This is a genomic window from Micromonospora sp. NPDC000316 (assembly GCF_042898885.1).
GTDB lineage: Bacteria > Actinomycetota > Actinomycetes > Mycobacteriales > Micromonosporaceae > Micromonospora.
Genome location: NZ_JBIAZG010000008.1, coordinates 40,719 through 250,079, shown reverse-complemented (window position 1 = coordinate 250,079; position 209,361 = coordinate 40,719). Strand labels below are relative to the sequence as shown.

Below are 209,361 nucleotides of genomic sequence, written 5' to 3'. Positions count from 1 at the left end.
TCAACAGCAGTATTCAACGCTTCTCGATCCTGAACTCGCCCTGCCCGGCGGACTTGCTATGAGCCGCTGGCCTCAACTCACCCTGACAGACAGGGCCTGACCGAGGCCATGCAGGGCGGCACCGCCATCACCTACACACATGCGGCGCTGCGCGAACCTAACCACCGGGTTGACATGGAATTCTGGGGTGGCGAGGCCCAGTCCTGTTATCCGCCGAACCCACCTCAACCGGGCACGTAGCAGAGAAGAGGTGCGATGCGTAGCGATTGGACCGCTCTGCCGGAGAGTGTCACGGCAGGGATCGCCGAACGGGTCGGCGGAACCTTTAACGTCGCCCACGCTTCCAGTGGCGACCACGCTGAGGTCGCCTCGACGGTGACTGGACCGGCCGGACAGGTCTTCGTCAAGGCGGCCTCCGGCGAGTTGAGCGTTCGGTCGCTGCGCTACGAACTGGCGGTAACCCGAGCCATCGGCCGACACCCGCCCGCAATCCTGTGGCATCTCGAATCCGATGGCTGGCTGGTGGTGGGGACCGAGCATGTTGCCGGTCCCCACCCCGACCTGTCACCCGGCAGCAAGGATCTCAATCTGCTCCTAGCCGCACTGACAGCACTTCAAGAGACGCCTGCGCCCAGCGAGACGTGGTTCACCCCGGCAGCCCGGCTCGGGTTCGCGCACCCGGCGATGGACGGCGAGACACTTATCCATTCAGACCTCAACCCAGCGAACCTGATCGTGACACCACTCGGCCTACGCATCGTGGACTGGGCGTGGGCAACCACGGCCGCCGCATGGGTCGAACTCGCGTTGCTCGTCCCATGGCTGATCGGTAGCGGCCACAGCGCCGAACAGGCAGAAGAGTGGCTCACCCAGCTTCCCGCATCGACCGCGACTGACCGACAGGTCTTGGACGACTTCGCGTCAAAGAACGCAACGAAGTGGGCGGCCAAGTCCCGGCAGAACATCGAGCGCCGTGTATCCGACCTCGCAATGCGGACCGGCGAGTGGGAGGATCACCGGATTGTCAGCCACCAGTCAGCCCGTGAGCTACAGCGCGGGGGCATCCTCTCGTGACGTGGGCGCCGGTGGCGGTAGGACTAGCTCCTCAACCAGCCAGCAGGCCAGCTCGGGACCGTTAATCAGGTCACTCAGCCGGGCGGGCCCATGGCCATCCCAAACAAGACCCAGCCGCGCTGCTCCCAATCTGCTCCCAATGTAAGCCGCGAATACCGCGAAGCCCGTTACCGACTACTTCGGCAACGGGCCACTGACCTGCGCAAACTGAGAGTGGGCGATGCTGGTATCGAACCAGCGACCTCTTCGGTGTGAACAGAGTGGTCTCCAAGAACGTCCGAGTCCACGCGATACCCACAACCAAGCCGCGCCCCCCAGCAGCGCTAGCCGGTCTCAAGGCCCCTGAGGGACATGACCGACGCATAGATGTAACGCCTACCCCTGCTCAACAAGCGGCCGATGCCTGACGGCGTCGGCCGCTTCTTCATGCCCGCCGGAGCAACCGGCACACGAATCAACTTCGGAGGACCTCTCCATGACAACCCACCCATCCAACACAGCGCGCGCCTCTAACACGATGCCCTGCCACCGACGGATGTCGCCGCCGGGTCAGCCACCGGACGGAGGCGCATGACTCTGCCGTCCGACCACCAAAATCAGCAACGCAAGGAGTCCGACCCTGGGACGGAGATATGACTTGACCGACCCAGTGAAGGCGACGGTTCATGGACGGTCAACGACGCGAACGGGCGAGCGACGACCGCGTTCATCAAGGTGGAAGCTCCCCAGAGGCCACCGGAGCTGCACCCTGGTGCCGCTGCCGCTCTGCTGAAGCTGCTCAGACGGGTCAACGACCGCCGCACAGACAACTCGATCGAGGAGAACGGATGACCACCCCTCAACCGAAAACCTTCGCCTTTTACGGCCGCGTCTCGACCGAGGACAACCAGGACCCCGATTCGTCCCGGAGCTGGCAACTGACTCGGGCGAGCACACTCATCCAGCCACACAACGGCCGAATTGTCGCGGAATACTTCGATATCGGCCAGAGCCGTTCCCTCCCGTGGCAGCGCCGAACCCAAGCCAATCTCCTTCTCGCGGCTCTGCGTAACCCCGGGCGAGGGTTCTCCGCCGTCGTCGTCGGCGAACCGCACCGCGCCTTCTACGGCAACCAGTTCGGCCTCACAGCGCCGCTGTTCGTCCACTACGGCGTCGAACTCTGGGTCCCCGAGATTGGCGGCCCCATCGACCCCGACAACGAGGCACACGAACTCGTCATGTCCGTCTTCGGGGGCATGAGCAAGGGTGAGCGCAACCGGATCAAACTGCGCGTTCGCACCGCCATGGCCGCCCAGACCCTCCTTGAGGGCCGCTACCTGGGTGGGCGCCCACCTTACGGCTACACACTCCGCGATCTTGGACCCCACCCCAACCCCGCCAAGGCCGCCGACGGCAAACACCTCAAGGGCCTTACTCCGGACGAACAGACCGCTCCAATCGTCCGGCAGATCTTCGCCGAGTTCCTCGCCGGTATCGGCCTCTTCGCCATCGCCGAGGGACTTACCGCCAACCACGTGCCTTGCCCATCGGCACACGACCGGGCCCGCAACCGGCACCGTAGCGGCATCGCCTGGTCCAAGAGCGCCGTCCGCGTCATCCTCACCAACCCCCGCTACACAGGGCGGCAGGTGTGGAACAAGCAACGCACCGACGAAGTACTGCTCGACGTCGACGACGTGGCAATGGGTCACACCGGCGTCATGCGCTGGAACGCCCGCGACAAATGGGTGGTCTCCAAGGACATCACCCATGAGCCACTCATCGACGACGCGACCTTCGAGCAGGCCCAGGCGATACTGCAACGACGCGGACGAGGAACCGGCGGACAGCACGTCCGGCAGCGCACCCGCAACCCGTACGTCTTCCGGGGCATGATCTACTGCGCCGCCTGCGACCGACGCATGCAGGGCCAGTACAACCACGGCGACGCCTACTACCGCTGCCGCTTCCCGCAGGAATACGCCCTCGCCAACCAGGTTGAGCATCCCAGCAACGTGTACCTGCGCGAGGATGCCCTCACCGACCCGATCGACACCTGGCTGGCCTCCGCCTTCGCACCCCACCGCATCGAACACACGATCACCGCGATGGCCGACGCTCAGCCCTTGGATCATCCGCCCGCAACCGCCCCAGCAGCACAGACGATTATCACCGAGTGCGACGCCAAGTTGGAGCGCTACCGGGCCGCCCTCGACGCTGGAGCCGACCCAGCGGTGGTCACCGGCTGGATCGCGCAGACCCAGGCCGAACGTGCGCGGGCTGAAGCGGATCTCCACGCGAGTGTGGGCACCGCCCCGCGCAGGATGAGCCGAGCAGAAATCACGACCCTGGTGAACGCGCTCGGCGACATCACCGCCGTGCTCCGCGACGCCGACCCGGCCGATAAGGCCGAGGTCTACCGGCAACTCGGACTCCGGCTCACCTACCGGCCTGAAACGCAAACGGTGCGCGCTGCAGTGGATCTCAGCGCGCACCGTGGGGCAATGGTTTGTGTCCGAGGGGGGACTTGAACCCCCACGCCCTATACGGGCACTAGCACCTCAAGCTAGCGCGTCTGCCATTCCGCCACCCGGACTTGCTCGTTCAGCCTACCTTGCCACCCCGAATGATCTTTCCATCGGAGGTCGGCACGGCGGGCCGCACGGGGAGTTACTGTACACGGCACTCGTGGATCATGCACATCGCGTCCCGGCGTCTGCCCCAGCGCGCTCCCGCCGCTGCTCAGGTCGGCACAGAAGCGGTCAACAAAGCCGTTTCGCAGGCGCGTCCGGGTAGCGTCGGAGGCTCTGTGACGGCAGCATTGCCACGTGTCCCATCCCTCTCCCTTGGCTGCCGTCCAACGTCGGGCTCTCGCCCTGCGCACTGCGGGTGATCTCAGTTCAGCTCGGCAGCTGCTCGCGGAGGCCGTCGGGTCCGCCCGCCCGCCGTACGGCGAGGACCACCCCGAGATGCTGCACACGGCGCACCTGCTGGCCCGGCTGCATCGCGAGGCGGTCGACCCGCTCGCAGCCCGGCGGGTGCTGGAGGAGGCGTTCGCGGCGGGCGAGCGGCGCTGGGGTCACGCTGAGCCGACGATGCTCGCGCTCGCGTTGGAATTGGCCGAAGTCGCCGAGGAGTTGGGCAACAGGCACGAGGCCCGTCGCAACTACACCCGCGTCGCCACCGCCGGGCCGGCTGTGCTCGGGGAGGACCATCCGGCGGTGCGCGCCGCCCGCGCCTACCTGGGCGAGGCCAGCCCTGGCCCGACCCGGCCGCACGGCGCGCCCCCGACGCCCGGTCCAGCCCAGACCCCGACCCCGACCCCGACCCCGAGCCCAAGCCCGGCCCCCACCAGCGCGGTGACCGATTCCGGCTCTCGCTCGGCGCTGTTCGGCCCCACGCTGTCTCTGGCGACCCTGGCCGCGATGCGCCCGGCTGCGAGTGGCCCTCCGCCGACCGCATCGCCAGCGGCGCCCCCGCCAAACCCTCCACCGACCGCATCGCTGTCGGGGCCCGCCGCTTCCCCACCAGAACCCCCGCCGACCGCATCGCCATCGACGCCGGCCGCGCCCCCACCAAACCCTCCGGCGGTACGCGTTCCCGCCGCGCCGGCCCCGCCCGTTGGCGGCGCGCTGCCGGTGCCGCCGCCCACTCCTCCAACGGCACCGCCCCAGCCGGCGAGCCGGCCGGCCCCCGTCGTGTCGGCTTCACCGCCCTCAGGGCCGCCCGCACGCCAGGTTCCGCCCAAGGCAGCCACGCCTCCCCTCGCGGCCCCCGGGCATCCGCTCGCGGCCCCCGGGCATCCGGTGCCGCCACACCAGCGCGCCGCGCCGCAACCGTCAGGACCGCCCAGGCCGCAGGCGGATGGCCAGCAAACGCAGCAGGCCCGACAGCAGCCCACGGCCGTGCCGCCGCGGCAGCGGACCGGGGACCGGCCGACCCATCCCGCGGCCGACCCGCCTCCGGCGACGCGCGCCGCCGAGACGTCGGCCACCACACCGCCCGCGCGGCCGGTTGCCCCTGGATGGGACAACCCCACGATCCAGGTACGGCAGATCGAACCGCTGCTGGCCGAGGAGGCCGCCCGAGTCTCGGCCGGCTCGAGTGGCTCAGGCAGCGCAGACATCTTGGGGCCGTTCGGGGTGGCGACAACGAGCACCGATTCGGGGCCGACCGGCGCGGCGACCGGGCCAACCGCCCATTCCGCGGTCAGCGCGGCGCCCGCCTCCCCACGCCCCGTCTCGGCACCTCCCAGGGACTCCCAACCGGTCTCCGGACTGCCCGGCCACACCCACCCGAGGTCCGGACCACAGGCGCCGCCCTACCCCGTATCCGGACCACCAGCCCACCCCTATCCCGTATCGGGACCACCAGCACCGGCCCACCCCGTATCCGCACCACCAACGCCGCCCCACCCCGTGTCCGCGCCACCAGCCCACACCCACCCCGTATCCGCGCCACCTGGTTACAGCAACCCCGTGTCCGCGCCGCCGGTGAGCGCGCCGCCGTGGGGGTTGACCGTTCCGCCGTGGAGTAGCAGCGCACCGCCACAACCGCTGCCCCTGGCCAGCAGCGAGCCGACCGGCCGGCCCTCCGTGGAGACGAACGAGACCATCGTGGGCGGTGCGATTACGCCGGTCGTCGCGTCGGCGCAGACCGAGGTGTTCCCGGCCGTCCGCCCGTCGACCGTTGACCAGGTCGGGCCCGATGCCGGTACGGGCCGACCGACAGTCGCTCCGCCGACCCCGGCTCCGGGTGAGCCGACAACGCAGGCCTGGGCACCGCCGTCCGATGCCGGCCGGACGCCGACCACCCCGATCTCCGACGGGTACGCGAGCCCGGCGGCGACCGCGCCGCGCCCGTGGGCGCCATCCGGGCCGGCCGCGACCTACCCGCCACCGACCGTGCCGGCACCCCGACCGTCCCCGGAGCAACACCCACACCACCGGGGGTACGCCTCCCAGCCGCACTCGACGGCCCCGGAGCCCCACACCGCACTGGAGCCCTACACCGCACCGGAGCCCCACACCGTGCCGGGGCAGCGCCCCTACCCGGGCCAGCAGTACCAGTACCAGTACCCAGGCCAGGGCCATCCGCAGGACGGCTATCCGTCGGCGTACCCCGAGGGTGGTTCGTCGGGCCGTGGCCGGGGGATGCTGATCGGCGCGGCGGTCGCGGCCGTGGTGGCCGTGGTGGCCGTTGTCGGCCTGGGTGCGGTGCTGCTGAACCGCGACGACCCGCCGCCGTCCGGGTCCGCGACAGCGGCAGCGCCGACGACGGCGACCGCGCCGACGGCGGCCGGGCCCGCGCCGGGTGACCTGGCGCTGCGGGACGATTCGGCCACGATCACGCTGAGCTGGACGGACCCGTCGGGGGGCGCGGTGCCGTTCATGATCGCCGGCGGTCGGGCCGGGCAGGCGTTGGGGGTGCTGGCCACGGTGGACCCGGGTCGGACCAGCTACACGGTGAGCGGTCTCAACTCGCGGGTGGACTACTGCTTCACGGTGCTTGCGGTCTACTCCACAGACAGCTTCGCCACCTCCGGTCAGGTCTGCACCGAGCGAGAGCGGTCCTCCCCGCCGTCCTGAGCCACGCCGGCCGGCGGCTGTCGGGCTGAGCTGGGCGTCCACAACGCACACGCTCGGTATCCACAGGGGTGACGGTGCGGGTTCCCCCGCCAGCGACCGGGCCATATGATGGCACACGGCTCAGGGGAGGGGTCGCCGTAAGGCGCACGCCACCTGCCATGACTCAGGAGAGGCAGCCGGCTGTGGCCAGCATCGACGACGCCGAGCGGGCTGACGCCCCCCGTTCCCGGTCCCGGCTGCGCGGTGGGCTGGTGACGGCGGGCACGGTGACCGCGCTGCTGGCCGCCATGGGGTTGACCGTCCTCGGGCTGGGTGCGGCGGACAACGCGGTGGCCAACTACGACGCGAGTTCCTGGCTGTGGAGCGCGGCGCGCAGCGAGTTGGCAAGGGTCAACGGGGTGACCGCCCGGGTGGACACGCGCACCGAGCTTCCCGGTGCCCGCCGGCATCCGATGCAGGTCACCCAGACCGATCGTCTGCTGATCCTGCGTGACCTGCAGACCGGGCAGGTCAGTTCACTGGACCTGGCCACCCTGCAACTCACCGCGACCACCCCGACCACACCTGGCCTGGGCGTGAGCGTCGCCCTGCACGAGGACGCGGCGTTCGTCGTCGACGCCGTGCAGGGGATCGTGCGTCAGCTCGACCCACGGTCGTTGAGCCCGGTCGGCGAGCCCGTGCGCTACCCCCCGGGCATCACCGGCGGCACGTTCGACGGTGCGGGTCGGCTCTGGATCGCGGTGCCCAGCGAGGGCACCGTCTCGGCGATCACCGCCGCGAAGCTGCCGTCCGTGCCGGCCTCGGCCGCGCCGGAGAACGGCGGCCTCCGCCCGGAGCGGGTCGAGACGTACGACGTGGCCGAGGCCAGCCACGAGCTGGTGGTCTCCACCCTGGACGACGGGGTGGCGGTGCTCGACCGTACGGCCGGAAGGTTGGTGCGGGTGCAGCGCGGCGAGGTGCGCCGGACGCCGTTGACTCTGCCCGGCCTGGCGTCGCTGCCGGCCCGCACCTCGGGCCCCCGCGTGCCGGTGACGGTGCCCGCCGAACGGCGGGTGCTGGTGGTGGGTGACGCCGGCGAGGAGCAGGCGTTCACGGTGCCGGGCGGCGGTGATCGGCTCAGCCCGGCGGTGGCCTGGGCGGACCGGTTCTACTGCGCCGACGAGGCCACCGGCACCATCTACTCGTTCGACGCGGGCGGTCAACTTGTCGACACCGTGAAGGGCAAGACGCCAGGGCCGATGGAGCTTGAGGTGCGCGAGAACCACCTCTTCATCAACTCGCCCGACTCGGCGACCGCCCGGGTGGTGGACGACAAGCACCAGGTGCGCGAGGTCGACAAGTACGCCAACGACGTGCTGGGCGGCGACCCGCCGCCGGCTCCCCCGCCGCCGCCTCCGCCGAAGAAGCCCCAGGTGGGCAAGCCAGGTGCGCCGCGCAGTGTCACCGCCGCCGCCGGCAACGCTCAGGCCCGGGTGAGCTGGCGGCCGGCCGCCGCGAACGGCGCCGAGATCATCAGGTACGTGGTGGAGGGCGCCGGTCAGCGCCTCCAGGTGGGCGCCAACCAGCGTGCGGTGGAGGTCAAGGGCCTGACCAACGGCGAGACGTACCGGTTCGCGGTGCACGCCGTCAACGCCAAGGGCGACGGACCGGCGCGCAACAGCAACCCGGTGACCCCGACCGCCGCGGTGCCCGACCCGCCGGCGAGCGTCACGGCGCAGGAGCGGCCGGACGGCACGGTGCTGGTGAAGTGGCCGGCCGCAAACGGGCAGGGGAACAAGATCGCCAAGTACACGGTGGCGGCCAGTTCGGCAGGAACGAACGCGCCGGCCGGTGAGTCGACAAAGACCGAGTTGGTGGTGCCCGCCGGGGAGTTGGAGTTCGGCACGCAGTACGCGTTCACGGTCGTGGCGGTCAACGACAAGGGTGCTGGTTCGGCGGCGTCCCCGGTGAGCAACACTGTGGTGCCGTTCGCGGCGCCGGGACGGCCGCTGGACCTGCGGGCCGCCACGGTCGCCGACCAGCCGGGCGCGGTGACGGTGCAGTGGTCGCCGGCCGAGGCGAACGGCCGTCCGGTGACGAAATACCTTGTGGACGTCGGCGGCAAGGCCAGCGAGGTGACCGACACCCGCACGACCGTCACCGGGCTGGGCGACGGTCAGAACGTCGCGGTGAAGGTGAAGGCGGTAAACGAGGCGGGACCCGGCCCGGAGGCGACCGCCACGGCCCGCACGGTGGCCGCGCCACGGGTGACGGTGACCGGCTCGTCGGCGACCGCCACGTCGGCGACTGTGACGTTCACAGTGGACGCGGGCGGCGGGAGGGCCACCTGCTCGGTGAGTACGCCGGGTGAGCCGGCGAAGGCGGGCGCGTGCTCCAGCATCACGGTGTCGGGGCTGACGCCGGGCACGGCGTACACGTTCACGGTCACGGCCACCAACGCCGCCGGCAACGGCACCGCGCGGAAGGCTCAGTCGACCGACGCGCTGTACGGGATCGCGACGTGCAACAACGGGCCGGACGGTGACCAGCGGACCTACTGCGACAGAGAGGTCGACGGCCGCAACGGCAACGAGATCTTCAAGGTCACCCGGCAGGACAACAGCCAGCAGGTGGGCTGGGCGAAGCCGGGCCGCCGGCTCCAGGCGTACTGCAAGAAGTCGGGCGAGAACGTCGACTCGTGGATCTACAACAACCAGAAGCAGAGCACCTGGTGGGTGCAGGTCGAATTCGACGGGAAGAACTACATTCCCTGGGCCTGGCTCAACCTGGAGGGCGGCGACAACATCAACGTCCTGCCCACCTGCTAGACCTGTCAGGCAAGGAGCACCGCCGACCGTGAACACCCACGAGCCGCTCACCCAGCCGGAGGTGCAGGGTTTCGCCGCCCTGGCCGCCCGGCTGGCCGAGAACGTCAACGCGGTGGTGCTCGGCAAGCCGCAGGTGGTCCGGCTGGCGTTGACCGCGCTGTTCGCCCAGGGCCACGTGCTGTTGGAGGACGTGCCGGGGGTCGGTAAGACGACCCTGGCGCGGGCCATCGCGGCCACAGTGAAGGGTGAGTGGCGGCGGATCCAGTTCACCCCCGACCTGCTCCCCTCGGACGTGTCCGGTGTGACGATCTTCAACCAGGCGAGCAGGGACTTCGAGTTCCACCCGGGGCCGGTCTTCGCCAACATCGTCATCGCCGACGAGATCAACCGCGCGTCGCCGAAGACCCAGTCGGCGCTGCTGGAGGTGATGGAGGAACGCACCGTCACCGTGGACGGGGTGCGGCATCCGGTGCCGTCGCCGTTCCTGGTGGTCGCCACGCAGAACCCGGTGGAGATGGACGGCACCTACCGGCTGCCGGAGGCGCAACTGGACCGGTTCCTGGTGAAGCTCTCCATCGGCTACCCCGACGAGGCGGTCGAGGTGGAGGTGCTGCGCGGCGCGACCGTACGCTCCCCCGAGGCGCTCGCCCCGGTCACCGACACCGCCACCGTCGGGGAGATGGTCCGGATGGCGCGGCGGGTGCACATCGCCGAGCCGCTCTACGCGTACGCGGTCCGGCTGGCCGCCGCCACCCGCACCCACCCGCAGGTACGGGTCGGGGTCAGCCCTCGGGGCGTGATCGCGTTGACCCGCGCGGCGTGCGCGTACGCGCTTATCGACGGTCGGGGTTGGATCATGCCGGAGGACCTGAAGACGCTCGCCGAAGCGGTGTTCGCGCACCGCCTGCTGCTCACTCCGGACGCCCAGGTGCGCGGGATGACCGCCGCGGAGGTGCTGCGCCAGGCCATGGCCTCGGTGCCGGTACCGCTGCCGTCGGGGCAGCCCGCCCCGGTGCAGGGCTGACCGGCAGCACCGCCATGGGAATCACCGCCCGGGGGGTCGGGCTGCTCGTCGCCGCCGTCGTCCTGCTGGGCGTGGGCTTTCGGTTCGCGTACCCCGAGTTGACGGTGTTGGGCGCGGCGGCCGGCGCGGCCGTGGGCTACGCGGCGCTGACCGCGGCGTGGCGGCCCCGCCTGCTGGTGACGCGCCGCGCCGACCCGGACCGGGTGGGGCGCGGCGAGCCGGCGAGCATGACGTTGACCGTCCGCAACGCCGGGCGGCTGCGCTCGGCGAACCTGCTGGCCGAGGACCGGTGCGGCGACCGCACGGTGCCGGTGCCGGTGCTGCGGCTGCGACCCGGCCGGGACACCGAGGTCCGCTACGACGTGCCGACCCACAGGCGTGGGGTGGTGCCGGTGGGGCCGCTGCGGGTGACCCGACGCGACCCCTTGGGGCTGGTGGCGCTGGCCCGCCCGTACGGCGGGACGACGCCTGTCTGGGTGCACCCCCGGATCCACCCGTTGACGGCGGTGCCCACCGGGTCGGGGCGCAGCCTCGACGGCCGGGTGGACGGGGTGCCGCACGGGTCGATCACCTTCAACTCGCTGCGGGAGTACGTGGTCGGTGACGAGTTGCGGCGGGTGCACTGGCGTACCAGCGCCCGGGTCGGTGAACTGATGGTCCGCGAGAACGTGGACACCAGCCTGCCCCGCCTTGTCGTACTCCTTGACAACCGTGCCGTCGCGCACCCGGATCGGGTGGGCGGGGTGGCGGAGTCGTTCGAGTCGGCGTGCGAGGCGGCGGCGTCGGTCGTGACCGCCGCGCACCGCGCGGACCTGCCCGTGCTGCTGCTCCTGGTCGGCCCGGAAACAGTCGGCCCGGCGACGGTCGGCGCGGCGACGGTCGGCGCGGCGACGGTCGGCGCGGCGACGGTCGGGCCGGAGCGCGGCGACGCGGTGGCCGGGGCCGCCGGGCCGCCGCTCGGGCCCCTGGATCGGCTGGCCGCCGCCGAACTGTCCACCGACGACGATGCGCTGCGGGCGACCACCACCCGGCTGCGCCAGGACCGGCTCGGCGACACGTTGATCTTCCTGACCGGGCCGGCGGGCCGGGACGAGTTGGGGCACGTCGGGGCGCTGCGCGGCGCGTACCCGTCGGTGGTGGTCGGGGTGTTCGGCGCGACCGAGCCGACGGCTACCGGCGCGACGGGCCTGGTGGTGGTCGACGCGGCGGACGGCGCGCAGTTCGCCGCCGAGTGGGACGGGGTGCGCCGGTGGTGACGGACGTCGGCGCGCAGCGGCACGGCGGTGCGGGCACTGTCGGCGCGGCGGACCCGGAGCCGGACCCGCCGCTCGGCGGCTCGGCGCGTCCGGGCGCCGGCCGGGCCGGGCGGGCGCTGCGGGCGGCCGTCGTGCCGCTGGCGCTGATCGTGCTGACCGCGCTCGCCGGGGTGGTGCTCGGCCGGGTGTACGCGGGTGACCTGCTGACCCGGCTGGTGATCGGTGCGGCGGCCGGGTCGGTGCTGGTGAGCGTGGCCGCGAGGCGGCTGCCGTCCTGGCTTGTCGCGCCGGTGTCGGTGGCCGCGATGGCCGGCTGGACGCTGTGGTCGCTGCGGCTGGCCGCAGCCCACGCTGACCTGCCCGGCGGCCTGTTGGAGGTCAGCGCGGACGCGGCGCGCAACGGCATTCCCCGGCTGCTCACCGCGATGATTCCGGTGGAGCCCACGCCGGACACGGTGCTGGTGCCCGTGGTAGCGGCCTGGTTGGCCGGCCTGGCCGGCGCGGAGGTGGCGCTGCGCACCGGTCGGGTGCTGCTCGGCTACCTGCCGGCGGCGGGGCTCTACGGCGCGGCCCTCTACGTGGTCGGCCCGAACGCCGAACCGGCGATCGGCGCGACGCTGGCGTTCGTCGCGGTCGCGGCGGTCGGCCTGGCGGCGCCGACGGGCACGCCGCCGGCCGGCGGCGATCCGGTCGCCGGCCTCGCCCCCGGGGTACGCGCCGCGGTGCGGCTCCGGCTGACCGCGACGGCGGCCCTCGGCGTGGCCGTGGTGATCGGGTTGACCGCGCTGCTCGGCCCGATGATCGCGGGCCAGGTCGACGGCCGGCCGGTGGATCCGCGCCGGTACGTGGAGCCTCCTCAGGTGGAGACGCTCGACGAGAACCCGCTGATCCGGATTTCCGGCTGGGCGCTGCACCCGGAGCAGAAGCTCCTCGACGTGAGCACGGTGCGCGACGGCGGGCCGTCGCCGAGCGCGGGCGGCACCGCGCCGGGCGACGGGGCCGAGGACCCGGCGAGCGACACCGGCGGCAGCCTCCGGATCCGGTTGGCGGTGCTCAGCGACTACGACGGGGTGACATGGCGGGTCGGCGCGACGTACCGCAACGCCGGTCGGATTCTGCCGGCCACGGCACCGGCCCGGGACAGCACCGTGGAGACCGTGCGACAGCAGATCACCGTCGCCGAGTTGAGCGGCGGGCTGCTGCCCGCCGTGGCGACACCTCGGGAGGTCAGTGGCGCGCGGGTGGCGTACGACCCGGAGACCGGGACGCTGATCCGGCCGGAAGGGCTGACACCAGGGCTGCGGTACACGGTGACGTCGGCCCGGGAGCGCCCGGACGTCAATCTGTTGGCGACGGCGAACGTGCCAGCCGGTCAGGAGGTGGCCCGGGTGCTGCGGGTCGCCGACGGGGCACCCGACCCACTGCGGCGGCTGGCCACGCAGCTCGCCGAGGAGAACGGCGCCCCGTACGCGCGGGCCACAGCGATCGAGCAGTTCCTGGCCGAGCACTACCGGGTGGCGGCGGACGCGCCGAGCGGGCACGCGTACCCGAATCTGGGTTTCTTCCTCTTCGGGCCGCGCAACGGTGGCGGGCAGGAGGGCACGTCGGAGCAGTTCGCGGCGGCGTTCGCGGTGCTCGGGCGGCTCTCCGGGCTGCCGACCCGGGTGGTGGTGGGCTTCGAGTCCAGCGGGCAGGGGCCGGTGCGGGCGGGTGACGCGTACGCCTGGCCGGAGGTGCTGTTCGACGGGCTGGGCTGGGTGGCGTTCGACCCGCTGCCCCGCCCGGACAACGAGCCGAGGCCCGTGGAGGAAGACTTCCGCCCGACTCCTGAGGATCCGCCTCCGTCGGAGGCGCCGGCCCCCACAGTGGAGCCGACCGCGTCGGCGGAACAGGTGGCCGCCGCCCCCGGGCCGGACGGGCGTGGCCTGCCCACCTCGGTGCTGGTGGCCGGCGGCAGCGGTGGCCTGCTGCTTGTGGTCGGCGCGCTGCTGCTCGCCCTGTTGGCGATGCGCCGCTCGTTGACCCGCGCCCGACTCAGCCGAGGCGACCCCAGCGAGCGCATCGCCGGCGCCTGGCGGGAGGTCACCGACGCGTTGCGGCTGGCCGGCCGCCCGGTCGGCGACGACCTGGCGGCGACCGAGGTGGCGAACCAGGCTCGGCAGGCGCTGCTCGACGCCCGCGCCGAACGGTCCGACGGGAGTGTTCCCGGTGTCGACGACCTGGCCGCCCTGCTCAACCAGGTGGCCTTCGCGCCCGACGCCGCCACCGCCGCCGAGGCCGACCGTGCCGGCACGGTGGCCATTACGTACGTGGACGGGCTGCGCACCGCCCGCCCCTGGTGGCGACGGCTGCTCTGGTCCATCCACCCCGGCCCGCTGCGCCGTCGCTGACCCGACCCCGCTGCGCCGCCGCTGACCCGGCCCGGCGCTGAGCCGGCCCGGTGCTGAGCCGGCCCGGCGCTGAGCCGGCCCGGTCGGCGGCGCGAATCCGGCACCGATATTTCACCGTGATCGGCTTGACCTTGACGCTGCGTCAACCCTCCATGCTGGCTGCCATGAGCATCCCCCCAACAACCAGCCAGGGCCAGAAGCCCGTGATCCACGTACAGGGGCTGGAGAAGTCGTACAAGGAGCTGCGCGTGCTGCGCGGCGTGGACCTCGCCGTGGCGCGGGGAAGCATCTTCGCCCTGCTCGGCTCGAACGGCGCCGGCAAGACCACGGTGGTGAAGATCCTTTCGACCCTGCTGAAGGCCGACGCCGGGACCGCAGTGGTCAACGGCTTCGATGTCGCCACGCGGGCCGCCGAGGTGCGCGAGTCGGTAAGTCTCACCGGCCAGTTCGCAGCGGTCGACGAAATCCTCAGCGGGCGGGAGAACCTTGTCCTGATAGCCCGACTGCGGCACCTCAAAAACCCGGGCGCCATCGCGGACGACCTGCTGAGGCGCTTCTCGCTTAGCGAGGCGGGCGCGCGGCGGGTGGCGACGTACTCCGGTGGCATGCGCCGCCGCCTGGATATCGCGATGAGCCTCATCGGGAATCCGCCAGTCATCTTCCTCGACGAGCCGACGACCGGCCTGGACCCCCAGGCGCGCATCGAGGTGTGGCAGGCCGTCAAGGAACTCGCCGAGGGCGGCACGACGGTGCTGCTCACCACGCAGTACCTCGACGAGGCCGAGCAGCTCGCTGACCAGATCGCGATCCTCCACGAGGGCCGGATCATCGTCGACGGCACCCTCGACGAGCTGAAGCGGCTCCTCCCGCCCGCCGAGGTGGAGTACGTCGAGAAGCAGCCGACCCTGGAGGACGTCTTCCTCACCCTCGTTGGCGCCAGAGCAGACAAGGAACAGCGATGAACAAGCACTTCCTCGGCGACACCGCCGTCCTGCTGGGTCGTTCGCTGCGGCACATCGGCCGCAGCCCCGACACCATCATCACCACTGCTGTCATGCCGATCGCCTTCATGCTCCTGTTCGTGTACGTCTTCGGCGGCGCGATCGACACCGGCACCGACTCGTACGTGAACTACCTGCTGCCCGGCATCCTGCTGATCACGATCGCGTCGGGCATCTCGTACACAGCGTTCCGGCTCTTCCTGGACATGCAGGGCGGGATCTTCGAGCGCTTCCAGTCCATGCCGATCGCCCGACCGGCCGTGCTGTGGGCGCACGTCCTGACCTCACTGGTCGCCAATGTGATCTCGCTCGTCGTTGTCGTCCTCGTCGCGCTGGCCATGGGTTTCCGCTCGGGCGCCGGAGTGCTGGCCTGGCTCGCCGTCGGCGGCATCCTCATCCTGTTCACCCTGGCGCTGACCTGGATCGCCGTGATCCCGGGCCTCAGCGCGAAGTCGGTCGACGGCGCGAGCGCGTTCTCGTACCCGCTCATCTTCCTGCCGTTCGTCAGCTCGGCCTTCGTGCCCACCGGCACCATGCCCGGCCCGGTACGCGCCTTCGCCGAGCACCAGCCGGTGACCTCGATCGTCAACGCGATCCGCGACCTGTTCACCGAGCAACCGGTCGGTGCCGACATCTGGACCGCCCTCGCCTGGTGTGTCGGCATCCTCGTCGTCGCGTACGTGTTCGCCACCGTTTCGTACCGCCGCAAGATCTCCTGATGTGATGCGCATCGGGTCGCGAGGAGCTGAGGGCAGGATCAGAGCATGCTGACGATCGGTCAACTGGCCGCGTACGCGGGCGTCACGGTGCGGGCGGTGCGGCACTATCACCAGGTCGGGCTCCTGCCGGAGCCGGAGCGGGACGCGTCGGGTTATCGGCGGTACGGGGCGAAGGCGGTCGTGTCCCTCATCAAGATCCGTACCCTCGCCAACGCCGGCGTGCCGCTGTCCCAGATCGGTCAGATGCTGGAGGCCGACGCGGCGACCTTCGCCGAAGCGGTCCAGCGGATCGACAATCGCCTGCTCGACGAGATCGAGCGACTTGAGACCAGCCGTAAGCAGATCGCGCAGCTCACCGCCGGGGACAGTCTGGCGCTGTCGCCGCAGGTGGTCTCCTACCTCGGTCGGCTCCGGGACATCGGGGCGTCGAAGCGGATGGTGGAGGCCGAACGGGACGGGTGGATCCTGGTCGCGGCCCGCTGGCCCGATCGCATCACCGAGTGGATGCCGTCGAAGCTCGCGCAGCTCGACGACCCGCAGGTCGTCCGGCTCTATCGGGTCCTGTCGGAGATCTTCGACAGCGACGTGCGCGAGGACACGCTGCTGGAGGAGGCCGCAGACATCATGGCCGCCCTCGCCGAGCAGGCCTACAGTTCCGGCGACGTCCTCGACGACGCGGTGCAGGGCGATCTGCCCGACCTTCTGGACGCCCTCGCCGTCGAGACCGACCCGCGGGCGGAGCGACTGCGGGACCTGATGCGTGAGCGTGGCTGGTCCGGTTGGACCCGGACGGAGCGGCTGGCCGAGCCGCCCCACTGAAGCGACGCGGTGCCGGCCACGCTCGGCCTGGTTCCCGCTCAACCGGACCAGGCCGAGCCGGGTCAGGCGGTCAGGCAGTCAGGCGGCGGACGAGCTTGCGCAGGCCGGCCTGCCAACCGTCCGGGTCCTCGGCGCGGCGGCGCGCGTAGTCGGCGACCTCCGGGTGCGGCAGGATCAGGAACCGCTCCTCGGCCAGCCCGGCGATTGCCGCGTCGGCGACCTGGTCCGGGGTGAGCACCGCTCCGGACGCCTCGATCACCCGGGCACCGAGGTGGCCGTCGCGGATCCCGTCGGCGAGCATCGGGGTGTCCACGCCCTGCGGGCAGAGCGCGCTGACCCGGATACCCCGGTCCCGGTAGGTGATGGCCAGCCATTCGGCGAACCCCACCGAGGCGTGCTTCGTCGCGGTGTACGCGGCGTCGCCGACCGCTGTCAGCACGCCGGCCGCCGAGCAGGTATGCAGCAGGTGCCCGCCGCCGCGGGCGAGCATCCCGGGCAGCACCGCCCGGGTCGAGTAGACGTGGGCGAGGACGTTCACCCGCCACGCCCGGTCCCAGGAGGCGTCGTCGACCTCCACTCCCCCACCGGTTGTCACTCCCGCGTTGGCGCAGAACAGGTCGATCCGGCCGAAGCGGCGCTCGGTGTCGTCGACGAGCGCGCGGACCTGGGCCTCGTCGGTGACGTCGAGGGCTGTGGCGTGCGCGACCGGGCCGATGCCGTCCGCCACCGCCTGGGCCGCCTCGGCATTGAGGTCGGCGATGATCACGGCGGCGGCGCCCTCGGCGGCGAACCGGCGGGACAGGGCCGCTCCGATGCCGCCGGCGCCACCGGTGACCACCACGATCCGGTCGGTGAGGTTCACGCGGACGCTCCCGAGGGCTCGGTGCCCAACTGGGCGATGAGGGTGGTCAGGGCGGCGGCACCGCCGGCGGTCACCTCAGGGGTCGGCAGCAGCGCGATGATCGGCACCTCCACCCCGGCGTCGGCGTAGGACTGCACCTGGGCGCGGCACCGTTCGGGTGAGCCGTGCACCACAAGCGCGTCGACCACCTCTTCGGGCACCGCCGCGCTGGCCCCGCGACGGTCACCGGCGGCCCACGCGTCCCACATCGGCGCCAGCACCTCGTCGCGGCCGAGCCAGCGGTGGAACTCGGCGTACGCGGGGACGGTGAGGTAGCTGGTGATCAGCCGGCGGCCGAGCGTGCGCGCGTACGCGGCGTCCTCGGTGGGGCAGACGAAGATCCGGGCGGCGACCTCGAACCCGGAACGGCGCTCGCCCAGCTCGGCGAGGGCCCGTGGCACGTCGTCGGCGCTGAGCCAGTTGAGGATGACTCCGTCGGCCTCCGCGGCGGCCAGCCGGAGCATCCCCGGGCGCAGCGCGGCGAGCAGGATCGGCGGCGGCACTGCTGGCGGCCGTTCGAGGGCGAACCGCCGCACGGTGAATGTGTCGTAGACCTCGTCCACCGTCTCGCCCCGCAGCGCGGCGCGCAGGAAACGCAGGACGTCCCGGGTACGCCGGAACGGCTCGTCGAACCGCACCGCGTTCCAGTCCCGCACGAGCACCGGCGAGGACGCGCCGATGCCGAGCGAGAACCGGCCCGGCGCGGCCTCGGCCAGCGCCGAGGCGCTCATGGCGAGCAGTCCGGGACCTCGGGTGAAGACCGGGGTGATCGCGGTGCCCAGCCGCAGCCGCGGCTGCCAGGCCGCCGCGAGCGCGAGCGGGGTGAACGCGTCGGCCCCGGCGACCTCGGAGGACCAGACGTCGGTGAACCCCGCGCGGTCGAGCGTCGCGTAGACCCCGCTGTGGTCCGCCAGCGGGATCCCACTCAACGGCACCGTCATGCCCCATCGATTCGTCACCGGTCGATCGTGCCCGTTGACGGGGCCCGCGAGCAAGATCCCCGTCCTGGGCAGAATCGCCGGTTCCGCCTCCTGCGGCGGTCGCCCCGGACACCGTCACCGGGCCATCCGCGCAGGGCGATGTGTGGTCCGCTGGGCAGGCTAATCTCGGCCGGTGACCTTCTCCCTTGTCGCCCGCTCCGCCGACGGTCGCCTGCACGGTGTGGTCGTGGCCAGTAAGTTCCTCGCCGCCGGGGCACTCGTGCCGGCCGCCGAGGCCGAGGTCGGCGCGCTTGCCACGCAGGCACACGTCAACCTCGCCTACCGCCCACAGGGACTGGCCCTGCTGCGCACCGGGGTGGCCGCCGCCGACGTGGTGGCCGGTCTGGTCGCCGCCGACGGCGACCGGGCGCACCGCCAGCTCGGTGTGGTGGGGGCCAGCGGTCCGGGCGCGAGCTGGACCGGCCCGGCCTGCCATCCGTGGGCCGGCGGGCGCACCGGCGACGGCTGGGCCGCGCAGGGCAACATCCTCACCGGCCCGGAGGTCGTCGACGCGCTGGCCGACGCGTGGCTCGCCGGGTCGACGTTGCCGTTCGCCGAGCGGTTGGTCGCCGCGCTACGCGCCGGCGACGAGGCCGGTGGTGACCGGCGCGGTCGGCAGAGCGCCGGCCTGCTGGTGGTCGAGCGCGGCGGGGGGTACGGCGGCACCAGCGACGTGCTTGTCGACCTGCGGGTGGACGACCACCCGGAGCCGATCGCCGAGCTGGGCCGGCTGCTCGGCGTGCACACCCTGCTGTTCAGCCGGCCCGACCCGGCGACCCTGCTCGATCTGAGCGGCGCGGTCGCCGAGGAGGTGGCGGCGTTGCTCACCGCGCTGGGCCACCGGGTCGCCGCCGAGGGGCCGCAGGAAGCGTTGTTCTCCTGGGCCGAGCTGGAAAACCTGGAGGAGCGGCTGGTGCCGGGGCGCATCGACCCGGTGGTGTTGACGCACCTGCGTACCGTCGCCCCGCACGTGCCCGCGCCGCGCCGCGCGAGCTGACCCGCCCGGGGCGGGCAGCCGCGCCGGGATGCGATCGCCCTGTCCGCTCAGCCCTGCACCCTCGGCACCAGCCGGTGCACGGCGGTGAGCGCCAACGCCATGACCACCGCCATCGTGCCGGCGATGCCCGCGGCGCTGCCCGCGTACGCGATGAAGAGCGGCCGACGGCCCAGCTCGTCCGGGCCGGTGTCGCGTAGGTCGATCAGCCAGGTCAGGGCCAGCCCGGAGGCGATCAGGGCCAGCACGCCTGCCACGCCGAGCACGACGGCGGCGACGCGGTGCGCGTCGCCGGGCGCGACCTGGGCCTGTTCGCGCTGGGTGATCAGCAGGACCAGCCCGGCAAGCGCCGTCCACACGCCCACCACCAGGTATGCGGCGATCGCGTCGCTGGGCCGGTGCCAGCCGGCGGAGAGGGTGGCCACACCGGCGGCGGCGGCGTACCCGGCGCCGATGAACGCGCCGGCCGCCCGTACCTTGCGGGGCAGGACGAGCATCAGCGCGACCGCCACCGACGCGGCCACCGCGGTGTGCCCGCTGGGGAGGCTGTTGCCCACCCCGGCGCGCTCCGGGTCGAGGCCGTAGTCCGGCCGATTCAACCCGTACTTGAGTAGTTGGGTGGAGACGTTCGCGCCCGCGATGAGCAGGGTGGCGGTGACGGCCAGGGCGATCCGCCCCCGGATGAGCGCGATGAAGCCGATCACCGCGGTGGCGGCCAGCAGGGACACCACAGACATCGCGTTGAGCAGGTTGTCCACCGGCCCGTCGATGCGATCCTGACCGATCTGGTTGCCGGTCAACGCGACCGTGTCGACCCACTGACCGATCCCGGTGTGTACTGCCACCCGCCAGACGGCGAGAAAGGCGGCCGCCTGGACGAGGGCCAGTACGACCAACCAGACCGCGGTCCAACCCCGTGCCGTCGCGCGCATCCGCACACCGTAGCGGCCGGAGCGGACCGGTCGGCTGGTGGCCCACCGCCTGTCTGCGGTTAGGTTGGGACGGGGATGAGGAGGTTGCCGTGGACGGCACACCGGAGCGGGAGTCCGGCCAGGTCAGGCCCGACTCCGACCGGCGGCAGGCAACCGATCCCGGTGGTCTGGCGCCGGTCGAGTCGTTGGCGGATCTGCTGGGCGGGCGGCGCGGAGCCGTCGACGCGACCCTGCCGCCGGTGGCGTTCGCGGTGGGCTGGCTGATCGGCGGCGAGTCGCTGTGGGCCGGGGTCGGCGCGGCGCTGGCCGTCGGCGCGGTGGTGGCGGGCGTACGGCTGCGGCGGGGTGACCGGCCGCGTTCGGTGCTGATCGGGCTGCTCGCGGTGTGCGTCGCGGCGCTTGTCGCGGTCCGTACCGGCCGGGCCGAGAACTTCTTTCTGATCCAGTTGCTGTCGAACGCGGCGAGCGCGCTGGCGTGGGCGGTAAGCATCGTGGTGCGCTGGCCGCTGCTCGGGGTGGTGGTCGGCGGGGCGCTGGGCCAGCGTGCTCGGTGGCGGCGGGACCCGGCGCTGCTGCGCGGGTACGGCCGGGCCAGTTGGGTGTGGACGGCGACCTACGTGCTGCGGGTGGCGGTGTTCGTGCCGCTGTACCTGGGCGGGCAGGTGCTCGCGCTCGTGGTGGCCCGTGTCGCGTTGACCTGGCCGCTGGTGGCGGCGGCGCTTGCGGTGAGCTGGGTGGTGCTGCGCCGGTCGTTGCCGGCGGGGCACCCGGGGCTGCGGCACCCGGTCACCGAGGGCCAGGAGGCTCCGCGCGGTGGGTCGGGGCGGGGCTGAAACCCGGCGGCAGCAGCACTCGCGGGCAGAAAAGTGGAGAGGCCGCCACGGGGGGAGCGGCCTCTCCGGTCAGGTACGTTACTCCGTCGTAGCCGTGGGTGTGATCCCACGACGGACCGAATTTCTGGGCTTTTTCGCGGCAACCTCCACTCCGGGCGGTGGGGTGGGCCGGCCGATCCGCTGCGTCGGCCGGATGACCGACCCACCCCGGCCTGACCGTGGGTGTCAGGCCGTCCGCCGGCCGGGTTCCGTCGTTCCCCCGAACCCGGCCGAACCCCGGGGTGGGCAGGGCACGTCCACCCACCCCGGGTCGTTGTCAGCCGTTCGGGAACAGGCTCCCGTAGTCGGCGTACGCCATGGCGACGTCGGCCTGTGCCCAGAACCGGTGGTAGTTGAAGCTGGGCTCCGCACCACCGTCCAGGTACGCCTGCACCTTGGGCCAGTCCGGGTCGTTCTTGTAGAAGGACCGGATGTCGAGGAAGCTCTTGCCGGCGGCGATGGCGTCACCGTTGGGCATCTTCCCGGTCCAGCCCGGCGGGACGTAGAGGCCCTGCCCGCTGGCCGCGTCGTAGGTGTCGTCGAAGCGCCGGTAGTCGCCACGCTTCTCGGTGGTGGAGACACCCTTGGCGTCGCTGGCGGCGTGGAGCCCGTCGAGCAGACCCTTGGCGGTCGTCTTGGCCGCCGTGTCACCCGACTTGGCCGCGTACGCGATCAGGGTCCGGGCGTAGGCGGCGGCGACGCCGACGTCCTGGCCCTTGACGGTGACCTCGACGTGCAGGTTGGTGTTGGGCTGCGGGTTGCTCGGGTTCCAGGTGGTCGGCTGGCCGGTCCACTTCATGTCCGACGGGATCGACCAGTTGGTGCCGACGGTGGTGTTGGCGATCGCCCACGGCACCCACTTGTCCAGCAGCGCCTTGGCCTTCGCGTTGCCGGTCTGCAGGTACAGCTCGGCGATCCGCTGCATCGACCAGGCCTGCATGCCGAACCACTGGTTGGACGGCGGGTCGTTGTAGACCGGGTCGACGTCGTAGAACATGCCGTAGAAGGTGCTGGTGCCGGCCGGCGGCTGCGCGTAGCTGCCGTCCCAGCTGTTGGTCGCGCCGCCGGCGATGCCGCCCTCGGCCGACTGCAGCCAGGTGTAGAACTCCAGCTGCCGCTCGAAGCTCTTGGTCCAGTCGGCGACAGCTGTCGGCGACTGCGGCTTGAGCTCCGGGGTGTTGGTCAGCGCCCAGGCCGCGAACGGGTTCTGGTAACCGAAGTGGTTGTGGCTGGAGCCGATCCGCCAGGACCAGTTCTGGCTGGTTTCGTACGCGCCACCCCAGGCGTAGTACCAGGACAGCAGGTAGTGCGCCGAATCCTTGCCACTGCCGGCGGGGCAGGTGCTGGCCCCGACGCAGTTGCCGATCTTCTTGAAGTACTTGTCGAACATCGCGTACCGCAGGTAGTCGCCCATCTTGGCGGCCTTCGCCACGGTGGCGGCGACGTCGGCCTGCTTGCCCTGCGCCTTGGCCCAGGTCAGCGCCCAGTACGCGGCCTGCACGGCGCGTGCGTCGGCGTCCGGGGCGTTTGTGTACTTCCACTGCTTGGCGGGGGCGCCGCTGTCCTTGACGAACAGGTCGAGGTAGCCGTACTGACCGCCGTGCTTGAAGGTGTCGCAGGACGGCTGCGGGATGGTCTCCCACACCGACTCCTGGGTGCCCCGCTGGAAGGTGTTGATGTAGGCCGGCTTGGTGGTGCCGTCGCCGCAATGGCCGAAGCCGTAGGTGTTGTCGACGTCGATCAGCCAGTGCATGCCGTAGATGTCGCCGGTGCCGTAGGTCGACTGCAGCTCCGAGCGGAGCGGGTCCTGCCCGACCGGGACGTTCGCGTTCAGCGCCGAGGGGTACTGGCTGGGCAGGTTGTATTCCGCGGCGTACTGCGGGGTGCCGGCGGAGCCGGCGGTGGGCTGGTCGGCGTGGCTCGGGATGATGTACTTCTCCATCACGGTCCACGCGTTGTTGAACGGCGCCCAGTTCTGGGTGACCCGTCCGTAGTTCGCCTCCAGCCAGAGCCAGAAGCTGAACGCCTCCGAGGTGGTCTCGTGCCCGTGGTCGGGCGCCTCGACGATAAGCGTCTCCACCGAGTGGTACGGCACGCCCTCGGGGCTGAAGTAGCCCGAGTTCTTGATCTTGCCGTACTGCTCGAGGAAGCGGGCGATGTAGGTGTTGTCGCCGCCCGGGGTGTCGTTGTCGATCTCGGTGGCGGTGACCGCCAGCGGGGCGAGACCGGTGGCGGAGGCGGTGATGGTGGCGGTGCCGCCGGCGGTGTCGGTGTCCTCCGCCGCGGCGACCGTGACGGTGACCCCGGTGCTCCAGTTGCTCGGGGTCAGCGTGACGGTGGCCGGCGAGACCGTGACATCGGTGTCGCCGGTACGGGTGAGGGTGATCGGCACGTTCGCCGTCGGCGCGGCGCTGAGCTTCAGGTTGAAGGTGGCGGTGCCACCCTCGCTGACGCTCACCGCTGACGGGGTGGCGACAAGTGTCGGGCCGGTGGCGGGGGTGACCGTGAACGCCTTCTCGGCGACCGCGATGCCGTTGGCGTTGTCGTACGCCTTGGCCTGGACCGTGTAGCTGCCGGCCGGCAGGTCTTCCTGGGTGTAGGCGTACGGAGCGGTGGTGTCGGTGTTGATCAGCAGGCCGTTGCGGTAGAACTCGACCTTGCTGATCGTCCCGTCCGGGTCGCTGGCGGTGGCGGTGAGCGGCACGTCGGCCGGCGCGGTGAACGGCCCGGTCGGCAGGCTGAGGGAGACCGTCGGCGGCTGGTTGGCCGGGGTGCCGTTGCAGGGGGTGCCGTTGAGGGTGAACGAGGTGGGCTTCGGGTTGGTCCCCGTGTGGGCGCCGTTGAAGCCGATGGTGGTGGAGGCCCCGGTGCCGAGGTTGCCGTTGTACGACTCGTTTGTCGCGGTGACCTCACTGCCGGTCTGGCTGTACCTGGCCGACCAGCCCTGGGTGACCCGCTGACCGCTGTTGGGGAAGGTCCACTTGAGCGTCCAGTTGGTGACCGGGTCGCCCAGGTTCTTGATGGTGATGTTGGCGGTGAAGCCGGTGTTCCAGTCGTTTGTCGCATAGACCACGTCGCAGGCCGGTGCGGCCTGCGCGGCGCCGGCCGGCAGGGTCACCCCGCCGACGGCGAGCGCGGCGGCGGCGAGGATCGCCACTCGGCGGCGTCGTGCCAGTTGTCTCATGTGCGCGGTGTCTCCTCGGACCAGGCCGGGATGGTCCCGGCGAGGCGCCTGCCCGCGGGTGTGGTGGTGCGCGGGGGATTCGAGGCGCCGGGATGGTGGTCGCCCCGGGCCCGGCCGGGGGTGCGTCGGTGCGGCCCGCGCGGGAGGGGGTCCCGCCGGCTGCGCTCGGGTGCCGCGACCGGTGGTGATGCTGCCGGCTGCCCTCGGCGGACCCACGCCACGCGAGCTGGCTCCTGTCGCGTGGAATCGACAGTGTGCCATGGAAGCGCTCCCACAACAAGCGCGCGGCGGGCCGGATCAGTCAGTTGTTTCGATCTCGTTTTGGGTCTTTCACAAAGGCGTGACGGGCGTTACAGTCGCAACATCGGTCGATGGGAGCGCTTCCATCGACAAAGGTTCCAACTAGAAGATCACCGGGGTCGCCCTCGTGGCGAGCCCGGGGAACCAACCCGAAGGCCGACGGCGGGCCAGCCCGGACGCCGCCGTCAGCCATCATCCCGTCACTGGGAAGGGAGGTGGAACCAGAGCCACTCGCGTGGCCCGGCTCCCGCGCGACACGCACGGCAGGACCCAACATCCGCCCGCGCGTGTGCAGTTACGGTGGGGACGGGGGTTGCCCTCCCCCGTCCCCACACTAAACCCCCGTACACGATGGGAAAAGAGGCCGACGGGACAGGCGTATACACGCCGCCCGGTCGGCCTCGTTCGCTGTCCGGGGCCCACCTCCGCATCAACCCGGCAGCACACGACCGTCAGGACGGCCGACTGACCGGGCCGCCCTCCCCTGACCTATCATGGGAGCGCTCCCGAATCTCGGCGGTGGGCCCCGTATCCACGAGGAGAATCCATGTCGATACCCACCGGGCCTGGCCCGCTGCGCTTCCCCCGCGACTTCGGCTGGGGGGCGGCCACCTCCGCGTTCCAGATCGAGGGCGCCGCCAAGGAGGACGGCCGAGGCGAATCTGTCTGGGACACGTTCAGTCGCGTCCCCGGGCGCACCCGAAACGGCGACACCGGCGACGTGGCAGCCGACCACTACCACCGGTACGCCGAAGACCTCGACCTGATGCGCGACCTCGGGCTGCGCAGCTACCGCTTCTCCATCTCCTGGCCGCGCATCCAGCCCGACGGCACCGGCGCCCCCAACCAGCGCGGGCTCGACTTCTACCGCCGGCTGATCGACGGCCTGCACGAGCGCGGCATCGCGCCGATGGCGACCCTGTTCCACTGGGACCTGCCGCAGGCGTTGCAGGACGCCCACGGCTGGGAGTCCCGCGACACCGCCTACCGCTTCGCCGACTACGCAAACGCGGTCTTCACCGCCCTCGGCGACCGGGTGCCCGTCTGGCTCACCATCAACGAACCCAAGACCGTGGTGCAGAACGGCTACCTCATCGGCCACCACGCACCCGGCCGACAGGACCCGGACGCCGCCTACCTGGTCGCCCACCACCTGCAACTCGCCCACGGCCTCGCGGTCCGCGCGCTACGCGCCACCACCAGCACCGGCCGGATCGGCCCCGCACTCAACCTGCACCCCTGCTACGCCGCCGACGACTCCCCCGAGGCTGCCGCCGCCGCCCAGCTCTACGACGGCTACGAGAACCGCCTCTACCTCGACTCCGTGCTCAAGGGCAGCTACCCGCAGGACGTGCTCGCCGACCTGGGCTCGCGCAGCCGGATGGTGCGCGGCATCCGCGACGGTGACCTGGCGATCATCTCCGCACCGGTGGACCTGCTGGCCGTGCAGTACTACACGCCGATCTACGTCACCGCCGACGGGCGCAGCGAGCAGCGCTGGCCCACCACGGAAGCCGAATGGCAGCAGATCTATCCCGACGGGATGTACGACATCCTGACCCGGGTCACCCGTGACTACGGCCCGATCCCGCTCACCGTCACCGAGAACGGGCTGCCGACCCCGGACACCCTGGCCGCCGACGGCACCGTCGACGACGCCGGCCGGATCACCTTCCTCCGCGACCACCTGGCCGCCGCGCACCGCGCCCTCGCCGCCGGGGTCCCGCTGGAGAGCTTCCACGTCTGGTCCCTGCTGGACAACTTCGAGTGGGCCGAGGGATACGACCAGCGGTGGGGTCTGGTCTATGTGGACTACCCGACCCAGCGGCGCGTGCTCAAGCGCAGCGCCCACTGGTACCGCTCCGTCATCGCCGAGGGCGGTTTCTGAGCGGGCCGCCCGGACGGCCGGGCCCGGACGGCCCGGCTCCGGTGAGCCGGTAACCGTCCGGGTCACGCCCGGACCAGTCAGCGGGGCAGCGCCTGCTGCAACTCCGCCCGCAGCGCGGGGGTGAGCATCTCGCCCGCCTGCTTCGCGAGCCGGGCCATCTCGTAGCCCACCACGCCGATGTCCGCGTCCCCGGCGGCCAGCGTGGCCAGGATCGACCCGTCACGCACCTGCATCACCAGGAAATAGCCACGGCCCATCTCGACCACCGTCTGCTTGACGATGTCGCCGTCGAACATCTGCGCCGCACCGGCGGTGATGCTCATCAGCCCGGAGGTCACCGCGGCGAGCTTGTCCGCGTTGTCGCGCGGCAGGTGATCGGAGATCGCGACAAGCAACCCGTCGGAGGAGACCACCACCGCGTGCGCCACGCCGGGCACCCGCTCCGCGAACGCGCTCACCAACCAACTCAGGTCCCGCGCCTCCTGACTCAACGTCGTCACTGTCGTCGTCCCCCTTCGTCGTGTCCCCAGGAGGGTGACACGGGTATCTCGGTGGTGTCCTCGGCCTCGGCACGCCGTACCCCGCTGTAGAGCCGGGACAGCATGCCGCCGACAGCCGCCGGGTCCAGGTCGACGCGCGGCGGCGCCGACGTCGGCTGGGCCGAGCGGGTGACCGCGGAAAGCTGTGCCATCGGCACCCGCATCGGCAGACCACGCTCGTTCGTGCCGGCGGTCACCGGCGTGGCGGGCGGCGTGGCCGGCCCAAGGTCCGTCGGCCCGACCGGACCCTGCCGGGACCACCAGCCGCCGCCGTCCGAGGCGTCGGCCGGGGCGCCGGCGGGGGCCAGCACGTCCTCGGCGCGTACAGGCACCGGGCGGGCCTGCCGCGGCACGGTGGCCGCCGGCGGGCGACCGGCCACCGGCAGGTCCAACGGGGCGACGGCCGGCCCGCGCGGACCAGCCGGCCGGGAGGCGCCTGCCATTCGCTGCGCTTCGGCACCCCGCGCCGTGCTCGCCGCAAGCATCCGTGCCGGCATCGGCGGACCCAACTCCACAGCGCCGGCCGGAGCCAGCAGGGCGGCGGGCAGCACCAGCCGGGCGACCAGGCCGCCCTGACCGCCGTCGAGCCGCACCTGTACGCCCAACCGGGCGGCCAGGTGGCTGACCACGAACAGGCCCATCCGCTCGACAGCCGCTACGTTCGCGGCCGGCGGGCTGGCCAGCACCGCGTTCGCCTCGGCCAGAGCCGCAGGGGTCATGCCCAGGCCGTTGTCGACGATCTCGATGAGTGCCGCCGACGCCTCGACCCGGGCGGTCACCAGCACAACGGTGTCCGGACGGGAGAAGGCTGTCGCGTTCTCCAGCAGCTCAGCCAGCATGTGCACAAGCTCACCGACGGCGTGCCCGACCACGTTGACGTCACCCACCGGCTCCAGGCGAACCCGCTGGTACTGCTCGATCTCGGCGGCGGCGGCCAGCAGCACGGAGCCGAGGCCGACCGGACGATTCCACCGGCGGGTGGAGTCCGTACCGGCCAGCACCAGCAGGCTCTCGTCGTTGCGGCGCATCCGGGCGGCCAGGTGGTCGAGCTTGAACAGGTTCTCCAACTGCTCCGGGTCGCTCTCCTCACGCTCCAGATCGTCAAGCAGTTCCAACTGGCGCTCCACGAGCACCTGGCTGCGCCGGGCCAGGTTGACGAACATCCCGTTGACGTTGCGCCGCATCCGCGCCTGCTCGACGGCGACGGTGACCGCGCTGCGGTGCACAGCGACGAACGCCTCGGCCAGCTCGCCGATCTCGTCGAGCGAGCGCACCACCGCTGGCGGGACCTCGATGTCGGTCACCCCGCCGGTGACGGTCCGCAGCCTGTCCAGTGCGTCCGGCAGCTCGACCTGCGCGATCCGCAGCGCCTGACTGCGCAGTAGCCGCATCGACCGGGCGACCGACCGGCCGACGAGCAGCGAGATCAGCAGGGCGGCCAGCAGCACAGTGACGATTCCGCCGACGACCAGCAGGGTGGCCCGCAGCTGGCCGGAGCTGGCGTCGTCGGCCTGCCGCACGGCGTCGTCGAGCACCCCCGCCTCCAGCTGCCGCAGCAGCTCCTGGCGTTGTTCGCTTGCCGACCACCACTGTTCCGAGGGCAGCAGGTCCGGTGCGGCGTCACCGACCGGCAGGCTGCGCTCCTCCAACTGGGTGGCGACCACGAACATCGGGTTCACCGATGTCGCGTCGTACCGGCGGATCTGATCGTTCGTGGCGGCCACCCGGAACGCCCCCAGCGCGGTGAGCTGCTGAGCGCGCAGGTCGCTGAGCAGCACCCGGTCCTCGGTGCCGTAGCGGCCGGCGCGGCCGGCGGCGTAGAGCTGGGCCCGGACCCGGGACGACAACTCCTTGACCCGGGCCAGCTGGACGTAGCGCAGCACCGCGTCGCTCAACGCCGGATTTTCCTGACCTGGCGTCGGCTCGTCGAGCAGATCGAGCAGCGCGTCGATGGCCCGGTGGTAGTTGCTCAGGACTGTGTCGTTGCTCAGCACCGCCGGCGGGATGGCCACCCGGATGTTCACCACCTGGTCGTACGCCTCAAGCGCCTCGGAGAAGGCGACCCGCCAGGACGCGTCGGCGTTGGCGAGCGGCTCGGCGGCGCGACGCAGATCCTCGACGGCCCGGTCGACTGCCGACTGCAACGGCCGCAGGGCGGTGGCCGCGGCCTCCCGGTCGCCACCGCGGCGCAGCTCACTCAACTCACCCGCCGAACGGTCGCGCTCCTGCTGAAGCTGGTGCACCACTGCGGTGATCTGCCGGCCGATGCCGACCTGCCGGGCGAAGTCGTTGAGCGCTGTCGTGCGTCCGACGAGGGTGCTTGTCTGCACGCTGGCCAGCACCAGGAACGCCACCGACGGCACCACCAGGACGGTGGCGAGCTTGGTGCTCATCCGCCAGTCGCGTAGCCGGAACGGCGAGCGACGTCGATGCGGGACGACCCGGACGTCGAAGCGGCGTCGGCGGTGGTTCGACACCTCGCCGTTCGCCGGGTCCGGACCTACCGCCACCCTGCCTCCTCCATCGTGCCGCGTCCACCGCGACCCGGGGAGCGCAGTCCATCCAACCAGGCTCGGTAGCGCTGTCAACGGTCCGGGCAGGGCGAAAGTTCAGGAAGGATACTGGGGGTCCGACCGTCCTGTCGTCGTCGGTAGGGACAGCTCATCCGTCCGGCCGATGTCGGCGAGTTCCGCCGCGTCGCCGTAACGGCCCAGCGCCACAAGTGCCGCACCGGTGGCGCCGACCTCGGGGTTGCGTTGGTGCGACACCGGCCGCGGCGCCAGAGTGGCGGCGAACGCCTGGCGCCACCACACCGAGGCGGCCACCGCGCCACCGCCCAGCACCACGTCGACAGGACTGTCGATCGTGGACTCCAGCACCGCGAGGTCGTCGGCGACCAGCTCACAGAGCCCCTGCATGAGGCCGGCCAGGATGTCCACAGCCGTGGTGCTGAAGCTCAGCCCACGCAACTCGCCCGTGCCCGCCGGTGCGATCCCGGGCGCTCGGTCACCGCCGAAGCGGGGATCCGCCGGCCGGCCACCACCGGGCGGCACCAGCGCCAGCGCCGCGTCCAACTCGTCGCCCCGGGGCAACCTCAACTCCCTGTCGGCCCAGGCGAACAGGTTGCCGCCGCTGGAGTACGCCGCCCCGGTCACCACATGGTCGTGGTCTACCCGGTAACGCCAGAGCCGTTCGGGCAGCCGGGGCATGGGATCGCCGGCCGGGATCCGCTGCATCAGGCGTACGGCGGCGGAGGTGCCGACGGTGACCGCAGCCCGGCTCGGGTCGACGCAGCCCGACCCCACGTTCGACGCCCCGCCGTCGCCGACCGGCGGCGACCAGCGGGCCTCGGCCAACGGCGGCCAGCGTCGCACCCAGTCGGGCCGGAGCCGACCGTGCCAGTTCGACTCCCACAGGGGCGGCAGCTCACCGGGATGCGTCCCGGCCAGCGCCAGCGCCTCCTCGTCCCAGCGCAGGCTGCCCAGGTCCAGCAGGCCGGTGCCGGACGCCTGGGAGATCGACATGGGCGCCGCCTCCAGCAGTTCGCCCAGGACGTACTCGGGCAGGCCGACGAATCGGGTGACCGAGGTGCCGGAGTGCTCCCGCAGCCAGGGCAGGCGCACCGACCAGTAGGAACGGTGCCACCAGCAGCCGGTGCGCTGATGGAAGTCGTCCGGGTCGGCCGGGCCCGCTGCGCCGTCGGCCGGCGTCGGCCGGGTGTCGAGCCAGGTCACCACCGGGCCGAGCGGGCTGCCGTCGCGGCCCAGCGGAAGCACCGAGTGCCACTGCGCCGAGATCGCCACCAGATGTACGTCGCGCAGGTGCCCCGCCTCGGCCAGCTCGTCCAGACACTCGACGAGCAGGCCGAGGTAGTCGGGCCCGGACAGCGTGCCGGTGCCGTCGTCGCCGAGGGCGAGGTCGACCTTCCGCCGAGCCAACGCGCCGGGCAGCGGTTGGGCATCGCCGCCCAGCACCAGCCCGCGTACCGAGGAGGTGCCCAGGTCGAGCGCGAGAATGTTCATCGCCGGTCAAGTTACCCGGTGCCGACCGGACGGGAACGGCGGTCCGGCCCGGCACACCGGTAGGGCCGAACGGGTTCCGGGCCCGCAGGCGACCGCGTAGGGTGGTCGCATGCTCGCGCACCTGACCTGCTGGTGGCCCGCCAACCTGGCGGCCACCCCCCGCGCGTAGCTTCATCCACGCGGCCGCCATCGAGGCGGCCGCCGGAACTCCCGGCCCGAATGGCCGCCCTCGCTGGCGGCGCCCGGCCTACGGAGATTCCGATGACCTACCTGACCGACCTGCTCGCCGCCGTCGCCGACGGTGCCGACCCCGGCCCCTTCGCGCTCGTGCGCCGCGAGGGCTCCGACGAGTTGGAACTGTTCACCGGCCCGGTTGGCACCGTCGACCGGCTCGCGGACATCCCGTTGCCGCCCGGCACTCCCGGTGCGCGGACGCTTGCCGTGGTGCCGTACCGGCAGATCGCCGAACGCGGCTTCGCCTGCGTCGACGACGGCGCCCCGCTGGAGTGCCTCCAGGTGCGCGAGCACCTGCGGATCCCCCTGGCCGAGGCACTGGCCGCGCTGCCCGACGAGCCGGTCCGCACCATGGACGTCGCATTCGACGTCACCGACGAGGAGTACGCCCAGATCGTGCAACGGGTGCTCGCCGAGGAGATCGGCCGGGGCGAGGGCGCCAACTTCGTCATCCACCGCACCCTGCACGCCACTGTGCAGGGTGCACCGCTGGTGGCCGCGCTCGCCGCGCTGCGCCGGCTGCTGGTCGCCGAACGCGGCGCGTACTGGACGTTCGTTGTGCACACCGGCACCCGGACCCTTGTCGGCGCCAGCCCGGAACGGCACGTGAGCGTCGACGACGGGCTCGTGATGATGAACCCGATCAGCGGCACCTTCCGGCCTGCCGGCGGCGCACCGGACACCGCGGCGCTGCTGCGGTTCCTCGCCGACCCCAAGGAGGTCGAGGAGCTGTACATGGTGCTCGACGAGGAGCTGAAGATGATGGCCACCGTGGCCGAGCACGGCGGCCAGGTGATCGGCCCGTACCTCAAGGAGATGTCGCACCTGGCGCACACCGAGTACCTGCTCGCCGGGCGGGGCACCCGCGACGTGCGGGAGGTGCTGCGGGAGACGATGTTCGCGCCTACCGTCACGGGCAGCCCGATGGAGAACGCCTGCCGGGTGATCGCTCGGCACGAGGGTCGCGGCCGGGGCTACTACGCGGGGGTGCTGGCCCTGCTCGGCCACGACGAGGCCGGCCGGCAGACGCTTGACGCGCCGATCCTGATCCGGACCGCCGAGATCTCGCCCACCGGCCGGCTGCGGGTGCCGGTCGGCGCGACACTGGTCCGGCACTCGACGGCTGCCGGCGAGGTGGCCGAGACGCACGCCAAGGCGGCCGGGGTGCTGGCCGCGCTGGGTCTCGGCCCGGCGGCGCCCGTCGGCGCCGGCGGGCCTGTCGCGCGGCTGGCCGACGATCCGGCGGTACGCGCCGCGCTCGCCGCGCGTAACGCCCCGCTGGCCCGGTTCTGGCTGGACCAGCGGGCGCCGAACGCGCCGGGGCTGCCGGGTCTGGCGGGCCGCCGGGCGCTTATCGTCGACGCCGAGGACACCTTCACCGGCATGTTGGCCCACCAACTGGGCGCGTTGGGTCTCGCGGTCACGCTGCGGCCCTGGCACGCCTGCGAGCCGGTCGACGGGTACGACCTGGTGGTGGCCGGGCCGGGACCGGGCGACCCGGGCAGCCCGGACGAGCCGAAGATGGTGGCGTTGCGGAAGCTGCTGACCGGGCTGCTGGCGGCCGGGCGGCCGACCCTCGCCGTCTGCCTGGGGCACCAGGTGCTGGCCGGACTGCTGGGCCTGCCGCTGCACCGCCGACAGGCGCCCTATCAGGGGTTGCAGCGGGAGGTGTCGCTGTTCGGCCAAACCCGGCGGGTGGGTTTCTACTCGACGTTCACCGCGCTCGCCGACGTCGACCACCTGGACACCGCGTACGGGACTGTGGAGTTGGCCCGGGACGGCAGCGACGGCGCCGTGCACGCCCTGCGTGGGCGCTGCTTCGCCGGGGTGCAGTTCCACCCGGAGTCGGTGCTCAGCCCGGACGGGCTCGCCGTGCTTGCCGAGCTACTTGCCGACCTGCTCCCGGCCGCACCGGCGGGCATAGCCACCACCGCGCGGGGGTAGGGCTGCTGGAGCCGGTGGCGCGAGCGGGCTGAGAGCCCCCGCCCGCGCCACCGGTCTCCCAGTGCGCGGCCCCGCAGTCGTCACCTGGTCAACCCGCCATGCCCTGCTTCAACGCGGCGCCGATAAGCACCGCTCGCCGGGCGGTGAGGGCGCAGGCGCCAAGCGCCACCGCGTCCGGGGCGATCTCGCCGTTGTTGCTTGTGTGCGAGGCGCCGTACGGGTTGCCGGCAACGAACTGGCTGGTGTCGGTGTAGCCGGGGGGCACGACGACCCCACCCCAGTGGTAGAAGACGTTGAAGAGCGAGGTGAGCGTGGTCTCCTGCCCACCGTGCGAGGTCGCCGTGGAGGTGAAGGCGGCGTAGACCTTGTTGGCCAGCGCACCCTGCGCCCACAGCGGGCCGGTGGTGTCGATGAACTGCTTCAACTGGGCGGCGATCATGCCGTACCGGGTGGGCGCACCCATGATCACCACGTCGGCCCAGGCGAGGTCGTCGATCATCGCCTCGGGCACGTCCTGGGTCTCCAGGTGGTGCGCCTGCCAACCGGAGTTGGAGCGGATCGCCTCGTCCGGCGCCAACTCCCGCACCTTGCGCAGGCGTACCTCGGCGCCGGCTTCGCCAGCCGCCTCGCAGACGGCCTGCGCCATCTGGTACGTGATGCCTGTGGCGCTGTAGTAGATCACCGCTACCTTCGTCTGGGCAGCCATCAGAATGTCTCCTTAGTCGCGGATCAGCTCTCGCGACTTCCCCTTCTGTCCCGCGACAAACGAGGCCCCGGCCCATCGGGCCGGCCGGTTTCGCTGGTCAGCCCGGTTTTCTGGTCAGCGGACCAGCGCTGCCATCAGCCGGTCCAGCTCGGCCGCCGGATCGGCCGTGAGCCCGGTGTGCACCGGCCCGGTCTGGATCATCGTGCTGCGGGGTGCGGCAAGCCAGTGGAACCGTTCGCCGAGCCGCATCCGGGTCGCCGGCCCGTCACCGGAGCAGGTCCGGTTCCAGGAGTCGAGCACCGCCGCGACTGCGGGCAGGTCGACGTCGGGAGCCAACGCGCGGACCCGGTCGGCGTCCAGGTGCGTCCGCGCTGCCAGGAAGTCGCGCTGCTGGCAGTAGAGCAGCACGCCGACGTTGATCTGCTCGCCGCGCTCGATGCGGGGCACCAGCCGGATGACCGCGTACTCGAAGGGGTGTCTCACTCGGCGCTCCCCGCCGGCAGCCAGTCGGCCGTTCGGGCGACCCGGCGCGACAGGTGCGCCACGTACGCCTCCCGAGCCTCGTCGGCCGAGTCGAAGTCGGCAGCGGTAAGCCACTCCGAGGGCACCAGCGCCAGCACCTCGGCGAGCAGGTCGGGGGTGACCCGAGGCGCCAGCTCGGCGTCGGCCTCGGCGACCCGGTCGGCGTACGGCGCCAGCACGTGATCCTCAGCCCGGTAGCGCCGGAGCACGGCGGCTTCGGCCGTCGGCCAGTTGTGGTGGAAGTAGAGCGCGGCACCATGGTCGATCAGCCACAGCTCCCGGTGCCAGATCAGCAGGTTCGGGTTGCGCCAGCTCCTGTCGACGTTCTGCACGTACGCGTCGAACCAGAGCACCCGGGAGGCCAGGAGCGGGTCCACCTGGTGCGCGACCGGGTCGAAGCCCAGCGCTCCCGGGAGGAAGTCCATCCCCAGGTTGGCGCCGCCGCTGTTGCGCAGCAGTTCCTGCACCTCCTGGTCGGGCTCGGCCCGCCCGATCACCGGGTCGACGTCGAGGACCACAAGTGACGGGACCCGCAGGTCCAACCGGCGGGCAAGCTCGCCGCAGATCACCTCGGCGACGAGCGCCTTCGGGCCCTGCCCGGCCCCTCGGAACTTCGCCACGTACGTGCCGAGGTCGTCGGCCTCCACGACGCCCGGCAGCGAGCCACCCTCGCGCAGTGGGGTGACGTAACGGATCGCGGCGACCTGGCGGAGCACGTCGCCCACCCTACTGTGGCGGCCGTTCAGCCATCCCGTTCGGCCGGTCACTCCGGTGCGCGTGATGTCTGTGAGACATTGTGCTGTCTCACAGACATCACGCACCCGGATGCACGTGCTCCCGACCGCCCACGTGCCGTCAGTCGAGCTTGTCGCGCAGGTCGTCGACCTGCTGCTGAAGGCGGTCCACCGCGCCCTCGTTGTTGACGAAGGTGCTGATGCCCGCGGCCAGGCCCAGACCGATAAGCACCGCCAGGATGCTCAGCACGAGGCCGCCGATGGCCACTCCCCGACCGGTCACCCCGGGCCGCCGGCTCATCTTCAGGCCGACGATGCCGAGGATGACGCCGATGATGCCGAGGATCAGCCCGATCCAGGCGAGGATCGCGGTCAGCACGCTGAGCAGGCCAGCCACCCCGAAGACCAGGGCGAAGGTGGCGGCCGCGCTGGTCTTGGCGTTGGTGGTCGGCGCCCGATGAGTCCGGGACCCGGCCGGTGCGCCAGCACCCCGGGCCGGTTCGCTTGCGGCAGTCATGGGACTCCCTTCCGTACGCGCGGTACGCGTACTTCCGGCGGGCGCATTCCCACCGCGTCGGCTGTTAAGCCCCGATGTCGGTGGGTGGACCTAGGCTGCGTTCCGACAACCGAGAGGGGCGCCATGACCGCCGACCTCAGCGCGGCCGACGCGCTGACCCTGCGGATGACAAGCCTGCTGCTGCGCCCGCATCCGGGCACCCGACCCGGCACCGTCGCCGAGGTGGTCGAGTGGTTCGGCGCGATGCAGGCGCAGGACCTGGCCAGCGGCCTCTGGTCGTTGGGTGCGCGGCTGCCGGGGCACAACATGGCCGACGTGCAGGCAGCCCTGGAGCGCCGCGAGGCCCTGCGCACCTGGCCGATGCGCGGCACCGTGCACCTCGTCCCACCCGCCGACGCCCGCTGGATGTTGGAGCTCACGGGCGTCCGCTCGCTGGCCGGCCTGGCGGCCCGTCGAGCCCGCCTGGAGCTCACCGACGACGACGCGGAGCGAGCCGTCGACGTCCTGGGCGCCGCGCTGGCCGGCGGCGGTCGGCTCACCCGGGCGCAGTGCCTGGCGACCCTCCGCGCGGCCGGGGTGGCGACCGACGGCCAGCGCGGCTACCACCTGCTCTGGTATTCGAGTGTGCGCGGGGTGACCTGTCTGGCCCCGACCGTCGGCACCGAGCAGACCTTCGCCCTACTCGACGAGTGGGCACCCGAGCCACGCCGACCGGAGCGGGACGAGGCGCTGGCCATGCTCGCCCACCGCTACGCTCGCGGGCACGGGCCGGTCACCGCCCGCGAGTTCGCCGGCTGGAGTGGCCTCACCCTCACCGACGCGCGGCGCGGCCTGGTCGCCGCCGACGGGCTCAGCACCGTACGCGTCGACGGCGAGCCAACGTACGTCGACGCGGCGCTCGTCGACACCGCGCTTACCGACGCGGTACGCACGCCAGTGGACGACATGCTCGTGCTGCCCGGCTTCGACGAATACCTGCTCGGCTACCGGGACCGCACCCTGATGCTCGACCCCGCGCATCAGGCGGCCGTGGTGCCGGGCAACAACGGTGTCTTCCAGGCCACGGTGGTCCGCGCCGGTCGGGTGGTGGGCGTGTGGAAGCGCAAGATCGGCCGGACCGCTGTCACCATCACGATCCAGCCGCTGACAGCGCTCGACGCCGCCGCGCGGGCCCGGGTGGAGCAGGCGCTGGGCCGGTACGCGGACTTCCTCGGGCTGCCTCCCCGCTTCGACTGGCGGCCCTGACCACCTGCCCCACCGCACACGCGACGCGGGAATCGGCGAGGGCCGGCGAGTTCGCCCGCCGGCCCCACCACGACGGACGCCCTCAGTCGGCCAGGGCGCCGGCCGCCCGGCCCTCGTGCAGGGTCAGGTTGCGGCCGTTGGACGGGTCGAACAGGTGGATCTTCTCCAGGTTGAACCAGACCCGGTGCGGCTGCCCCTCCGCGACCGTCGACTCCGCGGACAGCCGGGTCACCAGGTTGCCGCCGGCCCCGGCGAAGTCGGCCGCGCCCGCGTCGGCGGCCAACTCCTCCAACTCGGCGGCGGTGGCCTTCTCGCCCTCGACGGTGAAGTAGACGTACTTGTCCGAGCCCATCGACTCGACGATCTCCACGGGCGCCTCGAACTCCAGGCCCCGGCGTCGGGTGTCGTCGTCGACAAGAGCGGCGTCCTCGAAGTGCTCGGGGCGGATGCCGAGGATCAGCTCGCGCGGCGCGTCGGCCGCCTCCAACTCGCGGCGCACCCGGTCGCCGAGCGGCACGTCACCCAGTGCGGTGTGCAGCCCGCCGTCCTGCACTGCGGCGTGCAGGAAGTTCATCGACGGAGAGCCGATGAAGCCGGCCACGAAGAGGTTGCGCGGGTGGTCGTAGAGCTCCTGCGGCGGCCCGACCTGCTGCACCGCTCCCCCGCGCATGATCACGACCCGGTCGCCGAGGGTCATCGCCTCGGTCTGGTCGTGGGTGACGTAGACGGTGGTGGTGCCGAGCTGCTTCTGCAACCGGGACACCACAGTGCGCATCTGCACCCGCAGCTTGGCGTCGAGGTTCGACAGCGGCTCGTCCATCAGGAACGCCTTCGGCTGGCGGACGATCGCCCGGCCCATCGCCACCCGCTGCCGCTGCCCGCCGGAGAGGTTGGCCGGCTTGCGGTCCAGCAGCGGGGTCAGCTCCAGCACCTTCGCGGCCTCGTCGACCTTGGAGTTGATCGTCTCCTTGTCGAGCTTCGCCAGCCGCAGCGGGAACGCCATGTTCTCCCGGACGGTCATGTTCGGATACAGCGCGTACGACTGGAACACCATTGCGATGTCCCGGTCCCGGGGAGCCTTGTCGTTGACCCGCTGGCCGCCGATGCGCAGCTCACCGGAGCTGATGTCCTCCAGGCCCGCGATCATGTTGAGGGTGGTGGACTTGCCGCAGCCCGAGGGTCCGACCAGGATCACGAACTCGCCGTCGGCGATCTCCAGGTCGACGTCCTGCACGGCGACGGTCCCGTCCGGGAAACTCTTGCTCACCTTGTCGAGCACGATGTCAGCCATGACTTTCCACCTATCCCTTGACTGCGCCGGAGGTCAGACCGGACACGATGCGGCGCTGGAAGAAGAGAACGAACAGGATGATCGGAACGGTGATCACCACGGCGGCGGCGCAGATCGCCCCGGTGGGGTCCTCGAACTGCGACTCGCCGGTGAAGAACGACAGGGCGACCGGCACCGTACGGGCGCGTTCGGTGGAGGTCAGCGTGATCGCGAACAGGAAGTCGTTCCAGCAGAAGATGAAGACCAGGATCGCCGTGGTGAACAACCCGGGCGCGGCCAGCGGGGCGATCACCCGCCGGAACGCCTGCCCCTGGGTGGCGCCGTCCATCTTCGCCGCCTTCTCCAGATCCCACGGGATCTGCTTGAAGAACGCCGACAGCGTGTAGATCGCCAGCGGCAGCGCGAACGTGATGTACGGCAGGATCAGCCCGGGCCAGGTGTCGAAGAGGCCGAGTTGACGCTCGATCTCGAACAGCGGCGACACCAGTGACACCTGCGGGAACATGGCGATCAGCAGGGACACACCGACCAGGAGCTTCTTGCCGGGGAAGTCCAGCCGGCTGATCGCGTACGCGGCCATCGCGCCGAGCACCACCGCGATGAGCGTGGCGATCAGGGCGATGCCGATGGAGTTGACAAGAGCGCGGACGAACTGGTCGGTGTCGAAGATCGACTTGTAGTTGTCAAGCGTCCACTCGCGCGGAATGAACTTGCCGTCGGTCAGGGTGGCCGGCGTCTTGAACGACAGCGACGCGATCCACAGCACCGGGACCAGCGCGAAGACGATCACGAGGACGTCGAGCAGACCCCAACGCAGCTTCGCCCGGGTGGTGGTTGCGGTACCGGTGGCCATGTCAGCGCCTCTCGGAGTCGTCGCTGCCCGGGGCAGCGGTGCCGAACAGCTTCACGAAGACGAACGCGATGATCGCCACGGTGATGAAGATCAGCACCGACATCGTCGAGCCGATGCCGAGGTTCAGACCCCGGATCAGGTTGTTGTAGGCGAGCATCGACACCGACGAGGTCTCATTGCCGCCGGCGGTCAACACGAAGATGTTGTCGAAGACCCGGAACGCGTCGAGGGTGCGGAACAGCAGCGCGACCAGGATCGCCGGCTTCATCACCGGCAGCATCACCTTGGTGAACCGCTGCCACGCCGTCGCGCCGTCGGTGGAGGCGGCCTTGAGCAGGTCCTCCGGCACCAGCGCCAACCCGGCCATCAGCAGCAGCGCCATGAACGGGGTGGTCTTCCAGATCTCCGCCAGCATGATGATCGCCAGCGAACTGGCTCGCTCGGTAAGTGGAGCGCCGTCGCTGAACAGGTTGGCCAGGTAGCCCGTGCCCGGCGTCCAGGCGTACCGCCAGGAGAACGCCGCGACCACGGTGACGATCCCGTACGGGATCAGCGCCGAGGTCCGCACCAGGCCACGCCCGACAAGGGTGCGGTGCATGATGATCGCCAACCCCATGCCGAGCACCAGCTCGACGGCCACGGTGACCACCGTGATCAGCATGGTCACCCCGAACGCCGTCCACCAGAACTCGTTGGTGAGCACCGTGACGTAGTTCTCCAGGCCGATGAACTCGCGCTGGTCGGGAAAGCGCAGGTCGAAGCGCTGCAACGACAGCCAGACCGAATAGATGATCGGGTACGCGGTCACCGCGACCATTACCAACGCGGCCGGCGCGCAGAGCAACCAGCCGAGCTTGCGTTCGGCCTTCTTGTTCTCACTCAGCGGCGGCTTGCGACGACCACCGCGTTGGGCCGGCACGGTCGGTGGCGTGGTTTCCTCGGCGACGGTGTCCGCGCCGGCCGGTGTGGCGTTGACGCTCACGGCAGTACACCCTTCGATTCGAGGGCATCGGAGATGGCGTCGCGCAACTCGTCGGCCGTCTGCTGCGGGCGGATCGCCGACGGCGGCGACAGGATCGCCGACATCACTGTGGAGATGCTCTGGTAGGCCGGGGTCAGCGGACGGGTCGCCGGCTCCTTCAGCTCCTCCAGGATGGTGTCCTTCATCGGGTACGCCTCGGCCATCTCCGGCTCGTCGTAGACCGCCTCGATGGTCGGCGGCACGCCGTCGTTGATGGCGGAGAACTTCTGGTGCTCGGGGCTGCGCAGGCACCGGGCCGCCTCGAACGACAGTTCCGGGTGTTTGGAGTACGAGCTGACGGCCAGGTTGAACCCGCCGATGGTCACCCGGCTCGGGGTGTTCGCGTCGATGCCCGGCATCCGCGCCCAGCCGACCTGCTTGGCCAGCTCCGGGTTGGCCTCCTGCAACGCCGGATAGACGAACGGCCAGTTGACCTGGAAGGCGCCGTTGCCGGACTGGAACTCCAGCCGGACCGGGTCCTCCGTGGCGTTGCTGAAGGACGGCGACGTCACGCCGGACGTGGCGAGGCGTCGCAACTGGTCCAGCGCCCGCACCGTGCCCTCGTCCATCACGGCCTGCTTGCCGTCGTCGCTGAGGATCTTTCCGCCGGCGCTCTCGGCCATCGTGTTGTAGAGCACGACCAGACCCTCGTACTGAGCGCCCATGGTGAGCACCTGGTGGGGCTTGCCCTGGTCCTTGAGCTGCTGGGCCGCGTCGATCATCTGGTCCCAGGTCGTCGGCGGCTGCGGCACCAGGTCCTTGCGATACCAGAGCAACTGGACGTTCGTGTTCTTCGGCGCGGCGTACAGCTTGTCCTCATAGCGGGCGGTGTCCAGCGGCCCGGCTAGGGTGCCCTGCTCGACCTCGGCCTTGTCCTGGCCGGTCCACTCACGGATCCACTTGGCGCTTGCGAACTCCTGGGTCCAGGTGACGTCCAGCCCGAGCACGTCCATGCCGCTGTCCTCGGCGGCCAGCCGTCGCACCATCTGCACCCGCTGGTCATCGGCCTGCCGGGGCAGCACCCGATAGGCGATCTTGTACCGCCCCTGCGCCTGCGCGTTGCAGTCGTCGACGACCTTCTGCAGGTTCTGCTCGGGCGAGTAGTACAGGTTGATCGTCGGTGGGCCACCATCGTCACCGGAACCGCAGGCGGCCAGCGGCGCGACCAGCGCCAGCGCGGCTGCCGCCGCTCCGAGCCGAACAATCGGCCGACGCCGCCGCCGGGCCGTTTCGGGGTCCGTCATCGCCCTCCCCCTCTCTTCGGCGAAAGACCGGGGAGGGGCATCCGCGCCCCGGTGCACGGCGAGACTTCCGAGCCCTGGAGCTGCGGAAACGCCCCGACTCGGATGCTCTGTGCGGCTACACTGCCCCACCCGCGAAGCCACGAAACCTGCCCGCGCGCTGCCGTTGCACCGACCCGGCCGGATGAGTGAGGGCGCCGCAGTATGACAGGCGTAAGCTGCACGTATGACAGAGCCGCAGCGTCGCTTCACGATCTCCGTCCCACCGGACGTGAGTCAGATCCTGGAGAGCCAGGGCCACCGCATGGCCAGCGCTTACGTCACCGAGTCGGTGCGCCGCCGCAGGCGGGTGGAGCAGCACAAGGAGTTGTTGCTCGCGGCCGGCATTCACGTCACTGAGCAGGGTGTCGCCGAGGCTCGGGCCCGCCGCCTGGGTGTGGAAGCCGAGTGGCCCCTGGAGCGGTTCGAAGCCGAACGCGCCAAGATCCGCGCCGCCATGGAGGCCGAGATGAACGGCGATGACGCTGCTCCCCGCGCTGACGCCGGATGACCTCGGAGACGAAGCCTCCAATCCGGCTGATCCTGGACCGGTCAGCTCTGCTGGGATACGCCGTCCTCCGGACGGTGCACGTGGGCGAGCCCGTCCACGAGGTGATTGAGGACGGGGTGCGGTTCGGTGTGCCGGTGGTGGCAGCCGCCGAAGCGCTGAACATGGCGACCGGCAAGGACCTGGCCCTGCTGCACCAACTACTGGGCCTGCCCGCCTGCGCACTGCTGCCGGAGCGGGCGCAGGACCTGCCGGAGCTGACCTTCTGGCAGCGCAGGACCCACCGCTTCGACCTGGCCGCTGCCGCCGTGGCGGGTCTGACCCACGACGCCGCGGTGCTCACCGGCGAGGGACCCGGGTACTCCGAAGGGGTGCCGCTGATCCACTTCCCCGGATGAACTCCGGTGTGCCGCCCGAGGAGGGGTACGAGCGGGGTCAGCCGCGGGCCCGCGCCCAGGAGAGGAAGCGCTCGGTCATCCGGGCCGGCGGGTGGTCCGGGTGGAGTTGGGTGAGCTGGTTCGTCGCCTCATGCATCAGGGTGCCGAGGTAGATCAGCAGCGCCGTCCGGCTGTCCCGGTACTCGGTCAGCAGGGCGAGCTTGGCCGGCTGACAGGGCCACTCCTTTCCGCAACTGCGGCACCGCCAGAGCGGGCGCATGGCGACGTGCGGGACGGGTGGCCGGACCACAATCACCGCCACCGCATCGTGTGCTGGTGGTCGCTCCACCACGTGACAGTGCTCCACACATCGACCTCCTCGGGTGGGGGGCGGGGCCGCTCCCGCACGGGGGATCGGGAGCGACCCCGGGGCAGGGCCCGCCGCCGCCAATTCCGGCCACCAGCGGACCCGCCACTGGTGACAGTTTGGGGTGACACGACTACCGTCGATACGTGCTCAGGGCATCCGTGCAGCTCAACGGCCCAGGTGAGCAGCCCCGGCGGACACGCCGATCCACAGTGAGCGGAGTTTGGGGAATTGATGGGGACCGTCACCGACTACGTGCTGGAGGAGCTGCGTCTGCTCCGGGCGGGGTCCGGGCTCAGCCAGGATGACTTCGGCAGGGGCATCGGCTATTCGGGTTCGCACGTCAGCTCGGTGGAGACCGGCGGACGACCCCCCACGAAGGAGTACATGCGGGCGGTCGACGCCCAGCACGAGACCGGCGGGCGCTTCCTGCGCATGTTGGAGAGGTTGGCCCAACTCGACGCCGAGCCGGCCTGGCTGCGCGAGTGGATCGAGTTCGAACGCGAGGCCACCACGCTGCGCTGGTTCGAGCTGTCGTACGTGCCGGGCCTCCTACAGACCGAGCGGTACGCCCGCGCCACGCTGGCCGGCGGCCGGTTCGATGCCGAGGACGTCGACCGCATCGTCGCCTCTCGGCTGGAGCGACAGTCGATCCTGCACCGCCCGCGCCCGCCGCAGCTCATCGCCGTCTTGGACGAGGCGGTGCTCCGCCGGCCGGTGCTCGATCAGCCGGGGCTGATGGTCGAGCAGTGTGAGCATCTGGCCCAACTGGCGGCAGCGGAGCATATTCAGGTGCACATCGTGCCTGCGGATGCTGGCATGTACCTGGGGCTGGCGGGCCAGTTCATCATCGCCGAGTTGCCCGATGGAACACGGGTAGCCCACGCCGACAACCAGCTCACCGCGCAGATCATCGATGCGCCAGCGGACGTCGCTAAGCTGGCGAAGACGTGGGAGATCGTGCGGAACGAGGCGCTCCCCCGCCGGCAGTCAATCGAGCTGATCAAGGAAGTGGCGAAGTCATGGACATGATGACCCCGCAGTGGCGAAAGTCGACCAGGTCCGGCGGCAACGGTGGGTCCTGCGTCGAGGTCGCCGACAACCTGCCGAACGTGGTGCTGGTACGGGACACGAAGGACCGGGACGGCGGCACCCTGCACGTCGATCCGGCGGCCTGGAGGGCGTTCGTCGGTTACGCCAAACGGCACTGACCCCCACAGATCCACCCCGACCAGGCATGCTGGGATCAGCATCGCGCGCTTCAAGGACCTCTGCCTGCACGCCTCCGCCCCGCGCTCGCTGGGCGCCTTCTGGGCGCGGGTGCTCGACGGGGAGCTGGCCGACGCTGGCGGCGACGACACCCGGGTCGACCCCCGATTCCGCCCGCTCCGACGCCGAGTCGATCTGGGTGAACGAGGTGCCCGAACCCCGGACCGGCAAGACCCGCGTACACCTGGATCTGCGGTTGCCTGATGCGGACCGGCGGCGCTGCTCGCGGCCGGCGCCCGGCTGGTCCGCGAACCGGTCGGCGACGCCGACTGGTGGGTGCTGGCCGACCCGGAGGGCAACGAGTTCTGCGCCTTCGCGCCACGGCCCATCGGGTGAGCGGCCGACTACCCAGCGCGGGCAGCGTCGACTAGCGTTTCCCTAGCGCCGCAGCCGGCGCGTTCGCCGCCGCCGTCGACACGCCTCGGCCGACCCCAGCCTGCCCGATCGGTTGGTTATCGCGGGAACATCCCACCGCCGCCGCACCGGTTCGGCAGGATCGTCCCAACGAGGAGGTGCCGTCGTGCAGGACACCCGCGCTCTCGCCCTGACATTCGAGGTGAGCGGCCTGCCACCGGTCAAGACCGAAGCGTTGTCCATCTTCGCTGCCGGGCATCGGCAGGCGACGAGGGTCCGCACCCTGCTCCAGGCCGCCCTGCAAGCGGCCCAGCGCACCGGCTGGACGCCGTTGCCCGGGCCGGTCGAGGTCGACCTCGTCCTACGTTGCCCTCCCGGGCACCGTACGGCCGACGCCAGCACCCTGCTCGGCGGCGTCTGCGCCGTGTTGCAGGACAAGAAGCGGGTGTCCAACATCGGCCTGGCCCACCTGGGCGTCCTTGTGGACGTCGCGCTCTACGACGACGACCGGCAGATCCGCCGTTTGTCGTACCAGGAGGAGCCGGCGGAGGAATTCTCGTACCAGGTGCGGGTCACCGCCGTACCAACAGGCGTTTGACCGACGGCCGCGGTGGGGTATCGCGGACGCCGACGAAGGGAGCACCGATGTCGGAGCCACATGTCACGCTCGACCCGCGCGGGCTCGACAGCGTGCAGCAGAAGTTGCGCGGGCCGCTGGAGGACCAGCTGACCTCGGCGCTCCAGGCGGCCACCGACCGGGTCCGCGCCGGCTATGCCGGCGAACCGGTCGAGCAGGTCTGCCAGCGGCTCCTGGACGAGACGCGCTCCGGGTTGCATCCCGACATCGCGGCCGGCTTCAACCCGGACATGAACGAGTTCTGCCGGGTGGCGGTGGCGATCGTCCGTGGCGGCGCGACCTCCTGAGCCCGGCCGTCAGCGCGTGCGAACGTCGTCGCCGACATCCTGGCCCGAGCGGGACGTGGTCAGGGCCGGGTCCGCAACTACCCGGCCCTGACCCCCGGCGGACCGGCAGGGGGCGGACAGCTCCGGCACTCCGTCGCGGGCGTGACACGACGCCCGCAGCTCGGCGGAGAGAGCCGACCGCCGCGCACTCAGCTCCACGGTGCCCACCCGCCGGCCGCCGGTGCGCCCCCGGCACACCCCGAAGGACCGTGAGCGCCGACCCAGGCTAGGCGGGCCGCGACGGGCCGGACAAGCCGTGCCGGACCGCCTGTGGCGTGACTGATATCAAGGGGGAAAAGCGGCACGTCGGCGTAACGCACCCATGATCGCTGGCGCTGTTCGGGCTCCGAGGCCGACCAGGTCGCGCAGCAGAAGGCCAGCGGATCGGTCAGAAGTGCCGCAGCAGATCGCGGAACTCCGCAAGTCGCAGAACGCCCGGGTCGGTCGGGTCCAGTTCGTCGTCCTCCAGCACCCAGGTGTTCTCGTTCGGAATGAACACGGCGTTCAGTCCGGCCGCCCGAGCCGGCAGGATGTCCGACTTCGGGGAGTTGCCGATCATCCACGCGCCGGCCGGGTCGAAGCCGTGCTCCCGGGTCAGCCACCGGTACGTGTCGACCTTCTTCTCGGCGACGATGTGCGCGGCGCGGAAGTGGTGCAGCAACCCGCACGCGTCCAGCTTGCGCTGCTGTTCCTCCCGATCGCCCTTGGTCAACAGCAGCAGTTCGTGCCGACCGGCCAACTCGTCGAGCGCCTCGGCCACACCGGGCATCAGCTCCACCCGGTGCTCCACAAGCGCCAGAGCCAGCCGGTCGATGTCCTGGCGCTCGGCGTCGGTGGCCGGTCGCTCGCGCAGCCGTTCCAGACAGTCCGCCAGGCTGCGCAGGAAGACCTTGCTGCCGTACCCGTGCGCGACCGCGTTGGCCCGCTCGATGTCGTCGAGGATCGCCCGGATCTCCGCCCGGTCCAGGGTGGGGTGGTCGAGCCACCCGAGGAAGTCGTCGATGACCCGCTCGAAGACGACGTTGTTCTCCCAGAGGGTGTCGTCCGCGTCGAAGACCAGCACCTGCGCCTGCCGTCGAGCCATCGCGTCCGTCATGCCGCCACCTCTCGTGATGGACTCCGTTGACGATCCGGAACTCTAGGGCGTGTTGACCAGCGGACCCAGCGACTTTCCGCAAGCCGTCACGGCCACCGCAGCAGCCTCTCCGCGATCATCACCTCCCGCTCCTCCTGCCCTTCGGGTCGCAGGCGGCCACCCCGGGTGAGCATCACCACGCCGTGCAGCAGACTCCAGCCCACTTCGGCGAGGGTGTCCGGGTCCCGCCCCTCGGCCAGCGGGGCGAGGGCCGCCCGCAGCTCGGCGAAGACCGCCCGGGGCGCGGCCGGCACACCATCCACGCCGAGGGCGAGGTCGGGGGTCATCGCGAGCATCGCGTCATAGACCTCCGGATTCGTGTACGCGAAGTCGAGGTACGCGGTCGCGACGGCCGGCCAGGCCCTCTCGGGACTGCCGGTGGCTTCCGCGTGCGCCTCCGCCAGATCGGCGGCCAGGTCGACGAGGGCACATGCGGCGACGGCGGCGAGCAGCGCATCCAGATCCGCGAAGTGCCGGTAGACGTCGCAGAGGTCGATCGCTGCCCGCTCGGCGAGCCTCCGGGTGCTCATCTCCGACCAGCCCTCGGCCTCGGCCAACTCCCGCGCGAGCCCGACGATCAGGTCACGCCGGGCCTCTTCGGTGGCGCCTTCCGTGGGTGCGGACACGCCCACGAGCGTAGGACGACGAGACGGTGCGTGGTGGCGCGGTGACGGATTGGTGACTGGTGTCGTGGCGTCGCCGACGGGTCGTCAGTGCGGGTCGCCCGCGGCCGGGACGGCGTGCTCGGCGGTTCGGCTGACCTGCTCCCAGCCCGCCCAGGTGTCCATCCGGCGGCGTGAGATGTCGAACGCCAGGTCGTACACCATGCTGCCGAGCAGGAGCCGCAGCGGCGGCTCGTCGCTGTCGACCAGTTTCAGCAGCGCCTCGGCGGCCAGCCGGGGGTCGCTGTCGATCGAGCCTTCGGCCCACTGCCGCTCCAGTTCGGTGCGCAGCGGACCGTATTCGTCCATCGGGTTGGTGGAGGTCATGCTGGTGTAGAGGTCGGTCCAGTAGCCGCCGGGCTGAACGATGCTGACCGTGATGCCGAAGGTCGCCGCCTCCATCGCCAGCGCCTCGCTCATGCCCTCCAGCGCGAACTTGCTCGCGCTGTACATCCCGGTGCTCGGGAAGCCACCGAGTGCGGCGATGCTGGAGATCTGCACGATGTGGCCGGCCCGTCGGGCGCGCAGGTGCGGCAGCGCGGCCTGGCTGACCCAGAGCGCGCCGAACACATTCACCTCGAACTGGGCCCGCGCCTGGGCCTCGGTGAACTCTTCGAGCATGCCCAGGGACATGGTGCCGGCGTTGTTGACGACGATGTCGAGGTGCCCGAAGTGCTCGACCGCGGTGGCCACGGCGGCGAAGACCGCCGCGCGGTCGGTCACGTCGAGCGGCAGGGCGAGCAGTCGGTCACCGTGGCGCTCGTCGAAGTCGCCTGCGGCGACCGTGCGGGCGGCAGCGACCACCCGGTCGCCGCGTTCGAGCGCGGCGGTGGTGAAGGCGCGGCCCAGGCCGCGGCTGGCGCCGGTGATGAACCAGGTACGTGGTGGGCGCACGGTCGATCTCCATCCCTCAACAGAGACGAGACGGTCCGTCTCGCTACTGGATGAGGTTAGGGCCCTCTGATGCACCAGTCAAGACGATACGGTCCGTCTCGTGTCTGCTATCGTCGCCGCATGTCGACGCAGCACCGAGCCGCGCCCAACGCGGCCCGCCGGAAAGAAGCCTCGCGGCAGGCCATCCTGACTGCGGCGTTCGACCTGCTCCGGGAGGTCGGGTACGCCAAACTCAGCATCGAGGGCATCGCCTCGCGCGCCGGCGTCGGCAAGCAGACCATCTACCGCTGGTGGCCGTCCAAGGGCGCCGTCATCTTCGACGCCTTCCTCCTGCTCAGCGCCAGCGAGGGCGAGCCCCCGGTCCTGCCCGACACCGGCGACCTGGAAGCCGACCTGAGCATGGTGCTACGCGCCACCGTCGACGAGCTGAACGATCCCCGCTACGACCAGCCGATGCGGGCGTTGGCCACCGAGATCGCGCACGATGCCGACCTCGCCGCCGTCTACGTCGAACGGTTGGACGGGCCGTTGAAGGAAGCGAAGCGGCAACGGCTGCGCAGTGCTCAACAGGCGGGGCAACTCGCCGAGGACCTCGACCTCGACGTGGCCGTGGAGATGATCTGGGGGCCTCTGCTCAACCGCTGGCTGCACCGGGGCGGGCCGCTCACCGGCGAGTACGCCGACCGTGTCGTCACCACAGCCCTCAACGGCTTGCGCCCCCGCCAGCCCGACCGCTGAACCGACCCCGCCACCCTCACAGTCAGCCCAGGCCGCGCTGCCGGGCGAGCAACTCGACGGCGTCCTTCGCCTCCCGCAACCCGACACCGGTCGCCTCGCGGTACGCCTTGATGGCCTGGATCTTGCGGCCGGCGAGAAGCTCTTGCAGGACCGCTCCGGGGGCCTCGGGCTCCGGCTCGCGGATGTCGAGGTGCGCCATGATCAGATCCAGCTTGCGCTCGACGACGGCGAGCCTGCGAGCCATCTGATCCGCGTCGGAACGACGGCCACCGCCGGCGACCAGGAACACGAGCACGAGCGACAACACGACGGCGATTGGCACGGTCCACTCCATAACGCGCCATTGAACACGGGCGAGGGTCCCGACACCACGCCCGCCTCGGCACCGTGATCACCAACAGGGCGCGGGCAGTGGCCCCGCGACGTTCGCCCGCCGGTTCCGCGCCGCGACGCGCCCGGCGGAAGGTCGCGGTCTAACCCCGCACAACGACGCCGTCGGCCAGCCCGCCCAGGCGGGTCCGCACCACGAGCTCATGCAGGGCGCTCACCGCTTCCGGGTCCGCGTGCTCCGGCAGCGCCGACGCGTCCCGGGCCGCCTCCAACTCGGCGCGCAGCCGCGGCACGTCGGCGGCGAGCCGCTGCGCGGTGCCCGCGGGGAGCGGGCCGTGTTCGGCCTCCCGCTTGGCGGCGATGAGATCCGGCACGTACGCCAACCTCGTCGCGAGCACGCCGAGATCCGTCTCCAGGCGGCCGGTCCGCATCAGGTGAATCCCGGTGAGCAGGACCCGCAGCGTGTACAGCGCGGGCTTGAGCTGCCCCGTCCTGGCGTACAACGCCTCCTGGGTGGCGGCGAATCCGAGATAGTGGTGCGCGTGGTGCCGGGTGACCAGTCGCGGGGCCAGGGACACGAGCTCGGCGTGCACCGCGCTGGTCACGACCACAAGCGGCGACAGCAACTGCTCCAGGACGTACCCGTTGCGGCTGTTCAACAGCCTGGCGAACTTCAGCAGGTCGTGACTGACCACGTCCAGCTCGACGCCGTCGCGCACGCCGTCGTGCTGCAACGTCTGCGGCCCGGTGTGCAACCCGACCACCTCCTCCGCCGACAGCAGGTGCGCCGCCCGCAGGTCCAGGTCGGAGTCGACAGACGCGAAGCCGTACAGGTGGGCACCGCTCACGGTGGCGAAGAGCAACGGGCGGGGCAGGGCCCGAGCGGCCTCGCCGGCCCACGACGGCACCTCGATGGTCACGACAGGTTCCTCTCCCGTACGGCGACGAGCAGCCGGTCCACGGCTTCCCGGTCGGGCTGCACCGGCAGCGCGGTGGTGGCGGCGGCGTCGGCAAGCTCGGCGAACAGGTCCGCCGCCCAGGCGGTGACCGCGTCCCACTCCAGCTCACCGCGGCGCACCGCGAGCAGCCGGTCGCGCAGGTGCCGCACGTCGACCAGGACCTCCCCGGTACGCAGCACATGCGCCCCGGCGACCAGCAGCCGGATCATGTGCATCGCCTGCTTGTGATTCGTTTCCCCGGTGCGCTCCCGGCGGGCCGCCACCCGGTTGAGCTGGTCCCGGGCATAACCGCCGTACGTCTCGGCGACCCGGCGCGACAGGAACGCCCGCCGCGCCGCAAGCAACTCTTCCCCGTCAGCGGTGATCGTCTCGATCAGCGGGGACCAGAGCACCTCCAGAACCGTCGGGTTGCCCTGCAAAGCGAGCACGCAGAAGCGTTCGAACTCCCAGGAGAACTGCTCCACCGCCGGCCCGTCGAGGTGGGTGGGCGGCTTGTCCAGGTGCCAGAAGGCGCGGGTCGGCGCCGCGTACACACCACGCCTGTCGTAGTCGGAATCCGGGCCGTGCAGCCCGTACGCCCGCGACCCGACCACAACGGCGAGGACGGTACGCCGCTCGACAAGATCACTCACGTCTGACCACGCTACTCAAGCCCCGCCCGGCACGCGTGATCTTTTCCGGGCCGGGCCGGGCCGGGCCGGGCCGGTGCCGCGCCGTCTGTGACACCAAGCAGCCGTGGGCCGCCCCATCCGGCGATCTGTCACAGCGAGCGGGCCGGCGGTGTCTCGTGTTCGACCCGAGACGGAGGAATCCCATGAACCTGGCACTGTGGATCGCGGCCGGACTGTTGGCCGCGATCGCCCTGCTCGGCGGCGTCACCAAGACGTTCGTACCCAAGCAGAAGTTGGCGGCGACCAACGGCGGAGGGTGGACCGACGACGCCAGCGTGGGCTTCGTCAAGACCCTCGGGGTCCTCGAACTCCTGGCTGCGGTCGGCCTGATCCTGCCCGCCGTGCTGGACATCACACCGGTGCTGGTGCCGGTGACCGCCATCTGCTGGGTCCTGCTGATGGTCGGCGCGATGATCACCCACCTGCGCCACGGCGAACCGAAGTTCATCGTGTTGAATCTGGCCTACCTCGCTGTGGCCGCCTTCGTGGCCTGGGGTCGACTCGGGCCCGAGCCCTTCGGCGGCTGACCGGCCCGGAGGCCACCATCGGTGCAAGGCCCGGCGCGACCCGTAAGACCCGCGCACTTTCGGTGATGCTGCTGCCTCCGGCCGCCGTGACATAGCACCATCACCGAAGTTGCGCGGATCTCGGGAACGGGGACGGGGACGGGACCGGTCAGCGGCGGAGGGTGAGGATCAGGTCCGCGACCAGGGCTGTCCAGCCGGTCTGGTGCCAGGCGCCCAGGCCGGCCCCGTTGTCGCCGTGGAAGTACTCCGGGAAGGCGATCAGGTCCCGCCAGTCCGGGTGGGTCTGGAACAGGCGCGCCGCGCCGTAGATCGGCCGGCGGCCCCAGTCGTCCTGGGTGAAGAGCGAGATCAGCCGGGCCGAGAGGTCGTCGGCGATCTCGTCCAGCGACCGCTTCACCCCGGAGCGGGTCGGATACTCCACCTGGAGGTCGTCGCCGAAGAACGCCGCGTAGTCGCGCAGCGCGCTGATCAGCAGGAAGTTCGTCGGCATCCAGATCGGGCCGCGCCAGTTCGAGTTGCCGCCGAACAGTCCGCTTGTCGACTCGGCGGGCTCGTAGCCGACGGAGAACTCCTGCCCACCGAGGGTGACCGAGAACGGCTTGTCCAGGTGCGCGCGGGACAGCGTACGCAGGCCGAACTCCGACAGGAACTCGTCGCTGTCGAGCATCCGGGCGAGCAGTCGAACCACCTGCTCCGGGCCGACCATGGACAGCAGCCGCTGCTGCCGCCCGTCGGGGCCGAGCCGGCGGGTGCCGATCACCTGGGCGTACTCCGGTCGGTTGGTGAGGAACCAGCGCAACCGCGCGCCCAACTCCGGCAGCCGGTGCAGGGTCTTGGCGGTGAGCCGGGTGGTGGCGGCCAGCGGCAGCAGCCCGACCACCGAGCGGACCTTCAGCGGCACCTTCGTGCCGTCGGCGAGGCGCAGCACGTCGTAGAAGAAGGCGTCCTCGTCGTCCCAGAGCCCCTGCTCGTACGCGGCGGCGGCGATGTACGCGAAGTGCTCGAAGAACTTGGTGGCGGTGTCCACCCAGGTGCGGTCGTGCTCGGCGAGCACGATCGCGATGTCGAGCAGGTTGAGGGCGTACATGGCCATCCAGCCGGTGCCGTCGGACTGCTCCAGCACGCCTGCCACCGGCAGCGCCGCCGAGCGGTCGAACGGCCCGACGTTGTCCAACCCGAGGAAGCCGCCCTCGAAGACGTTGTTGCCGCCGGTGTCCTTGCGGTTGACCCACCAGGTGAAGTTGAGCAGCAGCTTGTGCATCACCCGGGCCAGGAACTCGTAGTCCCCGCCGCCGTCGATCTCGAACACCTTGAGCGCCGCCCAGGCGTGCACCGGCGGGTTCACGTCGCCGAAGGCCCACTCGTACGCAGGGATCTGCCCGTTGGGGTGCAGGTACCACTCGCGCAGCAGGAGCAGCACCTGTTCCTTGGCGAAGCCCGGGTCGACCCGGGCGATGCTCACGCAGTGGAAGGCCAGGTCCCAGGCCGCATACCAGGGATATTCCCAGGGGTCGGGCATGGAGATCACGTCGAAGCTGGTCATGTGCCACCAGGCGCTGTTGCGCCCGTGTCGACGGCCGGCGGGCGGCGGCGTGGAGCCCGGATCGCCGTCCAGCCAGCGCTTGACGTCGAAGTGGTAGAACTGCTTGCCCCACATCAGCCCGGCGATGGCCTGCCGGGCCACAAGTGCCTCGTCGGCGGTGGCGGCCGGCGGGATCACGCCTGCGAAGAAGCGGTTCGCCTCGGCCCGCCGCGCCCACACCACGGCCTCGAAGCCGTCGCGGAGGTCGGCCGGGGGTGGCGGCGCGGCGGCCGGCGGCGACGCGGTACGGGTCAGCCGCAGCCGGATCTGGCGCTGCCCGCCGGCCGGCACGTCGAGGACGTAGTGCAGCGCCCCCTTGGTGCCCTCCCGGGCCGGGTTGACGGTGGCCGCGCCGTTGACCACGTGGTCGTTGATGCCGTCCTTCGGGTACTTCGAGCGACCCGGCAGGCCCCAGAGCCGCTCGGCGTTCGTGTCGTTGTCGCAGAGCAGCGGCACCGGGCCGCCGTCGCCCTCCAGCAGCAGTTGGCCGAGCACCCGGTGCTCGCCGACGAGCCGGGTGCCGTCGCCGGTCAGCCGGGGGATCCGGTCACCGCCGGGCAGACCCCAGGCCCAGGTGTTGCGGAACCACAGCGTGGGCAGCACGTGCAGGGTGGCCGCCTCGTCGCCCCGGTTCGCCACTGTCACCACCACGCACATGTCGGTAGGAGACGCCTTGGCGTAGTCGACGGTCACCGCCCAGTACCTGTCGTCGTCGAAAATCCCGGTGTCCACCAGCTCGTACTCGGTGTCGTCCCGGCCGCGCAGCGCGTTCACCGCGACGAGTTCGTCGTACGGGAAGGCGGCCTGCGGGTAGTGGTAGCGCCAGCGCATCCAGGAGTGCGTCGGAGTGCTGTCGAGATACCACCAGTACTCCTTGGCGTCCTCGCCGTGGTTGCCGCTGTCACCGCCCAGGCCGAACATCCGCTCCTTGAGGATCGGGTCCTTGCCGTTCCACAGCGCGAGGGCGAACGCGAAGGTCTGGCGGTCGTCGCAGACGCCGGCCATCCCGTCTTCATTCCACCGGTAGGCTCTGGACCGCGCGTGGTCGTGCGGGAAGTAGTCCCAGGCCGTACCGTGCTCGCTGTAGTCCTCCCGCACAGTCCCCCACGCCCGTTCGGACAGATAGGGACCCCATGCGCGCCAGTCCTGCTCCCCCGAGTCGGCTTGGGCGAGCCGGAGCCGCTCAGCGTCGGGTGGCGAGGCGTCGGAGGACGATCGGTCAGTGATCACGTGCACATCTTTGACGCCGCCGGGGTACTTGACCACAGCGGCCATTCTCGTCGTGGCGTGTTACACCTTGCCGCCGGTGGAGGAAAGTTGATCGACATTCACTTCGGCCCGCAGGTCTGCGGCGATCTGGCGAGCGCCTCCAGCCGGGAGTGGCTGGTGCCCGACGGTGTCGGCGGGTACGCGATGGGTACGGTCTCCGGGCTGCGGACCCGCCGCTACCACGGTCTGCTTGTGGTGCCGGGTGAAACCCCGGCGTCCCGCCGCGTGGGACTGACAAGTCTCGATCCGGCGGTCACCCTGCCGTCGGGCGCGCGGGTCCGGCTCGGCGCGCACGAGTGGGCCTCCGGTGACGTCGACCCGCGCGGCTTCGAGTTGCTGGAACGCTTCGAACTTGTCGACGGCCTGCCCCGGTGGCGGTGGCGGATCGGCGACGTCGTGATCGAGCGGGAGCTGGCCATGCTGCCCGGCCGGTCGTGCGTGGCGGTGGTGCACCGGCTGATCGCCGGCGGGCCGGTCCGGCTGGAGCTGTCGGCCGCCTGCACGTGGCGCGACGCGCACGGCGAGCGGCGAGCCGACGGTCCGACGCCGCAGGTCGAGACGGTCGCCGACGGCGCGGTGATCGAGGGTGCGTACCGGCTGGCCGGCCCGGGCTGGACGCCCGAGGGGCAGTGGTGGCTGGGTGTGCACCACCGGGAGGAGGCCGCCCGGGGCCTGCACCCGGACGAGGACGTCTGGTACGCGGGGCGCTTCGTCGGCGAGTTGGAGCGACCCGGCGACACGGTGTCGGTGCGGGCCTGGGCCGATCCGCTCGACCTGGAGCCGCCGTCGGCGGAGGAGATCGTGGCGACGGCCCGGCGGCGCAACCGGCAGGTGGTGGCGACGGCGAAGCCGGCCGACGACATCGATGCGACACTGGCGCTGGCCGCCGACGCGTTCGTGGTGCGCACCCACCACGCGGCTGTCGACGTGGTGGCCGGATACCCGTGGTTCGGCGCCTGGTCGCGGGACACGATGATCTCGTACGAGGGGCTGTTCCTCTGCACCGGTCGCGCCGACGAGGGCCGGGAGCTGCTGCGGTCGTACGCGGCGACGCTGTCCGAGGGGATGCTGGCCAACACGGCCGACACCGGTCGGGTCGAGTACAACACCGTCGACGGCACGCTGTGGTTCCTGCACGCGGTGAGCCGACACGTCACCGTCACCGGCGACACCGACCTCGGCGACGCGTTGCTGCCCGCGCTGCGGACGATCGTCGACGCCCACGTGGCCGGCACCCGCTACGGGATAGCCGTCGACCCGGCCGACGGGCTGCTCGCCCAGGGCGCGCCGGGCACCGCCCTGACCTGGATGGACGCCCGCGTGTACGGGGTGCCGGTCACCCCGCGTACCGGCAAGCCGGTCGAGGTCAACGCGCTGTGGATCAATGGGCTGGCCGGGCTCGCCGAGCTGACCGAGCTGGCCGGAAAGGACGCGGCCGACCTGTGGCGGCGGCACGGGCAGGCGACCGCCTCGTTCCGCGACCGTTTTCCGGCACCGACCGGCTGGCTGTACGACGTGCTGGACGCGCCCGCGCCCGCGTACCCGCTGGGTGGGGCTGCCCTGCACGACGACGACGCGCTGCGCCCCAACCAGCTGCTGGCCTGGTCGCTGCCGTTCGCGCCGCTGGAGCCGGACGAGCCGACGCTGCGCCGGGTCGCGGCCGGGCTGCTCACCCCGCTCGGGCCGCGCAGTCTCGCCCCGGATTCGCCGGAGTTCGTGGGCCGGCACCGGGGTGGCCCAGCCGAGCGGGACGGCGGCTACCACCAGGGCACGGTGTGGCCGTGGCTGCTCGGCCCGTACGTGGACGCGTGCCGCAGGGGCAAGATGTCGGTCGCTGACGTATTGGTCAGTATTGAGGCTCATCTGACCGAATATGGGTTAGGCTCGGTGAGCGAGACAGCCGACGGCCTCGCGCCGCACGCCGCGACCGGCTGCCCCTTCCAGGCATGGTCGGTCGCCGAGCTGCTGCGGGTGCGCCGAAAGGGCCAGTAGCGCTTTACATGACCGCAACGGCGGTGTCTCCGCTGGTTATCTCGGCCCCGGCAGGATGGGGCCCGATCCAGACGCGACGGTGGGCACCGGCTCCGGTGCCGGTCGACGCGCGCCCGGGGACAACTCGAAGGGGGCCGCCATGTCACCCGACGCCCACGTGATCGACATTCACCCTGCCCGGCAACTGCGGGTGCTGGTGCTGTCCTGGGAATATCCGCCGGTGCTCGTCGGCGGCCTCGGCCGCCACGTCCATGCCCTCTCCGTCGCCCTTGCCAGCGCCGGTCACGACGTCACAGTCGTCACCCGCCACGCCGAGGGCGCGCCGCTTGAGGAGTACGCCGACGGCGTCCGCATCCTGCGCGCCCCCGAAGACCCGGTCGCCTTCCCCCTCGCCACCGGCAGCCTCCTCGCCTGGACCATGGCCTTCAACCACACCCTCACCCGCACCGCCCTGCGCGCCACCGAAGCCGGCCGCTACGACGTCATCCACGCCCACGACTGGCTCGTCGCCCACACCGCCATCACCCTCTCCGAACACCTGGACCTGCCGCTTGTCACGACCATGCACGCCACCGAGGCCGGCCGGCACCAGGGCTGGCTGCCCGAGGAGATGAACCGCACCATCCACGGCGTCGAGCACTGGCTGACCGGCTCCTCCACTCGGGTGATCACCTGCTCGGGTTACATGCGCGACCAGGTGGGCGCGCTCTTCGACGTACCGGCCGAGCAGGTCGACGTGGTGCCCAACGGCGTCGACGACAGGGCCTGGCGGGCCCGGCCGCGCGCGGTCGCGTCGGCCCGGGCCCGGTTCGCCGCGGACGGCCCCCTGGTCGGGTACGCCGGACGGCTCGTCTACGAGAAGGGCGTGCAGCACCTGGTGCACGCCGTACCCCGGCTGCGCGAGCGGCACCCCGGGCTGCGAGTGGTGATCGCCGGCGACGGTCCCTACCGCGCCGAGTTGGAGGCCGAGGCTCGCCGCCTGGCGCTCAACGCGACAGTCAGCTTCACGGGTTTCCTCGACGCCACCCAACTGCCGGCGGTGCTGGGCGCCACCGACGCGACAGTGGTTCCCAGCCTCTACGAACCGTTCGGCATGGTGGCGCTGGAGGCTGCGGCCGCCGGCGCGCCACTGGCGGTGGCCCGCACCGGCGGTCTCGCCGAGATCGTCGAGCCCGGCGTGACGGGTGTGACGTTTCCGCACAGCGACCCGGACGCCCTCGCCGGAGCGGTCGGTCAGCTCCTCGGCGACGAGGTCTTCGCCAGGCGGATGGCCCGACGCGCCCGCGCCATGGTCGGCGAGCGGTACGGCTGGGCCGCCATCGCGGCGCGCACCGCCAACAGTTACGCCACCGCCCGTCGCGAGCATGGTCCGCTGCAAGCCCGACGCGCCGCCGCCCGACTGGCGGCTGGCCGTAACCGGATCGCCGTCCCGGAGGGCAATCTGCTCGCCGCCGTCGACCACGCTGCATGCTGAGTTCTACGTCAAATGACCTATAGGTGACTTCCGATCCGCTGGTTAGGGTGTAGCCCGGACAGCGGCTGAGGAGGAGCGTGCGCAGGTGCTGATCGCTGGTCGGTACCGGCTGCTCGACCTGGTGGGTCGCGGGGGCATGGGTCGGGTGTGGCGAGCCCACGACGAGATGCTGCACCGCGAGGTCGCCGTCAAGGAGGTCGTCCCGCCGACCTGGCTTACCGACCACGATCGGGCCGAGCTGCGCTCGCGCACCCTGCGGGAGGCGCGCACCGCGGCCCGGCTCAACCACCCCGCCGTGGTCCGGCTCTACGACGTCGTCCTGGTCGAGGGCAGCCCGTGGATCGTGATGGAGTACGTCCCCTCGCGCACCCTGCAGGACGTCCTCGACGGCGAAGGACCACTGGAGCCGGCCCGCGCCGCCCGGATCGGCCTGGCGCTGCTCGACGCGCTGCGGGCCGCGCACGCGGCAGGGGTGCTGCACCGCGACGTCAAACCGCAGAACGTGCTCATGGCCCACGACGGGCGGGTGATGCTCACCGACTTCGGACTCGCCACCTTCGAGGGCGGCGAGAGCGCGATGACCCGCCCCGGAATGGTGGTCGGCTCACCGCAGTACGTAGCCCCGGAGCGCGCCGCGGAGGGGGTTTCCACTGTGGCAGCCGACCTGTGGTCACTCGGCGCCACACTGCACGCCGCCGTGGAGGGCCGCTCCCCGTACGCCCGCAGCAACGCGATGGCCACGCTCAGCGCTTTGGCCGCCGGCCCGCCGGACCCGGCACCCCACGCCGGGCCGCTCGCGCCGGTCCTCGCCGGCCTGCTGCGGCGCGACCCGCACCAACGCCTCGGCCACGACGAGGCCCACGAACTGCTCACCGCCGCCGCGACCGGCAGCGTCGCCCGTCCGCAAGCGACCCCGTTCCCAGCGGCCCCGACACAGGCGGCCCCGGCACACGTGGCCTCGGTCGACTCGACGTGGCGGCCGGAGGACGTGACCGGCTGGGACCCCACCGCCCCGATGGCCGAACCCGACACGTCCGGCGCTCGCCCGGTCGACGCCAGCGCGACCCGTGCCAGCACTGCCGACGCAGGCCCGGTCGACGCCAGCCCGGGTGGCGTGCCTCCGGCGGATGCGGCATCCACCGCACCGGCTGCCACATCCGCCCGATCGGAGGTGCGGCCCGCGGCGCGCCGGGCGGCCCTGGTCGTCACCGCGCTGCTGGTAGCGGCCGCGGCGGGCATCGGCACCGCGCTGGCGTTCGACGGCGACGGGTCGAGCGACACCGCCGCCCGACCCACCGCGCCGCCGCCTGACCAACTGCCCGGCGGCGACCGCGACGGGCCATACGGCGACGGGCCGCCGCCCGGGGACGCCCGGGGACGGCCCCTCCCACCGCCGGACGGTCGCGACATCGCCCCTCCCCCATTCGCCTGCGTGCGCCCGGACATCGTCGGCGCGCCGGTGCCGGCGGCGTCGCCGCCACGGGGCGAGCGGTTGCGGCCTCCGCCTGGCTGGGTCTGGCACGCCGACACCTCCGGTTTCCGGGTCTCCGTACCGGCGACCTGGCGCTACTCCCGCGACGGCGCTGTGGCCTGCTTCCAGGACCCGGCGACGGGCCGGGCCTTCAGCGTCACCGAGGGTGGCGCTTCCGACCCGATGACCCGGCTGCGTGCGCTGCGCGACGCGGCGGCCGCGGCCGGGGCTCTGGTGGGGTACGACGAGATCCGGCTCGCCGTCACCGACGCGGGCGCGGAGTGGGAGTCCCGGTGGCGGACCCCGCACGGCGGAATGCTGCACGCACGGCAACAGGTCGTCGGGAGCGAACGCTGGACCCTGGGCTGGATCACCGACGACGGGGACTGGACGGCCGCCGGCGCGGACTGGACGACTGTGCGAAAGAGTTTCCGACCACCCCCCTGACCTGCGCCGGACGGCGGTGGCTGAGCCCCTGTCCGACATGGATCTAGGCCGCTCAGCGGATGAGAAATCCCGCATCGGTGGCTATCGTGTAACTCGGGGTGACCGAGGGGGCGCGACCGTGCAGCAGTTGCTGATCGCGGGTCGGTACCGGCTGCTCGACCTGGTCGGCACCGGCGGGATGGGCCGGGTGTGGCTGGCCCGCGACGAGATGTTGCACCGCGACGTCGCGGTGAAGGAGGTCGTGCCGCCGTCCTGGCTGGCCGAGCCCGACCGCGCGGATCTACGGTTTCGGACGCTGCGCGAGGCCCGCACGGCCGCGCGGCTCAACCACCCAAATGTCGTACGCATCTACGACGTCGTGCACGACCGGGACAGCCCGTGGATCGTGATGGAGTACGTGCCGTCCCGATCGTTGCAGCAGATCATCAGCACCGAAGGCCCGCTGAGCCCGGGGCGTACGGCTCGAATCGGGTTGGCGGTGCTCGCCGCGTTGCGGGCCGCGCACACCGCAGGCGTGCTGCACCGTGACGTCAAGCCGCACAACGTCCTGGTCGCCGACGACGGGCGGGTGGTGCTCACCGACTTCGGGCTGGCGACGTTCGACGGTGGCGACGGGGCGATGACCGGACCGGGCATGGTCTTCGGCTCACCGCAGTTCGTCGCACCGGAGCGGGCCCGCGAAGGTGTGTCGGACCCGCGAACCGACCTGTGGTCGCTTGGCGCGACGCTCTACGCGGCTGTCGAGGGGCGGGCCCCGTACGCCCGCTCCAGCGCGATGGCGACGCTCAGCGCGCTGGCCGTCGAACCGCCGGACCCGATGCGCCGCGCCGGTCCGTTGCGTCCGGCGCTCACCGGCCTGTTGCAGCGCGACCCGTGGCGGCGGTTGACCGCCGCCGAGGTGGCGCCGCTGCTGCGCGCCGCCGCGGCGGACCACGACCAGCCCACCGAGCCGCCCCGCTCGGCGGCGGTGGCGGCGCTGCGCGACGCGGGCCGGTCGGCGTCGCCAGCCTGGGTCGATCACCGGGATCAGGCCGATGAACCGCCTCCTCCGTCCGCCCGACCGGCGGCCCGCCGGGGCGGTAGGCGCGGACAGGTGATCGCCCTCGGTGGGGTGTTCACGGCTACCGTCCTGCTCATCGCCGGAGGTGTCACGGCGGCGCTTGTGAACCTCCACGGCGAGCGGACACCACCGTCGGGATCTGGGGGAGGCGCGACCGCCACCCGACCTGTCGCGTTCGCCTGCGCGACGCCCCCGCCACCCGCTGCCATCCCGGTGCCGTCGGTGTCCCGGCCCGCCGACTCGCGATACCGGCTGCGGGACGGCTGGACCTGGTACGACGACCCGGCCGGCTTCCGGATCGCGGCCCCGGTGGGGTGGGCGCGCTGGACGGACGGGGCGGTGACCTGCTTCCGGGAGCCGAGCGGGGCTCGGGTGCTCAGCGTCGAGGCGGGGCCGACGCATGTGGACCCGGTGGCGCACCTGAGGTCCGAGGAGATCCGGCTCGTCGGTGGCGAGGCACTGCCGGGCTACCGGAAGGTGGACCTGTCCGCGCTTGACGTCTTCGACGGCGGCGCGCTGTGGGAGTGCAGTTGGGAGAGCCCGGCCGGTGAGCGGGTGCACAGCATCCGGCTGCTCGCCAACACCTCGGCCGGGCGCGCGTACACCGTCTCGTGGTTGACAAAAGAGTTCGACTGGCAGGTCAACGCGGCATACTTCGTGATGATCCGGCAGAGCTTCACACCCACCCACTAACACTGTCCGTTGTAGACGGTCTGGCTGATCCCCCTGCGGCACGGCGCTGACTACAGTGGCGTAGTTTTGGCGCTCAAGATCCCTGGGGAGGGTGAGCCGAGATGATGGGACCGTCGCACGCGCTGTCCGGCGCGGCGGTATGGCTGGCCGGGTCCTGGGCACTGGACCAGTTCGCCGACTACCAGCAGTCACCGCTCGCGCTGGCGGTGGGCACCGCGGTGTGCGCGGGTGGTGCGCTCTTTCCCGACCTCGACCTGTCGGGCAAGGTGACCCGCAACCAGGGTGGCGCCACCGTGGCCCGCACATTCGGGGTCTTCTCACTCTTCGTCGCCGAGGTCATGGAGAAGATCTCCCTCGGCGTCTACTACGCGACGAAGCTCAGCAAGGATCCGCGCCGCAACAACGGGCACCGGACGCTTACCCACACCATCCCGTTCACGCTGCTCGTCGGCTGGGGCACCACAGCGCTCTGCGCCGCGTACGGCAAGTGGGCGGTGATCACGATCCTGTTCTTCATGTTCGGCCTCGCCCTGCGCGGGCTCTTCGACAGGTGGGCCGAGCGGGCCGGCTGGGTGATCGTGACCCTCGCGTCGGCCGGCGCGGCCTGGTTCACATTCGCCAACCTGCCCGGCGGGCGGGGCTATCCGCTGATCGGCACGGCCGTCGGGGTGGGCTGCTTCGTGCACATCCTCGGTGACATGATCACCAGAGCCGGGGTGCCGATCCTCTGGCCGATCCCGATCAAGCGACGCATGTGGACGATGATCGGCCTGCCCAACAGCATCGCCCTGCGTACCGGCAGCAAGACCGAGGTCGTCGTGCTGCGCACCATCATGACCGTGGTGTCGGTGCTCGCCACCGCAGGCCTGATCGCCCCCTCCGTGCTGCAGCGGTTCAACATCGATCTATGACCGGTGCGGCGCCACCGCCGCCACCGGGACCATCGTCGCCTCCGCTACCATCGTCGCCACCGCTGCCGCACTCGCCGGTGCCGGAGTCCTGACGCACGGTGCGGCCGCCCATGCCGGCCGCCGAACGTCTGCGCTGGTAGCCACCCCGCGCCCCGCGCCCCGGCGCGGCGGAGGCGGCGGCACCCGGGCGAGTCCGACCCCGAGTTCCGGGCGGCGCGTGAATGGGGCCGGGGCTGGCGCGGAGGGCTCCCGACATCATTTCGACATCACCTATTGACGACGACGTAACAGGTGGCCTAGCGTCTGTCGAACCGCTTCGTCGAAGCGCTTCGACAATTGATCGGAAGCGGTACGACGGCGGCTGAGGCGGTCCCACGGGGCCGGAGAACGAGGGCTGGAGGAGGTGCGCGATGGCCACCATGCACGACGTCGCCCGCCTCGCGCAGGTCTCGGTCAGCACCGTGTCGTACGTGCTCACCGGCACTCGGCCGATCTCGCAGGCCACCCGGGCCAAGGTCCTCGCCGCGATGGCTCAGCTTGACTACCAGCCCAACGCGATGGCCCGCGGCCTGGCCAGTCGGCGCAGTCGGATCCTGGGCCTGCTGATGCCCATGGACGAGCGCGGCCTGGGTGCGACCGAGACCGCGTTCGTCACCGGGGCTGCCGCCGCGGCCAGCGTCGCCGGCTACCACCTGGTGCTCTCCCCGATCGGCGGCGGCAACCTCGACGACCTCCGGCGGCTGGCCAGTCAGCGGATGCTCGACGGCGTCGTGCTGATGGAGGTGCAGCTCGCCGACGAGCGGGTCACGGTGCTCCAGGAGGGCGATGTTCCGCTGGTGCTGATCGGCCGCACCGGGGACGCCGACGCGCTCTCCTACGTCGATATCGACTTCGAGCAGACCGTGCGGGAGGCCGTCACCCACCTGGTCGGCCTGGGGCATCGGCACATCGTGTACGTCAACCACTCGGCCGCCACCCTGGCCAGCGGTTACGGCCCGGCTCTGCGTACTCGGGACGCGTTTGTCGCGGCCATGACCGGGCACGGCCTGGAACCGGTGATGATCCCCGCCGAGGACAGCGCGGCCGGCGGGCGGGCCGCCCTGGCCGCCGCGTTCGCGCGGACGCCGGAGTTGACAGCTGTGCTGGCCATGAACGAAACGGCGATCTTCGGCATCCTCGGCGAGTTGAAAGGTCGCGGGCTGTCGGTGCCCACCGACGTGTCGGTCGTCTCGATGGTTACCTCGCCGCAGGTCGCCGAGCTGGCCACACCGGCGTTGACCGCGATGACCTCGCCCGGGTCAGCCCTCGGCCGGATCGCGATCGAAGCGTTGGTGCGGCACCTGGACGGGGCCGGCGACGAGCGCCACCAGCAACTGCTGCCGTGCGCGCTGGAGATCCGCGGGTCGACCGCCGCGCCACGACGATCGACAGTGACCACCGCCGAACCGTTACCGACGGTCGGGGGCTGACAAGCAAAACGGCCCGTCGCCGCGTTGCAGCGCGACGACGGACCTTATCAAGCACCGGGGTCGATACTCAATGAGGAGGATAGCAATGCAGCAGCGATTCCGCCGGATCGTCGCCGCGATCGCCCTGGCGGCGACCGCGACGACGACAGTGGCCGCTTGTGGCAGTGGTGACAGTGGAGACGACAGCGGGGCCAAGACCCTCAAACTCTGGCACTACGAGAGCGCCAACAGCGCCATGGGCATCGCGTGGGACCGGGCGATCGAGATCTTCAAGGCCGAGCATCCGGGCGTCGAGGTGCGCTTCGAGCGCAAGGCGTTCGAGCAGATCCAGCAGAACGCCGGCATGATCATCAACTCGTCCGAGGGCCCGGACATCATGGAGTACAACAAGGGCAACGCCACGGCCGGCCTGCTCTCCTCCCAGGGTCTCCTCACCGACCTGAGCGGCGAGGCCGACAAGCGCGGCTGGGCCGACAAGCTGAGCCCGAGCCTGCAGACCACCGCCCGCTACAGCGACAAGGGCGTGATGGGCTCGGGCAACTGGTTCGGCGTGCCGAACTACGGCGAGTACGTCACGGTCTACTACAACAAGGACCTGTTCGAGAGCAACGGCGTGAAGGTGCCGACCACCCTCGCCGAGATGACCGCCGCGATGGACACCTTCGTCGGCAAGGGCGTCACCCCGCTGGGCGTGGCGGGTGCCGAATACCCGGCCGGGCAGCTCTTCTACCAGTTGGCGCTGGCCAAGGCCGACCGGCAGTTCGTCGACAACTACCAGCTCTACAAGAACCCCGTCGACTTCAAGGCCGACCCGCTGAAGTACGGCGCGGAGACCTTCGCCGACTGGGTGAAGAAGGGCTACGTCGCCAAGGACTCGGCGAGCCTCAAGGCCGAGGACATGGGCACCGCGTTCATCGGCGGCAAGACCCCGATGATCGTTTCGGGCAGCTGGTGGTACGGCCGGTTCAAGGCCGAGATGAAGGCCAACTGGGACACCTTCCTCTTCCCCGGCAACACCCTGCAGGCCGGCTCGTCCGGCAACCTGTGGGTGGTCCCGGAGTCCAGCAAGGCCAAGAGCCTGGCGTACGACTTCATCGACATCACGCTGCGTCCGGAGATCCAGGACCTGATCGGCAACAACGGTGGCGTCCCGGTTGCCGGTGACCCCGCGAAGATCAGCGACGCGAAGGACCGCAAGCTCATCGAGGACTTCAACACCGTCAGCAAGCAGGATGGCCTCGCGTTCTACCCGGACTGGCCGGTGCCCGGCTACTACGACGTGCTGGTCGGCGGCTTCCAGGCCCTGATCAACGGGTCCAAGTCTCCCGACCAGGTCCTCGACACGATCGCCAAGCCGTACGCCGATGGCGTCAAGGAGATCACCGGCAAGTGACGCGGCGGGCGGCGGGCACGACCGGCACGGCCGGCGTGCCCGCCCGCCCCACCGGGAAGGATCTTCCATGGCAGTCTCCGAGACCGTCGCCGCCCCGGCCGCGACACCAACCCCGCCCGCACCCCGCCGTGCTCCGCGCGGCCGCAACGCGGCGTACTGGCTCTACCTGCTCCCCGGAGCGGTGCTGTTCGTCCTGGTCATCGGCGCGCCGCTGGTCGGCACCCTCTACCTGTCGCTGACCAAGTGGTCAGGGGTCGGTGACCCCACATTCATCGGGCTGGACAACTACCGGCAACTGCTGCACGACGAGGTGTTCTGGGCGTCGTTCCGCAACACCGTCGCGATGCTCGTCGCCATGGTGGTGGCCCCCACCCTGCTCGGGCTGCTGCTCGCCTCGGTGCTCTTCGACGTCATCGGCCGCCGGTTCAAGCCGCGCACCGCCGCCGCCCTGCGGGCCGCGTTCTATCTCCCGCAGGTGCTGCCGGTAGTGGTGGCAGGCATCGTCTGGGGCTGGATCCTGCGCCCCGACGGCGCGTTCAACAGCCTGCTCGGCGCGGTCGGTCTGGGGGCGCTGCGCCACGACTGGCTCGGCGACCCGGACACGGCGCTGCCGGCCGTGATGGCGGTGATGATCTGGGTGCAGATCGGCTACCCCGTGGTCGTCTTCATGGCGGCGTTGCAGCGGGTAGACCCCGAGCTGTACGAGGCGGCCGAGGTCGACGGCGCGAACTGGATGCACCGGTTCCGGGCGATCACCCTGCCGCAGATCCGGCCGGAGACCTTCGTGGTGGCCCTGACCTGCACCATCGCCGCGTTGAAGGTGTTCGGGCCGATCTTCGCCCTGACCCGGGGTGGCCCGGAGAACGCCACGAACGTGCCGTCCTACTTCGCCTACTACACATTCTTCAAGAAGCTCCAGGTCGGGTACGGCTCCGCGATCTCGACCGTGCTCACACTGATCATCGTGGTGGTGGCCGTGGTCTTCATCTGGATGCAGGCCCGCAGCGAGCGCCGGGACCGGGGGTTCTGACATGGCCGTCACAGTCTCTCCGACCCCCGCGTCGACGGCGCCTCGTCGGCCGGTACGGGATCGGCACCACCGCGGCGTCGGCCGCTGGGTCGTGCTCGTCGTGGTCACGCTCGCCGCGCTCGCCATGCTTGTGCCGTTCGTGTTCATGCTGCTCAACGCGTTCAAGTCGCCCGGGGACTACTCGTCGAACGGGCCGCTGAGCTGGCCGAGCGAGTTCTACACCAAGGGCCTGCGGACGTACTGGACCGAGGTGAACTTCCCGCTGAAGTTGTGGAACTCGGCCCTCATCGCCGGGTCCGTGGCGGTGCTCGGCGTCGCCGTCTCCCTGCTCAACGCGTACGCCCTGGGCATCGGTCGCGTTCGGGGTCGGCTCTGGATCGTGGGGCTCTTCCTGCTGGCGAACATGCTTCCGCAGGAGGCGCTGATCTACCCGCTCTACTACGTGGCGAAGCAGGTCGGCCTCTACAACACCCAGCTCTCGGTGATCATCATCTTCACCGTGATCCAGAGCGCCTTCGGCACGTACCTGCTCGCCTCGGTGCTGAGCACGTTCCCGCGCTCGCTGCTGGAGGCCGCGTCGCTGGACGGCGCCGGCAAGTGGACGGTGCTGTGGCGGGTGGTCTTCCCCAACCTGCGGCCCACCCTCGCGGTGCTGCTCATCTTCTTCTTCATCTGGACCTGGAACGAGTTCCTCATTCCGCTGGTCATGCTGATCGACAACCAGACGCAGACCATCCCTGTCGCGATCGCGTCGTTGCAGGGCGACCGGCTGATGGACGCCCCGACGACGAACGCGGGCGCGTTGATCAGCCTGGTGCCGGCCATCCTCTTCTTCCTCATCTTCCAGCGCACTCTTGCGCGCGGCATCACGGCAGGAGCCGAGAAGTGAAGTTCACCGACGGGTACTGGCAACTGCGCCCGGGGGTAAGCGTCCTGCGCCCCGGCACAGTGGAATCGGTGGAGCCGGACGACAGTGGCTTCACCGTCTTCGCGCCGGCCGGTCAGATCACCGGTCGGGGTGACACCCTCAACCGCCCGGTGATCACGGTCCGGTTCTTCTCCCCCGCACCCGGCGTCGTGGGGGTCACCGTCGGCCACCACAGCGGTGGGCTGCCCCGCGAGCCGCACTTCGGGCTGACCACCGACGACGAGCACCCGGTGGCCGTCGACATCACCGGGATCACCGCCTCGCTCACCACAGGCGAGTTGACCGCCCGTGTCGCGCTCACCGACGGCTGGCGTGTCGAGTTCCTGCACGGCGACCGGCTGGTCACCGCGTCCACCGCGCGCAGCATCGGCATCGTCACCGACGCCGAGGGCCGCCAGCACGTGCACGACCGTCTCGCGCTCGGCGTCGGCGAGACGGTGTACGGGCTGGGCGAGCGGTTCGGCCCGTTCGTGAAGAACGGCCAGACCGTCGACATCTGGAACGCCGACGGTGGCACGGCAAGCGAGCAGGCGTACAAGAACGTGCCGTTCTATCTCAGCAGCGCCGGCTACGGGGTCTTCGTGGACCACCCGGAGCACGTGTCGTTCGAGGTCGGCTCGGAGGTCGTCTCGCAGACGCAGTTCAGCGTGGAGGGCCAGTCGCTTACCTACTACGTCATCGACGGGCCCACCCCGAAGGACGTGCTGCGCCGCTACACCGCGCTCACCGGCCGGCCGGCCCAGGTTCCCGCCTGGTCGTACGGGCTGTGGCTGTCGACGTCGTTCACCACGTCATACGACGAGAAGACGGTCACCGAGTTCGTCGACGGGATGGCCGAGCGGAACCTGCCGCTGTCGGTGTTCCACTTCGACTGCTTCTGGATGCGCCAGTTCCACTGGGTCGACTTCGTCTGGGACCCGGCGACGTTCCCCGACCCGGAGGGGATGCTGCGCCGGCTGCACGAGCGTGACCTGAAGGTGTGCGTCTGGATCAACCCGTACATCGCGCAGCGTTCGTACCTCTTCGAGGAGGGACGGCAGGCCGGCTACCTCGTCCTCAACCCCGACGGCTCGGTGTGGCAGTGGGACAAGTGGCAGGCCGGCATGGCGCTCGTCGACTTCACCAACCCCGACGCGGTCCGCTGGTTCACCGGCAAGCTCAAGGTCCTGCTGGACATGGGCGTCGACTGCTTCAAGACCGACTTCGGTGAGCGCATCCCGACCGACGTGGTGTGGCACGACGGCTCGGACCCGCAGCGGATGCACAACTACTACTCCTACCTCTACAACAAGGCGGTCTTCGAGCTGCTGGAGGCCGAGCGCGGCAAGGGCGAGGCCGTGGTGTTCGCCCGCTCGGCGACCACCGGCGGGCAGCAGTTCCCGGTGCACTGGGGCGGCGACTGCGAATCGACGTTCACGGCGATGGCCGAGTCGCTGCGCGGCGGGCTGTCCCTGGCCGCGTCCGGCTTCGGCTACTGGAGCCACGACATCGGCGGGTTCGAGGGCACCCCCGACCCGGCCGTGTTCAAGCGGTGGATCGCCTTCGGGCTGCTCTCCTCGCACTCCCGGCTGCACGGCTCCGGCTCGTACCGGGTGCCGTGGGCGTACGACGAGGAGTCCGTCGACGTGCTGCGGAAGTTCACCCAGCTCAAGCTCAGCCTGATGCCGTACCTGGCGGCGGCCGCCGAGGAGGCGCACCGCGACGGTACGCCGATGATGCGGCCGATGTTCGTGGAGTTCCCGGACGACCCGGCCGCCGCGCACCTGGACCGGCAGTACATGCTCGGCCCCGACGTGCTCGTCGCGCCGGTGCTCAGCGCCGACGGCGAGGTCACCTACTATGTGCCCGCCGGCACCTGGACGCACCTGGTCACCGGCGCGCAGGTCAGCGGCCCGGCGTGGGTCACCGAGAAGCACGGGTTCGACAGCGTGCCGGTGCTCGCACGGCCGGGCGCCGTCATCCCGTTCGGCTCCCGCACCGACCGGCCGGACTACGAGTGGGCCGACGATGTGCGGCTGCGGCTGTACGCACCGGCGGAGGGGCAACGGACCCGGGTACGGGTACCGTCACCCACGCACGGACCGGGCACCGAGTTCGACGTGCGCTACGAGGGCGGAACGGCCAGTGCCGAACTGGTCGCCGGCACCTCGACGGGCTACAGCTGCGAGATCCAGGGGACGCAACGATGACGCAACACCACTTCCCGGACGACTTCGTCTGGGGTTCGGCGACGGCCGCCTATCAGATCGAGGGCGCTGCCACCGAGGGCGGGCGTGGTCCGTCCATCTGGGACACCTACAGCCACACCCCGGGGCGGACGCTCAACGGCGACACCGGTGACGTGGCCGCCGACCACTACCACCTGTGGGCCGACGACCTCGGGCACATCGCCGACCTCGGGCTCGACGCGTACCGGTTCTCGATTTCCTGGCCGCGGGTGCAGCCGGGCGGCTCCGGGCGGTTCAACCAGGCCGGTCTGGACTTCTACTCCCGGCTGGTCGACGGGCTGCTGGAGCGCGGCATCCGCCCGGTCGCCACCATGTACCACTGGGACCTGCCCCAGGAGTTGGAGGACGCCGGCGGCTGGCCGGTGCGGGATACCGCGCTGCGCTTCGAGGAGTACGCGTCCGGGATCGTCGCCGCGCTCGGCGACCGGGTGCACACCTGGACCACGTTCAACGAGCCGTGGTGCTCGGCGTACCTCGGCTATGCGTCGGGCGTGCACGCGCCGGGGCGTACCGAACCGGCGGCGGCGCTTGCCGCGGTGCACCACCTCAACCTCGCGCACGGCCTGGCCGGGCGGGTGGTCCGGGAGCTGGCCCCGGCGGCTGAGCTGTCGGTGACGCTCAACCTGCACGTGGTCCGTGGGGCGTCCGACTCGGACGCGGACCGGGACGCGGTGCGGCGGATCGACGCGCTCGCCAACCGGGCGTTCCTCGGCCCGATGCTGGACGGGGCGTACCCGGCGGACCTGCTCGCCGACACCGCGCCTGTCACCGACTGGTCGTTCGTCCGCGACGGCGACGAGAAGCTGATCGCGGTGCCGCTGGACGTGCTCGGGGTGAACTACTACTCAAGCACCCTGGTCCGTGCCTGGGACGGGGTCTCGCCCCGCTCCGACGCGGACGGTCACGGCGCCTCGGCACACTCGCCGTGGGTCGGCGCCGACGACGTCGACTTCCTGCCGCAGCCCGGCCCGTACACGGCGATGGGTTGGAACATCGACCCGCCCGCGCTTACCGAGCTGCTGCTGCGTCTGCACCGCGAATACCCGAACCAGCCGATGATGATCACCGAGAACGGCGCGGCCTTCGAGGACGTGGTGTCGGCCGACGGCCGGATCCACGACGACCGGCGCATCGACTACCTGCGCCGCCACATCGGCGCGATGGCCGACGCCCGCGCGCAGGGCGCCGACGTCCGCGGCTACTTCGTCTGGTCGCTGCTTGACAACTTCGAGTGGGGCTACGGCTACGACCGCCGCTTCGGGATCATCCGCGTCGACTACGACACCCAGGAGCGCACCTGGAAGGACAGCGCCCACTGGTATCAGCGCCTCGCCGCGACCGGCGAGCTGGACCAGGCTTCGGAGTAACCGCACCACGACGCGCCGCCGGCTGCCCTGCCGTAGTGCGGGGCAGCCGGCGGCGCGCCTGCTGCCACCCCTGCCGGCCTTCTCGGCTGTCGGTAGGGATGGGCGGATCCTTTGCTCTGCTTCAACTGACGCAACACCCGGTGTCCGACTATCGGACGAGCGGTGGTGCGTGGGTTGAAGCAGAGCAAAGGAAGCGAAGGGTAGGTGCCCACCCCTCCCCCGACGTCACGCGTCACCGCGTTATCGCGTCACCGCTTCGGCTTGCCGGGTTGCCGGGTTGCCGGGTTGCCGGGTTGCCGAGCCAGCAAACTAGACGCCCACCCGCTGCGGCGGGACGGTCAGGCCGTAGAGCGCCATCAGCTCCGGGGTGTCGACCCGACTGCCGTCGGCCACCGAGTCGCAGGCGATGTCGACGATCTGGTCCTTGTGCGCCAGCAGGTACGGCCGGGCACCCACGTCGGCGCTGGCCAGAGTGGCGATGCCGGGCCAGTGCCGGCGGCCGAACAGCATGGGGTAACCGCGCAGCCCGTCGTAGGTGGCGCAGACCAGCACGTCCGGGTACGGCAGCGCGGACACCCGGCGGACCGCGGCGGCGGTCAGGCCCGGCATGTCGACCGGGACCACCACCACCGCCTCGATCCCCTCGTCGCCCATGGCGGCCAGGCCGGCCCGGATGGACGAGCCGACCCCGGTGCCCCATGCCTTGTTGATCACTACGGTGGCCTTGCCCAGGTCGGCGGTCTGTCGGACCTGCTCGGCGGCGGCACCCAGCACGACCACGATCTGCTCGCAGCCCGCCTCGGTCATCGTGTCGATCATCTGGTTGACCAGGGGCTTCTCCCCCTGGTGCAGCAGGGCTTCCGGGCCGCCGATGCGGCGACCACCCCCCGCGGCGATGATCATTCCTGCGATCCGGTTCAGAGCCAGGCTCCCTCCCACTTGGGGGCGACCTGGCCCCGGCCGTCCCGTCCTACGCACACCGACTGCAACGACTGGCACCAAAGGAGAGTGGCGGGGCAAATCGTATAGATTGGGTATCCTTCGCCAACCATCTCCTACTCGATGAAACCGTCCGAGCGGCCATGGTCGGCCTAGGCGAGTCGCGCGCGCGGCCGCTCGCCGCGCAAGCGCGCCGGCAGAGTGGTCCTAGCGCACCCCGCGACGGCTGTCCGCAATCTTGGCGATTCGCTCCGACCGGCGACGGGGCTGGGAGACGGTGTGGGACAAGGGCTCCTCGCCCGCCGCCCACCCGATACCTGGAGGTTGACGTGAGTGACGTGCCGCCGCCCGAGACTGCCCGCAACGTCGTACTGGTGCACGGCGCGTACGCCGACGGATCATCGTGGTCCGACGTTATCCCCGTCCTGCAACGAGCCGGGCTGAACGCCACCGCGGTGCAGAATCCGCTGACCTCGCTGGCCGATGACGTAGCCGCCACCCGACGCGCCCTCGACCGACAGGACGGCCCCACGGTGCTGGCCGGCCATTCCTGGGCCGGCACCGTCATCACCGAGGCCGGTGACCACCCGAACGTCACCGCCCTGGTCTACGTGGCCGCCCGGGCACCCGACGTCGGCGAGGACTACACCGCGCTCGCCGGCCAGTACCCGACCCCACCGGCCAACGCGGGGCTCGTTCACCATGACGGCTTCGCCCAGCTCAGCGAGGAGGCATTCCTGAACGACTTCGCCGGCGGGGTGGACGAGGCCCGCGCCCGGGCCCTCTACGCGGTCCAGGGGCCGATCGCCGGTGATCTGTTCAAGGCACGGACGACCACCGCCGCCTGGCGGGACAAACCCTGCTACTACTCGATCTCCACTCTCGACCGCACCACCGCACCCGAACTCGAACGGTTCCTGGCGCAACGGATGGGCGCCACCACCATCGAGGTCGAGTCGTCGCACCTGGCGATGGTCACCCACCCCGAGGCGATAGCCGACCTCATCCTGATGGCCGCGCAGGCAACGAGACAACACGGCGCCAGCTGATCCGGGACGGACCAGCTGGCGAACAAGGTGGAAAGCGCCGGCATTGCGTCGGAGCTGGGGCCGCTCAGGCCGCGTCGGCGTAGCAGTCGACGATGGACAGATCGAGCGGGAAGCGCACCGGGGTGTCACCAAACAGCAGCGCGGTGGCTCGCCGACCGGCCCGGTCCACGGCCTCGGCGACCGCCTCGGCCTGCTCCGCCGGGCAGTGCACGACCACCTCGTCGTGCTGGAAGAAGACCAACTCGGCGTCCGTGCCGGCCAGCGCGGTGCGCAGCGTGGCCAGCAGTGTGGACGCCCACTCCGCGGCCGTGGCCTGGATGACGAAGTTGCGGGTGAACCGGCCCCGCGACCGCGCGGCACGCGCCCGAGGGCTCTGCCGGTCGGCCGCGCTGTCCGGATCGACAGGCCCGTCGTCCGGGTCGCCGAACCCGAGCGAGCCGGGCGGGCACGTACGCCCCAGCCACGAACGCACCAACCCGCCCGCCTCACCTGTGCGCGCCGCCGCCTCGACGTAACCGAACGCCGTCGGGTAGCTGCGCTTCAACACCGCGAGCGCGGGCACCGCCGCCCCGCCGGTCTGCCCGTACATCGCGCCGAGCAGGGCCACCTTGGCCTTGGCCCGGTCGCCGGCGAACGAGTCGCGGGCCAGCGCGGCATAGAGGTCGCCGGCACCGCCCGCCGCCGCCAGCCGCGCGTCGCCGGAGACCGCCGCGAGCACGCGAGGCTCCAACTGGCCGGCGTCGGCGACCACAAACCGCCAGCCCGGATCGGCCACCACCGCGCGGCGGATCACCTTGGGGATCTGCAACGCACCCCCACCCCGGGTGGCCCAGCGCCCGGAGACCACGCCGCCCGGCACGTACTCCGGTTGGAAACGGCCGTCGCGCACCCACTGCTCACGCCACGACCAGCCGTGCGCCGTCCAGATCCGGTAGAGCTCCTTGTATTCCAGCACCAGCGGCACCGCCGGATGGTCGACCCCGCGCAGCACCCACGCCCGGGTGTTGGGCAGCTCCACCCCGACCCGGGCGAACGCCTTCAGCAGCTCGGCAGGCGAATCGGCGTGCAACTGCCGTACGCCCAACGCGTCGGCGATCCGGCTTGCCAACTCGGCAAGCCGGCGCGGTGGGCCGCCGACCGGGGACGGCTCGCCCAGCAGCTCGGCGAGGATCTCGTCGTGCACCTCGCCCCGCCAGGGCAGCCCGGCGACACCCATCTCCGCCGCGATCAGCGCGCCCGCCGACTCGGCGGCCACCAGCAACCGGAACCGGCCCGGATGCTCGGTGTCGGCGATGCGGGCGAGCTGGTCGGCGTACACCTGGGTCAGTGCCTCGATGCCCGGGCCCGACGGGCCGGGCAGCGAGTCAAAGAGCGCGGCCTGGCCGTGCCCGGGTGGCGCGGCGGCGCGCGGCGGCGGGTCGGGTGGCACCGCCGCGCCGGTCATGCGGGCCCAGGCGGCGGCCAACGACCGGGGCTCGCCCCAGCGGCCGGCGTGCCCGAGCAGCAGCGCCTCGGTCAGCTCCACATCGTGGCAGCGCTCGACGCGCGCCCCCGCGCGCAGCAACGCCGGATAGACCGTGCCGGCGGCCGACCAGACCCAGCGCGGACGCTCGACCGCCTCCCGAGCGGCCACGGCCGCGGCCAGGTCGGCGACGATCTCGGTCGGACCAGTCGGCCTGCCGGCGGCATCCAGCGGGCGCAGCTCGCCGCCGCCCCGCTCATCGGACACCACCGCCACCAGCACGGATGCGATTCTGCCTCGTCCCCCTGACATCGGCCGCGCCCAACCGACGGAACGGGGCGGCGCGGGCGAAAACGGGTCGGTGGATAGCGGAAGGGATCGGTAGCGTGAACCGGGTGCCCCCACAGATCCCACATCCCGATCCCGGCATTCCGGACACCAGGGGGCCGATGCGCTACCTGTGGTGGCTGGTCCGCCGCCAGCCCTGGCGGGTGCTTCGCGGGAGCCTCCTGGGCACGGCCTGGATGGTCGCGCTGTCGGCACGGCCCTATCTGATCGCCCGTGCCGTCGACGCCGGGCTGGGCGCCGGCGACATGCGGGCCCTGGCGTTCTGGGTCGCGGCGATCGTCGTCGCGGGCCTGGCGTTGTCGCTCGTGGGCACCATGCGACACCGCACGATGACGTTCATCCGGGAGGACGCCAAGGCCCGTTCCGCTGCCGTCGTGCTGCGCCAGGTGTCCCGGCTCGGCGCGGCCCTGCCGCGCCGGGTAGCCGCCGGCGAGGTGGCCACCATCGGTGGCTCCGACATCGACTGGTCGGCCCAGGTGTTGACGCTCACCGGGCCGGGCGTCGGCGCGGTCGTCGCGTACTCGGTCGTCGGCGTGCTGCTCTGGTCGATCTCCCCGATGCTCGCGCTCTGCGTGCTTGTGGGAGTGCCGGTGGTCGGGCTTGTCGTCGGGCCGTTGCTGCGCCGCCTGGAGCGGGCCGAGTCGGTCTACCGCAAGCAGCAGGGCGCGCTCACCGCCCGATCCGGCGACATCGTGGCCGGGCTGCGCGTGCTCGCCGGCGTGGGCGGCCGGGACCTGTTCGCCCGGCGGTACGCGGCCCGCTCCCAGGACCTGCGCGCCGAGGGCTACCGGGTGGGCGCGGTAAACAGTTGGATCGACGCGGTCACCGTCGCGATCCCCGGGTTGTTGCTGGCGGCGGTGGTGTGGCTGACGGCGCGGATGGCGGTCTCCGGTGATGTCACGGTCGGTGAACTGGTCGCCGTCTACGGCTACGTGGCGACCCTCATCGTGCCGGTCTGGTTCCTGCTGGAGGGCAGCTACCAGCTGATCCGGGGCCGGGTCGCCGCCCGGCGGATCGTCGCCCTGCTCAGGCTGTCCCCCGACGACGTCGGCGGCCCGGGCCGTCGGTGGCCGGGCGACGTGCCCGACGCACGCGGACCGGGCGACGTGCCCGACGCACGCGGGCCGAGTGGCGTGCCCGACGCACGTCGGCCGGGCGCCGTGGCCGCGCCGTCCCGCCTTGCCGACCTGCACGACCCGGTGTCCGGCCTTACCGTGCGCGTCGGCCGGCTGACCGGGGTGGCGGCCGACGACCCGGCCGCGGCTGTCGCATTGGCCGACCGGCTCGGCCGCTACGTCGTCAGCGACACCACCTGGGGCGGTGTGCCGCTGAGCGGGATCGCCCTGGACGAGATCCGGGCCCGGATCCTGGTGGCCGACCACGACTCGTACCTCTTCGCCGGAACTCTGCGGGACATCCTGCACGCGGCCGACGACGACCGGATCGCCGCGGCGCTGCGGGTCGCGTCGGCCGAGGATGTCGTCGACGCCCTGCCCGCCGGGCTGGACACCCCGATCGACGCCCGGGGGCGGACGCTCTCCGGGGGCCAGCGCCAACGGGTACGCCTGGCCCGGGCGCTCCTCGCCGAGCCGGAGGTGCTGATCCTCGTCGACCCGACGTCGGCCGTGGACGCGCACACCGAGGCGCGGATCGCCGAGCGGCTGCGTGTCGCGCGGGCCGGTCTGACCACTGTGGTGATCGCGACGTCGCCGCTGCTGCTCGGCCGGGCCGACCTGGTCGCGCACCTGAGCGCCGGCCGGATCACCGTCACCGGCAGCCACGCCTACCTGCTCGACCAGGACGCCGACTATCGGCACCTGGTGGCCCGGGGCAGCGGGGATTCCGACCTCGATGAGCGCGCCGACGCCGAGGAGGCGTACCGGTGAGCCGGCTGCCGGTGGCCGACCGGGGCACCGTACGCCGGGCGTTGCGGGACATGATCAGCAGACATCGGCGGGCCGTCGGGATCGTGCTGGCGCTGCACTGCGCCGCAGCGGTCGCCGGCCTCGCCCCGCCGTGGCTGCTCGGCACGATCGTCGACCGGGTCTCGGCCGGCGCGGGCGTGGCCACTGTGGACCGTCTCGCGCTGGCCATCGCCGTTTGCGTCCTGGTCAGCGCGTTGCTTTCCCGGTACGCCCAGTACGCCGGCCACCGGTTCGGTGAGCGGGCCATCGCCGAACTGCGCGAGGAGTTCGTCGGCAGGACACTCGGGCTGCCCGTCTCGGTCGTCGAGCGGGCCGGCTCCGGGGACCTGGCTACCCGCAGCTCGGTCGACGTGGCGACGGTCGGGACCACAGTCCGTGACGTGGTGCCCACAATGGTCATCGCCTCGGTGCAGTTGACGTTGCTGTTCGGGGCGGTGTTCCTGCTGCATCCGCTGCTCGGGCTGGCAGCGCTGGCCGGGCTGCCGTCGATCGTCGCGGTGACCCGCTGGTACCTGCGGCGGGCCAGCTCGGCGTACCTCGCCGAGGGTGCGCAGTCGGCCGAGCTGACCGAGACGCTCACCACCACCGCCGAGGGTGCCCGGACCGTGGAGGCGCTGCGGCTGACCGACCACCGGATCGGCCACGGCACCACACGCATCGCCCTGGTGTGGCAGGCCCGGCGGGCCACCCTCGCGCTGCGCACCGTGTTCTTCTCGGTCGTGGAGGCCAGCTATCCGCTGCCGATCGCCCTGGTGCTGCTCGTCGGCGGATACCTGCTCACCCGGGACATGGTCTCGCTCGGCGCGGTGGTCGCGGCCGCGCTCTACCTGCAACAGGCGATCGAGCCGCTGGACCGGCTGTTGCAGTGGACGGAGCAGGCGCAACGTGGCTTCGCGTCGTACGCCCGGGTGCTCGGCGTCGGCCTGGTAACGCCCGAGCCCGCCGGCACGACTGTCACGTCGCGTGGTGAGCGGCTCGTGGTGCGTGGCGCGCGGTTCTCCTACACCGGCGGGCAGGACGTGCTGCACGGCATCGACCTGGACGTGCGGCCCGGCGAGCGGCTCGCCGTGGTCGGTCCGTCGGGTGCCGGCAAGTCCACCCTGGCCCGGCTGCTCGCCGGGATCGACGCACCACGGCAGGGCGTCGTCAGCATCGGCGGTTGCCCCGTCACCGACCTCGACCCCGCCGAGCGGCGTCGCCGGATCGCCCTGGTCACCCAGGAGCACCACGTCTTCATCGGCTCGGTGCGCGACAACCTCGCCTTCGCCGCACCCGACGCCTGCGACGAGCAGATGCGAGCCGCGCTCAGCACCGTGGGCGCCGACTGGTACGCGCAACTGCCCGAAGGGTTGGACACCGCGCTCGGCGACGGCGCGCGGCAACTCGGTGCGGCCGAGGCCCAGCAGTTGGCGCTGGCCCGGCTGGTGCTCGCCGACCCGCACACCCTCATCCTGGACGAGGCGACCGCCGCGCTCGATCCGACCACCGCCCGTCGTACCGAACGGGCGCTGGCCGCCGTGCTCGCCGGTCGGACCGTCATCGCTATCGCGCACCGGCTCAACACCGCGCACGACGCCGACCGGGTCGCCGTGCTGGCCGACGGCCGGATCACCGAGATCGGCAGCCACGACGAACTAGTGGCTGCCGACGGGGCGTACGCGGCGCTCTGGCACTCGTGGCACACCCGAGCCGAGGAACGCCAACCCCCGAGGTGAAAGGAAGGGCCCCTTGTTGACACCTCGCCCGTGGGGGGTGTCAACAAGGGGCCCTTCCTATACATCAGGCGTTAATGAGGTGCCCTTCCTTACTTCACGGCGCCGGAGGTGAGGCCGGCTTGGATCTGCCGTTGGAACACCGCGTACACGATGATCATCGGGAGGATGGCGATTGTGAGCGCCGCGAACAGCCCGGACCAGTCCGCCTCGTAGCCGGCGTTTACCGAGATGTCGGCGATGCCCTGGGTGAGCACCCACTTGTCCTTGGCGTTGGACAGCAGCACCAGGGGAAGTTGGTACTGCGCCCACTGACCGATGATGTTGAAGATCGCCACGCTGATCAGGCCAGGCTTCGCCATCGGCATCATGACCTGGAAGAAAAGCCGGGTGTGCCCGCAGCCGTCGATCATCCCCGCCTCGGCCACCGACGACGGCAGCGTCTTGAAGAACGCGGCCAGGAAGAACACCGTGAACGGCAACGAGTACGCGATGTAGACGAGCACCACCCCGGTGTGGGTGTCCAACAGACCCAGATTGCGCACCACGAAGAAGAGCGGCACCAGGGCCAGGAAGACCGGGAACGCCAACCCGGACACGAAGAGGTAGTAGATCGCCCGGTTGCCCCAGAACTTGTACCGGGCCAGGACGTACGCCGCCATCGAACCGAGCAGCATGGTGCCGAACGTGCTGAAGCCGACGACTATGACGCTGTTGAGGAAGTACCGGCCGACGTTCGCCTTGGTCCAGGCCCGACCGAAGTTCTCCCAGCGTAGCTCCCCGGGGAGCGTCCACGGGCTGCTGAAGATCTCGCTTGTGTTCTTGAACGCGGCGAGGAACGTCCAGAGGATCGGCACGATCACGATCACCGCCCAGACGGCGAGCGCGATGTGCCCCATGCCGGCCAGGAGGCGTACCTCCGAGCGGGGGCCTTTGCTCCCCCGCCGGCCGGTCGCGTCCGGGTCGCCGGTCTTCGGCGGTAGCGCCGCCGGTGTCGGCGGCAGCGTCGACTGCGGGTTCATCAGTACTCCACGCTTTCCCGCTTGGTGAGCCGCAGCGTCAGCGCCGCGAACGTGATGGTGAGGAAGAACAGCGCCACGCCCATCGCGGAGGCGTAGCCGTACTTCGAGTAGACGAACGCGTTCCGGTAGATCTCCATGGCCAGGACTGTGGTGGCGCCGTCCGGGCCGCCACTGTCCACCGAGAGCACCGCGACGATGGCGAACGCGTCGAACGCCGCGATGCCCAGGTAGACCCAGGCCACCTGGAGGGTGTCCCAGAGCAGCGGCAGGGTGACCCGGAAGAACAGGGTCACCTTGCTCGCGCCGTCCATCTCCGCGGCCTCGTAGATCTCACCTGGGATGGAGGCCATCCCGGCCGAGAACAGCACCACGTAGAAGCCGACGGCCTGCCACACGAGCACCGCGATGATCGACCAGAGGGCCAGGTTCGGCTTGACGAGGAAGAGGATCGGCTCCATGCCGAACTTCATGAGTACGCCGTTGATCAGGCCGGACTCGTTCGGCCGGTACACCATCTGGAACAGAACAGCGATGATGGCCACCGCCAGGACCTGGGGGAAGAAGAACACCACCCGGTAGAACTTCGCCCCCCAGACCCCCTGGCGTTGACCACCGCTGCTCTTGCCGCCCACGTTGAGCAGGAAAGAGAAGAACAACGCGATGGCGATGGTGATCAGCGGCAGGGCAAGCAGCAGTACGCCGTGGTGTTGGACCGCCTTCAGGAAGCTGCCGTCGTCGAGCAGCCTCCGATAGTTGTCGAAGCCCACCCACTGCGGAGCCGACAGGCCCCGCCAGTTGGTCATCGAGATCTGGAACGCCTGCGCGTACGGCGCGATGACGAAGACCACGTACAGCGTGACCGGGGCGAACAGGAATCCGATCACGAATGGATACTTGCCGTGCCGCATGACCCTAGCTCCGATCGATCAGCGCTTGAACTTGGCGACCGAGCTGTCCTTCTTGATCGCGTCGGCCTTCTTCTGGATCCGCTCCACGAAGGCGTCCGCATTGATCCGGCCGAACATCAGCTCGTTGGTGGCGGTCCGCGCCTCCGTGTCGAGCTCCTTGTACCAGCCGTCGAAGTACAGGTTGAACACGTCCTGACCGGCCGCCTTGAGCGCGGCCTGCGAGCTTGCCACACCGGGCGGGAAGGCGAAGCCCTCCGAGCCGGCGGTGACCACGGTCGGGGCCTTGACCACCTCGGTGAAGCCCTTCGCGCCCGCCGTGGACAGCATCTGGCGCATGTACTCCAGGCCGCCCTTGGGGTTCTTGCTCTTCGCCGAGACGAAGTAGCCCTCACCAGCGGTGGCGCGCAGCGCGGTGGCCGGCATCTTGTCCGACGCGGTCAGGCTCGGCACCGGCATGAGCTGGTAGTCGAAGCCGGGCGGGGTGTCCTGCTTCTGCTCGCCCTCCAGCCAGTCACCGCTGGGGTACAGGGCCAGCTTGTACTGGTTCTGCCGCAGCTGCACGTCGGTGTGCTTGAGCCCTTCGAAGCTCTTGTCGCTGAACTTCGCGCCGACCTCGGCCCACGCGGTGGCAGCCTGCTTGACCGCGTCCTGCTTCCAGGCGCCGTCCTCCAGGTTGTCGATGTTCTTGAGTACGTCCGTGCCGCCGATCTTGGCGGCCTGGGTGAGGATCACGTTCCACTGGTAGTAGGCCGCGTTCGAGCCGGCGTACCCGTAGGGCGTGACGCCCTTGGCCTTGATGGCTGTGAGCAGGGCGATGAAGTCGTCCCAGGTCTTGGCCGGCGCCCAGCCGTTGTCCTTGAACAGCTTGGCGGAGTACCAGATGCCGAAGACGGTGGAGACGTAGTACAGGACGTACGGCTTGCCGTTGAACGAGCCCGCCTCGACGGTGCCGGGCACCACTGTGTCGCGGACCTTCTTGGCCGGGTCGTCGACCGAGGGGGCGTCCCACAGCTCGGTGAGGTCGTGCAGCTGACCGTCGGCGACGAGCGCGCCGAAGTCCATCAGCTTCTCGCCCGAGTTGTTGACGAACTCCGGCGGGTTGCCGGACGCGAAGCGCGGCTGGAGCACAGTGGAGACGGCCTGCGTGGCCTGGTGCTTGACCTCCGCCTTGGGGAACGCCTTCTTGTAGAGCGGCTCGTGCACGTCGGTGGCGTACTTCTCGCCGTAGCCGCCGTTGAAGATGATCACCTCGATCGGGGCGTCCTCCTTGACGCCCAGCGGGTTGGCGGCGCTCTTGGTGCCCTCGGCGACCTGCTCGTTCTTCTCGTCGCCGCCGCTCGTGGCGCAGGCGCTGAGCAGGCCGATGGCCGGAGTGGCGAGCAGACCCACGGCGGCGGCGCGACGCAGCACAGTGCGACGGTCGAGTGCTGCCGGGTGCTCGGGGGTAATCGACATCGTCGTCTCTCCTTGTGGAATTTCGGGTCAGGCGGTGCGCCGGAGACGCCCGGCGTACCGCGACTCGAGGGCGAGGTTGTGCTCGTCCCCACCGGGGACGTTGGCGGAGAGGTAGATAGGGGGTACCTCCCCGGCCTGGTGGAACCGTCGTACGACCTCCGCGGTCAGCAGCTGCGCCAGCAGCGCCGTGGTGACCGAGGAGACCGCACAGACCGCGCCGCCGCCCTCGAGCGGCAGCAGTGCATCGCCGTACGGCGCGCCGTTGTCCAGGACGACGTCGGCGAGGTCGGCGAGTCGGTGACCGGACGGGTGCCGTGGGGCGACCCGTGCGGTGTGTTCGACGGAGGTGACCGCGATCAACGGGTGACCGCGCTCGGTGACCAGCGCCGCCAGCTCGACGACCGAGCCGTTGATGCCGGACTGGGACGCCACCACGAACACGTCGCGCGGCTGCGGCGCCGCGAGGGCGTAGATCTGGTGGGCGATCGAGGGGTCGCGCTCCAGCTTGGGATCGGTGAGTACGTCGCGCGGGGCGTCGCCGTGCACCACCAGGTCGCGTACCGAGAGACGGTTGGTGGGGACCAGCCCGCCGGCTCGGGCGACCAGCTCGGCGGCGAACCCCTCGGAGTGCCCTGCGCCGAACGCCTGGAGCACGCCGCCGGCACGCAGGCTGTCGGCGATCAGGTCGGCGGCCCTGGTGATCCCGTCGGCCTCGGAGTCGAGCAGCCTGTCGAGCACCGGGCGGACCGCGTCCGCGTACCCCTGGGCACTGATCATGAAGTGGCTCCCTTCGCGGCCTTGTGGCCGTCGACGGCCTGCGCGGTGCGCCGGAAGGCCGCGTGGGCGCGGTCGTGGGTGCGCTGGGCCACGGCGATGTAGAGCAGGTCGAGCACCACCAGCTGGGGGTGGCGGGCGGAGAGCGCGTCCGGCCGGAAGGTGGTGGCCTGACTGGCGGTGAGCAGCACGATGTCGGCCAGCTCGGCAAGCGGCGAGCGGGGGAAGCCGGTGAGGGCGAGCGTCGTGGCGCCCCGGCTGCCCGCCTCGGCGAGCATCTCGATTGTCTCCCGCGTCTGTCCGGTGTGGGAGATGCCGAGCGCCACGTCTCCGGCGCGCAGCAGCGCCGCGCTGGCCAGCCCTTCGTGCACGTCGTTCCACGCCCAGGCGGCCACCCCGATGCGGTGCAGGCTGAACTGCATCTCCTCGCCCACAAGCGCGCTGCCGCTGGCGCCGAAGATGTTCACCCGGTTGGCGCCGGCGATCGCCACCGCGGCCCGTTCCACCTCGACGAGGTCGAGCAGCGCGGCGGTGTCGTGCATGGCCCGGGTGTCGGCGGCCATGATCTGGTCGAGGACCCGCGCGAGGGGGTCGCCCGGCTGGATCTCACGGCCGATGTCGACGGTCCAGCCGGCGGAGCGGGCCCGGCCGGTTTCGGAGGCGATGCCGAGTCGCAGGTCGGCGTAGCCCTCGAAGCCCATGGCCCGGCAGAAGCGGGTGATGGTGGCCGGCGAAGTGCCGCTGCGCTCGGCGAGTTCGACGATTGTGGATCGGGCGGCAGCCTCCGGGTCGCTCAGCACGTGCTCGGCGACACGGCGCAGCGCGCCGGTCAGCTCGCCGAGGCCGTTGCGGACCCGGGCCAGCACCCCGTCCGAGGCGGATCCGAGCGTGCCGCGCCTGTCGAACACGTCGGCATCGACCACCGCGGTCCCCGCAGTGGTGTCCACCTCGTGTTCACTCATCGACGCCTCACCTTTTCGAAAAGACTGTTAACTGTTAGTGGTAAAAGTTCTTACTGAACGCCCCCCTGTGTCAAGACCGTGGGCGAAGTTTTCAAACTGTTACCTGGCGCACTCGCCGGGTCTTGCTCCGCGCGACGGCGCCGACCAGCATGAACGGGCCCGTCGCCGCGAAACGCAAGGAGGGCCGTGCCGATGTCCGACACCGTCGTGGTCGGTCTCGACGTCGGCGGTACGTCCACTCGGGCGACCGCCCTGACCCTCACCGGCGTACGCCTCGGCACCGGTCGCGGCGGCGGTGGCAACCCCACAAGCCACGGTGCCGAACGAGCCGCCGCCGAACTGCTGACCGCGCTGCGCGGGGCACTCGCCGACGTCGACCCAGCCCGGGTCGCCGCCGGCACCATCGGGCTCGCCGGAGCCGCCCGGCTGCTTGCCGACCCCGCCGGACGGGCCGCCTTCGACAGAGCCTGGCACGACGCAGGCCTGCGCTGCCCGTACGCCGTGCACGGCGACGCCCTCGTCGCGTACGCCTCCGGCACCGCCGACCCCGACGGGACGGTGCTCATCGCCGGCACCGGGGCCATCACCGCCCACGTCCGCGACCTGAGGCTGGACCGCGTCGCCGACGGCCACGGCTGGCTGCTCGGCGACGCCGGATCGGGCTTCTGGCTCGGCCGCGAAGCCGTCCGCCGACTCCTCGCCGACCTGGATTCCGGCCACACCCTCGGCAGACTGACCACTGCCGTGCTCACCGAACTGATGGGCAGCGCCGACATCGCCGCCCGCCCACGGGACACAGTGGACGCCACCATCCAGGCGGTGACCCGCCGGCCACCTGTCGACCTGGCCCGGCTGGCGCCGCTTGTCGTCACCGCCGCCACCGAGGGCGAGCCGGTGGCCACAGCCCTCATCGCCGAGGCCGCCGCGCACCTGGTTCAGAGCGTCGGTCGCATCCGCGCGGCCGGCGCCGACACCCCGCTCGTGCTCGGCGGCGGACTGCTCACCGGAGACACCCCGCTCGCCGCCGCCGTCCGGGTCGAGATCGGCCAACAGTGGCCGCACGCGCCGTTACGCACCGCCGGCGACGGAGCCGCCGCCGCAGCCTGGCTGGCCGCCCGCGACCTGGCCGAGGTCACCGACCCGGCCGCCCTGCACGCCCGCCTCTTCCCCACCCCCTGACCGCCCGCCGCCACCCCGCGCCTCCGCCCCGCGCCTCCCCCGCCCGCCGACGCCCTGCGCCGCCCCCTGCCCCTGCGTGTCCGCGCCCTGCGTGTCCTAAGATCCGCGCAACTTCGGTGAAGTTGCTGCCTCACCGCGTTGCGAGGCAGCAACTTCACCGAAAGCGCGCGGATCTTGGGAAGCGAAGGCAGGCCCGCCGACTGCCGTGCGCACCGCGATCGGGCGGTGATTGGGATCGGTCGGCAGTGGACAGGGCGGCAGGCGCCGAGCGACGGGCAGCGGCAGCGGCAGCGGCAGCGGCAGCGGCAGCGGCAGCGGCAGCGAGCAGCGGCGACGGGCAGCGAACAGCCGGGCGGGTCGGGCTACTTGAGTTGACCGGCGGTCAGGCCGGCCTGGACCTGACGTTGGAAGGCCACGTAGACGGCGAGCACCGGCAGCACCGCGATGCTCAGCCCGGCGAAGAGCCGCGCGTAGTCGCCGGCGTAGCCCTGGCTCACCGACAGGGCGAACAGCCCCTGGGCGAGCACCCACTTGGACTCGTCGCCCTGCATCAGCACCTGCGGCAGCAGGAACTGGTTCCAGTGGCTGAGGAAGTTGAAGATCGCGACACTGATCAATCCCGGACGCGCCATCGGCAGCATCACCCGGAAGAAGAGCCGGAAGTGACCGCAGCCGTCGACCATGGCGGCCTCCGCCACCGACGTGGGCAGGGTCCGGAAGAACGCGGTCAGGAAGAACACGGTGAACGGCAGTGAGTACGCCGAGTACACCAGGATCAGGCCGGTCCAGGTGCCGAAGAGACCGGCGTTGCGGACCACGAAGAAGAGCGGCACCAGGGCGAGGAACACCGGGAACATCAGCCCGCCCACGAACAGGTAGTAGATGATCTGGCGGCCCCGGAACTCGTACCGGGCGAAGACGTACGCGGCGGTGGCGCCCATCAGCATGGTGAGGCTCACCGAGCCGGCGACCACCACGAGGCTGTTGAGGAAGTACCTGCCGATGTGCGCGCCGGTCCAGGCCCGCGCCCAGTTGTCCCAGTGCAGCGCCCCGGGCAGCCCCCACGGGTCGGCCAGGATCTCGCCGTTGCTCTTGAACGAGCTGAGGAACATCCACAGCAGCGGCAGGACGGTGAGCAGGCCCCAGAGCACCAGGAAGCCGTGCGAGAGGGCGTTGGCGACGCCGAGTTCCCGGCGCACCGGGCGGTCCCGGCCGACGGTCAGCGTCGGCGCGGGGACGGTGGGGCGATCCACAGTGGTCACGAGTACTCGATCCGTTCACGCCGGCCGACCCGCAGCGACAGCACCGCCACCGAGAGGGTCAGGAAGAACATCACCACGCCTATCGCGGAGGCGTAGCCGAACTTGGTCTCGCTGCCGAAGGCGGTGTCGTACATCCGTACGCCTATGACGTCGGTGGAGAAGTTCGGCCCGCCGTTCGTCATCAACTGCACGAGGATGAACCCGTCGAGGGCGAAGATGGCCAGGTAGACCCAGGCGACCTGGACGGTGTCCCAGAGCAGCGGCAGGGTGACCCGGCGCAGGGTGGTGAGCCGGGACGCGCCGTCGAGCAGCACCGCCTCGTAGATCTCCTTCGGCACTGCTGACATCGCGGCGCCGAACAGCACCACGTAGAAGCCGACGTTGCTCCACACCATCACCGCCAGCACGCACCAGAACGCGGTGGCCGGGTCGCCGAGCCAGGTCGGCGCGGGCAGGCCGATCCCGTGCAGGGCGGCGGTGAGCAGCCCCTTGTTCGGGTGGTACACCTCCTTCCAGAGCAGCGCGATGATCACCACGGAGAGCACCTGCGGGAAGAAGTACACGGTGCGGTAGAGCGCGCCGCCGCGTACGCCTGTGACTCCGGCGCGGCCCTTGCGCCCGCCCATGGCGAGCATGGTGGCGAAGAAGAGCCCGAGCACGATCGTCAGCACCGGCACCAAGCCCAGCAGGATCGCGTTGTTCTTCAACGCGTTCCACACGTAGTCGTCGTGCCACAGGGTCTTGAAGTTCGCCAGACCGACCTGGTTGGCGTCGGCCGAGTAGCCGAGCCAGTCGGTGGTGGAGATCTGGAACGCCTGCAGGTACGGCGAGACCACGAATATGACGTAGAGCAGCACCGGCGGCACCAGGAAGGTGACGATCAGCGGCCACTTGCCATGTCTCACGGTGAGGACCTTTCCCAGTGTGCGGCCGGTGAGGGTGGAGGTCCCCCACCGGCCGGGCGATCAGGCCGCTCGCTTGTACTTCTTGATCGAGCTGTCCTGGGCGATGGAGTCGGCGCCCTTCTGGCACTGGTCGAGGAACTCCGCCGGGCCGATCCGGCCGCTGAAGAACTCGCCACACGCGGCGTCGACGAGGTTGCGTTCCAGCTTGCGGTAGTAGTTGTTGTAGACCCAGTTGAAGCCGTTGGCGCCGGACGCGTCGAGCGCCTTGACCACTGTGGTCAACCCGTACGGCAGCTCGACGCCCTCGGTGGCGCCGGCGACCACGGTGAGGCTTGCGACCTTCTTGGTGAAGTCCTGTGCGCCCTTGCGGGACAGCATGGTCCGGAAGTATTCAAGGCCACCGGCGACGTTGCGGGCCTTGGCCGGCACCATGAACGGCTCACCCGCGGTGCCCCGGATCGCCTCGTACGGCAACTTGTCGCCGCTGCCCAGGCTCGGCGTCGGCGCAATGGTCATGTTGAAGCCGGCCGGTGTGACGTCCTTCTGCTCGCTCTCCAGCCACGAGCCGCAGGAGATGAACGCGGCCTTGCCCTGGCACCAGGCGGTCTGTGACTGCTTGTGGTCGAGGCCGGCGGAGCCCTCCAGGATGAACTTGTCCTTGACGATCTGGTGCCACGCGTCGGCGGCGGTCTTCATCGAGTCGGACTTCCAGGCATTCGGCTCCAGGTTGTCGATGGCGGTCGCCACCGACGGGCCGCCGAGCTTGATGGCGGTGGCGATCAGCGGCCAGCTCATGTAGCGGGGGTGCAGTCCGGCGTACGTCCAGGGGGCGATGCCGGCGGCCTTGATCTGCTTGCAGAGGGCGATGTGGTCGTCCCAGGTCTTGGCGTACTCCCACCTGCGCTCGCTGAGAAGCTTCTCGGAGTACCAGATGCCGTACGCGGTGTAGGTGTAGTTGAGCACCAGGAACGCGCCGTCGTACGACCCGACCTCGACCGCCCCGGGCAGCAGTGTGTCCTTGACCGTCTTGCCGGGCACGTCGAGGCTCGGCGCGGCAAGCAGCTCGCCGAGGTCGGCGATGGCGTTCTGGCTGACCAGGCCGTTGAAGTCGATCTGGCCGGCGCCGGAGTTGTTGACCACGTCCGGCGGCGTGCCGTCGACGAAGCGGGGCTGGAGGGTCTTGCTGATCTCCTGCGTGGCGGAGTGCTTGATCTTCGCCTTCGGGTACTTCTCGGTGTACATGGCCTCGTGGGCCTTGGCGTACTCCTCACCGAACCCGCCGCCGAAGATCACCACCTCGAGCGGAGCGTCCTCCTTGACGCCGAGCGGGTTCTGCTCGCTCTTGGTGCCCTTGTAGGCGGCGGTGTCGTCGTTGTCGCCGCCGCCGGTGGCGCAGCCGGCGAGCAGGCCGGCTGCGGGGGTGGCCAGCAGGCCGGCGGCGGCGGTGCGCCGCAGGATGTCACGCCTGTTCATGAGGTCTCCTCGGTTCGGGTCGGGCGGTCGCCGGGTCATGGGGGAAGGCGTCCGTCTCGCGAGGCACGGAGGGTTGTTGCTTGTCTTCACATAGCGCAAAGTTGCTGAAGAATTTCTACGGCAGCGGCGCGTGGACTTCAACCCCCGACGGCCGAACCGTTATCACCACCGGCCAACAGCAGGTCGAATAGCCTGAGGCGATGGGCCGCCTGCGCCAGTTCGCCGAGCGCACCCCGCCCGGCCGGGAGCGGTACGTCGACCTACTCCGCGCGCTCGCCATCACCATGGTCGTTCTCGGACACTGGGGCATCGCAGTGGTCGTACGCGACGACGCCGGCCTGCCCACCGGGCACTCCGCGCTCGGCAGCCTGCCGTGGGCGTACCCGCTGACCTGGGTGGCCCAGGTGATGCCGGTCTTCTTCCTGGTCGGCGGCTATGCCAACGCGGCCTCGCTGACCTCACTGCGCGCCCGGGGCGGGGACGCCGCCGGCTGGCTGCTCGACCGCAGCGCCCGCCTGGTCCGCCCCACAAGCGTGCTGGTGCTTGTCCTCAGCGGCGCCGCCGCGCTGGCCCGGCTGCTCGACACCGACCCCACCCGAATCCGCGAGGTGGTCTGGTTCGCCACCATCCCGCTCTGGTTCCTGGTCGCCTACCTCGCGGTGGTCGCGCTCACCCCGCCGATGTACGCGCTGCACCGCCGCTTCGGCCTGGCCGCCCCGCTGGTGCTCGTCGCCCTGGTGGCCCTCGGTGACCTGGGCCGACTGACCGGGCCCGTGGCGCTGAGCTTCGGCAACTACCTGTTCGGCTGGCTGGCGATACACCAGCTCGGCTTCGCCTGGTACGACACCCGGCGAGTGTCGCCGCCCGCCGCCGGGCAGTCGACCCCGCCGGAAGCCGGGCCGACGACCGAAGCCGGGCCGACGACCGCGCCAACGGCCGGGCCGTCGGCTCACGACCGTCCGGGAGTACGCCGACGACGGCTGCCGACCTCTCGCCGGGCCGGCGTGGTGTTTCTGGTCGGCGGGTTGGCCGCGCTGCTGCTGCTCACCGTGCCCGGCCCCTGGCCGGTGGCCATGCTCAACGTGCCCGGCGAGAGGCTTGACAACGCCGGGCCGCCCAGCCTCGCGCTGCTGGCCGTCGCCGCCGCCCAACTCGGCCTCATCCTGCTGCTGCGCGGCCCCGCGGAGCGCCTGCTGCGCCGCATCGGCCCATGGTCGCTGGTGATCGGGGTCAACCTGGTGGTGCTCACCGTCTTCCTCTGGCACCTGACCGCCGCGATCCTGCTGATCGGGCTCCTCGACGTGACGGGGACCCTGCCCACACCTGTGGTCGGCTCGACGGCCTGGTGGTTGTGGCGGGTGCCGTGGCTGCTGCTGCTCGCGATCGTCCTGGCCGTGCTGGTGGCCATCTTCGGGCCTGTGGAGGCTCGCAGCAGCAGGCACCGCACCGGGCGCCGGGCCGGCCGGGGCACCACGACCCGCACGGTGCTGACCGTTGTCGGCTACGCCGCCGTGGTTGTCGCCCTGATGCTCAACAGCGCGACACCGAAACTCGCCTCGGAGCCGCTCGGAATGCCCGCCCCGGCGCTGCTGGCGTACCTGGCCGGGGCGAGCCTGCTGCGACTGCTCAGGTCTGGGTGGGGAACCCGAGGTTGACCCCGCCGTGGCGCGGGTCCAGCCAGCGGCTGGTGACGACCTTGCCCCGGGTGAAGAAGCGCACCCCGTCCTCGCCGTGCGCGTGCAGGTCACCGAAGAGCGACGACTTCCAGCCGCCGAACGAGTGGTACGCCATCGGCACCGGGATCGGCACGTTGATCCCGACCATGCCGACCTCCACCTCGTGCTGGTAGCGCCGGGCGGCGCCGCCGTCGTTTGTGAAGATCGCGGTGCCGTTGCCGTACGGGCTGGCGTTTACCAGATCGACAGCCTCGTCGTACGAGCCGACCCGGACGACGCTCAGCACCGGCCCGAAGATCTCGTCGGTGTAGATCGACATCTGCGGGGTCACCCGGTCGAACAGGGTCGGGCCGAGCCAGAAGCCGTCCGGGTCGCCGTCGGGCGCCACGTCCCGGCCGTCGACGACCGGCACCGCTCCGGCGGTCACCCCGGCGTCCACGTAGGAGCGCACCTTCGCCGCGTGCGCGGCGGTGACAAGCGGACCCATGTCGCAGCCCCGCCGGCCGTCGCCGATGCGCAGCCCGGCCATCCGCGCGGCGATCCGCTCGACGAGCGAGTCCGCGACCGGCTCCACCGCCACCAGCACCGAGATGGCCATGCACCGCTCCCCCGCCGAGCCGAACCCGGCGTTGACGGCAGCGTCGGCGGCCAGGTCCAGGTCGGCGTCGGGGAGCACCACCATGTGGTTCTTCGCCCCACCGAGCGCCTGCACCCGTTTACCGGCGGCGGTGCCGCGCTGGTAGACGTACCTGGCGATCGGGGTGGAGCCGACGAACGACACCGACCGCACCTCCGGGTGGTCCAGCAGCGCGTCGACGGCCTCCTTGTCACCGTTGACCACGTTCAGCACCCCGTCGGGTAGGCCCGCCTCGGCGAACCACTCGGCGAGCAGCAGCGCCGCGCTCGGGTCCTTCTCGCTCGGCTTGAGCACCACCGCGTTGCCGCAGGCCACCGCCACCGGCACGAACCACAGCGGCACCATCACCGGGAAGTTGAACGGGGAGATCACCGCGACCACACCGAGCGGCTGCCGGATCGTGTACGAGTCGACCTCGGTGGACACGTTCTCGCTGAACGCGCCGCGCAGCGCCGACGGCAGGCCGCAGGCGTACTCGATGACCTCCAGGCCGCGCTGCACCTCGCCGGCGGCGTCGGCGAGGACCTTGCCGTGCTCGGCGGTGATCACCTCGGCGAGCCGCTCCCGGCGGGCGTGCACCAACTCGCGGAAGGCGAACAGCACCGCCGACCGCTTCGCCAGCGACGCGTCCCGCCAGGCGCGGGCCGCGCGGGCGGCGGCCTGCACCGCGACGTCGACGTCCGCGGCCGAGGCCAGCTCCACCTCGGCGGTACGTCGACCCGTGGCCGGATCGAACACGTCACCACGTCGCTCGGACGTGCCACCCACCCGCTTGCCGTCGATGAAGTGCCCGATGCTCATGCCGCCACCCCCGCCGACGAGCGGATCGCGTCGACGAGGATCGCCAGGCCCTCGCGGGCCTCATCCTCGGTGAGCGTCAACGGTGGACCCATCCGCAGGACGTTGCCGTACAGGCCGCCCTTGCCGGCGAGGAGGCCCCCGGCACGGCAGGCCTCGAAGACCTGGTTGGTAAGCGCCGGGTCCGGTTCGCTGGTGCCCGGTCGGACGAACTCGACGCCGAGCATCAGCCCCTTTCCGCGTACCTCCGCGACGCAGTCGAGACCGCCCACCGCGGACCGCAGGCCGTCGGCGAGGATCGCGCCGACGCGGGCCGCGTTCGCCTGGAGGTCGTGCGCGATCAGGTAGTCGAGCACCGCGTTGCCGGCCGCCGTCGAGATCGGGTTGCCGCCGAACGTGGAGAAGCTGATCCCCGGCACCGCCTCAAGAACCTCGGCCCGACCGACCACGCCAGCCAGCGCGAAGCCGTTGCCGACTCCCTTGGCGAAGGTGAGCAGATCCGGGGTGACGCCGTGCGCCTGGTAGCCCCAGAAGTGCTCCCCGGTGCGCCCCCAACCGGTCTGCACCTCGTCGGCGATGAACAGGATGCCGTGCTCGTCGAGGACCTTCTTCCAGCCCGCGAAGAGCCCGTCCGGCGGGTGCACGAAACCACCAACGCCCTGGATCGGCTCGGCGATCAACGCGGCCACGTCACCGGAGGTCTGGGTGGCCAGCACCTCGCGCAGGTCGTCCACCGCCGCGTCGACCTGCTCGCCGGCGCTCAGCCGGGACAGCAGACCGCGTACCCGGTCAGCCGAGTGCAGCCAGGCCACCTGGAGCGGGTTGAGGGCGCTGGCCGACCAGGTGCGGTTGCCGGTGACGCCCATCGCCGCGTACGACCGGCCGTGGTAGCTGTTGCGCACGGCCAGGATCTGGTGCGAGCGGCGGAAGTTGGTGGCCACCAGCAGCGCCGCCTCGTTCGCCTCGGTGCCCGAGTTGGTGAAGAACACCCGCGCGTCGGGGATGCCGGACCGCTGCGCGATCTTCTCGGCCAACTCGACCTGCTGCCGGATCAGATAGAGCGTCGAGGTGTGCGCGATGCCTGTGGCGAGCTGACGCTCGACCGCCTCCCGGATCTCCGGAATGTCGTAACCGATCATGTTGGTCAGCACACCGCCGAAGAAGTCGAGGTAGCTGCGCCCCTGGGCGTCGGTGACCCGGCGACCCGAGCCGGAGACCAGCTCGATCGGCTCGGCGTAGTACAGCGGCATCCAGGACGGCAGCACGGCCCGGTGCCGTGCCAGCAGGTCATCGGTCATCGGGGCACCCTTCAGCGGCGTACGTGGATACCGCACGCTCCCACCGCCGGCCGCCATGGACAACTGCCACTGTGTAGCGCAGCGGACGCGCGCACCTGACAGTGCGTCAGGGGCGCGCGGTCCCGCGCCGGGCAGCGGCCGCCTACGACGCGGCGCCGGTACGATCCGGCGGTGCCCGAACTGCCCGTACCGCTGCCCGGCGGTGCGCCGGGCGAGCCCACCGCCGGCATCGCCGCATGGGTGTGCGCGGATCCGGTCCGCCGCCTGGTCGCCCGTTTCGGCGGCACCTGGCCCGACGGCGACCTCACCGACGTGCTCCGCTTTCTCGACGAGTTCTCCGCCCGCCACTGGGACTTCCGGGGTGGCCGGGAGCGGCCCGACGCCCGGGAACCCGACCTCGACCCTGCCACTGCCGAGCTGGTGCTTGCCTCGGCCGCCGCGCTCGGGCTGATCCGCCCGGCACGGCCAGCCCGCGACGCGTACGCCCACCTGGTGGTGCTCGGCGGCTTGGCGCACGCCTGCGTGCGTCGCGTCGCCTACGCCGCGCACCTGCTGCGTGCGGGGCTGACCGTGGAGGGCGAGGTGGCCGTGCTGGGCAGCTTCCGGCCGTTGTCGGACTGGGAACGCGCGACACTGGCCGACGCGGGCCTACCCGCCGACGGCACCGAGGTGGACGTGCTGGACACGGCCGTGCGCCGGGTGTTCGGTGTGGCCGACCCGGCGGAGCACGACGGAATCGACGCCGGACACCCGCACCACTCCTGGTCGTCGCGGACCTACCGGCCGGCGAGTCTGCCACCGGTGCGGGTGCTCGCCGCGCCGTCCAGCGAACCGCATCGGCGGCGGGCGCACACCGCCGACACGCAGCGGTTCTGGGCCGGGCACGCGCGGCTCGCCGCGGGCGACGAGGTGCTGATGGTCACCGCGCCGATCTACGTGCCGTTCCAGCACTGCGACGCGCTGCGCACCCTGGCGATCCCGTACGGCTGTCAGATCGACACCGTCGGGGTGGACCCGGCGCTTACCGACTTGGCGGCGCTACCCGAGCAGACCCTCACGCCGGGGCGTTACCTCCAGGAGATCCGCTCGGCGATCCGCTCGATGCGCGCCCTGCACGCCGGGCTTCACACGCGCTGACCTGGGTGGTGCCAACCCGCCGCTGAGCCGGACTCAGCCGGCGGTGTCGGCGACGGCCTGGGCGAAGACCTCCGAGCGGTGCTCGAAGTTACGGAACCGGCCGTAGCTCGGCGCGGCCGGCGACAGCAGCACCACCCCACCGGCCGGGGTCAGCTCCCGGGACAACCCGACCGCGTCCACCAGGTCGTCGACAAGCTCGGTACGCACCTTGGGCAGGCCGGCGAGCGCCTCGACGATGCGGGCACCGCTGTCCGGGATGCCGATCACGGTCAACTCCCGCTCGGCGAGGTGCTCGGCCAGCGGCGTGTAGTCCAGACCCCGATCGGTGCCGCCGACGATCACCGTCAACGGCCGCCCCTCGTACGCGTCGATGGCGTGCATGGCCGCGTACGGGCTGGTGGCCAGGGTGTCGTCGACGAACGTCAACCCGGACGGGTCGGTGATCTCAGTGAGCCGGTGGGCCAGCCCCTGGAACTCGGCGACCGCGATGGCGAGCCTGTCCTTCTCGACCACCACGTCGATGCCGAGCGCGTCGAGCACAGCCAGGGCCACGCACAGGTTGCCCTCGTTGTGCCGGCCGACAAGCGGCAGCACGGCGCGCGGGAAGAGCGGCTGGTCGCCAAGGTGGAACCAGGGGGTGCCGTCCAGGCCGGCGGCGACGTGTGTGGTGTCCGGACGACCCGCCCGTACCGCCGGCAGCTCCCCCAACTCGGCGGCGAGCCGGGGGTCCGCGCCGTTCACCACGATCGTCTGCGGGTCGTGGGCGAGCAGGTTCAGCTTGTCCCGGTAGTACTCCCGCTCCCCGCCGTGCGCGTCCAGATGCTCGGGGAACAACGCGGTGACCACCGCCACCCGGGGCGACTCGGTGAGGTCGCTGCACTGGTAGCTGGACAGCTCCAGCACGTACACCTCCGCCTCGGGCAGGTCGAGGGTGGGTACGCCGATGTTGCCGCCGAAGACGTTCGGCCGGCCGGTCGCGGTGAGCAGGTGGCTGATCAGGCTGGAGGTGGTGCTCTTGCCCTTGCTGCCGGTGACCCCGACGGTGCGCGCGGCGTGGTCGGCCATCCAGAGCGCGGTGCCCTGAGTGACAGGCACGCCGCGTCGGCGCAGCTCGACAAGCCAGGGATGGGTCTGCGGCACACCCGGCGAGCGGACCACCACGTCGGCAGCTGCCAGCCGAACGAAGCCCGCCTCGCCTGTGACAAGCGGCGCCGCCTCGGCCAGCGGGCCGTCCCAGGGCAGCGACAGGAAATTGGCGCTGTCGTCGACGGCTACCAGCTCGGCGGGGCCGTGCGCGGCGATCGCTGTCACAGCGGCCCGGCCCTCCCGACCAGCCCCCCAGACGGCGACGGTACGTCCGCGCAGGTCAGACAGGCGCAAGGGACTCTCCTCAGGGATCGCGGCGGCAGCTGGGCGGGCCCGGTCCGGACACGGCCGGACGAACCAGGGCCTAGTATGGCGTGTGCCCAACGAGCAACTGCGGCGGATGGATGCCTTTACCTTCCCGTCCTACTCGATCGACTTCGCCACTGGCGAGGTGTTGTTCGACTACGCGTTGACCGGCCCGGCCGGTGAGCAACGCTTCACCGAGGTGATCACTCTTCCGCTGCCGGCGGAGCCGCCCTCGGGCGAGACGGTGGCCACCCTCGGCCGGGTGCTGGAGGTGCTGCACCTGGTCGCCGGGGTCAGCTACTACAAGGCAGCCGCGCCGCCCCGTCTGGTGCTGCCGGCGCCGCTGGGCGCGGCCACCGTCGACTACGTCACGGCCATCTACACCAAGGGCCTCGCCGAGTACGCGTACCGCAACGAGCTGCCGCACGTGCTCCAGCTGCGCCCGGAGGTGCCGGCCGGCTCCCCGGAGACACCACGGGTGTACGACAACTCGGACCGTCGTCCGCTCTCCGCTGTCGGTGGTGGCAAGGACTCGATCGTCAGCCTGGAGGCGCTGCGCCGGGCCGAGTTGGACCCGGTGCCGTTCTCGGTCAACCCGAACCACGTGATCGTCTCGGTCAACGAGGCGTCCGGGCTGACCCCGCTCGCCGCCCGGCGGCGCCTCGACCCGGTGCTGTTCGACCTGAACGCGGCCGGCGCGCTGAACGGGCACATCCCGGTGACGGCCATCAACTCGCTCATCGCGGTGGCCACGGCCGTGCTGCACGGGCTGGGTCCGGTGGTGATGTCCAACGAGCGCTCGGCGTCCGACCCGAACCTGGTCTGGGACGGCCACGAGATCAACCACCAGTGGTCCAAGGGCGTCGAGGCCGAAGGGCTGCTGCGGGCCGCGCTCGCCGAGTACGCCGGCCTCACCGAGCCGTACTTCTCGCTGCTGCGCTCGCTGTCCGAGCTGCACATCGCCCGACTGTTCGCCGAGTTCACCCGGTACGACGATGTGGTGACCAGCTGCAACGCCGCGTTCAAGCTGCGTGACGCGAGCGAGCGCTGGTGCCGTGACTGCCCGAAGTGCCGGTTCGTCTTCCTGGCGATGGCACCGTTCATGCCCCGCGAGCGGGTGGTGGGCATCTTCGGCGGTGACCTGCTGGCCGACCAGTCGCAGATTCCCGGCTACCGCGAGCTGCTGGGCGTGGACGGGCACAAGCCGTTCGAGTGCGTGGGCGAGGTCGAGGAGTCGGTGGTGGCCCTGGGCCTGCTCGCCGAGCAGGATCAGTGGCGCGACGCCCCGGTGATCCGAGCCCTCGTGGACGCCGTCCCGGCAACCGCCTGGTCCGCGGTGGCCAGCTCGGACGTCTTCACCCCCGGCGGCCCCAACCACATCCCGGCAACCTACGCAAAAGCCCTTACCTCCCTCACCTAACCCCACCCCACCCCACCCCACCCCACCCACCGCCTTCGCCGGTGATCAAGAGGTTTGCGTCAGAAATCCCGTTGCCGGTGACGCAAACCTCTTGATCACCCGGGTGGGGTCAGGGGGTGCGGACTGCTTCCAGGGCTAGTAGGGCTACGTGGAGGGACAGGGACGCCTCTACCGAGTCGAGGTCGACGTCGAGGATGCGGGCGATGCGGGCCAGGCGCTCGTAGAAGGCTGGCCGGGACAGGTGGGCGGCGGCAGCGCCGGCGGTCTTGTTGCGCCCCTGCTCCAGGTAGGCGCGCAGGGTGTCGAGCAGCCGCTCGCGGGGGTGCCGGGCGTCGTACTCCAGCAGGGCGCCGAGCTCCCGCTCCACGAACGTCTGCAACCGGGGCTCGTCGCGCAGCAGGTGCAGCAGCCCGGCCAGCCCGACGTGCGGCAACCGGAAGACCGGCAGGTCACGCCGGTCCCGCCGGGCCGCCTCGGCGATCTGCCGCGCCTCGACAAGGGACCGCCGCGCCTCCCGCAGGCTGCCCACCCCGGACCCGGCCGCCACGATAAGACCGCCCGGAGCACCGCCTGCGGTCCGTGCCGGATCGTTCGCCACCCGGGCGCCCTCGCCACCGGACGTCGCACGCGTGGGCTCGATGCCGGACACCGCCCGCGTGGGCTCGATGCCGGACGTCGCCCGGACTGCGCCGTCGAGGCGTACCCGACGAAGGGCGCTGGCGAACGCGGACAGCGCGCGGTCCTCGGCGGCCGGGTCCGGCAGGGCCAGCAGCGCGCCAACCGCGTTGTCGTCGACGGCGCTTGTCAGCGCGGTGAGCTTGGCCTCCCGCAGCGCCTGTCCGACGGCCTCGGACAGGTCCCGCAGCCGGGCCTGGCCGGCCTCGGGGCCGCCCTCGCCGGCGGGGTCGTCGGCCCGGTGCCGGACCATCACGCCGACGAGGTGCCTGCGGTCGAGCACCACACCGAGCGCCTTGGCGCGCAGCGCGACCTCGTCGACAGGCCGTGTGTGGTCGAGCAGAGCGGTGAGCAGGGTGCGGTGGATCTGCCGTTCCAGCCCTTCGGCGTCGCGGCGGATCAGCCGGCCCAGCGCGAGGGTGGACGCGGCCCGCTCGATCAGGATGGTGAGGCGGGTGGGCGGTCCGGCGTCCGGCGCCGTCGACTCGCCGGCCCGTTGGGTGGGCGGCTCCCCGCTGGCCGGCCAGCGCAGCAGCAGACGGCCCCAGTCCTGCCCCCGGGCGCCGACGACCGTGACCAGCCAGCCGCTGTCCGGGTCGTACGCCGTCCGTCCGGCCGGACGGATCCGTCGGGAGTGCTGCTCCCAGCCGTCCAGCAGCAGTTCGGCGCTCTCCCCCGCCGGGTCGTAGCCGAGGACCTGCCGGGACAGGTTCTCCAGCACCACGGGGCAGCCGGACAGGTCGGCGGCCTGCCGGATCACCTCGGCGGCGTCGGCGCCCTCGACGGAGAGGTCGGTGAACCGCTGGTGGATCTCCTCGGTGGCGCGCAGTTCGGTGAGCTGCGCGTCGACGATGAGCGCGTGCACCGCCTCGGTGATCCGCACGAACGGGGTCGCCCGGCGCAGCTCGACAAGGGGCAGTCCGCGCCGTTCGGCGGCGGCGATCATCACCCGGGGCACGCCGCTGCCGTAGCGGCGGCCCAGCTCGACGACGAGCCCGGAGACGCCGACGTCGGCGAGGTCGCCGATGAACGCGCGAAGTCCCGCGTCGTCGCCGGGCAGCCCGATCCCGGTGGTGAGCACCAGCTCACCACCGCCGAGCAGGGTGGCGATGTCGGGCACCTCGGCGACGTGCACCCAGCGGACCGGACCGTCCAGGCCGGCGTCCCCGGCGACCACGCGCGGCGTGCCGTGGCGGACCGGGTCCAGGGCGAGGACCTCACGGACGGTAGGGAACACGGCCGACACGCTACCCTCCGTGACGCCAGATCTCGACATTCGCCGACGAGCGTCACCAAGGGTCGTCGCGGCTCAACTCCCAGCAGGCGACGGCGGTGGCGGCGGCGACGTTCAGTGAGTCGACGCCGCGGCGCATCGGGATGACCACGCGGGCGTCGGCGGCGTCCATCGCGGCCCGGGTCAGCCCGGCGCCCTCGGCGCCGAGCAGCAGCGCCGAGCGGGCCCGCTGGGCGGCGTCGAGACGTTGGATCGGCACCGCGTCCGGCGCCGGGGTCATCGCCAGCACCGCGAAACCGGCCGCCTGGACCTCGGCGAGCGCGTCCGGCCAGGGGTCCAGCTTCGCGTACGGCACGGCGAACACCTCACCCATGCTGACCCGGACGCTGCGCCGGTAGAGCGGGTCGGCGCAGCTCGGCGAGAGCAGCACGGCGTCCACGCCGAGCGCCGCGACCGCCCGGAAGATCGCGCCGAGATTCGTGTGGTTGTTGACGTCTTCCAGGATCACCACCCGGCGCGCGGCGGCGAGCACCTCGGCCGCCGTCGGCAGCGGTCGGCGGTGGAACGACGCCAGCACTCCCCGGTGTACGTGGAAGCCGGTGGCCCGTTGCAGCACGTCCTGGGTGGCGGCGTAGACGGGCGCGTCGCCGGTGTCCAGGTCGGCGAGCTGGTCGATGCGCTTGGCGTCGACCAGGTACGACCGGGCCGGGTAGCCGGCGCGCAGCGCCCGACGCAGCACCAACTCCCCCTCGGCGATGAACAGGCCGTGCGGCGGCTCCCAGCGGGTGCGCAGCTCGACGTCGGTGAGCGCGCGGTAGTCGGCGATCCGGTCGTCGTCGGGGTCGGTGATCTGGTGGACGGGCACCCGACGATTCTGCCGGACGGCGAACCTCGCGCTCCGACGCCCGCCCATCGGGGCGTTTTGTCCGATGAAGAAGGGGAATGACCGGCCGAGTACCGGACTCGACGGGAAGGACCAGTCAGGTGAGCGCGGACCACACCTTGCCGGGCGAAGCGGGCGCTCTGCCCCGCCGCCCGACCGTCGCGGACCACATCGTCTCCCGCCTGAGCAGTTGGGGAGTGCACCGTTACTTCGGCTACCCCGGCGACGGCATCAACGGCCTCACCTCCGCGCTGCAACGCACAAACGGGCGCGCCCAGTTCATCCAGGTGCGGCACGAGGAGACCGCAGGCTTCGCGGCCTCCGCGCACGTCAAGTACGGCGGAGGGCCGCTGGGATGCGCGCTGGTGACCAGCGGGCCGGGCGCCATCCACCTGCTCAACGGCCTGTACGACGCCAAGCTCGACCACCAGCCGGTGATCGCCCTGCTGGGGCACACCGCAGTCACCGCCGAAGGTGGCGGGTACTACCAGGAGGTCGACCTGCTCGCCCTCTACAAGGACGTGGCCTCGGCGTTCCTGGCGCAGCTCGACCATCCGGCGCAGGTCCGTCACCTGGTCGACAGGGCGTGCCGCACGGCGCTGGCCCGGCGTACCGTCACCGCCCTGGTTCTCCCCTCGGACCTCCAGGACGAGCCGGCCGTTCCGGAGCCGCCGTACGCGCACGGCTACTACCACACAAGCAACGTGCCGAGCAGCACGCCGACTGTGCCGCCGGAGGGGGACCTGCGTCGGGCCGCCGAGGTGCTGCGCGGCGGGCAGAAGGTGGCGATGCTCGTCGGTCAGGGCGCGCTCGGGGCGCAGGACGAGGTCCGGGAGATCGCCCAGCGGCTCGGCGCCGGGGTGGCCACCGCGCTGCTCGGCTTCACCGCAGTGGACCACAGGGAACCGTGGGTGACAGGTGCGATCGGGCTGCTCGGCAGCCGACCGAGCTGGAAGCTGATGAGCGACTGCGACAGGCTGCTGATCGTGGGCAGCAACATGCCGTACTCGGAGTTCTACCCGCCGCCCGGGCAGGCCCGTGCCGTGCAGATCGACCTGGACGGCGCCCAACTCGGGCTGCGGTATCCGACCGAGGTGAACCTGACCGGCGACGCCCGACCCACCCTGCGGGCGCTGCTGCGCGAGCTGGGCCCCGGCCCCGGGCCGACCGCCTGGCGTGCGGAGATCGCCGAGGCCACCGCGGCGTGGCGGCGGGTGCAACGGGAGTTGGCCGAGCAGAGCGCCGACCCGGTCAACCCGCAACTGCTGTTCAGCACCCTCAGCGACCGGCTCCCCGACGACGTGATGCTCGCCGTTGACTGCGGCACCGCGACCGCCTGGTACGCCCGGCACATGCAGGTACGGCCCGGCATGTTGGCAAGCCTCTCCGGCACGCTGCTGTCCATGGGCGGCGCCATGCCGTACGCGTTGAGCGCGAAGTTCTCCCACCCGGACCGGCCCCTCGTGGCGCTGATCGGTGACGGCGCGATGCAGATGAACGGGGTGAACGAACTAATCACCGTGGCCAAGTACTGGCGCGGCTGGGCCGACCCGCGTTTCGTGGTGCTGGTGCTCAACAACCGGGACCTGGCGTTCGTCAGCTGGGAGCAGCGCTCCAGCGAGGGGACGCCGATGTTCCCCGACAGCCAGCAACTGCCGGACATCGGCTATCACCAGTGGGCGCAGGTGCTCGGGCTGCACGGTGAGCTGGTCGACGACCCCGCTCAGGTGCCTGGCGTCTGGGACCGGGCGCTCGCCGCCGACCGGCCGGTGGTGATCAACGCGCTTGTCGATCCGGCCGAGCTGATGCTTCCGCCGCACTTCACGACCGAGCAGGCGCGCAAGACGGCGGCGGCGGTGCTGCGGGGCGACACCGACTGGGCCGGGATCATCCGGCGCGGCCTGCCCTCGACGATCAGCACCTACCGTCCGCGTCGCCGGGAGCGTTGACCGGTGCGGCAGTCGACAGGGCGTCAAGCACGGTGTAGAGGATCTCCTCGGACAGGGGCGTCTGGCCCGTCGCCCGGGCCAGTGTGAGCGCGCCGACCATCGTCGCGAGATCGACGACGGCCCGCTGGCGGGCGGCCTCGTCGCTGCGGTCGGGTGCGCTCTCGAGGTCCGTCAGTCGCTTGAGGGTCTCCTGCACACCCTCGGCGTACGACGTGCGTAGCGGGCTGTCGGCGGACGCCCGGGCGGCGTCGGCGGCAAGCGCGGTGTTGGCGCATCCCGTGCCGGGTGTGTCGCGGTGCTCGGCCGACAGGTAGTCCCGCAGCAGCGCGGACCGTGCCTCCGATCGGTCGGGCAGGTCGTCGGAGAGCTGGGCCAGCAGGGCCAGGAGTTCGCCGAACGCCGTCGTGGCGGCGATGCCCAGCAACTCGTCCTTGGAGCTGAAGTGCTTGTAGAAACCGCCGTGGGTCAGCCCAGCCGCCCCCATGAGGTCCTGGACGCTCATCCCCGTCGCGCCGCGCTCACGGAGCAGCCTCGATGTGGCGGCCACCACGTCCTCGCGGTGCCTCGCCGCCTCGGCACGTGACGTCCTGGCCATCGCGATGTCCCCTCTCCCCCGCTCGCCGCCTCCCAACTATAGAGGACGACCCTAATCTAAAACTTGTCGCAACCGCGTTCCCCCGTTAGATTACAGCGGTCATCTAAAACGCTCGACGATTGGAGATCACGATGAGCACCTACCTGATCAACCACCTGCGCATCCCCGGCGGCGTCCCGAACGAGGCGGGGCTGTCATACCTGGAGCAGGTCGAGGCCACCGTGCACCCGTACGGCGGCAAGTGGCTCGCCCAGGGCGAAGGGGACGTGGTCGAGGGAGCCTGGCCCGGGTCCGTCGTCCTGATCGAGTTCCCCACCCGCGCCGACGCCGAGAACTGGTACAACTCGCCCGAGTACCAGGCCATCCTGCCGCTGCGGACGAACAACGCGATCTCGGACATCATCCTGATCGACAGCCTGGCCGCGGACTTCACAGTCGCCGGGTTCGCCAAGCAGGTACGCGCCGCGGTCGCCGCGGCCTCCACCGCCAGCTGAAGCTGGCGCCCTGGCGATTCCACCCCGAGGTCACTGCCGTGGCAGGTCTGGCGGTGACCTCGGGGCGACCGATCGCCAGTCGGTGAACCTACGAAAAAAGCACGGCGGCCCGGCCCGAAGAGGGCCAGGCCGCCGCTGAACATCCAGGGTCAGCCCCGGCGGTCGAGCCAGCGTTGCAGGTTGGCACGCGGATCCTGAGTGGGCTCGCGATCGGGCGTCGCCGGGGCGCGCTGGACCGGCCGGCGGGGCTCACCCGCCAACTCGCGGCTGGGAGCCGTGAACGCCTTCTCCGGCTGACCCTTGACGGCGGTGGCGATGACCCGGGCGACCGCGTCGATCACCTTGGCCTGCACGGCCGAACCGACCGAGTCGGTCGGGTCGTCCGGGTTGGCGGCGATGCCGGCGACCGCCACCTGCGGGGTGAAGCCGACGAACGTCTCGGTGGCGTTCTCCTCCGAGCTGCCCGTCTTACCGGCCGCCGGCCGACCGTCGAGGATGCTGTTCACCGAGGTGGCGGTGCCGCCGTTGCACTGCCCGTACGGCGACTGCTGGCCCACTGGGCACCGCGCGGCGTCGGTCGCGGCACGAGCCACGTCGGCGTCCAGGACCCGCTTGCAGGACGGCTGCCCGACCGGCACCTTCTCGCCGTTCGCGGCGGTCACCGAGACCACGGGCACCGGCGTGCAGTAGGTGCCCTCGGCGGCCACCGTGGCGTACGCGTTGGCCAGGTCCAGCGGGGTCGTGGCGGCCACGCCGAGGGTGAACGAGCCCCAGTTCGCGGCGTTGTTCTTGGCGAAGGCGGAGTCGGAGTCGGCGCGGAAGGTGATGCCGAGCCGCTGCGCCATCTCCACCACCTTGTCCTCGCCGACCTGCTCGGCCAGCCAGACGAAGTAGGTGTTCACCGAGCGGCCGAAGCCGTCCCACATCATCCGGTACCCGTCCATCCAATCCGGGTTGGCGTTGACCGGGCACCAGCGGCCGTCGCAGCTTCCCGGGCCCTCGGCGGCATACCGGGTGGGCAGCTTGGCGGGCGCGTCGAAGCCGGTGGAGAGGGTACGGCCCGACTCCAGCGCGGCGAGCATTGTGAACAGCTTGAACGTCGAACCCGCCTGATACCCGGCGACGCTGGCGCCACCGGAGATCAGCGGGTTGACCGTGTTCGGATAGTTGACCTGCCCCGCCGGGTTGTCGGCCAGGCTGTAGTGCCTGTTGACCGCCATCGCCAGCACCTGCCCGGTGCCCGGCTGCACGGCCGCGATCGGCAGGGCGCGCTTGTTGTCGTACCCGTAGACCTTTGTGGCCTGCTGCTGCGCGGTGGCCTGGACCTTCGGGTCCAGCGTGGTGACGACTGTGTAGCCACCCGAGCGCAGCGCCTGCTCGCGCTCCGCGACCGTGGCCCCGAACGCCGGCTGGGCCAGCCACCACTGGCGCAGGTAGTCGCAGAAGTAGCCCCAGCCGTCCCGGCCCTGGGCGACAGCGGTGCAGCCGTTGGGCTGGGCGGTGGGGTGCAGGGTCAGCGGCTCCGCCTTCGCCTGCGCGGCCTGCGCGGCGGTGATCGCCCCGGTGTCGGCCATCGCGTCCAGCACGTACGACCGGCGGGCCAGCGCGTCGTCGGAGTTCCCGTCGATCGGGCTGTACGCGTCCGGGGACTGCACCAGGCCGGCGAGCAGCGCCGACTCGGCGAGGGTCAGCCGCGCCGGGGGCTTGCCGAAGTAACGCTGGCTGGCCGCCGCGATCCCGTACGCGCCGGAGCCGAAGTAGGCGATGTTCAGGTACCGGTTGAGGATCTCGTCCTTGCCGATGCTCTGCTCCAGCGCGCTCGCGTACCTGATCTCCTGGACCTTGCGGCCGATCGTGGGATCGGTGGCGGCGGCCCGCTCCTCGGCGCTGCGCGTGGGGTCGGTCTTGAGAACGTTACGCACGTACTGCATGGTGAGCGTCGAGCCACCCTGCTCGGTGCCGCCGCCCTTGACGTTTGCCACAAGCGCCCGCAGCAGGCCCCGCACGTCCGCGCCGCCGTGGTCGTAGAACCGCCGGTCCTCGGCCGCCACTATCGCCTGCCGCATGACCGGGGCGATGTCCGCAAGCGCGACGTCCGTGCGGTTCACGTCGTAGAACGTGGTGATCAGCGTCTTGCCGTCGTTCGCGTAGAGGTACGAGCGCTGCGGGGTGGCAGGGGTGCGCAGGGCCTCGGGCAGCGCGGCGTACGTGCCCATCGCGGACTTGGCGGCGAACCCGAGCAGCAGGTTGCCCGGCAGCGCGGCCAGTGCCAGGACGAGCCCGGCCAGCAAGCCGGCGAGCAGCACGGTGAACAGCCGCGACAGCGGCGAGCGAGAGGCGGCCATGCTCCCCAGGATTGCCACGAAAGCCGCCAACCGACCACCCCCGGCCCGCGATTGTCAGCAACTTCACGACCCCTGACCAGCAATTCCCCACCCAGGCCCCTCCCCGGGCCCTCCCCCTTGCCCCCGGGAGGCCGGCGGGGTCGGGAGGCCGGGCCGGTGGGCGGGGGGTTACGGATTCGGGGTTGTCAGGCTGGCGCTGGCGGCGTCACGGACGGCTTCGCGGGGCATCAGGCGGCCGGAGCGGTAGCCGATGCCGATGCCGGCGATCAGCACGAAGATCGCGCCGAACGTCTGTAGCGAGCCGATCAGGGCACCGCCCAGGCCCAGCAGTGGCGCGGCGATGATCAGCATGACGCCGTCGCCGAGGCTGAACGTGCCGGAGCGGGCCACCGCCCACCCGATGAGGAACCAGCCCACGCTGTAGAAGGCGGCGCCAACCAGCACAAGCGAACGCGCGGTGGTGCCGAAGACCGGCGTCTGCTCGGTAAGCCCGGCGAAGGGCAGCATGAGCACGGTGCCCGCGATGCTGACCATCAGCCCGGCCACGGCCACCCGGCGGCTGCGCGTGGCGGCCAGCAGCCCGGTGAGGGCAAGCAGCGCGAGCAGGCCGAGCCAGACCGCGGCCACCCAGCCGATCAGGTACGCGGCCTGACCGTCGGCGGGATAGGGATCGTTGCCCACCCCGCCGTCGCTGGCCATCGCCACCACGCCGTAGAGGACGGCGTACGCGGGCAGCAGCCACACCGCGGCCCGCGCGAACCTCCGCAGCGACCAGGCCCAACTGGCGTTCGTCGCCGGGCCGGCCGCTGTCGGTTCGTCGACGAACGGCAGTACGCCGAAGCCGCCGCCGGTGCGTCGGGAGCCCAGTGGGGCGATCGGATCGTGCGCGCCGGGCACCGGGGACCACATCCGCTTCGCGGGATCCTTCATGCGTCACCTCGCTCGTCCACGAGCGGTGCGAGACGCGCCGGGGCGCCCCGATTACCTGCTCACCACCCGTCCTAGGACCGATCGTGGCAGGCGCCGGAGCGCCCCATGAGTCTTTCTCGCATTTACCCGGCCGGCTGGCCGGGGTACTGGATCAGCCGCGCTCGCGCTGCTCGGCCGGGTCTTCCACCAGACTGGCCGGGGAGATCGGCTCCGGAGCGGGCAGCCCCTTCGGCTTGTTGCCCCCGGTGGCCTGCGCCTCGGCGACGCGTACCTCGTCGTGGATCTGCTGGGCGGCATCCGCCGCGGCCTGCGCCGCCTCGGCGGCCTCCCGCTCGACCTGGCTCGCGTGCTCGGCCGCCTCCGGCGCGGGAAGATCCCCCACCATCTGGCTCAAACCGCCGAGCGCGCCACCCATGCCCTCCAGTGCCTTGGTCAACTCGGCCGGGATGATCCAGACCTTGTTGGCGCTGCCCTGGGCGATCTGCGGCAGGGCCTGCAGGTATTGGTAGGCGAGCACCTTCTGGCTCGGGTTCGCCTGGTGGATCGCGTCGAAGACCGTCCGGATCGCCTTCGCCTGACCCTCGGCCTGCAGGATCCGGGCCTGCCGGTCACCGTCGGCGCGCAGCACCGCCGACTGCTTGTCACCCTCGGCGGTGAGGATCACCGACTGCTTGTGGCCCTCGGCGGTGAGGATCGCCGCCCGGCGGTCCCGCTCGGCGCGCATCTGCTTCTCCATCGAGTCGCGGATGCTTGCCGGCGGCTCGATCGCCTTGATCTCGACCCGGGTCACCTTGATGCCCCAGCGGCCGGTGGTCTCGTCAAGCACCCCGGAGAGGTGCCGGTTGATCTCGTCGCGGCTGGTAAGCGCCCGCTCCAGGTCCAGCGAGCCGATCACGTTACGCAACGTGGTGACGGTCAGCTGCTCGATGGCCTGCAGGAAGCTGGAGATCTCGTAGGTCGCCCGGACCGAGTCGACCACCTTGAAGTAGAGAACCGTGTCAATCGAGACCACCAGGTTGTCCGAGGTGATCACCGGCTGCGGCGGGAAGCTGACCACCTGTTCGCGCATGTCGACCTTCGTACGCACCGCGTCGACGAACGGCACCAGCAGGTTGAGGCCGGGGCTGAGGGTGCGCTTGTACTTACCGAGCCGTTCCACCACATCCTGACGCTGCTGCGGCACGATCCGCACCGCCTTGGCAAGCGTAATCACGGCGATCAACGCCACCGCGATGATCAGCACACCTATGAGCTCCATCAGTTCACCCTCTCGCTTCCGGCAGCTCGCCGGCGGAAGAAACATCGTCCTGCCACACCAGGGCCGTCGCGCCCCGGACCTTTATCACCCGAACCCGATGACCGGCTTCGAAAGTCTGCGTCGTGTCATATGCCCGCGCGGTCCACAACTCCCCGTCAATCTTGACGAGGCCGTGCTCGGCGTCCACGCGTTCCAGCACCAGCGCCGTGGATCCCTCGATCGCCTCCACGCCGAACGGCTGGTCGCCGCTCTCCAGCGCGGACCGGCGGTGCCGTCGGACGACCGGCCGGGCCAGCACCAGGCTCAACGCCGACACCACCGCGAAGACGAGCGCCTGCACGGAAACCGGCGCGCCGAGGGCAGCCGCGCCGGCAGCGGCGAACGCGCCGACCCCGAACATGATCAGGAAAAGCGTCGTCGTAAAGATCTCGGCGACCGCCAGAACCACACCCAATACGATCCACACCACGGCGTCCACCACCCGATCGTGACACGGATATGCACGAGCAGCACACCCGTGATGATCGGTAGGCTCGGCGGCGGCGATCGCCCGACCGAATTCAAAAGGCTGACCGATCTACAAAACGGCGAGGAGACCCCGTTGACGCTGCTGCCCGAGACCGCCCGGCAGATCGACATCCAGGTCGCCCGCGCCCAGGCCGACGGCCACGTTCCGTCGCTGGTGCTGGGAGTGGTCCGCGACGGCATGCTTGCGCACCTCGCCACCGCCGGCGAGCACCCCCGCCCCGGCGTCGACATTCAATACCGGCTGGGCTCGATCAGCAAAACGATGACCGCCACCCTGATCATGCAGCTGCGCGACGCCGGCCGACTCGCCCTGGACGATCCGCTGGAGCGCCACCTGCCGGGCACCGGCGTCGGCGCGCCCACCCTGCGCCAACTGCTCGGGCACGCCAGCGGCATGCAACGCGAACCCGACGGCGACTGGTGGGAACGGACCGCCGGCGTCGACCTGACCACACTGCTCGCCGGGCTCACCGCCGACAAGATCGCTCACCCGCCGCACGCCACGTACCACTACTCCAACCTGGCGTACGCGCTGCTCGGCGCAGCACTCGAACGACTCACCGGCACGCCCTGGGCCGACCTCCTCGACGAGCGGGTCCTCACCCCGCTGGGCATGCGCCGCACCACCTACTCCGCCACCGAACCGTTCGCCCGCGGCTACGTCGTCCACCCCTGGCACGACACGCTGCGCGAGGAACCCCGCACCGACACCGGGTCGATGGCCCCCGCCGGGCAGCTCTGGTCGACAATCGACGACCTGGGCCGCTGGGCCGCGTTCCTGGCCGACCCCGACCCGTCGGTGCTGGCCGCCGACACCCTTACCGAGATGTGCTCGCCCGTGGTGATCAGCGACCTGGAGTCCTGGACCCACGGGCACGGTCTCGGCCTCGAACTCCACCGGGACGGCAACCGGGTGTACGTCGGACACGGCGGCTCCATGCCCGGCTACGTCGCCTCGCTGGCCGTACACCGACCCAGCCGCACCGCAGTCGTCGGCTTCGCCAACTCGTACGGCTTCCGGACCGGCCACCTCGGCGCGCTCGGCCGGCGGCTGCTCACGCTGGTCCTCGACGCCGAACCCACGCCGGTCACCCCGTGGCGGCCGGCCGCCGCCGCGCCACCCGCCGAGCTACGGGAGCTGACCGGCCGCTGGTGGTGGATGGGCACCCCCATCGAGGTGTACGTGGACGCCTCAGGTGACCTGCGCGCCGGCCCGGTCGACGCACCCGACCTGCGTTTCGTGGCCGTCGGCCCGGACCGGTGGCGGGGTCGCGCCGGCGGGGAGGACGGCGAGATCCTCACCGTCGTGCGTGACGAGCAGGGCCGAGCCGTCGCGCTGGACATCGCGACCTTCGTCTACACCCGTACACCCGACCAGGAACCCTGAGTCGTGGGGTTTGGCGCACAACAATTGTCGTAGTGCGGCTCGGTCGGTTCTTGGCGGGTCAGGCTGGCTCGGTGACGAAGTCGATGAGGCGTTCCATCGCGTTGATCAAGGGGGTCTCCACGTCGGCGAAGCTGTTCACCCGGGACAGGATGTGCCGCCACATGTCGGCCGGCTCGGCAACACCGAGAGCAGCGCAGACGCCCTCCTTCCACGGGCGACCCGGGGGCACCACAGGCCAGGCCGCGATGCCCAGCGCCGCGGGCTTGACCGCCTGCCAGACATCGACGTAGGGGTGCCCGGTCACCAGCACGTACGGGGAGTTCACCCGAGCCACGATCCGGCTCTCCTTGCTGCCCGGCACGAGATGGTCGACAAGGACACCGAGCCGTCGGGTCGGGCCGGGGCCGAAGTCGCGCACGGCGGCGTCGAGGTCGTCGATGCCGTCCAGCGGCTCCACGACAACGCCCTCGATCCGCAGGTCGTCACCCCAGATGCGCTCGACCAGCGCGGCGTCGTGAATGCCCTCCACCCAGATCCGGCTGGCCTTGGCCACCTGGGCGCGGACGTTGTCCACCGCCACCGACCCGGACGCCGTACGTCGCCGGGCCGCCGGCACCGGCGCACGAGCAGGGCGGCGCAACGTCACCGGCCGCCCGTCGAGCAGGAACGCCGCCGGTAGCAGCGGAAAGTTTCGCCGCCGGCCATGCCGGTCCTCCAGCACCACCGCGCCAGCCTCGAAACCCACCACCGCGCCACAGAAACCCGAGTCGGCGTCCTCCACCACGAGATCCGGCTTGGCGTCCACTTCAGGGGTGACCTTCCGTCGTCGCCAGTCCCCCGCCAGCACGTCCTCGCCGTATCGCCCCGCCATGTCGATCACGCTAACCCCGCCACCCCCACCCATCACCCCGACACACCGCCCAACCGCCAAACCCCCACCCGCACCACCGCACCACCGCGCCACCGCAGCGAGGGCGGGGCAGGGCTGGGGCGCGGGCCTGCGAGGCGGAGTCGGGCGAAGGGGGTAGTTCGGGGCAGGCAGGGCGGCCGGAGCGGCAGCCGAGACAGGGCCGCCGGTGACCACGTACCCTTTCGGCATGTCCACCCCCGCAACGGGCGCGGTCACACTCGCGCCGCGCCGGTCGAGCCGGTTTGTTGCCTGGGTGCGCGCGTGGCGCGCCGGGCTGGTGCCGTACGACGAGGTCGCCGACGCCATCGCCGGCGACGAGGAGCACCTCGTTGCGGACGCCCCCGGCACCTGGACCGACGTTCCGCTGAGCGCCGCGCTGCCTACCCTGGCCAAGCTCTCCCCGGACGAGATCCGGCTGGTGCTGCCGGCGCCGGGTGACCCCCGGGGTCTGCCCGGCCCTGGGGACTTCGCCGGGGCGGCGCTGGTGACCGGTGAGGCGGTGGTGGCTGGTGGGCTGGGGTTGATCCCAGAGGTTCGCAGTCACACGTCAGGCTCGGGCGACTGCTTCGAGACGGTGCTGTGGCGGGTGTACCCGCTGCCCGCTAACGCCCCCGCCGCGTCCCTCGCACTGCCCGGCGCCGCCGAGGCCGAAGCCGAGTTGGCCGCCGCGCTGGCCGAGACCACCGCCGCACTGACCCGCCTCGACGTCGCGCAGTGGCGGCCCGAGCTGGCCGGGGCGCTTGCCGCGCTACGCCGTCCGGACGGCACCACCGACCTGCCGCCCGGCTTCGACCCGCGGGCGCGCCGGCTCTTCGCCCGGGCCGCAGTGCTCGACCGAGTGCTCGCCCTGGCCGGGCACGCCGCACCGGGCGGAGCGATCAACAACTACGAGGCACAGCAGCGCGACGCCGCGCTGCGCCCCCTCACCGCAGCGTGCCGGCAGGCCCTCGTCGCCGCCTGCAACGCCCCACTGCGCCCCTGACCGCACCGCCGCGCAGTGCGACGGCGCGACGATCAGACCTCGTCGAGCAGGTCGGCGACCGAGTTGATGATCCGGGAGGGGCGGTACGGGTAGCGCTCCGCCTCGGTGCGGCTGCTGATCCCGGTGAGCACCAGGATGGTCTCCAGCCCAGCCTCCAGACCACACAGGATGTCGGTGTCCATCCGGTCGCCGATCATCGCGGTGCTCTCCGAGTGCGCGTTTATCGTGTTCAGCGCCGAGCGCATCATCATCGGGTTCGGTTTGCCGACGAAGTACGGCTCCACCCCTGTCGCCTTCGAGATCATGGCGGCGACGGAGCCGGCGGCGGGCAGGGCGCCCTCCACCGACGGGCCTGTCACGTCGGGGTTCGTGCAGATGAACCGCGCCCCGTCGTTGATCAGCCGAACCGCCTTGGTGATCGCCTCGAAGCTGTAGGTGCGGGTCTCGCCGAGCACCACGTAATCCGGGGCGAAGTCGGTGAGGACGTAGCCGACCGCGTGCAGTGCCGTGGTCAGACCGGCCTCCCCGATCACGTACGCGGTGCCGCCCGGTCGCTGGTCGGCGAGGAACTGGCCGGTGGCGAGGGCGGAGGACCAGATCGCCTCCTCCGGAACGTCAAGCCCCATCCGGCTGAGCCGGGCCGTCAGGTCACGAGGGGTGTAGATCGAGTTGTTGGTCAGCACCAGGAACGGCTTGCCGGAGGCGCGCAGCCGGTTGACGAACTCGGGTGCGCCGGGCACCGGCTGGCCTTCGTGCACCAGCACGCCGTCCATGTCGGTCAGCCAACTCTGCACGGGCTTGCGGTCATGCATGATGATCCTCAGAGGTCAGGGGCGGCGGGTCGGCACGCAACAGACGGTGGGGCAGGTGTCCCACATCGGCAGCTCACCCAGACGGCGACGCAGTTGCGCGCCGTCCGGGTCGGTCCGCTCGGTGACCAGCTCACGCACCATTGTCACGAAGCGCCTGTCGGTGCCCGGGGTGCCGGCCCGGACGAAGCCCAGGCCGAGCTGCTTGGCTGTCTCCAGCGCCTCGGTGTCCAGGTCCCACACCACCTCCAGGTGGTCGGAGACGAAGCCGATCGGGCTGACCACAACGCCTGTGATGCCCTCCTGGGCGAGGGTGGCGAGGTGGTCGTTGATGTCCGGCTCCAGCCACGGCACCTGCGGCGGGCCGGAGCGGCTCTGCCAGACCAGGTCGTACGCCAGGTCGGGGGCGGCGGCGGCCGCGACCAGCCGGGCGGCCTCGTGCAGTTGCGCCTCGTACCGGCCGCCGTGCGGGCCGGCGTTGGCCGCCATCGACGTGGGCACGGAGTGCGCGGTGAACACCAGCCGGGTGGTGTCCCGCCGGGCCGGGTCGAGCTGGGTCAGCGCGGCTCGGACGGCGTCGACGTGCGGCTCGATGAAACCGGGGTGGTCCCAGAACTGGCGTAGCTTCTCGATCACCGGCGCGTCCGGGCCGACGGCGGCGCGGGCGGCGGCGATGTCCTCCTGGTATTGGCGGCAGGACGAGTAGCCGCCGTACGCGCTTGTGACGAAGGCGAGCGCGCGGGTCACCCCGTCGTCGCGCATCTGGGTCACGGTGTCGGCGAGCATCGGGTCCCAGTTGCGGTTGCCCCAGTAGACGGGCAGGTCGATGCCGTGCGCGGCGAAGTCGGCGCGGATGGCGGCCAGCAGGTCACGGCACTGCTGGTTGATCGGGGACACCCCGCCGAAGTGTTGGTAGTGCTCGGCGACCTCGGCCAGCCGCTCGGGCGGCACGCCCCGGCCCCGGGTCACGTTCTGCAGGAAGGGCATCACGTCCTCGGGCCGTTCCGGCCCGCCGAAGGACACCAACACCACCGCGTCGTACGACATGGGGACATTCTTGCCCCTCGGCCGGGAGGACCCGGCGACGCCCCCTGGTCCGGCCCGTGTGGTCACACGGACGGGACCGGGGGCGTCGCCGGGGACGTCAGGAACCGATGGCGTGGTAGCCGCCGTCGACGTGGACGATCTCGCCGGTGGTGGCGGGGAACCAGTCCGACAGCAGGGCCAGGCAGGCCTTCGCGGCGGGCTCCTGGTCGGTGAGGCTCCAGCCCAGCGGCGCCCGCCCGGCCCAGGCTTCCTCGAACTGGTCGAAGCCGGGGATCGACTTCGCGGCGATGGTGCGCAGCGGCCCGGCGGCGACCAGGTTGCTGCGGATGCCCTGCTTGCCCAGGTGCAGCGCCAGGTAGCGGGACGCGGACTCCAGGCCGGCCTTGGCCACACCCATCCAGTCGTAGACCGGCCACGCCTTCGTCGCGTCGAAGGTCAGGCCGACGACCGCGCCGCCTGGCGACATCAGCGGCAGCGCCGCCATGGCCAGCGACTTGTACGAGAAGGTGGAGACGTGCAGGGCTGTCGCCACGTCCTCCCAGGGCGCGTCGAGGAAGCCGCCGCCGAGGCAGCTCTGCGGAGCGAAGCCGATCGAGTGCACGACACCGTCGAGCCCGTCGACGTGCTCGCGGACCCGGTCGGCGAGGCTGGCCAGGTGCTCGGTGTTCGTCACGTCCACCTCGATCACCGGCGCCGGCTCGGGCAGCCGCCTCGCGATCCGCTCGACCAGGGAGAGCCGGCCGAAGCCGGTCAGCACGACCTGCGCGCCGTTCTCCTGGGCGAGCTTCGCCACCGAGAAGGCGATCGAAGCGTCGGTGATGACGCCGCTGACGAGCAGCCGCTTACCGGCGAGCAGTCCGGACATGCAGATTTCCTCCGTACTCAAAGGGTGTCAGTGGCCCATGCCGAGGCCGCCGTCGACAGGGATCACGGCGCCGGAGACGTACCCGGCGCTGTCGGAGGCCAGCCAGGTGACGACCGCGGCCACCTCGTCGGGGCTGGCCATCCGGCCGGCCGGGATCGACTTGCGGATCTCGGCCTTGCGGTCGTCGGACAGGCCGGCGGTCATGTCAGTGTCGATGAAGCCGGGCGCCACCACGTTGGCGGTGATGTTGCGGCTGCCCAACTCCCGGGTGATGGAGCGGGCCACGCCGACCAGACCGGCCTTACTGGCGGCGTAGTTGACCTGCCCGGCACCGCCGGAGAGGCCGACCACCGAGGAAATGAAGATCATGCGGCCCCACTTGGCGCGGAGCATCTTGCCGGAGGCCCGCTTGGCGACCCGGAACGCACCCGTGAGGTTGGTGTCCACGACGCCTGTGAACTGCTCCTCGGACATGCGCAGCAGCAGCGTGTCGGCGGTGACGCCGGCGTTGGCGACAAGCACCTCGACCGGCCCCAGCTCGGCCTCGACGGCGGTGAACGCGGCGTCGACCGAGGCCGCGTCGGTGACGTCGGCCCGTACGCCGAACAGCCCTTCCGGGGCCTCGCCGCTGCGGTGGGTGATCGCCACCCGGTCGCCCTGCTTGGCGAAGGCCTGCGCGATGGCCAGGCCGATCCCCCGGTTGCCCCCGGTCACCAGCACGGTACGGGCCACTGTTCCCCCTTGCTCAGCTGATCTCAGTCGCAGGCGAGCCTAGGCGTTACCGGCAGGTAAGCGCTAACGGGGACCGCGTCACACCGGGGTACGACGCGGGGATCAACCCCTGGTGGCACGCCTTACGCGAGGTTGCCCGCGCTCACCGCTCGCGTCGGGCTGACCCTGCCGGGGCTGCACACCGCGCCGGACGGCCCGGGCTGGGTGCTGGCCCGCTGTTGCTGGCTGCCGCTGCTCGCCGCGGTGCTGGTCACGGTCGTGCGAACGGGGCGAGCGGCCCGCCCGGAACGGCAGCGCCAGCCGGGCGGGGGAGGGGCCGCCAGCCGGTCGGCCGACTGCGTCCCGTCGACAACCCAGGTGTACGATCATCGACGTTCCGGCCCGCCCGACTTGCAGGAGGTGATCGCTGTGCGAGATAGCGATCCTCCCAGTCGTGGCCGGGCCGATGGTCAGCCCCGCTGAGCCACGACTCAGTCTGGTGAGCTGACCCCGCTTCGCTCCCCCACCACCTCGGCCGACGCCGGGGTGCGTGTGCCGCGCCGTCCGACTACCGGACGGTTGCCGGGAGTTGCCCGGTCACGACTTCGTGTGCGCGTCCCCACCCCCTGCGGTCCGCCCCGCCTGCGGACCATCCAGCCGCCACCCGGAGCCGTCCATGAGCCGCTACGTCGCCCCGCTGGGCTTCACCCTCGCCGCCGTCTGGGTGGCCATCGTCTTCGTCCTGGCCGGCGGCGGCCACTGAGCCGTGCTGGCCGTCACCGGCCACTGAGCCGCTCCCGGCGGCGGGTCGGTGAGCCGTGCTGGCCGGCGGTGGTCGCCGCCGGCCCTGAGCTGAGCCCACCGGCTCAGAGCATCCGCGACGACCAGAGCAGGCTCAGCGCACCGGCGCAGAGCGCCAGCAACAGCGCCAGCCCCGCGTACCACTGGGTCACCTCGCGCGGCTCGGTGCGGAAGCCAATCGAACTGCCCATGTCCTGGTAGACCTGCTTCAGCTCGCTCACCGACGCCGCCTCGTAGAAGTAGCCCTCGGTGGTCTCGGCAAGCTCGGCAAGGGCGAGCCGGTCCACCGGTACCCGCTGCAACTGCCCACCGATGTCGACCTGGCCCGTGTCGGTGCCGAACGCGATTGTGGACACCGGCACGTTTGCCGCCTGCGCGGCGGCCGCCGCCTCCTCCACCGACCGGCCCGAGGTGCGGAACCCGTCGGAGAGCAGCACGATCCGCGCCGGTGGGATGCCCGCCGCGCCATCGGCCGGCACCGACCGGATCGCCTCCAGGCAGGTGAACACCGCCTCACCGGTGGCGGTCGCCTCGGCCAGCACCAGCCCATCGATAGCGGTTGTCACCGCGTCCCGGTCCTTGCTCGGCGGCACCAGCACGTTTGCCGCCTTGGCGAACGACACCAGGCCCAGGTTGTAGCTCTCCGGTAGCTCGCCGACGAACTGCTTGGCCGCCTCCTGCGCGGCCTCCAGCCGGTTCGGCGCCACGTCGTCGGCCTGCATCGACAGCGAGACGTCGATGGCGAGCATCACCGTCGCCCGCTCCAGCGGCTCCTTCCGGTCCACCGCCGGGCGGGCCAGCGCGGTGGCGAGCACCAGCAGGCAGAGCAGGAACGCGGTCGCCGGCACGTGCCGACGCCAGCCCAGGCCCTTCGGCGCGACGGTACGCAGCAGGTCCACGTTCGTGAACCGCATCGCGTACGCCCGGCGGTGTAGCTGCCGCCAGACGTAGAACGCGGCGAGGGCGAACACCGGCAGCACAGCCAGCAGCCACCACGGTTGCAGAAAACGGATCATCGTGTCGTCCCTCGGGTGCGGGCGTGCCGCTGCGCGGCAACGAAACGCACCATGTCCAGCAGCCAATCTCGGTCGGTACGCAGACGCAGGTGGGCAGCGCCCGCGCCGCGCAGGGCAGCGGCGATCGCGGCCCGTTGGGCGGCGGCGGCATCGGCGTAGCGCTTCCGCAGTCGCGGGTCGGCGGTCTGCACCTCGTGCAGCTCACCGCTCTCCGGATCGACCACCGGCAGCACCCCCACGTCGGGCAACTCCAGCTCGCGCGGGTCCACCACCTCGATCGCCAGCACATCGTGCCGTACGCGCAGCTTGCGCATCGGCCGGGCCCACTGCTCGGTCGGGGCGAGGAAATCCGAGACCACCACCGCCACCCCACGCCGTCGGGGCGGCCGGTTGAGCATCTCGACAAGCGCGCCCAGATCGCCCCGACCGGGCTGGATCACGGTGCCGGCGACCGTACGCAGCAGGCCCTGCGCCTCCTTACGGCCCGAGCGGGCCGGCAGCCGGGTGAACACTCCCGGCCCGGGCGGCGGTGAGCCACCCCGAAAGCGGCGGGTCGGTGCGGACCCGCCGCCGCCGGTGCCGATCACCGCGCCGATCCGGTTACCGCCGCGCACGGTCAGATGGGCGATGGCGGCCGCGGCGGCCACCACGACCTCGCGCTTGAGCCACTGCCCGGTGCCGAAGTCCAGGCTTGCCGACAGGTCCAGCGCCAGCCAGGTCTCCAACTCCCGGTCGGCGACCGTACGCCGCACGTGCGGTGTCGTGGTCCGGGCGGTGACCGGCCAGTCCATCCGGCGGACGTCGTCGCCGGGGCGGTACTCCCGCGACTCCCCCGCCTCGCTGCCCGGCCCCGGCAGCAGGCCGGCGTAGTCGCCTTGAAGCAGACCGTCGAGCTTGCGGGTGACGAGCAACTGGAGGCGGGACAGCACCGCCTCGCTGCGGTCGCCGAGGGGGGCGGGACGAGGGGTGGGTGAGGTCACGGCCGCTGCCCGGGCCAGCCGGCACCCGTCGGCGGAACGGTGGACGACGGGGTGGCCTGCTGCCGGGGTGCGACCGCCGGGAGCGGAATTGTCGACATCACACGGTGCACGATGTGGTCGGCCGGCACGTCGTCGGCGAGCGCGTCGTAGCTGAGCACCAGCCGGTGCCGCAGGATGTCCGGGGCGATGTCCTGCACGTCCTGCGGGAGTGCGTAGTCCCGGCCGCGCAGCAGAGCCAGCGCGCGGGTGGCCCGGACCAGGCCGAGCGAGGCACGCGGGCTGGCACCGTACTGGATGAGTTGGGCCACGTCGGGCATGCCGTGCTCGGCCGGGGTACGGGTGGCCAGCACCAGCCGGACCGCGTAGTCGACAAGCGCGTTGTGCACGAATACCTGGTCCGCCTTGCGTTGCAGGGCGATCAGGTCGGGTGTGTCGAAGACCGCGGTCGGCTCCGGCGCGCTGACGCCCATCCGGTAGACGATCTCGCGTTCCTCGGCGTCGGTCGGGTAGCCGACCACGATCTTCATGAGGAACCGGTCCCGCTGCGCCTCCGGCAGCGGGTAGACACCCTCCTGCTCGATCGGGTTCTGGGTGGCCATCACGAGGAACGGGTCGGGCACCCGGTGGCTCTCCCCACCGATGGACACCTGCCGCTCGCTCATCACCTCCAGCAGCGCCGACTGCACCTTGGCCGGCGCCCGGTTGATCTCGTCGGCGAGCAGGAAGTTGACGAAGACCGGGCCCAACTCGACGTCGAACTTCTCACTCGACTGCCGGTAGATCCGGGTGCCCATGATGTCGGCCGGCACCAGGTCCGGGGTGAACTGCACCCGGGCGAACGACCCGCCGACGACCTTGGCGAGGGTCTCCACCGCCAGGGTCTTGGCCACACCGGGCACGCCTTCGAGCAGGCAGTGGCCCCGGGCGAGCAGCGCGACGAACATCCGCTCCACCATCCGGTCCTGCCCGACGATCACCCGTTTGATCTCGAACAGCGCCCTCTCCAGCAGGGTGGCGTCCTGCGCGGGCGTGGTGACGGGCGTGGTCACCGGCGCGGATTTCTCCGGCGTGGGTGTCTCCGGTGCCACCCCGTTCGGCGTCGGGGCATCGGGCGTGGTCGGCTGGGCCACCGGTCCTCCACAGCGTTTGTCGGTCGTCGCGGCTGGTGCGGTATCAAGACTCGCACGCCCGGCTGAGTGTGGAGGTGGGGAGAAGCCGATTTTCGCCGCGCCGTCCCCGGCAACCGAATCGCCCGTCACAGGTGGACACCTACCGGCCCCTGGTGTGTACCATTCATCCCGTCGCCGGGCGGCTCCCCCCGTGGCCGCCCGGCGCTCTAACTTCGTTCGGCCGCCTAGACTGGCCGCGATGAGCATCCCCTCCCCCGCCGACGAGGCCCTGGTCTGCTCGGCCCGAGGCTGCCGCGCCTCCGCCGTCTGGGTCCTGGAGTGGAACAATCCGCGCCTGCACGACGCCGATCGGCGCAAGACCTGGCTCGCCTGCGCAGCCCACCGGGGCAGTCTCGGTGACTTCCTGGACGCCCGCGGCTTCCTGCGTACCGTCACTCCGGTGCCCGCATCGCCTACCCTCGACATGTGATCCAGCGCAGCGAGCGAACGATGAGGCACAGCAGCGTGGCGTCGCGCGCCGTTGACGAGCGACGTGAGGCAGCGCAGGACGCGCGGAACGGTTTCCGTCAGTGAGCGCGGAGGACCGCGTCGACCCATCGGCCCTCCCCAGCCCCACCTCGCCGTCGTGGCCGCCCACACCGGCCGCCGCGCCGCCCGGTGCAACGCCGCCGCCCGGCGCGTTCCCGGCCCCGGGCACGCTCGGCCCCGAGCCCGCCCCGCCCGACGCGTCCTCGCCGGCCCCGCTGCCGCCTAACGCGCTGCCGCCCTCTGGCGCGTACGACGTCGGCTCGCGCCCGCCCGACCTGCCACCCCCCGGCCTCCTGCCGCCGGGCACCGGTGCGCTGTCCCACTCCGGTGCGCCCGACTCCCCGACCCTGACAGGAGCCGGGAGTCGGGGGCCGTTGGAGCCGTGGCCGGACACCGTCCACTGGCAGTCGATCTCCACGGACCTGATCTGGGTGGAGCTGATCCGACTGGCGATCGGGGTGGCCATCGGCCTCGCGGTGACGGCGATCGGCTGGGCGCTGAGCGGTCACTGGCTTTTCGGGCTCGCCCTCGCCGTCGTGCTGCTGATCGGCGTGTGGCGGGCCACGGCCATCGTCCGCGCGGTGCGCGCCTGGGGGTACGCGGAGCGCGACGACGACCTGCTGGTCCGGCACGGGCTGCTGGTCCGGCGGCTGTCCATCGTCCCGTACTCCCGGATGCAGTTCGTCGACGTGAGCGCCGGCCCGCTGGAGCGTGCGTTCGATTTGGCCACCGTGCAGTTGCACACGGCCGCCGCCGCGAGCGACGCACGGGTGCCGGGGCTGCGCCCGGCGGAGGCGTCCCGGCTGCGCGACCGACTCACCGCGCTCGGCGAGGACCGGGCGGAGGGGCTGTGAACGCCCGGCCGCCCACCCGTCGGCGACAGCACGGGCCGGCCCGATGAGCGACGAGCCGGACACCCAGCCGTCCGGCGGCGCGCCTCCCGCCGGTCCACCGCCGGGGCCCGCGCCCTACGCCGCCGGGCCGCCCTACGCGCCTCCCCACACCTCCGCGCCCCACGGCGCGATGCCCCCGGGCGCGGTGCCGCCCCCGGGCGCGATGCCTTACGGCACGGTTCCACCCGGCGCGGTGCCGCCGGGCGCGATGCCCTACGGCGCGGTGCCGCCGGGCGCGATGCCCTACGGCGCGGTGCCGCCGGGCGCAATGCCGCCGGGAGCGGTCCCGCCGGGAGCGGCTTATCCCTACGGCCCGATGCCGCCGGGAGCGGCTTATCCCTACGGCGCGATGCCGCCGGGAGCGGCTTATCCCTACGGCGCGATGCCGCCGGGGGCGGCTTATCCCTGGCCGATGCCGCCGGGAGGCGGCGAGCCGCGCCAGCGGCTGCACCCGCTCAGCCCGCTGCTGCACGGCGCCAAGTCGCTGGTCGTGGTGATCGCCGGGCTGTCCTGGTCCACGCTGTCCCGGGTCGGCTTCGGCTGGTTCGCCGCCATGGTGGTGGTCCTGGCGCTCGGCGCGACAGTGTTGTCGGTGGTGAGTTGGTACAACACCGGCTACCACGTGGTGGGCCGCGAACTGCGGGTGTACGAAGGGCTGCTCTGGCGGCGTACCCGGGCAATCCCGCTGGAACGGTTGCAGGCCGTGGAGGTGGTCCGGCCGCTGCTCGCCCAGCTCACCGGCCTGGCCGAGTTGCGTCTGGAGGTGGTCGGCGGGGGCAAGACCGAGGCCCCGCTGGCGTACCTCGGGGTGGCCGACGCGGCCCGACTACGGGAGCGGCTGCTGGCGCTGGCCGGTCGGGCGGCACCGCCCTCGGCGGGCGACACGGCGCCCGCGGCGGTCGGTGGGGCGGCACCGCCGACGGCGACGCCGGGTCGGCCACTGCACGCGGTACGCAACAACAACCTGCTGGTCAGCCAACTACTCACGCCGCAGGCGTTCCTACTTCCGTTCGGCCTGGCGTTCGTCGTGGCGCAGTTCGCCACCGCCGAGTCGTGGTCGTTCATCGCGGTGGCGAGCACGCTGACAGCGATGGCCGGTGTGCTACTGCAACCGATCCGCCGGGTCCTCGACGACTGGAACTTCCGGCTGGCCCGCGACGGCGGCACGCTGCGGGTCCACAACGGGCTGCTGGAAACCCGGGCGCAAACCGTGCCACTGGACCGCGTGCAGACCGTGCGGGCCACCTGGCCGCTGCTCTGGCGGGTCAAGGGCTGGCTGCGGCTGCGCCTGGAGGTGGCCGGGTACTCCATCACCGAGGCCGACGACCGCAACCGCCCGGACCGGCTGCTGCCGGTCGGTGACCTGCCGACCGCGACGATGATCGTCGCCGAGGTGCTACCTGGTGTACGCCTCGACGCGCTGACCCTGCACCGCCCGCCGTCCCGGGCACGCTGGCTGCACCCACTGGGCCGTGGCGCGCTCGGCGCGGGGCTGTTCGATCGGGTCCTCGCCACCCGGTCAGGTCTGCTCACCCGGCAGTTGGCGATCGTGCCGTACGCCCGGATCCAGAGCGTGCGGGTCGTGCAGGGGCCGGTGCAGCGCTGGCTGCGGTTGGCGACAGTACACGCGGACACGGCGGGCGGGTCGGGGGCGGCCGCCGAGGACCGCGACCTGGCCGAGGCGTGGGCGCTGGCAGCCGAGCTGACCACCCGAGCACAAGCCGCCCGCACCCTCACCTGAACCCACCCGGCCCCACCCCCGCCCGCACCCCGGAGAGGGGCGGGGACAGATGGGGCGGCGCGGGGTGGGGTTAGCGGTCGGCGGGTACCGGTGGTGCTGGTGTCGGCGTTCCGGTGATGCGGTCGGGGTCGGTCGTCGGACCTGGTGGTTCGCTCGGGGCCGGTTCGGCAGTGGCCTTCGGGTGGCGGGCCCGCCATGCGGCCCAGCCGCGCTCGGCCAGGCCGACGACCAGGAAGGTCATCCCGACGTACGCCCAGCCCACCAGCACGTCGATCACATAGTGCTCACCCGAGTAGACGAGGGTGAGGGTCATCGCCAGCGGGTACGCGAGCAGCAGCGGCCACCAGCGGCGCCGGGTGGTGGCCATGAAGAACACCACCACGAACAGCGCCCACGCGGTGTGCAGCGACGGCATCGCGGCCACCGGGTTAGAGGCGATCTGGCCGGCGTTGAGCACGTTGCCGGCGCCGTGCATGCCGAACGCCTTCCAGCCCCGGGTCGAGATCCGGGCGACCTCGGTGAGCAGCCCGTTCTGCGCGGCCCACCAGGGTGGGGCGGCCGGGTAGATGAAGTAGGTGGCCAGGCCGGCGGCGCAGAGGAACCCCCAACGCCGCATGTACGCAATCCAACGACGCCTGTCGCGCAGCCAGAGCACCGCGGCGGCGGCCAGCGCCACCACGAAGTGCGAGAAGTACACCCAGCTCGCCGCGACGTCCCACCACTGCAGCTGCGGGCGGTAGAAGTGCTCCTGCAACCACACGGTGGGCACCTCGCCACCGGTGGCCCAGCCGAACATGAACCGGTCGGCGACGATCAGCTCCATGGCGTGCGGGGTGGCCCCGTTGTCGGCGAACCCGCGCGAGAGGTTGTACGCGGCCAGCAGCAGCACCACAGGCACCCAGTCCCGGGCGAAGCGCAGGTGGCTGCGCCACGGTCGGTCGCTGTTCCAGGCGATGGTCCCGGCCCAGATCCACACGAAGGCGTACGTCGGGTCGGTGGGCAGCCCGATAGCCAGCCAGGCGGCGACGAAGGCGAGCGCCCAGATCGTCATGGCGACGACGCGCCGACGGCCCCCGTCCGGGGACGCGGGCGGGTCGGTGCGGGCGGGGGGCTGGGGGTCAGTCACGACGGCCATCGCGGTCAAGGTTAACGACGGCTGTGGCATCGACCGACGGCGACCACCCGTAGAACCTCACCGCCTGCTCTCCACCGGAGGGTGCGGCGGTCCCGCCGAGCGCGCCCGGCGGGACCGCCGATACGGCGGACGTCTGCCGCGGCGGGGGCCGCCGGTTCGCCGGGCGGGTGCTCGGCGGGGGCCGCCGGTTCGCCGGGCGGGTGCTCGGCGGGCACGGCGAGCACCTAGGCTGACGACCATGCAGGAGCAGCCCGAGCCGGCCTTCGCGCCGGGTCTGACCGCCCAGGTCGAGTTGACTGTCACCGACGCGGACACCGCCCAGGCGGTCGGTTCCGGGGACGTGCCAGTGCTTGGCACTCCGCGGGTGCTCGCGCTGGCGGAGGCGGCGACAGTCGCGGCCACGGCGACCGGGATGCCGCCCGGGTCGACCACCGTGGGCACCCGGGTCGAGCTGGAGCACCTCGCGCCGACGGTGGTGGGCCGGACGGTGCGGGCGCAGGCTCTGCTGGCGGCCGTCGACGGTCGCCGGTTGTCGTTCGAGGTCACTGTCAGCGACGGTGACCAGACGGTGGCGCGGGGCCGGGTGGACCGGATCATGGTGGATCGGCAACGCTTCGTCGACCGCGCGGGGCGGGCGTCGTGAGCGGCGGGTTCGTCGAGGTCGCCGATCGGGTGCACGTGCTACGTGAGCCGCTGCTGCGGATCAACGTGACGCTTGTCGTCGGTGACGACGGGGCGCTGCTGGTGGACACTCTGTCGTCGGCCGCGCAGGCCACCGAGCTGGCCACGGCCGTCCGGGCCGTCACCGACCGTCCGCTGACGCTTGTCAACACCCATCACCACTACGACCACTGCTTCGGCAACGCCGTCCTGGCCGGCGACCCACCCCGCCCGGTGTACGCGCACGAGCGGGCCGCCGAGGCTCTGCGCGACGACCCGGAGCGGCTGCGCCGGGAGGCGTACGAGGAGGTGCGCGCGGAGCACCCGGCGCTCGCCGCCGAGCTGGCCGACACGCCGCTGCTCGCCCCGACGCACACGGTGCACACCGAGACGACGCTCGACCTGGGCGGCCGGCGGGTGCTGCTGCGGCATCCGGGGCGGGGGCACACCGACGCCGATCTGGTGGTGCACGTGCCGGACGTGGACGTGCTTGTCGCCGGGGATCTGGTGGAGCAGAGTGGTCCGCCCGCCTTCGAGGACGCGTACCCCCTGCAGTGGCCGGACGCGGTCGCGGACCTGCTGCGGCTGACGACCGCGCGCACGGTGGTGGTGCCGGGTCACGGCGATCCGGTGGATGTCGGTTTCGTCCGCGTCCAGCACGCCGAGTTGGCGAAGCTTGCCTGGCTGATCCGGGCGGCGCACACCGGCGGCGCCCCGCCGGAGCGGGTGGCCGCCGAGGCGCCCTTCGGCGCCCGTGCCGCGCTGATCGCGGCGCGGCGCGGCTACCGTGAGCTCGACGGCGCGGTCTGACCTGCGAAGCGGCGCTCCACGTCGGCGCGGGTGGGCATGGCTGTGGCGCCGCCTGGTGACTCGCAGACCAGGCCCGCCACCCGCAGCGCGAACGCCACCCGCTCGACCCAGCCGCCCGGGCCGCCTGGTTCGCCGTCGGTGAGCAGGTCGGCGATAAGCGCGGCCAACACCGAGTCACCGGCGCCCGTGGTGTCGACGGCGTTGACCTTGGGCGCCGGCACCCGCACCGGGTCGCCGCCGGCGGCGGCCAGCACCGCACCGTCCGCGCCGAGTGTCACGACGACCGTGGCGGCGCCCAACTCCCGCAGGTACGCGGCGACGCCCTCGACCGGCTCGCCGGGATACAGCAGGTCCGCGTCGGCGGTGCTCAGCTTGACCAGGTGCGCGCCGGCGGCGAACTCGGCCACCACCGCGCGCAGCCCGTCCAGCGCGGCCGGGCCGTCCAGCAGCCGGGGGCGCACGTTCGGGTCGAAGACCCGCAGCCCGGTGGCGAGCGACCAGGCCCGGCGGGCGGCGGCGAGGGTGCCCTGTTGCAGCAGCACCACCGAGCCGCAGGAGAGCACGTCGGCGCCCTCCAGCAGCGCCAGGTCCAGGTCTTCGGGGCCGAGCAGGCCGTAGGAGGGCGGCTGCCCGTAGAAGCGGAAGTCGGGTTCCGGGCCGGCGAAGGTGACCACCGCGAGCGTGGTCGGCGCCGGCGCCGTGACCACGCCGGTCAGCCCGACGCCGACGGTGGTGAGGAAATCCCGGATCCGCCCGGCGAGCACGTCGTCGCCGAGCGAGCCGACGAACTGCGCCCGGCCGCCGAGCCGGGCGACGCCGACGGCGACGTTGAGCGGCCCGCCGCCGATCGCCTGTCGATAGACCCGCTCCCCGTCCCGTTCGGTGTCGAGCAGGTCGACGAGCGCCTCACCGAGCACCACCGCGTACCCCATTGCGGTCCCTTCCTTGTCGTCAGCCGCCGAAACGGTCGCCGTGGCACCAGGCTGGCACAGCGCGCGGGCCGATGAGCGGCGAAGGCGCGGTACCGGTCAGCCCGGGTGGTGGATCGGTCCGCCGAGGGCGGACAGCGGGCGGCCGCTACCGCCCCAGCGAGCCGCGACGATCTGCGCGGCCACGCTCACCGCGGTCTCCTCGGGTGTACGTCCGCCGAGGTCCAACCCGATCGGCGAGGCGAGCCGGTCGAGCTGCTCCGCGTCGAGTCCCGCCTCGCGCAGCAGCTTGTGCCGCTCGTCGTGGGTGCGCCGCGATCCCATCGCGCCCACGTACGCCAGTGGTTGGCGCAGCGCCAGCGCGAGCAGCGGCACGTCGAACTTCGGGTCGTGGGTGAGCACGCAGACGACGGTGCGGGAGTCGACCCGGCCGGTGTCCACCTCCGCCCGCAGGTAGCGGTGCGGCCACTGGACGACCACCTCGTGCGCCTCCGGGAAGCGTCGGCTGGTGGCGAAGACCGGCCGGGCGTCGCAGACGGTCACCCGGTAGCCGAGGAACGCGCCGATCCGGGCCACTGCGGCGGCGAAGTCGATCGCCCCGAAGACGATCATCCGGGGTGCGGCGACGTACGCGGTGACGAAGAGGCTGAGGCCGACGCCCCGGCGCTGCCCCTGGTGGCCGTAGCGGAGCACGCCACTGTGCCCGGCGGTGAGCAGCCCGAGCGCGTCGGCGGTGGCCGCGTCGTCGAGCCGTTCGTCGCCGAGCGAACCCGTCACCCGCTGCCCGGTCAGCGCCAGCCGTCGGCCGAGTCGCCGGGCCGGGTCGCTCGGCGCCGCGCCCAGGGTGTCGTCGGCGTCGACGGCCACGCATGTGACGATCGCCGCCGGGTCGCCTGCCTGTCGCGCGGCGGCGACCGTGTCCAGCGCCGCGAGGTCGGTGTGGTCCAACCGTTCCACGTACACGTCCAGCATTCCGCCGCAGATCAGACCGACGGCGTACGCGTCGTCGTCGCTGACGCCGTAGTGGATCAGCTCGGGTTGGCCGGTGTGGAGCACGTGGCGGGCGCGCTCGTAGAGGTCCGCCTCGACGCAGCCACCGGAGACGCTGCCGGTGACCGTGCCGTCGGCGGCCACCAGCAGCGCGGCGCCCGGCGGCTGCGGCGCGGACCGCCAGGTGTCCACGACTGTGGCCAGGGCGACCTGCTCGCCGGCCCGGCAGCGGCGGTGCATCTCGTCGAACACGTCGGGCACGCGCTGCCGCCTCTTTCGTCTCGTCGCGGTCCGGTCGACCCTGCCGGCCATCCCGGCCGGGCGACTGCCACCACCGGGTGACCGAATCATCACTATATGAGAGGCAGCGCCCGGCGGGCCGGTGGACGCCCGAGTCGGCGAGGTCGCCGGGGCCGCGTTTGGCACATCGAGGACCGACTATTGCGTGGCGGTCGGGTGCCGTGATGGGATGACGCGTACCGAGCGGTGCGAGGGCTGTCGCACCGCTGGTTGCCGGGTTGTGTGACGCGAGGGCACCGGTCCCAGGACAGGACCGTTGATGGCGCATGTCCGCCCGCCGATCGTGGGCCGCATCGCCGTCACCTGTCGCATCGGCGCTCAGCGCAGCGATGCGAGAAGGCCACATCCCACCCGATTGCGGCGGGGCGGCTTCGGGCGGCACGCCTCGCGAGTCAGGAGAACCCGTGAATCGTTCCCGTACGGCCGCGTTGCTTACCGCGGCCGTGACCCTCGCGCTGGGCGCCGTCGCCCTCGCGTCCACTCCGCAACCGGCCGCCGCGCACGGCGCGGCCATGACCCCGGGCAGCCGCACCTACCTGTGCTGGCAGGACGGCCTCAGCCAGACCGGTGAGATCAGGCCCAACAACCCCGCGTGCTCCGCGGCCGTGGCGCAGAGCGGGGCCAACTCGCTCTACAACTGGTTCAGCGTGCTTCGCTCGGACGCCGGCGGTCGGACCACCGGCTTCATCCCGGACGGGCAGCTGTGCAGTGGCGGCAACACCGGTTACCGGGGTTTCGACCTGCCTCGCACCGACTGGCCGTTGACCCACCTGACGGCGGGCGCGCGGCTTGACTTCCGCTACAGCAACTGGGCGCACCACCCGGGCACGTTCTACTTCTACGTGACCAAGGACAGCTGGAGCCCGACCCGGGCGCTTGCCTGGGGTGACCTGGAGGAGCCGTTCCTGACGGTGACCAACCCGCCGCAGCGCGGCAGTGTCGGCACCAACGAGGGGCACTACTACTTCAGCGGCAACCTGCCCTCGGGTAAGAGCGGCCGGCACATCATCTACTCCCGCTGGGTGCGCTCGGACTCGCAGGAGAACTTCTTCGGCTGCTCCGACGTGACCTTCGACGGCGGCAACGGTCAGGTGACAGGTGTGGGTCCGGGCGGCACGCCGCCGCCCACCACTCCCCCGCCGACCACGCCCCCACCGACCACCCCTCCGCCCACGACGCCGCCTCCCACCACGCCGCCGCCGACCACGCCCCCGCCGACCACGCCGGCGCCGGGTGGCGACTGCATGGCCGTCTACAAGGTCGTCAGCGCCTGGCAGGGTGGCTTCCAGGGCGAAGTCATGATCATGAACCACCGCAGTACGCCGTATAGCGGCTGGACCGCGAGCTGGACCTGGCCCAACGGGCAGTCCATCAGTCAGATCTGGGGTGCCACACAGACCTCGTCCGGCTCGACGGTGACGGCCACGAACGTCTCGTACAACGGCACGATCGCACCGGAGGGCACCACGACCTTCGGCTTCCTCGCCAGCACGAGCGGCACCAACGGCCTACCGACAGTCAGCTGCGTCGGCCGCTGACCCCCTGAAACGGCCAGGAGGTTCGCGTGTCGCGAACCTCCTGGCCGACAAGGTCGGATCAGCGCACCATGGACCCGACGACGGGCTTGGTGAGCAGAGCGGACTGGTTGCGCTGGATGCCCGGGTCGAGGGTCTTGGCCACGAAGATCGCGTGCCAGATGCAGAAGATCAGCACCGTCCACACCTTGCGGGAGTGGTCGGCCTCCTCCCGCTTGTGCTCGTCGAGCAGCCGCAGCGCGTACGACAGGTCGAGCAGGTCACCCGCGCCCGAGGTGCTCAGCACGTGCCGCGCCCACTCGTACATCTCGCCGCGCAGCCAGACCCGGGTGGGGGTCGGGAAGCCCAGCTTCTTGCGGTTGACGATGGCCGGCGGAACGACGCCCTGCAATGCCTGACGCATCGCGTACTTGGTGGCGTCCGAGCGCGGCGGCAGCTTGAGGTCCACCGGGATCTTCGCCGCGACGTCGAAGACCTCCCGGTCGAGGAACGGCACCCGCACCTCCAGCGAGTGCGACATCGAGATCCGGTCGGCCTTGACCAGGATGTCGCCACGCAGCCAGGTGTAGAGGTCGACGTACTGCATCTTTGTGACGTCGTCCAGCTCGGTGCACTCGGCGTAGATCGGGGCGGTCACGTCGGTGTAGCGCACCGAGGGGTCGTAGCGGCGCATCAGGTGCTGCTTCTCCTCCTCGGTGAACATCCGGGCGTTGCCGTAGTAGCGCTCCTCGATGGGGGTGGTGCCGCGCTCCAGGAAGCTCTTGCCCTTGACCCCCTGCGGGATCGCCTTGGAGACGGCACGCAGGCCCTTCTGCACGCCGCCGGGCAGGCCGTTGACGGTGCCGAGCGACAGCGGCTCCCGATAGATCGTGTAACCGCCGAAGAACTCGTCGGCGCCCTCGCCGGAGAGCACCACAGTGACGTGCTCGGCGGCCTTCTTCGCCACGAAGTAGAGCGGCACCAGTGCCGGGTCCGCCACCGGGTCGTCCAGGTGCCAGACGATCTTCGGCAGCGCGTCGATCATGTCCTGCGGACCGATCTTGGTGGGGATGGTGGTGACGTCAAGGTGCCGGGCCGACTCCTGGGCGACGTCGATCTCCGAATAGCCCGGTACGTCGTAGCCGACGGTGAAGGTGAGGATGTTCGGGTTGAACTCCCGGGCCAGCGCGACCACCGCCGTGGAGTCGATGCCGCTGGACAGGAACGAGCCGACAGGCACGTCGGAGCGCATGTGCATGCGCACGCTCTCGCGCAGCGTCTCCCGGATCTCGTGGTAGAGCTTCTGCTCGTCGGCGACCGGCGCGGGCCGGAACACCGGCCTGTACCACCGGCGGACGTCGATTCGCGCGCCAGGCGTCCAGGTCAGGTACTCCCCCGAGCCGATCCGGTTGATGCCCTTGTGCAGGGTGCCGGGCTCGGGGACGTACTGAAGGGTCAGGTAGTGGCTGAGGTTTGCCGCGTCGACACCCGCGTCGCCCTGGTAGGCGCTGTGCGCGAACGGCAGCAGCGCCTTCTTCTCCGACGCCAGGTAGAGCCCGTCGGCGGTCTCCAGGTAGTGCAGCGGCTTGATGCCGAAGTAGTCGCGGGCACCGAACGCGCGCCGCTCCTGCCGGTCCCAGATGACGAAGGCGAACATGCCCCGCAACCGGGTGAGCACCTGCTCGCCCCAGAAGTGGTAGCCCGCCACGATCACCTCGCCGTCACCGGCGGTGGCGAACTGCGCCCCGAAGTTCCTGATCAACTCCTCGCGCAGCTCGATGTAGTTGTAGATCTCACCGTTGAAGGTGAGCAGGTAACGGCCGTTCGCGTACGGCAGCGGCTCGTGACTCGACGCGACGTCGATGATGGCGAGCCGCTTGTGGGCGAACACTCCGTCCGCGTACCTGCCGGTGGCGTCGCCGACCACCTCGACCCCTGTCTCGTCGGGGCCGCGGTGGTGCAGGCATTCCAAGGCTCCGGCGATGTGGTCGCGGTGCGCGGCGGCGTTGCCGTTCGCGCTGAAGAAGGCCAGAAGTCCGCACATGGTGGTCATCTTCCCACGCGCTCCGCCGGCCCGTCGCAGCCGTCCGTCGATCCGGGGCGGCTCCCGGGCGGGCCCAACGCGAACCGGGCGCGCGGTACCGTCGGGACCAGCAACGAAGCGGAGGGAGCGGCGCAATGACCGAGGGACGCACCGACGGTACGCCGACGGACGGTACGGAATCGCACGATCCGGACTTCCCGGAGGCGTTCCTGTCGTTCATGCGGCAGGGCTGGCAGGACACCGAACTGCCGGTGACGCCCCGCCCGGAGGCCCCCAACTACGCGAAGCGGCGTGCCGCGCTCTCGGCCGCTTTCCCCGGCGAAACGCTTGTCATCCCGACCGGCCCCGAGAAGGTCCGGGCCAACGACACCGGCTACCCGTTCCGGCCGGGCAGCGACTTCGCGTACCTGACCGGTGACCACGACCCGGACAGCGTGCTGGTGCTGCGCCCGAACGGCTCGGGGCACGACGCCACGCTGTACATGCGGCCCCGCTCCTCGCGGGAGACCGACGAGTTCTTCCGCAGCCGGCACGGCGAGCTGTGGGTGGGCCGGCGGCACACGCTCAGCGAGAAGTCCACCGAGCTGGGCCTGCCCACCGCCGACCTGACCGGCCTGGAGGCCGCGTTGGCCGACCTGGCACCCGGTCGCACCCGCGTGCTGCGCGGGTTCGACGCCGAGGTGGACGCGGCAGTCCACCCGTACGACGGGGTCCGTGTCGAGGGGCAGCCGCCGCGCGACACGGAGTTGGCGATCGCCATCTCGGAGCAGAAGCTGGTCAAGGACGAGTGGGAGATCGGCCAGCTCCAGGACGCCATCGACGCCACGGTGCGCGGCTTCGAGGACGTGGCCCGCATCCTGCCGGCGGACCGCGCCGTCTCGGAGCGGCTGCTGGAGGGGGTCTTCGCGCTGCGGGCCCGGCACGACGGCAACGACGTCGGCTACAGCTCGATCGTCGGCGCCGGCGAGCACGCCACGATCCTGCACTGGGTGCACAACCACGGCGCCACCCGCCCGGGTGACCTGCTGCTGATGGACATGGGCGTCGAGGGGCGCAACCTCTACACCGCCGACGTGACGCGGGTGCTGCCGGTGAACGGCCGGTTCACCGCCCTGCAACGCCAGGTCTACGACATCGTGTACGCCTCGCAGCAGGCCGGCATCGACGCGATCCGCCCCGGGGTGAAGTTCAAGGACGTCCACCTGACCTGCATGCGGGTGCTCGCCGAGGGTCTGTCCGAGTTGGGTCTGCTGCCGGTGAGCGTCGACGAGGCCATGGACGAGAAGTCCTCGGTCTACCGCCGGTGGACGCTGCACGGTTTCGGCCACATGCTCGGCATCGACGTGCACGACTGCTCCAATGCGCGTAAGGAGAACTACCGCGACGGCGCCCTGGGTGAGGGTTACGTGCTCACCGTCGAGCCGGGGCTGTACTTCCAGCCGGAGGACGAGCTGGTCCCCGCCGAGCTGCGCGGTGTCGGCATCCGCATCGAGGACGACGTACTGGTCACGGCGACCGGCGCGGTGAACCTGTCCGCCGGCCTGCCGCGCACCGCCGACGAGGTGGAGACCTGGCTGGCCGAGCAGCGGGAGGCGGGTCCCCGCCTGCCCGGCTGACCGGGGAGCGCCACCGACTGACACCGCCGGGCCGGACGCATCGACGTCCGGCCCGGCTTTCGCATGGGCGGCTCCCGTACCCGGGTGATCACCTCGGGTTCGGTGAAAACGCGGTGTCCGCCGTCCGGGATACCCCGGTTTCCAGGAAGCCGAGTCGATCAGACCGAAGACGTGCCCGTCGACCTCGACCTGGAAGATGCCGATCGCGATGTCGGCGAAGACCCGACCGGGCAGCGCGTCGAGCCATTCGACGAGGCGAGCCTCCGCGCGATTGCCCGAGGCTTCCTCGTCTTCGCTGGTGCCGGCGAACCAGATGTCTGAGTCGGTGTGCGCGCCGTCGGCGTCGAACCGGTGCAGCACCGCGTACCACCGCTTGTGGCGATGCCAGTCGTCGTCGGCTCCCGCACCATCCTCCACCGTCGCGGTGACGGAGCCGAAGAACTGGCCCTTGTCGTACCGGCCGATGAAGCGGGTGCGGTAGTCGGGCTCGTACGCGATCGGCACGCGCGCGGGAATCGCCATGGCGGGACCGTACTGCGAAAGACCACAGGACCTCGTTCGGGTGTTTGGGCTGCCGGCATCCCTTCCTACCGTCGCGCTCCGTTCACCGGCACATGGCCCAACCTGGGCCGAATGTGGGGTTATCTCGGATACGTCCGCCTCGCGAAGATAGTTCTCATACGGTGGGCATCAGAGGCTGCAACCGATTTGTAGCTGGTCGCGACGCCTCGGGTGGTGCGACCCCGTCTGATAGCTGGAAAGGGCGGAAGGCTCTGATGTCCAACGACTTAACGAGTACCGAGGGCGGGCCCCCGACGGCACCGCCGACACGACGGCGACGTGCGCTGTGGGTCGCCGGCGTGGCCGGGCTGACCGGCGTCGTGGGCCTGGCGGCCCTCGGCGGGGTGGCCGCGCGTGACGACAAGCCCAGTGCCGGCCGCGTGTCCGACGCGCAGTCGTCGACCAACCGGCAGAACGTCAGCGACGCTGGCGAGAAGACCGACGGCACCAAGGAGAACGACGACCAGGACGAGTGGGGCGGTGGTGACTGGAGCGGTGGCGACGACCGGTACGCCAAGCGCGACGGCAAGGAGCACACCAGCCAGGTGCCGTGTGACTCCGACAAGCTGATCCAGGCGATCGTCTTCGCCAACAGCCAGGACGGCGGCACGCTGGAGCTGGCCAAGGGCTGCACCTACAACCTGACCCGCAACGACTACGAGGGCAACGGCCTGCCGGTGATCACCGAGCGGGTGACGCTCAAGGGCGACCACACGACCATCGGTCGCGACGCCACGGCCGACTACTTCCGCATTCTCAACGTCGGCCCGGGTGGGCATCTCACGCTCAAGGGTCTGAGCATCCGGGGCGGGCAGACCATCCAGCGGGCGATGACCCTGGACCCGGCGACGGTCTGGGCGCCGTACTCGGCCTCGGTCCGCAGCACCGTGGCGGCCGCCAAGCCGGAGGCCACCACCGCCGCGCCGGGTGCGGCAGCCAAGCCGGAGGCCACCACCAAGGCCAAGCCGGCGGCAGCGACGGCCGCCAAGCCAGCGGCGGCAGCCAAGGCGACGGCGGCGGCCAAGCCGGCAGCGGCGGCCAAGGCAACGGCAGCAGCCACGACGGCGGCCAAGCCGGCAGCGACCGCGAAGGCCGAGCCCGCCACGGTGGCCGCCAAGCCGGCGGGGGCCGTGGTGCCGCTGGTGGAGGAGCCCGGGTTCAACGACGGCGCCGGGGTGCTGGTGCAGCCCGGTGGTCGGGCCGAGATCCTGGACAGCGAGTTGCTCTACAACCAGTCCGGCGGCAACGGCGGCGGGTTGGCCAACTTCGGCGCCGCCAAGCTCAGCAAGAGCACCGTGGCGCACAACACCGCGTTCCTGCACGGCGGCGGCATCTTCAACGCCGGCGTGCTCCAGGTCGACGAGTCGAAGGTCAAGGACAACACCGCGATCATCGGCGGTGGCGGCATCGCCAACGGCGCGGCCGGGATCTTCGGCGAGGACGTCGACGGCGGTTCGGTGTGGGTCTACAAGAGCGAGATCACCGACAACGAGACGCTCGGCTTCGGCGGCGGCGTCCTGGACGTCGAGGGCACCACGACCCTGCACGACACGACGGTCAGGAGCAACACCGCGGTTCTCGCCGGAGGCGGCGTCGCGGTGGCCGACAGCCAGCTCACCCTCAAGAACGCCACTGTGGCCAGCAACAGCACCGCTGGTGTGGGTGGCGGGTTGGCGGTGGCCTTCGACAGCACCGCGACAGTGGAGAACAGCGCAATCACTGACAACACCGCCGGGTTCTTCGGCGCCGGCCTCTTCAACGAGGACAGCGTCACCACGCTGCGCGACAGCGAGGTGGTGGGCAACCGGGCCATCGGTCCATTCGCCCGCGGCGGCGGCATCTACAACACCGACGGGGGCGAGGTCTCCCTGAGCCGGACGACTGTGGCGCACAACTTCGCCACCCTTCTGCCCGGCGGGATCTTCAACCAGCTCGGCAGCACCGTGACGCTCGACGAGAGGTCCGCGGTGACTGCCAACCGCCCCACCAACTGCGTCAACGTTCCGGACTGCTTCGCCTGACCGGGCGGGGCTGAACCACATAGAGGGCGCGCCCCTCCGAGCCGCCACGGCACGGAGGGGCGTACCCATTTGGGCTGCTCACGGGCCTAGCGGCCGGGCTTGGGTGGGCCGTGCCCGCCCGGGGTGTCGCGGCCGGTCCGGACGGAACGCGAACCAAATGTGGGGTTGTTTCGGATACGCCCGCGAGGCGAGGAACATTCTCATACGGTGGTTTTGGGAGCTACAACCGATTTGTAGCAGGGGACGTCCGCTTGAGGGCGGCGACCCTGTCTGGTACGAGGAGAGGGCAGAGAGCTCCGATGTCCAACTACCTAACGAACAACGAAGCCTCCGGGCAGGCGACGGCCAAGCGCCGCCGCAAGCTCTGGCTCGCCGGTGGCGTGGCCGGTTTGACGGGCGTGATCAGTCTCGCGGCGGTTGGCGTCGCGGGCAGCGCCGGTGCGGTCAGCGGCCTCAACTGGAACACCGCGCAGGTCAGCAGGGACGGCGGCGACCAGGGCGGCGACCACGGCCGCGACTGGGACAAGGACAAGGACCGGGACAAGGACCACGAGCGTGGGAAGGAGGTGCCCTGCGACACCGACAAGCTGATCCAGGCGATCGTCTTCGCCAACAGCAAGGACGGCGGTGTGCTGGAGCTGGCCAAGGGCTGCACCTACAACCTGACCCGCAACGACTACGAGGGCAACGGCCTTCCGGTCATCACCGAGCGGATCACGCTCAAGGGTGAACACACCTCGATCGTCCGCGACGCCACGGCCGACTACTTCCGGATCCTCAACGTCGGCAGCGGCGGGCACCTCACCATCAAGGGCCTGACCATCAAGGGCGGCCAGACCCTCGAACTGTTCGAGGCCGTCGAGCCGGCCGCCGTCTGGGCGTCCTACTCGGACTCCGAGGCGATCGCGGCGCAGGTCAAGGCGGGCGTGCCGCTGGAGCAGGCGCTCACCGCGCGGCAGGCCAACCCGAAGGCGGGCCTGAAGGCGGCCCCGAAGGCCACTCCCAAGGCCGCGCCGAAGGCGCAGGCGGGTGTGGTCACGCCGCTTGTCGAGGAGCCGGGCAACAACGACGGCGCCGGCATCCTGGTCCAGCCGGGCGGCACCGCCGAGATCCTCGAGTCCGAGGTCGTCCTCAACCAGTCCGGCGGCAACGGCGGCGGTGTGGCCAACTTCGGCACCACGAAGATCTGGCACAGCACCGTGGCGCGCAACACCGCCTTCTTCTTCGGTGGTGGTGTCTTCAACGCCGGCGTGCTCAAGGTCGAGGAGTCGAAGGTCAAGGACAACACCGCGATCATCGGTGGTGGCGGCATCTCGAACGGTGCCGCGAGCATCTTCGCCGACGACATCGACGGCGGGACGGTCGAGCTGAAGAAGGCCGAGATCAGCGACAACGAGACGCTGGGCTTCGGCGGTGGCCTGCTCGACATCGGGGGCAACACCACCGCGTACGAGACGAAGTTCGTCTCGAACACCGCGGTCCTCGCTGGTGGCGGTCTCGCCGCGGCGGACAGCCAGCTGAACCTGCACGGGGTCTCCGTGGAGAAGAACAGCACCGCTGGCGTCGGTGGTGGCCTGGCCATCGCCTTCGACAGCGCGGTCACCGCCGAGCGCACCACGGTCAAGGACAACACCGCCGGGTTCTTCGGCGGCGGGGTCTTCAACGTCGGCAGCGTCACCACCCTGCGTGACAGCGAGGTTGTCGGCAACCGGGCCATCGGCCCGATCGGTGTCGGCGGCGGCATCTTCAACATCTTCGGCGAGGTCAACCTGTCGAAGACGACTGTCGCCCACAACTTCTCCACCTTCGCCCCGGGCGGTGTCTTCAGCTTCTTCGGCGAGGTGAACGTGGACAACAAGTCCGCGATCACCGCGAACCGTCCGACGAACTGCCTGGCCATCCCGGGCGGCACCATCGAGAACTGCTTCGCCTGATCACCCTCGGGTGACCACAGCACGACGGCCGGCCCCCTTCCGCACCACGCGGAAGGGGGCCGATCCGCGTCATCTCTGCACGAACACCGCCACGCTGCGCGCCGGCACGGTGAAGGTGCCGGCCGCCCGGTCGAACGACGCCGTACGCAGCACCGGGTCGGCCGAGGTCGTCAGCACCGGGTGCAGCGTCACGTCCGCACCGCGCAGGCCGGTCACTGTCTGCTTCGCCGTCTTCGGGGTGCCGTTGAAGACGACCGTAACCGACTTCCACGCCCCACCCAGACCACTGGCGTCCAGGGCCATGGTCAGCACACCTGGCGTCTCCGCTTCGCCGGAGAGCGGGAACGCCACCCGTTGCTGCACCTGCGCGGCGGTGGCCAGCCCGAACACCGGCGACGACGCCCGGATGCGCAGCAGCTCGGCGTACCGGGCGTCGGTGGTGGTGATCGCCGCGCAGTCCGGCACCAGCGCCGGGTCCGCCAACAGCGGCTTCGCGTACGGCCACTTGTCCTCGTTGTCAGGCGCCGGTGGCAGGCCGGCGCCGAACCCGTTGCCCCGCTCGCAGCCCCAGCGGATCTGGTTGAACCAGTCACCGGAGTTGTACGAGTTGCGGTCCAGCGACTTCGACCGCAGCCGTTCGGTGCCGGCGGTGACGAACCCGGTGCCCTGGCCCAGCACCACGGTACCCAGCGCCAGCACCTGCATCCGGGACCGGTCCGCCGCGCTGGTGGCCTGCGGCAGCTTGTACGCCAGCGCGTCGTAGAGGATCTCGTTGTCGTGCGCGTCGACGTAGGTGACGGACTCCCCCGGCGCGGCGGTGTAGCCGGCCGGCGCGCCCTTGTAGTCCACCTGCGCGCCGGTGACCGTGCGCCCGGCGGTGTCGGTGAACCGGTAGCCGCGCAGGTTGCCGGTGAGCCCCACCTTGAGGAGGTCGTGGGCGTGCAGCAGGGCGGCCTTCTGCTCGGCCGCCGACCCGTTGACGGGGTCACCGTTGGGGTCGGTGTAGAGCCCGGAGGCGAAGCCCTGCGCCCGAGGGTTGTCGTCGAACGGGCCGCCGCCACGGACCGCGTCGCGCAGCCGGTCGTTGAACGTGCCGATGCCCGTGCCGGCCATGTTGGCCTGGGTGGCCTGCATGAACCGGGCGTCGTCGGCGACCTCGCCGAAGTTCCAGCCCTCGCCGTAGAGCATGATCGCCTTGCCGTCCACACCGTCGCGGGCGACGGTCAGCCGGTCCAGCGCCGCGCGGACGGCAAGGATGTTGGCCTTCGGGTGGTGACCCATCAGGTCGAAGCGGAAACCGTCCACCTTGTACTGCTTCGCCCAGGTGACGAGCGAGTCGACCACCAGCTTGCCCATCATGGCGTGCTCGGGCGCGGTGTTGGCGCAGCAGGTGGAGTTGGCGACGGTCCCGTCCTCCAGCAGCCTGTGGTAGTAGCCGGGCACCACCTGGTCGAGCACCGACTTGTCGTCGGTGCCGGCCGCCGCTGTGTGGTTGTAGACGACGTCCATGACCACCCGCAGACCGGCGGCGTTCACCCCGGCCACCATTCGCCGGAACTCGGTGGTCCGCGCCGCTCCGGCCGGGTCGACGGCGTACCCGCCCTCGGGCACTGTGTAGTGCAGCGGGTCGTACCCCCAGTTGTAGCCGTCGGTGTCGGCGACCGCCGCCACGCATTTCTGCTGCTCGGCCGAATCCGGCGGCAGCGCGGCCAGGTCGCAGGCCGGCTGCCGCTGGTCGGCCCGCCGCTCCGGGATGGTCGCGAAGTCGAACGCCGGGAGCAGGTGCAGGTGGGTGACCCCGGCGGCGCCGAGGGCCTTCAGGTGGGTCATGCCCGCGGTTTTCGGGTCGGTGAAGGCGAGGAAGGTGCCCCGCCGATTCGTCGGCACGGTGTCGTCGGCGATGGAGAAGTCCCGCACCGACAGCTCGGAGATCTGCGCCCGTGACGCGGGCACTGCCGCCGGCTTGCGCAGCGTCCGCCAACCCGCCGGGGCCAGCGCCGGGTCGCTCAGGTCAACGAGCTGGCTGTGCGTGGAATCGGCGGCGAGGGCCACGGAGTACGGGTCGGTCACCGACGCGGTGACCATCCGCTGCGCCGCCGGCTGCCACGCCTGCACCTGGTAGCGGTAGTACTTGCCCACCCAGGCCTGGCTGCCCCGCACCGACCAGACGCCCGTGCGGTCGTCGCGGCGCATCGGCACGGTCTTCGGCTGCGCGGTGGGCGAGTCGAACAGGTGCAGCGCCACAGTCCGCGCGGTCGGCGCCCACAGCGCGAGGCTCGGCGTGCGGCCGGCGAAGGTCGGCCCGAGGGTGGCGTCGGTGGCGTCGGCGTACACGTCGTCGAGCACGCCGGGGATCTGCACGCCGGTCGCCGCGAGCAGCGCCCCCTTCGCGTCGCGCTCGGTGACGAGCACCTGCCCCCGCAGCGCCGCCGGGACCTTGGCGAGGTCCGCCCGGTCCAGAGCGAAGCTGCGGTACGACCACAGGTGCGGGAACCTCGCGCGCTGGGCCTCGGTGAGCCCGTTGCGCTGCGCCCGCAACGGCAGACTTGTGTACGTCCCCGACAGCTCCCCGTCGACCACGCTCACCCCGCCCGCGGGCGCTGCCACAAGCGCGTACGTCCTGCCGTCGGTCGGCGGGGTCTGCCACGCCACTGTGGACCTGTCGATCCAGTGCGCCTTCTGCTTGCTGATGTCGGTGTCCCCGCCCGCGCTTGTCGCGGTCGTCGGCAGCAGCCGGCCCGGGGTGGCGGCGAGCAGCCACACCTCCCGGCCCGCGCTCGCGAAGTCGAGCCGCTGGTCGTCGGGCAGATCCTTGGTGTCGCCCTTGTGGATGATGTAGTTCAGCCCGGTGGCCCCGGCCGCCAGCGGCACCCGGAACACCGCTCCGAATGCGTCGGTCGAGGTGGGTGCGAGTGGGGTCGCCCAGTCGGTCGGGTTGGCCGCACCATCCCACACGTGCAGGCCCCAGCCGGCGTAGTTGCCGTCGGCCTGCCGGTAGTGGATGACCGCCGTGCCCTCCTCGACCGGCGGGTCGGGTTGCCCGGTGGCCGCCTGCCGGCTCGGATAGATAGCCGGGTCCCCCTGCTTGAGCCAGACCTCGCCGGTGGAGGTGACGTCGATGCCGCGGTCCTGGGCGACGTCCTTGTTGCCGTCGGAGTCGACCACCACGAAACCGACAGACGTCGCGCCCGGCTTGAGTTTCACCCAGGCGAACCGGCCGTAGGAGTCCTCCCCGGCGAACGGCTGCCCCTTCGGCCACTCGGTGACGTACGCCGGATCGATGTCACCCCACGCGTAGAGCGCCCAGTCGTCGTACCCACCGGCGGGCCGCTGATAGTGCACCACCGCCCACTCCCGGGACCCACCCTGCTCGGGGGTGCCGACGGTGGCTGTGGAACGGGCCGTGGCGGTGCGGCCTCGGCCGTCGCGGACCACCGCCTTGTATTCGATCCGGGTGCCGCCGGCCAGGCCGGTCAGGTCGTGGTGCACGGTGTACGGCGCGTGGTCGGCGCTGCCCAGCAACGTCCACCGGCCACCGGCGACCCGGGCCGCGACGGTGACGGTGGCCAGCGGGTCGCCGGTCACCGTGGCGGTGACGGCGACCCGGGTGGCGACGGGCGCGTCCGGGGTCGTGACGGCGATCGTCGGCTTGCCACCCGGCAGCGCGACGGGGGTACCGGCCCGGTACGCCACCGCCGACAGCGGCGGCACGGTCAGGGTCACCTTGCCGTCACGACCGGCCGTGGCGCTCGCGCTGCCGCCGTAGATGCCGGTGAAGGTGGCGCCGGCCGACCAGGTGTCCACGGTGACAGTCTGTGCGGTGCCGGCGTTGTTCACCGCCACCACGTACTCGATGCGGTCGGCGGGAGTGATCCGGGAGGCGGCGAAGACGCCGGGGCCGTCGGCGGCGTACCGCGTGACCTGGATGCCGTCGCGCAGCGCGGGGTGCGCCTGACGCAGCCGGCCCAGCTCGGCGATGGTCCGGTACAGCGGATGGCCGGTGTCGAACTGGTCGCTGGCGTGGGTGCGGTCGGTGCCGAGCAGGTCGTCGTCGAGATAGTCGGGGACCGTCGAGGCGAACATGTCCTGCCGAGCGTCCTTGTCCCCGCCCGGGCCGGTGAAGCCCTGCTCGTCACCGGAGTAGATCACCGGCTGGCCCCGGGTGAGGAACATCAACTGGTGGGCGAGCTGGTCGCGGCGCAGGTGGCTCGCCGGGTCGGTGCCACCGCCGGCGATGAACGAGCCGATCCGGCCCATGTCGTGGTTGCCGAGGAACGTCGTCAGCCGCCGCGCGTCGGTGTCGCGGGCGGCGTAGAGGTCGTCACGGGCGTACACGTCGGCAAGCGCCTTCGCCGAGCCGGCACCCGCTGTGTAGCCGCGCGCGGCCTCCTGGAAGGGGAAGTCGAGGGTGGCCGGCAGGCCGCCCTGCCGCACATAGCTGGAGGTGATCTGCGGGTCGGCGCTGTAGACCTCGCCGAACATGAAGAAGTCCTTCTTGCCGGCCTTCTCGGCGGCCCGTTCGATGCCCCTGCTGAACTGCGGCCAGAAGTCCATGTTGACGTGCTTGACGGTGTCCAACCGGAACCCGTCGACACCTGTCGCGCCGATCCAGTCCCCGTACGCCTTCGTCAGGCCCTTGACCACCTCGGGCCGCTCGGTCCACAGGTCGTCGAGGCCGAAGAAGTCGCCGTACTCGCTGTTCTCGCCTGCGAAGGTGGAGTCGCCACGGTTGTGGTACATCGTGACGTCGTTCAACCAGGCGGGCACCTTGACTGTGGCGTCCTTCGGCTCGTCGAACGTCGGTGTGTACGGGAACGACTCACGGTTCACCTGCGGAAAGGCGCGGCTGCCGTCGGCGTGGTTACGGTCCTCGAAGGCCCGCCCCTGCGCGTCGGTGTACGGCGAGGTGGCCTTGTCCACGTAGGCGTACCGGTCCTCGGCGAACTTGATCACGTCAGCGGTGTGGTTGACGATCACATCGAGGTAGACCTTGATGCCGCGCTGGTGGGCGAGCTTGACCAGCCGCTTCATCTCCTCCATGGTGCCGAAGTGCGGGTCCACCTGCGTGAAGTCGGTGATCCAGTAGCCGTGGTAGCCGGCCGAGATGTCGTCGCCCTTGCCCTGGACGGGCCGGTTCTTGAAGATCGGGGCGAGCCAGATGGCGGTCGTGCCCATCCCCTGGATGTAGTCCAGCTTGTCGATGACGCCCTTGAGGTCACCGCCGTGGTAGAAGCCCTTGTCGGTCGGGTCGAGGCCGGTGCGCAGCCGGTCGCCGGTGAGGCCACCCCTGTCGTTGCGCCGGTCGCCGTTGGCGAACCGGTCCGGCAGGACGAAGTAGAACTGCTCTGCACGCGCGGTGGTGTCGCCCGCCTTCAGCAGCGCCTCGGCGGTGGGCTCGTCGCGCCACTGGGCGGCCCCGCCGACGGCGAGGGAGGCGTCGCCGGAGGGCCGGGGGGCCGCAGCGGCGGGATGCGCGGCGACCGGAGTGCCGACGAGCGTCAGGGTGAGCAGGCAGGTGAGGGCGAGCAGGACGGTGCGCGGAAGCGGCGGGGGTTCCATCGACGGCCTTCCTCTGGTCGAGATTGGCCGCACGCTAACCCTTGCCGAAACAATCTGCAATACCTTGCAAACAAAGTCGTAACAGAGCAGATTCTTTGCAACCGGCGCGCTGTCCGTCCATCGACTACGGTCCGATCAGAACCCGCCGCAGCGCACCCCGTCGACAGTGCAACCGCGCGGCGTGGTCGACGCCCACTCCAGGTGGAACCGCAACGGCACCGACCTGCCGGCCGGCACGGACACCCCACTGCCGTACGTGAAGCCGCCGTCGAACTGCCGCACCGTCCCCTGTGGCGCGCCCTCCACCCAACTGGTCACCAGTCGCCCACGGCCGAAGTGGATCCGCACCGTCCAACCCCGGTCCACCCGCGACGCGTTGACGATCAACACCTCGCCGATGAAGCCACCGTCGAAGCTCTGCACGACCCGATAACGCCCAGTCACCGCCGGCTGCTGCGATGGCGCCTGTTGCGGCGCCCGGGTCGACGGCCGCGCCGACGTCGGCACCACCACCGGCTCCACTCGCGGCGACGGCGACGGCGACACGGCCGGCGCTCTCGGCGGCAACCCGCTCGCCCGCGGCGACAACCCAGGAATCACCGGCGACGACGACCGCGACAGCGGCGGCGCCTCCGTCACGTCGCTCGGCTCACCCGGCACCTGCGGCAACGGCAACACCGCTGGCGGCACCGCGTCGTTCACCGGGCTCTGCCCCCGGTACGCGCCCAGCGCAACGATGAGCAGGACCACCATCACCACAAGGCCCGCGCACGCCACGATCCAGGGTGACGACGCGATGGCCGCCGGACCGCGCAACGGTCGTGGGGCGCGACGCATGCCGGACATGTACCCCCCTCAGCGAGCCGTCCGGGAAGCGTAACGATCGATGGCCCGACCTGAAAGCGCCTACGCTCACCCCGCACGGGCGCCCGGTCAGCCGAACCGGCAGGCGACCCCGTTGACCGTGCACCGGACCGGCTTCTGCGTCGACCCGCCCCAACCCAGCCGCAGTCGCAACGTACTCGTGTCACCCGGATCGAGCGACGCACCGCCACTGAGGACGAACTCTCCGTCACCCCGCGCCGACACCGAAACCCCTGCGGCACCGCTGACCCGCAAGCCCCGCATGTCGTCGTCGAACGCCAACTCCACCCGCCAGTCCGCCGGCCGATCCGACTCGTTCCGCACCGACAGCACCGCCTCCGTCGCGAACGAGCCGCCCGCACTGGCCTGATACCTGGCGGTGACAGCCCCCTTCGCCGGCGCCGAGGCGCTCGTGGCCGGACCCGGTGACGCGGTGGTGGCCCGCGGCGACGGCGTCCGCGTGCTGCGCGACGGATGCGGCGACGCCGTGCGCCGTTGCGCCGCAGCCGGCGTCGGCGACACCTCCGACGACGCCGCAGCCGGCACCGTCGGCAGGAGCACCGGCGGCGCGGCCTGCGGCGCGCCCTCCCGCTCCCTGCCACGGAACGACAACAGCGCGATGACCAACAACACCACAAGCGCGCAGACACCGAACAACACCACTACCCACGGCACCGACACCAGCACCCGCGCCGCTCGCGAACCCCCCGCACCGTCCGGCCGCACCGCCATCAGGTCTCCCCTCGTCCCACCGACGCGCCAGCGTAGCCAGCGCCGACCGGACCGGAAACCGGGCGGGCACGGATCGGGCCGACCGGCCCACCCCGACCGGAAAACGGCGCGACGCGGTGGACGGTCGTCGCTCAGGCCGCCCGGATGACCGCGCAGATGAGCGGCCCCTCAGTCGCCGTACGCAGCAGATAGCGGTACCGCTCCCCCGGCACCGAGAGCCCTTGGCTGTCCAGGAACTCCCACTCCACCGACACCAACGTCAACGACGCCGACACCGGCTGCACGTCCTCGATCCGAGCGTGGGCCGCGATCAGCTCACGATCCTGGTAGTCCGGTGCCGCGCCTACGAACGACAACGCGACAGCCGCCAGCGAGGAGAACGAGAAGCTGTACGTGTCGGCCACCACCAACCCGGGCAGGGCGTAACAACCGCCGAGGGCGGGCAGGTCACCGGAGGTCAACGCGACGCCGTACCGGTCGAAGAAACCGGTGAGGGAGTCGAGATCGGTAGAGGCGTTCACGGCGACAGCAATTGCCCCGCGCCGGGTGGGCCAAACCTCAGCGCTCCGGAACCCGGACCTCGATCTCCGCACCCAGCCGGGCGTCGGCGGCCAGACCCAGGTCGTCCCCACTCCAGAACCGTCCCGGGTCATACCAGTTCGGACGCCGGCCAGCGGGCAGCAGACCCATCGCCTCGTACGTCACCGCCACCACCTCGGCGCAGTACGCCGTCTCCAGCGCCCGATCCCGGGCAGCCGCCGAGTTCGCCTCCGACTCCGGGGCGGCCGACGTGGACGGCTTCGCTGGCCTGGCGAGGATGGCCCGGGACGCGAACTCCGACACGGCCCGACCGGGGCGGGGCAGCGCCGGCACCCGGCCACGCACCCACCGCCAGGCCAACTGGGCCGTCGACGGAAACGGCGTGCCATCCAACCGCGCGATGGTACGCAGCACCGCCCGCTCCATCTCGTCGTTCGCCGGGGGGTCGAGCTGCCGCAACCAGGCCCGCTGACCGTAGCGGTTGGCCCAGACGCACACCGCGTCCCGCAGATCGTGAAGCTGCACACCGCGCTGGTGGCCGCCCGACCACAGGTCCGGCAGTGACCGACCCAGCTCCGCGTGCCACATCAGCGGCGGCATGTCGTCAAGCACCACAGCCATCCCGACATGGTTGACCGGGCTGTTCGTGGTGAACTGAATTGCCCGGTCCGGCACGCTGCGACCCCGGAACACCCACACGTCTCCCGTGCGGGTCAACTCGACGGCCTCATCCAGGCTGATGCTCATGAGGGTCTAGCCTAGGCCGATGCGGCAACGAATACGGTGGTGGAAGGTCCTCGGGCTCGCCGGCCTCGCCGGGGTCGCGGCCTCCGGCGTGGTCATCGCGCGGGCCGAGCGGCGCCGACGCGCGTACACCCCGGAGGAGATCCGGCAGCGGCTGCTGGAGCGACACGCGCAGGCCAGCGACGGCGGGAAACCCGCCGACCCCGCCTGACAGCCTCCCCTGTGGGCCGCCAGCGGGGCCTTTCGGCAGGCGGCTGAAAAGTACGCTCGGGGCATGACGACGCCCGTCGCCCAGCGACCCTTCGTCCTGTCCACTCCCGCCGCGCCTGTCGAACGGCACGGCAATGTCGACCTGCACCTGCCCGCCGGCGACGGCAGGGCACCGGCCGTGGTGGTGGTGCACGGCGCCCCACTCCCCCCGGGCGTGCCCGACCCCCGCGACTGGCTGCTCTACCGCGGCTACGGCGCGCTGCTCGCCGAGAGTGGCGTCGTCGCCGCCCTGGTCAGCTACCAGGTGAGCGAGCTGTCGGCACTACCCGCCACGGCCGACGACATCGCCACGATGGTCGAACAGGTCCGCGCCGACCCGCGAGTCGATCCCGACCGGGTGGTGCTGTGGTTCTTCTCCGGCGGCGGCCTGCTGGCGGCCGACTGGCTGCGCGAGCCCCCGTCCTGGCTACGCGGGATCGCCCTGACCTACCCGCTGCTCATCCCCTTCCCCGACTGGGAGATCGACACCCGGTTCCTCCCCGTCGACGCGCTCAACGCCGGGTCGACCGTCCCACTGGTGCTGACCCGGGCCGGCCGCGACATGCCGGTGGTGCTCGCCGGCATCGACGCGTTCCTCACCGCTGCCACCACGCACGGTCGCCCGGTCCAGGTCATCGACGTACCGGACGGCCAGCACACCTTCGACATCCTCGACCACTCCCCGCAGTCCGAGGCAGCCGTCCTGGCAGCCCGGGACGCGGTCCTGGCCCTACTCCTGCCCGAGCCCGCCTGACAGGGCGCAGCACGCCGCCCGTGCGTCCGTGATGTCCGTGATGTCCGTGATGCGAGATGGCGCTCCGGGCCGCCACCATGGGATCCGGGCCCACCGTCAGGATCGGCGCAAGGTGCGCGAGGCGCGGGCGCCCCGCCTTACGGCACCATCGCGGCACTGAGCGCATGATCGACTCGGTATCGGTGATGTCGGGGTGTCCCGGGCGTTCGGATACCGCGATGTCGCCGATACCGAGTCGATCACCGCCCGGCCCCGACTGCGGTCGGGTGGTTTGTCGGGTTTGGGGGTGGGTGTGCTGTGGTCGGGGGCACTCTGGCGGCGGAATGATGGGCCGGCCCGCCTGGTTGTACAGGGGGTAACCACGACAGCCACCGCCCCGCGCGGCCCGGCTCCCCTGGCCTCCGGGAACATCGACCCGGCCGGCCCGGTTACATCCCCCGGAACACCCCGAGCAGGCCCCCGGGCCGCCGGTTGAAAATCCCCCGGAGCGCGGTGGAATGACCCGCCGGCCCCGACGGTTACATCCCCCTGGACCACCCGAGCAGGCCCCACCGGGTCGCCGGTGAGATCCCCCCGGAACCCTTTCTCCCCTTGCACGCCCGTGTGCACCGCCCCCTGGTGTTGCGGACCCCCGAATGCAGAGGAGCACGCCATGCGTACCGATCTGATTCGTAAGACCGCTCTGACCGCTGCTGGCCTGGCCTTCACCGGTGGCGCCATCGCCGGCCCCATCACTACCGCCTACGCCGCCGACGCCAAGCCCACCACCCAGAGCCAGGGCAAGGGTGAGCGTCAGCTCGACGTGCGCTACGAAGCCCAGCCGAACTTCTACTACTGCGGCCCCGCCGCCGCCCGCAACGCCCTGTCCGTCCAGGGCAAGGACATCAGCGTCGACGCCATGGCCAAGGAAATGGGCACCACCGAGAACGGCACCAACAGCATCAACGACATCACCCCCGTGCTGAACAAGGAAACCGGCAAGAACGACGCCTACCGCTCCGTCGAGATCAGCACCCCCGCCGCCGATGACAAGCAGACCGACAAGCTGCGCCAGGACATCGTCAAGACCGTTGACGACGGCCGGGCCGTGGTCGCCAACATCGCCGGCACCACCACCGACACCGACGGCAACACCCACTCCTTCGAAGGCGGCCACTACATCAGCGTCGTCGGCTACACCGACAACGGCAACACCGTCACCATCGCCGACTCCGCCAACCCCAACACCGCCTCCTACCAGGTCACCGTCGAGCACCTCGCCGACTGGATCGCCACCCGCGGCTACGCCACCAGCTAACCCACCACCGCACCGCACCACGCACGGCGAACACGACGGAAGGGCCGGACCCCACCAGGGGCCCGGCCCTTCCGCCGTCACGCAGGTCAGCCGGCGCAAGGACAGGCCAAGACCACAGGGCCCACCAACCGAAGGGCCGGACCCTAACCAGGGCCCGATCCTTCGCCATCACGCAGATCCGTCAGCCACAAACGGATGGGCCCGGGACCACACGCTCCACCGACCAAAGGACCGGACCCCACCAGGGCCCGGGCCCTTCACCGTCAGACGTCAGACGGCCGCGAGGCCGGGCCGGGACCACATGGCAGGCCGATCCTTTGGAGCTGATGCCGCAAACGAATCACCGACCCGATGCGTCGACTGACTCGTCTACGACATCAGCTCCAAAGCGTGCCCACCCCACCCCCGGGCACGGCCTGCCCACCCCGGCCCGGCCCGGCCCGGCACCCGCCCGTCCAAAGCGTGCCCACCCCACCCCACCCGGGCCCACCCGGGCACGGCCTGCCCACCCCGGCACGGCCCCGGCCCGGTCCCGACCCGGCCCGGCCCCGGCCCAGCGCCCGCCCGGCCAACATGGGGAACGCCGCAACCAGGCAGTCGCTGAGCCTCCCCGCCGGACGAGGCGCGGCCTGCGGCCCGCAGGCCCGCGTCCCTACGGCCGGCGGCGAAGGACAACGGCGAACAACCACGGCCGAGGGCCCGCGCACACCCCGCAACGCGTCCTAGGAGGCTAGGGGTCAGGAGTGGTGGTCGGAGGTGGCCGGGTTGCGTAACTAGCAAGACGGACGTACGGTTTTGTATCTGAGCAGGATCGGCTGATAAGTGTCACCTAACCTCGGCGACACCTCGGCCGGTACGACAGACTGCTCAGGACTACCTGCTCAGGACTACTCACGGTCGCTGGTGTGAAGGAGTACGACGTGGCGAGCCTCGACACCTTCGGTGCGAAGACCCAGCTACGCGTCGGAGACGCGAGCTACGAGATTTTCCGGATCGACAAGGTGGACGGCCACGATCGGCTGCCCTACAGCCTGAAGATCCTCCTGGAGAACCTGCTGCGGACCGAGGACGGCGCGAACATCACCGCCGACCACATCCGTCAGCTCGGCGGGTGGGACCCCACCGCCGCCCCGAGCGTGGAGATCCAGTTCACCCCGGCGCGGGTGCTCATGCAGGACTTCACAGGCGTGCCCTGCGTGGTCGACCTGGCCACCATGCGTGAGGCCGTACGCGACCTGGGCGGCGACGCCACGAAGGTCAACCCCCTCGCACCGGCCGAGCTGGTCATCGACCACTCGGTGATCGCCGACCTGTTCGGCCGCGAGGACGCGTTCGCCCGCAACGTCGAGCTGGAGTACGAGCGCAACAAGGAGCGCTACCAGTTCCTGCGCTGGGGTCAGTCGGCGTTCAACGAGTTCAAGGTCGTCCCGCCGGGCACCGGCATCGTGCACCAGGTCAACATCGAGTACCTGGCCCGCACCATCATGGAGCGCAACGGCCAGGCGTACCCGGACACCGTGGTCGGCACCGACTCGCACACCACGATGGTCAACGGCCTGGGTGTGCTGGGCTGGGGCGTCGGCGGCATCGAGGCCGAGGCCGCGATGCTCGGCCAGCCGGTGAGCATGCTGATCCCCCGCGTCGTCGGCTTCAAGCTGCACGGCGAGATGCCGGCCGGCACCACCGCCACCGACCTGGTGCTGACCATCACCGAGATGCTGCGCAAGCACGGCGTGGTCGGCAAGTTCGTCGAGTTCTACGGCCCGGGCGTGAGCGCCGTTCCGCTGGCCAACCGGGCCACCATCGGCAACATGTCCCCCGAGTACGGCTCGACGGTGGCGATCTTCCCGATCGACGCGGAGACCATCCGCTACCTGGAGCTGACCGGCCGCGACGCGTCCCAGGTGGCGCTCGTCGAGGCGTACGCCAAGGAGCAGGGCATCTGGCACGACCCGGAGGCCGAGCCGGCGTACTCGGAGCGCCTGGAGCTTGATCTCGGCTCCATCGAGCCGTCGCTCGCCGGCCCGAAGCGCCCGCAGGACCGGGTGCCGCTGGGCAGCGCGAAGACGCTGTTCCGCTCCGCGCTTACCGACTACGTCGCCGACGACTCCGTCGGCGAGCGCGACCTCAAGCCGGGCGTGCCCCGTGAGGAGTTGCCGCGCGGCGCCAACGGCCCGGCCGACGAGGCGAGCGCCGAGTCGTTCCCGGCCAGCGACCCGCCGGCGAACGACTTCAGCGACCCGGCCGACGAGCCGCGCGACCTGGAGACCGCGGCGGTCGGCGCTGGCGGTCGTGCCAGCAACCCGATCCGGGTCACCGGCGCCGACGGCGTCGAGTACGAGTTGGACCACGGCGCCGTGGTGATCGCCGCGATCACCTCGTGCACCAACACGTCCAACCCGCAGGTGATGATCGGTGCGGCCCTGCTGGCCCGCAACGCCGTGGAGAAGGGCCTGACCCGCAAGCCGTGGGTGAAGACCACCCTGGCTCCGGGCTCCAAGGTTGTCATGGACTACTACGAGCGGGCCGGCCTCACGCCGTACCTGAACAAGCTCGGTTTCAACCTGGTCGGGTACGGCTGCACCACATGCATCGGCAACTCGGGTCCGCTGCCCGAGGAGGTGTCCGCCGCGGTCAACGAGCACGACCTGTCGGTCGTGTCGGTGCTCTCGGGCAACCGGAACTTCGAGGGCCGGATCAACCCGGACGTCAAGATGAACTACCTGGCGTCGCCGCCGCTTGTCGTCGCGTACGCGCTCGCCGGCACGATGGACATCGACCTGGCCAACGAGCCGATCGGTGAGGACACCGAGGGCAACCCGGTCTACCTGCGCGAGATCTGGCCGAACAGCGCCGAGATCCAGGACGTCATCGCCCAGGCGCTCGGCGCCGCCGGGTTCAGCGCGGCGTACGCCGACGTGTTCGCCGGCGACGAGCGGTGGCAGTCGCTGCCCACCCCGACCGGCGACACGTTCGCCTGGGCCGACGACTCCACCTACGTGCGCAAGCCCCCGTACTTCGAGGGCATGCAGCGCGAGCCGCAGCCGGTCGTCGACATCTCCGGCGCCCGCGTGCTGGCCAAGCTGGGTGACTCGGTGACCACCGACCACATCTCGCCGGCCGGCTCGATCAAGGCCGACTCCCCCGCCGGGACGTACCTGGCCGAGCACGGTGTGCCGCGTCACGAGTTCAACTCGTACGGCTCCCGCCGGGGCAACCACGAGGTGATGATCCGGGGAACGTTCGCCAACATCCGGCTGCGCAACCAGCTGGTGCCCGGGGTGGAGGGCGGCTTCACCGTCAACCACCTCACCGGCGAGCAGACCTCGATCTACGACGCCTCGATGGCCTACCAGGAGGCCGGCATCCCGCTCGTCATCCTGGCCGGCAAGGAGTACGGCTCGGGCTCGTCGCGGGACTGGGCGGCCAAGGGCACCATGCTGCTGGGCGTCCGGGCGGTCATCGCCGAGTCGTACGAGCGGATCCACCGCTCCAACCTGATCGGCATGGGCGTGCTGCCGCTGCAGTTCCCTGTGGACACCACCGCCGAGTCGCTCGGCCTCACCGGCACCGAGATGTTCACCATCACCGGTGTGACCGCCCTGAACGACGGCGACACCCCGCGCACCGTGACGGTCACGACCGACACCGGCGTGGAGTTCGAGGCAGTGGTCCGGATCGACACCCCGGGCGAGGCGGACTACTACCGGCACGGCGGCATCCTGCAGTACGTGCTGCGCCGCATGATCGCCAACTGATCGCGTACGCCTGGTCGAAGGCCGCTCCCGCTTCGGCGGGGGCGGCCTTCCCCGTTCAAGCCGAGGAAGGCTTGCGGTCAGAGCGCCCGGAGCAACGGCGAACGGCACGGGCGGGATGCCAACTGGTTACGCCGGTCCGCTCCGGTCCTCCGGGAGCGCGAGGGCAGCCAGCCGTTGGTCTATCGCCGCATCCACGTCCCCGACGTCGTAGCCACGTAGCCGCCGTCGCAGGCTTGCCGCCCGAAGCACGTCTCGCGCGGCAGCCCGTGACACCGCGCTGTCAGTAGCCAGCGCCCCATCGACCTCGGCAAAGAGACTCTCGACCTGACGCATGTCATAACCGCGCAGAGCAATGGCGAATGGCAATTCCATCTGGTCACCATATCGGTGGCCGGCTGCGCCCAACAGGATGCGCGACCCGGCGGCCTGGACCCGATTCCTGGTGCTGCCGAGCGCGGCTGACCCGGAGGATCCGGCTACCTCGCGAGGTCGTCCGCCCGGTCGAGCAGTGCACGGCGCTGGGCGGTCGGGCCGGCCATCCGGGAGGCCTCCCGGAACAGCGCGGCGGCTCGCAGCCGGTCACCCTGCCGCGCGACCAGATCGGCCCGCGCCGCCACGGCGAGCGGGTTGCCGTCCAGCCCTCCCCCGGCCTGCATCGCGTCGAGCAGACCCAACCCGGCCACCGGCCCGTACGCGTAGCCGTGCGCGACCGCACGGTTGAGCGCGATCACCGGGGAGGGCCGGATGTCGGCCAGCGCGTCGTAGGCTCGCGCGATCGTCGGCCAGTCGGTGGCGTCGAACGAGGCGGCGGTGGCGTGGCAGGCGGCGATGCGGGCCTGCCACGCGTACGGCCCGTCGTGGCGTACCCGGGCAAGGGCGGCCAGGCCCTCGGCGATGGCCGCGCGGTCCCACCGCGCGCGATCCTGCCGCTCCAGGGTGAGCAGGTTGCCTGCGGCGTCCCGACGGGCGTCCCGGCGGGAGTGCTGGAACAGCAGCAGCGCCAGCAGCGCGACGACCTCGGACTGCTCCGGCATCAACCGGTCGAGCAGCCGGGCCAGCCGGACCGCCTCGTCGGCGAAGGCCGGCTCGCCGTCGACGACGTAGCCCCGGGTGAACAGCAGGTACAGCACGGCGAGGACGCCGGGCAGCCGTTCGGCAAGTGCCGGCCCGTTCGGCACCCGGTACGGGATGCCGGCCTGCGCGATGCGGGTCCGGGCGCGGGTCAGCCGGCGGGTCATCGTCGACTCGGTGACCAGCATGAGCCGGGCGATGTCGGCGGTCGGCACCCCGCAGACGGTCCGCAGGGTCAACGCCACCCGCGCCTCGATCGCGAGGGCCGGGTGACAGCAGGTGAAGATGAGTCGCAGCCGGTCGTCCACCACGTCCTGCCCCGCCTCGGGGTCGGGCTGCCCGTCGGCCGCCGTGAGCACCGCCAGCTCATGAAGCTTGCGGCGCTCCACGGCGGCCCGGCGCAGCACGTCGATCGCCCGGTTGCGGGCGACGGTAGTCAGCCAGCCGCCCGGGTTGGTCGGCACGCCGTCGGCGGGCCAGCGTTCGAGGGCGGCGGCAAGCGCCTCCTGGGCGCAGTCCTCGGCCAGCGCCCAGTCGCCTGTCACCCGGATCAGGGTCGCGACGATCCGTGGGTACGCGTCGGTGCCGGCGGCCGCGACGGCCTGCGCCGTCGCGGCCGCACCCCCGTTGTGGCACCCATTGGCCCTGTCGGGCGTACCCGCGTCGTCGCGGACGCCGGCCCGGTCGCGCACACCGGCGTTGTCGTGCGCGCCGGCGTTGTCGTGCGCGCCGGCCGGGTCGTCGATCCCGGCCATCCGGTCAGCCGGGCAGGTCCATGAACGGGCGCAGTTCCAACCGCCCCTCCCGGGCCATCGGATGGGCCCGGGCCACCTCGATCGCCTCGTCCAGGTCGGCGCAGTCGAGCAGGTCGAAGCCCACGATCACCTCGGTCGTCTCGGCGAACGGCCCCTCGGTGACGAGCAGTTCGCCGTCGCGTACCCGGACCGTGGTCGCCGCGGTGGTCGGCGCCAGCTGGTCACCGGCGAGGCGGCGGCCCCGGGAGTCGTTGTCGGCCACCCACTTCTCGACGTCGGGCAGGTCGGTCGGGTCGGTGTCCGGCTCGGTGTCGGTGCAGACGAACATCATGTACTTCATCTGGCGCTCCCTCGTGTGTCCAGGTGTCGCCAGCATGACGTTCGGCCGGGGCCGTACCGGACAGCGGGCGCCGAAAAATTTCTGCGGGTCGTCGGTCAGTCCCCTGCGGCGGCGCGGCGACGGGCCTCGCGGGTCTTCATGGCGTGCTCCATGAGCGTGACGAGCACCTCCTTGCTGGACTCGCGCTGCCGGGCGTCGCAGAGCAGCACCGGCACCCCCGGGTCCAGGTTCAGAGCGTTCTGGACCTCGTCGAGCCGGTACTGCCGGGCGCCCTCGAAGCAGTTCACCGCGACCACGAACGGGGTGCCCCGACCCTCGAAGTAGTCGATCGAGGGGAAGCAGTCGGCGAGCCGCCGGGTGTCGGCGAGCACCACCGCGCCGATCGCGCCCAGTGCCAGCTCGTCCCACACGAACCAGAAACGGTCCTGCCCGGGTGTGCCGAACAGGTAGAGCACCAGGTCGTCGCTGATGGTGATCCGGCCGAAGTCCATCGCCACTGTGGTGGTGGTCTTGCCCTCCACCCCGGACAGGTCGTCGATGCCGACCCCGGTCTCGGTCAGCACCTCCTCGGTGCGCAACGGCCGGGTCTCGCTCACCGCGCCGACCATCGTGGTCTTGCCCACGCCGAAGCCACCGGCGACCAGGATCTTGATCGCGGTGGGCAGTGGGGTCGCTCCCGCCGGCCGGTCAGAGTGCCCGTAGTCCATTGATTACCGCCTCGAAGATGCTGTTGTCGGGAAGACCGGCCGTGGTCTGTGGTTCGCGTACCTGCACCAGGCTGCGGGCCGCGAGGTCGCCGAGGAGCACCCGGATGGTGCCCACCGGCAGGTCGAGGTGGGCGGCGATCTCGGCGACGGACTGTATTCGCTGGCACAGGCCGACGATCGCGAGGTGTTCGGGGCCGAGGCCGGCCTCCGGTGTGACGTCGGCTCGGGTCGCGGTGACCAGGGAGATCAGGTCGAATGTGCCGGTGACCGGGCGGGCCCTCCCGCGTGTCACCGCGTACGGACGGACCACCGGGCCCGCATGGTCGTCCACCCACTGATGGTCCGCGGACTCCCCCTGCACCGTCATGGCCGTTACCGCTCGCCGGCCGGCTGAACGTTGTCGCGGGACGGGGAGGCCACGTACTTGCCGACCCGGGTGACAAGCATCGCCATCTCGTACGCGATCAGGCCGACGTCGGCGTCCTCGGTGGCCAGAACCGCCAGGCAGGCGTTGCGGCCGGCGGCGGTGACGAACAGGAATGACGACTGCATCTCGATGATGGTCTGCTGCACCTGACCGCCACCGAAGCGCTTGCCGGCGCCCCGGGCCAGGCTCTGGATCCCGGCCGCCATCGCCGCGAGGTGCTCGCCGTCGTCCCGGCTCAGCCCCTGCGAGGAAGCCATCAACAGCCCGTCGGAGGAGAGCGCGACCGCGTGCTCGGCCTGCTTCACCCGCCCCACCAGATCGTCCAGCAACCACGTCAGGTCGGCACTCGAAGCCGTCTTCTGGGCCACTTCGTCGTCCTCTTCTCGCCCGGCAGTTGCGCCGTACTCGTCTTGGGTCTGACCGTCACACCACGCGGGAACCGCAGCGCCGGCGCTCGGTCAGGTGGCTTGCGGTTCCTCGTCGGTCGACTCGGGCGAGGCGTCGGACGCGCCGCCGAGCAGTCGTGCCGCGTCGGTGCGACCGCGTCGGGTGCCGCTCTGGTAGGAGCTCATCATCCGGCGCACCTGGTCCGGTGGGCGTACCACGTCCTCCTCGTCGGACTCGGTCGCCGTCGGGTCGTCGCGCAGCTCGGGCACGATGTTCGCCTGCCGAATCCGGACCGGCAGGCCGGAGCCGGTCCGGTCCGTCTCTGACCGGGCCGGCACCGGGCCGCCGTCGGCGCCCGGTTCGCCGGCGTCGGGCGCCGGTCCCGCGCGGTCGATCGCGGGCAGGCCGGTGGCGACCGTCGGCCCCTCCAGGGCCGACTGGCCCGGGGTGCGCCGGGCCCGGGTGGGCAGCCCTGGCGTCCCGGTGGCCGGGGTCGTCCGCTGCCGAGTCGGGAGTACGACGTCCGCGTCGCCCTCGTCGACGTGCCCGGTTTCGACGGCGCTGCCGGCCACTGCCGGAGCGGACGGGGTCACCGGTTGCGGCACACTCGTGCCCGGCGCCGCCGTGTCCGTCGCCGGGGCGGCAAGCGCGACCGGCGAGCGGAGAGCCGGCCGGCCGGCGTCACCACCGGAGGTCGGTCCCGCCGGCAGCGCGATTGCCGACGTGGTCGGGAGCGCGCCGGAGGTCTCCGGGCTGGTCCCGTCCTCGCTGACCAGGTCCAGAGGGATCAGGACGACGGCGGTCGTGCCGCCGTACGCCGACTCCTTGAGCCGGACCCGCACGCCGTGCCGCTCGGTCAGCCGGCTCACCACGTAGAGGCCGAGCCGGGCGGCGTTGGCGAGGTTCAGCTCGGACTGGTCGACGATGCGGTGGTTCGCCGCGGCCAGGTCCTCCTCGCTCATGCCGAGGCCCCGGTCCTCGATCTCGATGGCGAACCCGTTGGCCACCGGTTGGCCGCGAACCTCCACAGTGGTGTGCGGCGGGGAGAACGACAGGCCGTTCTCGATGAGTTCGGCGAGCAGGTGGATGACGTCGCCGACCGCCCGGCCGGCGAGTGAGACCGGCCCGAGCGGCAGCACGTTCACCCGTGTGTAGTCCTCGACCTCGGCCACCGCGCCACGCACCACGTCGACCATCGGGACGTTGCGCCGCCAGGCCCGGCCCGGGGTGGAGCCGGAGAGCACGATCAGGTTCTCGGCGTTACGCCGCATCCGGGTGGCCAGGTGGTCGACCCGGAAAAGGTCCTCCAGCTCCTCGGCGTCGTGTTCGCGCCGCTCCATGGCGTCGAGCAGGGTGAGCTGACGGTGCACAAGCGCCTGGGTGCGCCGGGCCAGGCTGAGGAAGACCTCGCGGACGTTGCGGCGCAACTCGGCCTGCTCGACGGCGGTACGCAGGGCGGTCTCCTGCACCGCGTTGAACGCCTTGCCGACCTGGCCGATCTCGTCGGTGCCGAACTCCAGCGGAGGCGCCTCGGTGGCCACGTCGACATCCTCGCCACGACCGAGTCGCTCCACCACCCGGGGCAGCCGCTCGTCGGCGAGCTGCCAGGCGGCCTCACGCAGCCGCTCCAACTGGCGGAGCAGGGTGCGAGCCGTGGTGATCGAGACGACGACGGACGCGATGACGGCGAGCAGACCCAGGCCGGTGGCGAGCACCAACCGGACGACGACCATCACGGCCACGCCTGTCGCCCGGTCCACGATGCCCTCACCGCCGGCGACCACCACGTCGTTGACGTCGGCAAGCGCCGGTTCGACAGTGCCACGCCACTGCTCGGCGCTTATCGGCAACTGGGTGGACGGCCGGCCCTCGCGGATGATGCTGTCCTGCACGGCGCGCAGCCTGGTGAACGCCTCGCCCTCGACGAGTTGCTGATAGCGACGCTTGTCGGCGTCGGCGAGCCGGGTCTGGGTCTCCGCGCCGAGGAACCGCTCGGCGGCGACCAGGCTGGCGTAGCGGGCGTACTCCGGACCACTCATCCGGCCGTTGCCGAAGAGACCGCTGAGCAGCGCGTCCTCCTGCGAGACCAGTTCCTTCATCCGGTTGAGCTGGATCAGGGCCGCCGCGTCGGCGGCGATCTCCTTGTCGTCCAGACTGCCCGTCACGTCGTAAATCTGGAAGATCGACGCGATGGCGCCGGTGTAGGCGTCCGCGGCGGCGACCCGGTCCACGGAGCGGCCGAGCACCTGCGCGCGGGTCTGCTCCAGCGAGTTGATCCGCGTGATCGTCGCGTTCAGCTGGGCGTCGAGGGCGGCGCTGCCGGCCACGTCGACCTGCCAGTTGCGGACCGAGTCGGCGAAGTCGCCCGCCAGCTTCACCGTCTCGCGCTGCTGTGCCTCCAACGCCGCCCGCTGCTCGGCGGCGGGGTTGCTCAGGTACGCCTGGGTCAGCCGCCGTTCCAGCTGGAGCTCCTGCAGCAGCGGCTCGCTCGGCGCGTAGACCCTGCTGTTGATCACCTGGACACCGAGCAGGTTGAAGCCGTCCCGCAGGGTGACCCATGCCGCGAACATCCAGAGCGCGACAAGGGAGAGCAGCAGGGCGACGACCTTGGTGCGGATACTCGTACCGCGAGAACGCATTGAACCGTCCCAGGCAGGGCGTTGACTCAGCTCATCAACGGGTGATCATGGAAGACGACGTCCCCGCCTCGGCGGGGCAGACGGGGCTGAGGCTCTGCGTACGCTAGCAGTGTCCGCACAACCCCTCAAGTCGCTGTTTTTGTTGCCTGGTAACCACAATCCACCACCGAACGGTCGGTGCCCGCGAGATGAACGGCCGACTGCCGGCACGCGGCGAGCACCGCTGCGGCGACGATTGCGGTAGGAGAGTACAGCTCCTTGCCGTACCACAGTGGAGGGTGCTCGGGGCCGGACGGTTTGTGCAGGTAGGCGTGCCCGCGAGCCACCGCGTCGGCGACCCGTGGCGCACCCGTCGGAGCGGCCAACAGCACCTGCAGGGCGTACGCGGTCTCCTCGACGGTGCCGGCCCACCGCCCCCACGAGCCGTCGGCGCGCTGGCTGTCCAGCACCCATGCCGCCGCCCGGTCCACCGCCTCGGCCGCGATGCCGCCCCGACCGAACTCCACAAGCGCCAGCACGCAGCAGGCGGTGGCGTAGTACGGCGAGGCGTGCCAGCGGTCCTGCCAGCGGCCGTCGGGGCGTTGGTGCTGGGGCAGCACGAAGCTGAGCCGCTCGAGAGTCCGGTGGTATCGCGCGTCGGCGTTCGGATGCGCCATCAGGTGCTGACCGAACGCGTCGAGCACGTGCGCGTTGGTGGTGACCGAGAAGCCGTCCTCGCTCCCCGGCCAGGTGCAGAACCCGTCCGCCGTCTCGTACGCCCACAGGGCGGCCGGGTCCGCGGGTCGGCCGAGTCGGGCCAGCGCGTCCAGGGCCACCGATGTGGTGTCGGCGTCGGTGGGCAGCCCTTCGCCGGTGGCGACGCCCGTCGCGCCGGTGGCACCGGTCAGGGTGTTCACCAGGGCGGCCGGCGGGTTGACCGCGACGCCGGCCCGTCGCAGCCCGCTGAGCACCCAGGCCCGCTCGAACACGGTGATCGGCGTCGGGCAGGGCACCGTGCCGCGGCCGTCCTGGATCAGCTGCCGAAGGAATTCGTGGGCGCTGGGGCCGGCGTCGGGGCCGGCCGCGCTCAGCCAGGCGGCGGTCGCCGCGGGCGACGCGCCCACGGCCGTGAGGGTGGGGCCGGCGTCGGTGGGCATCGCACCGAGCACCTCGTAGAAGTGGGCGAGTTTCGGGGGCAGAGCCGCCCCGGCGGCCACCGCCGCCCGCACCGCCCGCAGCCGGTCGGGGCCGAGCCCCGGGGGCAGCGTCAGCGGCGGGCTGGGCGGCAGGTCGATGGTCGCCCGGCCCAGCCGGTCGTTTATCGACTCGACGAGCGCCGGGACGATGAGGTCCAGCGCCGGGGTGTCCGGCAGCGTCCGCGCGTCGGCGGCGAGCAGCCCCCCGGTGAGCGCGGCCAGCCCTCGGGCCGCGGGGCCGAGCAGATGCGGTCGGGGTACGCCGTCGGCCAGCGCCGCGAGTAGCGCGTCGGTGGCGCTCAGCGTGGGCACCAGGGCGTACCCCTCGGGTGGCCCCCACGCGCCGTCCGGGCGCTGCGCGCGCAGGAGGAAGCCGATCCGCTCGTCGTGCCCGGGCAGCCAGGCCGCGTCGACGACGAGACGGGCGCTCTCGTACACCGACGGGGCCACCCGCCCCCACGGCCGCAGCGACAGGCCGGCGATCAGCTCGCGGGCGGCGTCGGTCGTCGGGTCGCGGCCGGTGTCGGGTCCGGTCAGGACGCGCACGACGCCGTCACTCATCGCGCTCCCCCCAGAAGTCCGACAGTTGGTAGAAGCCGCTGGTGAAGGAGATTTGCCTGTTGAGGTAGTCCGCCTGGCGGGGGCATCGCTCGGCGAGTGCGGCCAGGTCCCTCCGGGACCGGGAGGTCAGCTCGGCCAGCCGGTCGTGCACCTGCGCCGGGTCGTCGACAAGCGAAAGAGCGTTCAGGTCCCCCCACTCGGCGTCGCGCCCCTGCGTGGCGAGGTCGTTGATCAGCCGCAGCACACGCTGCACGCCGCGTCCGGCGTCCAGGAGGTCGGGCAACAGGGCGAGCGTCCGATCGTCGCCGGTGGCTATCCAGTGGGTGACGTTGACGAAGGAGCTGGCGGAGTTGTCGGAGTTGTCCAGATAGTGGTCGAGGTCCGGCAGGCTTCGTCCGGTGGTCGGGTCGGTGGGCAGGTTCTTCCAGTCCCACTCACGCGAGACGGCGGCGAACACCCGCGCCAGTTCGTCGCGCCAGATCGGACGCAGCCGGGCGAACGCCGGCACGGTGGTCAGCTCGTCGCGTAGGTCGGCCAGCAGCCGCGCGAGGTGGCGCCCCGGTGGCGGGGCGGCGCCGTCGGCAACCGCCAGGCAGTCGGTCACCACCTGCCGGACGTCGTCGGCGGACCGGGCCAGGTAGTCGACCTGCCAGTCGGCCGCGAAGACCCAGAGCACGGTACGGGTGGTGATCCGCAGTTCGTCGGCGGTATGCCAGGGCGCGATGAAGGCGACCACTGAGGCAACCGAGCTGAGCAGCGCCGGGTCGAACGGTGCGGCGTCGAACAGCTCCGGGTGGGCGGCAGTGACGCCCTGGAGGTCGCGTACGCCCCGTACGGCGAGCGCGGACACCCGGCCCTGCTCGGCGACCGCATCGGGGCCGGTCTGCACCGGCCACGGCGCGCCGGTCACGGCGCGACCGTGCCGGCGACCGGGGTGAGGAACAGCTCGGCCCGCTGCTTGGGTTGCAGCGACGCGCCCATCCGGGGCGTCAGGTCGACAGGGTGGCCCAGCCGGAAGCGGTAGCGGCTGAGCACGGTGCTGACGATGAGCTGCGCTTCGAGCAGGAACAGGTACTGGCCCAGGCACTGGTGCGGCCCACCGCCGAACGGGAAGTAGGAGTAGCGGTAGGGCCGCCGGGGCCGCTCCGGGGCGAAGCGCTCCGGGTCGAAGGTGTTCGGGTCGTCCCAGAACGTCGACATCCGCTGGGTGACGTACGGGCTGACCAACACGGTGCCACCGGCCTTGATCCGCACCCCGCCCAGCACGTCGTCGCCGACCGCCGTCCGGGGGATCATCCAGCCGGCCGGGTAGAGCCGCAGCATCTCGTCGAGGACCATCCGGCCGTACCGCAGCTGGGGCAGGTGCGCGCGACCGACGCGCTCGGTGCCGACCACCCGCTCGATCTCGTCGGTCATCCGCTCGGCCACGTCCGGTCGGGAGGACAGCACCGGCCAGAGCCAGGACAGCAGGGCGATAGTGGTCTCGGTGGCGGTGGAGAACATGGCCACCACGTCGCCGCGGATGGCGTACTCGTCGGGCTCCCGGCCGTCGGCGCGCGGCCGGCAGAGAGTGGAGATGATGTCGTCGCCGTCGGTGGGCCGCGCCCGGGCCTCCCGGATGATCGGCAGCACCACCTCGTCGATGGTCCGTACCGCCTCGTTGAAGGCACGGTCGCGGGGCATCGGCACCGCGTACGGCACAAAGGGCACCAGCAGGCGCGGAAGCATCGCGGTGGTGAGCGTGTCCAGCGCGGCACTGATGCGCAGCGCGTCGGGCACCGAGATCCGGTCGGCGAAGAGCACCCGCATCGTGGTGCGCAGCACGATCCGGGTCAGTTCGGCGCCGCCGTCGATCGGCCTGCCCTCGAGGGCGGGCTCCAGCCACTCGTCGACGGCCTCGTTGATCGCCTCGGCCATCTTGTCGACGAGCGTCTCGGCCCGCTTCGCGGTGAACAGCGGTTGCAGCGCACCCCTGCTGGATTCCCAGACCTCGCCCTCGGCGACCAGGATGGCGTCGCCGACGATCCGGCGGACCGGCCGCCAGAGCAGACCATCCCCGTCGCGTGTGTAGTTGGCAACGTTGTCCCGTAGCACGCGTTGCAGATGCTCCGGATGGCTCACCAGGTAGGGGCGTAACGAGCCGAGGTTGAGCCGGACGACCTCCCCGGCAGCATCGTCCGCGAAGCTGACAAGCGCGCCGAGCGGGTCGCGGACCATCGCCGGCAGGACGCGACGCAGTGGGATCATCCGGGGTTCGGTGCTGGCGGGGGCGGGCCCGGCATCGGACACCTGGGACATGGCGTCTCCTCGTCAATCCGACGGCCTCGGCTGTCCACTTCGGCCGGTCGGAGTTGTGGAACTTGCACCTTCTGGGCGTCGGAAGCATCTCATCAAATCCGGGGCACCTCTAGACCTCCGACCGGTGAGATTATGCGCCCGCGCCGGGTTTCCGGCGCCCCCGTCGCCGACCGTTCATCCTGAGTGGACAACCGAAGAAAGGCTCCGGTGCAGGTCGCACCGGCACACCGGAGAGCCGGCGCCGTGTCGCGGCGCCGACGCGGCCCAGCCTCCGCCGGCCCGCACCGCCGCCCGCGCCACGCCGCCGCACCGCACCACGCCGCCGCACCGCACCGCCGCCCGCACCACGCCGCCGCACCGCACCCGCCGCCCGTGCCGCCCGCCGCCTCCTGCGCGCTGAGCGCCGGGGCCGCGCGGCCGACGGGCCGCCGTAGGGCAGGGCGAGACGTTGGCGCAACGCGTCCACCGGCAGGCCCGGCCAGCAGACCCCCGGCGGGTACGCGCCGGGGCGCACCGGGTCCTGCGAATCCGGGCGATGCCGGGCACCCTGTGCCAGGCTCTGTGGCATGGACGACAAGACCATCCTGAACCGGATCTCCGAACTGGTCGACGAGGAACACCGGCTGCGCGCCGATGCCCAGGCCCACGAGTCGGGCACCGAGGGCGAGACCAGCGAGCGGCTACGCAACCTGGAGGAGTCCCTCGACCAGTGCTGGGACCTGCTGCGCCGCCGCCGGGCAGCCCGGGACACCCACGGCGACCCCGACGCGCAGGGCGAACGCCCCAAGCCCGAGGTGGAGCGCTACCTCCAGTGAGCGGCGGGGGCGGGTCGGGCGGCTGGTCGGGCCGCCCGACCCGTCTCGGTCAGCGCAGGCCCGCCTCGCGCAGCAGCTCCCCGGTCAGCTCGCCCGGGTCGACCTGTTCGGCGGTCAGCCCCCGTGCCACGAACCAGGCGCCGACCACCCGTACGTCGCGGGCCAGGAACTCGGGCCCCTGTGGGTTCGCCACCACGTCGACCACCTGCGGCAGGTCGATCACGACCAGCCGCCCGGCGTGCACGAGCAGGTTGTACGGCGACAGGTCGCCGTGCGCGTAGCCGGCCCGGGCGAGCACCCGCAGCGCCTCCACCAGCTGACCCCACAGGTCGCGTAGCTCCGCCGGGCCGGGCCGCAGTTGTGCCAACCGGGGCGCGGCCTCGCCCGACTCGGCGTCACCGACGAACTCCAGCATCAGCTCGGTGCCGCGCAACTGCACCGGGTACGGCACGGCGATCCGGTCGTGCCCGTCGCTGATCTCCCAGAGCCGGGCCAGCGCGGCGAACTCGGCCGCCGCCCACTGCCCGGCGATCATCTGTCGGCCGAAGGCTGTGCGGCCGGCCATCGCCCGGTTCTCCCGGGATCGGCGTACCCGACGGCCCTCCAGGTAGCCGGCGTCGCGGTGGAACATCCGGTGCTCGGCGTCCCGGTATCGCTTCACGGCCAGCAGGCAGGAACGGTCGGTGTCGGGCACCGCCCGGCGGACGAGGTGGACGTCCGCCTCCTTGCCGGTCTTCAACACACCCAGCTCGGTGTCCTTGGCGGCCAGCTCGGTGACCAGCCACGGCGGGTGCGGTTCGGGCCCGTGTACGGCGTCGTCCCAGGACGACCACCGCTCGCCCGTGTCGGGGTCGGGGCCGTCGTCGGGGTCGGCGGGCAGCTCGGTGGGCCGCCCGCGCTTCAGATACTGCGGTTCGTCGTCGTCGAAGCGGCTCTTGCCGCGGCTCCGGCGCTCCAGCGCCGGAAAGTCATGATCACGCACTGCGGTGAGGGTCCCTTTGTCGAGGCGGAGTTAGGCAGCTGGAAGCGACCTGCGAAGACGGCCATTGCCGACCCCCTCTCCTCGACCGGGCGAACGCCCGGGTGCATGATGCGCCGCCCATCCTCGCGGCGGCCTCGACAACGGGTCAACCGAATTACCGCCACCCCGCGTCGACCCTGCGGGTGCGGCGTGTCAGCTCGCGAGCACAGTGGCGACCGCGGCGATCAGCCCGTCGACCGTGCGGCTCGGCGCGAACCGGACGTCCGACCAGGTGCGCCCTCGGTGCAGCCAGACGCTGGGCAGCCCGACGGCAGCGGCGCCGCCGATGTCCGCCTCCGGGCTGTCGCCGACCACCCAGGCGCCGCGCAACGGCATCCGGACCCGCTGCGCGGCGAGCGCGAAGATCCGCGGGTTGGGTTTGCTGACCCCGGCCTCCTCGGAGATCACCCAGTCGGCGACGTAGCGGTCCAGGCCGGTACGGCGGATCTTGGCGTCCTCGACGCGTACCGTGCCGTTGCAGACCACCACCGGCACCCAGCCGGCGTCATCGGCTATTCGCAGCGCGCAGGCGGTCAGCGAGTCGAGCCGGGTCTGCGCCACCACCCCGTCGTGCAGCTCCTCGACCAGGTCGATCGAGGGGATGCGCAGCTCGTAGCGATCCCGGATGGCGTCGGCCAGATCCCAGCGGTCGGTGAGCCCGTCGGCGTCGAGGGAGATCAGCCAGTCGATGTCGGTGGGGGGCGCGCCGACGCCGTCCAGGAAGCGCTCACCCCAGCGGCGGAAAGGCCCGGCCCGGTCCAGCAGGGTGTTGTCCAGGTCCAGCAGGAGCAGTGGCACTCGGGCACCCTACGGGACCTTCGTGTCCGCCAACAGATGGCGTGTGTTTCGACCTGACGCCGACTTAACAGTTTATAGACACCCGTGGGCCACCCTGGCTCGGCAGCCGGTCGGCGAGCATCGAATGGGCCTCCCGGGTGGCCGCGAGGACGGCCGGGTCCAGCGTCGCCACCAGCACCGCCGTACCCTCGTCGGCACCCCTGGCAAGGGCCCGTCCCTGCGGGTCGTAGATCGCCGCGCCGCCGTTGAACCGCCACGGGTCGTCGCCCCCTACCGCGTTGGCGAAGACCACAAACATGGTGTTGTCCAGTGCTCGCGCCGCGTAGTACAGATCCCGGCGGTGCTCGGAGCCGGCCAGGTAGCCGCTGGGGCACAGGTAGGCGTGCGCGCCGTCGAGCGCGGCGGCGCGGCCGTGCTCGGGAAAGCAGCCGTCATAACAGATGCCCAACCCGAGCCGCCAGTCGTCGACGAGCAGCGTGGCACCCCGCCCGCCGGGGGTGAACAGCTCGCGCTCGTCGCCCCACAACTGCTGCTTGTCGTACCCAACCCGGATGGTGCCGGCCCGGTCCGCCACCAGCGCGCCGATGGTCCGGCGGCCGTCCGGGTGCCGGACCGCGGCCCCGACCACAACTGTGACGCCTGCCGTACGCGCCGCGTCGCGCAGCGGGTCGAGCCGGGGGTCGGCGACCGTTCCGGTGCGGTCGACGGCGATGTCGGTGCCGCTCGGGTCGGCGGCGAGGGTCGGCGGGTGGTACGCGCACAGGTACAGCTCGGGCAGGACGACCACCCGCGCACCCTGCCCGGCCGCCTGTCGGACCAGCTGGGCGGCGGCGCTCGCGTTGCCGGCGACGTCACCGGGAGTCGGCGTGGCCTGGACGGTGGCGACGGTCAGCGGCGCGGCGGGCACGGTGGGGGCAGCGGTCACCTGGCGATGGTAGCGGTGCCCACCCCGGGGCAAATACCAAGCCGTACGTACGGTTTGCACGGCGGGGGGCGACCTGCGACGATCGACGTGTGCCCAGAGTAAGCCAGGACCAGCTCGACGCGCGCCGGCAGGAGATCCTCGCCGCCGCGCGGGCGTGTTTCGCCCGGCACGGCTACGAGGGGGCGACCGTCCGCCGCCTGGAGGAGGCCACCAAGCTCTCCCGGGGCGCCATCTTCCACCACTTCCGGGACAAGGACTCGCTCTTCCTCGCCGTCGCCGAGGACGACGCCGCCGTCATGGTCGAGACGGTCGCCCGCAACGGTCTCGTGCAGGTGATGCGCGATCTGCTGGCCCGCGCGGTCTCGCCGGACACCACCGGTTGGCTCGGCAGTCAGTTGGAGGTGTCCCGCCGCCTGCGCACCGACCCCGCGTTCGCCAAGCGCTGGGCGGAGCGGTCCGCCGCCATCGCCGAGGCCACCCGCGACCGGCTGGCCCGCCAGCGCGACGCCGGGGTGCTGCGCGAGGACGTACCGATCGACGTGCTGGCGCGGTTCCTTGAGCTGGCCTACGACGGCCTGGTGCTGCACCTGGCGATGGGCCGACCGGCCGGTGACCTGGGCCCGGTGCTCGACCTGGTCGAGGAGGCCGTCCGCCGCCGCTGAGCCCGTTTCGTCGCATGGCGGCGGTGCTCCACAATGAGGCCGCCGATCCCTCCGGCGACAGGAGCAGCCGATGATCGTCCACGCCGCGTCGGGCGACACCTGGGGCATCCCCGGCCCGACCTTCCTCCGGTTCTACCTGCTGGCGACCGCAGTGGTCCTCACGCTCGCGGTGTGGCACCGGGTCCGGCTGGCAGCCGGCCCCCGAAGCGCCTTCGTCGAGCCGCTCGGCCCGCAGCAGGCCGCATACCTCAACGGTGGGCCCGGGCTCGCCGTACACGCCGCGCTCGGCGGGCTGCGCAGCAGCGGCGCGATCGGTGTCGGCCCGGACCGTCGGCTGCTCACCACCGGCCCGGCGCCGACCGGGCTCACCCCGCTGGACCACGCCATCCACTGGGCCGCCCACCAGCGGTCCCGGGCGCGCGACCTGGGCCAGGATGATCGGGTACGCGCCGCGCTCGAGCAGCTCCGCACCGGCCTGGAGGAGCGTGGACTGTTGGCGACCCCGGAGCGGCGGGCCACCGCACGTCTGTGGGTCCGGATCCTCGTCGCGCTGCTGGTGCTCGGCGTGGTGCGGTTGGCCGCCGGCCTGTTCAACGGTCGACCGGTGGGCTACCTCATGGCCACCCTGGTCGGCGTGCTGGTGGCGGTGCTGCTGCTCCGGCGGGTCCCGGAGATCACCCAGGCCGGCCGTGCCGCGTTGCGGGACCTGCGCCGTCAGCACACCCACCTGGCTCCCGGCTCGGCCCCCGCCTACGCCACCTACGGCGCGGCCGGCGCGGCGATGGGCGTGGCCCTGTTCGGCGCCGCCTCGCTGTGGGCGATCGACCCCGGCTTCGCCGAGCAGGCCGAGATCCAGCGGCAGGCCTTGGCAAACGGCGGCTGGTCGTCGGGCTCCAGCGGCGGCACTTCCGGCAGTTCCTGCGGGGGCGGTAGCTCCTGCGGCGGTGGCGGTGGGTGCGGCGGCGGCGGTGGGTGCGGCGGATGACCGGCCCGTACGGCGTCGGCATCGGCTGGCGCCCGGAGATCGCCGGTTTCGTGGCCGACCTGCCCGGGCTGCGCTTCGTCGAGGTGGTGGCCGAGTCGGTGCCCGCGACCGGGCCGCTCCCGCCAGGGCTGGCGCAGCTGCGCGAGCGCGCCGTGACAGTCGTACCGCACGGGGTGCGGCTCTCCCTCGGCGGCGCCGAACCGGTCGACCCGGCCCGCGTCGCCCACCTGGCCCAGGTGGCGCAGCGGTTGGACGCGCCGCTGGTCAGCGAGCACATCGCCTTCGTCCGGGCCGGAGGGTTGGAGGCCGGCCACCTGCTGCCGCTGCCCCGCAGCCGGGAGGCGGTCGACGCGGTCTGCGCCAACGTGGCCCGCGCGCAGGCCGACCTGCCGGTGCCGATCGCCCTGGAACCGATCGCCGCGCTTGTCGACTGGCCCGACGACGAGCTGGACGAGGCTGACTTCCTCACCGAGATCCTGGACCGGACCGGCGCCCTGCTGCTGCTGGACGTCGCCAACGTGCACGCCAACGCGCGCAACCGCGGCACCGACCCGCTCGCGCTGCTCGACCGGCTGCCGCTGGACCGGATCGGCTACGTCCACGTTGCCGGCGGGGCGGAGCACGGCGGTTTCTACCACGACACGCACACCGACCCGGTGCCGCCGGCGGTCCTGGAGCTTGTCGGCGCGCTCTGCGCCCGCCAGCGACCACCGGCGCTGCTGCTGGAGCGCGACGGCGGCTATCCGCCAGCCGCCGAACTGCGCGCCGAACTGGACGCCCTGGCCACGGCTGCGGGCTTCCCGGCCGTGACGTGACCGGCGCGTCCTCGCCTCCCGGCGTTCCCCCACCCAGGGGCCGTCTCGCCGAGCGACAGGCGGAACTGGTGGCGGCGCTGGTCGCCGGAGGTCCGCCGCCGGCCGGGTTCGCTCCCGGGCCGCTGGCCGCCGCCCGGGCTGCGTTGCTGCGCAAACGTGCCGGCGACGTGGCCCGACACTGGCCGCTGCTCGCCGCCGGCCTCGGCAGCGCCTGGTGGCCGACCTTCGCCGGCTGGGCCGCCGACCGCCCCACCGCCGGTTCGCTGCGCGACGGTTGGGACCTCGCCCGGACCCTGCGTGAGCGGAACGCGCTGCCCCCGGCGGGCGCCGAGGAGTTGGCCGTCCGGGAGGCGGGCCAGCACTACGACGGGCGAGGGACGCCGCGTCCGCGCCGGCTGCCGGCGGTGGGCCGCGCCGGCGGCGCCGTCGCGGTGCAGATCGCCGGTCGGGTACGCCTGCTGCGCCCCGCCCCGCGCCCACCGGCCCCCGTTGAGGGCGGCGCTGCTGATGCGGCAGGATCGACAGCATGGATCTCGGACTGACCGACCGGGTGTACGTGCTCACCGGCGCGTCCCGTGGCCTGGGCTACGCGACGGCGCAGTGCCTGGTCGCCGACGGGGCGCGGGTGGTGCTCTCCGCCCGGGACGCCGACGCGGTGGCCGCCGCCGCGCAGCAGCTCGGCGGGCCGGAGCGGGCCGTCGGGCTGGCCGCCGACCTGGCCGACCCGGAGACCCCTGAGCAGCTCGTCGCGGCGGCGCGGGAGCACTTCGGTCGGCTCGACGGCGCGCTGATCTCGGTCGGCGGCCCGCCGCCCGGCAACGCCGCGTCGATCACCGACGAGCAGTGGCGACACTCCTTCGAGACGGTCTTCCTCGGCACCGTCCGCGCGGCGCGTACGGTCGCCGCCGCGCTGCCCGAGGGCGGCGCGATCGGGCTGGTGCTGTCCACCTCGGCCCGTGGCCCGGTGCCCGGCCTCGGCATCTCCAACGGCCTGCGGCCCGGCCTGGTCGGTGTCGCCAAGGACATCGCCGACGACTACGGCCCACGCGGCGTACGCGTCGTCGGTCTGCTGCCCGGTCGGATCATGACCGACCGCAACAGGGAACTCTTCGCCGCCACCGGCGACCCCGAGCGCGCTCGGGCAGAGGCCGAGGCCGGCATCCCGCTGCGGCGCATCGGCGACCCCGCCGAGTTCGGCCGGGTGGCCGCCTTCGTGCTCTCCCCCGCCGCGAGCTACCTGACCGGCCTCACCGTGCCGGTCGACGGCGGCGCGCTGCGCGGGCTGTGACAGCGGGCGCGGGCCGGCGAGCCGACGAGGTGCCGGGCGCAGGCCGCCGAGGCGACGCGCTGACCGCCGACACGGCCCGACGTGGCCGTGCTGCGGCCGTACACCCTCGGCCGACCAGGGCGGATCTCGCCGCCGCCGCCGACCGCACCATCCCCGACCTGCTCGCGCCCGGGCTCGCGGTGCTCTTCGTGGGCATCAACCCCGGCCTCTGGTCGGCCGCGACCGGCCGGCACTTCGCCCGACCCGGCAACCGGTTCTGGCCGGCGCTGCACGCGGGCGGGTTCACGCCTCGCCTGCTGCACCCGAGCGAACAGGACGAGCTGCCCGCGCTCGGGCTCGGCATCACCAACATGGCCGCTCGGGCCAGCGCCCGCGCCGACGAGCTGAGCGCCGAGGAACTTCTCGACGGCGCCGCGATCCTTACCGACAAGGTTGCCCGGTACCGACCGGAGTGGGTGGCGGTGGTCGGCGTGACCGCGTACCGGATCGGTTTCGGCAGGCCGAAGGCCACCTTCGGACCGCAGCCCGAGTCGCTGGCCGGGGCACGGCTGTGGGTGCTGCCGAATCCGAGTGGCCTGAACGCCCACTTCACGCCTGTCACGCTGGGTGCGGCGTTCGCCGAGCTGCGGGTGGCCACGGGCCTACCCGACCGCCGGGAAGCGTGACCCGACAGGTCGGCGCGGCGTTGACCGCCCTCGGCAGGGTCAGTTGGCGGCGGCGGGCGGCATCGCTTCGTCGGCGACGTACGTGCCCAGCGGCATGACCACCGGCTCGGGGCCTGTCGCGTCCACGAACGGCCGGGGCGAGTCGGCCACCGCGAACTGGGTCCGGTACAGCTCGGCGTAGAGCCCGCCGACCGCGACCAGCTCGTCGTGCCGCCCCCGCTCGACGATCCGCCCACCGTCGAGGACCAGGATCTGGTCGGCGTCGCGGACTGTGGAGAGCCGGTGTGCGATCACCAGCGCCGTCCGCCCGGCAAGCGCCACCGCCAGCGCCCGCTGCACCGCGGCCTCGCTCTCCGAATCCAGGTGCGCTGTCGCCTCGTCGAGGATCACGATGGACGGCGCCTTGAGCAACAGCCGGGCGATGGCGATGCGCTGCTTCTCGCCGCCGGAGAACCGGTAGCCGCGCTCCCCCACTGTGGTGTCCAGCCCGTCGGGCAGCGACCGGACCAGGTCGGCGACCTGGGCCCCGGCGAGCGCGGCCCAGATCTCGTCGTCGGTGGCGTCCGGCTTGGCGTAGCGCAGGTTCTCGGCGATCGTCTCGTGGAACAGGTGCGAATCCTGGGTGACCACGCCGATCTCGTCGCGCAGGGAGGCGAGCGTCGCGTCGCGGACGTCCACCCCGCCGACAAGCACCTGACCGTCGGTCACGTCGTAGATCCGCGAGATCAGCATCGACAACGTCGACTTGCCGGCGCCGGAAGGGCCGACCAGGGCGACCATCTGCCCCGGCTCGACGCTGAACGAGACGCCCTTGAGCACGGGCTCGTTCACCGTCCGGTCGAGTGTCGCCACCTCCTCCAGGGAGGCCAGGGAGATCTCGGCGGCGCTCGGGTAGCGGAACCGCACGTCGCGGAAGTCGACCCGGCCGGTGTCGCGGGGCACCGGCACCGCGTCGGGCTTCTCCACGATGCCCGGCTTCAGGTCGAGCACCTCGAAGACGCGGTCGAAGGAGACAAGCGCGCTCATCACGTCCACCCGGACGTTGGAGAGCGCGGTGAGCGGCCCGTACAGGCGGGTGAGCAGCAGGGCGAGGGTCACCACAGTGCCCGCGCTGACGCCGCCGGTCACGGCGAGCCAGCCGCCGAGGCCGTAGGTGAGCGCCTGCGCCAGCGAGGCGACAAGCAGCATGGCCACGAAGAACGTCCGCGAGTACATGGCGGACTGGATGCCGATGTCGCGCACCCGCTCGGCCCGGCCGGCGAACCGGCGGGCCTCGATCTCGGGCTGGCCGAACAGCTTCACCAGCAGCGCGCCTGCCACGCCGAACCGCTCGGTCATTGTGGCGTTCATCTTGGCGTCGAGGTTGTAGGCCTCGCGGGTGATGTCGGCCAGACGTCTGCCGACCCGGCGGGCCGGAATGATGAAGATCGGCAGCAGCACCAGCGACAGGGCGGTGATCTGCCAGGAGAGGGTGAACATCACCGCGGCGGTGAGCACCAGCTGGATGACGTTGCTGACCACGCCGGACAGGGTGGAGGTGAACGCCCGCTGGGCGCCGAGCACGTCGTTGTTGAGCCGGCTGACCAGGGCGCCGGTCTGGGTGCGGGTGAAGAACTGCAACGGCATCCGCTGCACATGGTCGTAGACCCGGGTGCGCAGGTCGAGGATGATGCCCTCGCCGATGCGGGCGGAATACCAGCGCTGGGCCAGCGAGAGCAGCGCGTCGACGACAGCGAGCGCGGCGATGAACAGCGCCAGCCGGATCACCAGCCGGCCGGCCTCGGTGCCGCCCCTGTTGATCGCGTTGATGACGTCACCGGCGAGCACCGGGGTCGCCACGCCGATGATGGCGGCCAGCACCACTGTGGCCAGGAAGACGATGATGTCGCGCCGGTAGGGCTGGGCGAACGCGACGATGCGCCGGGCCACCCCGCTCTTGAGCCGGTGGGTGGAGACCTCGTCGCGGTTACGCATCGACCGGAGCATGCTCCACCCGGCCATGCCACCGCCGGACATCGGGTTGGACACCGCTCACCTCCGGGTCGTCGGGCGGACCTCGCCGTCAGGTCAATTCTCCCGACGACTCTGACAACCTCGGTCGTAACCCGGATCTTCCCGGACGGTCCTTACTATTCTCCCCTGCCGGCGAGGTCCCGCAGCCGGCGGGTCTGTGCCTCCCGCTCGGCGCGCTGCTGGTCGGCGTGCGAGCGGCCGGCCGCGCCGGCGATCAACGCCTTGATCTCCACCACCGCGTCGCGGGCGCCGGCGAGCAGGCCCGCCGTCAGGTCACGGACCGCGCTGTCCAGCTCACCCGGCGGTACGACGAGAGTGGCGAGCCCGATCCGGTCCGCCTCGGCGGCGTCCAGCCGGCGGCCGGTCGTGCAGATCTCCAGCGCCCGGGAGTAGCCGACCAACTCGACGAGGCGTTTCGTGCCAGCCAGGTCGGGCACCAGACCGAGGGTCACCTCGGCCATCGACAGCTTCGCGTCGGCGGCCAGGACCCGCAGGTCACAGGCGAGCGCGAGCTGGAACCCGGCACCGATCGCGTGGCCCTGCACGGCCGCGACGGATATGACATCCGGCCGGTGCAGCCAGGTGAAACCAGCTTGGAACTCGGCGATCTGGGCCGCGCACTCCTGCTCGGGCAGCGTGGCAAGCTCCGCGAACGATCCGGGGCCGGACGCGCCGGCAACCGCGAGGTCGAGGCCGGCGGAGAACGCACGCCCCTCGCCACGGACCACCACCACCCGCACGTCGCCGGGCAGGTCGCGCGAAAAGTCGCTCATCGCGCGCCACATCGCGGGCGTCTGAGCGTTGAGCACGTCGGGCCGGCACAACGTCACCGTGGCGACCGGCCCGTCGCAGGTCAGTCGAACCCCGGTCGCCTCGGCGGTCACCGGGCGGCCCGGGGCGCGACGCTTGTCGACGACACCGGGGGGCGGGTCACGCCTTCTTGCGGCGCCGGGCGCCGCCACGCTGGCGCAGCTGCACCCCGGACTCGGTGAGCACTCGGTGGATGAACCCGTAGGATCGGCCGGTCGACGCCGCCAATGCCCGGATGCTCTCCCCCGAGGTGTACCGCTTTACCAGGTCCTTGGCGAGCGTCTGACGCTCGGCTCCGACGATCCGGCGACCTTTCTCAGTGCTGGTGGCTGTGCCAGTGGCTGCCATACTGTGTCCTCACGTCCCAGACTGTGCGGTTCGGATACGGTCACACCTATTAGACCGCCTCGGACGATCATGCGCCAGATATCAACTCTTCGCCAACCGACACGCTATGCAATGTCGGGTTCCCGATAGAGTGATCCTTTCGATCGACTCATCCGTACCGGTCGGGGATTGCCCCGCCGACCCGGCCGCTCCGCCTGAACCTTCCGGCGGTCAGGCCAGCTCGACCAGTTCGAGGAGGTCGTCGCTCCACGCGTCCTCGTCGCCGTCGGGCAGCAGGATGGCGCGATCCGGCTTGAGCGCCAGCACAGCCCCCGGGTCGTGCGTGACCAGCACGATCGCGCCCGGGTAGTTGGCGATCGCGTCGAGCACCTGCTCCCGACTGACCGGGTCGAGGTTGTTCGTCGGCTCGTCGAGCAGCAGCACGTTGGCGCCGGAGCAGACAAGTGTCGACAGGGCCAGCCGGGTCTTCTCGCCACCGGAGAGCACCCCGGCCGGCTTGTTGACGTCGTCGCCGGAGAACAGGAACGCGCCGAGGATCTTGCGCAGGTCGGTGTCGGACTGCTCGACGGCGGCGGCACGCATGTTCTCCAACACCGTCCGCTCCACGTCAAGCGTCTCGTGCTCCTGTGCGTAGTAGCCCAACCGCAGCCCGTGCCCGGCGTGCACCTCGCCGGTGTCCGGGGTGAGCAGGCCGCCGAGCATCCGCAGCAGCGTCGTCTTGCCGGCGCCGTTGAGGCCCAGGATGGCCACCCGGGAGCCCCTGTCGACAGCCACGTTGACGTCGGTGAAGATCTCCAGGGAGCCGTACGACTTGGACAGGCCGGTCGCGGTGAGCGGCGTCTTGCCGCACGGGGCCGGGCTGGGGAAGCGCACCTTGGCCACCCGGTCGGCGACGCGTACCTCCTCCAGGCCGGAGATCAGCTTCTCGGCCCGGCGGGCCATGTTCTGCGCGGCGACGGTCTTGGTGGCCTTGGCCCGCATCTTGTCGGCCTGCGCCATCAGGGCGCCGGCCTTCTTCTCCGCGTTGGCCCGCTCCCGGCGGCGACGCCGCTCGTCGGTCTCGCGGGCCTCCAGGTACGCCTTCCAGCCCAGGTTGTAGACGTCGATCACGGATCGGGTGGCGTCGAGGAACCAGACCTTGTTGACCACCGACTCCAGCAGAGCGCCGTCGTGGGAGATCACGATCAGGCCGCCCTTGTGGTTGGCGAGGAAGCCGCGCAGCCACGTGATCGAGTCGGCGTCGAGGTGGTTTGTCGGCTCGTCGAGCAGCAGGATGCCGCCGCCGTTCTCACCCGCGTCGCGGAACAGGATCCGGGCCAACTCGATGCGCCGACGCTGACCTCCGGACAGGGTGCCGATGGTCTGCGCGAGCGCGCGGTCCGGCAGGCCGAGGTTGGCGCAGATCCGGGCGGCCTCGGCCTCGGCCGCGTACCCGCCGAGGGCGGCGAACTGGTCCTCCAGCGCGCCGTAGCGACGGACCAGCTTGTCGCTGGCGTCCTCGGCGAGCTGGGCCTCGATCGCCTGCATCTGCGACATCAGCACGTCCAGGCCGCGGGCGGAGAGCACCCGGTCGCGGCCGGTCACCTCAAGATCGCCGGTACGCGGGTCCTGCGGGAGGTAACCGATGGCGCTGCGCGTGTCGATCTGCCCGCCGTACGGCTGGCCCTCGCCGGCGAGCACCTTCAACGTGGTGGTCTTGCCGGCGCCGTTGCGGCCGACCAGGCCGATCCGGTCACCGGGCTGCACGCGCAGCGTGGTGTCGGACAGCAGGATCCGGGAACCGGCACGCAGTTCCAGGCCGGTGGCAGTGATCATCTGTTTGGGGCTCGCTCTCGGGGTCCGGAAGGCTGACTCGGGGCACGCGAAACGGCCGGCGGGCTCAAGAGGCCCGACGGCGCGGGGGCGGTTCAGCCTTCGCAGCGCAGCACCCGACAAGTGTACCGGGCCCCGCTGGGCGACCCGCCCGGATTACCAATCAAGATCATCGGGTATCGGAACGCCTGTCCGGACCCCGTCCGGCACTCGATAGACGAAACGGCGCACAAAGACACTCACACCGCATACGGCGATCGGGGTCACCATGGAACTCAACGAGCGGGCCGAGCTCGACACCTCCCAGGCAAACGACCTGGGTCGGGGCGGCGGATCGGGCGGCGGCTTCGGCATCCCCATCCCCGGTGGCGGCGGCCGGGGCGGCATCATCGGCATCGTGGTGGCCGTACTCGTCGCCCTGCTCGGCGGCGGGTTCGGCCTGAACGCCATGACCAACGGCGACGAGGGCGGCCAGGCCGGCGGCTCCGACCTGGACCAGGTGTGCTCCGCCGCGAACCCCGATCGTCTCGACGACGCGCGCTGCCGCAACCTGCTCTACGTCAACAGCATCCAGGGGTACTGGCAGAAGGCGTACCCGGAGCTGGGCAAGGGCAAGTACGAGGCCACCACTACCAACTTCTTCCAGGCCGCCGTGAACACCGGCTGCGGTCAGGCCGACTCGGGCGTCGGCCCGTTCTACTGCCCCGCCGACCGGAAGGTCTACATCGACCTGAGCTTCTACGACGAGCTCGCCTCCCGGTTCGGGGCCAAGAGCGAGTTCGCCCAGCCCTACGTCCTCGCCCACGAGTACGGCCACCACATCCAGAACCTGCTCGGCACCAACGAGAAGGCTGGCGGGGGCGACCAGAGCGGCCCCCGCTCCGCCTCCGTGCGGCTGGAGTTGCAGGCCGACTGCTACGCCGGCGCCTGGGCCAAGCACGCAACCGAGAGCAAGGACAAGAGCGGCCAGGAGCCGCTGTTCACGTCGATTACCCAGGCCGACATCGACGGTGCCATGCAGGCCGCCGAGGCGATCGGCGACGACAGCATCCAGGAGCGCTCCGGCGGCCGGGTCAACCCCGACTCCTTCACCCACGGCACCTCGGAGCAGCGGCAACGCTGGTTCCAGCAGGGCTACGACCGCGGCGACCCGAATACCTGTGACACGTTCGGCACCGACCAACTCTGACGGGTCGGCGACGCCGACGTGGGCGTCTCGACGGCCGGGACCGGCCGTCGGGGCGCCCTTTCGCATGACCGGGCTCGGTCTCGCCGCGCGGCCGAAGCCCGGTCAGGCGGGCGGAGCGGGATCCCGGACCAGGATGCGGACCGCCCGGGCGGCAGCCACCGAGGCGACAAGCACGGCGTGTCGAGGCTCGGGAACGTCGAGCAACCTATCGGCCCGCAGCGCGGCGAGCGGGGCCAGGCGCCGGTCGGCGAGGATGCCGTCGACAGTACGCCGATCGCCTCCCGCCACCACGGCGTCGAGCGTGCCGGCCTCCGGCAGCAGCAGCCGTACCGCCAACTCGACCGCCTCACCGAGGGCTGCCTTCGCCTGGTTGTCGCGTCGGCGGGCGAAGCGGTGCTGGGACCAGCCGCCAGCGGCGGTACGACCCTGCACGTAGCGACTGTCCACCTTGGAGACCACCAGGTCATCCCCCACCGCCACGCCCACCGCGACAGCGCTCTTGCGCGCCAGCAGCAGCCCGATCCGGCGGGGTGCGGTGGTGGCGGCGAGGAACCCCTGCAGGTCGTCGCCGGGGTCCGCGCCCGGCGGGGCGTGCAGCTCGGCGGTGGCACCGTCGAGGGCGGCGAGCAGCAGCCCGTACCCCTGAATGGTCGTGGTGGGCGGGCCGTGCCGGTCGGCGAAGCCCTCGACCCAGCGCCCGACGCGGGCCGGGTCGACCTCGACCCAGCGGCCCCCTCCGGCTGCGGGTCGGCTGCTCATGTGCCCGAACCTACGGCACCACCCCCACCCCACCCCACCCCGCCCGCCCCCACCCGCGCCGGCGATCATGAAGTTAGCGTCGCGACACGCCGTCATCGGGGACGCTAACTTCATGATCATCGGGACGAGAGGCGCGCGGTGAGGGCGCGGGGCGAGGGGGCAGGGGGCAGGGGGCAGGGGCTCAGGTTTGGAGGAGGACGGTGAGCGCCAGGGCGGCGATGATGACGCTGGAGGTGAGGGCGGTGGCGCGTCGGCCTCGGGGGCTGGTGAGGAGCCGGCCGACCAGGGTGCCGCCGCCGGCGATGAGCAGCTGCCAACTCGCCGAGGCCACGAAGGCGCCGAGCACGAACAGCACCGCCGCCGACCCACCGGAATCGGCGGAATCGCCCCTGCCGAGGACCAGCGCGGCGAAGTAGACCACCGTCGCTGGGTTGAGCAGGGTCAACGCCAGGATGCCGGCGAAGGCGCGCAACGGGGTGTCCATTCCGCGACGGCTCCGCCCCTCGGTCGCCGGCGCGGGCCGAAGTGCGCGCCACCCGGTGTGCGCGGCGAGCGCGAGCAGCACCGCGGCGGCCGCTATCCGCAGCGGGCCTGCCACCGGGGCGACGACACCGGCGACAGCCGCGCCGGCGACGGCGGCGACAGCCGCGTACAGGCCGTCGGCGGTCGCTACGCCGAGCGCCCCGGCCGCGCCGACCCGAAACGAGGTACGCGCACTGAGCCCCAGGATGAGCACCGCGATCGCCCCGACCGGGATGGCGACGCCGTAGCCGGCCACGAGGCCGGCGAGGAACGCCCCGGTCACGGCCGTCGGTGCCGAGTCGAGGCGCGGCCCGCAAGCGTGCGCTGTCGACACGCGGCGATGGCCGCGCCGACAGGAAGCTGCATCCGGTACGCCTCGATCACCCGCTCATCCTGCGCGGCTCCCGCCGACTGACGCCACCGCATTTCCGCCGTCCCCTGTCCGACCCCGCCGCGCCCACGCGCGCCCGGAAGCCACACGCCCCACGCCCCCAGCGAGATGCCACGACAACCAGGATGTTGCGCGATCATGGCGCGCCTGGGCCCGCCCGAGCGCGCCACCGGCCGACCATCAGCCGGGCAGCGCGGCACGGGACGGCGCTCGAACGTGGCTGGAACGCGTCGAGCGCGGCACCCAGGCTGGGTGCCGCGCTCGACGATGCCGACCGGGGTCGGCTCAGACGTTGAAGCCGAGGGAACGGAGCTGGTCCCGACCCTCGTCGGTGATCTTGTCGGGGCCCCACGGCGGGAGCCACACCCAGTTGATCCGGATGTCGTTGACCAGGCCGCCGCCGGGGCCGGTGGTCAGCGCCTGCCGGGTCTGGTCCTCGATCACGTCGGTCAGCGGGCAGGCCGCCGAGGTGAGCGTCATGTCCAGGGTGGCGACGTTCTCGTCGTCGACGTGCACGCCGTACACCAGGCCGAGGTCGACCACGTTGATGCCCAGCTCGGGGTCGACGACGTCCTTCATCGCCTCTTCGATGTCGGCGATCATGGCCTTGCTGACGCCGCCCGCCGGGGCGGCGGCGTCGCCGGCACCTGTCGTCACGGCACCGTCGGTCGTCACAGCACTGTCGGTCGTCACGGCGTCGGTCTGCGGTGCCGCGGTGGCGTCACCAGCCTCCGGCGTCGCCGCGGTAGCGGTGTTCTCGCTCATGCCGTCCCTCCGCATCGCTTCGTGATGCCACAGGGCACCACAGTGTCATTCGCTCGCTGACGCACGGTCACGCCTTCACCTCCGGGCTCGCGCCCACACCGGCGCGTGCCGCGGCGTCCTTGAACGCCATCCACGGCAGCAGCGCGCACTTGACCCGGGCGGGGTAGCGGGCGACACCCGCGAAAGCCACCCCGTCACCGAGTACGTCCTCGTCCGGCGTGACCTGACCACGACCGGACATCAACTCGACGAACGCCTCGTGCACCCCGAAAGCTTCCCGGGTGTCCCGGCCGCGCAGCAGTTCGTGCAGCACGCTCGCCGAGGCCTGGCTGATCGAGCAACCCATCCCGTCGTACGAGATGTCGTGCAGCACGGTGCCGTCGGTGGCGACCCGGACGGTGACCTCGTCGCCGCAGGTCGGGTTGACGTGGTGCGCCTCCGCGACCTGATCGGCCGGGTCGTCGGCGTCGCGCAGTCCACGCCCGTGTGGATGCTTGTAGTGGTCCAGGATGATCTCCTGGTAGAGCTGGTCGAGCTGCACCATCAGTCGAACACCTTCCGCACCTGCTCCAGACCGGCCACCAGAGCGTCGATCTCCTCGGTGGTGGTGTAGAGGTAGAACGAGGCCCGGGTCATCGCCGGGACACCGAACCGGCTGCACACCGGCTTCGCACAGTGGTGGCCAACCCGCACCTGCACACCGAGCGAGTCGAGCACCTGGCCCACGTCGTGCGGGTGCACGTCACCCAGCGCGAACGAGATGGTGCCGCCCCGGCCGACAGGCACGGTCGGGCCGAAGATCCGCAGGTCGCGCACTGAGCCGAGTGCGTCCAGCGCGTACGCCGTCAGCTCCTTCTCGTGCCACTGGATGGCCTGCATGCCGATCCCGGTCAGGTAGTCCACCGCCGCGCCGAGCGCGACCGCCTCGGCGATCGGCGGGGTGCCCGCCTCGAACCGGGCCGGCGGCGCGGCGAACGTCGACCGGGCCATGGTGACCGTCTCGATCATCGAGCCGCCGCCGAACACCGGTGGCATCGCCGCGAGCAGCTCGCCCCGACCCCAGAGCACTCCGATGCCTGTGGGGCCGCACATCTTGTGCCCGGTGAACACGATGTAGTCGGCGTCCAGGTCGACCACGTCGATGGGCAGGTGCGGCACCGACTGCGAGCAGTCCAGCAGCAGCAGGGCGCCCACCTCACGGACCCGCGCGGTGATCCGGGATGTCGCGTTGACCGTGCCGAGGATGTTCGACATGTGCACCAGCGAGACGATCTTCGTCCGTTCGGTGACCAGGTCGTCCAGGCCGGACTCGTCGAGCCGACCCTGGTCGGTGACCGGGAACCAGCGCAGGGTCGCGCCGGTCCGCTCGCAGAGCAGCTGCCACGGGACGATGTTCGAGTGGTGCTCCATCTCGGAGATCACCACCTCGTCGCCCGGGCCGAGCCGGAAGCGGGGGTCACCGTCGGGGCGCAGCGAGGCGTTCGAGAAGGCGTACGCCACGATGTTGATCGCCTCGGTGGAGTTCTTGGTGAACACCACCTCGTCAGTGCTCGGGGCGTTGATGAACGCGGCGATCTTGGCCCGCGCGCCCTCGTACGCCTCGGTGGCCTCGGTGCCCAGCGTGTGCACCGAGCGCGACACGTTGGCGTTATGCCGCGCGTAGTGCTCGTCGAGCACGTCGAGCACCTGGCGGGGCTTGTGCGAGGTGTTGGCGCTGTCGAGGTAGACCAGCGGGTGCCCGTTGATTTCCCGGTCCAGGATCGGGAAGTCGGCGCGCACCCGAGCCACGTCGAAACGCGGCGCGTCGGCGTACTGCGGCATCCCCTGCGGGATCGCGATGCTGGTCATCTCGGCAGCGCCTCTCTCGCTCAGGCCCGGGCCGTACCGGCTCCGGCGGCGTACCGCTCGTAGCCCTCGGCCTCGAGCTTGTCGGCCAGCTCCGGGCCGCCCTGCTCGACGATCCGGCCGGCCACGAAGACGTGCACGAAGTCCGGCTTGATGTAGCGCAGGATCCGCGTGTAGTGGGTGATCAGCAGCACGCCGGTGTCGCCGTCGTCGCGGACCCGGTTGACGCCCTCGCTGACCACGCGCAGCGCGTCCACGTCGAGGCCGGAGTCGGTCTCGTCGAGGATCGCGATCTTCGGCTTGAGCAGCTCCAGCTGGACGATCTCGTGCCGCTTCTTCTCACCGCCGGAGAAGCCCTCGTTGACGTTGCGCTGGGCGAACGCCGGGTCCATCTGCAGGCGCTCCATGGCGCCGCGCAGCTCGCCACCCCAGGTGCGCAGCTTCGGCGCCTCACCGTCGATTGCGGTCTTGGCGGTCCGCAGGAAGTTCGCCACCGAGACGCCGGGCACCTCGACCGGGTACTGCATGGCCAGGAACAGGCCGGCACGCGCCCGCTCGTCGACGGTCATGGCCAGCACGTCCTCGCCGTCGAGGGTCACCGAACCGCCGGTGATCTCGTACTTGGGGTGGCCGGCGATCGAGTACGCCAGGGTGGACTTGCCGGAGCCGTTCGGCCCCATGATCGCGTGGGTCTCACCCGACTTCACGGTCAGGTCGACGCCGGCCAGGATCGGCTTGAGCTCACCCTCGGGCAGCTTGACCGACACCTTCAGGTCGCGGATCTCCAGGGTGCTCATTATCGGGTCACTCCATTACTCGGCGTCAGGCTGAGGTAGATGTCACCGTCGCGGACTTCGACGGGATAGACGGGTACGGGTTCGGTGGCCGGCAGGCCGGAGGGCTGGCCGGTGCGCAGGTCGAAGCGGGAGCCGTGCAGCCAGCACTCAAGCGTGCAGCCGTCGACCTCACCCTCGGAGAGGGCGACCGACGCGTGCGAGCACTCGTCGTAGGCGGCGTAGAACTCGCCGTCCTCGCCGTGCACCAGGGCGATCGGGGTGCCGTCGACGTCCGCGCTGATCGCGGTGCCCTTCGGCACGTCCTCGGTCGAGCAGATGCGGATCATCAGGCGCCGGCCTTGGCGAGTCGGGCCTCGATCGCGTCGCCGAGCCGCTCGCGCAGCGACTCCACCGGGATCTTGTTGATCAGCTCGGCGAAGAAGCCACGGACCACCAGACGGCGGGCCTCGCCCTCCGGGATGCCCCGGGCCATCAGGTAGAACAGCTGCTCGTCGTCGAAGCGACCGGTCGCGCTGGCGTGGCCGGCGCCGGCGATCTCGCCGGTCTCGATCTCGAGGTTGGGTACGGAGTCAGCCCGCGCGCCCTCGGTGAGCAGCAGGTTCCGGTTGATCTCGTACGTGTCGGTGCCTGTCGCCTCGGCCTGGATGATCACGTCACCCACCCAGACGGTGTGGGCGTCCGCGCCCTGCAGGGCGCCCCGGTAGCCGACGTAGCTGCGGCAGTCCGGCACGTTGTGGTCGACCAACTGCCGGTGCTCCAGGTGCTGGCCGGAGTCGGCGAAGTAGACGCCGTACAGCTCGGCCTCGCCACCCCGACCGGTGTATTCCACGCTCGTGAACTGCCGGACCAGGTCGCCGCCCAGGGTGACCTGGACGTGCACCACCCGGGCGTCCCGACCCAGCTTGATCTTGAGGTGCTGCGCCTGGACCGCGTCCTCGGCCCAGTCCGCCACGGTGACCAGGGTCAGCTTGGCCCCGTCGGCGACGGTCACCTCGACGTTGTCGGCAAGCGTGACCGAGCCCTCCTGGGAGAACACGACAGTCGCCTCCGCGAACCGACCCACCTGCACCTGAGTGCGGGCGAAGGAGAGCTCCTCGGGGAACGCGCCCAGCAGCCGCACGACCACCGGCTCGGACACCACGGCCTCGGCCGCCACCTCGACCAGCGCCACCCGCGCCGCCCCACCGTGCGCAAGCGCGCTGACCCGGTCGACCGGCACCAGCACGGACGCGACGCTGGCGTCGGACGGCTCGACGAGCCGCAGCGACACCCCGGCCGGCAGCTTCGGGTGCTCCACGGTGACGCCCCGGCCGGTTGCGGCCGAGGTGTCCGCCGTGGCCAGGCCACGGAGGCGCTTGAGGGGGGTGAAACGCCATTCCTCCTCCAGGCCGGTGAGGGCCGGGAAGTCGGTGACGTCGTACGAGCGCAGCGCCTGCGACTTGGTGCTGGGCGGTGGCGCGGAAGCCTGGGTAGTCATGTCTTCCTTGGTCAGTCTGTTCTACGAATAATCGGAGGGCGGGCCGGGCCGGTCGCGGCCTGGCCCGGCGGGCTGGGCTCGGACCGGCCGCGTCTGGCCCAACGGGTCAGGTGGGATCAGCCGGCCGGGGTCAGCCGACCGCGCCCTCCATCTGGAGTTCGATCAGGCGGTTGAGCTCCAGGGCGTACTCCATCGGGAGTTCCTTGGCGATCGGCTCGATGAAGCCACGGACGATCATGGCCATCGCCTCGTCCTCGCTCAGGCCCCGGCTCATCAGGTAGAAGAGCTGGTCGTCGCTGATCTTGGAGACGGTCGCCTCGTGCCCCATCGACACGTCGTCCTCGCGGATGTCGACGTACGGGTAGGTGTCCGAGCGGGAGATGGTGTCGACAAGCAGCGCGTCGCACTTGACGGTGCTCCGGCTGTGGTGCGAGCCCTCCAGCACCTGCACCAGACCGCGGTACGAGGTGCGGCCGCCGCCCCGGGCGATCGACTTGGAGATGATGTTCGAGGAGGTGTGCGGCGCGGCGTGCACCATCTTGGCGCCGGCGTCCTGGTGCTGGCCCTCGCCGGCCATCGCCACCGAGAGCACCTCGCCCTTGGCGTGCTCGCCGGTCATGTAGACCGCCGGGTACTTCATCGTCACCTTGGAGCCGATGTTGCCGTCGACCCACTCCATCGTCGCGCCCTCGTGGCAGACGGCGCGCTTGGTGACCAGGTTGTAGACGTTGTTCGACCAGTTCTGGATGGTCGTGTAGCGGCAACGCGCGTTCTTCTTGACGATGATCTCCACGACCGCGCTGTGCAGCGAGTCGGAGGAGTAGAGCGGCGCGGTGCAGCCCTCGACGTAGTGCACGTACGCACCCTCGTCGACGATGATCAGCGTCCGCTCGAACTGGCCCATGTTCTCCGTGTTGATCCGGAAGTAGGCCTGCAGCGGGATCTCCACCTGCACACCCTTCGGCACGTAGATGAACGAGCCACCGGACCACACGGAGGTGTTCAACGCGGCGAACTTGTTGTCGCCGACCGGGATCACCGTGCCGAAGTACTCCTTGAAGACGTCCTCGTGCTCGCGCAGCGCGGTGTCGGTGTCCAGGAACAGGACGCCCTGCTCCTCAAGGTCCTCACGGATCTTGTGGTAGACGACCTCGGACTCGTACTGCGCCGCGACACCGGCGACCAGCCGCTGCTTCTCCGCCTCCGGGATGCCCAGCCGGTCGTAGGTGTTCTTGATGTCCTCGGGCAGGTCCTCCCAGCTGGTGGCCTGCTTCTCGGTGGACCGCACGAAGTACTTGATGTTGTCGAAGTCGATGCCTGTGAGGTCCGCGCCCCAGGCCGGCATCGGCTTGCGGCCGAACAGCCGAAGACCCTTCAGGCGCAGGTCGAGCATCCAGGCCGGCTCGTTCTTCTTGGCCGAGATGTCCCGCACCACCGCCTCGTTGATGCCGCGCTGGGCGACTGCCCCGGCGGCGTCCGGGTCGGACCAGCCGTACTCGTAGCGACCCAGGGCGGCGAGCTGCTCTTCCTGGGTCAGGGGCTGGACGATCTGCTCGGTCATCTATCTGTCCTCACAGTGGTGACGGGATTACCGGACTGGGCGCGGCTCGGCTGGGTCGGGATGTGCGTGGTGCACACCCCGTCGCCGTGCGCGATGGTGGCCAGGCGCTGCACGTGGGTGCCGACCAGGCGGGAGATCACCGCGGTTTCGGCCTCGCACAGCTGGGGAAACTCGGCGGCCACGTGAGCCACCGGGCAGTGGTGTTGGCAGAGCTGACCGCCGGAGGCGATCGTGGTCGCGTTGGCAGCGTAACCCTCGGAGGTGAGCGCTCCGGCGAGTGCCTCCGCCCGCGCGAGGGGGTCGTCGCCGGCGTCCTCCATGGCGGCCCGACAGCGCGACTCCAGGGCGGACACCTGCTCGGTGGCGAACGCCTCGACCGCGTCCGAACCACCGCTGCGGGCGATCCAGCGCAGCGCGGCGGTGGCCATATTGTCGTAGTGGTGGGTGCCGCAGCGGCCCCTGGCCGCCTCGGTCAGCATGAACACCTTGGCCGGGCGACCCCGACCGCGGCTGCCCTGCACCGTCTGCTCACGGGCCACGACGTCGCCGTCGGCGAGCATCGCGTCCAGGTGCCGGCGGATCGCCGCCGGGCTCAGACCCAACGCCAGGCCGAGTTGCGCGGCGGTGGTGGCACCCCGCTCCAGCAGCAACTGGGTGACCCGGTCGCGGGTGGAGATCTCGGTCACCGCGGCGCCGCCGAACGGGCCAGGCGTCGTCACGACGGAGGCGGACGGAGTCGCACCGACGGCCGCAGCGGCCGTCGGCTGCCGCCCGGAGAGCGCCGCCGCGTTTTTCACAACGCCAACGTTACGTAATTACCTGGAGGGTCGCAAACCCGGGTCCCGGTGATCCGAACCACCGACCCGGCAGAGTCGGACAAACCTCGATCACTACGGTGCGTAGGATTTGGGCCGTGAACCGAATCGTCCGTCCGGTCTCCGGCATCCTGCTGCGCCGCCTCGCGCTCGCCTCCATCATCGCGAACGTGGGCATCGTCGTCACCGGCGGGGCCGTCCGATTGACCGCCTCGGGCCTCGGCTGCCCCACCTGGCCCCGGTGCACCGACACGTCGTACGTCAACACGTCCGAGATGGGCGTGCACGGGGTGATCGAGTTCGGCAACCGGATGCTGACCTTCGCGGTGGGCCTGATCGCACTCGCGACCCTGCTGGCCGTGCTGGCACACCGCCCGAGCCGGCCCGGGCTGCTGGCGCTGGCCGTCGCGGTCTTCCTGGGCATTCCCGCCCAGGCGGTGATCGGTGGCATCACCGTGCTCACCAACCTCAACCCGTGGGTGGTCGGGCTGCACTTCCTCGCCTCGATGGCGGTGATCGCCGCCGCGTACGCCCTCTGGCGGCGGATCGGCGACCCGGACGGCCCGGCCGTGGCCGTGGTACCCACACCACTGCGCACCCTGGCCCGGATCACCACAGGCGTCAGCGTCGCCGTGCTCGTCATCGGCACCTGGGTCACCGGCAGCGGCCCGCACGCCGGCGACCACGGCGCGGCCCGCAACGGGCTCGACCCGGAGTCGATCTCCCAGGTGCACGCCGACGGTGTCTTCCTGCTGATCGGCCTCACGGTGGCGCTGATCTTCGCCTTCCGCGCCGTCGGCGCGCAGCGGGCGACCCGGGCCGCGATCGTCCTGCTCGCGGTGGAGCTGAGTCAGGGCGTCATCGGCTTCGTGCAGTACTTCACCCACGTGCCGGCGCTCCTGGTCGGCGCGCACATGCTCGGCTCCTGCCTGGTGCTGCTCGCCACCCTGTCGATGCAGTGGTCGACGCGTGAGCGCCGCCCGGTCGCCCCCGCACCGCAGGCAGCCAACCCCGTCGAAGCCGTCCCGGTAACCGCCTGACCGCCCGCGCCCCACGAGTGGGCGCTGCGGCGCCGACCTGACGGGATCTTGGAAGTGGCGGACGGTCAGCCGAGGCGGGCCAGGTGGGTGACGATGGCCTCGGCGAGGCGATCGGGGGCACCCGGGGCGTACCCGATGAAGAGTGACGGTTCGGTCAGCTCCAGCTCGACAAGGACCGGCTCACCATCCGGGCCGGGGATCAGGTCGACCCGCGCGTAGAGCAACCGCCGTGTGCCGCCGGGCACCCCGGCGAGGGTCTTCTCGGCCACCGCCAACTGTTCGGGTCGGGCGGTGCGGGCGCTGATCTCCTCGGCCTTGTAGAGCCCGTCCGGGCCGAGGTCCGGGCCGGTCAGCATCGGGCCCTTGCGGATCGCGTGGCTGAACGTGAGCCCGTCCGGGCCGGCCAGGAAGAGCAGCGCCGTCTCGCCCTCGGTGTCGACGGCGCGCAGGTACGGCTGGACCATCGTCACCCGGCCGGCGTCGGACAGCCGGCGGACATGCGCCGCGGCCAGGTCCCGGTGCTCCGGATCGGCCAGGTCGTAGCGGCCGGTGTCCTGGCTGCCGGCGCTGACCGCGGGCTTGAGCACGTACTCGCCGCTGTCGGCGGGCGGCTGCCAGGTCTCCCCCGGCGCCACCCAGGCCGTCGGTACGGTCGGCACTCCGGCGGCGCTCAACTCGGCCAGGTAGCGCTTGTCGGTGTTCCAGCGCACCACGTCGGCCGGGTTGACGAGCGCTGGGACGGTGGCCGCCCAGTCGACGAACTCGTCGCGGCGCAGCGCGTAGTCCCAGGGTGAGCGGAGCACCGCCAGGTCGTAGGCGGACCAGTCGACGTCGGGGTCGTCCCAGACCGCGGGCTCGACGGCAACGCCACGGGCGGCGAGCGGGGCGAGGACCAGCCGGTCGTCCGGGTCGAGGTCTGCCAGTTCGGTACAGGTGACGAGAGCGACCCGGGGTTTCCCCCGGGCCGACTGGTGGTGGTCTGTCAATTCAGGTGTCTATTCAGCGGGCCATCGTGCGTCGAGCCATCGACCGCCAGAGGTCGTTGCTCGGCCGCATCTGGTCCATCAGCTCACGCTCCCAGGCGTTCTCGACGGTGACTCCCGCCTGGGCGCACGCCTCCCGGGCCGTGACGGTGTCGTCGGCGAACTGGTCGCCCCACTCACCGTCGGAGCCCACGAGAACGATTCGCGCGCCACGCTTGCCGACGTACTCGATGACCGCCTTCGCGCCGCCGTGCCCGGCGGCGAACGACTTGAGGCCCGCGACCAAGCCCTGCGGTGCCTGCTCGCTGGTGGTCTGCTCGGCCGTCAGCGTCGTATCGGAACCATCTGCCATGACGCGAAGCCTAAGCAGAACTCCACTCGTGCGGGCGAGAACCATGAAGCTTTTGTGATGCCAATTACCTACAGGTTTAAGGAAGACCACAGGTTGTCTGCCCGGCTATATCCGGACTTTTGCCCATCAAACGTCTCGCCAGATCGGCCCGGACGGGCCGAAGGTTGAGTCGATCCGACTCATGCCGAAAGTTACTCTGATGTGACGTTAAACCGGGACAACTCATCCATCGACATGATTGGTAACCGGATTTTCGGCGCGGCCGAAAGCCGAAGGCCCGGGGCGCGCGGCGACCGCGCGGCGCGCGTCAGATCAGCGCGTCGAGCGCGACGGCCACGAAGACGATCGTGAGGTACGTCGTCGACCAGTGGAACAGTCGCATCGGCTTGACGGCCTCGCCGCGCGTCGCCCGACGGCAGAGCCGGTGCGCCTCGACGATGAAGATGGCGCCCACCACGAGGGTCGGCACGCCGTAGATCGCGCTGAGCCCCAGCGGCCACACCGCGAGCGAGGTGAGCACGGTCAGCCAGGCGAAGATCAGGATCTCGGCGTTCACCCGGCGGACGGAGGCCACCACGGGCAGCATCGGGATGCCGGCGCGGGCGTAGTCGTCCTTGTACTTCATCGCGAGGGGGTAGAAGTGCGGCATCTGCCAGAAGAAGACCACAGCGAACAGCCCCCAGGCGGCCGGCGCCAGCGAGCCGGTCACCGCCGCCCACCCGATGAGCACCGGAGCGGCACCGCAGGCACCGCCCCAGAACGTGTTCGTCGGGGTGGAGCGCTTGAGCCAGAGCGTGTAGACGACGTCGTAGTAGACGATCGCGGCGAGGGTCAGCCCCGCGGCGAGCAGGTTGGTGAACGCCGCCATCAGGACGATCGAGATCGCCGCCAGCACCAGACCGAAGACAAGCGCGCTGCGCGGCGACACGGTGTGCGCCGGCAACGGCCGACGCTTGGTGCGCCGCATCAACTGGTCGATGTCCCGGTCGATGTAGCAGTTGAGCACGCTTGCCGCACCGGCGGCGAGCGAGCCGCCGATCAGCACCACTGCCATCAGCCACAGCGACGGCAGGCCGCCCTCGGCCAGCATCATCGCCGGGATGGTGGTGACCAGCAGCAACTCCACGATCCGCGGCTTGGTGAGCGCCACGTACGCCGAGATGACCGCGCGCACATCCCGCCGCGCCACCGGACGCTCGACCGAGCGCGCCGGGGGTTGCCCGGCGGGGTTGCTCGCGGGGCGCTCGGTGATCATGCTCACGGATTGCCACCTTCCGGCATCGGCCTGGGGAGATTGGTTCGGCGGACCACTGCGGGCCTGCATACCGACCCACACACTACGCGTCGTCGTTTTGGCTGCCCGGCCGACCCGACAACGGTGCGAGCCGTCACACCACCGGGTTGAACGACTCAGCGGCCGATCCCGTACCGCAGGCCATGCAGAGATCCCCGGGCGGACGTTTAGTCACGCTCGATAGGGTCATCAGTGAGGGTTCCGCCCATCTGCCGAGGAGCACAACCATCGTGGCTGCCAACCGACCCGAGCACTCCGAACTCAACTGGTCCGACCTCGATCGTCGGGCTGTCGACACCGTCCGCGTGCTGGCCATGGATGCCGTGGAGAAATCCGGCAACGGCCACCCGGGCACCGCGATGAGCCTCGCGCCCGCGGCCTACCTTCTCTTCAACCGCGTGATGCGGCACAACCCGGCCGACCCGAACTGGCCCGGCCGCGACCGGTTCGTGCTCTCCGCCGGGCACTCCAGCCTGACCCTCTACATCCAGCTCTTCCTGTCCGGTTACCCGCTGAGCCTTGCCGACCTGCAGTCGCTGCGGCAGTGGGGCTCGCTGACTCCGGGTCACCCCGAGCACGGCCACACGCCGGGCGTGGAGACCACCACCGGCCCGCTCGGGCAGGGCCTCGGCAACGCCGTCGGCATGGCCATGGCGGCCCGCCGCGAGCGTGGCCTGTTCGACCCGGAGGCCGAGCCCGGCACGTCGGTCTTCGACCACGACATCTGGTGCATCGTCTCCGACGGCGACATCGAGGAGGGCATCAGCCACGAGGCCAGCGCCCTCGCCGGGCACCAGCAGCTGGGCAACCTCACTGTCGTCTACGACGACAACGAGATCTCGATCGAGGACGACACCCGGATCGCCAAGAGCGAGGACGTGGCGGCCCGCTACGAGGCGTACGGCTGGCACGTCCAGACCGTCGACTGGCGCAGCGGGGATGCCGACCAGGGTGACTACCACGAGGACGCCGAGGCCCTGCACCGGGCGCTGCTGGCGGCCAAGGCCGAGACCGGGCGTCCCTCCTTCATCGCGTTGCGCACCATCATCGGCTGGCCCGCGCCCAACAAGCAGAACACCGGCAAGATCCACGGGTCGGCGCTCGGCGCCGACGAGGTGAAGGCCACCAAGCAGATCCTCGGCTTCGACCCGGAGCAGACCTTCCAGGTCGACGAGGAGGTCCTCGGCCACGCCCGCAACGTGATGAGCCGCGGCTCCGAGGCACAGCAGGAGTGGACCACCGCGTTCGACGCCTGGAAGAAGGCCAACCCGGAGCGCGCGGCGCTCTACGAGCGGATGGCCGGCCGGGTGCTGCCGGACGGCTGGGCCGACGCGCTGCCCACCTTCCCCGCCGACGCCAAGGGCGTGGCCACCCGTGCCGCGTCCGGCAAGGTGCTGGAGGCTCTCGCGCCCGTCCTGCCGGAGCTGTGGGGTGGTTCGGCCGACCTGGCCGAGAGCAACAACACCACGATGAAGGGCGAGCCGTCGTTCATTCCGGCCGCGCACGCCACCAAGGACTTCCCGGGCCACGAGTACGGCCGCACGCTGCACTTCGGCATCCGCGAGCACGCCATGGGCGCCATCCTGAACGGCATCGCCCTGCACGGCGGCACCCGCCCGTACGGCGGCACGTTCCTGGTGTTCAGCGACTACATGCGTCCGTCGGTGCGCCTGGCCGCGTTGATGAAGCTGCCGGTGACGTACGTCTGGACGCACGACTCGATCGGCCTGGGCGAGGACGGCCCGACCCACCAGCCGGTGGAGCACCTGACCGCGCTGCGCGCCATTCCGGGTCTGGACGTCGTCCGCCCGGCGGACGCGAACGAGACCGCCTGGGCCTGGCGGATGGCGCTTGAGCACACCGACCGGCCGACCGCCATGGCGCTGAGCCGCCAGCCACTGCCGACCCTGGACCGGGCCGTCCTGGGCAGCGCGGAGGGGGTCGCCAAGGGCGGCTACGTGCTGGCCGAGGCGTCCACCGGCAAGCCGCAGGTGATCATCGTGGGCACCGGTTCCGAGGTGCAGCTCTGCCTCACCGCGCGGGAGCGCCTGGAGGCCGACGGCACCCCCACCCGTGTGGTGTCGATGCCCTGCCAGGAGTGGTTCTACGAGCAGGATGAGGCATACCGGGAGTCGGTGCTCCCCCGCGGGGTAAAGGCACGGGTGAGCGTGGAAGCGGGCATCGCGATGTCCTGGCGCGGCATCGTCGGCGACCTCGGCGAGAGCGTCAGCCTGGAGCACTACGGGGCGAGCGCCCCGCACACCGTGCTCTTCGAGCAGTTCGGGTTCACCGGTGACCGGATCGTGGCGGCTGCGCACGCCTCGCTGGCCCGGGTGGGCGACATCACCGGTTTCACGACCGGCAACTGAGGGAGCGTGGACGGCATGACCGACAAGCTGAATGAACTCACCGCCGCAGGCGTGGCGGTCTGGCTCGACGATCTGTCCCGGGTACGACTGAGCTCCGGCGGGCTGGACCAGCTCCGGCGGGAGCAGCACGTGGCCGGTGTCACCACCAACCCGACGATCTTCGCAAAGGCGCTCAGCGACGCCGACGAGTACAACTGGCAGTTGCGCGACCTCGCCACCCGTGGCGTTGAGGTCGAGGAGTCGGTACGCATGCTCACCACGTACGACGTGCGGTGGGCGTGCGACGTGATGCGCCCGTCGTACGACGGCAGCGACGGTGTCGACGGCCGGGTCTCCATCGAGGTGGACCCCCGGCTGGCGCACGACAGCGACAAGACGGTCGCCGAGGCCAAGGCGCTGTGGTGGCTTGTCGACAGGCCCAACCTCTTCATCAAGATCCCGGCCACCGAGGCGGGGCTCCCGGCGATCACCGCCACGCTCGCCGAGGGCATCAGCGTGAACGTGACGCTGATCTTCGGTCTGGACCGCTACTCGGCGGTAATGGAGGCGTTCCTGGCCGGCTTGGAGCAGGCCAAGGCCAACGGCCACGACCTGTCGAAGATCGGCTCGGTGGCGTCGTTCTTCGTCTCCCGCGTCGACTCCGAGGTCGACAAGAGGCTGGAGAAGATCGGTTCCGAGCAGGCCAAGTCGCTGCGCGGCAAGGCCGCCATCGCCAATGCCCAGCTGGCGTACGAGCGCTACAGCGAGGTGTTCTCCTCGGACCGCTGGAAGGCGCTCGCCGCCGCCGGCGCGCACCCGCAGCGCCCGCTGTGGGCGTCCACCTCGACGAAGAACCCGGACTACCGGGACGTCATCTACGTCGAGGAGCTGATCGCCCCCGGCACCGTCAACACCATGCCGGAGCCGGTCATCCACGCGTACGCCGACCATGGCGAGACCCGCGGCGACACCATCACCGGCGCCTACGACGCGGCCCGGAAGGTCTTCGCGGACCTGGAGTCGGTCGGCGTGGACATGGCCGACGTGATCGCCACCCTGGAACGTGAGGGCGTGGAGAAGTTCGAGGCCAGCTGGCAGGAGCTGCTCGACGGCGTCCGCAAGTCGCTGGAGGCCGCGGCGAAGGGCACCGGCGCACCGAACAAGGCCGCCAAGGGCAACGCCAAGGCCGCCGAGAAGGCCGGTGGTAACGCATGAGCGATCTTCTTGCTGGGCCGGTGGAGGCCGCTGGTGGTCTCGCCGTTTACGGCGCGGACGCGGTTGACAAGTCCGCGCCCGCCTCGACCCGGGACGCGCTTGTCAAGGCGGGCGTTCCGGGCCGCCTGGCGGCCAAGGACGCGGGCCTGTGGGGTCCGGACGCCGAGGCCGAGGCGAAGATCCGCCTCGGCTGGGTGGACACCCACCGGCACAGCCGGGAGCTGCTGGCGCAGCTGGCCGAGCTGACCACGGAGCTGGCCGACCTGGACCACGTGGTGCTCGCCGGCATGGGTGGCTCGTCGCTGGCCCCCGAGGTGATCACCCGGACCCTGGGCCGGCCGCTTACCGTGCTGGACACCACCGACCCGGGCCAGGTCCGCGCGGCCCTCGGTGACCGGCTGGAGCGCACCGTCGTGGTGGTGGCCAGCAAGTCCGGCTCGACGGTGGAGACCGACAGCCACCGGCGCGCCTACTGGCAGGCGTTCCTGGACGCCGGGATGACCGAGGCGGAGGCCGGCAGGCACTTCGTCATCGTCACCGACCCGGGTTCCCCGCTGGCGACCACCGCAAGCGAGATGGGCGCGTTCACCGTGCTCGCCGACCCGAACGTGGGCGGCCGGTATTCCGCGCTCACCGCGTTCGGGCTGGTCCCCTCCGCGCTGGCCGGGGTCGAGGTCGCCGAACTGCTCGATCAGGCCGACGCGCTGGCCCAGTCACTCGCTGGGGACCACGACAACCCGGCGCTGGCGCTGGGCGCCGCGCTCGGCGCCGCCGCGACGCTGGCCCGCGACAAGGTCGCACTGGTGTCCGACGGCACCGGCATCGACGGGCTCGGCGACTGGGCCGAGCAACTGATCGCCGAGTCGACCGGCAAGGCCGGCGTGGGCATCCTGCCGGTGGTTGTGGAATCCCCGCAGAGCCCGGGCGCCACCGGGCCGGACGTGCTGACCATCAGCTACGGCGGCGCGCTGTGCGCCGGTGACGTGCCCGGCGGCGGCGCCAACCCGGACGTCGCCGTCAACGGCCCGCTCGGCGCGCAGTTCCTGGCCTGGGAGTACGCCACCGCAGTGGCCGGCGTGGTGCTCGGCATCGACCCGTTCAACCAGCCGAACGTCACCGAGTCCAAGGAGAACACCAACAAGCTCCTGGCCTCGGGCATCCCGGCGGAGTCACCGTCGTTCACCGAGGGCGCGATCGAGGTGTACGCGCCGCAGGGCGCCCCCGGTGACCTGGCCGGCGTGCTGCGCTGGCTGCTCGACGGGCTGGGCGACGACGGCTACCTGGCCACGATGGCGTACCTGGACCGCATCGCCGACGCCGACGCGGCCCGGCTGCGGCCGCTGCTGGCACAGGCGGCCGGGCGACCTGTCACATTCGGTTGGGGGCCACGGTTCCTGCACTCCACGGGCCAGTACCACAAGGGTGGCCCGCAGGTGGGCAGCTACCTCCAGGTGACCGGCGCGGTGGCGGAGGACCTGGCGGTGCCGGGCAAGCCGTACACCTTCGGAGAGCTGCAGGCGGCGCAGGCCGCCGGCGACCGGCAGGCCCTCGCGGGCCGGGAGCGGCCCGTCCTGCGGCTGCACCTGACCGACCGGGCCGCCGGCATCGCCCAACTGCTCGACGCGGCCGGTGAGCTGCGGACGTGAGGATGGACGATGTGACTGACGCGGAGCGAGAAGGCGGCGTGAACCCGCTGCGCGACCCGCAGGACCGCCGGTTGCCCCGGATCCCCGAGCCGTGCGCTCTGGTGATCTTCGGGGTGACCGGCGACCTGGCCCGAAAGAAGCTGCTTCCCGCCGTCTACGACCTGGCGAACCGAGGGCTGCTGCCGCCCGGTTTCGTGGTGCTCGGCTTCGCCCGGCGGGACTGGGGCGACGGCGACTTCGAGACCCTCGCCTGCGAGGCGGCCCGCAAGCACGCCCGTACCCCCTGGCGGGACGAGGTCTGGGCGCGGCTGGCCGGCAACATCAAGTTCGTGGGCGGGTCCTTCGACGACGACGCGGCCTTCGACCACCTCGCGTCGACGCTTGACGAACTGCGGCAGACCCACGGCATCACCGGCAACGCGGCGTTCTACTTCTCCATCCCGCCGGCCGCGTTCCCCGTCGTGCTCAAGCAGTTGGCCCGCACCGGGATGGCCGACAACGACAAGTCCGGCGGTTGGCGCCGGGTGGTGGTGGAGAAGCCCTTCGGCAACGACCTGCCGTCGGCCAAGGCGCTCAACGACCTGGTCGACGACGTGTTCACCCGACAGGACGTCTTCCGGATCGACCACTACCTGGGCAAGGAGACGGTCCAGAACATCCTCGCCCTGCGGTTCGCCAACAACCTGTTCGAGCCGCTGTGGAACTCCAAGTACGTCGACTCGGTGCAGATCACCATGGCCGAGGACGTCGGCATCGGCAGCCGTGCCGGCTTCTACGACACCGTCGGCACCGCCCGCGACGTGCTCCAGAACCACCTGCTGCAACTCCTGGCCCTGGTGGCCATGGAGGAGCCGACGAGCTTCGACGCCGACGAGATCCGGGCCGAGAAGTTGAAGGTGCTCAAGGCGATCACCCTGCCGAAGGACGTGGCCCGGGACACCGTCCGCGGCCAGTACCTGCCCGGCTGGGTCGGCGGCGAGCGTGCGGTCGGCTACCTGGAGGAGCAGGGCGTGCCTGCCGACTCCACCACGGAGACGTACGTGGCGGTGCGGCTGGGCATCCAGAACCGCCGCTGGGCCGGGGTGCCGTTCTACATCCGGGCCGGCAAGCGGCTGCCCCGGCGGGTCACCGAGGTCGCCATCATGTTCAAGAAGGCGCCACACCTGCCGTTCAACGACGCCGACATGGAGTCGCTGGGCAACAACCAGTTGGTGATCCGGGTGCAGCCCGACGAGGGCGTGGTGCTCAAGTTCGGCTCGAAGGTGCCCGGCACCACTATGGAGGTCCGCGACATCGCGATGGACTTCCAGTACGGCGAGGCGTTCACCGAGTCCAGCCCTGAGGCGTACGAGCGGCTGGTGCTGGACGTGCTCATCGGCGACCGCACCCTGTTCCCGGACGCGGCCGAGGTCGAGCAGAGCTGGCAGGTCATCGACCCGCTGGAGCACGCCTGGGAGGGCACCAAGCCGGAGCCGTACCGCGCCGGCGAGTGGGGGCCGCGGGCGGCTGACGAGATGCTGGCCCGCGAGGGCCGGGCGTGGCGGCGCGCGTGAGCGAGCAGACCAGGAGGCTCCAGTGATCGGGCTGTGGGACACCACCGGCAACGAGGTGGTCAAGGCGCTCGCCGCCGAGCGGCGCAGCGCCGGCGGTGTGGCCAGCGGGATGGCGCTAACCCTCATCGTGGTGGTGGACGAGAAGCGGGTGCGGGAAGCGGAGGCGGCGGCGACGATCGCCGCGGCCGCCCACCCGTGCCGACTGCTCGTGGTGGTCCGCTCCGAGATCGAGCGGGACCGCAACCGGCTGGACGCGGAGATCGTGGTCGGTGGCCGGCTCGGCCCGTGCGAGGCCGTCGTCACCCGGATGTACGGGCGGCTCGCCCTGCACGCCGAGTCGGTGGTGATGCCGCTGCTGGTGCCGGACGTACCCGTGGTGACGTGGTGGCACGGTCCGCCTCCTGCGGAGATCGCCACCGACTTCCTCGGCGTGGTCGCCGACCGGCGGATCACCGACAGCGCGCAGGCCGCCGACCCGATCGCCGCGCTGCGGCAGCGGGCGCACGATTACGCGCCGGGCGACACCGATCTGGCGTGGACGCGGATCACGCCGTGGCGGACCCTCGTCGCCGGGGCGTTCGACACCACCCAGGCGAAGGTCACCGAGGCGACGGTGGTCGCGCCGCCCAGCGACCCGACCGCGGAACTGATGGTCGGCTGGCTGTCCAGCCGGCTCGGCATCCGCCCACAGCGGGTGGACACCAACGAGTTCCCCCGGATGCGGGAGGTGCAGTTGACCTGCGCCAACGGCGACCGTCTGACGCTTACCCGCGAGGACAGCATGGCGGTGTTCCGGCGGACGGGCCAGGACGACAGGGCACTGCCACTGGTCCGCCGGCCGCTCGGCGACGAACTGGCCGAGGAGCTGCGCCGGCTGGACGCCGACCAGGTGTACGCGGAGGCGCTGGGCGCGACCGTCGGGTTGCGAGGGCTGGAGCAGCGCTCTCCGCAGCGCGTACACGTCTGGAAGGATCCGGCGACCGCGCAGCGCGCGGAGGCCGGGGTGACAGCGCACACCGGCACGAGCGAGCGCTGAGCTCGGTCACGTCCGGAGCACGACAGCGGGGCGGGGCCGGGATGCTCCCGGCTTCCGCCCCGGCACCTCCGGGGCAGCCCGCCCCGGCACGATGCGACAGCGACCGCCGCGTGCGGTCGAGAAACGAAGGCACAACCGATGAGTGAGGCGAGTGTCGCCGTTCACGCCGACGCCGACCTGCTGGCGCAGGCCGTGGCGGCTCGGCTGCTGGTGAAGCTGCTCGACGCCCAGGCCGACCGAGGTGAGGCCTCGGTGGTGCTCACCGGTGGGCGGGTCGCCGCGGCCGTGTACCGGGCGGTGGGGCAACTGCCGGCCCGCGACGCGGTGGACTGGTCCCGGGTCGACGTGTGGTGGGGCGACGAGCGGTTCCTGCCCGCCGGGGACCCGGAGCGCAACGAGACCCAGGCCCGCGCCGCCCTGCTGGACGTGGTGCCGCTGGACCCGGCCCGGGTGCACCCGATGCCGGCGTCGGACGGCCCGGCCGGCAACGACCCCGAGGCGGCCGCCGCCCTGTACGCCCAGGAGTTGGCCCGCGCCGCCCGGCCCGCCGCGCTGCCGCACTTCGACGTGCTGATGCTGGGCGTCGGAGAGGACGGGCACGTCGCCTCGATCTTCCCGGGGCATCCGGTGCACTACGAGACCCGGCCGGTCAGCGCGGTGCGGGGCAGCCCGAAGCCGCCGCCGGTGCGGACCACGCTCACCCTGCCGACGATCAACACCGCCGAGGAGGTCTGGCTGGTGGCCGGTGGCGCGGACAAGGCCCGAGCGGTGGGCATGGCGCTCGCCGGGGCCGGTCCGGTGCAGTTGCCGGCCGCCGGGGTCCACGGCGTGGACCGCACTCGTTGGCTGCTGGACCGGGCGGCGGCCGCCGACGTGCCCGCCCGCCTACGCAGCCTGCGCTAACTGAAAGGAAGGGCCCCTCATCAACGCCTGGCGTTGATAAGGGGCCCCTCCTTTCACTCGCCCCGGCGGCGCCGCAGCGCGGCGAGCGCCTCGGCCAGCAGCGCCTCACCCTCCTCGGCGGTACGCCGCTCCTTCACGTATGCCAGGTGGCTCTTGTACGGCTCGGCGCGGACCCGACCGGGCGGGTTCTGTTCGTCCTGGCCGGCGGGGAGCCCGCAGCGCGGGCAGTCCCACACGGGGGGCGCCGCAGCCTCCGCCGCGATCCGGATGTCGGTCCGGTGATCGTTGCGGCACCAGTAGGTGACGTCCCGGCGCGGGGCGGGATGGTGTCGCTCGTCGGGGCGCATCGGCGCGGACCCGACCCGGGCACCTCGGATGACGTTGCCATTCGGCACGGCTGCTCGCTCCTGTCGTCGGAGGGGACCCGCAGCCGTCAGGGATGGGCGGCGGGCGACGCGGTGTGCAGCGGAGAAAAGCCTGCGCGCGGCCCGTCGAGTGACGGACCGCGCGCAGATTGTACGACTTAGCACGCCTGCTCAGGCAGTACCGCTCATCTGGAGGCGGAGCCAGAGCCCCAACCCGATGATGGCAGCGAACCAGACAACGCCCACCAGAACGGTGTAACGGTCCAGGTTCTTCTCGGCCACCGAGGAGCCGGCGAGGCTGGAACTGACGCCACCGCCGAACATGCTCGACAGACCGCCGCCCTTGCCGCGGTGCAGCAGGATGAGCAAGGTGAGCAGGATGCTCGTGATGACCAGCAACACGATCAACGTGTATGCGAACCAGATCGGCATGGCTGGGGGCAGTCCTCTCGTAGCGATCCTCGCCCGGTCTGATCGGGCACGGCGGCACCGACCGGCGGACGGGCGGTGTCAAGGATAGCGAGCGATCAGCGGGCGATGTGCTCGGGGAACCGGCAGATCTTCGCGAACTCCTCCGCGTCCAGGCTGGCGCCACCCACGAGGGCACCATCCACGTCCGGCTGGCCCATGATCGAGGCGACGTTCGACGCCTTGACCGAGCCGCCGTACAGGACCCTGACCTGGTCCGCAGTCTCCTGGTCGAACCGCTCAGCAAGCCGCTGACGGACCGCCGCGCAGACTTCCTGGGCGTCCTCGGGGGTGGCCGTCTTGCCGGTGCCGATCGCCCACACCGGCTCGTACGCGACAACGACCTGGCGGACCTGCTCGGCGGTGAGCCCGGCGAGGCCCCCGTCGAGCTGGTCGGAGCAGTGCGCCACGTGGGTGCCCTGCTCGCGGACGTCCAGCCCCTCCCCCACGCAGAGGATCGGGGTCAGGCCGTGCGTGAGCGCCGCCTTCACCTTGGCGTTGACCACCGTGTCGTCCTCGTGGTGGTACGCCCGCCGCTCGGAGTGCCCGACAGCCACGTACGTGCAGCCGAGCTTGGCGAGCATCGCGCCGGAGATGTCCCCGGTGTACGCGCCTGCGGCGTGCGGGGAGAGGTCCTGCCCGCCGTAGCCGATCAGCAGCTTGTCCCCGTCAACGGCGGTCTGCACCGTGCGCAGGTCGGTGAACGGCGGCAGGACCACCGTCTCGACCTCGGTGAACTGCTTCTCGGTGAGGCTCGCGGCCAGCTTCTGCACGAGCAGGTTGGCCTCGAGGTGGTTGAGGTTCATCTTCCAGTTGCCGGCCATCAACGGCCGACGGGTCGTGCTCGCCATTCAGTTCTCCAGGGCCGCGATGCCGGGGAGGGCCTTGCCCTCGAGATACTCCAGGGAGGCGCCGCCGCCGGTGGAGATGTGGTTGAAACTCGACTCGTCCAGCCCGAGGGCACGCACCGCCGCCGCGGAGTCGCCGCCGCCGACGACGCTGAACGCGTCGGCCTCGGTGATCGCCTCGGCGATCCCCCGGGTGCCGGCCGCGAACGCCGCCATCTCGAACACGCCCATCGGACCGTTCCAGAAGATCGTCTTCGCCTGCGACAGCGCGGCGGCGAAGCCGGCCACCGTCTCCGGGCCGATGTCCAGGCCGAGCCGGTGACTCGGGATGCCGTCGACACGGACCGTGTCGTGCGCGGCGTCCGGCGCGAACGCGTCCGCGACCACCACGTCGACCGGGAGCATGATCTTGCCCGAGGACCGCTCCAGCAGGTTGCGGCAGGTCTCGACCATGTCCTCCTCCAGCAGCGAGGTGCCCACCTCCAGGCCCTGAGCCTTGAGGAACGTGAAGCACATCCCGCCACCGATGAGCAGCCGGTCGACAGTCGGCAGCAGCGCCTCGATCACCGCCAGCTTGTCGGAGACCTTGGACCCGCCGAGCACCACCACGTACGGCCGCTCGGGCTCGCTGGTGAGCGTGGAGAGCACCTCGACCTCACGCAACACCAGACGCCCGGCGACGTGCGGCAGCCGCGCCGGCACGTCGTAGACACTCGCGTGCTTGCGGTGCACGGCCCCGAACGCGTCGTCGACGTACGCGTCGCCGAACGCGGCGAGCTGGTCGGCGAACGCGCCCCGCTCGGCCTCGTCCTTGCTTGTCTCACCCGCGTTGAAACGCAGGTTCTCCAGCAGTGCGACCTGGCCGTCGGTCAGGCCGGCGACCGTGGAGCGGGCCGAGTCACCCACGGTGTCCTCGGCGAAGTGCACAGGCGCGCCGAGCAGCTCACCGAGCCGCCCGGCAACCGGACGGAGGCTGAACTGCGGGTCCGGCGTGCCCTTCGGACGGCCCAGGTGCGAGCAGACGACCACCTTCGCGCCGGCCTCGACAAGCGCGCCGAGCGTCGGCAGCACCGCGCGGATCCGGCCGTCGTCAGTGATGTCACCGGTCTGCTTGTCGAGCGGGACGTTCAGGTCGGCGCGCACCAGCACGCGCCGACCTGAGACCCCCTCGGCGAGCAGGTCGTCGAGGGTCCGGATGCTCACAGCGAGCTACCGACCAACTTGACCAGGTCGACGAGCCGGTTGGAGTAGCCCCACTCGTTGTCGTACCAGCCGACGACCTTGACCTGGTTGCCAACCACCTTGGTCAGCGGCGCGTCGAAAATGCACGACGCCGGGTCGGTGACGATGTCGCTGGAGACGATCGGGTCCTCGTTGTAGACCAGGATGCCCTTGAGCGGGCCGTCCGCTGCGGCCTTCAGCGCGGCGTTCACCTCGTCGACTGTGGTCTCGCGACCGACGTTGACGGTGAGGTCGGTGACCGAGCCGGTGGGGATCGGCACCCGCAGCGCGTACCCGTCGAGCTTGCCCTTCAGCTCCGGCAGCACCAGGCCGATGGCCTTCGCGGCGCCGGTCGAGGTCGGCACGATGTTCAGCGCGGCGGCCCGGGCCCGACGCAGGTCCGAGTGCGGCGCGTCCTGGAGGTTCTGGTCCTGGGTGTACGCGTGGATCGTCGTCATCAGACCGTGCTGGATGCCGAACGTGTCGTGCAGGACCTTCGCCATCGGGGCGAGGCAGTTGGTGGTGCACGAAGCGTTGGAGATGATCGTGTGCTTCGCCGGGTCGTAGGTGTCCTGGTTGACACCCATGACGACGGTGACGTCCTCGTTCTTCGCCGGAGCGGAGATGATGACCTTCTTGGCGCCGCCGTCGACGTGCGCCTTGGCCTTTGTGGCGTCGGTGAAGAAGCCCGTCGACTCGATGACGACGTCGACGCCGAGGTCACCCCACGGCAGCTTCGACGGGTCCTTCTCGGCGTACGCCTTGATGGTCTTGCCACCGACGGTGATCTCGTCGGCGGTGGCCTTCACCTCGAACGGCAGGCGGCCGAGGATGCTGTCGTACTTGAGCAGGTGGGCGAGCGTGCCGTTGTCGGTCAGGTCATTCACCGCCACGACCTCGACGTCGGCGCCCGACGCCAGCACTGCCCGGAAGAAGTTACGGCCGATCCGGCCGAAGCCATTGATGCCAACCCGGATGGTCACAGGTTCCATCTCCTCGCGTTCTGGTCCGCCGGCTGCGACAACGGGCCGGCGAAGTGGTGTGCGCCGACCGCTGGAGCCGGCCGTTGACGGTTCATCTCGGCCACCCCGCCGCGGTCTGAGGACCTGACCGCCCGAGGCGGTAAGCACGACGAGGAGTGCCTGTGTCGGCCCCCTTGCCGTACTCAGCGACCATATCCGAGCGCGCGGGGCCACGCTGCGCCGGGTCGTCTCCCGGACGCACCGTGCGGCCCCACCGTCCTATCAGACCACGAGCATGTCGGGCGTGACGGCAGCTTCGGTATCCGGGATGCCCAGGTCGCGGGCTCGTTTGTCGGCGAGCGCCAGCAGCCGGCGGATCCGCCCGGCGATGGCGTCCTTGGTCAGCGGCGGCTCGGCGAGCGCTCCCAACTCCTCCAGCGACGCCTGCCGGTGCTCCAGGCGCAGCCGACCCGCGTCGGTGAGGTGGTTGGGCGCCTCGTCGGCGAGGATCTCCAGTGCCCGGGTCACCCGGGCCGCCGCGGCCACCGCCGCACGCGCCGAGCGGCGCAGGTTCGCGTCGTCGAAGTTGGCCAGCCGGTTGGCGGTGGCCCGCACCTCGCGGCGGACCCGACGCTCCTCCCAGGCCAACACGCTGGAGTGCGCTCCGATGCGGGTGAGCAACGCGGCGATCGCGTCGCCGTCCTTCACCACGACCCGGTCCACCCCGCGTACCTCACGGTTCTTCGCGGTGATGCCGATCCGGCGGGCGGCGCCGACAAGCGCCAGCGCCGACTCCGGGCCGGGGCAGGTGATCTCCAGTGCGCTGGAGCGGCCCGGCTCGGTGAGCGAGCCGTGCGCCATGAACGCCCCACGCCAGGCCGACACGGCGCAGCAGACGTTCGCCGCCACCACGTGCGGGGGCAGCCCGCGTACCGGCCGGCCGCGCACGTCCAGCAGGCCGGTCTGCCGCGCGAGAGCCTCGCCGTCCTTGACCACCCGGACGATGAAGTGGCTGCCCTTACGCAGCCCGCCGGAGGCCAGCACGTGGATCTCGCTCGGATAGCCGTAGACCTCCGCGATCTCCCGGCGCAACCGGCGCGCCACCGCACCGGTGTCCAGCTCAGCCTCCACCACCACGCGGCCGGAGACGATGTGCAGCCCGCCCGCGAAGCGCAGCAGCGCGGCCATCTCCGCCCGCCGGCAGCAGGGCTTGGGCACGTCGACCCGACTCAGCTCGTCCTTGACCGCGGCCGTCATCGCCATTGTGCGTCCCCTCACGGACCTGTTCCGGCGTGTCGCCGGAGATTACGTACGTGTCTAACGATCGGCACCCAGGACAGGCACCAGCGCGGCGCCCAGGGCAGCCGGATCATGGCGGGGAGCGCCGTCGGTGACGGCGACGGGGGCGAGGACCAGGCGGGCACCAAGCGATTCTGCCGCACGTTCCACCGGTTCGGGGTCACCCACCGCCTTGGCATCGGCGAGCACGAGATCCACCTTGAGCTCGGGAAGGTACCAGTGCAGCGCCGCGAGATGATCGGCGACGGAGAGCCCGAGGGTCTCCTTCTCCGCGGCCAGGTTGAGGGTGACAAGCCGCCGGGCGGAGCTGGACACGATCGCGTCGGCCAACTGCGGCACCAGCAGGTGCGGCAGGACACTCGTGTACCAACTACCCGGCCCGAAGATCAACCAGTCCGCCGCACCGATCGCGGCGAGGGCCTCGGCGCAGGCCGCCGGGGCCGCCGGGGTCAGCCGCAGTGACTCGACCCGCCCGGTGGTGACCGCCACCTGGTGCTGGCCGCGTACGGTGCGGACCTCGTCCGGGCCGGCCGGGTCCGCGCCGCGTACCCGCGCCTCGATGTCGACCGGCTGGCGCGACATCGGCAGCACCCGACCGACAGTGCCGAGCATCGCCCCGGCGTGCTCCAGCGCCGCCACCGGGTCCCCGAGCAGCTCCATCAGGCCGCAGAGCACCAGGTTGCCCACCGCGTGACCGGCCAGCCCGTCGGCGCGGTCCGCCGCCGGGTCCGGGTCGGCCAAGCCCTCCCGGGGTACGCCGGCAGCCGGTGCGGCGGCGAAGCGGTGCTGGAACAACCCGGCACTGCGTCGGGTCGCCGGATGGTCACCTGCCAACGCGACAAGTGCCTGCCGCAGATCGCCCGGCGGCAGGCCGCCCCGTTCGGCGCGCAGCCGACCACTGGAACCGCCGTCGTCACCGACAGTGACCACGGCGGTGATGTCCAGGTCGAGTTCGGGAGCGCAGTGGCGCAGCGCCCGCAGCGACGCGGACAACCCGTGCCCACCGCCGAACGCCACCACCCGGCGGCCCGTCATTCGCGCCCCAGGTCGCGGTGCTGGGCGTTGGCCGCCAGCCCGGACTGACGAAGCCGGCCGGCCAACTCCTCGGCGATGGCCACGCTGCGGTGCTTGCCGCCGGTGCAGCCCACGGCCACCGTCAGGTACCGCTTGCCCTCCCGCTCGAACCCGGTGGTGGTGGCGTTGACCAGGTCGGCGTAGGAACCGACGAACGCGTCCGCGCCCTCCTGGCCCAGCACGTACGCGCTTACCGCCTCCTCCCGCCCGGTGTGCTCCCGCAACTCCGGCACCCAGTACGGATTGGGCAGGAACCGGGCGTCCAACACGAAGTCGGCGTCGGGTGGCAGGCCGTACTTGAAGCCGAACGACAGCACGGTGACCCGCAGCCGGCGGGCGTCCTCGCCGCCGAACAGCTCCTCGATGCGTCGACGAAGCTGGTTGACGTTGAGGTGGCTCGTGTCGATGATCACGTCGGCCTGGTCGCGGGCCTCCTCCAGCAGTCCCCGCTCCACGGCGATGCCGTCGGCCAACCGCCCGTCACCCTGCAACGGGTGCGAGCGCCGGACACTCTCGAACCGTCGGATCAGCACCTCGTCGTCGGCGTCAACGAAGACCACCCGGGGTGAGAAACCCCGCTCCTTGAGCTCACGGATCGCCCCGGCCAGGTCGGTGGAGAAGGCACGGGAGCGCACGTCCAGCACCATCGCCGTACGCCGGGCCGCCCCACCGGCCTTGAACGCCAACTCGGCCATGTCCAGCATCAACGCCTGCGGCAGGTTGTCCACCACGTAGTAGCCGACGTTCTCCAGCGCCCTGGCGACGGTGCTGCGGCCACCGCCGGAGAGCCCGGTGACCACCACGAGGGTGGTCTCCGACTCGGCTGTCGGCTGCCCGTCGGTCGCCGCCGGGTCGTCGATCCGGTCAGCGGCTGTGCGCGCCTCGCTCACCCGTACCCCCAAGCCGTGGCGCCGCGACCGCCATCGGCCGCGAATGGTCAATCAGCGACTCTATCTCCCCGGCCGCGTCGCCACGGGCATGCGTCGCCGGGACGACCGTGTAACGCCGCCGATGCGCCCGGGTGCGCCGGGCGGGAGGTGTCGGGGTGGGCTCGTAGACTCCGCGGATGGCTTCCCCCACCGACCTGCGGACCGAGGGCGCGCTGCCGGTGTTGCGCCGCGTGTTCGGCTACGACGCCTTCCGCGGCTTCCAGCAGGAGGTCATCGACCACGTCGTGACCGGCGGCGACGCGCTGGTGCTGATGCCCACCGGCGGCGGCAAGTCGCTGTGCTACCAGATCCCGGCCCTGGTCCGCGAGGGCGTCGCCGTCGTCGTCTCCCCGCTGATCGCGCTCATGCAGGACCAGGTGGACGCGCTCACCGCGGTCGGCGTCCGGGCCAGTTTCCTCAACTCGACCCAGACGCTCGACGCGCGACGCCGGGTCGAGGCGGCGTTCGTCGCCGGCGAACTGGATCTGCTCTACCTGGCACCGGAGGCGCTCGGCGCCCGATCCACCCTCGCCCTGCTGGACCGGGGGCACATCTCCCTGTTCGCGATCGACGAGGCGCACTGCGTGTCCCAGTGGGGGCACGACTTCCGGCCCGACTACCTGGCGCTGTCGATGCTGCACGAGCGCTGGCCGGAGGTCCCCCGGATCGCGCTGACCGCCACCGCGACGAGCGCCACCCGCACCGAGATCGCCACCCGGCTCAAGCTCGACGACGCCCGGCACTTCGTGGCCAGCTTCGACCGGCCCAACATTCAATACCGGATCGTGCCCAAGCGGGAGCCACGTAAGCAACTGCTGGCCCTGCTGCGCGACGAGCACCCCGGCGACGCCGGCATCGTCTACTGCCTGTCCCGCGCCTCGGTGGACAAGACGGCGGAGTTCCTCACCGCAAACGGCATCGCCGCCCTGCCGTACCACGCAGGGCTGGACGCGGCCACCCGCGCCGCCAACCAGCAGCGCTTCCTGCGCGAGGACGGCCTGGTCATGGTCGCCACCATCGCCTTCGGCATGGGCATCGACAAGCCCGACGTCCGCTTCGTCGCCCACCTCGACCTGCCCAAGTCGGTCGAGGGCTACTACCAGGAGACCGGCCGCGCCGGGCGCGACGGACTGCCGTCCACCGCCTGGCTGGCGTACGGGCTCCAGGACGTCGTCCAGCAGCGCAAGATGATTGAGACGTCGGACGGCGACCTCGCCCACCGCCGCAACCTCGCCGCACACCTGGACGCGATGCTCGCCCTCTGCGAGACGGTGCGCTGCCGGCGGGTCCAACTGCTCGAATACTTCGGCGAGACCACGACGACGGCCTGCGGCAACTGCGACACCTGCCTCAACCCACCGGAGTCCTGGGACGGCACGGTCGCCGCCCAGAAGTTGCTCTCCACCGTCTTCCGGCTGGACCGCGAACGCAACCAGCGGTTCGGCGCCGGGCACTGCATCGACATCCTGCTCGGCAAACAGACCGACAAGATCACTCAGCACGGTCACGACTCCCTGACCGTCTTCGGCATCGGCACCGAACTCAGCGAAGCCGAGTGGCGCGGCGTGGTCCGGCAACTGCTCGCCGAAGGGTTACTCGCCGTGGAGGGCGACTACGGCACACTGGCCCTGACCGAGGCGAGCGCCGACGTGCTGGGCCGCCGACGCGTCGTCACGATGCGCCGCGAGCCGGACAGGCCAACCTCAAGCCGCTCGTCGAAGCCGCGCGGCGCCGCCACCGTCGTCGCCGACCTGACACCGGCCGCCGCGTCGCTCTTCGAACGGCTGCGCGCCTGGCGGGCGGCTACCGCCAAGGAACAGGGCCTCCCGGCGTACGTCATCTTCCACGACGCCACCCTGCGCCAGATCGCCAGCGACGCACCCGCCTCGCTGACCGAGCTGTCGCGGATCAGCGGGGTCGGTGAGAGCAAGCTCGCCAAGTACGGCGAGCAGATCCTCACCGTCCTCGCCGCCGAGACCGACTCAGCCTGATCAGGGTTCAGGGTTCGGAGTCCCAAGGTCCCGGGTCCCGGGTCCCGGGTCCCGGGTCCGAGGCCCGGGGTCCCGGGTCCGAGGCCCGGGGTCCCGGAGCCCGGCGCCCGAGGGCCGGAGGGCCTGGCCTCGCGCCGCTCGTGGCTGACGTCCGGCTACCACCTGCCCGCGGCCGGTGGCAGACGCTCCAGATAGGCGGTCAGCCGCACAGCGGATGGATGCCCGGGGGATGCGTTACCGCTGTCGGGCGCGCCTCGTCCGGCGGGGAGGCTCAGCGACTGCCTGGTTGCGGCGTTCCCTATGTTGGCCGGCCAGGCCGGCCCGGGCCCGGGTGGGGTGGGCCGGCGTGGGGTGGGGCCGGCGTGGGGTGGGGCCAGCGTGGTGGGGTGGGCACGCTTTGGAGCTGATGTCGTAGACGAGTCAGCCGACGCATCGGGTCGGTGATTCGTTTGCGGCATCAGCTCCAAAGGATCCGCGACCCAGGTCCGGCAGTTCGGCGTTCCGCTCGATCCGGTCTTGGCCTGTCCTTGCGGCCGGCTGACGTAAAAACGGCGGAAGGGCCGGGCCCCTGGTGGGGTCCGGCCCTTCCGTCGTGTTCGTCGTGCGTGGTGCGGTGGTGTGGTGGTGGGTTAGCTGGTGGCGTAGCCGCGGGTGGCGATCCAGTCGGCGAGGTGCTCGACGGTGACCTGGTAGGAGGCGGTGTCCGGGTTGGCGGAGTCGGCGATGGTGACGGTGTTGCCGTTGTCGGTGTAGCCGACGGCGCTGATGTAGTGGCCGCCTTCGAAGGAGTGGGTGTTGCCGTCGGTGTCGGTGGTGGTGCCGGCGATGTTGGCGACCACGGCCCGGCCGTCGTCAACGGTCTTGACGATGTCCTGGCGCAGCTTGTCGGTCTGCTTGTCATCGGCGGCGGGGGTGCTGATCTCGACGGAGCGGTAGGCGTCGTTCTTGCCGGTTTCCTTGTTCAGCACGGGGGTGATGTCGTTGATGCTGTTGGTGCCGTTCTCGGTGGTGCCCATTTCCTTGGCCATGGCGTCGACGCTGATGTCCTTGCCCTGCACGGACAGGGCGTTGCGGGCGGCGGCGGGGCCGCAGTAGTAGAAGTTCGGCTGGGCTTCGTAGCGCACGTCGAGCTGACGCTCACCCTTGCCCTGGCTCTGGGTGGTGGGCTTGGCGTCGGCGGCGTAGGCGGTAGTGATGGGGCCGGCGATGGCGCCACCGGTGAAGGCCAGGCCAGCAGCGGTCAGAGCGGTCTTACGAATCAGATCGGTACGCATGGCGTGCTCCTCTGCATTCGGGGGTCCGCGACACCAGGGGGGCGGTGCACACGGGCGTGCAAGGTGCAAGGGGAGAAAGGTTCCGGAGGGATCTCACCGGCGACCCTGCGGGGGCCTGCTCGGGTGGTCCAGGTGGATGTAACCGTCCGGGCCGGCGGGTCATTCCACCGCGCTCCGGGGATCTTCAACCGGCGGCCCGGGGGGGGGCCTGCTCGGGGTGTTCGCCGGATGTAACCGGGCCGGCCGGGTCGATGTTCCCGGGGCCACTAACGGAGCCGGGCCGCGCGGGGCGGTGGCTGTCGTGGTTACCCCCTGTACAACCAGGCGGCCCGGCCCATCATTCCGCCGCCAGAGTGCCCCCGACCACAGCACACCCACCCCCAAACCCGACAAACCACCCGACCACAGTCGGGGCCGGGGCGGTGATCGACTCGGTATCGGCGATATCGCGGTATCCGAACGCCCGGGACACCCCGACATCACCGATATCGAGTCGATCATGCGCCGAATGCTCGGTATGTCCGTATAGTGCCGTCGAGGTGCGGGAGAGAGTAGCCGACGTGGGCGCAGTCGGCCTCGGTGCCGCCATATCCGGATCGACGAATCTCGCGCCGGGGCGCACCATCCCCCTCAGGCGTTGGACGTCATCCCCCGCCCCGCGTTAGGTGCCGCCGCGACGCCGCCAAGGCGGGTGGCGGGTTGGCCTACGGCGCACTGCCCTTCGCTGGCGCACTGCCCTCCAGCGGGCTGCCCTCCGGCGCACCACCCGCAGACGCACCGCCCTCCGGCGGACTGCCCTCCGGCGCACCACCCCCAGACGCACCACCCGCAAGCGCACCGCCGTCAGACGCACCGCTCCCAGGCGCGCTGCCCGTTTCCGTGCCCCTCCCTGGGTCGAGGGCGGCCAGGATCGCCTCGGCGGTGCGCCGGCCCACCCCGGGCACTTCGGTGATCTCTTCGGCAGTGGCGGTGGAGAGTCGCTTGAGGGAGCCGAAGTGTCGCAGCAGGGCTTTGCGGCGCACCTCCCCCAGCCCGGGGACGGTGTCCAGGGCCGACTCGGTCATTCGCTTGGAGCGGCGTTGACGGTGGAACGTGATGGCGAAGCGGTGGGCCTCGTCACGGACCCGTTGCAGCAGGTAGAGCCCTTCGGAGGTGCGCGGCAGGATGACCGGGAACTCGTCGTCGGGGAGCCAGACCTCCTCCAGCCGCTTGGCGAGGCCGCACAACGCGACGTCGTCGATCCCCATGTCGGCGAGGGCCTGGGCGGCCGCCGCCACCTGCGGCGCGCCGCCGTCGACGACGACGAGCTGCGGAGGGTACGCGAACTTCCGGGGCCGCCCGGTGGTCGGGTCGACAAGGACGCCGACCTGCGGATCGACAGCGCCTCCGGGTGCGGCCGGGTCGTCGGCGGACTCCACGCCCACCTCTCCCGTCTCGGCCCGCGCGTCGAGGTAGCGGGCGAAGCGGCGGCGCAGCACCTCGGACATCGCGGAGAGGTCGTCGGTGGCGCCCCGGACGATGAACCGCCGGTATTCGCTCTTGCGGGGGAGCCCGTCTTCGAAGACCACCATGCTGGCGACGACGTCGGTGCCCTGGATCTGCGAGATGTCGAAGCACTCGATGCGCAGCGGCGAGGTGCGCATGTCCAGCGCCTCGCTGATCTCGTCCAGCGCCTTGCCCCGAGTGGTCAGGTCACCGGCCCGCTTGAGCTTGTGCCGAGCCAGCGCGTCCTTGGCGTTGCGCTCGACCGTCTCCATGAGTGTCCGCTTGTCGCCGCGCTGCGGCACCCGCAGCGACACCCGGCTCCCCCGGTGGTTGGTGAGCCATTCCGCCAACGCGTCGGCGTCCGCCGGCAGCGCGGGCACGAGCAGTTCCCGGGGTACGTCGGTCTCGCCGTGTTCGCCGCCGTACACCTGGGTGCAGAAGTGGTGGACGAGGTCGCCAGTGGTCAGATCCTCGGTCTTCTCCACCACCCAGCCGCGCTGGCCGCGGACCCGGCCGTCGCGGACGTGGAAGACCTGCACTGCCGCTTCGAGGGGGTCGTCGGCGAACGCGACCACGTCCGCGTCAGTGCCGTCGCCGAGCACCACTGTCTGCTTCTCCATGGCCCGGCGCAGTGCGGCCGCGTCGTCGCGCAGCCGGGCGGCCCGCTCGAACTCCAACTGCTCGCTCGCCTCGGTCATCTCGCGTTCGATCTTGCGGACCATGGTGTCGGTGCGCCCGGCCATGAAGTCGCAGAACCCGTCGACGATCGCGCGGTGTTCGTCGGCGGAGACGGTGCCGACGCACGGCGCCGAGCACTTGCCGATGTAGCCGAGCAGGCAGGGGCGGCCGACCTGGCCGGCCCGCTTGAACACGCCGGCGGAGCACGTCCGGGCGGGGAACACCCGCAGCAGCAGGTCGAGGGTCTCGCGGATGGCCCAGGCGTGCGAGTATGGCCCGAAGTAACGCACGCCCTTGCGCTTGGCACCGCGCATGACCTGCAGCCGGGGGTATTCCTCGTCGAGGGTGACGGCCAGGTAGGGGTACGACTTGTCGTCGCGGTAGCGGACGTTGAACCGCGGGTCGTACTGCTTGATCTCGGTGAACTCCTGCTGGAGCGCCTCGACCTCGGTGCCGACCGTGATCCAGTCCACCGACTCGGCGGTGGTGACCATCTGGCGGGTGCGCTCGTGCAGGTTCCAGATGTCGCCGAAGTAGGAATTGAGCCGGCTGCGTAGGTTTCTCGCCTTGCCGACGTAGATCACTCGGCCGGTGCCGTCGCGGAAGCGGTAGACCCCCGGGGACTCCGGAATGGTGCCGGGTGCGGGACGGTAGGTCGAGGGGTCAGCCACGCCGACAAGCCTAGTCCGCCCCACCGACACCCACCGCCGGCGCTAGATCGACTCGCGGCCCGGGGGTGGGGGGGGGGGGGGGGGCGCGGGGACCCCCCCCCCCCCCCCCCGCGGGGGGGAAAAACAAAACCCCAAGAGATAGGCCCCCCCCGGGGGGGGCCCCCCCGGA

179 protein-coding genes and 1 tRNA gene are annotated in these 209,361 nt (G+C 71.4%); 77 read left to right on the top strand and 103 right to left on the bottom strand.

Translation table 11 applies throughout. The annotated features are described in order from the left end of the window. The first annotated feature begins 255 nt into the window (after positions 1–255). Both ACFY2Q_RS18605 and ACFY2Q_RS18600 read left to right on the top strand, forming a co-directional pair. Positions 256–1,074 (top strand): aminoglycoside phosphotransferase, encoded by an 819-nt coding sequence (locus ACFY2Q_RS18605; RefSeq protein ID WP_387131665.1) that lies wholly within the window; start codon positions 256–258, stop codon positions 1,072–1,074. 827 nt (positions 1,075–1,901) lie between these two features. Further along, the gene (locus ACFY2Q_RS18600) at positions 1,902–3,584 is read left to right on the top strand and encodes a recombinase family protein (RefSeq protein WP_387131663.1); all 1,683 of its coding nucleotides are present in this window, start codon (positions 1,902–1,904) and stop codon (positions 3,582–3,584) included. On the opposite strand, the gene ACFY2Q_RS18595 is transcribed toward ACFY2Q_RS18600, so the two are convergent. The 3 genes from ACFY2Q_RS18595 to ACFY2Q_RS18585 all read right to left on the bottom strand — a co-directional run bounded on the left by ACFY2Q_RS18595 (position 3,566) and on the right by ACFY2Q_RS18585 (position 5,668). Further along, positions 3,566–3,649, bottom strand: a tRNA-Leu gene (locus tag ACFY2Q_RS18595). The two genes, ACFY2Q_RS18600 and ACFY2Q_RS18595, sit on opposite strands and share 19 nt — an antisense overlap. 304 nt (positions 3,650–3,953) lie before the next feature. Next, positions 3,954–4,136 carry a hypothetical protein gene (locus ACFY2Q_RS18590; RefSeq protein WP_387131662.1) on the bottom strand — a complete coding sequence of 61 codons (183 nt, stop codon included), beginning with the start codon at positions 4,134–4,136 and terminating at the stop codon, positions 3,954–3,956. A 1,382-nt stretch (positions 4,137–5,518) separates the two neighbouring features. Then, entirely contained in the window at positions 5,519–5,668 is a 150-nt protein-coding gene (locus ACFY2Q_RS18585) for a hypothetical protein (RefSeq protein WP_387131659.1), read from the bottom strand. A 1-nt stretch (position 5,669) separates the two neighbouring features. Between ACFY2Q_RS18585 and ACFY2Q_RS18580 the strand changes: the two genes are divergently transcribed. From ACFY2Q_RS18580 to ACFY2Q_RS18545, 8 genes are all read left to right on the top strand, one after another. Next, the gene (locus ACFY2Q_RS18580; protein ID WP_387131658.1) at positions 5,670–6,641 is read left to right on the top strand and encodes a hypothetical protein; all 972 of its coding nucleotides are present in this window, start codon (positions 5,670–5,672) and stop codon (positions 6,639–6,641) included. Between the two features lie 158 nt (positions 6,642–6,799). Beyond that, positions 6,800–9,448 (top strand): fibronectin type III domain-containing protein, encoded by a 2,649-nt coding sequence (locus ACFY2Q_RS18575; RefSeq protein ID WP_387131655.1) that lies wholly within the window; start codon positions 6,800–6,802, stop codon positions 9,446–9,448. 28 nt (positions 9,449–9,476) lie between these two features. Further along, positions 9,477–10,472 carry an AAA family ATPase gene (locus ACFY2Q_RS18570; RefSeq protein WP_387131654.1) on the top strand — a complete coding sequence of 332 codons (996 nt, stop codon included), beginning with the start codon at positions 9,477–9,479 and terminating at the stop codon, positions 10,470–10,472. A 14-nt stretch (positions 10,473–10,486) separates the two neighbouring features. Continuing rightward, complete coding sequence (locus tag ACFY2Q_RS18565; protein ID WP_387131652.1) at positions 10,487–11,728, top strand: DUF58 domain-containing protein; 1,242 nt, start codon at positions 10,487–10,489, stop codon at positions 11,726–11,728. Beyond that, positions 11,722–14,118: a DUF3488 and transglutaminase-like domain-containing protein gene (locus ACFY2Q_RS18560; protein ID WP_387131651.1), complete on the top strand. Its 2,397-nt coding sequence runs from the start codon at positions 11,722–11,724 to the stop codon at positions 14,116–14,118. The genes ACFY2Q_RS18565 and ACFY2Q_RS18560 overlap by 7 nt, the downstream gene beginning before the upstream one ends. A gap of 164 nt (positions 14,119–14,282) precedes the next feature. Continuing rightward, positions 14,283–15,080 carry an ABC transporter ATP-binding protein gene (locus ACFY2Q_RS18555; RefSeq protein ID WP_387131650.1) on the top strand — a complete coding sequence of 266 codons (798 nt, stop codon included), beginning with the start codon at positions 14,283–14,285 and terminating at the stop codon, positions 15,078–15,080. Next, a complete protein-coding gene (locus tag ACFY2Q_RS18550) occupies positions 15,077–15,838 on the top strand; it encodes an ABC transporter permease (RefSeq protein ID WP_387131648.1) in 762 nt (253 codons plus the stop codon). The genes ACFY2Q_RS18555 and ACFY2Q_RS18550 overlap by 4 nt, the downstream gene beginning before the upstream one ends. Positions 15,839–15,883: 45 nt before the next feature. Further along, complete coding sequence (locus ACFY2Q_RS18545) at positions 15,884–16,657, top strand: MerR family transcriptional regulator (RefSeq protein WP_387131647.1); 774 nt, start codon at positions 15,884–15,886, stop codon at positions 16,655–16,657. Between the two features lie 70 nt (positions 16,658–16,727). Here the strand turns inward: ACFY2Q_RS18545 and ACFY2Q_RS18540 are convergent, their stop codons facing one another. Further along, positions 16,728–17,519, bottom strand: a complete 792-nt coding sequence (locus tag ACFY2Q_RS18540) for an SDR family oxidoreductase (RefSeq protein WP_387131646.1) — start codon at positions 17,517–17,519, stop codon at positions 16,728–16,730. Beyond that, positions 17,516–18,499: an LLM class F420-dependent oxidoreductase gene (locus ACFY2Q_RS18535; RefSeq protein WP_387131684.1), complete on the bottom strand. Its 984-nt coding sequence runs from the start codon at positions 18,497–18,499 to the stop codon at positions 17,516–17,518. Before ACFY2Q_RS18535 ends, ACFY2Q_RS18540 begins: the two co-directional genes overlap by 4 nt. A gap of 172 nt (positions 18,500–18,671) precedes the next feature. Here ACFY2Q_RS18535 and ACFY2Q_RS18530 point away from each other — a divergent pair, with 172 nt between their 5' ends. Further along, positions 18,672–19,535 carry a DUF1028 domain-containing protein gene (locus ACFY2Q_RS18530; protein ID WP_387131645.1) on the top strand — a complete coding sequence of 288 codons (864 nt, stop codon included), beginning with the start codon at positions 18,672–18,674 and terminating at the stop codon, positions 19,533–19,535. A gap of 47 nt (positions 19,536–19,582) precedes the next feature. Here ACFY2Q_RS18530 and ACFY2Q_RS18525 read toward each other — a convergent pair whose 3' ends face one another. Next, complete coding sequence (locus ACFY2Q_RS18525) at positions 19,583–20,470, bottom strand: phosphatase PAP2 family protein (protein WP_387131643.1); 888 nt, start codon at positions 20,468–20,470, stop codon at positions 19,583–19,585. Positions 20,471–20,631: 161 nt separating this feature from the next. Between ACFY2Q_RS18525 and ACFY2Q_RS18520 the strand changes: the two genes are divergently transcribed. Next, a complete protein-coding gene (locus ACFY2Q_RS18520; protein WP_387131683.1) occupies positions 20,632–21,297 on the top strand; it encodes a DUF3159 domain-containing protein in 666 nt (221 codons plus the stop codon). 316 nt (positions 21,298–21,613) lie between these two features. On the opposite strand, the gene ACFY2Q_RS18515 is transcribed toward ACFY2Q_RS18520, so the two are convergent. Continuing rightward, positions 21,614–24,520 (bottom strand): glycoside hydrolase family 48 protein, encoded by a 2,907-nt coding sequence (locus ACFY2Q_RS18515; RefSeq protein WP_387131641.1) that lies wholly within the window; start codon positions 24,518–24,520, stop codon positions 21,614–21,616. Between the two features lie 847 nt (positions 24,521–25,367). Here ACFY2Q_RS18515 and ACFY2Q_RS18510 point away from each other — a divergent pair. Further along, positions 25,368–26,708 carry a GH1 family beta-glucosidase gene (locus ACFY2Q_RS18510; protein ID WP_387131639.1) on the top strand — a complete coding sequence of 447 codons (1,341 nt, stop codon included), beginning with the start codon at positions 25,368–25,370 and terminating at the stop codon, positions 26,706–26,708. A gap of 77 nt (positions 26,709–26,785) precedes the next feature. On the opposite strand, the gene ACFY2Q_RS18505 is transcribed toward ACFY2Q_RS18510, so the two are convergent. The 3 genes from ACFY2Q_RS18505 to ACFY2Q_RS18495 form a co-directional block, all read right to left on the bottom strand. Next, positions 26,786–27,199 carry a roadblock/LC7 domain-containing protein gene (locus ACFY2Q_RS18505; RefSeq protein WP_199177284.1) on the bottom strand — a complete coding sequence of 138 codons (414 nt, stop codon included), beginning with the start codon at positions 27,197–27,199 and terminating at the stop codon, positions 26,786–26,788. A 5-nt stretch (positions 27,200–27,204) separates the two neighbouring features. Beyond that, positions 27,205–29,757 (bottom strand): nitrate- and nitrite sensing domain-containing protein, encoded by a 2,553-nt coding sequence (locus ACFY2Q_RS18500; protein ID WP_387131638.1) that lies wholly within the window; start codon positions 29,755–29,757, stop codon positions 27,205–27,207. Between the two features lie 99 nt (positions 29,758–29,856). Beyond that, positions 29,857–31,269, bottom strand: a complete 1,413-nt coding sequence (locus ACFY2Q_RS18495) for an FGGY family carbohydrate kinase (protein WP_387131637.1) — start codon at positions 31,267–31,269, stop codon at positions 29,857–29,859. A gap of 261 nt (positions 31,270–31,530) precedes the next feature. Here ACFY2Q_RS18495 and ACFY2Q_RS18490 point away from each other — a divergent pair, with 261 nt between their 5' ends. Continuing rightward, complete coding sequence (locus ACFY2Q_RS18490; protein WP_387131636.1) at positions 31,531–33,447, top strand: anthranilate synthase family protein; 1,917 nt, start codon at positions 31,531–31,533, stop codon at positions 33,445–33,447. 88 nt (positions 33,448–33,535) lie between these two features. On the opposite strand, the gene wrbA is transcribed toward ACFY2Q_RS18490, so the two are convergent. From wrbA to ACFY2Q_RS18470, 4 genes are all read right to left on the bottom strand, one after another. Beyond that, positions 33,536–34,153, bottom strand: a complete 618-nt coding sequence (gene wrbA, locus ACFY2Q_RS18485) for an NAD(P)H:quinone oxidoreductase (protein ID WP_387131634.1) — start codon at positions 34,151–34,153, stop codon at positions 33,536–33,538. Positions 34,154–34,267: 114 nt separating this feature from the next. Then, entirely contained in the window at positions 34,268–34,636 is a 369-nt protein-coding gene (locus tag ACFY2Q_RS18480; RefSeq protein WP_387131633.1) for a DUF3037 domain-containing protein, read from the bottom strand. Then, positions 34,633–35,391, bottom strand: a complete 759-nt coding sequence (locus ACFY2Q_RS18475) for a HipA family kinase (protein ID WP_387131631.1) — start codon at positions 35,389–35,391, stop codon at positions 34,633–34,635. The genes ACFY2Q_RS18480 and ACFY2Q_RS18475 overlap by 4 nt, the downstream gene beginning before the upstream one ends. A 139-nt stretch (positions 35,392–35,530) precedes the next feature. Beyond that, positions 35,531–35,926 (bottom strand): DUF4190 domain-containing protein, encoded by a 396-nt coding sequence (locus tag ACFY2Q_RS18470; RefSeq protein ID WP_387131630.1) that lies wholly within the window; start codon positions 35,924–35,926, stop codon positions 35,531–35,533. A gap of 123 nt (positions 35,927–36,049) precedes the next feature. On the opposite strand from ACFY2Q_RS18470, the gene ACFY2Q_RS18465 reads away from it, so the two are divergent. Continuing rightward, complete coding sequence (locus ACFY2Q_RS18465) at positions 36,050–37,171, top strand: winged helix DNA-binding domain-containing protein (RefSeq protein WP_387131628.1); 1,122 nt, start codon at positions 36,050–36,052, stop codon at positions 37,169–37,171. An 82-nt stretch (positions 37,172–37,253) separates the two neighbouring features. On the opposite strand, the gene ACFY2Q_RS18460 is transcribed toward ACFY2Q_RS18465, so the two are convergent. The 4 genes from ACFY2Q_RS18460 to ACFY2Q_RS18445 are packed head-to-tail and all read right to left on the bottom strand — an operon-like array spanning position 37,254 to position 41,580. Then, positions 37,254–38,462, bottom strand: a complete 1,209-nt coding sequence (locus tag ACFY2Q_RS18460; protein WP_387131625.1) for an ABC transporter ATP-binding protein — start codon at positions 38,460–38,462, stop codon at positions 37,254–37,256. A gap of 10 nt (positions 38,463–38,472) precedes the next feature. Beyond that, a complete protein-coding gene (locus tag ACFY2Q_RS18455; protein WP_387131623.1) occupies positions 38,473–39,315 on the bottom strand; it encodes a carbohydrate ABC transporter permease in 843 nt (280 codons plus the stop codon). Between the two features lies 1 nt (position 39,316). Then, positions 39,317–40,297: a carbohydrate ABC transporter permease gene (locus ACFY2Q_RS18450; protein ID WP_387131621.1), complete on the bottom strand. Its 981-nt coding sequence runs from the start codon at positions 40,295–40,297 to the stop codon at positions 39,317–39,319. Beyond that, the gene (locus ACFY2Q_RS18445) at positions 40,294–41,580 is read right to left on the bottom strand and encodes an ABC transporter substrate-binding protein (protein ID WP_387131620.1); all 1,287 of its coding nucleotides are present in this window, start codon (positions 41,578–41,580) and stop codon (positions 40,294–40,296) included. The genes ACFY2Q_RS18450 and ACFY2Q_RS18445 overlap by 4 nt, the downstream gene beginning before the upstream one ends. Before the next feature lie 223 nt (positions 41,581–41,803). Between ACFY2Q_RS18445 and ACFY2Q_RS18440 the strand changes: the two genes are divergently transcribed. Together ACFY2Q_RS18440 and ACFY2Q_RS18435 are read left to right on the top strand one after the other, a co-directional pair. Further along, positions 41,804–42,127 carry a hypothetical protein gene (locus tag ACFY2Q_RS18440; protein ID WP_387131618.1) on the top strand — a complete coding sequence of 108 codons (324 nt, stop codon included), beginning with the start codon at positions 41,804–41,806 and terminating at the stop codon, positions 42,125–42,127. Then, positions 42,124–42,522: a hypothetical protein gene (locus ACFY2Q_RS18435; RefSeq protein WP_387131616.1), complete on the top strand. Its 399-nt coding sequence runs from the start codon at positions 42,124–42,126 to the stop codon at positions 42,520–42,522. The genes ACFY2Q_RS18440 and ACFY2Q_RS18435 overlap by 4 nt, the downstream gene beginning before the upstream one ends. Before the next feature lie 37 nt (positions 42,523–42,559). Here ACFY2Q_RS18435 and ACFY2Q_RS18430 read toward each other — a convergent pair whose 3' ends face one another. Beyond that, positions 42,560–42,850 carry a flavin reductase gene (locus ACFY2Q_RS18430; RefSeq protein ID WP_387131615.1) on the bottom strand — a complete coding sequence of 97 codons (291 nt, stop codon included), beginning with the start codon at positions 42,848–42,850 and terminating at the stop codon, positions 42,560–42,562. A gap of 252 nt (positions 42,851–43,102) precedes the next feature. Between ACFY2Q_RS18430 and ACFY2Q_RS18425 the strand changes: the two genes are divergently transcribed. The 5 genes from ACFY2Q_RS18425 to ACFY2Q_RS18405 all read left to right on the top strand — a co-directional run bounded on the left by ACFY2Q_RS18425 (position 43,103) and on the right by ACFY2Q_RS18405 (position 45,415). Continuing rightward, entirely contained in the window at positions 43,103–43,900 is a 798-nt protein-coding gene (locus tag ACFY2Q_RS18425) for a helix-turn-helix domain-containing protein (RefSeq protein ID WP_387131614.1), read from the top strand. Further along, entirely contained in the window at positions 43,897–44,079 is a 183-nt protein-coding gene (locus tag ACFY2Q_RS18420; protein WP_357012596.1) for a DUF397 domain-containing protein, read from the top strand. The genes ACFY2Q_RS18425 and ACFY2Q_RS18420 overlap by 4 nt, the downstream gene beginning before the upstream one ends. Positions 44,080–44,356: 277 nt before the next feature. Then, positions 44,357–44,473 carry a VOC family protein gene (locus ACFY2Q_RS18415; RefSeq protein WP_387131681.1) on the top strand — a complete coding sequence of 39 codons (117 nt, stop codon included), beginning with the start codon at positions 44,357–44,359 and terminating at the stop codon, positions 44,471–44,473. Between the two features lie 184 nt (positions 44,474–44,657). After that, positions 44,658–45,089 (top strand): hypothetical protein, encoded by a 432-nt coding sequence (locus tag ACFY2Q_RS18410; protein ID WP_387131612.1) that lies wholly within the window; start codon positions 44,658–44,660, stop codon positions 45,087–45,089. Positions 45,090–45,136: 47 nt separating this feature from the next. After that, complete coding sequence (locus tag ACFY2Q_RS18405; protein ID WP_357012540.1) at positions 45,137–45,415, top strand: hypothetical protein; 279 nt, start codon at positions 45,137–45,139, stop codon at positions 45,413–45,415. A 427-nt stretch (positions 45,416–45,842) separates the two neighbouring features. Here the strand turns inward: ACFY2Q_RS18405 and ACFY2Q_RS18400 are convergent, their stop codons facing one another. The 3 genes from ACFY2Q_RS18400 to ACFY2Q_RS18390 all read right to left on the bottom strand — a co-directional run bounded on the left by ACFY2Q_RS18400 (position 45,843) and on the right by ACFY2Q_RS18390 (position 48,145). Beyond that, complete coding sequence (locus tag ACFY2Q_RS18400; RefSeq protein WP_387131611.1) at positions 45,843–46,550, bottom strand: HAD family hydrolase; 708 nt, start codon at positions 46,548–46,550, stop codon at positions 45,843–45,845. Positions 46,551–46,636: 86 nt separating this feature from the next. Continuing rightward, entirely contained in the window at positions 46,637–47,215 is a 579-nt protein-coding gene (locus ACFY2Q_RS18395; RefSeq protein WP_387131609.1) for a TetR/AcrR family transcriptional regulator, read from the bottom strand. 84 nt (positions 47,216–47,299) lie between these two features. After that, entirely contained in the window at positions 47,300–48,145 is an 846-nt protein-coding gene (locus tag ACFY2Q_RS18390) for an SDR family oxidoreductase (protein ID WP_387131608.1), read from the bottom strand. Positions 48,146–48,265: 120 nt separating this feature from the next. On the opposite strand from ACFY2Q_RS18390, the gene ACFY2Q_RS18385 reads away from it, so the two are divergent. Continuing rightward, entirely contained in the window at positions 48,266–48,883 is a 618-nt protein-coding gene (locus ACFY2Q_RS18385) for a TetR/AcrR family transcriptional regulator (protein WP_387131607.1), read from the top strand. Positions 48,884–48,905: 22 nt separating this feature from the next. Here the strand turns inward: ACFY2Q_RS18385 and ACFY2Q_RS18380 are convergent, their stop codons facing one another. From ACFY2Q_RS18380 to ACFY2Q_RS18370, 3 genes are all read right to left on the bottom strand, one after another. After that, on the bottom strand, positions 48,906–49,205 hold the full coding sequence (locus ACFY2Q_RS18380; RefSeq protein ID WP_387131606.1) for a ribosomal protein L7/L12: 300 nt from the start codon (positions 49,203–49,205) through the stop codon (positions 48,906–48,908). Positions 49,206–49,356: 151 nt separating this feature from the next. Continuing rightward, positions 49,357–50,133, bottom strand: coding sequence for a DNA polymerase beta superfamily protein (locus ACFY2Q_RS18375; protein WP_387131605.1), 777 nt, complete (start codon positions 50,131–50,133; stop codon positions 49,357–49,359). Next, positions 50,130–50,804, bottom strand: a complete 675-nt coding sequence (locus ACFY2Q_RS18370) for a DNA polymerase beta superfamily protein (protein ID WP_387131603.1) — start codon at positions 50,802–50,804, stop codon at positions 50,130–50,132. Before ACFY2Q_RS18370 ends, ACFY2Q_RS18375 begins: the two co-directional genes overlap by 4 nt. 182 nt (positions 50,805–50,986) lie before the next feature. On the opposite strand from ACFY2Q_RS18370, the gene ACFY2Q_RS18365 reads away from it, so the two are divergent. Then, positions 50,987–51,370, top strand: a complete 384-nt coding sequence (locus ACFY2Q_RS18365; RefSeq protein WP_387131602.1) for a DoxX family protein — start codon at positions 50,987–50,989, stop codon at positions 51,368–51,370. 148 nt (positions 51,371–51,518) lie between these two features. Here ACFY2Q_RS18365 and ACFY2Q_RS18360 read toward each other — a convergent pair whose 3' ends face one another. After that, entirely contained in the window at positions 51,519–54,227 is a 2,709-nt protein-coding gene (locus tag ACFY2Q_RS18360) for a glucosidase (RefSeq protein ID WP_387131600.1), read from the bottom strand. Positions 54,228–54,269: 42 nt separating this feature from the next. On the opposite strand from ACFY2Q_RS18360, the gene ACFY2Q_RS18355 reads away from it, so the two are divergent. The 11 genes from ACFY2Q_RS18355 to ACFY2Q_RS18305 all read left to right on the top strand — a co-directional run bounded on the left by ACFY2Q_RS18355 (position 54,270) and on the right by ACFY2Q_RS18305 (position 70,684). Further along, complete coding sequence (locus ACFY2Q_RS18355; protein ID WP_387131598.1) at positions 54,270–56,213, top strand: amylo-alpha-1,6-glucosidase; 1,944 nt, start codon at positions 54,270–54,272, stop codon at positions 56,211–56,213. 139 nt (positions 56,214–56,352) lie between these two features. Then, complete coding sequence (locus ACFY2Q_RS18350) at positions 56,353–57,687, top strand: glycosyltransferase family 4 protein (RefSeq protein ID WP_387131597.1); 1,335 nt, start codon at positions 56,353–56,355, stop codon at positions 57,685–57,687. An 85-nt stretch (positions 57,688–57,772) separates the two neighbouring features. After that, positions 57,773–59,605, top strand: coding sequence for a serine/threonine-protein kinase (locus tag ACFY2Q_RS18345; protein WP_387131595.1), 1,833 nt, complete (start codon positions 57,773–57,775; stop codon positions 59,603–59,605). Positions 59,606–59,723: 118 nt separating this feature from the next. After that, entirely contained in the window at positions 59,724–61,358 is a 1,635-nt protein-coding gene (locus tag ACFY2Q_RS18340) for a serine/threonine-protein kinase (protein WP_387131594.1), read from the top strand. Positions 61,359–61,459: 101 nt separating this feature from the next. Beyond that, entirely contained in the window at positions 61,460–62,269 is an 810-nt protein-coding gene (locus tag ACFY2Q_RS18335) for a metal-dependent hydrolase (RefSeq protein WP_387131592.1), read from the top strand. A gap of 410 nt (positions 62,270–62,679) precedes the next feature. After that, on the top strand, positions 62,680–63,738 hold the full coding sequence (locus tag ACFY2Q_RS18330) for a LacI family DNA-binding transcriptional regulator (protein WP_387131591.1): 1,059 nt from the start codon (positions 62,680–62,682) through the stop codon (positions 63,736–63,738). Between the two features lie 85 nt (positions 63,739–63,823). Continuing rightward, complete coding sequence (locus ACFY2Q_RS18325; protein WP_387131588.1) at positions 63,824–65,131, top strand: ABC transporter substrate-binding protein; 1,308 nt, start codon at positions 63,824–63,826, stop codon at positions 65,129–65,131. 67 nt (positions 65,132–65,198) lie between these two features. After that, complete coding sequence (locus ACFY2Q_RS18320) at positions 65,199–66,161, top strand: carbohydrate ABC transporter permease (protein ID WP_387131585.1); 963 nt, start codon at positions 65,199–65,201, stop codon at positions 66,159–66,161. Position 66,162: 1 nt separating this feature from the next. Then, entirely contained in the window at positions 66,163–67,050 is an 888-nt protein-coding gene (locus ACFY2Q_RS18315; protein ID WP_387131583.1) for a carbohydrate ABC transporter permease, read from the top strand. Continuing rightward, the gene (yicI, locus tag ACFY2Q_RS18310) at positions 67,047–69,278 is read left to right on the top strand and encodes an alpha-xylosidase (protein WP_387131580.1); all 2,232 of its coding nucleotides are present in this window, start codon (positions 67,047–67,049) and stop codon (positions 69,276–69,278) included. The genes ACFY2Q_RS18315 and yicI overlap by 4 nt, the downstream gene beginning before the upstream one ends. Next, positions 69,275–70,684: a GH1 family beta-glucosidase gene (locus ACFY2Q_RS18305; protein ID WP_387131578.1), complete on the top strand. Its 1,410-nt coding sequence runs from the start codon at positions 69,275–69,277 to the stop codon at positions 70,682–70,684. Before yicI ends, ACFY2Q_RS18305 begins: the two co-directional genes overlap by 4 nt. 309 nt (positions 70,685–70,993) lie before the next feature. On the opposite strand, the gene ACFY2Q_RS18300 is transcribed toward ACFY2Q_RS18305, so the two are convergent. Further along, a complete protein-coding gene (locus ACFY2Q_RS18300; RefSeq protein ID WP_387131575.1) occupies positions 70,994–71,587 on the bottom strand; it encodes an NTP transferase domain-containing protein in 594 nt (197 codons plus the stop codon). Positions 71,588–71,952: 365 nt separating this feature from the next. Here ACFY2Q_RS18300 and ACFY2Q_RS18295 point away from each other — a divergent pair, with 365 nt between their 5' ends. After that, positions 71,953–72,672, top strand: a complete 720-nt coding sequence (locus ACFY2Q_RS18295; protein WP_387131573.1) for an alpha/beta fold hydrolase — start codon at positions 71,953–71,955, stop codon at positions 72,670–72,672. A 64-nt stretch (positions 72,673–72,736) separates the two neighbouring features. Here the strand turns inward: ACFY2Q_RS18295 and ACFY2Q_RS18290 are convergent, their stop codons facing one another. Continuing rightward, complete coding sequence (locus tag ACFY2Q_RS18290) at positions 72,737–74,446, bottom strand: bifunctional 3'-5' exonuclease/DNA polymerase (RefSeq protein WP_387131570.1); 1,710 nt, start codon at positions 74,444–74,446, stop codon at positions 72,737–72,739. A gap of 137 nt (positions 74,447–74,583) precedes the next feature. On the opposite strand from ACFY2Q_RS18290, the gene ACFY2Q_RS18285 reads away from it, so the two are divergent. Both ACFY2Q_RS18285 and ACFY2Q_RS18280 read left to right on the top strand, forming a co-directional pair. Then, a complete protein-coding gene (locus ACFY2Q_RS18285) occupies positions 74,584–76,368 on the top strand; it encodes an ABC transporter transmembrane domain-containing protein (RefSeq protein WP_387131679.1) in 1,785 nt (594 codons plus the stop codon). Between the two features lie 50 nt (positions 76,369–76,418). Continuing rightward, entirely contained in the window at positions 76,419–78,122 is a 1,704-nt protein-coding gene (locus tag ACFY2Q_RS18280; RefSeq protein ID WP_387131678.1) for an ABC transporter ATP-binding protein, read from the top strand. An 89-nt stretch (positions 78,123–78,211) separates the two neighbouring features. Here ACFY2Q_RS18280 and ACFY2Q_RS18275 read toward each other — a convergent pair whose 3' ends face one another. The 5 genes from ACFY2Q_RS18275 to ACFY2Q_RS18255 are packed head-to-tail and all read right to left on the bottom strand — an operon-like array spanning position 78,212 to position 83,240. Further along, positions 78,212–79,141: a carbohydrate ABC transporter permease gene (locus ACFY2Q_RS18275; RefSeq protein ID WP_387131565.1), complete on the bottom strand. Its 930-nt coding sequence runs from the start codon at positions 79,139–79,141 to the stop codon at positions 78,212–78,214. Further along, positions 79,141–80,049, bottom strand: a complete 909-nt coding sequence (locus tag ACFY2Q_RS18270; protein ID WP_387131562.1) for a carbohydrate ABC transporter permease — start codon at positions 80,047–80,049, stop codon at positions 79,141–79,143. Before ACFY2Q_RS18270 ends, ACFY2Q_RS18275 begins: the two co-directional genes overlap by 1 nt. Positions 80,050–80,067: 18 nt before the next feature. Beyond that, entirely contained in the window at positions 80,068–81,504 is a 1,437-nt protein-coding gene (gene ngcE / locus ACFY2Q_RS18265) for an N-acetylglucosamine/diacetylchitobiose ABC transporter substrate-binding protein (RefSeq protein WP_387131560.1), read from the bottom strand. A 27-nt stretch (positions 81,505–81,531) separates the two neighbouring features. After that, positions 81,532–82,281: a sugar isomerase domain-containing protein gene (locus tag ACFY2Q_RS18260; RefSeq protein ID WP_387131557.1), complete on the bottom strand. Its 750-nt coding sequence runs from the start codon at positions 82,279–82,281 to the stop codon at positions 81,532–81,534. Then, entirely contained in the window at positions 82,278–83,240 is a 963-nt protein-coding gene (locus tag ACFY2Q_RS18255; protein WP_387131555.1) for a MurR/RpiR family transcriptional regulator, read from the bottom strand. Before ACFY2Q_RS18255 ends, ACFY2Q_RS18260 begins: the two co-directional genes overlap by 4 nt. 192 nt (positions 83,241–83,432) lie before the next feature. On the opposite strand from ACFY2Q_RS18255, the gene ACFY2Q_RS18250 reads away from it, so the two are divergent. Continuing rightward, positions 83,433–84,419 carry an N-acetylglucosamine kinase gene (locus ACFY2Q_RS18250; protein WP_387131553.1) on the top strand — a complete coding sequence of 329 codons (987 nt, stop codon included), beginning with the start codon at positions 83,433–83,435 and terminating at the stop codon, positions 84,417–84,419. Between the two features lie 362 nt (positions 84,420–84,781). On the opposite strand, the gene ACFY2Q_RS18245 is transcribed toward ACFY2Q_RS18250, so the two are convergent. From ACFY2Q_RS18245 to ngcE (ACFY2Q_RS18235), 3 genes are read right to left on the bottom strand one after another with little or no spacing between them, the layout of a single operon-like run. Next, positions 84,782–85,681, bottom strand: coding sequence for a carbohydrate ABC transporter permease (locus ACFY2Q_RS18245; RefSeq protein WP_387131550.1), 900 nt, complete (start codon positions 85,679–85,681; stop codon positions 84,782–84,784). Beyond that, positions 85,678–86,586 (bottom strand): carbohydrate ABC transporter permease, encoded by a 909-nt coding sequence (locus ACFY2Q_RS18240; RefSeq protein ID WP_387131548.1) that lies wholly within the window; start codon positions 86,584–86,586, stop codon positions 85,678–85,680. Before ACFY2Q_RS18240 ends, ACFY2Q_RS18245 begins: the two co-directional genes overlap by 4 nt. Positions 86,587–86,646: 60 nt before the next feature. Beyond that, complete coding sequence (gene ngcE / locus ACFY2Q_RS18235; RefSeq protein WP_387131545.1) at positions 86,647–88,059, bottom strand: N-acetylglucosamine/diacetylchitobiose ABC transporter substrate-binding protein; 1,413 nt, start codon at positions 88,057–88,059, stop codon at positions 86,647–86,649. Positions 88,060–88,259: 200 nt separating this feature from the next. Here ngcE (ACFY2Q_RS18235) and ACFY2Q_RS18230 point away from each other — a divergent pair, with 200 nt between their 5' ends. Then, entirely contained in the window at positions 88,260–89,714 is a 1,455-nt protein-coding gene (locus tag ACFY2Q_RS18230) for an acyltransferase (protein WP_387131542.1), read from the top strand. Here the strand turns inward: ACFY2Q_RS18230 and ACFY2Q_RS18225 are convergent. Continuing rightward, complete coding sequence (locus ACFY2Q_RS18225) at positions 89,686–91,173, bottom strand: CoA-acylating methylmalonate-semialdehyde dehydrogenase (RefSeq protein WP_387131539.1); 1,488 nt, start codon at positions 91,171–91,173, stop codon at positions 89,686–89,688. The two genes, ACFY2Q_RS18230 and ACFY2Q_RS18225, sit on opposite strands and share 29 nt — an antisense overlap. Beyond that, on the bottom strand, positions 91,170–92,468 hold the full coding sequence (locus ACFY2Q_RS18220) for an aspartate aminotransferase family protein (protein ID WP_387131537.1): 1,299 nt from the start codon (positions 92,466–92,468) through the stop codon (positions 91,170–91,172). Before ACFY2Q_RS18220 ends, ACFY2Q_RS18225 begins: the two co-directional genes overlap by 4 nt. Positions 92,469–92,639: 171 nt before the next feature. On the opposite strand from ACFY2Q_RS18220, the gene ACFY2Q_RS18215 reads away from it, so the two are divergent. Then, a complete protein-coding gene (locus tag ACFY2Q_RS18215) occupies positions 92,640–93,605 on the top strand; it encodes a hypothetical protein (RefSeq protein ID WP_387131535.1) in 966 nt (321 codons plus the stop codon). A gap of 33 nt (positions 93,606–93,638) precedes the next feature. Here ACFY2Q_RS18215 and murD read toward each other — a convergent pair whose 3' ends face one another. Then, on the bottom strand, positions 93,639–94,985 hold the full coding sequence (gene murD / locus ACFY2Q_RS18210) for a UDP-N-acetylmuramoyl-L-alanine--D-glutamate ligase (RefSeq protein WP_387131532.1): 1,347 nt from the start codon (positions 94,983–94,985) through the stop codon (positions 93,639–93,641). 82 nt (positions 94,986–95,067) lie between these two features. On the opposite strand from murD, the gene ACFY2Q_RS18205 reads away from it, so the two are divergent. Further along, positions 95,068–96,417 carry a hypothetical protein gene (locus ACFY2Q_RS18205; protein ID WP_387131530.1) on the top strand — a complete coding sequence of 450 codons (1,350 nt, stop codon included), beginning with the start codon at positions 95,068–95,070 and terminating at the stop codon, positions 96,415–96,417. A gap of 109 nt (positions 96,418–96,526) precedes the next feature. Here the strand turns inward: ACFY2Q_RS18205 and ACFY2Q_RS18200 are convergent, their stop codons facing one another. Beyond that, on the bottom strand, positions 96,527–98,368 hold the full coding sequence (locus ACFY2Q_RS18200; RefSeq protein WP_387131528.1) for a PucR family transcriptional regulator: 1,842 nt from the start codon (positions 98,366–98,368) through the stop codon (positions 96,527–96,529). A 13-nt stretch (positions 98,369–98,381) separates the two neighbouring features. After that, positions 98,382–99,239: a TrmH family RNA methyltransferase gene (locus ACFY2Q_RS18195; RefSeq protein ID WP_387131525.1), complete on the bottom strand. Its 858-nt coding sequence runs from the start codon at positions 99,237–99,239 to the stop codon at positions 98,382–98,384. A 71-nt stretch (positions 99,240–99,310) separates the two neighbouring features. Between ACFY2Q_RS18195 and ACFY2Q_RS18190 the strand changes: the two genes are divergently transcribed. Continuing rightward, positions 99,311–101,158 (top strand): thiamine pyrophosphate-requiring protein, encoded by a 1,848-nt coding sequence (locus ACFY2Q_RS18190; protein ID WP_387131522.1) that lies wholly within the window; start codon positions 99,311–99,313, stop codon positions 101,156–101,158. Here the strand turns inward: ACFY2Q_RS18190 and ACFY2Q_RS18185 are convergent. After that, positions 101,124–101,753, bottom strand: coding sequence for a TetR/AcrR family transcriptional regulator (locus ACFY2Q_RS18185; protein WP_387131520.1), 630 nt, complete (start codon positions 101,751–101,753; stop codon positions 101,124–101,126). The two genes, ACFY2Q_RS18190 and ACFY2Q_RS18185, sit on opposite strands and share 35 nt — an antisense overlap. A gap of 131 nt (positions 101,754–101,884) precedes the next feature. Between ACFY2Q_RS18185 and ACFY2Q_RS18180 the strand changes: the two genes are divergently transcribed. Then, positions 101,885–102,247 carry a DUF1330 domain-containing protein gene (locus tag ACFY2Q_RS18180; protein ID WP_387131517.1) on the top strand — a complete coding sequence of 121 codons (363 nt, stop codon included), beginning with the start codon at positions 101,885–101,887 and terminating at the stop codon, positions 102,245–102,247. A gap of 149 nt (positions 102,248–102,396) precedes the next feature. Here the strand turns inward: ACFY2Q_RS18180 and ACFY2Q_RS18175 are convergent, their stop codons facing one another. The 4 genes from ACFY2Q_RS18175 to ACFY2Q_RS18160 form a co-directional block, all read right to left on the bottom strand. Next, a complete protein-coding gene (locus tag ACFY2Q_RS18175) occupies positions 102,397–104,592 on the bottom strand; it encodes a transglycosylase domain-containing protein (protein ID WP_387131514.1) in 2,196 nt (731 codons plus the stop codon). A gap of 168 nt (positions 104,593–104,760) precedes the next feature. Further along, positions 104,761–105,522 (bottom strand): hypothetical protein, encoded by a 762-nt coding sequence (locus ACFY2Q_RS18170; RefSeq protein WP_387131511.1) that lies wholly within the window; start codon positions 105,520–105,522, stop codon positions 104,761–104,763. Between the two features lie 151 nt (positions 105,523–105,673). Beyond that, positions 105,674–106,780: an SPFH domain-containing protein gene (locus tag ACFY2Q_RS18165; RefSeq protein ID WP_387131508.1), complete on the bottom strand. Its 1,107-nt coding sequence runs from the start codon at positions 106,778–106,780 to the stop codon at positions 105,674–105,676. Between the two features lie 4 nt (positions 106,781–106,784). Continuing rightward, on the bottom strand, positions 106,785–107,258 hold the full coding sequence (locus ACFY2Q_RS18160; RefSeq protein WP_387131506.1) for an NfeD family protein: 474 nt from the start codon (positions 107,256–107,258) through the stop codon (positions 106,785–106,787). Between the two features lie 123 nt (positions 107,259–107,381). Between ACFY2Q_RS18160 and ACFY2Q_RS18155 the strand changes: the two genes are divergently transcribed. Further along, positions 107,382–108,695: a serine hydrolase domain-containing protein gene (locus tag ACFY2Q_RS18155; RefSeq protein ID WP_387131504.1), complete on the top strand. Its 1,314-nt coding sequence runs from the start codon at positions 107,382–107,384 to the stop codon at positions 108,693–108,695. A 58-nt stretch (positions 108,696–108,753) separates the two neighbouring features. On the opposite strand, the gene ACFY2Q_RS18150 is transcribed toward ACFY2Q_RS18155, so the two are convergent. Beyond that, positions 108,754–109,566, bottom strand: a complete 813-nt coding sequence (locus ACFY2Q_RS18150) for a DUF3097 domain-containing protein (protein WP_387131502.1) — start codon at positions 109,564–109,566, stop codon at positions 108,754–108,756. A gap of 226 nt (positions 109,567–109,792) precedes the next feature. Between ACFY2Q_RS18150 and ACFY2Q_RS18145 the strand changes: the two genes are divergently transcribed. Beyond that, complete coding sequence (locus ACFY2Q_RS18145; protein ID WP_387131499.1) at positions 109,793–110,587, top strand: hypothetical protein; 795 nt, start codon at positions 109,793–109,795, stop codon at positions 110,585–110,587. Positions 110,588–110,619: 32 nt separating this feature from the next. Here ACFY2Q_RS18145 and ACFY2Q_RS18140 read toward each other — a convergent pair whose 3' ends face one another. The 4 genes from ACFY2Q_RS18140 to fabG form a co-directional block, all read right to left on the bottom strand. After that, complete coding sequence (locus ACFY2Q_RS18140) at positions 110,620–111,399, bottom strand: HAD-IIA family hydrolase (protein ID WP_357012468.1); 780 nt, start codon at positions 111,397–111,399, stop codon at positions 110,620–110,622. Positions 111,400–111,414: 15 nt separating this feature from the next. Then, positions 111,415–112,443, bottom strand: coding sequence for a ferrochelatase (locus ACFY2Q_RS18135; RefSeq protein ID WP_387131497.1), 1,029 nt, complete (start codon positions 112,441–112,443; stop codon positions 111,415–111,417). Positions 112,444–112,540: 97 nt separating this feature from the next. Continuing rightward, the gene (gene fabI, locus ACFY2Q_RS18130; protein ID WP_387131494.1) at positions 112,541–113,308 is read right to left on the bottom strand and encodes an enoyl-ACP reductase FabI; all 768 of its coding nucleotides are present in this window, start codon (positions 113,306–113,308) and stop codon (positions 112,541–112,543) included. Between the two features lie 27 nt (positions 113,309–113,335). Further along, positions 113,336–114,040 (bottom strand): 3-oxoacyl-ACP reductase FabG, encoded by a 705-nt coding sequence (gene fabG / locus ACFY2Q_RS18125; RefSeq protein ID WP_387131492.1) that lies wholly within the window; start codon positions 114,038–114,040, stop codon positions 113,336–113,338. A gap of 568 nt (positions 114,041–114,608) precedes the next feature. On the opposite strand from fabG, the gene ACFY2Q_RS18120 reads away from it, so the two are divergent. Beyond that, positions 114,609–114,782, top strand: coding sequence for a hypothetical protein (locus ACFY2Q_RS18120; RefSeq protein WP_387131489.1), 174 nt, complete (start codon positions 114,609–114,611; stop codon positions 114,780–114,782). A gap of 103 nt (positions 114,783–114,885) precedes the next feature. On the opposite strand, the gene ACFY2Q_RS18115 is transcribed toward ACFY2Q_RS18120, so the two are convergent. From ACFY2Q_RS18115 to ACFY2Q_RS18105, 3 genes are read right to left on the bottom strand one after another with little or no spacing between them, the layout of a single operon-like run. Then, positions 114,886–115,836 (bottom strand): VWA domain-containing protein, encoded by a 951-nt coding sequence (locus ACFY2Q_RS18115; protein WP_387131486.1) that lies wholly within the window; start codon positions 115,834–115,836, stop codon positions 114,886–114,888. Then, positions 115,833–116,834, bottom strand: coding sequence for a DUF58 domain-containing protein (locus ACFY2Q_RS18110; RefSeq protein ID WP_387131677.1), 1,002 nt, complete (start codon positions 116,832–116,834; stop codon positions 115,833–115,835). Before ACFY2Q_RS18110 ends, ACFY2Q_RS18115 begins: the two co-directional genes overlap by 4 nt. Beyond that, positions 116,813–117,946 carry an AAA family ATPase gene (locus ACFY2Q_RS18105; RefSeq protein ID WP_387131484.1) on the bottom strand — a complete coding sequence of 378 codons (1,134 nt, stop codon included), beginning with the start codon at positions 117,944–117,946 and terminating at the stop codon, positions 116,813–116,815. The genes ACFY2Q_RS18110 and ACFY2Q_RS18105 overlap by 22 nt, the downstream gene beginning before the upstream one ends. A gap of 238 nt (positions 117,947–118,184) precedes the next feature. Here ACFY2Q_RS18105 and ACFY2Q_RS18100 point away from each other — a divergent pair, with 238 nt between their 5' ends. From ACFY2Q_RS18100 to ACFY2Q_RS18090, 3 genes are all read left to right on the top strand, one after another. Then, positions 118,185–118,415, top strand: a complete 231-nt coding sequence (locus ACFY2Q_RS18100; protein ID WP_387131482.1) for a hypothetical protein — start codon at positions 118,185–118,187, stop codon at positions 118,413–118,415. A gap of 373 nt (positions 118,416–118,788) precedes the next feature. After that, positions 118,789–119,328 (top strand): PH domain-containing protein, encoded by a 540-nt coding sequence (locus ACFY2Q_RS18095; protein WP_387131676.1) that lies wholly within the window; start codon positions 118,789–118,791, stop codon positions 119,326–119,328. 388 nt (positions 119,329–119,716) lie between these two features. Continuing rightward, positions 119,717–121,108: a PH domain-containing protein gene (locus ACFY2Q_RS18090; RefSeq protein ID WP_387131675.1), complete on the top strand. Its 1,392-nt coding sequence runs from the start codon at positions 119,717–119,719 to the stop codon at positions 121,106–121,108. Positions 121,109–121,178: 70 nt separating this feature from the next. Here the strand turns inward: ACFY2Q_RS18090 and ACFY2Q_RS18085 are convergent, their stop codons facing one another. Then, positions 121,179–122,243 carry a phosphatase PAP2 family protein gene (locus ACFY2Q_RS18085; protein ID WP_387131479.1) on the bottom strand — a complete coding sequence of 355 codons (1,065 nt, stop codon included), beginning with the start codon at positions 122,241–122,243 and terminating at the stop codon, positions 121,179–121,181. Positions 122,244–122,481: 238 nt separating this feature from the next. On the opposite strand from ACFY2Q_RS18085, the gene ACFY2Q_RS18080 reads away from it, so the two are divergent. Then, positions 122,482–122,886 (top strand): thioesterase family protein, encoded by a 405-nt coding sequence (locus tag ACFY2Q_RS18080; protein WP_387131475.1) that lies wholly within the window; start codon positions 122,482–122,484, stop codon positions 122,884–122,886. Next, entirely contained in the window at positions 122,883–123,713 is an 831-nt protein-coding gene (locus ACFY2Q_RS18075; RefSeq protein WP_387131472.1) for an MBL fold metallo-hydrolase, read from the top strand. Before ACFY2Q_RS18080 ends, ACFY2Q_RS18075 begins: the two co-directional genes overlap by 4 nt. Here ACFY2Q_RS18075 and ACFY2Q_RS18070 read toward each other — a convergent pair. Together ACFY2Q_RS18070 and ACFY2Q_RS18065 are read right to left on the bottom strand one after the other, a co-directional pair. After that, the gene (locus tag ACFY2Q_RS18070; RefSeq protein ID WP_387131469.1) at positions 123,686–124,645 is read right to left on the bottom strand and encodes a carbohydrate kinase; all 960 of its coding nucleotides are present in this window, start codon (positions 124,643–124,645) and stop codon (positions 123,686–123,688) included. The genes ACFY2Q_RS18075 and ACFY2Q_RS18070 overlap by 28 nt on opposite strands. A gap of 96 nt (positions 124,646–124,741) precedes the next feature. Then, the gene (locus ACFY2Q_RS18065; protein ID WP_387131466.1) at positions 124,742–125,893 is read right to left on the bottom strand and encodes an XdhC family protein; all 1,152 of its coding nucleotides are present in this window, start codon (positions 125,891–125,893) and stop codon (positions 124,742–124,744) included. A gap of 443 nt (positions 125,894–126,336) precedes the next feature. Here ACFY2Q_RS18065 and ACFY2Q_RS18060 point away from each other — a divergent pair, with 443 nt between their 5' ends. Next, a complete protein-coding gene (locus ACFY2Q_RS18060) occupies positions 126,337–127,470 on the top strand; it encodes a lytic polysaccharide monooxygenase (RefSeq protein ID WP_387131464.1) in 1,134 nt (377 codons plus the stop codon). Positions 127,471–127,528: 58 nt separating this feature from the next. Here ACFY2Q_RS18060 and asnB read toward each other — a convergent pair whose 3' ends face one another. Continuing rightward, on the bottom strand, positions 127,529–129,490 hold the full coding sequence (gene asnB, locus ACFY2Q_RS18055) for an asparagine synthase (glutamine-hydrolyzing) (RefSeq protein WP_387131461.1): 1,962 nt from the start codon (positions 129,488–129,490) through the stop codon (positions 127,529–127,531). Between the two features lie 134 nt (positions 129,491–129,624). Here asnB and ACFY2Q_RS18050 point away from each other — a divergent pair, with 134 nt between their 5' ends. From ACFY2Q_RS18050 to ACFY2Q_RS18035, 4 genes are all read left to right on the top strand, one after another. Further along, on the top strand, positions 129,625–131,106 hold the full coding sequence (locus ACFY2Q_RS18050; protein ID WP_387131458.1) for an aminopeptidase P family protein: 1,482 nt from the start codon (positions 129,625–129,627) through the stop codon (positions 131,104–131,106). A 171-nt stretch (positions 131,107–131,277) separates the two neighbouring features. Next, positions 131,278–131,427, top strand: coding sequence for a hypothetical protein (locus ACFY2Q_RS18045; protein WP_387131455.1), 150 nt, complete (start codon positions 131,278–131,280; stop codon positions 131,425–131,427). A 539-nt stretch (positions 131,428–131,966) separates the two neighbouring features. Beyond that, complete coding sequence (locus tag ACFY2Q_RS18040) at positions 131,967–133,688, top strand: right-handed parallel beta-helix repeat-containing protein (protein ID WP_387131453.1); 1,722 nt, start codon at positions 131,967–131,969, stop codon at positions 133,686–133,688. Between the two features lie 299 nt (positions 133,689–133,987). Next, on the top strand, positions 133,988–135,622 hold the full coding sequence (locus tag ACFY2Q_RS18035; protein WP_387131450.1) for a hypothetical protein: 1,635 nt from the start codon (positions 133,988–133,990) through the stop codon (positions 135,620–135,622). A 69-nt stretch (positions 135,623–135,691) separates the two neighbouring features. Here ACFY2Q_RS18035 and pulA read toward each other — a convergent pair whose 3' ends face one another. The 5 genes from pulA to ACFY2Q_RS18010 form a co-directional block, all read right to left on the bottom strand. Further along, a complete protein-coding gene (gene pulA, locus ACFY2Q_RS18030) occupies positions 135,692–141,181 on the bottom strand; it encodes a pullulanase-type alpha-1,6-glucosidase (protein ID WP_387131447.1) in 5,490 nt (1,829 codons plus the stop codon). Positions 141,182–141,316: 135 nt separating this feature from the next. After that, positions 141,317–142,027 carry a cellulose binding domain-containing protein gene (locus ACFY2Q_RS18025; protein WP_387131444.1) on the bottom strand — a complete coding sequence of 237 codons (711 nt, stop codon included), beginning with the start codon at positions 142,025–142,027 and terminating at the stop codon, positions 141,317–141,319. 87 nt (positions 142,028–142,114) lie between these two features. Beyond that, positions 142,115–142,777, bottom strand: coding sequence for a hypothetical protein (locus tag ACFY2Q_RS18020; protein WP_387131441.1), 663 nt, complete (start codon positions 142,775–142,777; stop codon positions 142,115–142,117). 131 nt (positions 142,778–142,908) lie between these two features. After that, positions 142,909–143,298, bottom strand: a complete 390-nt coding sequence (locus ACFY2Q_RS18015) for a hypothetical protein (RefSeq protein ID WP_387131438.1) — start codon at positions 143,296–143,298, stop codon at positions 142,909–142,911. 37 nt (positions 143,299–143,335) lie between these two features. Beyond that, positions 143,336–144,064 carry a hypothetical protein gene (locus ACFY2Q_RS18010; RefSeq protein ID WP_387131436.1) on the bottom strand — a complete coding sequence of 243 codons (729 nt, stop codon included), beginning with the start codon at positions 144,062–144,064 and terminating at the stop codon, positions 143,336–143,338. A gap of 19 nt (positions 144,065–144,083) precedes the next feature. Here ACFY2Q_RS18010 and ACFY2Q_RS18005 point away from each other — a divergent pair, with 19 nt between their 5' ends. The 4 genes from ACFY2Q_RS18005 to ACFY2Q_RS17990 all read left to right on the top strand — a co-directional run bounded on the left by ACFY2Q_RS18005 (position 144,084) and on the right by ACFY2Q_RS17990 (position 150,119). Next, positions 144,084–144,272, top strand: a complete 189-nt coding sequence (locus ACFY2Q_RS18005; RefSeq protein WP_387131433.1) for a hypothetical protein — start codon at positions 144,084–144,086, stop codon at positions 144,270–144,272. A 63-nt stretch (positions 144,273–144,335) separates the two neighbouring features. Then, positions 144,336–145,064, top strand: coding sequence for a dienelactone hydrolase family protein (locus ACFY2Q_RS18000; RefSeq protein ID WP_387131431.1), 729 nt, complete (start codon positions 144,336–144,338; stop codon positions 145,062–145,064). Between the two features lie 652 nt (positions 145,065–145,716). Further along, a complete protein-coding gene (locus tag ACFY2Q_RS17995; RefSeq protein WP_387131428.1) occupies positions 145,717–146,361 on the top strand; it encodes a C39 family peptidase in 645 nt (214 codons plus the stop codon). A 905-nt stretch (positions 146,362–147,266) separates the two neighbouring features. Then, positions 147,267–150,119: an aconitate hydratase gene (locus ACFY2Q_RS17990; RefSeq protein WP_387131426.1), complete on the top strand. Its 2,853-nt coding sequence runs from the start codon at positions 147,267–147,269 to the stop codon at positions 150,117–150,119. A 126-nt stretch (positions 150,120–150,245) separates the two neighbouring features. On the opposite strand, the gene ACFY2Q_RS17985 is transcribed toward ACFY2Q_RS17990, so the two are convergent. The 10 genes from ACFY2Q_RS17985 to ACFY2Q_RS17940 form a co-directional block, all read right to left on the bottom strand. Beyond that, complete coding sequence (locus tag ACFY2Q_RS17985) at positions 150,246–150,491, bottom strand: hypothetical protein (RefSeq protein ID WP_387131423.1); 246 nt, start codon at positions 150,489–150,491, stop codon at positions 150,246–150,248. 104 nt (positions 150,492–150,595) lie between these two features. Beyond that, positions 150,596–151,945: an RNA polymerase sigma factor gene (locus ACFY2Q_RS17980; RefSeq protein ID WP_387131421.1), complete on the bottom strand. Its 1,350-nt coding sequence runs from the start codon at positions 151,943–151,945 to the stop codon at positions 150,596–150,598. Between the two features lie 4 nt (positions 151,946–151,949). After that, a complete protein-coding gene (locus ACFY2Q_RS17975; RefSeq protein ID WP_387131419.1) occupies positions 151,950–152,285 on the bottom strand; it encodes a YciI family protein in 336 nt (111 codons plus the stop codon). A 95-nt stretch (positions 152,286–152,380) separates the two neighbouring features. After that, the gene (locus ACFY2Q_RS17970; RefSeq protein ID WP_387131417.1) at positions 152,381–152,992 is read right to left on the bottom strand and encodes an ATP/GTP-binding protein; all 612 of its coding nucleotides are present in this window, start codon (positions 152,990–152,992) and stop codon (positions 152,381–152,383) included. Further along, positions 152,973–153,359, bottom strand: a complete 387-nt coding sequence (locus ACFY2Q_RS17965) for a DUF742 domain-containing protein (RefSeq protein WP_053657059.1) — start codon at positions 153,357–153,359, stop codon at positions 152,973–152,975. Before ACFY2Q_RS17965 ends, ACFY2Q_RS17970 begins: the two co-directional genes overlap by 20 nt. A 5-nt stretch (positions 153,360–153,364) precedes the next feature. Continuing rightward, a complete protein-coding gene (locus ACFY2Q_RS17960) occupies positions 153,365–153,787 on the bottom strand; it encodes a roadblock/LC7 domain-containing protein (RefSeq protein ID WP_387131416.1) in 423 nt (140 codons plus the stop codon). A gap of 90 nt (positions 153,788–153,877) precedes the next feature. After that, positions 153,878–156,445, bottom strand: a complete 2,568-nt coding sequence (locus ACFY2Q_RS17955; protein WP_387131414.1) for a nitrate- and nitrite sensing domain-containing protein — start codon at positions 156,443–156,445, stop codon at positions 153,878–153,880. Between the two features lie 125 nt (positions 156,446–156,570). After that, a complete protein-coding gene (locus ACFY2Q_RS17950) occupies positions 156,571–158,181 on the bottom strand; it encodes a prenyltransferase (protein ID WP_387131413.1) in 1,611 nt (536 codons plus the stop codon). Continuing rightward, a complete protein-coding gene (locus ACFY2Q_RS17945) occupies positions 158,174–159,091 on the bottom strand; it encodes a terpene synthase (protein ID WP_387131412.1) in 918 nt (305 codons plus the stop codon). Before ACFY2Q_RS17945 ends, ACFY2Q_RS17950 begins: the two co-directional genes overlap by 8 nt. Next, a complete protein-coding gene (locus tag ACFY2Q_RS17940) occupies positions 159,088–160,425 on the bottom strand; it encodes a cytochrome P450 (protein ID WP_387131674.1) in 1,338 nt (445 codons plus the stop codon). Before ACFY2Q_RS17940 ends, ACFY2Q_RS17945 begins: the two co-directional genes overlap by 4 nt. Positions 160,426–161,045: 620 nt before the next feature. Here ACFY2Q_RS17940 and ACFY2Q_RS17935 point away from each other — a divergent pair. After that, positions 161,046–161,294 carry a DUF2630 family protein gene (locus tag ACFY2Q_RS17935; RefSeq protein ID WP_387131411.1) on the top strand — a complete coding sequence of 83 codons (249 nt, stop codon included), beginning with the start codon at positions 161,046–161,048 and terminating at the stop codon, positions 161,292–161,294. A gap of 49 nt (positions 161,295–161,343) precedes the next feature. On the opposite strand, the gene ACFY2Q_RS17930 is transcribed toward ACFY2Q_RS17935, so the two are convergent. The 3 genes from ACFY2Q_RS17930 to ACFY2Q_RS17920 all read right to left on the bottom strand — a co-directional run bounded on the left by ACFY2Q_RS17930 (position 161,344) and on the right by ACFY2Q_RS17920 (position 164,038). Next, entirely contained in the window at positions 161,344–162,276 is a 933-nt protein-coding gene (locus ACFY2Q_RS17930; RefSeq protein ID WP_387131410.1) for an RIO1 family regulatory kinase/ATPase, read from the bottom strand. Between the two features lie 192 nt (positions 162,277–162,468). Next, positions 162,469–163,113 (bottom strand): HAD family hydrolase, encoded by a 645-nt coding sequence (locus tag ACFY2Q_RS17925; protein ID WP_387131408.1) that lies wholly within the window; start codon positions 163,111–163,113, stop codon positions 162,469–162,471. A gap of 64 nt (positions 163,114–163,177) precedes the next feature. Continuing rightward, complete coding sequence (locus tag ACFY2Q_RS17920) at positions 163,178–164,038, bottom strand: carbon-nitrogen hydrolase family protein (RefSeq protein ID WP_387131406.1); 861 nt, start codon at positions 164,036–164,038, stop codon at positions 163,178–163,180. An 89-nt stretch (positions 164,039–164,127) separates the two neighbouring features. On the opposite strand from ACFY2Q_RS17920, the gene ACFY2Q_RS17915 reads away from it, so the two are divergent. The 6 genes from ACFY2Q_RS17915 to mug all read left to right on the top strand — a co-directional run bounded on the left by ACFY2Q_RS17915 (position 164,128) and on the right by mug (position 168,453). Beyond that, positions 164,128–164,700, top strand: a complete 573-nt coding sequence (locus ACFY2Q_RS17915) for a TetR/AcrR family transcriptional regulator (RefSeq protein WP_387131404.1) — start codon at positions 164,128–164,130, stop codon at positions 164,698–164,700. A 70-nt stretch (positions 164,701–164,770) separates the two neighbouring features. Then, positions 164,771–165,685 carry a TIGR04222 domain-containing membrane protein gene (locus tag ACFY2Q_RS17910; RefSeq protein ID WP_387131403.1) on the top strand — a complete coding sequence of 305 codons (915 nt, stop codon included), beginning with the start codon at positions 164,771–164,773 and terminating at the stop codon, positions 165,683–165,685. Then, on the top strand, positions 165,682–166,500 hold the full coding sequence (locus ACFY2Q_RS17905) for a DUF692 domain-containing protein (protein ID WP_387131402.1): 819 nt from the start codon (positions 165,682–165,684) through the stop codon (positions 166,498–166,500). The genes ACFY2Q_RS17910 and ACFY2Q_RS17905 overlap by 4 nt, the downstream gene beginning before the upstream one ends. Beyond that, the gene (locus tag ACFY2Q_RS17900; RefSeq protein WP_387131401.1) at positions 166,497–167,042 is read left to right on the top strand and encodes a hypothetical protein; all 546 of its coding nucleotides are present in this window, start codon (positions 166,497–166,499) and stop codon (positions 167,040–167,042) included. Before ACFY2Q_RS17905 ends, ACFY2Q_RS17900 begins: the two co-directional genes overlap by 4 nt. Further along, the gene (locus tag ACFY2Q_RS17895; protein ID WP_387131399.1) at positions 167,027–167,788 is read left to right on the top strand and encodes an SDR family oxidoreductase; all 762 of its coding nucleotides are present in this window, start codon (positions 167,027–167,029) and stop codon (positions 167,786–167,788) included. The genes ACFY2Q_RS17900 and ACFY2Q_RS17895 overlap by 16 nt, the downstream gene beginning before the upstream one ends. Before the next feature lie 59 nt (positions 167,789–167,847). Then, positions 167,848–168,453, top strand: coding sequence for a G/U mismatch-specific DNA glycosylase (gene mug, locus ACFY2Q_RS17890; protein WP_387131672.1), 606 nt, complete (start codon positions 167,848–167,850; stop codon positions 168,451–168,453). A 39-nt stretch (positions 168,454–168,492) separates the two neighbouring features. Here mug and ACFY2Q_RS17885 read toward each other — a convergent pair whose 3' ends face one another. The 4 genes from ACFY2Q_RS17885 to ACFY2Q_RS17870 form a co-directional block, all read right to left on the bottom strand. Further along, positions 168,493–170,469, bottom strand: coding sequence for an ABC transporter ATP-binding protein (locus ACFY2Q_RS17885; RefSeq protein ID WP_387131670.1), 1,977 nt, complete (start codon positions 170,467–170,469; stop codon positions 168,493–168,495). 113 nt (positions 170,470–170,582) lie between these two features. Next, the gene (locus ACFY2Q_RS17880) at positions 170,583–171,350 is read right to left on the bottom strand and encodes an enoyl-CoA hydratase/isomerase family protein (RefSeq protein ID WP_387131398.1); all 768 of its coding nucleotides are present in this window, start codon (positions 171,348–171,350) and stop codon (positions 170,583–170,585) included. A 46-nt stretch (positions 171,351–171,396) separates the two neighbouring features. After that, on the bottom strand, positions 171,397–171,624 hold the full coding sequence (locus ACFY2Q_RS17875) for a helix-turn-helix domain-containing protein (protein WP_007462679.1): 228 nt from the start codon (positions 171,622–171,624) through the stop codon (positions 171,397–171,399). A 210-nt stretch (positions 171,625–171,834) separates the two neighbouring features. After that, entirely contained in the window at positions 171,835–173,439 is a 1,605-nt protein-coding gene (locus ACFY2Q_RS17870) for an ABC-F family ATP-binding cassette domain-containing protein (protein WP_387131396.1), read from the bottom strand. A gap of 265 nt (positions 173,440–173,704) precedes the next feature. Between ACFY2Q_RS17870 and ACFY2Q_RS17865 the strand changes: the two genes are divergently transcribed. Then, complete coding sequence (locus ACFY2Q_RS17865; protein WP_387131395.1) at positions 173,705–174,625, top strand: neutral zinc metallopeptidase; 921 nt, start codon at positions 173,705–173,707, stop codon at positions 174,623–174,625. A 102-nt stretch (positions 174,626–174,727) separates the two neighbouring features. On the opposite strand, the gene ACFY2Q_RS17860 is transcribed toward ACFY2Q_RS17865, so the two are convergent. The 10 genes from ACFY2Q_RS17860 to ACFY2Q_RS17815 all read right to left on the bottom strand — a co-directional run bounded on the left by ACFY2Q_RS17860 (position 174,728) and on the right by ACFY2Q_RS17815 (position 183,539). Further along, positions 174,728–175,384, bottom strand: coding sequence for an acVLRF1 family peptidyl-tRNA hydrolase (locus tag ACFY2Q_RS17860; protein ID WP_387131392.1), 657 nt, complete (start codon positions 175,382–175,384; stop codon positions 174,728–174,730). 181 nt (positions 175,385–175,565) lie between these two features. Further along, positions 175,566–176,189, bottom strand: coding sequence for a LysE family transporter (locus ACFY2Q_RS17855; RefSeq protein ID WP_387131391.1), 624 nt, complete (start codon positions 176,187–176,189; stop codon positions 175,566–175,568). A 393-nt stretch (positions 176,190–176,582) separates the two neighbouring features. Beyond that, complete coding sequence (locus tag ACFY2Q_RS17850; RefSeq protein ID WP_387131389.1) at positions 176,583–177,062, bottom strand: metal-sulfur cluster assembly factor; 480 nt, start codon at positions 177,060–177,062, stop codon at positions 176,583–176,585. A gap of 67 nt (positions 177,063–177,129) precedes the next feature. Beyond that, positions 177,130–177,603 (bottom strand): Fe-S cluster assembly sulfur transfer protein SufU, encoded by a 474-nt coding sequence (sufU, locus tag ACFY2Q_RS17845; RefSeq protein WP_387131667.1) that lies wholly within the window; start codon positions 177,601–177,603, stop codon positions 177,130–177,132. Positions 177,604–177,605: 2 nt separating this feature from the next. Further along, positions 177,606–178,910 (bottom strand): cysteine desulfurase, encoded by a 1,305-nt coding sequence (locus ACFY2Q_RS17840; RefSeq protein WP_387131387.1) that lies wholly within the window; start codon positions 178,908–178,910, stop codon positions 177,606–177,608. A 20-nt stretch (positions 178,911–178,930) separates the two neighbouring features. Then, on the bottom strand, positions 178,931–179,704 hold the full coding sequence (gene sufC, locus ACFY2Q_RS17835; protein WP_387131385.1) for a Fe-S cluster assembly ATPase SufC: 774 nt from the start codon (positions 179,702–179,704) through the stop codon (positions 178,931–178,933). Then, entirely contained in the window at positions 179,704–180,030 is a 327-nt protein-coding gene (locus ACFY2Q_RS17830; protein ID WP_109820754.1) for a non-heme iron oxygenase ferredoxin subunit, read from the bottom strand. The genes sufC and ACFY2Q_RS17830 overlap by 1 nt, the downstream gene beginning before the upstream one ends. Continuing rightward, positions 180,030–181,181, bottom strand: coding sequence for a Fe-S cluster assembly protein SufD (sufD, locus tag ACFY2Q_RS17825; protein ID WP_387131383.1), 1,152 nt, complete (start codon positions 181,179–181,181; stop codon positions 180,030–180,032). The genes ACFY2Q_RS17830 and sufD overlap by 1 nt, the downstream gene beginning before the upstream one ends. Positions 181,182–181,311: 130 nt before the next feature. Next, complete coding sequence (sufB, locus tag ACFY2Q_RS17820; RefSeq protein WP_053657013.1) at positions 181,312–182,742, bottom strand: Fe-S cluster assembly protein SufB; 1,431 nt, start codon at positions 182,740–182,742, stop codon at positions 181,312–181,314. Continuing rightward, complete coding sequence (locus tag ACFY2Q_RS17815; RefSeq protein ID WP_387131382.1) at positions 182,739–183,539, bottom strand: helix-turn-helix transcriptional regulator; 801 nt, start codon at positions 183,537–183,539, stop codon at positions 182,739–182,741. Before ACFY2Q_RS17815 ends, sufB begins: the two co-directional genes overlap by 4 nt. 98 nt (positions 183,540–183,637) lie before the next feature. Here ACFY2Q_RS17815 and ACFY2Q_RS17810 point away from each other — a divergent pair, with 98 nt between their 5' ends. Further along, positions 183,638–184,597 (top strand): heme A synthase, encoded by a 960-nt coding sequence (locus tag ACFY2Q_RS17810; RefSeq protein ID WP_387131380.1) that lies wholly within the window; start codon positions 183,638–183,640, stop codon positions 184,595–184,597. A 65-nt stretch (positions 184,598–184,662) separates the two neighbouring features. Here the strand turns inward: ACFY2Q_RS17810 and ACFY2Q_RS17805 are convergent, their stop codons facing one another. The 3 genes from ACFY2Q_RS17805 to ACFY2Q_RS17795 all read right to left on the bottom strand — a co-directional run bounded on the left by ACFY2Q_RS17805 (position 184,663) and on the right by ACFY2Q_RS17795 (position 187,193). Next, the gene (locus tag ACFY2Q_RS17805; protein ID WP_387131379.1) at positions 184,663–185,583 is read right to left on the bottom strand and encodes a RimK family alpha-L-glutamate ligase; all 921 of its coding nucleotides are present in this window, start codon (positions 185,581–185,583) and stop codon (positions 184,663–184,665) included. A gap of 13 nt (positions 185,584–185,596) precedes the next feature. Continuing rightward, positions 185,597–185,932 (bottom strand): hypothetical protein, encoded by a 336-nt coding sequence (locus ACFY2Q_RS17800; RefSeq protein WP_387131378.1) that lies wholly within the window; start codon positions 185,930–185,932, stop codon positions 185,597–185,599. Between the two features lie 307 nt (positions 185,933–186,239). Further along, the gene (locus ACFY2Q_RS17795) at positions 186,240–187,193 is read right to left on the bottom strand and encodes a heme o synthase (RefSeq protein WP_387131377.1); all 954 of its coding nucleotides are present in this window, start codon (positions 187,191–187,193) and stop codon (positions 186,240–186,242) included. A gap of 263 nt (positions 187,194–187,456) precedes the next feature. Here ACFY2Q_RS17795 and tkt point away from each other — a divergent pair, with 263 nt between their 5' ends. The 6 genes from tkt (at position 187,457) to pgl (ending at position 195,927) form a co-directional block, all read left to right on the top strand. After that, positions 187,457–189,595: a transketolase gene (gene tkt, locus ACFY2Q_RS17790; RefSeq protein ID WP_387131376.1), complete on the top strand. Its 2,139-nt coding sequence runs from the start codon at positions 187,457–187,459 to the stop codon at positions 189,593–189,595. 15 nt (positions 189,596–189,610) lie between these two features. Beyond that, entirely contained in the window at positions 189,611–190,789 is a 1,179-nt protein-coding gene (gene tal / locus ACFY2Q_RS17785; protein ID WP_387131374.1) for a transaldolase, read from the top strand. Then, positions 190,786–192,435, top strand: coding sequence for a glucose-6-phosphate isomerase (locus ACFY2Q_RS17780; RefSeq protein ID WP_387131371.1), 1,650 nt, complete (start codon positions 190,786–190,788; stop codon positions 192,433–192,435). The genes tal and ACFY2Q_RS17780 overlap by 4 nt, the downstream gene beginning before the upstream one ends. Before the next feature lie 2 nt (positions 192,436–192,437). Next, entirely contained in the window at positions 192,438–193,988 is a 1,551-nt protein-coding gene (zwf, locus tag ACFY2Q_RS17775; protein ID WP_387131370.1) for a glucose-6-phosphate dehydrogenase, read from the top strand. Positions 193,989–194,010: 22 nt separating this feature from the next. After that, positions 194,011–195,024, top strand: coding sequence for a glucose-6-phosphate dehydrogenase assembly protein OpcA (locus ACFY2Q_RS17770; protein WP_387131369.1), 1,014 nt, complete (start codon positions 194,011–194,013; stop codon positions 195,022–195,024). Positions 195,025–195,162: 138 nt separating this feature from the next. Beyond that, positions 195,163–195,927 (top strand): 6-phosphogluconolactonase, encoded by a 765-nt coding sequence (pgl, locus tag ACFY2Q_RS17765; RefSeq protein WP_387131368.1) that lies wholly within the window; start codon positions 195,163–195,165, stop codon positions 195,925–195,927. Positions 195,928–195,980: 53 nt separating this feature from the next. On the opposite strand, the gene ACFY2Q_RS17760 is transcribed toward pgl, so the two are convergent. The 8 genes from ACFY2Q_RS17760 to rapZ all read right to left on the bottom strand — a co-directional run bounded on the left by ACFY2Q_RS17760 (position 195,981) and on the right by rapZ (position 203,054). Continuing rightward, entirely contained in the window at positions 195,981–196,322 is a 342-nt protein-coding gene (locus tag ACFY2Q_RS17760) for an RNA polymerase-binding protein RbpA (RefSeq protein WP_387131366.1), read from the bottom strand. A gap of 141 nt (positions 196,323–196,463) precedes the next feature. Then, entirely contained in the window at positions 196,464–196,724 is a 261-nt protein-coding gene (gene secG / locus ACFY2Q_RS17755) for a preprotein translocase subunit SecG (protein WP_387131364.1), read from the bottom strand. Between the two features lie 95 nt (positions 196,725–196,819). Further along, the gene (gene tpiA / locus ACFY2Q_RS17750; RefSeq protein ID WP_387131362.1) at positions 196,820–197,611 is read right to left on the bottom strand and encodes a triose-phosphate isomerase; all 792 of its coding nucleotides are present in this window, start codon (positions 197,609–197,611) and stop codon (positions 196,820–196,822) included. Next, entirely contained in the window at positions 197,612–198,811 is a 1,200-nt protein-coding gene (locus tag ACFY2Q_RS17745) for a phosphoglycerate kinase (RefSeq protein ID WP_387131361.1), read from the bottom strand. After that, positions 198,808–199,812, bottom strand: coding sequence for a type I glyceraldehyde-3-phosphate dehydrogenase (gene gap, locus ACFY2Q_RS17740; RefSeq protein WP_387131359.1), 1,005 nt, complete (start codon positions 199,810–199,812; stop codon positions 198,808–198,810). Before gap ends, ACFY2Q_RS17745 begins: the two co-directional genes overlap by 4 nt. Before the next feature lie 261 nt (positions 199,813–200,073). Further along, complete coding sequence (gene whiA, locus ACFY2Q_RS17735) at positions 200,074–201,054, bottom strand: DNA-binding protein WhiA (RefSeq protein ID WP_074312802.1); 981 nt, start codon at positions 201,052–201,054, stop codon at positions 200,074–200,076. Positions 201,055–201,108: 54 nt separating this feature from the next. Beyond that, entirely contained in the window at positions 201,109–202,125 is a 1,017-nt protein-coding gene (locus tag ACFY2Q_RS17730) for a 2-phospho-L-lactate transferase CofD family protein (RefSeq protein WP_387131357.1), read from the bottom strand. Further along, positions 202,122–203,054 (bottom strand): RNase adapter RapZ, encoded by a 933-nt coding sequence (gene rapZ / locus ACFY2Q_RS17725; protein ID WP_387131356.1) that lies wholly within the window; start codon positions 203,052–203,054, stop codon positions 202,122–202,124. Before rapZ ends, ACFY2Q_RS17730 begins: the two co-directional genes overlap by 4 nt. 176 nt (positions 203,055–203,230) lie before the next feature. Here rapZ and recQ point away from each other — a divergent pair, with 176 nt between their 5' ends. After that, complete coding sequence (recQ, locus tag ACFY2Q_RS17720) at positions 203,231–205,084, top strand: DNA helicase RecQ (RefSeq protein WP_387131355.1); 1,854 nt, start codon at positions 203,231–203,233, stop codon at positions 205,082–205,084. A 629-nt stretch (positions 205,085–205,713) separates the two neighbouring features. Here the strand turns inward: recQ and ACFY2Q_RS17715 are convergent. Beyond that, positions 205,714–206,358 carry a C39 family peptidase gene (locus ACFY2Q_RS17715; protein WP_387131353.1) on the bottom strand — a complete coding sequence of 215 codons (645 nt, stop codon included), beginning with the start codon at positions 206,356–206,358 and terminating at the stop codon, positions 205,714–205,716. A 704-nt stretch (positions 206,359–207,062) separates the two neighbouring features. Then, on the bottom strand, positions 207,063–209,192 hold the full coding sequence (gene uvrC, locus ACFY2Q_RS17710) for an excinuclease ABC subunit UvrC (protein ID WP_387131351.1): 2,130 nt from the start codon (positions 209,190–209,192) through the stop codon (positions 207,063–207,065). Between the last annotated feature and the right edge of the window lie 169 nt (positions 209,193–209,361).

Bases quoted from the DNA above. Each gene is read 5' to 3' on its own strand.
- ACFY2Q_RS18605 (WP_387131665.1), top strand. From the start codon at position 256: ATGCGTAGCGATTGGACCGCTCTGCCGGAGAGTGTCACGGCAGGGATC.
- ACFY2Q_RS18600 (WP_387131663.1), top strand. From the start codon at position 1,902: ATGACCACCCCTCAACCGAAAACCTTCGCCTTTTACGGCCGCGTCTCG.
- ACFY2Q_RS18585 (WP_387131659.1), bottom strand. From the start codon at position 5,668: ATGGTCTCGTTCGTCTCCACGGAGGGCCGGCCGGTCGGCTCGCTGCTG.
- ACFY2Q_RS18575 (WP_387131655.1), top strand. From the start codon at position 6,800: ATGACTCAGGAGAGGCAGCCGGCTGTGGCCAGCATCGACGACGCCGAG.
- ACFY2Q_RS18565 (WP_387131652.1), top strand. From the start codon at position 10,487: ATGGGAATCACCGCCCGGGGGGTCGGGCTGCTCGTCGCCGCCGTCGTC.
- ACFY2Q_RS18555 (WP_387131650.1), top strand. From the start codon at position 14,283: ATGAGCATCCCCCCAACAACCAGCCAGGGCCAGAAGCCCGTGATCCAC.
- ACFY2Q_RS18550 (WP_387131648.1), top strand. From the start codon at position 15,077: ATGAACAAGCACTTCCTCGGCGACACCGCCGTCCTGCTGGGTCGTTCG.
- ACFY2Q_RS18545 (WP_387131647.1), top strand. From the start codon at position 15,884: ATGCTGACGATCGGTCAACTGGCCGCGTACGCGGGCGTCACGGTGCGG.
- ACFY2Q_RS18535 (WP_387131684.1), bottom strand. From the start codon at position 18,499: ATGACGGTGCCGTTGAGTGGGATCCCGCTGGCGGACCACAGCGGGGTC.
- ACFY2Q_RS18515 (WP_387131641.1), bottom strand. From the start codon at position 24,520: ATGAGACAACTGGCACGACGCCGCCGAGTGGCGATCCTCGCCGCCGCC.
- ACFY2Q_RS18510 (WP_387131639.1), top strand. From the start codon at position 25,368: ATGTCGATACCCACCGGGCCTGGCCCGCTGCGCTTCCCCCGCGACTTC.
- ACFY2Q_RS18495 (WP_387131637.1), bottom strand. From the start codon at position 31,269: ATGAACATTCTCGCGCTCGACCTGGGCACCTCCTCGGTACGCGGGCTG.
- ACFY2Q_RS18490 (WP_387131636.1), top strand. From the start codon at position 31,531: ATGACCTACCTGACCGACCTGCTCGCCGCCGTCGCCGACGGTGCCGAC.
- wrbA (WP_387131634.1), bottom strand. From the start codon at position 34,153: ATGGCTGCCCAGACGAAGGTAGCGGTGATCTACTACAGCGCCACAGGC.
- ACFY2Q_RS18470 (WP_387131630.1), bottom strand. From the start codon at position 35,926: ATGACTGCCGCAAGCGAACCGGCCCGGGGTGCTGGCGCACCGGCCGGG.
- ACFY2Q_RS18465 (WP_387131628.1), top strand. From the start codon at position 36,050: ATGACCGCCGACCTCAGCGCGGCCGACGCGCTGACCCTGCGGATGACA.
- ACFY2Q_RS18460 (WP_387131625.1), bottom strand. From the start codon at position 38,462: ATGGCTGACATCGTGCTCGACAAGGTGAGCAAGAGTTTCCCGGACGGG.
- ACFY2Q_RS18455 (WP_387131623.1), bottom strand. From the start codon at position 39,315: ATGGCCACCGGTACCGCAACCACCACCCGGGCGAAGCTGCGTTGGGGT.
- ACFY2Q_RS18445 (WP_387131620.1), bottom strand. From the start codon at position 41,580: ATGACGGACCCCGAAACGGCCCGGCGGCGGCGTCGGCCGATTGTTCGG.
- ACFY2Q_RS18440 (WP_387131618.1), top strand. From the start codon at position 41,804: ATGACAGAGCCGCAGCGTCGCTTCACGATCTCCGTCCCACCGGACGTG.
- ACFY2Q_RS18435 (WP_387131616.1), top strand. From the start codon at position 42,124: ATGACCTCGGAGACGAAGCCTCCAATCCGGCTGATCCTGGACCGGTCA.
- ACFY2Q_RS18425 (WP_387131614.1), top strand. From the start codon at position 43,103: ATGGGGACCGTCACCGACTACGTGCTGGAGGAGCTGCGTCTGCTCCGG.
- ACFY2Q_RS18420 (WP_357012596.1), top strand. From the start codon at position 43,897: ATGATGACCCCGCAGTGGCGAAAGTCGACCAGGTCCGGCGGCAACGGT.
- ACFY2Q_RS18405 (WP_357012540.1), top strand. From the start codon at position 45,137: ATGTCGGAGCCACATGTCACGCTCGACCCGCGCGGGCTCGACAGCGTG.
- ACFY2Q_RS18400 (WP_387131611.1), bottom strand. From the start codon at position 46,550: ATGACGGACGCGATGGCTCGACGGCAGGCGCAGGTGCTGGTCTTCGAC.
- ACFY2Q_RS18385 (WP_387131607.1), top strand. From the start codon at position 48,266: ATGTCGACGCAGCACCGAGCCGCGCCCAACGCGGCCCGCCGGAAAGAA.
- ACFY2Q_RS18365 (WP_387131602.1), top strand. From the start codon at position 50,987: ATGAACCTGGCACTGTGGATCGCGGCCGGACTGTTGGCCGCGATCGCC.
- ACFY2Q_RS18360 (WP_387131600.1), bottom strand. From the start codon at position 54,227: ATGGCCGCTGTGGTCAAGTACCCCGGCGGCGTCAAAGATGTGCACGTG.
- ACFY2Q_RS18350 (WP_387131597.1), top strand. From the start codon at position 56,353: ATGTCACCCGACGCCCACGTGATCGACATTCACCCTGCCCGGCAACTG.
- ACFY2Q_RS18335 (WP_387131592.1), top strand. From the start codon at position 61,460: ATGATGGGACCGTCGCACGCGCTGTCCGGCGCGGCGGTATGGCTGGCC.
- ACFY2Q_RS18330 (WP_387131591.1), top strand. From the start codon at position 62,680: ATGGCCACCATGCACGACGTCGCCCGCCTCGCGCAGGTCTCGGTCAGC.
- ACFY2Q_RS18325 (WP_387131588.1), top strand. From the start codon at position 63,824: ATGCAGCAGCGATTCCGCCGGATCGTCGCCGCGATCGCCCTGGCGGCG.
- ACFY2Q_RS18320 (WP_387131585.1), top strand. From the start codon at position 65,199: ATGGCAGTCTCCGAGACCGTCGCCGCCCCGGCCGCGACACCAACCCCG.
- ACFY2Q_RS18315 (WP_387131583.1), top strand. From the start codon at position 66,163: ATGGCCGTCACAGTCTCTCCGACCCCCGCGTCGACGGCGCCTCGTCGG.
- ACFY2Q_RS18305 (WP_387131578.1), top strand. From the start codon at position 69,275: ATGACGCAACACCACTTCCCGGACGACTTCGTCTGGGGTTCGGCGACG.
- ACFY2Q_RS18300 (WP_387131575.1), bottom strand. From the start codon at position 71,587: ATGATCATCGCCGCGGGGGGTGGTCGCCGCATCGGCGGCCCGGAAGCC.
- ACFY2Q_RS18290 (WP_387131570.1), bottom strand. From the start codon at position 74,446: ATGTCAGGGGGACGAGGCAGAATCGCATCCGTGCTGGTGGCGGTGGTG.
- ACFY2Q_RS18285 (WP_387131679.1), top strand. From the start codon at position 74,584: ATGCGCTACCTGTGGTGGCTGGTCCGCCGCCAGCCCTGGCGGGTGCTT.
- ACFY2Q_RS18280 (WP_387131678.1), top strand. From the start codon at position 76,419: ATGATCAGCAGACATCGGCGGGCCGTCGGGATCGTGCTGGCGCTGCAC.
- ACFY2Q_RS18275 (WP_387131565.1), bottom strand. From the start codon at position 79,141: ATGAACCCGCAGTCGACGCTGCCGCCGACACCGGCGGCGCTACCGCCG.
- ACFY2Q_RS18270 (WP_387131562.1), bottom strand. From the start codon at position 80,049: ATGCGGCACGGCAAGTATCCATTCGTGATCGGATTCCTGTTCGCCCCG.
- ngcE (WP_387131560.1), bottom strand. From the start codon at position 81,504: ATGTCGATTACCCCCGAGCACCCGGCAGCACTCGACCGTCGCACTGTG.
- ACFY2Q_RS18260 (WP_387131557.1), bottom strand. From the start codon at position 82,281: ATGATCAGTGCCCAGGGGTACGCGGACGCGGTCCGCCCGGTGCTCGAC.
- ACFY2Q_RS18255 (WP_387131555.1), bottom strand. From the start codon at position 83,240: ATGAGTGAACACGAGGTGGACACCACTGCGGGGACCGCGGTGGTCGAT.
- ACFY2Q_RS18250 (WP_387131553.1), top strand. From the start codon at position 83,433: ATGTCCGACACCGTCGTGGTCGGTCTCGACGTCGGCGGTACGTCCACT.
- ngcE (WP_387131545.1), bottom strand. From the start codon at position 88,059: ATGAACAGGCGTGACATCCTGCGGCGCACCGCCGCCGCCGGCCTGCTG.
- ACFY2Q_RS18230 (WP_387131542.1), top strand. From the start codon at position 88,260: ATGGGCCGCCTGCGCCAGTTCGCCGAGCGCACCCCGCCCGGCCGGGAG.
- ACFY2Q_RS18225 (WP_387131539.1), bottom strand. From the start codon at position 91,173: ATGAGCATCGGGCACTTCATCGACGGCAAGCGGGTGGGTGGCACGTCC.
- ACFY2Q_RS18220 (WP_387131537.1), bottom strand. From the start codon at position 92,468: ATGACCGATGACCTGCTGGCACGGCACCGGGCCGTGCTGCCGTCCTGG.
- ACFY2Q_RS18200 (WP_387131528.1), bottom strand. From the start codon at position 98,368: ATGTCGAGATCTGGCGTCACGGAGGGTAGCGTGTCGGCCGTGTTCCCT.
- ACFY2Q_RS18195 (WP_387131525.1), bottom strand. From the start codon at position 99,239: ATGGGCGGGCGTCGGAGCGCGAGGTTCGCCGTCCGGCAGAATCGTCGG.
- ACFY2Q_RS18185 (WP_387131520.1), bottom strand. From the start codon at position 101,753: ATGGCCAGGACGTCACGTGCCGAGGCGGCGAGGCACCGCGAGGACGTG.
- ACFY2Q_RS18180 (WP_387131517.1), top strand. From the start codon at position 101,885: ATGAGCACCTACCTGATCAACCACCTGCGCATCCCCGGCGGCGTCCCG.
- ACFY2Q_RS18175 (WP_387131514.1), bottom strand. From the start codon at position 104,592: ATGGCCGCCTCTCGCTCGCCGCTGTCGCGGCTGTTCACCGTGCTGCTC.
- ACFY2Q_RS18170 (WP_387131511.1), bottom strand. From the start codon at position 105,522: ATGAAGGATCCCGCGAAGCGGATGTGGTCCCCGGTGCCCGGCGCGCAC.
- ACFY2Q_RS18165 (WP_387131508.1), bottom strand. From the start codon at position 106,780: ATGGAGCTCATAGGTGTGCTGATCATCGCGGTGGCGTTGATCGCCGTG.
- ACFY2Q_RS18150 (WP_387131502.1), bottom strand. From the start codon at position 109,566: ATGGCGGGGCGATACGGCGAGGACGTGCTGGCGGGGGACTGGCGACGA.
- ACFY2Q_RS18145 (WP_387131499.1), top strand. From the start codon at position 109,793: ATGTCCACCCCCGCAACGGGCGCGGTCACACTCGCGCCGCGCCGGTCG.
- ACFY2Q_RS18140 (WP_357012468.1), bottom strand. From the start codon at position 111,399: ATGCATGACCGCAAGCCCGTGCAGAGTTGGCTGACCGACATGGACGGC.
- ACFY2Q_RS18135 (WP_387131497.1), bottom strand. From the start codon at position 112,443: ATGTCGTACGACGCGGTGGTGTTGGTGTCCTTCGGCGGGCCGGAACGG.
- fabI (WP_387131494.1), bottom strand. From the start codon at position 113,308: ATGTCCGGACTGCTCGCCGGTAAGCGGCTGCTCGTCAGCGGCGTCATC.
- ACFY2Q_RS18115 (WP_387131486.1), bottom strand. From the start codon at position 115,836: ATGATCCGTTTTCTGCAACCGTGGTGGCTGCTGGCTGTGCTGCCGGTG.
- ACFY2Q_RS18100 (WP_387131482.1), top strand. From the start codon at position 118,185: ATGAGCATCCCCTCCCCCGCCGACGAGGCCCTGGTCTGCTCGGCCCGA.
- ACFY2Q_RS18090 (WP_387131675.1), top strand. From the start codon at position 119,717: ATGCCGCCGGGAGCGGCTTATCCCTACGGCGCGATGCCGCCGGGGGCG.
- ACFY2Q_RS18085 (WP_387131479.1), bottom strand. From the start codon at position 122,243: ATGGCCGTCGTGACTGACCCCCAGCCCCCCGCCCGCACCGACCCGCCC.
- ACFY2Q_RS18080 (WP_387131475.1), top strand. From the start codon at position 122,482: ATGCAGGAGCAGCCCGAGCCGGCCTTCGCGCCGGGTCTGACCGCCCAG.
- ACFY2Q_RS18070 (WP_387131469.1), bottom strand. From the start codon at position 124,645: ATGGGGTACGCGGTGGTGCTCGGTGAGGCGCTCGTCGACCTGCTCGAC.
- asnB (WP_387131461.1), bottom strand. From the start codon at position 129,490: ATGTGCGGACTTCTGGCCTTCTTCAGCGCGAACGGCAACGCCGCCGCG.
- ACFY2Q_RS18050 (WP_387131458.1), top strand. From the start codon at position 129,625: ATGACCGAGGGACGCACCGACGGTACGCCGACGGACGGTACGGAATCG.
- ACFY2Q_RS18035 (WP_387131450.1), top strand. From the start codon at position 133,988: ATGTCCAACTACCTAACGAACAACGAAGCCTCCGGGCAGGCGACGGCC.
- pulA (WP_387131447.1), bottom strand. From the start codon at position 141,181: ATGGAACCCCCGCCGCTTCCGCGCACCGTCCTGCTCGCCCTCACCTGC.
- ACFY2Q_RS18025 (WP_387131444.1), bottom strand. From the start codon at position 142,027: ATGTCCGGCATGCGTCGCGCCCCACGACCGTTGCGCGGTCCGGCGGCC.
- ACFY2Q_RS18020 (WP_387131441.1), bottom strand. From the start codon at position 142,777: ATGGCGGTGCGGCCGGACGGTGCGGGGGGTTCGCGAGCGGCGCGGGTG.
- ACFY2Q_RS18010 (WP_387131436.1), bottom strand. From the start codon at position 144,064: ATGAGCATCAGCCTGGATGAGGCCGTCGAGTTGACCCGCACGGGAGAC.
- ACFY2Q_RS18005 (WP_387131433.1), top strand. From the start codon at position 144,084: ATGCGGCAACGAATACGGTGGTGGAAGGTCCTCGGGCTCGCCGGCCTC.
- ACFY2Q_RS18000 (WP_387131431.1), top strand. From the start codon at position 144,336: ATGACGACGCCCGTCGCCCAGCGACCCTTCGTCCTGTCCACTCCCGCC.
- ACFY2Q_RS17995 (WP_387131428.1), top strand. From the start codon at position 145,717: ATGCGTACCGATCTGATTCGTAAGACCGCTCTGACCGCTGCTGGCCTG.
- ACFY2Q_RS17985 (WP_387131423.1), bottom strand. From the start codon at position 150,491: ATGGAATTGCCATTCGCCATTGCTCTGCGCGGTTATGACATGCGTCAG.
- ACFY2Q_RS17980 (WP_387131421.1), bottom strand. From the start codon at position 151,945: ATGGCCGGGATCGACGACCCGGCCGGCGCGCACGACAACGCCGGCGCG.
- ACFY2Q_RS17975 (WP_387131419.1), bottom strand. From the start codon at position 152,285: ATGAAGTACATGATGTTCGTCTGCACCGACACCGAGCCGGACACCGAC.
- ACFY2Q_RS17970 (WP_387131417.1), bottom strand. From the start codon at position 152,992: ATGGACTACGGGCACTCTGACCGGCCGGCGGGAGCGACCCCACTGCCC.
- ACFY2Q_RS17965 (WP_053657059.1), bottom strand. From the start codon at position 153,359: ATGACGGTGCAGGGGGAGTCCGCGGACCATCAGTGGGTGGACGACCAT.
- ACFY2Q_RS17955 (WP_387131414.1), bottom strand. From the start codon at position 156,445: ATGCGTTCTCGCGGTACGAGTATCCGCACCAAGGTCGTCGCCCTGCTG.
- ACFY2Q_RS17950 (WP_387131413.1), bottom strand. From the start codon at position 158,181: ATGAGTGACGGCGTCGTGCGCGTCCTGACCGGACCCGACACCGGCCGC.
- ACFY2Q_RS17935 (WP_387131411.1), top strand. From the start codon at position 161,046: ATGGACGACAAGACCATCCTGAACCGGATCTCCGAACTGGTCGACGAG.
- ACFY2Q_RS17910 (WP_387131403.1), top strand. From the start codon at position 164,771: ATGATCGTCCACGCCGCGTCGGGCGACACCTGGGGCATCCCCGGCCCG.
- ACFY2Q_RS17905 (WP_387131402.1), top strand. From the start codon at position 165,682: ATGACCGGCCCGTACGGCGTCGGCATCGGCTGGCGCCCGGAGATCGCC.
- ACFY2Q_RS17895 (WP_387131399.1), top strand. From the start codon at position 167,027: ATGGATCTCGGACTGACCGACCGGGTGTACGTGCTCACCGGCGCGTCC.
- ACFY2Q_RS17885 (WP_387131670.1), bottom strand. From the start codon at position 170,469: ATGTCCGGCGGTGGCATGGCCGGGTGGAGCATGCTCCGGTCGATGCGT.
- ACFY2Q_RS17875 (WP_007462679.1), bottom strand. From the start codon at position 171,624: ATGGCAGCCACTGGCACAGCCACCAGCACTGAGAAAGGTCGCCGGATC.
- ACFY2Q_RS17870 (WP_387131396.1), bottom strand. From the start codon at position 173,439: ATGATCACTGCCACCGGCCTGGAACTGCGTGCCGGTTCCCGGATCCTG.
- ACFY2Q_RS17865 (WP_387131395.1), top strand. From the start codon at position 173,705: ATGGAACTCAACGAGCGGGCCGAGCTCGACACCTCCCAGGCAAACGAC.
- ACFY2Q_RS17860 (WP_387131392.1), bottom strand. From the start codon at position 175,384: ATGAGCAGCCGACCCGCAGCCGGAGGGGGCCGCTGGGTCGAGGTCGAC.
- ACFY2Q_RS17850 (WP_387131389.1), bottom strand. From the start codon at position 177,062: ATGAGCGAGAACACCGCTACCGCGGCGACGCCGGAGGCTGGTGACGCC.
- ACFY2Q_RS17840 (WP_387131387.1), bottom strand. From the start codon at position 178,910: ATGACCAGCATCGCGATCCCGCAGGGGATGCCGCAGTACGCCGACGCG.
- sufC (WP_387131385.1), bottom strand. From the start codon at position 179,704: ATGAGCACCCTGGAGATCCGCGACCTGAAGGTGTCGGTCAAGCTGCCC.
- ACFY2Q_RS17830 (WP_109820754.1), bottom strand. From the start codon at position 180,030: ATGATCCGCATCTGCTCGACCGAGGACGTGCCGAAGGGCACCGCGATC.
- sufD (WP_387131383.1), bottom strand. From the start codon at position 181,181: ATGACTACCCAGGCTTCCGCGCCACCGCCCAGCACCAAGTCGCAGGCG.
- sufB (WP_053657013.1), bottom strand. From the start codon at position 182,742: ATGACCGAGCAGATCGTCCAGCCCCTGACCCAGGAAGAGCAGCTCGCC.
- ACFY2Q_RS17800 (WP_387131378.1), bottom strand. From the start codon at position 185,932: ATGGCAGATGGTTCCGATACGACGCTGACGGCCGAGCAGACCACCAGC.
- tal (WP_387131374.1), top strand. From the start codon at position 189,611: ATGACCGACAAGCTGAATGAACTCACCGCCGCAGGCGTGGCGGTCTGG.
- ACFY2Q_RS17780 (WP_387131371.1), top strand. From the start codon at position 190,786: ATGAGCGATCTTCTTGCTGGGCCGGTGGAGGCCGCTGGTGGTCTCGCC.
- zwf (WP_387131370.1), top strand. From the start codon at position 192,438: ATGGACGATGTGACTGACGCGGAGCGAGAAGGCGGCGTGAACCCGCTG.
- pgl (WP_387131368.1), top strand. From the start codon at position 195,163: ATGAGTGAGGCGAGTGTCGCCGTTCACGCCGACGCCGACCTGCTGGCG.
- secG (WP_387131364.1), bottom strand. From the start codon at position 196,724: ATGCCGATCTGGTTCGCATACACGTTGATCGTGTTGCTGGTCATCACG.
- tpiA (WP_387131362.1), bottom strand. From the start codon at position 197,611: ATGGCGAGCACGACCCGTCGGCCGTTGATGGCCGGCAACTGGAAGATG.
- whiA (WP_074312802.1), bottom strand. From the start codon at position 201,054: ATGGCGATGACGGCCGCGGTCAAGGACGAGCTGAGTCGGGTCGACGTG.
- ACFY2Q_RS17730 (WP_387131357.1), bottom strand. From the start codon at position 202,125: ATGACGGGCCGCCGGGTGGTGGCGTTCGGCGGTGGGCACGGGTTGTCC.
- recQ (WP_387131355.1), top strand. From the start codon at position 203,231: ATGGCTTCCCCCACCGACCTGCGGACCGAGGGCGCGCTGCCGGTGTTG.
- ACFY2Q_RS17715 (WP_387131353.1), bottom strand. From the start codon at position 206,358: ATGCGTACCGATCTGATTCGTAAGACCGCTCTGACCGCTGCTGGCCTG.